We start from the raw sequence: 230,686 nt of genomic DNA on the forward strand, positions 1-230,686 counted from the left end.
GGGCGACTCCCCTTTGTCCTCTGTGGTGTGCTGCTGTTACTTTTTTTTCTTGCTGTTCCTGTTCTCTGGAGTGGCGATGCTGAGTACTTCAACCTCGTTGGCCGTTATCTGCGCTATTTTTTCCTCACTTCGTGCGTTTTTTTGGCGCCTTTTCTGCTAAGGGTTAGCCTTGAAAGGCTGTCGGAGTTAATGATTTGGGCGATTATTGGGGGGGCGATTATTGCGGCTATTTTGCAATGGCTGCATTTTGTCTTTGTGCTAGATTTTCGACTTACCTCCCATGGTGTTGGTGGTGTGGGTGGGATTGGGGTTAACCCCAATGTGACGGGGGCTGCAATGGGGGTTGCATTTTTGGCTGCTCTCTCTGTTTCTTCAACGATGAAGAATGGATGGTGTCGTGCGCTCCTGCTTTGTGCTTGTTTGTTGTTTTTGTCGTCTATGGGCTTGGCGCTTGCGCGCACTGCTTTTGTTGCTGTTGTGGCCGTGTTGGTGCTTGGTAAATTCCCTCTAAGGGCGTTTTGGCTGTATTACCTTCTGGCTTCCGTGGGCGCTGTGTTTTTGGCGGTGATGTTCTGGGTTGCAGTTGGTCAGGAGGTTGCGTTACGTCATGCAGATACGTTGCTTACCGGGAGGGTGTCGATCTGGAGTCAGCTGCTAAGCGATGTGTCTGGGCACTGGTGGTTCGGACTGGGGCTGCAGCGTGATCTTGAATTTTATACGCCGGGACTCAGTCGTCCATACATGACGGCACATAATATCTATTTCCAAGCATTCAGAAATGGTGGTTTTTTTGCGTTGTCGGCGCTGGTCGCCCTTGTGTTACTCATCCTGAGAAATATTGATGTTTCCAAAGCGTCAACGCTGTGGAGAAATATTCTGTTCTTCGGGCTAGTTTACGCGTTGGTTGATGCATATTACTACCCTGTGTCGGACCCAAACTCCAACTGGCTTTTCCTTTGGTTGCCTGCAGGGTATCTGCTGGTCGCAGGTATGAAAAGTAAAGAGAGTCAGGCAGTTATTGGTGCCCGTGGAAATTCTGGTTCCATCTAAAGATTCTTATTCAGGAAGCAATAATGCCGATTTGTTCTTTAACTCGATACAGTGAAGGTCAATAGCGTTTGGGGCAACCATCAGGCTGATGCTTAAACCGCTTGTGCACCCATAGATACTGCTCCGGGCACTTGCGTACATAGCCTTCAATGGTGCTATTGATGCGAGCGGTGTCCTGTTCATCGTCACCGCAAGGAAAGTCTTCCAGCGCCGGGCCGAATTCGATCTCGTAGCGACCGCCGGGTAAGCGATAGTGCGCGCAAGGGATGACTGCGGCCTTGCCCATGCGGGCGATGCGGCTGGTGGCGGTAATGGTGGCGGCGGGGATGCCGAAGAATGGCACATAGACTGCGTGGGCGGTGCCGTAGTCCTGGTCGGGGGCGTACCAGAGAATGTCGCCGTGGCGCAGCAGTTTTATCATCTGGCGAATCTCTTGCCTGTCTACGGTGCTTTTCACGTAATTACAGCGACCTTTATCGATCAGACGATCTATGACCGGGTTGTCGTTGGGGCGATAGACGGCGTGGAAGTCCAACACATAGCCAAGCAGGCGAGACCCTACATCAATGGAATTAAAATGCATGCCGAGCAGCAGGACTCCCTTGCCATCGGCGTGAGCCCGCTCGATATGCTCCATGCCTTTAATGGTCAGCCGTTTGTCCAGGTTGATACGGTGGTTGCTGAAGCTGCCTGCCATTTCCAGAATGGCTTCACCGGTGCTGGTCATGCAACGGCGGGCCAATGTTTCTTGCTCCGCCGGGTCCAATTCAGGGAAACAGAGCCGGATGTTGGTTTGCACAACATGTCGGCGTTTTTTGGCTAGGTGCCAGGCAAGACGGCCAAGGCCACGCCCTATTGCGAGCAGCAGATTCCAGGGTAGTTGCCCGATCAGCCAGAACAGGCCTGCGCCCAGCCAGCTTGGGTACAGGCGAGGGTCTGAGAGCCGTGAGGGCCGATTGGTGCGTTTTCCCATGAGGCTCTCAGCGGCTGTTTGGGCGGATGGCGGGGCGCTCGCTAAGGCGGGCCAGCAAGAGCGCCAGGGGTAGCCACAGGCTCAGCCAGCTGGCCTGGAACGGCACCAGCAAATAAGCACCGGCCGCGTAAGTCATGCACAGGCCGGGCACCACGGCAATGGTGTAGGCCGCATTCTCATGCCAGTTGATCTGGCGTTGCAGGAGTCCGGTAAACGGGCTCACCCAGCTGGCGACAAACAGCACCAGGCCGATCAGCCCCAGACCGTGGATCAGCAGCAGAAAGATATTGCGCGGATGGGCAAGCGTCAGTAAATGGCTGTCGTTGCGCCCCAGCACGCCATTCAGCGTTTCGTGGTTCAGTCCGTTACCGATCAGTGGGTGGGCAAAATAATTACTCACCGTCACGCTATGGCTGCCCTGTAGCATCAGGTAGAAGGCGGCGGCCAGCGGGATCAGGCTGAGCCAACGGCGAGGGCCCCGGCTGGTCAGCCAAGCGATAGCAAACAGGATGCTCATCAATCCCAGAGGCAAAGATGTCAGGCATAAAAAGCCGAACCCGACCCCCGCGCCAACCAGGCGGCGACCGCCTTTGCCGGATGCGCCTTCTTCCATGCCCTGTGCCAGCAGGATGAAGGTCGGTGCCACCATGGCCATCAGCGCCAGGGAGGGATCAAGGGATGGCATGCGGAAAATCAGGTTGGCAGGTTCACTGAAGAGAGGGCTGCTGAACGGCTGGGTGGTGTAATAGCTGACCATCGCCACCGTGGCGACCACCATGGCGCATAGCGCACCGTTGGCCATGGCTTGCTTGAAGGTGTTACGGAAATAGAGGTGCAGCCAGCGGAACAGGCCCACCATGACCACGATCTGTACCACGCCTCGCACGGTACGCGAGGAGTTGGGTTCCTCCGCCCAGGCCAGGCTGAGCAGGGCCCAGGCGAGTAATAGATAGAGCGGAACCAGAAAGGGCGAGGTCATTAGCCGGTGGTCACCACTGACCACCGCGCGGGTAAGCAGGGTCAGGCCGGGCAGAAAGAACAGTACATCGAGTACGTTGAGCAGGCCGATGCGGGAGTTGAACAGAAAGACACCGCTGAACATCACCGCAAATGACAATGTCAGCCACCAGCGTAACCAGCGACCTTGCATGATGTTGGGGGGCAGTGGCGGCATAGCGTGTCCTGTTGCTCCTAAATTGGCCAAGAGTTGCTGAATGATACCCTGACAGCGTGGCGATGCGTAATTGTTGTGCCCGGTCGGCAGGCAGCTACGTGCCGGGAAGTGTACTGACAGAACCTGTTTGCCTCCACCGCTATGCTACAATTGCGGGCAATTCGGCTCTGTTGTCTTTTGGAGACATTGATGCAAAACCCGCAAATTCCCTCTTTTGCCCAGGCCCGCGTTCTGGTGGCTGGCGATGTCATGCTTGATCGTTACTGGCACGGCCCAACCGGCCGTATTTCGCCGGAAGCGCCGGTGCCGGTGGTGCGCGTTACCGAACTGGAAGATCGCCCCGGTGGTGCCGCCAACGTGGCATTGAACATGGCCGCCTTGGGCGCCCGTGCAGAGCTGGTTGGGGTGACGGGCCGGGATGAAGCTGCCTCGATTCTGGAAGAGCGGCTGGCGGCGGCGGAAGTGGGCTGCCATTTCCAGAAAGTGGACGGGTTGCCCACGATTACCAAATTGCGGGTGATTAGCCGTCAGCAACAACTGTTGCGGCTGGATTTTGAAGAAGCGTTCCACAACCAGGACCCGGCGCCGTTTGCCGAGCAGGTAAAGCAGCAGCTATCTCACTGTGGTGCGCTGGTGTTGTCGGATTATGCCAAAGGCGCCCTGCGTGACTGTCCCGGTCTGATTGCGCTGGCCCGCGAAGCGGGTGTGCCGGTGTTGGTGGATCCCAAGGGTACCGACTTTGAGCCCTATCGCGGGGCGACCCTGCTGACACCGAACCTGAGTGAGTTTGAAGCGGTGGTAGGGGCAGTAAAGGATGAGCAGGACCTGATTGAAAAGGGGCAGCAGCTGATCCGTGATCTGGATCTGCAAGCCATGCTGGTCACGCGCAGCGAGAAGGGCATGACCCTGCTCCGCGACGGGATGCCGGAGCTGCACCTGCCGGCCCGGGCCCGGGAAGTATTTGATGTGACCGGCGCCGGCGATACGGTGATTTCCGTGCTGGCGGTGTCGTTGGCGGCCGGTGCTGCCATGGAAGATGCGGTGGCGCTGGCCAATATTGCCGCCGGTATCGTGGTCGGCAAACTGGGCACCGCTGTGGTGTCTGCGCCGGAACTGCGCCGTGCGGTGCACCAGGAAGGGGGCTTGGGCCGTGGTGTGATGACCGAAGCACAGCTGTTGATCGCCATCGAGGATGCCCGTGCCCAGGGTGAGAAAATTGTCTTCACCAATGGCTGCTTCGACATCATTCATGCCGGCCACGTGGGCTATCTGGATACGGCTCGTCGGCAAGGGGATCGCCTGGTGCTGGCGGTCAACGGTGATGAATCGATTCGCCGCTTGAAAGGGCCGGGCCGACCGATTAATCCGCTTGAGCGTCGCATGGCGGTGTTGGCCGCGCTGGAAGCGGTGGACTGGGTGGTAGCGTTCGATACGGATACACCGGAGCCGCTGCTGGCATCCATCAAGCCGGATGTGCTGGTGAAAGGCGGTGACTACAGCGTGGATCAGGTGGTGGGCCACGAGTTTGTGAAGCGCTACGGTGGTGAGGTGAAGGTGCTCGATTTTATCGACGATATTTCGACGACCAAAATCGTTGAAAGAATCCGAAAGGACAATGAATAGTTAATAACGTCGCGAAATCAGTGCTGTACCGCAGTGAAAACATATTGAGGCCGCGCCCATGGTCTGGGCGCGGCCTCATACGTTTGAGAGAGGGATAAAAGCTGCTCGCGCAGCTATTAATTATTCATTATTAACTATTAATTCCGTTCCCGTCTCTGCGATGACGGGCCGGTGTCTTTCCCGTCCACCGTTCAAAGGCCCGGACAAAGGCCGCTGATTCACTGTAGCCCAGCAGTTCGGCGATTTCCGCTACGCTGCGGCTGGAGTCGGCCAGGTAGCGTTTGGCTTTTTCTTCCCTGACCTGATCCATCAGGCCCTGAAAGGGGCGATTCTCCTTGCTGAGCTGGCGGCGGAAGGTGCGCTCGGGAATGCTGAAGGCCTGGGCCACCTGTTCTGCTGTGGGGAAGGTGCGCACGAACAGACTCAGGTAGGCGCTAACCCGATTGGCGAGATGCTCGGTGGGAGCCTCGCGGTGGGCCAGCATGGCCTCGCACTGTTCCCGGTACATGTCTTGCGCCATCTTGTTATAGCCCGGCATCCGTACCGCCATGTCTTCATTGCTGATCACCGCCTTGCAATAGGGCTGGTCATAGCGAATCGGGCAGCCGAAATATTCTTCGAAGACATGGGTGTGCTCGGGGCGGGGATAGGGCATCCACACCTCCACTGGCCGCAGATCCAGATTGAGCTGGGTCTGGATATCGTTGACCAGCTTGAAGGTCCCGACCATATCCCGGTCGATCAGGGTCTGGTTCACTTCCGGCGGCAGGGGAATCGGATACAGCTCCAGGGCGGTGGTGGTTTCGCCGGGGACCAGGGCGATTTCCCCATACAGGTAGGTCAGGGCCTGGTATTTCACACCAAACTGGAAGCCCTGAAAGGCGGTTTCGCTGGTCATCAGCAGCATGGCCAGCTGGCCATAGCCGGCGAAGCCGAAACGGCTGCCCATCTCGAAGCCCAGCAACGGGTCGTCCACTTGGGGTAGCAGTTCGGTGAAGATCAGCAATTCCCGGTCCCGGCCGATTTCACTGTTCGGGTCCAGCTTGTCCCGATCCAGCCCATGCCGCGCCAGCACTGACGCACAGTCGATGCCCTTCTCGTTCTCGAGCAGGTCGATGGTGTAGATCAGGGCTAGGATCGAACGTTCAGACATGGCCGGAATTATCAATTTTTAGTCAGGTTAACACGTATTCACTCAGGCTTGGCAAGGCTAGAGTGTTGTCATCGAGGAGCCCGTGAGCATCCCAGGAGAATACCAATGACAAGTCAGGCCCAAATCAATGTAAAAACCCGTCGCGTCAAAGTCGCCATCGTCGGCGGCGGTTTTGGCGGTATGTGTATGGCCATCAAGCTGCGTGAGGCCGGTATCGACGACTTCGTGCTGCTGGAGAAAGGCAATGGCATGGGCGGTACCTGGTACCACAACAGCTACCCCGGTGCCGCCTGTGATGTGCAGTCGCACATGTATTCCTTCTCGTTTGAAGGCAACCCGGACTGGAGCCATCGCTACAGCGGCCAGCAGGAGATTCACAATTACATCCAGGGTGTGAGTGACAAGCACGGTCTGCGTCAGCTCACCCGTTTCAATGCCGAAGTGACCGGTGCTCATTTTGACGACAAGGCGGCCCTGTGGACGCTGGAATTGGCCGATGGCTCCCAGGTGATCTGTCAGCACTGGGTGCTGGCCAGTGGCCCCTTGCATGTGCCTTCTTTCCCTAACTTCAAGGGGATGGAAAAGTTCAAAGGCAAGATCATCCACTCCGCCCAGTGGGATCACGACTATGACATGGCCGGCAAGAAGGTGGTGTCTATTGGTACCGGTGCCAGCGCCATTCAGTACGTGCCCCACGTGGCTAAAGCGGCGGGACACCTGACAGTGGTACAACGGACGCCGCCGTGGATTATTCCCCGTGATGAACGCGCCTATTCCGGCCTGAGCAAGTGGGTGTTCCGTCGCTTCCCGGCCCTGCGCAAGCTGCACCGTCTGCGTCTGTATCTGAGCAATGAAGCGCGGGTGGTACCGATCTTCAATCCGCGCCTGGCCAAGCTGGCCGAGCCGGCGCTGAAGGCCTTTATCAACTACCAGGTGAAGGACAAGGAAACCGCCCGCAAGCTGGTCCCGAACTACACCCTGGGCTGCAAGCGCATCCTGATTTCCAACAATTACTACCCCACCTTCAACCGCGATAACGTGGCGCTGGTGACTGAAGGGGTGAAAGAAATCCGTGAGAACAGCATCGTGTTCAGCGATGGCAGCGAGCAGCAGGCGGATTGTCTGGTGCTGGGCACCGGCTTCATCGTGGATCCGCGTATCTACATGAAGGATTTTGAAATCACCGGTTTGCCGGGGCGTCGCCTGCAAGATGACTGGAAAGATGCCGCGGAAGCTTACCTGGGCACCACCGTGAGCGGTTATCCGAACATGTTCCAGCTGGTAGGCCCGAATACCGGCCTGGGCCACAATTCCATTATTTTCATGATCGAAAGCCAGGTGCGCTACATCATGGATGCCATTGCCAAGCTGGATAAGCGCGGTGATGCCTGGCTGGATGTGAAGCAGGATGTTCAGGATAGCTTCAACGACAAGCTGCAGGATGAGCTGAAAGGCACGGTGTGGCAGAACGGCGGTTGCATGAGCTGGTATCAGCAGGCGGATGGTCGCAACACCGCCCTGTGGCCCCACGCCACTTTCCAGTTCATGGCCCGCACCTGGACCGTGAACATGAAGGATTACCACTGGCAGCCGGCGGTGGAGAAGGATAAGGCGAAGGTTGCTGTGGCTAGCTGATCCCTCCGTCTTTCCGGGCCCAGGTATGACGAGTGACGAGTTGCGAGTTTCGAAAGTCAAAAGCGGTGAAGCTTGAAGGTCTGCTTTTCGCTTCTCGAAACTCGTTACTCGTTTTGTGTGGTGCTGCAATCCGCTGGCGTTGCCTGCTGATAGAGCGGCATGGCCTTGTCCATGCCTGCGCTTAACGCCTCGATCCGGCTTTCATGGTTGGGATGGGTGGAGAGAAACTCCAGTGGCTGGCCGCTGCCTGCGGCGGCCATGTTTCTCCATAGTTCGGTACTCTGCCGTGGGTCGAAGCCCGCGCTGGCCATCAGCTCCAGTCCCATCAGGTCGGCCTCTTCCTCATGGCTGCGACTGAACGGCAGGGCGATACCCAGGTAGGCGCCTACGCCGAGAGCTTGCAGAATATTCTGGGTATCCGCATCCCCTTCGCTGAACAGTCCGATCACAAACAGCACCGCCTTGATGCCCAGTTCCTGGGTGAGCCTTTCGTTGCCATGCCTGGCCAGTACGTGGGCGATTTCGTGGCCGATGACGGCGGCCAGCTGATCATCGCTTTGTGCTATCTCCAGCAGTCCTTCGTTGACACCAATCTTGCCGCCGGGGAGGGCGAAGGCGTTGGGGTTGGCATCGGCGAACACCACCACTTCCCAGGTGTCCGGCAGAGTCACTCCGGGAAAACGGGCGGGGATGCGGTGGATGAGCTGTTTCGCCACACATTGTGCTTCCCGGTTGGCGCTCTCGTCGGCACTTATCGGTAACTGCTGCTGCATCTGCACAAACGTCTGCCGGCCGAAGTCAGCCATCATCGATTCGGGAACCAGTGCCAGCTGCTCACGGCCGGTGGGTGTCTGGTCGCAGCCGTAAAGTAGCAGGGGAATAATGATCAAGAGCGAACGATGCACGATGAGAGCCCGGTTGCCGTGAAGGTTTTTGCTCACGGTAGCGCAGGTGAAGGGCGTTGTGTAGCGGGATCAGAAACGAAAAAGGCCTCGCAATGCGAGGCCTTTTAAAGATGGTGCCCGGAGGCGGAATCGAACCACCGACACGGGGATTTTCAATCCCCTGCTCTACCGACTGAGCTATCCGGGCAATCAGGGCGCGTATTAAAGCGTCTGGAACGGGATGCGTCAAGCCATCAGGTGTTCATTTGTTCGCATCGTGAGCAACCGGGGTGTACCCCTCGGCTTTTTCATAGTTCTCGTTGTTCAGAAAACGATCACGCTGCTCGTCCAGAAAGGCCTTGGCTTGTGGATCCATCACGTTCAGGTGCTTCTCGTTGATCAGCATGGTCTGTTCGTGCAGCCATTCCTGCCAGGCCTTCTTCGATACCGTGTCGAAAAGGTCCTGACCCTTGGGGCCGGGAAAGGGCGGGCGGTCCAGGCCTTCCAATTCGGTCTGGTATTTGCGGCACATTACCGTGCGGCTCATGGCAACTCCGTGGGCTAATACGTGTGGGGTGGACTATAACATGCGGGTCTGGCGAGGTGAGGCCAGTCCCGTCAGCAGTTTTTTTACCGGTGCAGCGAGGCCGAGCTTGCCTGGCGCAGCCGGATCGACCCATTGGCCGTCGTTATCCCGAGTGCCCTGCACCTGCACCGCAATTTCCAGCGGGGTGATGTCCAGATGGAAGTGGCTAAAGGTGTGGCGAAAGCCGTCCAGAGGCTGGGCATCCGCTCGCGCGCGCAGGGCGCGGGCTTCCAGTGCCTCGCTGGCCTCAGCGGTGGTCTCGGTTTGCGGGAAGCACCACAGTCCGCCCCAGATGCCCTGGGCGGGGCGTTGTTCCAGCCAGACCCGGCCCTGTTCGTCGCGCAGGATCAGCATGGTGGTGGTACGCACCGGCAGGACCTTCTTCGGTTTCTTGCCGGGAAAGTCCTGCGGATTGCCGTTGGCATAGGCGCTGCAGCCCTGATTGAGCGGGCAGGCGCTGCAATCGGGTTTGCCGCGGCTGCACAGGCTGGCGCCCAGATCCATGATGGCCTGGGTGTAATCCGCCAGCCTGTCATTCGGGGTGTAGTGTTCGGCCAGTTCCCAGAGACGGTTCTCCACCGGCTTTTTGCCGGGCCAGCCCTCTACCGAATGCAGGCGGGACAGCACCCGCTTTACATTGCCATCGAGAATCGCGGCGCGAACGCCACGGCTCTGGGCCAGGATGGCGCCGGCGGTAGAGCGGCCGATGCCGGGCAGGGTGGTCACTTCTTCCACGGTCTGCGGGAATTCACCGCGGTAATTTTCCAGTAATTGTTTTGCGCATTTGTGCAGGTTGCGGGCGCGAGCGTAGTAACCCAGGCCGGTCCACAGGTGGAGCACTTCGTCCTGCTCGGCCAGGGCCAGAGTCTTCACGTCCGGGAAGCGTTCCATGAAGCGCTGGAAGTAGGGGATCACGGTGCTGACCTGGGTCTGCTGCAGCATGATCTCCGAGATCCACACCTGGTAAGGCGTGCGCGGATGCTGCCAGGGTAGATCCTGGCGGCCATGCTGATCGTACCACTCAAGCAGAGCCTGGCTGAACTGAGAAGGGGTCAGGGGGGATCTGGACATGGTTCTCCGAACGAGAATGGCGGAGGTGGGCTCTTGCCCATATCCGCCCTACCCGTGGTTTTAGGTTTTGGCGTGTTGCCTGCTGCGTGTTGCGTGCAGCGTCTCTTAATTAAACAGCTTCTTGAGACCGTCCTGGATCTGCTTGTTCACTTCTTCCTTGGCTTTCTTCTGGGCGGCATCCTTGAGTACTTCTTCGGTAGTGTCGCCTTCGCCTTCAATGCCGAATTTTTCTTTCAGCTTGTCTTTGGTGGCGTTGGCGGCGACCTGCTTGCCGATGTCCTTGAAGCCGTCCTTGTCCGGGCCACACCATTTGGCGGGGCTGCCACCCAGGTTGCCTTCGCAGCGCAGCGGCCAGGTGGTGCCGGTCAGGTACTTGGAGGTGCCCAGTTCCGGCGATTGCATGCCGATCTTCAGGTCGAAGTCCTGGTTGAGGATGTTCATCCAGCCATTACCGGTGATTTCCCCTTTTTGCAGGACCGCAGAGAGGCTGTCCAGATACGCCACGTTCTTGTCCAGCCGCGCCTTGGATTTCAGGTCGAGGATCTTGGTGTCCTCGGACAGGGCGCTGGGCAGTTTGCCGGATTCCTGGCTGGGAATCAGGGCGGTGGCCAGGCCCTGGAACTGGCCGAGCATGTCATTCACGCCGCCAACCAGGGTGCTGTACAGATTCAGGCCGCGCACGGTGGTGTCAGCCAGGGACAGGTCGATATTGCCTTTGGCGGAGTTCATCAGCGCTTTTTCGCTGTTGCCGCTGGCACTGTAGCTGCCGTTCATGTCGAACACCCCTTTGGCCAGATCATCCTCCAGCGCCATTTGTACCAGCGGTTGGATCTGGACGCTGGAGACGGTGTTGCTGGCGCTGATTTTCGGGGTGCTGCCGGAGGCATCCAGTTTGGCTTTGGCGCTGAAGCTGCCGCCCAGGGTGCTGCCGCTGGCGCGGGTCAGCTGCAAGACACCGTTTTTGGCGCTGACGGCAAATTTCATGTCGCTGGCGGTAATGCTGTCGTATTTCACGGTGCCAATGGCCAGTTCGCCGTCCACCAGCAGTGGGCGCAGGGTGTCCACCGGGATCAGCTCGTCACTGGACAGGCTGGCGGTTCCGCCGGTTTTGCCACCGCCGGCTGCGGCGGTTTCGCTATCGCCACTGGCAGGCGGCATGTAGCCGTCCAGGGTGATCTTGTCGAGCACCAGGTCAAAGATGATCTTGCCACTTTCCAGGCTGGCCAGGCCGGCGCTGCCGCTGAGGGTGCTGTCATCCAGGGTCAGGGTCAGCGGGCTGGCCATGACGCTGCCGGGCTCGCCGCCCAGGGTGGCGTCCAGGGCAATCTTGCTCAGTGCCTGGCTGTCGGTGGTTTCGATGGGCGCTTCGCCAATCGCTTCCAGCACCTTGTTGGCATCGAAGGGCGCGGTGGCCAGCTTGCCGCTGAGCTGCATGTCGCCGGTGAGGGCGCTAATGTCCACGTTGCCTTTGGTCTCGGTGCCGGCAGCTTGCAGCAGCAGGTCCTTGATGGAGACGGTGTCCTCGTTCAGGTTTACATCCAGATTCTGTTCCAGATGCACATCCACCGGCATGGTGGTGGCGCCGGCGATATTGGCATCCAGTGTCATCGGGTTGAGGACAAAATGGTTATTGTCGATATCGGCGGCCAGTACCGTGTCCAGATTCATGTCCACGCGCATATCGCTCTGGTCCTGATAGCGCAGGGACATCTGCAGCGGGAAGGGTTCATCCAGGTTCACGTCCTGGGCATTCAGATTAAAGTGCTCGACGACGATGTCGGTGCCATCGGCGGTGCTGCGGTAGCGAACCTTGCCGTCGCTGACCACGACTTTGGGAATGGTCAGCGGAATGTCCAGGCTGCTGCTGCCCTCGTCTTCGGCCGCCGGTTCTTCTTCAGTGGCGGTGTCTTCTGCCGGCGTCTGCGGGCCGATCTGCTCCCAGTTGGCGCCGTCCGGGCCGTCCACCAGGTTTACATTCAGGCCGGCCAGGGTGATGCCGTCCATTTCCACCTGGCCGTACAGCAACGGTAATACGGCAACGCTGACGCTGGCTTCGTCGAGGGCGGCGAACAGCTCTTCGTCATCGGCAATGCGGGCTTCGGTGCGGCCAAGACTCACGCCCAGCGAGGGCCAGAATTGCCAGGCCAGGTCACCCTGAATGTCCAGTGTCAGGTTCGCCTGTTCCTGTGCCTGTTTCTCGATTTCCGGCTTGAACTCGTTGGGATCAATCACCTGCGTGATCACAAAAACGGCAATGGCTAATAGCACAATGATGGCAAACAAAGTGATCAGCAAAATTTTTAACAGGCGTCCCATGTAGCACTCCTTGCGCGTTGGTCGTTGGACCGTGATTATAGCAGTGGGGATTCACTGACCATACCGTAGCATTATTCGTGATTGTTATTGTGACGTTAGGGGAAGAGCGTTTTGCGAAAGTTCCATGTTGTTGTCTTGATGGCGCTGCTGTTGGTGGGGGGCATGGTGCGTGCCGAGCCCATTGCACTGGTTTCGGCGGGAGATAGCGTTCAGTTGGGGGCCCGGGTGGATGTGCTGGAGGACCCGGAAGGCAACTGGACCTTGAGCCAGATTCGCGACCAGTTTGCCAGTCGTTTTCGCCAAAGTGACAGCAACACCCTGAATTTCGGTTTTACCAAAAGCACGATCTGGCTGCGTTTTCAGCTGGATGCCAGCCAGATGGATGGGCGTAGCTGGTTCCTGGTGGAGCGCTATCCGATTCTCGATGAGCTGACCCTGTTCGTGCCGCAGCCGGGTGGCGAGTTCCAGGAATACGCGGTGGGGGATACACGCCCCTTTGGGCGGCGGCCCATGGACCACCGCTCTTTTGTGTTCAATCTGGAATCGCTGCCAGACGGGGTGAGTGAGTACTATCTCAAGGTGCGCGGCAAGGGCGCATTGAACATGATGCCCATGCTCTACAGTGCCAAGGGGCTGGTGGAGTACACCTATCTGGAGCAGTTGCTGCAGGGGCTGTTCTACGGTTCGTTGACCATTATGTTGATTTACAACCTGCTGCTGTTTCTGTCCCTGCGTGACAATGTGCACCTGCATTTTGTGGTGTTTCTGACCGGGGTGCTGTTTTTCAATATCTGCGTCAGCGGCTTTGGATTGCAGTATCTGTGGCCGGAGACCCCCAAGATCAATGAATATTTCTGGCTGACCACCTATACCTGCGGGCTCTCGCTGGCGCTGTACTCACGGCAGTTTCTGCAGTTGGCCCAGCGGTTTCCGCGCTATGACCGATTGCTGAAGCATTACCTGATCCTGATCGGGGTGGCGTTCCTGCTGCAGTGGGTGATCCCGCCGCCGTATTCCTATCACCTGTCCACGGTGGTGGTGATGATGACGGTGGTGCTGTTCAGCTGGCTGGGTTGGGTGGTGTGGCGCCAGGGCTTCCGGGTGGCGCGGTTGTATGTATTGGCCTGGTCCGTATTTCTGCTGACAGTGTTCCTGTATGCCATCGGCAATCTGGGCTTGATTCCCTATAGCGTGGTTATTCCTTACCTGCTGCATTTTGGCGCGCTGTGGGTGGTGGTGATGTTGTCACTGGCGCTGGGCGACCGGATCCGGTTTCTGGAAAGCGAGCGCAAGCAGTTGTCGGTGGAGGCGCAGCAGAATCTGGAGCGTCACCTGGCGGATATCGAACAGATGAACCAGGACAAATCCATGTTCCTGCAGTACATCAGCCATGAGCTGAATACCCCGATCAACTGGATTGGTGCGGCCGACTCACTGGGGCAATCCGGGCAGGGGCCGGGTGAGAAAGAGGTGGATGTGTGGGCCATGGTGCGCAAGGGGCAGCGGCGCCTCACGGGGATCGTCAGCACCTCACTGCGGTATTTTGATCTCTCCGACCGCCACCAGCCGCCGTTGCAGGCCAGCTGTCAGCCCATGTGGATGTTCGACGCCATTTTGCGTGACCAGGCGGCGCGGATAGAGACTTGCGGTGTGGCGGTGCGTAACCGGATTTCACCGAATTTGCAGGTGCGAGCCTGTGAAGGGGAGTTGCGTGAAGTGCTGACCATGGCGCTGGATAATGCGCTGCGCTTCAGTGCCGAAGGCGATAGCGTGGAAGTCAGCAGCACCGTGGATGTGCCGGCGGGCCATGCCGAACTCTGTATTCGTGATGAAGGCAGGGGGGCTACCGCGGAGCAGCTGGAGCATATCCTCGAACCATTCTTCGTGATGGGATCACGTCACCATGAAGAAGGTTTTGGCCTGTCCCTGGCCATGGCGCGGGTGATGGTTGAGCAGGTGGGCGGTTCTCTGTGGGCGGAAAGCGCTGGCCCCGGGCGGGGCTTTGCGCTGCATATCCGGCTGCCACTGGCTCAGTTATAGGCCGCGCTGCTGCCGGCAGTGGTCTGGCAGGGTGAGCGTTTCTCCTAGCTGCTGGCCGATCAGACGCAGGAAATCCTTGCCCACCCCGCGCCCCTGAGTGGCGGGATGCACGACCATCCAGGCCAGCTGCGGCTGGTTTTCTTCTATCAGGGCGATAGCCACGCGCTGCCCATTGAAGTGGGCAGCGAACAGCCGCCCTTGCCCGCCAGCCACCGCATCGGCCAGCTTCTGGCGGTATTGCGGGGCATCACGCAGTACCTTGGCAAAGGCTTCGCACTGGGTTTCCGTAAGGGCATGGGCTTCTACGCTGATGGGCATCGACGCTCTCCGCTGGTTAGCTTCTGTTGGGGTGCGTATAATAGCCGGTCCAATGCCTGGGAGGTATAGATGAGCAAGCGAAGCGCTACCGTAGAGCGCAACACCCTGGAAACCCAGATTCAAGCCACCATCAGTCTGGATGGCACCGGTCAGTGCAAACTGGAGACCGGGTTGCCGTTCCTTGAGCACATGCTGGATCAGGTGGCACGTCATGGTTTGGTCGATCTGGATATCAAGGCCAAGGGTGACCTGCACATCGATGCCCACCACACGGTGGAAGATATCGGTATCACGCTGGGGCAGGCCTTTGCCAAAGCCATCGGTGACAAGAAAGGGGTGCGCCGTTACGGCCACGCCTATGTGCCTCTGGACGAAGCCCTGTCACGGGTAGTGCTGGACCTGTCCGGCCGTCCGGGTCTGGAAATGTTTGTGGATTTCACCCGGGGCAGCATCGGTGGCTTCGACGTGGACCTGTTCTACGAATTTTTCCAGGGCTTCGTGAACCACGCCATGATTACTCTGCATATCGATAACCTGCGCGGCAAGAACGCCCACCATCAGGCTGAGACCGTGTTCAAGGCCTTTGGCCGCGCACTGCGTATGGCGGTGGAGCCGGACCCGCGCATGGACGGCATTACCCCGTCCACCAAAGGTACCCTCAGCGAAAGCGAGTAACCGTACAGCACAGGCTCCCGAATATGAGTGAAGTCGTTGCCGTTATTGATTACGGCATGGGTAACCTGCACTCCGCAGGCAAGGCGCTGGAAAAGGTCGCCAATGGCCAGACCATCATCATCACCGGCGACCCGGATCAGGTTCGGGCGGCGGACCGGGTGGTGTTTCCCGGTGTGGGCGCCATTCGTGACTGCATTGCGGTTCTGAAAGACACCGGCCTGGATCAGGCCATCCGTGACGTGGCGGCGGCCGGCAAGCCGTTGCTGGGGATCTGTGTGGGCATGCAGGCAATGATGGCCCGCAGTGAAGAAAATAACGGCGTGGATTGCCTGGGAATTTTCGATGGGCAGGTCACGTTTTTCGGTGAGCAGTTCAGCGATACCGGTGCTCGGCTGAAAGTGCCGCACATGGGTTGGAACCAGGTGCAGCAGGGCATGGCGCACCCCATGTGGGCGGGGATCGATAACCATGCCCGCTTTTACTTTGTACACAGTTATTGCGTCACCGGGCTGCCCGATGAGGCCGTGGCCGGGCGTTGCGATTACGGCCTGAGCTTTGCCGCTGCCGCGGTCCAGGGCAATGTGTTTGCCGTGCAGTTCCACCCGGAAAAAAGCGCGGACGCGGGGCTGACCCTGCTGGAAAATTTTCTGCGCTGGAAGCCATAGAGCAGCGTTGCACGCAACAGGCAACAGGCAACAAGCTTGCGCGCGTGTTGCCAATTGCGTGTCTTTAATGCATTCAAACGAAGAGATTCTGATGTTACTGATTCCCGCCATCGACCTGAAAGACGGTAAATGTGTACGCCTTAAGCAGGGTCGTATGGAAGACGACACGGTGTTTTCTGATGATCCGGTTGCCGTTGCTAGCCATTGGGTGGAGCGTGGCGCCCGCCGGCTGCATCTGGTTGATCTGAACGGCGCTTTTGCCGGTGAGCCGGTCAATGGCGAGATCGTCAAGGCGATTGCCAAGGCCCACCCTAACCTGCCGATTCAGATTGGTGGCGGTATCCGTAGCCCGGAAATTATTCAGGCCTATCTGGATGCGGGCGTGCAGTGGGTCATCATTGGCACCAAGGCGGTGAATGAGCCGGAATTTGTCAAAGCCATGTGCGAGCAGTTCCCCGGCCACATCATCGTTGGCCTGGATGCCAAAGATGGCAAGGTGGCCACCGATGGCTGGGCGAATGTCACCGATGTGGATGTGATCGAGCTGGCGAAACAGTTTGAGAACGATGGCGTGTCTGCCATCGTTTACACCGACATCAGTCGCGACGGCATGCTGCAGGGCGTGAATGTGGACGCCACCGTGAGGCTGGCCCAGTCCATGTCGATCCCGGTGATCGCCTCCGGCGGCATTACCAATCTGGACGACGTGCGTAACTTGTGCGCAGTGGCCGACCAGGGCATCAATGGCGCTATCACCGGTCGAGCTATCTACGAAAACACCCTGGACTTTGCCGAAGGCCAGGCGCTTTCCGATGAGTTGAGCGGCGCCTGAGCGCCGGGGACGTATTATGGGTTTAGCCAAACGCATTATTCCGTGTCTGGATGTGGACGCCGGCCGCGTGGTCAAAGGCGTGCAGTTCGTGGATATCCGCGATGCCGGTGACCCGGTGGAAATTGCCAAGCGCTATAACGATGCAGGTGCAGATGAAATTACCTTTCTGGATATCACTGCCAGCCATCAGGAGCGCGATACCACGCTGCACACGGTGGAGCAGATCGCCAGCCAGGTGTTTATTCCGCTTACCGTGGGCGGTGGGGTACGTGCGCTGGAAGATATCCGTAACCTGCTGAATGCCGGCGCGGACAAAGTGGCGATCAACTCGGCGGCGGTACATAACCCGGAGTTTGTCCGTGAAGCGGCGGACCGGTTTGGTTCTCAGTGTATTGTGGTGGCCATCGACGCGAAAAAAGTCAGCGCGGAAAGCGCTCCCAATCGCTGGGAAATCTTCACCCACGGTGGCCGCAAACCCACGGGCCTGGATGCGGTGGAGTGGGCGCGCAAAATGACCGACTACGGTGCCGGTGAAATCCTGCTGACCAGTATGGATCGTGATGGCACCAAGAACGGTTTTGACATCGCGCTGACCCGTGCCATCTCCGATGCGGTACCGGTGCCGGTGATCGCTTCTGGCGGGGTCGGCAATCTGCAACATCTGGTGGACGGTGTGCAGCAGGGCGGCGCCGATGCGGTGCTGGCGGCGTCGATCTTCCACTTCGGTGAATACTCGGTGCAGCAAGCCAAGGAATTCATGCAGTCAGCCGGCGTGGAAATGCGTTTGGGCTGATCATCTCCCGGCCTTCTTTCGGTTGGGTTAACCTCCTGTCACAACTTTAGCCGTTACGTACTGGCTATAAATGGAACCCTGTTTTACTCTCGAGGTTTTGGGGGCGCTGCCCCCGTTGCAAGACCATAAAAAATCACGGGAGAGTTGTAATGGGTTCAGGTGCGTTGATTGATATCGGGCTGCCGTTATCGTTGTTTCTGATCATGGTGGGAATGGGCATGACCCTGGCCCCCAAAGATTTCCGCGAAGTTGTTATCGCCCCGCGTGGCACCTTCTATGGTCTGGTTTGCCAGATTCTTCTGTTGCCGTTGATTGCCCTGGGTGTGGCGCTGGCGTTGGATCTTTCGCCGGCGCTGGCGGTGGGGCTGATCGTGATTGCTGCCTGCCCGGGTGGTACAACCTCCAATTTGTTTGTCTATCTGGGCCGCGGTGATGTGGCCCTGTCCATCGTGCTTACCGTGCTGGCCAGCCTGATCACCATCGTGACGTTGCCTGCCTTTACCGGTTGGGGGCTGGAGCGTTTTCAGGACACCTCGCAGGCGCTGGAACTGCCCGTCATGCGCACCATCATTACCCTGTTTGTGATCATCCTGTTGCCTGTGGCGATTGGCATGGCGATTCGCCACTTTCGTCAACACTGGGCCGAGAAAGGCGAGAAAGCTGTGGGGCTGTTGGGGTTGGCGGTGATGGTGGCGGTGATTGCACTATTGCTGGTGGAGCTGGGCGAAGAAGCGCTGGAGTTGTTCAAGCAAGCCGGCTTATCCGCCATTATTCTCAATGTGGCCGGTATTATTCTCGGCATGGTCGGCGGCCGTGTGATCGGCTTAAGCCGTGATCAGGCTTTCACTGTGGCCATCGAGCTGGGGATCAAGAACGGCACGTTGGGGTTGATGGTGACGTTGACGCTGCTGCATTCCGAGGCCATGTCGGTGCCATCAGCGGTGTATGGCGTGCTGATGTTTGCGTTTGGTTTCTTGATGATCGGTTACGCCAAGCTCACGGGTATTGGTAAAAACCGGGATCAGGACCCGGCGTGAGTGCTGGCCCCGGTGGTGGCGGTGGTCACGGCCGGGGTGGTTAACAGGGAGGACACCGGCACGACATCAATGCCGGCGTCTTTCATTAGAGGCAGTACCTGTTGCAGGTAGTGCACGGTTTCCGGATAGGGGTGGCCGATGGCGATGGCTTGGCCGCGTTGCCGGGCAAGTCGGATCAGCTGATTGAATTGCTGGTTGATGCTGACCAGATCCCGTTTGTTATCCAGAAAGACATCGCGCCCGGCGTTGGACAGTCCTGCCTGCCGGGCCACCTGCTGCGCCACGGAGTGACTGCTGGTGCGGCTGTCCACAAAGAATAACTGGTGCGCCTTCAATTCTGCCATTAGCCAGCCCATGGGCTGTTGTTGCTCGGTGAGCGCGCTACCCATGTGGTTGTTCAAGCCGCGAGCCTGGGGGATCTGGCTAAGCGCTTGGCGAACCGCGTCTAACAGTTGGGGTTCATTCATTCCGGTCTGCAGGCCGCCGCGGTCCAGTTTCAAATGATTCTGTGTGGCCATGGGCATGTGCACCAGCACTTCCTTGCCGGCCAGACTGGCCTGTTCCGCTAATCGACGGCCATGGGGTGAAAAAGGAATGACGGCACAGGTGACGGGTGCAGGCAGGTCCACAATGGCCTGGCCGCGCTGGCGGCTGTATCCCAGGTCATCAATGATGATGGCAATGCGGGGCGCCGCCAGGGCGCTCGCACTTAGCAGCAGCCCCGGGAGCAGCAGCCCCAGGCCCAGTAACCGACCAACCATCAAGGTTGATCGTCGGGTTTTGCGGCCGCCGCGGGGCGTTGAGTGAGGACCACGCCTTTGAGGATGGAGAGCGCCTGTGCCAGCGGGTAATCGTCCTCGGCCAAGGAGCTGCGTTTCTTCTCTTTCTCACTGTCGCCGTTTTCGTTATCCAGATGGCGGGGCAGGTCTGCTTCGCGCAGGTGCATGTCTTCGCGCACTTCAATTTTGGTGACCACGTCCACGGCGATATCGGGTTCAATGCCCTCAGCCTGAATGGAGCGTCCCTTGGGGGTGTAATAGCGGGCGGTGGTGAGCTTCAGGGCGCGGTCCTTGCTCAGCGGCAATACTGTTTGCACCGAGCCTTTGCCGAAGGTGCGGTTGCCCACCACGATGGCGCGCTCCTGGTCTTGCAGGGCGCCGGCCACGATTTCCGAGGCGGAGGCGCTGCCGCCGTTGACCAGCACCACCAGCGGTTTGCCGTTCAGGGCGTCGCCGGCGCTGGCATCAAAATCGTTTCGGCTCGCCTTGTCGCGGCCCTGGGTGTATACCACCAGGCCGTCATCCAGGAACAGGTCGGTGACTTCCACGGCGCCGTTGAGTACGCCGCCGGGATTATTGCGCAGATCGAGAATCAGGCCGTTGAGGGCGGTGTCCTTGTTGAGCTTTTCCAGCGCCTTGCGGGCATCGTCACCGGTGTTGTTTTGGAACTGGGAAATACGCAGGTAGCCGAGGCCGGGCTCCAGCATTTTTGATTTCACGCTGTGAGTCTGGATGCGGTCGCGTTTGAGGCTCACTTGACGGGGTTTTTCGTCGCCTTCGCTCAGCACCATCAGTTCGATTTTAGTACCGATTTCCCCGCGCATTAGCTCTACGGCTTCGCCCAGGGTCAGCCCTTTCACGAAGGTGTCGTCGATCTTGAGGATCAGGTCGCCAGCGAGGATGCCGGCGTTGCTGGCCGGGGAGTCATCCACTGGGGTGATCACTTTCACGAAGCCGTCTTCCATGGTGACTTCAATGCCAAGGCCGCCGAATTCGCCGGTGGTGGTGACCTGCAGGTCGTCGAATTGGTCTGGCGTCAGGTAGCTGGAGTGCGGGTCCAGGTCGTGGAGCATGCCACGGATGGCCGCGTCCAGCAGTTCGCTATCATCCACGTCTTCAATGTAGGCCGCGCGGATACGCTCCATGACTTCGGCAAAGGCGCGCAGCTCATCCACCGGAACGCCTTGCTGGCGGGCCTGCTCATCAAGGGCAGGATCCTGGGCGTGAAGGGCGGTGAAAGGACTAAGGGCAAGCAGGCCTGTGATCACGACAGAACGGAGCGTGGGCAGGATGGTCGTTGGCATTCGGGATCCCCGGCGGGCACAGAAAAAAGCTGTGCGCGTTTCAATGTTCATCGTTAATTTTGCGCCAATGGCGGCAGTGTAACACGCTGATTGCACCAGCGTGTGGGGTTCACAGCCTTGCCCCGGTGGCGTATCTCGAAGTAGAGACCGTTGGTCCGGTTGCCGCCGGAATTGCCGGCCAGCGCCAGGCTGTCACCGGCGGATACCCACTCGCCTACTTCGCGCAGCAGGCTCTGGTTGTAACCGTAGAGCGTCAGGTAGCCGCTGCCATGATCGACGATGGTGAGTAGGCCGTAGCCGCGCAGCCAGTCGGCAAACACCACGCGCCCGGAATGGATCGCCCGGACCGGGGTGCCGGGGGCGGCATTGAAAATGACCCCTTGCCAGCGCAGCGCTCCTTCCCGGCGGCTGTTATAGCCGGTGGAAATGCGCGCTTCTACGGGCCAGGGGAGCTTGCCGGCCAGGTTGCCGAAGGGCTTGCCACCCAGGTCGGCAGGAATGTCATTGAGGCTGCGCTGCATGTCTTGCAGTAGTTTCTGCAGGCGCTGCTGGTCGGTTTTTAGCTGGTTAAGGTTGCTGCCCCGGTCATCCAGTGAGCGGTTCAGTGATGCCAGCGTGGTCTGGCGCTCTTGCTGGGCGCCTTGCAGCTTGTCTGCATGGCGTTGAACCTGGGTGCGTTGATCCAGCAGTACCTGACGGGCCTTGTCCACGCGCAGGGCGATGGCTTTGAGTTCGTCCAGTTCGCCGTTGACGGCCTCTAGGCGGTCGGTGCGCGCGCGCTGGTAATACTCCTGATAGCGCAGCAGGCGAGCGATTTGATCTGGCTGCTCCTGGTTAAGCAGTAACTTGATGCGTTCCTGGCGACCGGCCTGGTAGCTGGCGCGCACGGTTTTACCCAGCCAGTCCAGCTGGGTGCGTTTTTCAGCGGCGAGCACCGCCTGTTCCGCTTCCAGGGCGTCGAGGCGTTGCCGGGCGGTGCTGGCCTTTTTTTCCAGGCTGCGCTGTTCACGGGTCAGCCGGCTGATGCGCAGTTCTGCCTCGCGCAGGTTGGCCTGCACGGAATCGCGTTCGCGCAATTCGCGGTTTTGTGCATCGCTCAGTTCGCTGATGCGGGATTTGAGCTTCTCCAGCTGGGCCTTGCTGGGCGCAGTGTCTGCCGCCCCGCTAACAGGAAGCAGGATCGGGAGCAGTAGAAGCAATAGTAATCGTCGGGTCATGGCGCGGTTTTACCTTAACGGCCCGGGGATGTGTATACTTGGCGCCGATTTTCCTTCGGCTTTCTTTCCCGGGGGAAACAGTGGCGCTGTACCATTGGCGCCGATGAGAGCCAACGCTAATGATCCGGGGTTTCCATGGGCAATCTGATTGAATTCGCCAGCAACCATTATATTCTGGTGTCCGCCTTTTTTCTGTTGTGGGCACTGTTCTTTGTGCTTGAGTCCCGCCGCGGCGGCCAGTCGCTTACGCCGCAGTTGGCCACCAACATGGTGAACCAGAAAGAGGCGGTGATCGTGGATCTGCGCGACAGTGATGAATTCCGCGCTGGCCATATTGCCGGTAGCATCAACATTCCCGCCGGGCAGGCGCTTGATCGTATTGCAGAGCTGGAAAAATACAAGGACAAACCCCTCATCCTGACTTGTGATATGGGGTCAAAGGCCTCACATCTGGGGCGGCAGCTGCGCACCAAGGGTTTTTCTGATCTGTATCGCATTCAGGGCGGCTTGAATGCCTGGCGGTCAGCCAGCTTGCCGGTGGTCAAAGAGTAAGCAGGAGGCAGAAATGGCCAAAGTCGAACTGTATACCACTGCTTGGTGCCCGTTTTGCGTGCGTGCCAAGCAGTTGCTGAACAGCAAGAATGTGGCGTTCGAGGAGACCGATGTGGATCGTGAGCCCCAGCAGCGTGCAGTTATGATGCAGCGCGGGGGCGCCCGGACGGTGCCGCAGATTTTCATTAATGATCACGCCATCGGTGGCTGTGATGAACTTTTTGCTCTGGAGCGAGCGGGGGAGCTCGATGCTCTGCTCGGAGCAGGCCAGTAATAGGAGAAGAACATGGCTGATGAACAGCAACAGGTTTTCCAACTGCAGCGTATTTACCTGAAAGACACCTCCTTCGAGTGCCCTGGCGCACCGGACGTGTTCCTGCAGGAATGGAAGCCCAAGGTGAACGTGCAGCTGAACAACAGCGCCCGTCGCGTGGGTGAAGGTGATGAATTTGAAGTGGAAATCACCGTGACGGTGACCGCCAAGGACGAAGCTGAAGAAAAGACCTTCTACTTGGTGGAAGTGAAGCAGGCCGGGATTTTCACTGTGAAAGGCATCGAGGGTGAAGAGCGGGCGCAATTGCTTGGCGCGTATTGCCCGAACCTGCTGTTCCCGTATGTGCGTGAAGTGGTATCGGATCTGGTAGCCAAGGGATCATTCCCGCAAATGGTGCTGCAGCCGATTAACTTCGATGCGCTGTATCAGCAGCAGCGTGAGCAGCAAAAGGAAAATGCCGCGGCAGCTGGCGAGACGGTTCAATAACGGTTGTCGCTGCTGTAGAGGCGTTGTCGTGATATAGATGACGCTCGCTACGCTGCAAAAAAAGCCGCGCCCAACATTAGGGCGCGGCTTTTTTCGTTTTAGGACGGCAGCCCCGGTTTTCGTCAGGCTATCGCGGGTTAATGATCCACGGCACCATCATAGCCCAGTTGTCGCCATGCCTCGTAAAGTGTGACGGCAACGGCGTTGCTGAGATTGAGGCTGCGGCTATCTGCCACCATGGGTAGCCGCAGCTTTTGTGTTGGCGGCAGGCTGTCGAGAATGTGAGCGGGCAACCCCCGGGTTTCTGGCCCGAACAACAGAACATCCCCGTCCTGAAAACTCGCCTTGCTATGAGGTTGGCTGCCCTTGGTGGTCATGGCGAATAGTCGCTGGCCGGCAACACTTTCCTGAAACGCGGCAAAATCCCGGTGCACCTGTAATGCGGCAAATTCGCTGTAGTCGAGGCCGGCGCGGCGCAGCTTTTTCTCTTCCAGGGAAAACCCCAGTGGCTCAATCAGGTGCAGCTGAGCGCCGGTGTTGGCTGCCAAGCGGATAATGTTGCCGGTGTTGGGAGGGATTTCCGGTTCGAACAGGGCGATATGCAGCATGTCGGGTTTTGCCTTGGCGGGGTGGGCGTGGTACTGATCAGAACTACGATAAGCGCTACGACAAGAATAACAGGACATGGATGATGATGTGGAAACACGGGATCTTGGCGTTGTTGTTTTTACTGGCTGGTTGCAGTGAGCCTTCGCCGCAGGACAAGCCGGGGCAGCTTCTTTATGTGGCACCCTATGGCTCGGCATGTATTGGTGTCGGCGTGATGGAGTGTTTGCGGGTCAAGAAGGAGGCCGATGCCAATTGGGCGTTGTTCTATAACCACGTAGAAGGCTTTACTTACCAAGAGGGGTTTCAATACACCTTGCGTGTGAAGGTGGAAGAGGTGGAGGCGCCGCCGGCGGATGGCAGCAGCCTGCGCTATACGTTGCTTGAGGTGGTGGAGAAAACCCCGGTGAACCCGTAGCGGAGGAGAGGCCGGTGAAGTGTGTTTTTCAGGCAAGGCACATGATTGAAGCCCATATGCTAGCTAACCTGCTGGATCAGGTGGGTATCATGGCTCAGGTGCAGGGTGACATGTTGCAGGGTGGCATGGGCGAGTTGCCGGCGGCCGGGCTGTCGACGGTGTGGGTGGCGGCCAATGATGAAGATCGTGCCTTGGAGGTCATTGCCGAGTTTGAGGCCAGTCAGCCTGCTGACAGGGGAGAGGGGGCGCTAACGACCGGTTCCGCCCCGCTGGCCGGGCAGGGATTCCTGGCTGGCTTGTTGTTGGGGGTGGTGATCGGTGCGGTGATGGTGTTGATGTTATTCGGTTGAAAGCGCGTTGACGGTGCGCTGGACGCAAAAAAAGGTTTGTCGCGGAGTGAAGTGAATAGCCGGCTTCAGGCCTTGTCTCATTATCCTGGGCTGGCAGCCGCTGGACGCCGGATGCCCGACGACAGACGCTTGCATTCAAAAGCTGAAACCCTTGGTTGCGATGCTCTCTGCGCAAAATGTATTGCCCGATCATTCCTAAATGATGGCCCTGACTATTCCTGAAAAAATCTCAAAATGCCCCTCAAAGGAGATGCCGCAATAACGACAGCCGCTCAGGCTATGAGCTTTTACGCTAGGCATTCGGCGTCGAGCGTTTGGCACAATGCCGGGTATTCGCGATAACCCCATCAGACGGCGAGAGGCGAGTTATTCAGTCTAATGCGTGATGAGCACAAAAAACGCCACGTTTTTAGGCGTGGCGTTTGATGTGTGCAGCGTGTTGCGTCTCTTGCTTAACGTCCGGCGCGCTTGCGCTCCGTTTCGGTGAGCAGCTTCTTGCGAATACGCAGGGAGCTGGGGGTCACTTCCACCAGCTCGTCGTCTTCGATGAAGTCCAGAGCTTGCTCCAGGCTGAAACGGATCGGCGGGGTGAGAACGATGTTCTCATCGGTGCCGGAGGCGCGCATGTTGGTCAGCTGCTTGCCCTTGGTGGGGTTCACGACCAAGTCGTTGCCGCGGCTATGAATGCCGATGATCTGGCCTTCGTATACGTCCACGTTCGGGTCGATCAGCATGCGGCCACGTTCCTGCAGGTTGAACAGGGCGAAGCCCAGCACCTTGCCTTTCACCATGGATACCAGCACACCGTTGATGCGCTTGGCCATGTCGCCGGCCTTGTACTCGCCGTAGTGGCTGAAGGTGCTGTTGAGGATGCCGGTGCCGGAGGTCAGAGTCAGAAACTGGCTACGGAAGCCGATCAGGCCGCGGCTGGGCACCAGGAATTCCAGGCGAACCCGGCCTTTGCCGTCAGGCTCCATGTTAGTCAGCTCGGCCTTACGCAGACCCAGGTGCTCCATGATGGCGCCCTGGTGTTGTTCTTCCACGTCGGCGACAACGGTTTCGTAGGGTTCCTGCTTGACGCCGTCTTCTTCGCGGATGATCACCTGTGGGCGACCCACTGCCAGCTCGAAGCCTTCACGGCGCATGTTTTCGATCAGCACGGACAGGTGCAGTTCGCCACGACCGGAGACGCGGAACTGGTCGGCGCTGCCGGTTTCTTCCACACGCAGGGCCACGTTGTGCTTGAGCTCGGCTTCCAGGCGCTCGCGGATCTGGCGGCTGGTAACGAACTTGCCTTCCTTGCCGGCAAACGGTGAGGTGTTGACGTGGAAGAACATGCTCACGGTGGGCTCGTCCACGCTCAGCGGGGTCAGCGCTTCCACGTTCAACGGGTCACATAGGGTATCGGAGATGTTTAGCGGGTCTAGACCGGTGATGCAGACGATCTCGCCAGCGGAGGCGGTGGTGGCGTCTACCCGCTCCAGGCCGTGGTAGCCCATGATGGTGAGGATCTTGCCGTTACGGACATTGCCGTCGGCGCCGATGACTTTCACCGGGCTGTTGGCCTTGATGTTGCCGCGCTTAACGCGGCCAATGCCGACGATGCCCAGGTAGCTGTTGTAGTCCAGAGAGGAGATCTGCATCTGGAACGGGCCGTCGGCGTCTACATTCGGGTAGTCCACTTTGTCGACGATGGCTTGCAGCAGCGGGGTCATGTCGTCAGCCAAATCGTCCGCGTCCAGGCCGGCGATGCCATTCAGGGCGGAGGCGTAGATTACGGGGAAGTCCAGCTGCTCGTCGGTGGCGCCCAGGTTGTCGAACAGATCGAAGACCTGGTCCATTACCCAGTCCGGGCGGGCGCCGGGACGGTCGATCTTGTTGATGACAACAATCGGCTTGAGGCCGGCGGCGAACGCTTTTTGGGTCACGAAGCGGGTTTGCGGCATGGGGCCGTCCACTGCGTCTACCAGCAGTAGCACGGAATCCACCATGGACATTACCCGCTCTACTTCCCCGCCGAAGTCGGCGTGGCCGGGGGTGTCCACGATGTTGATGCGGTAGTCATTCCACTGGATAGCGGTGTTTTTGGACAGAATGGTAATGCCCCGCTCTTTTTCCAGGTCGTTGGAGTCCATGACCCGTTCGATGTCGCCGGCGCGATCTCCCAGGGTGCCAGACTGTTGCAGCAGCTTGTCCACCAGGGTGGTCTTGCCGTGGTCAACGTGGGCGATGATGGCGATATTGCGCAGACGTTCAATCACTAGTGATGCTCCAAATATGGTGGGCGAAACCGTGCCAGCGGTTTCGCAGGGGCGCGCATTATAGCAGCGTAACGTGTGGGTGATAGCCCGCCGGTCAGCCTTTATCGTAAGATTGGCAATTGTGAACAAGTTCAAAATTTCACGGTTGAGCCTGCGGGCGGGCCGATGATCGCCTAGAATGGCGCAACCATTTTACCCGGGACGGGTCAGAGGCTGGGCCAGTGGCCCCTGTGATCGGGCTATAACGCTTTTGCAATCAGGTTGTTATGATGCGCACACTCCTTGCTCTGCTGCTGGTCTTAGCGCCCTTTGTGGTGGTGGCTGACGACTCTGCCGGCAAGATGATTTATGGCTTGCACGAAAAAGTGCATATCAAGGAGCTGGGCATTACGGTGCCGGCCAAGCTGGATACCGGCGCGGATTCTGCCTCCCTGAGCGCCCGTTACATCCGCACTTTCGAGCAGGATGGCGTGGATATGGTTGAATTTGACCTCTCCATCGACCGTGATGACCGGGAAGAGTGGGGCATCGCCACGGAACAATGGGATGATGTAGAGCTGCCGCTGTCCGGCCATGTGCGCATCAAGCGGCGGTCAGAGAATGTTGCGCCGGGGGATCGGGATTACAGCCGTCGCCCGGTGGTGACCTTGACCGTCTGCATGGGCAAGCGCGAAGAACAGATTGAAGTGAACCTGACAGACCGTAGTGAGTTTCGTTACCCGCTGCTGATTGGCTCCGAGGCGCTGCAAGGTCTGGGTGCTCTGGTAGATCCGTCATTATCCATGGCGGTGGGCGAGCCGGGTTGTCAGGACAATGAGGCGAATGTGGTCGAAAGCGACGACGAGACAATGGAGGCTGCCGAGGCGCTATAATGGGTTCTGTGAAGTTGCAAGCGCGGCTGCTTGCCGTTTTCCTGCTTTTGTTGGGTGGTGGCAGTATCGCTTACCAGTTGCTGGTGCAAAATGTGCCGTTGAGTCAGGACGAAAAGGATCCGGTATGGGTGGTGGATGCCCAGGTTTCCTTTGCGGCCAAGGCCAACAAGCCTGTCAAAGTGCGCATGTTTGTGCCGCCGCTGGGGGTGGGCTATACCACGCTTAATGAGAGCTTTATCTCCAACAATTACGGTGTGAACGTAAATGTGGAGAAAGGCAATCGGCAGGTGACCTGGTCGTCACGGCGTGCCGAAGGCAGCCAGTACCTTTATTATCGCCTGATGCTGACCCCGCGCTATGCGGATAGCCCGGAAAATGATCCCGGCCCCCAATTTCGTCCGGCCCCGACGCTGGATGGCCCGGAAAAGCTGGCCGCCGACGCGCTGCTGGAGCCGATTCGTCAGCACTCGGCGGATGTGGAAACCTTTATCAGCGAGACCATCAAGCGGGTCAACGAGCTGGAAAACGATAATGTCCAGCTGCTGCTGGGCAGCGACGTGAGCCCGGAGAACAGGGCCAATGTGATTGATCTGTTGTTGGCGGTGGCGCATATCCCGGCGGAGCCGGTGCATACCCTGCGTTTGGCGGAGACTCAGGGGCAGCAGCCGGAGCTGTGGCTGCGCAGCTTTAACGGCAAGAAATGGCTCTATTTCAATCCGCTCAATGGCCAGCAGGGCCTGCCGGAAGATCGTCTGGTCTGGTGGAGTGGCCCCGGGCCGCTACTGAATATTGAAGGCGGCAAGTCTGCGGACGTGAGCTTCAGCGTGCACGAAAATGAAATGAGCGCGTTGCAGCTGGCCCAATCCCTGCGTTTGAAAGACGTGAGCAGCTTTATCGATTTCTCCCTTTACGAGCTGCCGCTACCTGCCCAGCAACTGTACCGGATCCTGGTGATGATTCCGGTGGGCGTTATGTTGGTGCTATTTATTCGTTCGTTGATCGGTATGGAAACCCTGGGCACATTTACCCCGGTACTGATTGCCTTGGCGTTCCGTGAGACGCAGGTGGTCTGGGGTGTGCTGCTGTTTACGTCGATCACTGCCATCGGGCTGTCGGTGCGTTCCTATCTTGAACATCTGAAATTACAGTTATTACCTCGACTTTCTGTGGTGCTTACCTTTGTGGTGATCGCCATGGCGTTGATCAGCCTGCTGGGCTACAAGCTGGGCATGGGCTCGGGCCTGTCGGTGGCGCTGTTCCCCATGGTGATCCTGACCATGGTGATCGAGCGGACCTCCATTGTCTGGGAAGAGCGAGGTGGCTCCCAGTCGTTGAAAGTGGCGCTGGGCACACTGGTGGCGGCAATCTTCTGCCACCTGCTGATGGTGTGGCAGCCGCTGGTGTATTTCGTATTCACCTTCCCGGGTGTGTTGTTGTGCCTGGCCGCAATCATGGTGCTGATGGGGCACTACCGGGGCTATCGCCTCACCGAGTTATTGCGGTTCCGTGCCATGGTGGACGGGGATAAGCGCTGATGTTTTGGTCGAAAACCCGCAAGGCCCTGCGCGCCCGTGGCGTCATGGGCATCAACCAGCGTAACGGCGATTATATTCTGCGCTACAACAAGCGCAGCCTGTACCCGTTGGTGGACGACAAGATTCAGACCAAGGAAATGGCTCTGGATGCGGGCATTAGGGTGCCGCAAATGTACGGGACCATCGCGACAGAGCAGGGCATCAGTACCTTGCATCGGGTGGTCGAGCAGCACCGGGATTTTGTGATCAAGCCCGCACAAGGTGCCGGCGGCGACGGTATCATGGTGATCGCCGATCGTTTCGAGGATTATTTCCGCTCCGCCTCCGGGCGCATCATTACCACCGAAGAGCTGGAGCACCATATCTCCGGGATTATTTCCGGGATTTATTCTCTGGGTGGCCATCGCGATCAGGCGCTGATCGAATACCGGGTGCGCTCCACGGAACTGTTCAACCGAATCAGTTTCGAGGGGGTGCCGGACATTCGCATTATCGTGCTCAAGGGGTACCCGGTGGCGGCCATGCTGCGCCTGCCTACCCGGCAATCCCAGGGCAAGGCGAACCTGCACCAGGGCGCCATTGGCGTCGGGCTGGATCTAGCCTCCGGCGTCACCTTGGGCGGGACCTGGCATAACCTGAAGATTGAGCGTCACCCGGACACGGCGAACCCTGTGGCCGGGTTGACCGTGCCGGATTGGCAGGAGTGCCTGGAGCTGGCGGCGCGTTGCTACGACCTTACAGGGCTTGGGTATTTGGGCGTGGACTTGGTGATGGACGCGGAGCATGGTCCGATGATGCTGGAGCTTAATGCCCGCCCGGGGCTGAATATCCAGATCGCCATGGATGATGGTTTGCTGCGCCGTTGTCAGATCATTGAAAAACAGCTGGAAACCTTGAAAGACGAAACCCGCCCAGTGGCTGAGCGTGTGGCCTTCGCAAAACAACAGTTTGCGGTGGCTGGCCCGGTGCCGGCGGAAGAAGAGTAATACAGCAAGCGGCAAGTCTGTCGCTTGCTGTATTCGGAAATCATTTTCAGCGAACCCCTTCCCCTTGCTGGGTGCCCTGCCAGAGTAGTGTGATCAATGGATCCTGCGGGTCACCCAATACACTGTAAAAACGGTATTGCGCTCGCATCGTCCCGTTGTTGTCTTGCAGATCGATGGTGACCAGGCCGTGGGTCGCGCGGGTGAAGCGTTGCTGCTCGCTGGCCGGGCCCAAGTCATTGTTGATACTGGCCGCGCCTGAAATTAACTGTCGAGTGCCCTGGTATTCTCCCTCGTCGGACAGCACGTGGTCATGGCCACCCACCAGCAGGTCCAGATGGCCGAGCAACTTTGGCTTGAGTGACAGGTTGATCATCTCGCCTGCGTCCCCGTGGGAGCCGGTGCTAAACATGGGGTGGTGGGCGAAGCCTAGACTGAAGCGGCAGCCATGTTCGCGGGCGGTGTCTTTGGCTTGCTCCAGCCAACTGCCTTGGCGGCGGAAGTAATACCATTTTTCGAACCAGGTGGTTTCCAGGCTGAAGGCGCAAGCGTCCGGCCATTGTTCAAAATAATAGAAGTGGGGAAAGTGGACTTGCGGATAGCGCCGTGACACTTCCAGCCAGGCCTCGCCATTGCCTTTCCAGTCGTGATTACCCAGTACCAGATAGAAGGGAATGCCCGCGTCCATGGCCGGTTTCATGGGCGTCAGAAAACGGCTTTCCAACAAGGGGTCGTCGGCATTGGTGATGCCGTCGGGGTAGACAAGATCCCCCAGGTAGCGCACCTGATCACATTCAAGGTTCACCAGCGCCTGCCCCACAGCCATGGAGGGGGCATTGCCCCAGCCGCCATCTCCGACAGCGCAGATCCGTTGCCCGGCCAGGGGTTCCTGATGAACCAGCCAGGGACCGTGGGGGGTATGCCACCACCAGCCCAGCGCGGCGGCGGTCAGGGCAAGCAGTAAAGCGATCAGCGGCCAGCGAAGTCTTGTGAGCATAAATCAAAGCAATTTCAAACACATGGAAAGCGGAGTGTGGTGGCTGGCCATGACGGTGGGGTGACAGCCGGTCGGTGCCGTTGCCATCGGGAGGATGCGCCCTTGGCCCGCGATTGCTATACTGCGCCGCCCAATTTTTGAGCTGTCCCCACAGCAACGCAGGTTTTTCGATGACAGAGTCAACCCAACCAATCAAACGCCGCGCCATTGCTCTGGTGTCCGGTGGACTGGACTCCATGCTGGCGGTGAAGGTCATGCAGGAGCAGGGCATCGAGGTGGAAGGTGTGAACTTCTACACCGGCTTCTGCGTGGAAGGGCATACCCATGCCATCCGCAAGAAGGACAAGGAAAAGGAAAAGCGTAACAACGCCCTGTGGGTGGCGGAGCAGCTGGGCATCAAGATGCACATCATTGATATCTCCGAGGAGTACAAGGATGTGGTGCTCAACCCCAAGCACGGCTATGGCGCAAACCTGAACCCCTGCCTGGACTGTAAGATTTTCATGGTTAACCAGGCCACGCTGATGATTAACAAGGCCCGCGAGTTGGCCGGTGACCGGGGCTTTGATTTTATCGTTACCGGTGAGGTGATTGGTCAGCGGCCGAAAAGCCAGCGTAAGGACACCATGCCGATCATCAGTCAGGAGTCTGGCGCCGATGATCGTCTGTTACGTCCGCTATGCGCACAGAATCTGCCCGCCACGCTGCCAGAGCGCGAAGGCTGGGTGAAGCGCGATGAGCTGCACGATTTTTCTGGCCGTACCCGTAAGCCGCAGATGGCGCTGGCGGAAAAGTTTGGCCTGGAAGAATTTGCTCAGCCAGCCGGTGGCTGCTGCTTCCTCACTGACAAGTCCTATTCGAACAAGCTGGCGGATTTGTGGACAGCGCGGAATGAGCGCCGTTACGAGCTGGATGACATTATGCTGCTGAAAGTGGGTCGCCACATCCGCCCACAGCCGCACTTTAAGCTGATTATCAGCCGTGAAGAAGGCGAAAACCGTTTCCTGGAAGGCTACCGTTACCAGTTCACCAGCATTACCACGGTGAGCTGCCCGGGGCCGCTGGCGCTGGTGGATGGCCAGTTTGAGAGCGATGCTGAAATGGAGCTGGCGGCGGCCATTGTTGCCCGTTACTCCAAAGGCCGCGTGGACGAGGCGGTAACGTTGGACGTGCGTAGCCCGGATGGGGTGGCGCGGCAAGTGACCGTTGTCCCGGCGCAGCCGGAAGCCGTGTTACCTAGCTGGAACGTGGGCTGAAGACAGCGGCTAGCGGCGAAAAAACAAAAAAGGTGCTGCCGAGTTTGCGCTTCACTTGCGGCGCGGCGCCCTCTTTTAGAAGCTGGAATCCAAGGATGCCTTGATGAACGACACCCCGCAGGAACTGGATGTGCGCAGGATGCTGTGCCCCATGCCGGTGATCAAGACCCAGAACAAGGTAAGAACCCTGGCCACTGGCGATACGCTGAAAGTGGTCTGCACCGATCCCGGCGCATTGAGTGATATCCCGACCTGGTGCCGGATCAATGGGCATGATGTGCTGGAAATGGGGGAGCAGGGTAACGAGGTTTTTGTGGTGTTGCGCGTGGGCGAAGATAATGGCGCACTGTTTTAGTGCTTTGCACCCATTGAGTGCACCGTTGCTGTGCACCAAAATGAATCATCTTCCCTGATTTCTGCGATTTGGGCGCGGAATGCGCTAAAAAAGGGCTGGCATGGTATTTGCCTCCCTATTGGCAAAGCTGGCCCAGTGGCCGAGAATACCGGCTCCTTGTGTTGCCCTTCCCAGAGTGGCACGACGAGTCAGAGACAAACCCGCTGTTCCTTAGGAGGACGCAAGATAATGTCTGTTAAGACCCTCAAACTGATCAAAGACAATGATGTGAAATGGGTGGACCTGCGCTTCACCGATAGCTGTGGTAAGGAGCAGCACGTTACCCTCCCCGTTGGTGAAATCGATGAAGATTTCTTCCAGGACGGTAAAATGTTCGATGGTTCCTCCATCGCCGGCTGGAAGGGCATCAACGAGTCCGACATGGTCATGATGCCGGATGACGAGTCCGCCGTACTGGACCCGTTCACTGACGTTGCCACTCTGAACCTGCGTTGCGACATCCTCGAGCCGACCACCATGCAAGGTTACGAGCGCGATCCGCGTTCCGTTGCTCGCCGTGCCGAGGAATACCTGAAGTCCACCGGTATTGCCGACACCGCGCTGTTCGGTCCTGAGCCGGAGTTTTTCGTATTCGACTCCGTGCAGTGGAAATCCGACATGCAGGGTTCCATGTATAACATTCACTCCGAAGAAGCAGCGTGGGTATCCCACGAAGACTTCGAAGGTGGCAACATTGGCCACCGTCCGGGTGTGAAAGGCGGCTACTTCCCGGTTCCGCCGGTAGATAGCCTGCACGACCTGCGTGGCGCCATGTGTTCTGCCATGGAATCCATGGGCCTGAAAATCGAAGTGCATCACCACGAAGTGGGCACTGCGGGCCAGTGTGAAATCGGCGTTGGCGCCAACACTCTGACCGCCAAGGCGGACGAAGTGCAGATCCTTAAGTACTGTGTACACAACGTGGCACACGCCTACGGCAAAACGGCTACCTTCATGCCCAAGCCGCTGATCGGTGACAACGGTTCCGGTATGCACGTACACGTATCCCTGGGCAAAGACGGCAAGAACCTGTTTGCCGGCGACGGCTATGCTGGCCTGTCTGACGAAGCGCTGTACTTCATCGGCGGTATCATCAAGCACGCCCGCGCCCTGAACGCGTTCACCAACGCGTCCACCAACGCCTACAAGCGTCTGGTGCCCGGTTATGAAGCGCCGGTAATGCTGGCTTACTCTGCCCGCAACCGTTCCGCGTCTATCCGTATCCCGTTCGTGAACAGTGCCAAGGCGCGTCGTGTTGAAGCTCGCTTCCCTGACCCGTCTGCGAACCCGTACCTGTGTTTCGCCTCCCTGCTGATGGCTGGCCTGGACGGCATCAAGAACAAGATGCACCCTGGCGATGCCATGGACAAAGATCTGTACGATCTGCCGGCTGAAGAAGCGAAAGGCATCCCCACCGTGGCGCATACTCTGACCATGGCGCTGGATTGCCTGGAAGAAGATATGGACTTCCTGACCGAAGGTGACGTGTTCACCAAGGACATGCTGGACGGTTACATCGAGCTGAAGCGCAGCGAGATCGAGCGTCTGAACATGACCCCGCATCCGGTCGAGTTCGATATGTACTACTCCTGCTAATCTCCTTCGGGAAGTAGCAGAAAAGAGGCCCCCGCTAGTCGGGGGCTTTTTTTTGTCGGAAAAAAGCATGCTATTTTGTGCGCTTACCCCTTTTCTGGCCGGAGTAGTCAGGCCAGAATCAAGGACAGTCATAGGGAGATAATAATGAAAAAGTCGCTGATTGCGGTTGTAGCCTTGGGCCTGATCTCTGGATTCAGTCTGGCGGCCACGGCGGAAGATGAAGACGGCGCTAGCCGGTCAGAGGCCTCTGACGCGCCGGCGTCGAAGATTTACCGGACCACCGACGAACAAGGCAATGTGGTCTTCACTGATCAGCCTGGTGAGAACAGCCATTCCGAGGAGGTGAAGCTGAAAACCACCAATACGGTGCCGATCGAGAAGGTGGAAATGCCGGAGGCGGTGTCGGCGCCAGATGAAGAGGCGGCGGACCCCGCGGTGGAGGAGTACACATCGCTGACCATTACCGCCCCGGAAAGTGGTTCCACGCTGCGTAACCCGACGGATGCCGTGTATGTGTCGGTGAATTTGCAGCCTGGGCTGCAGCCCGGTGACAGCCTGGTGTTGCTGGATAATGGCACGGAGCAGCCTGCCTTGCAGCTGGATGCGCCGGAGCGTGGGGTACATAACCTGATCGTGAAAGTGGTGAGCGAGGAGGGCGAAACCCGCATCACCTCCGAGCCGGTGGAAGTGTACATCCATCGCAGCACGGTCAGTGATTTCCGCAATGTCCCCGGTGGCGGGAGTAACGGTGGTGCTGCGCAAGTCGGTGGTGCAGCAGACCGTGGCGGTTCAGCCAATGTGGGAGGCAGTGCTTCAACCGGGGGCGCTGCCAGCGTGGGCGGTGGTGCGGATCGGGGCACCGCGGCCCAGCCGGCGCAACCGAATCGGAGCATCCGCAGCAACTAACAATGCACCTTGGTGGTGCATTTCTCCCCGCCTTCCCTTTAAACTCATCAATAGCAGGCTTTTACGCCTGTGCTGCAGGCCGCTGATACCCGCTTTTTCGGGCTGATCTACAGATGGCCTGATAATTGCTTATGCCCTGTTATGGGCCAATTTTTGATGGGTGACATTACGTTGCACAAACGACTACTCGATCATCTGCGTACTGCAGTGATCATGCTGGACGATGCCCTGTGCGTGCGCTACCTGAACCCGGCGGCGGAAATGCTGCTGGCGACCAGTGCCAGCCGTGCAGTTGGTCAGCCATTGCCCGATTACTTTTTCGATGATGAAGAGGCGCGCCTCGCCATTCAGCAGTGCATTGATGATGAGCACCCCTTCACCCAGCGTGAAGCGCGGCTGTCGGTGGCACCGGGTCACGAAATCATAGTGGATTACTCGGTTAGCCCGATTAACGAGCCGGGCCAGCCTTTATGCCTGTTGATGGAAATGCAGTCACTGGATCGTCTGCTGCGGATAAACCGTGAAGAGGCGCTGATCCATGCGCACCAGGCGACTCGGGCTTTGGTGCGCGGTGTCGCCCACGAAATAAAGAACCCGCTGGGCGGCATTCGTGGTGCAGCCCAGTTGCTGGAGCGGGCGCTGCCGAACCCGGAGCTGACTGAGTATACCAAGGTCATTATCGATGAAGCCGACCGGTTGCGATCAGTGGCGGACCGCATGCTCGGGCCGCGTAAGCCGCCGGAGTTCCGGGCGGTGAATGTGCACGAGTGCCTGGAGCATGTACGGCAGTTACTGCTGGCGGAATACCCTCGGGGTGTGGCGATCTGGCGCGATTACGACATCAGCTTGCCGGACGTGATTGCCGACCGAGACCAGCTGATTCAGGTGCTGCTGAACCTTATCCGCAATGCCACCCAGGCGTTGTTGGAATCGAAGACGCAGGAACCGCGCATCACCATGCGCACCCGTGTGTTGCGCCAATTTACCATCGGCTCACAGCGTCACCGGTTGGTGCTGCGCATGGACATTATCGATAACGGCCCAGGCATTGCCGAAGATGTGCAGGAAACCCTGTTCTATCCCATGGTCAGTGGCCGTGCCAGCGGTACCGGGCTGGGGCTTTCCATTGCACAGTCGATCATCAGCCAGCATCAGGGGCTGATTGAGTGCGAAAGCCAGCCGGGCAATACCGTATTTAGCATTTTGCTGCCCATGGAGCAGCTGGATGAAACCGACATAGCGTAAATTGCGCTGCTTTGCACAGATCGACGCCATACAAGCCGGCCGCTGATTGCGGTGGTGATGGAAATAACAGGAGTAGCAGGTCATGAGTGTCAGTATTTGGGTTGTGGATGATGACCGCTCCATTCGCTGGGTGTTGGAAAAAGCGCTGGGCCAGGAAGGCTACGCGGTGACCTGCTTTGAAGATGCGGATGAAGCGCTCAATACCCTGGAACAAGGCGGGCAAGAACCGGAAGTGCTGATCAGTGATGTGCGCATGCCTGGTACGGATGGGCTGCGTATGCTGAAAATCCTGCAACGCAAGAACCCGGATCTGCCGGTCATCATCATGACGGCGCATTCCGACCTGGATTCTGCTGTGGCGTCCTATCAGGGCGGCGCGTTTGAATACCTGCCGAAACCGTTTGATGTGGATGAAGCGGTGGCGTTGGTGCGCCGGGCCATCAAGCACCGGGAAGAATCCCGTGGCGACTTTCCTGAACCGGTTGAAGAAGCGCCCACCGAAATTATCGGTGAAGCCCCTGCCATGCAGGAAGTGTTTCGTGCCATTGGCCGGCTGAGCCATTCCAATGTAACGGTGCTGATCAATGGTCAGTCCGGTACCGGTAAAGAATTGGTAGCCCGCGCGTTGCATCGTCACTCTATGCGCCGGGAGAAAAATTTCGTTGCTCTGAACATGGCGGCCATTCCCAAAGACCTGATCGAGTCAGAGTTGTTCGGCCACGAAAAAGGCGCGTTCACCGGCGCCAATAATCAGCGCGTCGGTCGTTTTGAGCAGGCTAATGGTGGCACCCTGTTTTTGGATGAAATCGGCGATATGCCGCTGGAAGCCCAGACCCGGTTGCTGCGGGTGCTTCAGGAAAGTGAATTCTATCGCGTGGGCGGGACCACGCCGATCCATGTGGACGTGCGGATTATTGCCGCCACCCACCAGGATCTGGAAAAACTGGTGAAGGAAGGCGACTTCCGTGAGGATTTGTTCCATCGCCTCAACGTAATCCGCATCCATATTCCGCGTATGGCGGAACGCCGCGAAGATATTCCCCGCCTGGCCAATTATTTTCTGCAGCGAGCCGGCAGTGAGCTGGGGGTAGAGCCGAAAATCCTGCACAAGGACACGGAGAAATACCTGGCTGCGCAAACCTGGCCGGGCAATGTGCGGCAGTTGGAAAACACCTGTCGCTGGCTGACCGTAATGGCCTCCGGCCGGGAAGTGCTGGTGGACGATTTGCCGCCGGAGCTGAAAGAGAGCGGCGCGGCGAAAGGCTCGGATGTCAGCGGTGACTGGCTCAAATCCCTGCGCAACTGGGCAGACAGGGCCTTGTCACAGGGCGAGCGAAATATTCTTGAGCAGGCGGTTCCCGGCTTTGAGCGCACCATGATCGAAGTGGCCTTGCAGCATACCGGTGGGCGCAAGCGTGATGCGGCTGCATTGCTGGGCTGGGGGCGCAATACCCTGACCCGCAAGATCAAGGAGCTGGACATGGAAGGTCAGCTCAATGGCGGTGATGAGGATTAAGAGCCGTTGAAAGTTAAAAGTTAAAACGCGTGCCAGGCTCATGTCCGTGGGACAGGTTCTTGGCCGCGCTCCTATTCCCTGCCTGGCGATCTATTCACGCACGCCGTTCGTCGTGAGTGAATCAATCTTCCAGTCGCCGTCCAGCTGCCAGTGGCTGTCTACCTGGTAGCTGTCGGCATCATCCGGAAGCACATTCTGTCCGCCCCAGGCCAGCGCGGTAAATTGCACGCGGGCTTTTTTCTGTGTCACCGGGTCCAGCTCTATCCGGGTGCGGGTAAAGGTGATGTTGCGGTTCGGGTAACGAAAGAAAACGCCCACCAGGGTGCGGTGAATGTCTTTGCGCTGCAGAGTTCTGCCGCGCCGTTCAACGGCGATGTCATCGCTTAGTCGATCCATCACGGTGCCGGTATCGCCGTCTTCAATGGCGGTTTCGATTTCAGCCAGGGCATCCTTGATCGCTTGCTCCGGGGGTGTGTTGTCGCAAGCGGCCAGCAGGCCTTGCAGCAAAATCAGTAGCAGGTATGCTGAAATTCTTCTTCCTGTCAGAACCTGACCCATGGCGTTATTTCCTTATCTCGATACGTATCGGCAATGCTACCTTCCGGTGGGACAGGGGCATCAGTTGTATGTTGAGGAGAGTGGCAATCCGCAGGGCATTCCCGTGGTGGTGCTGCATGGTGGCCCCGGTGGCGGCTGCTCCCCGGCGCTGCGGCGTTTTTTCGATCCGCAACGCTTCCGCATTATTTTGTTTGATCAGCGCGGCGCCGGTCAAAGCCGGCCACTTGCGTCCATTGATCATAATACCTTGAGCCATTTGCTGGCAGATCTCGAACAGATTCGACAGGCGTTACAGGTTGAACGCTGGATGGTGTTTGGTGGTTCTTGGGGCGCCACCCTGGCGCTGGCGTATCTGGCGGCGTTTCCGCAGTACATTACCGGCATGGTGTTACGTGGCATTTTTCTGTGTCGCGAGCAGGATCGGGATTGGCTTTATTGTGAAGCGGGCGCAGCGCGGATGTTTCCGGAGGCCTGGCAAGCCTTGCAGCAACAGGCGCCGCCGGGCAGCGGCAGTTTGCTGGCGCGTTATTACCAGGGATTGCAGGGCGATGACGCTCCCCGTTATGCCCGCGCCTGGTGTAATTGGGAGTCCACTTTGGCGCTTATGCCAACCCAGCCGCCGGGGCCGGGCAGTGATGACGAGCTATGTATGGCCCGCCAGGAAACCCATTACTTTCTTGCTGATGGCTTTGTGGAGAAGCCTTTGCTTGAGGCTTGCGCCGGCAGTGTCGTGCCGATAGAAATTGTTCATGGGCGTCGGGATTTTGTCTGCCCACCGGAGCAGGCGTTGGCGTTGCATCAAGTGTTGCCAAACAGTGTTCTCAATTGGGTGGAAGGGGGAGGGCATTCCTCCATGGACCCGGGAGTGGCTGAGGCGCTGGTGAAAGCGGTAATGCGGCTGTATAGAAGGAGTGAGCAGTGAAGGTGTTGATGCAGCGGGTTAGCAATGCTTGCGTTGATGTCAACGGCATGAGCGTGGGAAGCATTGCCAAAGGTTTGGTGCTGTTCATTGGCATTGAAAAGCATGATGATGAACTGCTGGCTGCGCGTATGGCAGAGCGGATTGTCGGCTACAGAGTTTTTGCGGACGATCAAGGGAAAATGAATCATGATGTTCGCGATGCAAAGGGGGAGCTGCTGGCTATTTCCCAGTTTACGTTAGTTGCGGATACAGGAAAGGGGCGCCGGCCTGGCTTTAGCAGTGCCGCAGATCCTGTTCTGGGGAAACGACTTTACGAGTGTTGTGTATCCCACTTGAATGGGCATGGCGTTCCCGTGGCAACAGGCATCTTTGCTGCGGATATGCAGGTTTCTCTTGTCAATGATGGCCCCGTCACCTTTATGCTTGAGATGTGACTTATTCTGAATAAGCTTATTGCAAAGCCGTTCCCCTTGTTTATGATGAGTTTAGTTGCTTGGAAAAGTAACGGGGAGAGTATTGCCGGCATTTTGCTGACAGTCGTTGTGGCCGATCAATATGATCGCTGCATCCCCAAGGAAGATTCATAAAAACTTGGAGGAATTCAGGATGAAAAAGACACTTATCGCTGCCGCGCTGCTGGGCGCTTCGACCTCTGCTATGGCTGTGGCTCCGGGTGGTCCGGGTTGTGGCTGGGGCAACATGATTTTTGAAGGTAAATCCGGCATGCCGGTGCATCTTCTCGCTACCATCGTGAACGGTACATCTGGTAACGCTACTTTCGGTATGACCACGGGCACTAACGGTTGTGATACCAATGGTTCCCTGACTTACAGTGGTCAAAGCCTGCTGGGTATGACCGGCGTAATGGAAGAAGTGGCGCAGGACATGGCTACCGGTGACGGCGAAGCACTGACCGCGCTGTCTGTGTCCATGGGTATCGAGACTGAAGATCGTGCACGTTTCAATGCGCTGATGCATGAAAATTTCGCGACGATTTTCCCGAACCAGGACGTGACCGCTGCTGAAGTGATGGCAAGCATCACTGACGTGATGAAGCAGGATCAGGCGATGTCCAAGTACCTGGCCTAATCAGCACAAAAGATCCATCAGAGCCCCGCTTTTTGGCGGGGCTTTGTTTTTGGGGCCCTCTTTTCTGACACTATTGTCGGCTTGTAATTGAGACGGATGAATCCGGATGCGCACTGGTCTTTTCTGTGTGCTGCTGTGCTGGTTTATGCCGGCGTTTGCTGCAACCCCCTCCTTGGCTGACCTGGCGGAAACGTCCCGTTGGCAGGCTTTGTTACACATTAATCCGGGTGCCACTCTGCGTGACAAGCATCAGAGTTATGTGGATGACGACACTTTTTTTCTCTCCGATTCCGGGAAGACCAATCCGTTAGCCGAGCTTGAGTCGACCGCGCTGGCCCTTCGTGTTGTGGACTCCCCGGCGCGTTGTCGTTTCCCCGCCCGCTACCGTTTTCTCTCCGAGAGCCTGGGTTGGCAGGATGCTGCTCCGTTTTCGCATTGCGATGATTACAACGAATGGCGTGGAGCCATTCATGCCAATCGCGCCGTGCTGGTTTTTCCCGCAGCCTATTTGAACAGCCCTTCATCCATGTTTGGGCATACCTTGTTGCGCCTGGATCAGGGTGAAGACAGTGCAGTGTGGCTGTCTTGGGCGGTGAACTTTGGTGCGGTTTCTACGGAAGCCGACAACTCTTTTTTCTATATGTATCGCGGTTTGGCAGGCGGTTACCCCGGTCGCTTTGCGTTGGTGCCCTATGTGCAGAAGATCCAGGAATATTCTCACATGGAAAACCGGGATATGTGGGAATACACCCTGGATCTGGATCAGTCAGAAATCGATTGGCTGATTGATCATCTCTGGGAACTGAAAGACATTAATTTTGATTATTATTTTTTCGATGAGAACTGTTCGTTCCGACTGCTCGAACTGGTAGAAGTGGCGCGCCCGGGATCCGAATTACTGAGTGAATTGCGGTTTGCCGAAGTGCCTGTCAATACGGTGCGGGCATTGGATGAGCGCGACATTATTAGCGGTCGCCATTACCGGCCGTCCAAATCCGTGGAGCTGGATAATCTGCGCAAGCAACTGAATGGTTCCCAGCAAATACTGGCGAGGGCGCTGGCGGATGATCCTGGCCTGGCTGAGTCGCCGGCCTTTATGGATGAATCCGAAGAAGACCGAGCGATTATGGCGGCGGTGGCCTATCGCTACATCAGGCTGACCCATCGTAAGGAAGAGCGAACAGCAGAAGTGGCAAAAAACTCTTTTGCCCTGTTAACGCTGATGAATAGCCTGCCCGCAGCACCGGTACCGAAAACCGAGAACCCTGAGCCCCCGGAAAAAGGGCACGGTACCCAAATGCTGGGTGTCAGTGGCGGTCAACGCGAAGGCAACCAGGATTTCGGCGAGCTGACTTACCGGCTTACCTACCATGATTTGCTTGATAACCAGTACGGTTTTCTGCGCGGGGCGCAGATCGAAGGGCTGGACCTGACCTTGCGGAGCACTGAGTCCGGGCAGGTCAAACTGGAAGAGCTGGGTTTGGTGAGCATTCGTTCCCTGGCGCCGCGAAACCGTTTTTCGAAACCGCTGAGCTGGTATGTAGAGGGTGGCCTGGAGAGAGCTTGGGCCGGGCGTCGCCGCCTAGTGCGATACATCCAAGGCGGTGCGGGTGGCAGTTGGTTGTGGGGGAACTGGCAGCCGTATCTGTTAACCAGCGTGCGAATGGAGAATAATAGCGAGTTCGGCACCTTCCTGACCCCGGGGGCTGGTCTGGACGCGGGCATTTTGTATCACCGTGGCGACTGGCAGTGGCAGTTAGGCAGTGTGGGGCATTATTTCACCAACGATGAATATCGAACCTCCTCCCAGTTTGCGGTGCAGTGGGCAATGACCCGGCAGCACGGTTTGCGTGCTTCGCTGGAGCGCGAGAACCGGCGGGGCGGTTACGATGACGAGTTTAAACTCCAATGGCGATGGTATTACGATTAAGCGCAGCGCTGCTGCTGACCCTGCTGCTGGCGGGCTGCAGCAAACTGTTTTTTTACCCCATGTCTCCGTGGGTGCAGAACCCGGAAAACCAGGGGCTGCAGTACGAGGACATTGTCCTGATTCACCCGCGCGGCATGCGTATTCATGGCTGGTGGTTGCCGGCAGCCAGTGATGCGCCGGCCCGGGGGACGGTCTATTTCCTCCACGGTAACGCCCAGAATATCAGTACGCACATGGCGAATGTGAAGTGGCTGCCGGCGCGGGGCTATAACGTGTTTCTGCTGGATTATCGCGGTTACGGGCTGTCGGAAGGGAAGCCGCGCCTGCCGGACGTCTTTGATGATGTGCAGCTCGGCCTGGACTGGTTGCGTCATGCTGAGCGCACGGACGGTGCGCCACTGGTGGTGTTCGGCCAGAGTCTGGGTGCCTCCATGGCCACCAGCGTATTAGGTGAAGAGGACAATGCCGGGGCGGCAGATTGCGTGATTCTGGAGGCGGCATTTGCCAGTTACCGGGATATTACCAGTGATGTGATGAAGCGAAGCTGGCTGCTGTGGCCGTTGCGCTGGATGGTGGTGCCGACCATGCCGGACCGCGCATTGGACCCGGAAGAGCGGGTGGCTGGTATTGCCCCGACGCCCTTGCTGGTGATGCACAGTGAGGATGACCCGGTGATTCCCTATGCCCACGGCGAGCGCCTGTATGCGGCGGCGCAACAACCCAAAACCTTCCAGACGTTGCGTGGTGGACACATAGAAAGCACCCGGGACCCGGCAGTACAGCAGCGCCTGGTGGATTTCATGCAAGACAATGATTGTGCGGCCGAAGCGCCGCCGGGGCCAGCGGCAGACTCGCAGCCGTCTGGTGGTGACGCGTCAACTCCGGCGTTGCCGGTGCCTGCGCCCATTACCACGCCTGACAATGGCTATCGATTCTAGTGGGCTCTGTAGGTTGAGTTAGCTTTGGATGTCGGATTACGCCTTTAGGCTCTCTGTGCCCTTGGGTGAATTCGACCTACGAATCTACGAATGTAGCGGCACATAGAGCCTGAAAGGCCCCCTGTTCAGGGGGCGGTTTCCATCACCTAGGCGGGCGGGTTCTCTGCCTGCTTCTTGATCATCCGGGCGGCGAGCAGGCCCATCTCGAACAAAAACCACATGGGGATCGCCAGCAGGGTCTGGCTGATGATGTCCGGTGGCGTCAGCAGCATGCCGAGCACGAAACAGCCCACCACCACATAAGCCCGGGCCTTGCTGAGTTTTTCTACGGTGGTGGCGCCGGTGCTTACCAGTAGCACGATGGCGATGGGTAGCTCGAACGCCAGCCCAAACGCCAGGAACAGGGCAAGCACGAAATCCAGATAGCTGCTGATGTCGGTGGTCACGGCCACGCCTTCCGGGGCGATGGCGGTGAAGAACTGGAACATCAACGGGAATACCACGAAATAGGCAAAGGCAGCGCCGCCATAGAACAGCAGCACGCTGCTGGCCAGCAGGGGGATCGCCAACTTCTTTTCATGCTTGTACAGGCCGGGCGCCACGAAGGCCCAAGCTTGATGAAGAATGAAGGGCATGGCGGCAAACACGCTCAGGTACAGGGTCAGCTTGAACGGCGCCAGAAAAGGCGAGGCCACGCCGGTGGCAATCATGTTGGTGCCGACGGGCATGGCGTCCATCAACGGTTTGGCGACGATGGTGTAGAGCTCACGGGAAAACGTGAACAGGCACAGGAAGACGATAAAGATGACGACCATGGCCTTGAGCAGGCGATTGCGCAGTTCCAGCAGATGGGCAATCAGTGGCTGGCCTGCGTCGTTGCTGGCATCAGTCATTGCGGGTGGGGTCCTGGGGCTGGTCGTTTATGCGCTGCCCGGCATCGTCGTTGGTGCCTGCGTTCAGCGTGTCGGCGTGGGATTGTTCGCTGCGAGGAGTCCGTGAGCGAGCGATCTGTTCCGGGCTCAGCAGGCTATCCTTGGCTTCACGGATGCTGTCTTCATCGAGCCCCATTTGGCGCATTTGTTTTTCCATGCGCTCCTGCATGTCCTGGGTCACGGCTTCACGTTCCAGCTCGTTCTTCAGGTGGCTGAAGGTGGAACGGGCACGGCCAAGCCAGTGGCCAAGAGTGCGGGCGACGGTGGGCAGCCGCTCCGGCCCCAGTACCACCAGGCCGATAATGAAGATCAGGGTGAGTTCGGCAAAGCCGATATCGAACATCGCAACCTCGGTGTGGCAGGGTCTTGCCGGAAATGTGCCGATGGAAAAGAGGGCCGGGAATCAGGCCTTGTCTTTTTCCTTGTTCTGCTCAGCTTGCTGCTCATTTTCGGGTTGTTCGTCGTCGGCCAGACGCTTCTGGTCCTGCTCGTCTTCGCCATCCTTCATGGCGCTCTTAAAGCCTTTTACCGCGCCGCCCAGGTCACCGCCGATGTTGCGCAGTTTCTTGGTGCCGAACAACAGGACCACGATGGCCAAAAGAATCAGTAACTGCCAAATGCTGATGCCGGAAAACATGGCTTTCTCTCCGAAAAAGTAGGGGCCGCGTTAATGTGTGCTAAATGTGCGTCAGTGCTTACTGCTGCGTGCGGCTTTTTCATCATGGCCGGACAGGCCAAAGCGCCGTTGTAGTTCTGCCAGAACCTTGTCCGGGTGTTCGCCTAGTTTGGCCAACATTACCAGGGAGTGGAACCACAGATCAGCGGTCTCGCTAATCAGTGCCTGATTATCGCCACTGACTTCGGCATCCCGGGCGGCAAGAATGGTCTCCACCGCTTCTTCGCCGACTTTTTCCAGGACCTTGTTCAGGCCTTTGGCGTACAGGCTGGCCACATAGGAGCTGTCCGGGTCGGCGCCCTTGCGCGATTCCAGTACCTGGTGCAGCTCGCTGAGTATCTCTGACATAGTGTATTCCTTATTGCCCGGGCCCGCAGGGGCTCAGTTTATCAGGGTGCGGAAAGGGGCCATAGGCACTTTTTCCTTTGCTGCACCGGCTGTCAGCGGCGCCAGCTCCAGCTTCCCAGTAGCACGGCAGCACCGGCCAGTGCCCAGCTATAGGGGTTGGCCAACCACAGGGCGGTGCCAGCACACCCAAGACCGGCGAGGCCGGCAAACAGCTTGTGGCGATGGCGTACCAGTTGTTGCTCGAAACGGGCCTCCAGACGGTCCTGCTGGTAAGGCAGGTCGCGCAGGCTTTCCAGTCCATCACGCAACAAGTCAGGCATGTCCGGCAACTGGGCCGTCCATTCGGGCAGACGATTCTGCAGTTTCTTAAACGTGGCGCTGGGGCCGTATTCGGCCAGCATCCAGGCTTCCAGTAACGGCCGGCCGGTGTTCCAGATATCCAGTTGCGGATAAATGCTACGGCCCAGCCCTTCGATGTGCACCAGTGTTTTCATCAGCAGGATGTACTGTACTGGCATTTCGATATGGTAGGCGCGAACCATATCGAACAGTTTCATCATTAGCGGTGCGAATTCCAGCTGGTCCAGCTGGGCGGAGCGCACCGGTTCGATGATATCGACAACGGCTCGCTCAAAACGGGGGCGATCGATGGGGGCGGTATTCCAGCCGGCACGAATCACTGCGTCGACCAAAGCGCTGTAATCTTCGCGCATCACCGCCAGCACCATGCGCCCAAGTACGTTCAGATCCTCTTTGGACAGGCGCCCGGCGATGGCGGCGTCTATCGCCATGTACTGTGGGGATTCCGGGTGCTCCGGGTTCACAAAAATGTTGCCCGGGTGCATGTCCGCATGGAAGAAGTTGAACCGAAAGACCTGGGCAAAGAAGATTTCCACGCCGCGCTCGGCCAGCACTTTCGGGTCGATGCCAGCGGCTTTAATGCGCTCGATATCGTTCACTGGAATGCCGTGGATGCGATCCATGATGATCACAGTCGGGCTGGAAAATTCCAGGTGAATGGCGGGGATGTGCAGCAAAGGACTGAACAGGAAATGCCGGCGCATGGTTTCGCTGTTGCGCGCTTCAGCGGCCAGGTCCAGTTCGCCGAGGATAATGTCCCGGTAGTCTTGTACCACCCGGGACGGGCGGAAATAGCGGGCATCGCGCCACAGGCGTTCCAGCCAGCGGGCGCCGAAGGCCATTACCTTTAGGTCCCGTTCCACCACCGGGCGGATGGTGGGGCGCAGTACCTTGGCCACCACTTGCTGACCGCTGTGCAGGGTGCCGGCATGAACCTGAGCTACCGAGGCGGCGGCCATGGGCTGGGTGTCAAAGTCGCGGAATACGTCGTCAAAAGGTTGCGCCAGGCTGGCTTCTACCAGGACTTTTGCTTGTTCACCATCGAAGGGGGCGACTTGGTCCTGCAGGCGAGCGAGGGCGGCAGTCCATTCCGGGGGCAGCATGTCTTGCCGTGTGGCCAGTAGCTGACCGAATTTGATGAAGATAGGGCCCAGCCGCTCCAGGGCTTTTTGCAGGCGCTCGCCTTCAGTCAAATCACCGGTGCCGATCCAGCTGGAGGGCATCAGGTATTGCAGAATCAATAACAGGCCGCGCGCCGGGTGGTTAGGCAGCAGGGATATCAGCCGGTAGCGGCAGATCACATGGATCACCACCAGCATGCGAGTAATCGGTGGCATTAGAGGGGGGCGCTCCCGGAATCCTGTGGCGACGAGGGTGAACGAGGTTTAAGCCGCTGAATGCGGGCATCCAGACGATCCACGTCCATGCGCAGTTCATCCACGTCCTGGCCGAACTCATACACATCCCGGCGGCTGGGAATCAGCCCGGACTCGTTGCCGACATAATCGCCCAGTTGTTCGGTGAGGCGCGTGGCGGCTTGCCTGGCCCAGCCGAACAGGCGGCGGGCGCTGTAGTCCAGCTGCTGGGCCAGCTCGGAACCGGTGATGGGTTCCAGAATGGCGCCCCAGTCAATCTGCAGGTCAGTGGCGATCTGTTGCAGCTCTTGAAGAAACTCGCGGTTGCCGGTGATGTCCACCGGCCCGCCGATCACGCCGGGGCGGGTTTTCCAGTTCAGCAGCAGCGAGGCCAGGTCCATGGGGCTGCCTTTCACCGCCACGTCCGGGGTGGCGTCGCTACGGTGATAAAGCTCCACGCCGTCTTCCACGACCAGCCCGTAGACGGCCATGGGGGGTAGCGTCACTTCAATGGCGATTAGGCGCCCGGCGTGTACGGCCAGGCGATCGGCGCTGGCTGGGTCGGATCGCAGGGCGGTGTTGATGGCTCGTTCCACGGTGGCCAGAGCGGTGGTGGAAAGCAGGCCGGGCGAGCGGGACTGGTCGCGCAAACTCATCAGAACTTGAATCCTCTGTGCAGGGCCACGATGCCGCCGATCATGTTGAAGTATTCGGTGCGGGCAAAGCCGGCGTTGTCCATCATGCCCTGCAGGGTGTCCTGATCCGGGTGCATGCGGATGGACTCGGCCAGGTACTGGTAGCTGTCAGCGTCGTTGACGATGAGTTTGCCCAGTTTGGGCCAGACGGCAAAGGAATAGGTGTCGTAGGCCTTGGCGAGATGCTTGTTGGTGGGCGTGGAGAACTCCAGCACCAGCAGGCGGCCGCCTGGCTTCAGCACGCGTAGTATGGAGCGCAGGGCGGCGTCTTTATCAGTGATATTGCGCAGACCGAAGGCAATGGTGATGCAGTGGAAGCTATTGTCTTCAAAGGGCAGACACTCGCCATTCACCTGAGTGACTTGCGTGTTGTGGCTGCAGCCGGCATCGAATAAACGGTCGCGGCCTACCTCCAACATGGCGTCGTTGATGTCGGCCAGGACCACCTGGCCGGTTTCGCCCACCAGCCGGGAGAACTTGATCGCCAGATCGCCGGTGCCGCCAGCCAGGTCGAGCACTTTGTGGCCCGGTCGAATGCCGGCCAGCTCGATGGTCATGCGCTTGAGGATGCGATGGCTGCCCATGGAAATCAGGTCATTCATCACATCGTATTTGCCCGCCACGGAGCGGAATACGCCGGCCACTTTTTGCTGTTTTTCCTGCCACGGTACCTGTTGGTAGCCGAAGTGTGTGACCTTGCTGTCGTCGGACATATCAATTCTCGAAAGGCGATGGGTGACAGGCGAAAACCTTTTCCATGATGGCGTCTTCCCGGGCGGCCAGTTGCTCCAGCAGCAAACCAACGCTGGGGACGGGTTTCATCACCCGGAAACTACGATCCATGAAATCATACAGGTTCGCAAAGCCTGCCGCATGGGCCGGTTTGCGAACCATTCTGAAGGTGGCATGGAGCATCCGCGAGCGGATATAGCGATCCAGTCGGTGACCCAGTTCGGCCACCAGCTGTAGCTGCCGTTGGCGGTCGTCGTGATGGGTCGGTTGACGAAAACCCGCTAGATAGATCGTTTCATCGATGGGGTGATCGAGCTGGTCGCCGAGGATGCCGGTGACGGCCTCGTCCAGCTCCTGGGTGAGGATGGCGGCTTCCAATGCGGCGGCGGAGGTGGCCATGACTTTGTCCGGCAGCAGTTTCATGGCCTTGGGCAGGGCGCGACGGATTTCCCGTGCCACTGGCAGCAGTTCGCGGCCACCGTAGACTTCGTCCAACAGGAAGCGGATGCCCTCGGCGGTCACCGGGTCATCGAGAAGGTGGGCATGGGTGTGCCTGAGGCGCTCGCCTTGCCAGTCTTGGAGCCGACGCAGTCGCGCCACAAAGGCCGCATCGTCGCCGTGTTGGCGTAGCGCAAAAAAACGTTCGAGATAGTGTTGCAGTTGTTCGCCGGCGGTCATGGTGTTCCCTCCGGCGGGGATAATAGCAAAGTGAGGGGCAGGCAGGCACCACGCATCACGCTGGCACGCAAAAGCGTGGTGCGTGCAGCGTGAGGCATGCCTGCGGTTATTTACAGAATATACCGGCTCAGGTCTTCGTCGTCGGCCAGTTCGCCCAGGTAGCGATCCACGGCTTCGGCATCCAGCACCAGCGGTTTGTCGTGGTACTGGGTGGCCAGGGAGTCGGCGTCGAAGCTGATCTCTTCCAGCAGTTTTTCCAGCACCGTGTGTAGACGGCGGGCGCCGATGTTTTCGGTGCGCTCGTTAACCTGCCAGGCCACCTGCGCGATGCGTTGGATGCAGTCGTCGGTGATCTCCAGGTTCAGGCCTTCGGTTTCCAGCAAGGCTTTGTACTGCTCGGTGAGAGAGCACTTGGGCTCGGTAAGGATGCGCTGGAAATCTTCCGGGCTCAGCGGGCTTAGCTCTACGCGAATCGGCAGGCGGCCCTGCAGTTCGGGGATCAGGTCGCTGGGGCGAGCCAGGTGGAAGGCGCCGGAGGCGATGAACAGAATGTGATCGGTTTTCACCATGCCGTACTTAGTGGAGACGGTGGAGCCCTCGATCAGCGGCAGTAGGTCGCGCTGCACGCCTTCGCGGGACACATCGGTGCCGCCGCCTTCGCCGCGCTTGGCCACCTTGTCGATTTCATCGATGAACACGATGCCGTTGTTTTCCACCACATCGATGGCCTGCACTTTCAGCTCGTCTTCATTGACGAAACGGGCGGCTTCTTCATCGCGGATCAGCCGGTAGGCTTCGCGGACCTTGAGCTTCTGGCTCTTGCGCTGCTGGTTGCCGCCCATCTTGGAGAACATCTGTTGCAGCTGGCTGGTCATTTCTTCCATGCCGGGGGGCGCCATGATGTCGACGCCGGGGGGCTGGCTGGCCACGTCCACGTCGATTTCCTTGTCGTCCAGTTCCCCTTCACGGAGTTTCTTGCGAAAGATCTGGCGGGTTTTGCTATCGGTGTTGTCGTTGGCGTTGCCGTCTTCTGCGCGTGCAGCGGGAAGCAGGGCGTCGAGAATGCGTTCCTCGGCGGCATCATCAGCTTGGCTGCCCACACGGGCGATTTCCTTGTCGCGCAGCAGTTTGATGGCCATTTCCATCAGGTCGCGGATGATGGATTCCACATCCCGGCCCACGTAGCCCACTTCAGTGAACTTGGTGGCTTCCACTTTAATAAAGGGGGCGTCTGCCAGCTTGGCCAGGCGGCGGGCGATTTCGGTTTTGCCCACCCCGGTGGGGCCAATCATCAGGATATTCTTGGGGGCGACTTCGGCGCGCATTTCGGCGGGCAGTTGCATGCGGCGCCAGCGGGTGCGCAGCGCCAGGGCAACGGCTTTCTTGGCCGCGTCCTGACCGACGATGTGGCGATTGAGTTCGGAAACAATGTCTTTGGGTGTCAGGGAAGCCATGATTAACCGTCCAGCTCTTCGAAGGTGTGGTTGTGGTTGGTGTAGATACAGATGTCGCCGGCGATAGACAGGGACTTGGCGACGATGTCGCGGGCCGGCAGATCGGTATTATCCAACAGTGCGGTGGCGGCGGACTGGGCGAAGGGGCCGCCGGAGCCGATGGCGATCAGGCCATCTTTTTCAGGTTCAATCACATCGCCGTTACCGGTGATGATCAGTGAGCTGTCTTTGTCAGCCACGGCGAGCAGGGCTTCTAGCCGGCGCAGGGCCCGGTCGGTACGCCAGTCCTTGGCCAGTTCCACGGCGGCGCGAACCAAATGCCCCTGGTGTTTTTCCAGCTGGGCTTCGAAGCGTTCAAACAGGGTAAAGGCGTCGGCGGTGCCGCCGGCGAAGCCGGCAATTACCTTGCCATGAAAAAGCCGACGAACCTTGCGGGCGTTGCCCTTCATGACAGTGTTGCCCAGGCTGACCTGGCCATCGCCACCGATGACCACGTTGTTACCTCGACGAACAGAAACAATGGTTGTACCGCGATACTGCTCCACGGGAATTCTCCTTTTTACGCGTAGAAAAGGAAGTGTGGGCGCGGGTGGGGGATTTCAAGGAGGAAAAGCTAGATGCTTGATGCCCAATGCCTGACGCGGGGTTGCATCAGGCGTTGGGCGTTGGGCGTTATGCATCAGGCGTTTTATTTTTTCATCTTGATCGGCAGGGTCTCAATGCCGTTGCCGGCCAGTTGGTCCTGGGCGCGGTGCATGGCGTTGAGATTGTTGTAGGGACCGATCATGACCCGGTGCCAGCTGTCGCCGCTGTCCAGGTTGACGGACTGAATGCTGGCCTCGAAGCCTTTCAGGATCAGTTCGGCCCGGCGGCGGTCCGCATCTTCGTTGCGGCGGAAGCTGCCGGCCTGCAGCAGGTATTTTTCGTTGTTGCGGGTGCTGGTCTCCGGCTTGCGAGTATTGGTCGGTTTGGTCGTGTCCGGTTTGCGGGTGGAGGTTTTGCCACTTTCCGTTTCGTTCTGCGGCACGATCACTTCCATCTTCGGCAGCACCGCATAGAAATCGAACTTGGGTGAATCTTCCCCGGGATCGCTCTTGGGTTCCGGTTTCGGTTCGGCCTTGGTGTTGGCGGGTTTGTCGTTGTTGGCCACCGGTGTGCTGCCGCCCTGCGCTATCTGGGTTTTGCCCAGGTGGAACAGGAAGGCCACGAACAGGCCGACCATCAAGCCGGTAAACAGCCACACCCAGCCGGGCACCTGGCGCTGGGGTTTCTTCTTGCGGGCGGGGCCGCGGCTGGCGCCGCGACGGGTGTTCTTCGCCATTACATGCGCTCCAGTGGGCTCAGGCCCAGCAGTTCCATGCCGTGTTTGAGAGTGCGGGCGGTGAGGGCAGCCAGCTTTAGGCGGCTATTGCGGATGCCTGGATCTTCCGTGCTGAGGATCGGACAGTGCTCGTAGAAGCTGGAAAACAGCCCGGCCACATCGTACAGATAGGCGCTGAGCAAGTGTGGCTGGCCCTTGTCGGCCACGTTTTGCAGCACTTCGCCAAATTGCACCAGCCGAGCGGCCAGGGCCTGTTCGGCCTCCTCGTTGAGCAGAAACTCACCGCTCACGCTGGCCATGTCCAGCTCCGCCTTGCGGAAGACGCTGGCCACACGGGTGTAGGCGTAGAGCAGGTACGGGGCCGTGTTGCCTTCAAAGCTCAGCATTTGTTCGAAGTTGAAGATGTAGTCGCTGCTGCGGTTCTTCGACAGGTCAGCGTATTTCACTGCGCCGATACCCACGGAGCGGGCGATGGTGCGTAATGCGTCGTCGTCCAGCTGCGGGTTCTTTTCTTTTACCAGTGTGTAGGCCCGTTGTTCTGCTTCGTCCAGCAGATCGACCAGTTTTACTGTGCCGCCGTCGCGGGTCTTGAACGGGCGGCCATCCGGGCCGTTCATGGTGCCGAACCCCATGTGGGCAAGTTCGGTCTGCTCGGGCACAAAGTCAGCCAGTTTTGCCAGCGTGAACATTTGTTGAAAATGCAGGGCCTGACGCTGGTCGACAAAATACAGCATGCGGTCGGCCTGGAGGGGGCCGGCACGGTAGCGTAGGGCGGCCAGGTCGCTGGTGGCGTAAAGGTAGCCGCCGTCGGCTTTTCGCACGATGACGGGCAATGGCTCGCCTTCTTTGTTCTTGAACGCATCCATGAAAACGCACTGGGCGCCCTGGCTTTCACTGAGCAGACCTTTGCGATTCAGGTCGGCGACGACCTGAGCCAGGTCGTCGTTGTAGGCACTTTCGCCATGGACGTCCTCCGGTGTCAGGCTGACGCCGAGGCGATCGTAAATGGCCTGACAATGGCTCAGGGACACCTGGTTGAATTCCGCCCACAGGGTCAGACAGTAATCGTCACCGGACTGAAGTTTTACTACCAGGGCGCGGGCGCGGTCGGCGAAGGTGTCGGATTCATCGAAGCGTTGCTTGGCGGCCCGGTAGAAGGTTTCCAGGTTGGCCAGTTCACGGCTTAACTCGCGCTCGCCTTCTTCGGCTTTCTGTTCTTCCAGGTAGGCCAGCAGCATGCCGAACTGGGTGCCCCAGTCGCCCACGTGGTTCTGGCGAATCACGGTGTGGCCGAGAAATTCGAGGGTGCGCACTACGGCGTCGCCGATGATGGTGGAGCGCAGGTGGCCCACGTGCATTTCTTTGGCCAGGTTGGGCGAGGAGTAATCCACCACCACAGTCTGGGGCTGCTCTGGCCGGTTGATGCCGAGAAAGTCGTCGGCCAGGGCGGATTCCAGCAAGCCGGTGAGCCAGTCGTCGGCCTGGAAAAAGTTGATAAAGCCGGGGCCGGCAATGTCTACCTTGGCCACCGCGTTGTCACTGGGCAGAGCGGCGATCAGCTTTTCCGCTAAGTCGCGGGGCTTCATGCCGGCGGGCTTGGCCAGCATCAGCGCGATGTTAGTGGCAAAGTCGCCGTGGCTTTTGTCCTTGGTGCGGTCGATTTGCACGGGCCGCTTGGCGTCAGCGGGCAGGGTGCCGTCATCGATCAGGGTGTCCAGGGCGCTTTCAATAAGGGGTATCAGGCGTTCTTTCATGGCACTCTTTTGTGGCGGGCGTCTGGGCCGTTTGACTGGCCGGCGATTGTACGGGAAAAGCCGAAGATCCGCAGCACGCTTCACGCAACACGCACCATGTGGGACTACGTCGTGTGGCGTTCCTACAGCATATCAATCGGATCCACATCCAGATGCCAGCGGCATTGGCGTCCTTCGGGCAGCTTGCGAGCTTGCTCCAGTAGTAGATTCAGGGCGTTATGCAGCGGTGCGCGTTGGGCGCTTTGCAGCAATAGTTGGGTGCGGAAGCGGCCGGCGCGTTTTTCCATGGGAGCGGGGATGGGTCCGAGAATGTGAACGTCTTGCGGCACTGCCACGGTGCTGAGCTGCTGCAGGAAGTTCATGGCGGTACCCATGGCCATGGCTTCGCAGCGGAACAGGGCCAGGTGGCCATGGGGCGGCAGACCAGCCATTTGCCGTTCTTCCAGCAGGGTGGTGGCCAGTTGTGGGTAGTCGCCGCTGGCGGCCAGTTGCAGCAGGTGGTGATCCGGGTGGCGGCTTTGCAGGATGACCCGGCCCTGGCCTTCCCGGCCGCTGCGCCCGGCCACCTGCAGCAGTAATTGAGCGGCTTGTTCCGGGCCACGGAAGTCGGCACTGAGAAAACCCGCGTCCATATCCAGAATCACTACCAGCGTCAGTTTGGGAAAGTGGTGCCCTTTGGCCAGCATCTGGGTGCCCACCATGACAGCGGGTTCGCCTTTCTGGATCTGCGCCAAGTGTGCATCGAGGGCGCCTTTGCGGCGGGTGGCATCCCGGTCGATGCGGATTACCGGCACCGGCAGGGACTGTTCCAGCAGTTCGGTGAGCTTTTCGGTGCCGCTGCCGGCTTCCTGGATGGCGCTGGAGCCGCAGTCCGGGCAGCGGCTGGGAACGCGCTGTTGGTAACCGCAGTGATGACAGCGCAGGGCGCGGTCGCTGCGGTGCCAGGTAAGAAAGCTGTCGCAGCGTTTGCATTCCGCCTGCCAGCCGCAGTCGTGGCAGAGGATCATCGGCGCGTAACCGCGCCGGTTGATGAACACCAGCCCCTGATTGCCGGCCTCCACGCATTGTTTCAGCGCTTGCAGCGACAGGGGGAGGAGCGGGTTGCCGGGGGCGGCCAGCCGGGCGTCAACGATTTCGATGGGGGGGCGGCTCTGATCGGTGGCGCGCTGCGACAGTCTGAGCCACTGAAAGCGGCCTTCCCGGGCCAGGTGCAGGGTTTCCAGAGCGGGTGTGGCGCTGCCCAGGATGACGGGGATGCCTAATTGCTGGGCGCGCCAGGTGGCCAGGTCCCGTGCGTGGTAGCGGAAGCCGTCCTGTTGTTTCAATGAGCTGTCGTGGGCTTCATCGACAATGATCAGGGCGGGGTTGAGCATGGGGGTGAAGATGGCGGAGCGGGTGCCGATGATGATGCGCGCCTGCCCTTCCCGGGCGGCCAACCAGTTGTCCAGCCGCTCCCGGTCGGTGAGCCCCGAGTGCAAGGTGACCACCGGGACGGCGAAGCGTTGCTTGAAGCGTTGCACGGTCTGTGGGGTCAGACCAATTTCCGGTACCAGCACCATGACCTGCTTGCCGGCGGCCAGCAGCGGCGCCATGGCTTGCAGGTAGACTTCGGTTTTGCCGCTGCCGGTGATGCCGTCGAGCAGGAAAGGCGTGAAGCCGTCGGCATCTTGAATTGCCTGAATGGCGGTGCGTTGCTCGGCATTGGCGGCCAGTGGAGCCTGGGCCAGGGTGTCTTTGGCCACGCCGGGACGGGTGTCTACCTGGATTTGCTCAGCCCAGCCCTTGTCGCGAAGGCTGGTCAAGGCAGCGGGGCTTACCTCCAGTGCCGCTAGCATGGCGCTACTCAGCCCTTTGGGATGTTCGCGCAAAGTGTGCAGGGCGTCTCGTTGGCGGGGGGCGCGGCTGACCTGGTCGTCGCTGACGTGTTGCCCGCGTTCGGTGATCTGCCAGCGTTTCTCCAGGCTGGCCTGGGCCTCACTGCCCTGGCGCAGCAGGGTGGGCAGGGCAAAATTGAGCACCTCGCCCAGTGGGTGATGGTAATAGCGGGCCGCCCGCTCGCACAGTTGATAGAGCTCGTCGGGCATCACCGGTTCGTCGTCGAGCACCGCCTGCACGGCCTTGAGCTTCGGGTAATTACTGGGAGCATGGCCATGGACGAGGCCAATCAGGGTGCGTCGCCCGAAGGGGACTTTAACCCGGCTGCCCCGGGGCGGCACCGTTGTGCTATTCAGCGCATAGTCAAAACAGCCGGGCAGGGGCACGGGCAAGGCAATTTGCAGGGTGTTTTTCGGTGACACTGAATTTCCTGGAGCCAGCGGCGGCTTTGCTCTTGCGCAATGGGGACAAGCTGTTATGATTCGCCTTCTTTTTCCCAGGCGCAAGCCGTGTGGTGCCTGTCGTCGAGGCCGGTAGCGACACAAAATGGAGCTTAGCAATGAAAGCAGAGATTCATCCTGATTACCAGACAGCGACCTATTCCTGTAGCTGTGGCAACGTTATCGAGTCCCGTTCCACCAAAGGTGGCGCTATGGACCTGGACGTTTGTTCCGCTTGCCATCCTTTCTATACTGGCAAGCAGAAGCAGGCCGACAGCGGTGGTCAGATCGACAAGTTCAAGCAGCGCTTTGGCATGATGCGCAGCAAGAAGGACTGATACGGCGTCTTCACAGCGCCTTTTGTAAAAAGCACCCTGCCGGGTGCTTTTTACGTTAAGTACTTGCGTACACAGTGTATATCCCAAGTAGGGAAGCGGAGACCAGCATGTCCGAGGATTTAAAAACGGCGGCCCTGGAATACCACGCCAAACCGCGGCCGGGGAAAATCAGCGTCGAGGTAACCAAGCCGGCGGCGACCAGTCGAGACCTGAGCCTGGCGTATAGCCCGGGTGTCGCGGAACCGGTGCGTGAAATCGCCCGGGAGCCGGAGCTGGCCTACCGTTTTACCTCCAAGGGCAACCTGGTGGCGGTCATCAGCGATGGCACCGCGATTCTTGGCCTGGGTAATCTGGGGGCGCTGGCGTCCAAGCCGGTGATGGAAGGCAAGGGCATTCTGTTCAAGTTGTTTGCCGGTATCGATGTGTTCGATATCGAGGTGGATGCGGAAGATTCTCAAGCCTTTATCGATACGGTGATGCGCATTCATCGCACCTTTGGTGGCATCAATCTGGAAGATATCCGTGCACCGGAATGCTTCGAGATTGAGCGAATTCTCAAAGAGCAGTGCGAGGTGCCGGTATTCCATGATGACCAGCACGGTACCGCCATTGTGGTGGGTGCCGGCCTGATCAATGCGCTGGAAATCCAGAACAAGCGCATCGAAGACATCAAGGTCGTGTGTGTGGGCGCGGGTGCAGCCGGTGTGGCGTCTGTGCGTTTGCTGATCGAGATGGGCGCGCGTAAGGAAAACATCCTGGTGCTGGATCGTAAGGGCGTGATTCACAGCCGTCGCGATGACTTGAACCAGTACAAGGCGGCGCTGGCCAACGATACCGATAAGCGCACTCTGGATGACGCAGTGGACGGCGCTGATGTGTTTATTGGTGTGTCTGGTCCGGATATGCTGACCCCTGATATGGTCAAGAAAATGGCGCCAAAGCCGATTATTTTCGCGCTGGCCAACCCGGACCCGGAGATTCGCCCGGAAGTGGCCAAGGCTGTGCGTTCGGATGCCATTGTCGCCACGGGCCGTTCGGATTATCCGAATCAGGTGAACAATGTGCTGTGCTTCCCATACATGTTCCGTGGGGCGCTGGATGTTCGCTCTACGTCCATCACCGAAGAAATGAAAATCGCTGCGGTACATGCCATCGCCGAGCTGGTGCGTACAGCGCCCCCGCAGGAGGTGTTGGATGCCTACGGCGGTGAGCCACTGACCTTCGGGCCGGAATACATCATTCCCAAGCCCAACGATCCGCGCTTGCTGGGTAAGGTGTCTGCGGCTGTGGCGCAGGCTGCGGTAGATTGCGGTGTGGCCCGTAAAGGCTATCCGTCGCACTACCCGCTGAACTCGCTGGACGAGATCTTTCCGGAGTTGTAACAAGAAACGCCAGCCATAAAAAAACCGCCGAAAGGCGGTTTTTTTATGGCTGCAAGCATCATGCAACACGCTTCACGCCTTTCCGTGTTGCATGTTGCGTGATGCGTCTCTTTAAAATATCTGCTCCGGCGCACTGTGCCCGCCCGGACCTCTTGCTGGTTCCATATCCGGTACCTGGCTTTTGATGAAATACTCACGAATGGAATTCGGGTTCTCCGGGCGGGCCAGCAGGCCGCTGTGTGGATCGATGCGCACGGTGGCGATGCCGGAGGGTTGTTCCAGCTGGTGGTTGGGTACGCCTTCCAGGGCCGGACCCATGTAATCCATCCAGATGGGCAGGGCTGCCTTGCCGCCGTATTCGCCCCAGCCCAGGGAGGCCGGGTTGTCGAAGCCAACCCAGACGGTGGCAACCAGGTCCGGTGAGTAGCCGGAGAACCAGGCGTCTACCTGGTCGTTGGTGGTCCCCGTTTTCCCGGCCAGGTCCCGGCGACCCAGGCCGTTAGCCTGATGGCCGGTGCCGCGTCGCACCACGTCTTGCAGTATGGAGTTCATCAACCAGGCAACGCGGGCGTCAATCACGCGGGGGGCCATGACTGGTGGTGGTTGCTGGGCCTGTGGGGTGCTCTCATCGCTGTCGTTCGCGTTCGCGTTCGCGTTCGCGTTGGCATTGTCGATGTCGGTGAGCGCCGGCGATGTTTCGTCGCTCTGCTGTGGTGGCTCACAGGGGCTATCGCAAAAAATGACCTCAGGGGCTTTCCAGAGCACATCGCCGTTGTCCTTTTCGATCTGCACGATGCTCCAGGGAGTCACCCGGTAGCCGCCGTTGGCAAAGATGCTGTAGGCCGAGGCAATGTCCATGGGGGTGACGCTGGCGCTGCCCAGTGCCAGGGAGAGGTCGCGCTGGAAGGTTTCCGCCGGCAGGCCGAAACGCTTCAGGGTGCCCATGGCCTGGCTGATGCCGATCTGGCGCAGGATGCGGATCGAGACCAGGTTCAGTGAGCGATACAGGGCTTCGCGCATGCGGGTGGGACCATAAAATTTGCCGCTGGCCCCGGTGGGGCGCCAGGCGGTTTCCAATTTGTCGTCGTCAAAGACCACCGGGGCATCGTTAATAATAGACGCCGGGGTGAAACCGTTCTCCATGGCGGAGGTGTAGACGAACGGCTTGAATACGGAACCGGCCTGGCGCTCGCTCTGTACTGCCCGGTTAAAGTTGGACGTGGAGAAGCTATAGCCCCCTTGCAGGGCAACAATGGCGCCGCTGGCCGGGTCCAGTGAGATCAGTGCGGACTGGGCCTTGGGCAGTTGAGCTAGGCGCCAATGGCGATCTTCGCCGCTACCGGCCGGGCGTACGTAGATCACGTCTCCTTTGCTAAGAACGTCGCCGGCCTGGGTCGGCTCCTTGCCTACATATTTATTGTTGAGCTGGGGGCGCGCCCAGCGGATGTTATTCCAGGCAAGCGGGCTGCGCTTGCCGTCCCGGAACAGAATTTCCGCGTCCTTGTCGCCCACGGTGGTAACGATGGCGGGTTGCAGGGGGCCGATGCGGCGCTGGTCCTTGATGCGTTCGGCCCAGTTGGCCACATCCGGGTCCAGGCCGGTGATGGTCTTTTCCAGCTCCGCTTCTTCGGCGACGACGGGTTTGTCGGTGCTGTCTTCCGGGGGCTTTTCGCTGTCGGTATTTGAAGGCGAGGGCAGGGCCGGGGCGTCGCTGATGTCCAGCTGTGCCAGTGGGCCGCGGTAGCCGTGGCGTTCGTCATAGCTGTGCAAACCGTTGCGCAGGGCGTTGACGGCAGCCTGTTGGCGTTTGCTGTCTACGGTGGTGATGATACGGATGCCGTCGGTGTAGATGTTGGCATCGACCAGGTCCATGGCTTGCAGACGGGCCATTTCGCCTAAATAGGCGGCATCGACTTCAGGTGAAGCGGCATGGAAACGGGCACTGACCGGGGCAGCCTGGGCCAGTTCTCGCTGTTCGGTAGTGATGGCGCCGGTTTCTTCCATGCGATGCAGGATCCAGTTGCGCCGGACTTGGGCCCGCTGAGGGTTGGTGATCGGATTGTAGGCCGATGGGGCTTTCGGCAGGCCGGCAATCATGGCCCACTGGGGCAGGCTGAGTCCGCCCACTGGCTTGCCGTAATAGACTTGGGAGGCGGCTTCGGCGCCGTAGGCCCGATGGCCCAAGTAGATTTTGTTCAAGTACAGCTCGAGGATTTCTTCCTTGCTGAGGACCCGTTCAATCTGGATGGCGAGCACGATTTCGTTGAATTTGCGCAGAAAACGCTGTTCTCGGTCCAGGAAGAAGTTTCGGGCCACCTGCATGGTAATGGTGGAGCCCCCGGAGCGGATTTCCCGGTAGCGGGCCAGTTCCACAAAGGCCCGCAACAGGCCTTTCAGGTCCACGCCGTTGTGGCGGAAGAAGCGTTCGTCTTCCGCAGCCAGTACCGCCTGGATCAGCGGTTCCGGCAGTTCGTCGTAAGTCACTGGCTGTCGGCGTTTTTCCCCGTATTCTGCGATCAGCTTCATGTCGCGGCTGTAGATGCGCAGGGGAATCTGGTATTCCACCTCGCGAATCTGGCTTGCCGGGGGCAGTTGGGGGGCCAAGTAAAGATAGCAGGCGGCGAGGGCTGCCAAGCCACCGCCGGTGCCGGCAATGAGAAGTAACAGCAGGTATCGGATCCAGGAGGGTAAACGCATGTTTTCGGCAACTACTGGCTGGGATCGGTAGAAAGGCCTAGCCGGCCCGTGAAGTGGGTCATTATATGGTGGAATGCTTGTTGTGATCTAATATCTGTTCTGCTATTACTAACACCTAAAGTGATTCGACATAAAAAACGTGTAAGTGTATCTTTAGCAAGAAAAAACACTTCAATAATAACCAGACGGGACGACGACAGTGCTGCCTTTCCTCAGAAAAAAGGCCCAGACACTACTGGGGATCGACATCAGCTCCACGGCGGTCAAGCTGCTGGAACTGTCCAAATCAGGGGGCCGCTACAAGGTTGAGAGCTATGGGGTTGAGCCCCTGCCGGCCAATGCGGTTGTCGAGAAAAACATCAGCGACGTGGAAGGTGTGGGCGATGCTATCGCCCGCCTGGTCAGCCGTGCGCGCCCCGGGGTGAAAGCCGCGGCGGTGGCGGTGTCCGGTTCCGCGGTGATCACCAAACTCATCGAAATGGATGCGGACCTGGACGAGGATGCATTGGAAATGCAGCTCAAGTCCGAGGCTGATCAGTACATCCCTTATCCCATGGATGAAGTCCGCATGGACTTTCAGGTCGTGGGGCCGGTGGAAAATAACGATGAGCGGGTGGAGGTGCTGGTTGCGGCTTCACGCACGGAAAACGTGGAAATGCGCACCGATGCTTTAGAAATCGGTGGCTTGCAGCCCCGCGCGGTGGATGTGGAAGCGTATGCCATGGAGCGTGCGTTTCAGTTGATCCAGGCCGGCTTGCCCAACGCGGATGAGCTGGAAACCGTGGCCGTATTCGATATCGGTGCCACCATGACCACGCTGAATGTGTTCCACCAGGGGCGCAGCGTTTATACCCGCGAACAGCTCTTCGGTGGCAAGCAGCTCACTGAGGAAATTCAGCGTCGCTACGGTATCTCCATGGAGGAGGCTGGCCTTGCCAAGAAGACCGGCGAACTTCCCGATGATTACGAAAGTGAAGTGCTGCAGCCGTTCAAGGACGCCATTGTCCAGCAGGTGAATCGTTCCCTGCAGTTTTTCTATGGCTCTACCCAGTTCAATGAAGTGGATTATATCCTGCTGGCAGGGGGGTCTGCCTCGATCGCTGATCTGAGCGATCTGATACAGGAGAAAGTGGGGGCGGGCTGTTCCGTGGCCAATCCGTTCAGTGACATGGCGCTGGCAAACAAGGTGAGTGCCTCTGCCATTGCCAATGATGCCCCTGCACTGATGATTGCCTGCGGCCTGGCATTGAGGAGCTTTGACCAATGACAACAACAATTAACCTGTTGCCCTGGCGCGAAGAGCGCCGCAAACAGCGCCAACAGGAATTCGTCATGCTGTTGGTTCTTGCGGCTATTGTGGGGGGCGGCATTTTTTGGATGTGGAAGGGATATGTGGATCAACAGATAACCGATCAGCGTGCCCGTAATAGCCATATTCAGACTCGCTCTGCAGAGCTGGATGACAAGATTAAAGAGATTAAAGAGCTTCAGTCTCGCCGTGATGAACTGGTGGCAAGAATGGAGGTTATTCAGAATCTGCAAGGCAATCGGCCGACCATCGTGTATGTGTTTGATGAATTGGTGAAGACGCTTCCGGATGGCGTTTTCTATAATGAAATCAAGCGAGTAGGTGATCTGTACACTATTGATGGTGTGGCTGAAAGTAACAATCGCATTTCCCGCCTGATGCGAAACCTGGATGAGTCCTCCTGGTTTCAGAGTGCGAATTTGCAAAATGTGACGGCGCTTGAAGAAGATGGATCTCAAGCAAATAGTTTTACGTTAACAGTCAAGCAGGCCTCTCTGAACAGCAATAAAGAGGGAGAAAAACAATGAAAGCCTCTGAGCTGAAAAATTTGGACTTGGGTGAGTTGATGGATGAGCTCAACAGTCTGGATTTCGAAAATGTGGGGGGGTGGCCCACACCGATCAAAATTGGTGCTGCTATTTTAGTGCTGGTGCTGGTTGTGACTCTCGGTTATTTCCTGTCGATTAGTGACGCAAATCAGGCGCTTGATCAGCAGCAGCGAGAGGAATCTACCTTGCTGCAGGCATACGAAAAGAAAGCCTTTGAGGCTCACAATCTGGACCAGTTTCGTAAGCAATTGGCAGAAATGGAGCAAACTTTCGGGGCGCTTCTTAAGCAGTTGCCGAAAGATACCGAGGTACCTGGCCTGCTTGAAGATATCACCCATACCGGACTGGGTAGTGGGCTGGAGTTTGAGAATATTGAGCTGAGGAGTGAAATTGAAAAGGAGTTCTATGCCGAGCTTCCGATCAATATTCAAGTGATCGGCGACTACCATGGGTTTGGTTCCTTCGTGTCCGGTGTGGCGTCGTTGCCTCGTATCGTAACGTTGCATGATTTCACGGTTGCGCGCCCATCCGATAGTAATAAAGAGCTGGCCGCTTTGGGGTTGCTGAGAATGGATATTACGGCGAAGACCTATCGCTATTCCAGTAAAGACGGTGGTGCAAACTCTTCCGGCAAGAAGAAATAAGGGGGCGTGAGATGATGAAAAATATAGTTTTTCTGTTGGTCGCTTGCGTTGCCTTGTTCGGGCTTTCCGGGTGCGGTTCCAGTGCAAATTTGTCCGAGCTGGATGCGCGCCTTCAGGAGATCAAGGCAAGGCCTCGGGGCAGAATTGAGCCGCCGCCGGAATTCAAGCCTATTGCTTCCTATTCGTATGCGGCGCACAAGCTGCGCTCGCCATTCAGCCCTCCGCAGGACCAAGAGCTGCTGGTGGTGCCCGATGGGCGAAAAGTGGAGCCGGATATGGGGCGGCCTAAAGAGTATCTGGAGCGATTCTCTCTGGATACGTTAAAAATGGTTGGCACCATTACCAGGCCTGGTCAGTCGCTTCAGGCGCTTGTCGCTGATCCTTCCGGGGCAGTTACCCGTGTCAAACCGGGCAGTTATATGGGGAAAAACTTTGGTCTGGTTAAGCAGGTTAATGAAACCAAAGTAAGTTTGATTGAAATCGTACCGGATGGTCGAGATGGCTGGGTGGAACGCGCCAGTAACGTCTCGATTTCCGAATAACAGTCGCTGGGGACCCAGTTATGAAATGTGCAAAATTGACAATAAAAAAGAGCGCTTCCCGGCGTCTGGCGGGGCTGGTTTCTGTGGGGGTGTTGTCGGCTCTCTCCATGGTTGCAGGCGCAGACACGCTGAAGTCTATTGAGGCAAATTCGCTGTCAGGTGATGGGATGGAAGTGCGCCTGAAATTTGAAGGCGGTGTGCCAGAGGTAAAGGGTTACAGTATCGAGCAGCCAGCTCGGATTGCGTTGGACTTGGTTGGCGCTGATTCGGATATCGCAGGTAAGCGTCAGAATCTTGGTTCTGGTAATGCCCGAAGTGTGACAATTGTTGAAGCAAAAGACAGAACACGCCTGATTTTTAATCTCGAGTCGTTGACCGGGTACTCTACGCGTACCGAAGGCGATGACTTGGTTGTTTTGTTGGGTAATGACCAGGTGGACAAGCAGAATCAGGCCACACAAGGTGATGATTACAGTGGTGAGGCTGCCGTAACGGGAGTTGATTTCCGGCGTGGCGACAGCGGTGAGGGCCGCGTGATCATCAAGTTGTCCGAGCCGTCCATTCCGGTGGATGTTAAGGAAGAGGGTGGCAAGATCGTGGCGCGGTTTGTGGGCGCAGGGGTGCCTAATGAGCTGGTCCGCAAGCTGGATGTGACCGATTTTGCGACACCGGTAAAAATGGTGGAAACCCAGTCCGCTAACGGCAGCACTATGGTGGTCATTGAACCCACGGGTGTGTGGGAGTATCTGGCATACCAGGCGGATAATGAGTTCAGCATTAATGTTAAGCCGGTGAGTAAGGCTGAGGCGGCAAGAAAGAAGAAGGATGCCTTTGAATATACTGGCGAGAAGCTCTCACTGAATTTTCAGGATATTGAGGTGCGTTCGGTGCTGCAGTTGATCGCCGATTTTACCGGCCTGAATCTGGTCGCATCTGACACGGTTGATGGCCGCATCACTCTGCGTTTGCAGAATGTGCCTTGGGATCAGGCATTGGAATTGATTCTGAAAACCAAGGGGCTGGATAAACGCCAGGTGGGTAATGTTCTTCTGGTCGCCCCTGCGGATGAGATTGCTGCGCGCGAACAGCTGGAGCTGGAAAGTCAGAAGAAAATTGAAGCGCTGGCGCCTTTGCGCACTCAGTACATCAATATCAATTATGCCAATGCGTCTGAGTTGAAAAGTTTGATATCGAACGCCGGCGGTAAAGGTGAGGCACTGGTTTCGGGGCGCGGCTCTGTGGTGGTGGATCAGCGCACCAATACTCTGATTGTTCAGGATACTCAGGCCAAACTGGAAGAGATTCGTGAGCTGATTGATCAGTTGGACGTTCCTGTTCAACAGGTGCTTATTGAGGCTCGAGTCGTCGTGGCGACGAATGATGTGACCGACGAGTTTGGTGTGCGTTGGGGCGGACTGGGTTTTGATACGGAGAGCATGCTTGAGGATGGTCGTACCTACGGCGTGTCAGGTCGTCTGCAGTCGCTGCGGAATCTGCATCAAACCAATATCGATGCGACCATCGCTTATCCTACCCCCGGCACGGGGCACCCTGATGATGTGGAATTTGGACCGGATGACTTTGAGTTTGAAGAAACCGAAAACGATGACGATTTGATTGTCGATCTGGGGGTGGATTCTGCTAATGCATCGCGGTTCGCTGTTGGTTTCACTTCGCTGGCCTCCGGCTTGATCGAACTTGAGCTTTCTGCGCTAGAGGCTGAAGGTCACGGTGAGCTGGTGGCGACGCCGAAGGTTTTGACCGCGGATCAGCAGCCGGCGGTGATCGCCTCCGGTCAGCAGGTGCCGTTTGAGGTGGCCACCTCCTCCGGTGCCACGTCCATCGATTTTGTGGAGGCTGAGCTGCGTCTTGAGGTGACCCCGCATATCACGCCTGATGGCAACATCATCATGACGCTGAAGGTGAATAATGACTCCTTTAGTTCAGATGGTTCTGCTGCGATCAATACTAACCGGGTGGAAACGTCTGTGCTGGTTAACGATGGCGAGACGGTGGTGCTTGGTGGTATCTTCCAGCAGGAGAAGATCAATTCCGTGACCAAGACGCCTTTCCTGGGTGACTTGCCGTGGATTGGTGCCCTGTTCAGGAAGACTGTCAATCGTGATAACAAGCAAGAACTGCTGATCTTTATTACGCCACGGTTGATGAAGGATGCTTTGGCTAATCGGTGATCAAGACTAATTTTATTGTTCCTTTGATTCTTGTCGGCCCCATGGGTGCAGGTAAAAGCACCCTGGGGCGACATCTTGCCCAGCTGTTGGATCGCCCGTTTTTCGACTCTGATCGTGTTATTGAGGAGAAGACCGGTGCGGACATTCCGTGGATCTTCGATATGGAAGGCGAAGCGGGGTTCCGGCGGCGTGAGCAGGATGTTATCGATGAGCTGACCTGCGAGTCCGGCATCGTGCTGGCTACCGGGGGCGGGGTGGTGGTTACCCCGGAAAATCGCACCTTTCTTCATGAGCGCGGTTGTGTGGTCTACCTGTGGACGCCGGTAGATATCCAGCTGGCGCGCACCCGCAATGACAAAGGCCGCCCGCTGCTGCAAACGGCAGACCCCAAAGCGCGGCTGGAGGCCCTGTTCGCCGAGCGTGATCCGCTCTATCGGCAGGTGGCTCACCATGTCGTCTCGACCGCATCAGGCAACCTGAAAAAAGTGGCTGATGACGTGCTCGCTTGTTTGGACTCTCACCCACAAGGATAATGCAGGCAATTGTCGGGCTGGTGTTTGGCCTGTTTTGCTGAATTATCCTTGTGGGAGCTGTAATGCGCACACTTCAGGTGGCCCTGGCCGAGCGGAGTTACCCTATTCATATCGGGGCTGGCTTGCTGTCGTCTTTTCCCCTCGCCGAGCAGGTGCGCGGTAATCAGGTGATGATCATCACCAATGAAACGGTGGCACCGTTGTATCTGGCATCGCTTGAGGCACAGTTCTCTGCTATCCAGTGTGACACCCTGATTCTGCCTGACGGCGAAAAGTACAAAACGCTGGAAACTCTTGAAACCCTTTTTGATGCCCTGATGGCCAAGCGCCACTCGCGCACCACCACGCTGATTGCGTTGGGTGGTGGTGTGGTTGGCGACATGGTGGGGTTTGCGGCGGCCTGCTATCAGCGCGGTGTGGATTTTATCCAGGTGCCGACTACGCTGCTGGCGCAGGTCGATTCGTCCGTGGGCGGCAAGACGGCAGTGAATCATCCCCGTGGCAAGAACATGATCGGTGCATTTCATCAGCCGCGCCTGGTACTGATTGATACCGATGTGCTGAGCACGCTGCCCGAGCGGGAGTTGGCTGCCGGTTATGCGGAAGTGATCAAGTATGGGCTTATCCGTGATCCGGATTTCTATCAGTGGCTGGAAACCAATAACAGCCAGTTGTTGTCCAGAGAAGAGTCGGTGATATCCGAAGCCATCTTCCGCAGCTGCGAGAACAAGGCGCAGGTGGTGGCGGACGATGAGACTGAGCAGGGGAATCGCGCTCTGTTGAATCTGGGGCATACCTTCGGTCATGCGATTGAGACGGCCACGGGTTACAGTCAGTGGTTGCATGGCGAGGCGGTGGCGGTGGGTATGTTGATGGCGATCCGGATGTCGGCCGAGCTTGGCTGGGTGCCGGATTCGCTGGAGCCTGGCGTGGTGGCGTTATTGTCTACCTGGGGCTTGCCGGTGGCCGTCCCGCAAGAGATGACACCGGAAAAGTTTGTCGATTTGATGGCCATGGACAAGAAGGTTCATAACGGCCAGTTGCGCCTTGTGCTGTTGCGCGCGCTGGGTAAGGCTGTGGTAACAGCCGACTATGATGAAGCGGCATTGCAAAAAACGCTGGAGGCTTTTTGTGGAGCATGATGACGAACGTTTCTATAGCGGGGCCTCGCGAGGGGATTTCCTGGATGCCATGACGGCCCATGCCGGGCTGGGCTCGGTAGTGGCTATAGAGGGCGATACGGGCAGTGGTGTGTCCACTCTGCTTGGGCAGGCGGTGATGGCGCTGCTGGCCGACATGGAAGTGGTTCGCATCGATGGCAGTGAGCCTCATGATGCCAATGTGGTGGTTGATGCATTGTTGCGCCATTTCGATATTGATCGTGAAGACCTGCCTCAGGTGCTGCGTGACACCCTGAGCAACGGTCGCCTGGTTGTGGTGGTGGATAACAGTGAAGACGTGAGAGCGGATGCGCTGACCACCATGGTCGCTCTCAAGCAGAAGCTGGGGGTGCGGCTGTGCTACCTGTTCGGTGGTCTGCCGGGAATCGTTGAGGCGCTTAAGTCCGTGGATTTTACCGTGGATGATGTGTTGGATCTGCCGACCTTGAACGCTGATGACGTGCAGGACTTTGCCTGGTTTGTGGCCGGGGAAGAGTTGGATGATGATGAGTCTGAGCAGCTTGCACATCGTAGTGAGGGCTTGCCGGGAGCGTTGCTCGGACTGTTGCAGGGTAGCCGAGATACAGCGGCGGCGGTGCCTTTGGGTGAGTCTATGGCAGACCATGGTGGCCCGGATGAGGCGTCGTTAGGGGCTGATGATGACCTGAATGATATGCAGGGGTTTTCTGCGCGCGTGAACGATGACGAGGACGGCGAGGAAGGCGATGATGCGGCTGCCGGGGCGTCAGCGTTGCCGGCGAATGCCACAGCCACTCCCCGTGCGGTGGCGCCATGGCGTCATGGGGCCGCAGTACTTGGCTTGTTGCTGGTGGTGATCATTCTGTGGTCGGTGTTTGCCGGTGGCGAGGATGAGGATGCGGTGCCGGATTCCCGTGAATTGGCGCTGCCTGTGCCGGAGTCCGTGCCGGCGGAGCAAGTGGCTGCCCCCGGCGTGCCAGAAGTGACGCCGCTCAAGCCGACAATGGAGCCGGTGGCCCGTCTTGAGGATCTGGATGCCGAGCCGGAAGGCGTGGACAGTGACGAAAAGGTCGCTACCGGTAATGTGCAGCTGACGCCGGTGACCGACCCGGTGATGCAATCGTCTCCTGCTCAGCGGCAGCAGGAAGTTGCGGTGGCGCCGTCGCCTGAAAAACCGGAGGAAGCGGCGCCGTCAACACCGGAAAAGGCACAGAGCAAACCTGCGTTGTCACAGGAACAAGAAAAGGCGTCGGCCGACGCGTCAGGGTATAATCAAGCGGCCTGGCTGGCGGAGGTGGATGACAGTCACTGGTTCCTGCAGATCACGGCGACCAGTCAGGAGTCCAATGCTCGTGGCGTGTTGGATCAGCTGGGCGGTAAGGGGGCCTATTATCCGGCCAAACGAAACGGAAAAACCGTGTTTTTGGTGCTTGCCGGGGACTATTCCAGTCGTCAGGCGGCGCTGGATGCAAAGTCGACGTTGCCGGCAAAGTTGCGCTCGGCAGGGCCTTTTCCGCGCAAGATGGCCGACGTTCGCGACGAACTTTGAGCGAGAAAAAGCGCCTTGGGTGACTGTTCAATTTGTCGCCCAAGCGCGCAATGTGTAGAATGCACATCCCTTTTTTGCCGTCACCGTTTCTTTGACGCCATTTGCCTTCTGTAAGTCTCTGAATTTCAAGAGGAAAGGTTTCATGCAGCAGAACTCAACGCTGGTGCGGGGGCTCACTGAGCCCGGAGAATTCCGGGACAACTGTGGTTTTGGTCTGATTGCCCATATGGAGGGCCAGGCCAGCCACGAGCTTCTGCAAACCGCTATTGAAGCACTTACGTGCATGACACACCGGGGCGGCATCAATGCCGACGGAAAAACCGGTGATGGCTGCGGTCTGTTGCTTAAGAAACCCGATTCTTTCTTCCGCAAGATCGCGCAAGAACAATCCATTACGTTGCCGGACAATTACGGCGTGGGGATGGTTTTCACCCATCCGGACGCGGATCAGGCCCAGCAGCAGAAGAGCGCGATCAACGCGGCTTTGGAAGCTCAGGGCGTCGCCGTGCTTGGCTGGCGTGAAGTGCCGACGGATCCGTCCTGCCTGGGCGATCTGGCGCGTGCCTCTCTGCCGGGGTTCTGGCAGGTGATGGTGGCGGCAGATGGTAACTCCGAGCAGGAGTTGAACCGTCGGCTGTTCTTTGCCCGTCGCCATGCGGAAAAAGCCATCGAGAGCGACGGCTACTTCTACATCTGTTCCCTGTCAGCCTCGGTCATGTCTTACAAAGGCTTGATGATGCCGGTGGATCTGCCGGTGTTCTTCCCGGACCTGGGTGACAGTGCCATGGAAACGGCCATCGTCGTTTTCCATCAGCGTTTCTCCACCAACACGCTGCCCCAGTGGCCGCTGGCCCAGCCGTTCAGATACCTGGCCCACAACGGTGAGATCAACACCGTGCAAGGTAACCGTAACTGGGCGCTGGCACGGGAAAACAAGTTTGAAAATGACCTGTTGCCCGGCCTGGAAGAACTGAGCCCGCTGGTGAACCGTACCGGTTCGGACTCCTCCAGCATGGATAACATGCTGGAAGTGTTGCTGGCCGGTGGCATGGATTTGTTCCGCGCTGTACGCATGATGATCCCGCCTGCCTGGCAGAACGTGGATACCATGGATGCGGATCTTCGTGCCTTTTATGAATATAACTCCATGCACATGGAGCCGTGGGACGGCCCCGCCGGACTGGTAATGACTGACGGCCGTTATGCGGTGTGCATGTTGGACCGTAACGGTCTGCGCCCGGCCCGTTGGGTGGTGACCAAAAACGGCTTTATTACTTTGGCCTCGGAAATCGGCGTGTACAGCTACAAGCCGGAAGATGTAGTGGCCAAGGGGCGTGTTGGACCGGGTCAGATTCTGGCCATCGACACCGAAACCGGTGAGGTCCTGCATACCAAGGATATCGATAATCGCTTGAAAGTCCGTCACCCCTACCGTGACTGGCTGAAGAGCAACGCCCTGCGCATCGAAGCGGATTACGACCACGAAGTGGGTCGTACCGATGAAGTGGATCCGCAGGACCTGCTTAGCTACCAGAAATTCTTCCAGATCACCTTTGAAGAGCGTGATCAGGTTCTGCGTCCGTTGGCCGAATCGGGACAGGAAGCCACTGGCTCCATGGGCGACGATACGCCTATGGCGGTCTTGTCTCGCCGTGAGCGTTCCCTGTTTGATTACTTCCGTCAACAGTTCGCCCAGGTGACCAATCCGCCGATCGATCCGCTGCGCGAAGCGATCGTGATGAGCCTGGAAACCTGTGTGGGTGCCGAGCGTAACGTGTTCGAAGAGACTGCGGACCATGCCGACCGGGCGATTCTGTCCACGCCGGTGCTGTCGCACTCCAAGTTCACTAACCTGATCAATATTGAGCGTCCGGGCTACCAGACGGCCAAGCTGAGCTTGCATTATGATGCCGAGGTGGGCCTTAAGCAGGCGGTACTGAATCTGTGTCAGCAAGCAGAGAAGGCGGCCCGTGAGGGCAGCGTTATTCTGGTGCTGAGCGATCATGGCATCGCCCAGGACAAGCTCACTATCCACGCGCTGATGGCTACCGGTGCGGTGCATCATTACTTGACTGAAAAAGGTCTGCGTACTGACACCAATATCATCGTGGAAACGGCCACCGTCCGTGATTCCCATCACTTTGCGGTGTTGTTCGGCTTTGGCGCCACCGCTGTTTACCCGTATCTGGCCTACGACGTTATTGCCGACATGGTGCGTTCCGGCGAGCTGCTGGGCGATGCCGTGGAGCTGCAGAAGAATTTCCGTAAAGGCATCAATAAGGGCCTGATGAAGATCCTCTCCAAGATGGGGATCTCCACCATTACCTCCTACCGGGGTGCCCAGCTGTTTGAGGCCATCGGTATTGCCAGCGATGTAGTGGAGCTGTGCTTCCGCGGCGTGCCCAGCCGGATTCAGGGCGCCAGCTTTGAAGATTTCCAGGAAGATCAGCAAAACCTGGCCAAAGATGCCTGGAAGCAACGCAAGCCCATTGATGCCGGCGGTATCCTCAAATACATCCACGGCAAGGAATATCACGCCTTTAACCCGGACGTGATCTATGCCCTGCACCGTGCGACCCAGGACAGCGACTACGACGCCTACAAAGAGTACGCCGAACTGGTCAACAAGCGTCCGGTAGCGACCCTGCGCGACCTGTTCGCGCTGCGCGATGACGTGGACGCCATCGACGTGGATCAAGTGGAGCCACTGGAAGATATCCTGCTGCGCTTCGATTCCGCTGGCATGTCCCTCGGAGCCTTGAGCCCGGAAGCCCACGAAGCCATTGCTACGGCGATGAATCGCCTGGGTGGCCGCTCAAATTCTGGTGAGGGCGGCGAAGATCCTGCTCGCTTCGGTACCGAACGCGTATCCAAGATCAAGCAGATCGCCTCCGGCCGTTTTGGTGTGACCCCGCATTACCTGGTCAACGCCGAAGTGCTGCAGATCAAGGTAGCCCAGGGTGCCAAGCCTGGTGAAGGTGGGCAGCTGCCGGGTGGTAAGGTAAATGCGTTAATCGCACGCCTGCGTCACTCGGTGCCCGGCGTGACTCTGATTTCGCCGCCGCCGCACCACGACATCTACTCCATTGAGGATTTGTCCCAGCTGATCTTCGATCTCAAGCAGGTCAACCCGGATGCCCAGGTATCCGTAAAGCTGGTGTCCGAGCCCGGTGTGGGTACCGTGGCGTCCGGTGTGGCAAAAGCCTATGCGGATCTGATCACCATTTCCGGTTACGACGGTGGTACCGCAGCTAGCCCGCTGACCTCCATCCGCTATGCCGGCTCCCCCTGGGAGCTGGGCCTGGCGGAAGCGCATCAGGCGCTGCGCGGTAATGATCTGCGGGATAAAATTCGCCTGCAGACCGACGGTGGCCTGAAGACCGGTCTGGACGTAATCAAAGCAGCCATTCTGGGTGCCGAGTCCTTCGGTTTCGGTACCGTGCCGATGATCGTGCTGGGCTGTAAGTACCTGCGTATTTGTCACCTGAACAACTGCGCCACCGGCGTGGCGACCCAGCGTGAAGATCTGCGTAAAGAGCACTTTATCGGTGCGCCGGAACTGCTGATCAACTACTTCACCTTTGTGGCGAAGGAAGTGCGTGAGCTGCTGGCGTTGCTGGGTGTGAAGAGCATTCCCGAGCTGATCGGTCGCACCGACCTGTTGAAAGTGCTGGAAGGTGAAACCGTACGCCAGGGCAAGCTGGACCTGACTCCGATTCTGCGCAACGACCTGGTGCCGGCGGACAAGCCCACCCATTGTCAGGTGAGCCGCAACGAGCCGTTCGACAAGGCGGTACTGAGCCAGAAGATGGTAGCCGACATGGCGACCGCCATCGAAAGCCAGTCCGGTGGCTCGTTCCATTACGAAATCACCAACTGCGACCGTTCCGTGGGAGCGCGTGTGTCTGGCGAAATTGCCAAAAAACACGGCAACCTGGGTATGGACGCGGCGCCCATCAAGGTACGTTTCACTGGCACCGCCGGGCAGAGCTTTGGTGTGTTTAACGCCGGCGGCCTGCACATGTACATTGAGGGCGACGCCAACGATTACGTGGGCAAAGGCATGGCCGGTGGTAAGCTGGTGATCCGTCCGCCCAATGGCAGCCCGTTCAAGAGCCAGGAAACGGCCATTATTGGTAATACCTGCCTCTACGGTGCCACCGGCGGCAAGCTTTATGCTGCGGGTACCGCGGGTGAGCGTTTCGGGGTGCGTAACTCCGGCGCCCATGCCATCGTGGAAGGCGCAGGTGATCACTGCTGTGAATACATGACCGGTGGTTCCATCACCGTGCTGGGCCGCACTGGCCACAACTTTGGTGCGGGCATGACCGGCGGTTTCGCGTTCGTCCTGGACGAAGACAATGATTTCTTCGACCGCATCAACCCGGAGCTGATTGAGTTGCACCGCATCAGTTCCGAAGCCACCGAGTCTCATCGCAGTCACCTGCGCGGCGTAATCGCAGATTACGTGGAAGAGACCGGCAGCGAATGGGGCCAGTACATTCTGGACAACTTTGATGCCATGAGCCGCAAGTTCTGGCTGGTTAAACCCAAGGCTGCAAGCCTGGAAAACCTGCTGCAGAGCACGCGCGCCAATCCGGCATAACGGGGGATACCATGGCTGAACGTTTGAGCAATAACTTCCAGTTTCTCGACGTGCCCCGGCACGATCCGAAGAAAAAGGACATTGACGACCGCAAGCACAAGTACGAGGAAATCTACTACCCGTTTGAAACCCGGGAAGTGGAGCATCAGGCGCACCGTTGCCTGCATTGCGGTAACCCGTACTGTGAATGGAAGTGCCCGGTCCATAACTACATCCCCAACTGGTTGAAGCTGATCAGCGAAGGCAACCTGCTCGAAGCGGTGGAGTTGAGTCACCAGACCAACTCCCTGCCGGAAGTCTGTGGTCGTGTGTGCCCGCAGGACCGTCTGTGTGAAGGGGCCTGTACCCTCAACGACGGGTTCGGTGCGGTAACCATTGGTGCCACCGAGAAGTACATCACCGATACGGCGCTGGCCATGGGCTGGCGTCCGGACATGTCGAAAGTGGTGTGGACCGACAAAAAGGTTGCCGTTATCGGTGCCGGCCCCGCCGGCATCGGTTGTGCCGACGTGTTGGTGCGCAGCGGCGTGAAGCCGGTGGTTTTTGACCGTTATGAAGAAATTGGTGGTCTGCTGACCTTCGGTATCCCCGAATTCAAGCTGGAAAAACCGGTCATGGCCAAGCGCCGTGAAGTGTTTGAAGGCATGGGCGTGGAGTTCCGTCTGGGCGTAGAAGTCGGCAAAGACATCACCATCGATGAGCTGCTCGACGAATACGATGCGGTCTTCATGGGTATGGGCACTTACACCTATATGAAAGGTGGCTTCCCGGGTGAAGAACTGGATGGCGTGTTTGAAGCGCTGCCGTTTTTGATCTCCAACGCCAACCGCAACCTGGGCTTTGAAAAGAACGAAGCCGACTTCATCAACCTGAAAGGCAAGCGTGTGGTGGTGCTGGGTGGTGGTGATACCGCCATGGACTGTAACCGTACTTCCATCCGTCAGCAGGCGGAAAACGTCAGCTGTGCCTACCGTCGTGATGAAGAGAACATGCCCGGTTCACGCAAGGAAGTGACTAACGCCAAGGAAGAGGGCGTGCAGTTCCTGTTTAACCGCCAGCCCATTGAAGTGGTGGGTGAAGACGGCAAGGTTGTCGGTGTGAAAGTGGTGGAAACCAAGCTTGGCGAAGCGGACAACAATGGCCGTCGCCGCCCCGAGCCAATTCCGGGCAGTGAAGAGATTCTGCCAGCGGATGCGGTGATCGTGGCGTTCGGTTTCCGCCCCAGCCCGGCGGACTGGTTTGATGACAAGCGCGTCAATACCGATGATTCCGGCCGTGTTGTGGCGATTGAAGAACAAGCGTTCCCGTTCCAGACCAGCAATGAAAAGATCTTTGCCGGCGGCGATATGGTGCGCGGCTCTGACCTGGTGGTGACTGCTATCTGGGAAGGCCGTGAAGCGGCGAAAGGGATTCTTGATTATCTGGATGTTTAAGTGAGACGCTGCAGGCACCATGCTTGCACGCATCACGCTAAAAGGGCCTGCTTTTGCAGGCCCTTTTTCTATATGATATTGAAGATTTTGATTTTCGCGCGTTGCGTGCAGCGTGGTGCGTGAAGCGTTTCCAAAGGAACCCACAATGACTTTCGCTCCTCTGCAAAACGATCGCTTCCTCCGCGCCTTGAATCGCGAGGCGGTGGACCGCACGCCCATCTGGATGATGCGCCAGGCAGGGCGCTATCTGCCGGAATACCGGGCAGCCCGTGAGCATGCGGGGTCATTTATGGACCTGTGCCGGAATGCCGATCTGGCCTGCGAAGTGACCTTGCAGCCGCTGGAGCGTTATCCGCTGGATGCGGCGATCCTGTTCTCCGATATTCTGACCATTCCCGATGCCATGGGCCTGGGGCTGTATTTCGAGACTGGGGAAGGTCCGAAATTCAAGAAGGTGGTGCGAACGGAAGCCGATGTGGCTGCCTTGCCGATTCCTGATGCGGAATCCGATCTGGGGTATGTGATGAAGGCGGTGAGCACCATTCGCGGTGCTCTGAACGGCCGCGTTCCCCTGATCGGCTTTTCCGGTAGCCCCTGGACGCTGGCCACCTACATGGTGGAAGGCGGATCCAGCAAAGATTTTCGCCATCTCAAGGCTATGGTCTACAGCCAGCCTGAGGTGGCCCATGCCCTGCTCGACAAGCTGGCCCAGTCAGTGACGTCCTATCTCAACGCGCAGATTCGTCATGGCGCCCAGGTCGTACAGATTTTTGATACCTGGGGCGGGGCTCTGTCCGCCGAGGCCTATCAGCAGTTTTCCCTGAAATACATGAAGCAGATTGTTGATGGTCTGATCCGTGATCACGAAGGGCGCAAGGTGCCGGTGATTCTTTTCACCAAGAATGGTGGCTTGTGGCTGGAATCCATGGCCGACTCAGGCTGTGATGCCCTGGGCCTGGACTGGACGATCAATATTGGTGAAGCACGCCGCCGTGTGGGTAACAAGGTCGCCTTGCAAGGCAACATGGACCCGGCCGTGTTGTACGCGTCGCCCCAGGCGATCCGCGCCGAAGTAAAACGCATCCTCGATGATTTTGGTGATCACCCCGGGCATATTTTCAATCTGGGCCATGGCATCACGCCACATGTGGATCCAGAGCATGCGAAGGTCTTTATCGAGGCAGTGGTGGAGTTCGGTCAGAAATAGAAACGCTGGATGCCATACGTATGACGGTGGACGCTAAAAACAAAAAATAGCGCGTCGCCATGCTGATGCAGTTTCGGGGTTGCCGTAGGTCACTCTAGGCAGGTTTGTGTGGAAAGCTGGGGGAAGGGATGCGTACTGTTATTGCAGCTGTGTTGCTGGCGCTGGGGGCGCCGGCCATGGCCATGTCACTGGCGTTGGCGAAGGTCGAGCGAGCCGGGCAAGGGGAAACGGAGCAGCAGGTCTGTGGCCGCGCCTTGCAGTTGATGACCGAAGAGCTTCACGTCAGCCTGCTTAGTGTGATCGCGGCCACCGATGAATACCGGCAGCGCCAGCAGGCATACAAGAAACAGGATCGTCCGGAGTCGTTGCTCCGCGATGCTTATCTTAGTCAGCTGCAAGCGGAGGCGCCCTCCCTGCAAGGCCAGCGCTGGACGGGTAGTCGCTGTTCCCTACGCGCTCGTTATGAAGGGGATATCGATGCCTTTGCCCGGCGTGTTGCCATTCCAGAAACCTCGCCCTCACCCAGTCAGCCCGAGGATGCGCCGCCCCCTGGGGTTGACCCGAAAACCTGGGAGTTGTTTAGCAGCAGTCGCGATCGTTCCGAGCTGGCCCAGACGTTCAATACGGTAAATGCCTTGCGCATGCATATGACGGAATATTATCTGTCCGGTGGCACCTGGCCAGATAGCCTGGCGGACATGGGGGTGGCCCCGGAACAGGTGACAGGAAAGCGTATAAAGCGGGCGTATTTACTGGATGGTGGCATGTTGAAACTGGAGCTGGCCGGCCGGTTGGATGGCGACCAGTTAACTACCTGGCCGGTAGAAGGGGGCATGCAGCGAATAGAGTGGGAATGTTCCACCACGGTAAACCTGGGGCCGCACGGCTTTTGCGCTTACGCCAAATAAGCTACGAGCTACGAGCTACGAGCTACGAGCTACGAAAATGGATAGGGTAAGGCGGAAAAGTTCCGGGGTTTGCCCTTTTCAACTTTTCACTTTGAACTTTCAACTGATGCTTCGCGGGCAAGGCGATCCCCGTGTGGCACTGCCCAACCCGCGTTGCCGATCTTAACTGCCGATCTTTCTTAGCTGATAGACGTTGTGGGTAATGGCAACCACTTCGCCATTGGCATCCTTGATTTCCACATCCCATTCGAAATCACATTTGCCGGCTTCTTCGGTGGTGTTTTCGATGCGCGCAATTTCTTCTTCGCTCAAGGTGACTTCCACGGTCACGTCAGTCGTGGCCGGGCGGCGGAAGCGAATCGACATGTCCTTGACGATAGGATAGAAGCGCTTGGTGTCGAAGGAGGTCAGGTAGATGGTGCCGCCGGGCAATTCGGCAATGGTGTAAAGCGCACCGGCGTACATGATGCCAACGTGGTTAAGGTTGGGTTTGAGTGGCATCAGCATCTTGCAGTAACCGCGCTCTACTTCCAGTGTCTGAACTTCACAGCGTTCCACAAATGGAAAGGTCTTGTCGCTGGCGGTCTTGATAAAGTTTTTCTGTTCTTCGCTCAGGGCCATGTTGTTATCTCCTCGGTTGCCAGTGATGCTAGCAAAGACGGGGATCATTAACGCAAGCCGTTTTGATCAGGGGGGTGGAGGAAATGGTCAAAGCGGTGAACCTCTTCGCCCGCTTCTATGCCATTTTGTAGCTTATTGCAGTGCGTCAGTCTTGGCGGCGCAGATGAAGTCATTGCGGTGCAGGCCATGAATCTTGTGTGTCCACCAGGTGACAGTGACCTTGCCGTATTCGGTGAGAATGGCGGGGTGGTGGCCTTCCTGTTCTGCCAGTTCGCCGACCTGATGGGTGAACGTCAGTGCCTGGACGAAATCTTTGAAACTGAAGTGGCGCTGCAGTTTTTCGATGCCGTCCTCTTCCACCAGTATCCAGTCCGGAACCTGGGGGTGCAGATCCTTGCGTTCCTGATCAGAGACTTGAGGGGCGTCGGCGCGGCAGGCTTCGCATTGTTGGGTGTTGAGAGTGCTCATGGCGATCAGTCCAATCTGGCTAATGAATGACAGACTCGGTTGTTCTGATTGTCAGTGATCCATTAGCCATTATCAATTCAGGGGCACCTTAACCTTGTGCGGGTTCGCACAAACGCACCGGATCACCGTTACTGCCGCCGGGGGCCATCTTTTTCAGGGCACGGCGCAGCTTTTCCATGTCGGTGTCGTCGCGAACCCGGCCGGGGATTTCCATGCCGGCCGCCAAGTTCAGTAGCACGGACTTCATCTTTTCCGGCATCAGCACGGGTTGGCGGTGCTGCAGGACGTAGATCAGGTCGCCTCGTTTGAACAGCATGAAGCCGTAGTAGTAGGTGCCGCTTTCCACCTCATCATCTTTCACTTTGGCGGCATCCACATTAATGCCGATGATGGCGAACAGTGCCTTTGGGTCTGCATCGTCCAGGAATTCCCGGTAAGAGGCTTCGGCGCTGGTGATCATGGGTGCTTTGGCGACCACGTCACGCAGGTAGCTGTTCAGGCTGAGGTTGAGTAGCGTCAGGTCCGAGGCGAAACGCGGCGCTTCGATCATCGGGTGGTTTTCCACGTTCAGGTAGTCCACCCGGAACAGGCGGCCACTGCCATCCCAGAAGGTGGTGGAGCCCCCGTTGCGGTCACAACGCTCATCCAGTACCACTTCGCCACGGAAAGTGTTGATGCCAAGATCAAGGATATAAGCGCCGGCCGGTGAAAAGTAGTAATCGCCTTGGCGTTCGCCCTGCAGGCCCTGGCAGGCAACAAGAAGCAAACTTAAGGACAACGCGGCAGTTTTGATTATTTTCATTATTCGCCCCGGATATAAAAAAGCACACTGATCATAGCATACCCGTTGCATAGTGCAGCGATTAACCTCTCCTTAAAGAATGGGCACGTTTTCCACGGTAATGATCACTTTTTGGGGGCTGGCCTTGCGGCTGCGATTGTAGTGCCAAGTAGCTTTGTGTGGCTTGTCGAAGGCGCGGGCGGAAAGTTCGGTGAGTGGCACTTCACAGGCATCAATCCGGTTGGCGGCAGTGTTGAAGGCTGCCAGTAACCGGGGGGTGATCGGGGCTTGCTGGCGGCTGACGGCGGCGCTGCACTGGCTGCCTTCGTCCACACTCAGGTAATTGACCGCCGGTGAAATCAGCACAAATTGTTTGAGTTGGCGCTGGCTGGCGTCCACCACCTCGATGCATTGATGCATCCAGTAGTAATAGCAATCCTGGGCGCGGGCGGCGGCCGCGGACAGCATGATTAGAGAGAGAATCAGGCCACGTATCATGAGGGGGCTTCTTCTCCTTCACGCTGCTGGCGGGCGGGTTCCCACTGCAACAGCACGTTTTCAGTAATCAGATGGTCCGGAATCCGGGAGCGAATTTTTGCATGAAGGTTCGGCAGTTTGCTCCAGTGCAGGCCGGGCAACATGTGGTGAGCAGTGTGGTAACCCAGATTCCAGGACGGCAGGTTGTAGCGTTTCAGTTCCACATTGCGAGAGGCATGGTAATGGTCTTCATAACCGGTACCGGCGTGTTGGCCATAGGTGTTGTCCAGCAACATGAACAGCATGCTGATCATGGGGATCAGGAAGACGATAAAGGCGTTGCGCGGGTCCAGCATAAAGGCCGCCAACAGGGGAATATTGGCGAGTACCAGCAGGCGAAGGAAGCGGCGGTACAAAGCGCGGTGCTGACGGCCGATGCGGTGGATTTCCGGATAGATGCGCAGCGTGTTAACCAGCACATAGCGCCAGCGTGGCATCAGGCTGCCGTCGGGCTGTTGCCAGGGGGACGGGTCGTTGTCCGTGTCCAGGTAGAGCTGGTGATGGCCGATATTATGATGCAGCGTCCAGCTCAGCGGACTGGTGCCGGTCTGCAGGTACATGACCATTTCGAACAGCCGGTTGAGCGGGCGCTTCACGAAGGTGTTTACGTGGTGGTGGTTGTGACAGATGGCGCCACAGGAGACCTGCACCGGCAGCAGGGCAAGCATGCCCAGCCAGGTGGTCAGCCCGTGGCTGAAAAAGAACAGGCCAAGCTGGAGGCTGAATACCGCTAACACCAGAGCAACGGCGAACCGGTCTGCCCTATAGCGTACTACCATGAGAATCACCCTGGGCCCGACGGCACATCCCGAAAACAGTGCATTCGCACTACTCTGAAAGGGCTGCTTGCTGGGCCTTACTACGAATAATGAATGAGTGTAGTCAGAGGAGATTGTGTGATGAAGACCACAAAAACCATCACGCAGGGCGCAATGGTCAATATGCTTACACTGGTGGTAGGCAATTGCTTACACAGGGCGCGATCTGTGGCTGGTCGGGCACCAGCCACAGGCCCCGTGGCGGGCTATACGCGGCCCAGCAGGTCCCTTGCAATGGCGATAATCTGCATTTCATCGGTGCCGGCATAAATCTGCAGAATCTTGGCATCGCGCATCAGCTGTTCCACGCGCGATTCGCGCATGTAGCCGTAACCGCCGTGGATCTGCACCGCTTCGGTGGCGACTTCCATGGCAACCTGGGCGGCGTAAAGTTTCATTGACGAGGCTTCTGCCAAGGTCATCTGGGCCCCTTCCGCAGTCATTTCGATATAGCGAAATACCATGTTCTGCAGGTTGGTGCGTGCCACTTCCATCTTGGCCAGTTTCAGCTGGATGAGTTGGTTCTGGCCAATGGCGCGCCCGAACTGAACCCGGTCGCTGGCGTACTGGGTGCTTAGCTCTAGAGCGCGTTCCACCATGCCCAGTGCCATGGCCGCTACCCCGGCCCGCTCCTGCATGAAGGTGCCTTTGGCGCCACTGCGTCCGTAGCTGTCCTCGCTGCCGCCCAGCAGGCGTTCCGGGCCGGCTTTCACATCGGACAGGAACAGTTCACCGGTGGGCGAGGAGCCGATGCCCATTTTCTTGAAGGGCTTGGACTGGGTCAGGCCGTCCATGCCGCTATCGAGAATAAAGGAGACGATTTTACGCTGGTCCGCCGGCACACCTTCTTCGTCCAGTTTGCAGATCAGGATGATGGTGTCGGCATAGGGGCCGTTGGTGATCCAGGTCTTGCTGCCGTTGATGATGTAACCGCCGTTGCCGTCGCGCTTGGCCAAGGTTTTCATCTGGCCGAAGGCGTCGGAGCCGGCATTGGGTTCGGAGATGGCCCAAGCGCCCACTTTTTCCAGGGTCAACAGGGGAAGGGCCCAGCGTTCTTTCTGCTCGGTGGTGCCCTTGCTCATGATGGCGCCACCGCCCAGGCCCATGGACACGCCCATGGCGGTCACCAGTCCCTGGGCATGTTTGCAAAGTTCAATAATGGGGATCATGCGCATGGCGGCTTCTTCACCGGCCATGGCAGAAGGGCCGTCTTTCTTTTTCTTTTCTTCTACGGCGTCGCCGGCGGCGAGGGCTTTCTCGCGGGCAATCTGTTTATCGAACGATTGCTTGGCCATCACGTCCATGCCAAACGTCTTGATCATTTTGCGCAGGATGTCGTAAGGGGGAACGCCGTTGTATTCGATATCATCCAGTTGCGGCACGACTTCCTTTTCCACAAAGTCGCGCACCATTTTCTGGATCATCTGCTGTTGTTCGGACCACTGGATCATCGGGCTGTCCTGTTGGGTAAGAATTCAATCAACAGTAACAAGCCCGATGGTGGCGGCGCATTGATCAAAAAGAACGGAATCATTGACGCTGGGGGTCAGCTGGCCTGTCGGGCTGTGATGCAGGGTTGCGGGTCGAACCGTACGTGCATGGTCAGCGCGCCCGGGCCTTCGCTGCTGGCGGCGGCTTCGATATCCTGCGGGCGTAGCCGGGGGTGAGTGCCGGCAAAGAACTTCTGTGCGGCCTTGGCATTCAGGGTGCGGTCGCGGGCGGCTTGATAGGTAATGCCTTCTCCGCCGAGCAGGTGGCGGATGTACTCGGCGCAGGCCACGTCTTCGTCGCCGGTGGGATGGGAGGCCACCAGCACCACGGTGGGCGGATTTTGTGCACGCAGGTAGTTGGCGGTGGCTTCCGCGTTGACCAGCCCCGCCACCAGGACTTCACGGCTGTCACGGGCGCGCAGGGTGGCGGCCACGCCGTTGGTGGTGCGCAGAATCAACTCTTTGTGCTGCAGCTCTGCCTGATCGATTTCCCAGGGGGAATTGCCAAAATCAAAGCCGGGAATCGGCAGGGCCTCCACTTCCCCGGCGAGCAGTGCGTTGGGTAGGTGATCGTCGCGCAGGGCAAAGGCCTGCTCGGCACTGGCCACCGGCCAGATGCAGCGCAGGCCCTTGCGGAAGGCGTGATGGCTGGTGGTGAAGGCGCGAATCACGTCTATCACCACGGTAATGCCATGGATGTTGTGTGGTGGGTTGTGCCCCTGGGCAATGTGTATGTCCATGGTATTCCTTGCCGAGGGGCAGCCCTGTCAGTTGTTAATCCGTGAACGGATCAGAACAACAGGCCAATGCCCCAGGTTGCGTTGTCGAAAATTTCGTCTTCGTCGTCCAGATACTGCTCTATGGCAATAGTGAACGTGAGGCGATCCCCCAGGGTCAGGCGGTCCTTGGGGGTACGCTTGCCGGTGAAGAAATCGATGATCGAACGGTAATTGAAGTCGGAGCGATAGCGAAGCAGGCCGCCTTCAGAGCCGTAACCGTATTGAATCTGAATAATGCGCCCAAAGCCTACACCGGCATAGCCATTGGTGACACGCTCGCCATCAGCAGCGGAAAGGTCATCGTCGCCGGAATCGCGGCGGATGGGCGAGTCACCAAATTTCTTGGTGCCTACGCCGGCATTCAGCGCCACGCTGGTGTAATTGGCATCCACAAAAAAGCCGGTGCCGATATTTTCCGTCGGATCTACTCGGCCAACAGACACCACGGTGCCGCGCATCAAGGTAACGCCGCTATAACGGTCTTCGGCCTGAACACTGGAGCAGCCCAGTGTCAGCAGAGTCAGTGCAATTATTATTCTTGTCATGTGATTCCCTCCGTGAACAAGCCGTTATTATGCCTAAAGGTGTCTATGGGGCCTAGGCGCGTTTTTGTCAGCGGGGATCCAGCGTGCGTGCCAGTGTCCATACGCGTACCTCTGCCGCCCCGTGATCAATCAGGCATTGTGCTGCCGCTCGGGCGCTGCTGCCGGTGGTCATCACGTCATCGATCAGGATCAGGCGCAGCCCGGTCACTGACCGCTGACACCGAAAGGCCTTGCGCAGATTGCGTTGCCGCTGCCGCCGGGTCAGCCCTTGCTGGCTGGGTGTCGGCCGTTGGCGAACCAATACTGGCAGCACCGGGCGCTGCCAGTATTGGCCCATCAGGTTGGCAAGGCGGGTTCCCTGGTCGAAGCCACGGCGCCACTGTCGCCGCCAGTGAACAGGCAGTGGGCACACGGCATCGGTATCCGCCCATGGCAGGGGCGTCTCTGCCAATAACGGTGTGATGGCGCGTTCCACCGTCAGGTCGGCCCGGTGTTTGTAGCGGGTGATAAGGGCGTCTACCGGAAACGTGTACTGCAGCGGCGATTGGCTGGCGGAAAACGGCGGTGGTTGGCGAATGCAGCGCCCGCACAGCGGGGGCGTTAAGTCTGTCACGGCGGTGGCATCGTCGCCGTGGGGCAGTCCGCAGCGGCAGACCGGGCCTGTAACGCGGGCCAGCAGGCGCAGACAGTCCGGGCACAGGCTGTGGCTTTCCCCTTTGCCGCAGAGGGTGCAGGGTGAGGGGTTGATGTGGTTGAAAAATAGCCTGCAGTAAACTTTTGTTGCGGCTTTCAGGTTGACAGGTGTCATGGGGCTCCTTAGCCTGCTGACGTCACTCGAGGAGAATGAAGCATGCCCGCCATCGCCAGCACCGCCCAATCGTCATCCACGGACATGGCTGTACGCCATGACTGGAAACGCAGTGAGATCGACGCCCTGTTTGCCTTGCCGTTCAACGACCTGATTTTTCAGGCGGCGGCGCTGCACCGGGCCCACTTCGATCCCAATGCCGTACAGGTGAGTACCCTGCTGTCGATCAAGACCGGCGCCTGCCCGGAAGACTGTAAATATTGTTCCCAGTCCGGCCACTACAATACCGAGCTGGAAAAAGAGAAGTTGCTGGAAGTGTCCCGGGTGGTGGAAGAGGCCAAGGCCGCCCGCCAGAACGGCGCTTCGCGATTCTGCATGGGCGCCGCCTGGCGTAGCCCCCGCGACAAGGATATGCCCTACGTGCTGGACATGGTTCGCCAGGTGAAAGACCTGGGCATGGAAACCTGCATGACCCTGGGCATGCTTGATGAAGGCCAGGCGGGTGCGTTGGCCGAGGCGGGGCTGGATTACTACAACCACAATCTGGATACCTCGCCGGAGTACTACGGCCGGGTGATCACCACCCGGACCTATAACGACCGTCTGTCCACTCTGGCCAATGTGCGCGACGCAGGCATGAAGGTGTGCTGTGGCGGCATCGTTGGCATGGGCGAAGAGCGTAATGATCGGGTGGGTCTGCTGCAGCAGCTGGCCAACCTGCCCCATCATCCAGAGTCCGTTCCTATCAATATGCTGGTGAAGATCGAAGGCACGCCGCTGGCGGACGTGGACGATCTGGACCCGTTTGAGTTTGTCCGCACCGTGGCGGTGGCTCGCATCCTGATGCCGGAATCCTATGTGCGGTTGTCCGCTGGTCGTCAGGAAATGAACGACGAAGCCCAGGCCCTGTGTTTCATGGCCGGCGCCAACTCGATCTTTTATGGCGAGCGCCTGCTGACCACCGATAATCCGGAAGCCAACCACGATCAGCGCCTGTTCAAACGTTTGGGTATTCACCCGCTGGACCCGCGTCACGAGGCGTCCGACCAGGCCCATGAGGAAGCGATTCAGGCCCAGGTGTCCGAGCAGCAGGCTGAAGAAGCCGGGCTCTTTTATAACGCCATGGACAGCAAGCGCAGCGCCAAGCACGTGCTGGACAAGGACACCGGGCGGCCCACTGCTACCGAACACTGAGGTCTGCCCGTGGGCTTTGATTTGGCCACCGACTTGGCGGCGCGCCGCCGCCAGCACCGTTATCGCCAACCGCACATCATGGACGGCCCCAGTGGTCGCCATGCGGTGCTGGGTGGGCGACAGTATCTGAATTTCTGCAGCAATGATTATCTTGGCCTGGCCAATGACCCGGCGGTGGTTGCCGCATTGCGCCAGGGCGCCGCTGACTGGGGCGTGGGCAGTGGCGCTTCGCATCTGGTGTGTGGCCACCAGCGCCCGCATCAGGATCTGGAAGAGGCGCTGGCTGAGCACACTGGCCGTGAACGAGCCTTGCTGTTTTCCACCGGTTACATGGCGAATCTTGGCGTGATGACGGCCCTGCTGGGCAAGGGCGATGCGGTGTTTCAGGATCGCCTGAATCACGCCTCGTTGCTGGATGGTGGCTTGCTCAGTGGCGCCCGTTTTCGCCGTTTTTCCCATAACGATGGGCAAGCGTTGGCCAGCCAGCTGGCGCGCAGTGAGGCCCGCCGCAAACTGGTGGTGGCCGATGGCGTCTTCAGCATGGATGGCGACGTGGCCCCGCTGGCCGCTTATGCCGATGCCTGCGAAGCCCATGATGCCTGGTTAATGGTCGATGATGCCCACGGTATCGGCGTGCTGGATGCTCAGGGCCGTGGCAGCGTGTTTGCCCAGCAGGTCAACGATCGGGTGCCGGTGCTGATGGGGACGTTGGGCAAGGGACTCGGTACGGCCGGGGCCTTTGTGGCGGGTAGCAGCGAGTTGATCGAAACGTTAATCCAGTTCGCCCGCACTTATATCTACACCACGGCCATGCCGGCGGCGGTGGCAGCGGCGTCGCTGATCAGTCTGGACAAAGCCCGTGAAGAGACTTGGCGGCGGCAAAAACTGGCGGTGCTGATACAGCGCTTTCGTGATGGTGCCGAGCAGCTGGGATATCACTTGATGGACTCGGCTACGCCGATTCAACCGCTACTGATTGGCGACGATGCGGGTGCCATGGCGTTAAGCGCAACGCTGCGCGAACAGGGCATGTTGATTACCGCAATCCGCCCACCCACCGTGCCACAAGGTCAGGCGCGGTTGCGTATCACCTTGTCTGCTGCCCATGAAGAAGACGATGTGGACCGGCTGCTGCAGGCGCTGTCGACGAGCAAGGAAATCCAATGAGCTTGATCCCCTTTCACAATACCTACCGGCCCACTGGTGTGAGCATGGAGGACGCCGACGATATCGTCTTGATTCATGGCTGGGGGCTGCACGCCATTGTCTTTGACGACATCGTGCCGGCACTGCTCGAGCACTTCCGGGTGACCGTGGTTGACCTGCCGGGCATGGGGCAGAGCCCGTTGCCGAACGACGATTACACCCTGGATTTTCTGGCGGAACAGGTGCTGGCGATCATGCCAGAACGAGCTCACCTGCTGGGTTGGTCGCTCGGTGGGCTGGTGGCGCTGGCCATGGCCGACAAAGCGCAGGAGCGAGTGCATTCGGTGGTTACCGTGGCCACCTCGCCGCGCTTCACCGCCACCAAGGATTGGCTGCCGGCGATGAAGCCGGAGATCCTGGCCAAGTTTGGTGAAATGTTTGATGAAGACAACGAAGGCACCCTGGTGCGCTTTCTGGCGCTGAACTGCAAAGGCAGTGCGGCCATGCGCGAGGACACTGCCCGGCTTAAACAGATTTTGTATTTTTGCGGTTTGCCAGCGCCCAAGGCGCTGCGCGGTGGGCTGACCATTTTGCGTGACAGTGACCTGCGTGAATCATTGCCGACGCTGCCTATGCCGGTGCTGATGGTCTTCGGTGAGCACGACCACATCGTCCCGGCGGCGGCCATGGTGGCCGTGGAGCCGCTGATCCAGCACGGGCGCACTGCCTTGATTGAACAGGTGGCTCATGTGCCGTTCCTGTCTGCCCCGGATACCTTTACCCTGGCCGTGTATGACTTCTATCGCGATTATCAGTTGGTGGGAAAGGATGCCTGACCGGGTTTGTGGGAGCGGTCGCTCGACCGCGAAAGTGCCTGCACGGCCACCAATATCTTCTGCGAGGTCGAACGACCGCCACCACGATAAACGCACAGTCAGCCAGCATTTTGGCCGGGCTGCCCGCAGCTATGACGAGCATGCCATGTTGCAACTGGCGGTGGGCCGTTCACTGGTGCAACGTCTGCCGGATTCGCTACCGGTAAAGCACGCGCTGGACCTGGGCTGTGCCACTGCTCCGTTTGCCCGCGCCCAGCAGCAGGCGCTGCCGGATGTGCAGTGGCAGGCGGTGGATTTGTCTGCCGCCATGTTGGCGGAAGCGGCGGAGCGAGGGCGTCTGGATGGGACTTATCAGCCTCTCTGTGCGGATGCGGAAAACCTGCCGTTGCCGGCCGCATCTCAGGGCCTGGTGTTCAGCTGTTTTGCGTTGCAGTGGTGCGATCCGTTGCGCGTCATGGAGGAGGTCAGCCGGGTGTTGGCACCGGGCGGTCGGCTGTTGCTGGCGGTGCCGTTGTCAGGTTCACTTCGTGAATTGCAGACAAGCTGGCAGCGCGTGAATCAGCACCCCCATGTGAATACTCTGCCATCGCTGTCGCACTGGCGTGATGCCGCGTTGAGTGCGGGGTTTGCCGATGCGGACCTGCAGCAGCAAGTGATGGTGGAATATTATGATTCGGTGAAAGCCATTGCGCGCCGCCTGAAAGCCACCGGCGCGGATCATGTCAGTGGTGCGTCCGGCCTCACTGGCAAGAACGCCTGGCAGGCTATGGTGCACGAATATGAAACACTGCGGACAGAACAGGGGCTGCCGTTGACCTGGAATGTGTTGTTTCTGGACGCGGAAAAAACACAGTAACGAGTCACGAGGAGCGAGTTGCGAAAGGCAAAACCGGTTTTGGCTTTCGTGACTCGTCACTCGAAACTCGCCTGGCATAAGCGCAGTTTGAGCCTCACAACAACGATGATGCGGACATGACAGAACAGAAACCCCCTCTTCCCGCCCTCAAGGGCATCTTCTTCGTTACTGGCACAGACACCGAAGTCGGCAAGACCTGGGTGAGCTGTCGCTTGTTGGAGCGGGCCCGGGAGGCTGGGCTCAGTTGCTATGGGCTCAAGCCGATTGCGGCGGGCTGCGATGAGACGCCTGACGGCTGGCGTAATGAAGATGCCTTGCAGCTGATGGCGGCCAGCTCGGTGAAGTTGCCCTATGAAACGGTAAACCCGGTGGCGTTCAAGGCGCCAGTCGCACCGCATATTGCCGCGCAGCAGGAAGGTAAAACCATTAACCTTTCCCGCCTTGTCGGTTATGTGCGTGGCGCGTTGAGCGCCCATCCCGCAGACCTGATCTTGATTGAAGGGGCGGGCGGATGGCGGGTGCCGCTTAACGACCGAGAGATGTTATCCGGGTTGGCCAAGGAGTTGGATGTGCCGGTGATTCAGGTTGTCGGCATGAGGCTGGGATGTATTAATCACGCCTTGCTAACCGCAGAGGCCATCGAGAAAGATGGCTTGCGTTATGCCGGTACCATGGCGAACTGTTTTGGCGAGATGGCGGTGCAGGAAGAAAATCTGCTCACGCTACGCCAACATCTTCCCGGCGCATTTGCGTTGGTTTGACCGGAATAATCACTGAAATTTCCTAATATTTTCTCTGCCCTGTCATCTTTAACTGGGCGGTTACAGGGGGCTACATAGCACTACAGTGCGACTACCCAAGCCCCACTGTTTCCGTGCAATTTCCTGCCTAATCTTGACGTGCTGTTGCCGTAGGGCGATGGCCTTTTAGGGTTAGGGGGAATTCTCATGGATCGCAAACGACGCACCCTGGTGCAGGCGTTGGGCGCGGGTGGCGCGCTATCGCTGGCGGGTTGTGGTGGCAGTGATAGCGCCTCACCTACGGTGAAGGCCAATACTCCGACACCCAATGTACCGGAAGTGCCGGAGGAGCCTGATACGCTACCCGGGGTATCTTTCCAGCATGGTGTGGCCTCCGGTGATCCATTATCGGACCGGGTCATTCTCTGGACCCGCGTCACTCCGGATCTGGATAGCGGTGAGGATGTGGCTGTCACCGTTACTGTGGCCAGTGATCTGGCCATGCAGCAAACGGTGACCAGTTATACCGCCACCGCCAGTGCGTCCAGTGACTACTGCGTGAAGCAGGATGCCACGGGTCTGCAGCCGGACCGTTGGTATTACTATCAATTTTCAGTGGGTGACCAGCGCTCGAAAGTGGGGCGGACCCGGACTTTTCCCGCATCGGAAACGTTTATCGACCGGGCCCGTTTTGCGGTGGTCTCCTGCGCCAACTATCCCTACGGGTTTTTCTCCGTATACCGGGCCGTGGCCAATCATGCGGATCTGGATTTTGTCTTGCACCTTGGCGATTACCTGTACGAGTACGGGGCTGGTGAGTACGGTGATTTTCCCGAGCGCGATCCGCAACCTTCCCATGAAATGATCACCCTGGCGGATTATCGTCAGCGTCATGCGCAGTACAAAACCGACGAAGATCTGCAGGCCGTGCATCAACAGTTCCCGATGATTGCCGTGTGGGATGACCATGAATCCACCGACAACAGCTACAGCGACGGGGCGGGCAATCATGATCCGCTGACCGAAGGGGATTGGGGTAAACGCAAACAGATTTCCCAGCAGGCCTATTTCGAATGGTTACCGATCCGGCCCCGTGAGCCGGGTAACCACAGTGTGATCTACCGTAATTTTTCTTTTGGTGATCTGATCGATCTGACCATGCTGGATACTCGCTTGGAAGGTCGCGATGAGCAGTTGACCATACCCGCCGATCCGGGCCGTAATGATAAGAATCGACACCTGATCAGCGAGCAGCAGATGGATTTTCTGCTGGACAGTTTGAGCGAATCCAATAGCCAGTGGCGTTTCATCGGCCAGCAGGTCATGTTTGCGCAACTCAATATTGCCGAGATTCCTGCGCTGAGCGAGCGCCATGCCCAACTGCGCGGCAATTTATCTGCCATCAACATGGATCAGTGGGATGGCTACGCGGCGGATCGGCTGAAAATTCTGAACCATATCGACGATAACGATATCGATAATGTGGTGATTCTCACCGGCGATATCCACACCTCCTGGGCCAGCGAAATCTACCGCAACCCGGGCACCCTGCTGGGCGATCTGTTCGACAAGGCGTTGGCGGCAGAATTTGTCACCCCCGCGGTGACCAGCCCCGGTTTTCCGGAAGGCGTGGCAGAGCTTGCCGGTGTAGTGATTCCCGTGGCCAATCCGCATATTCGCTATGTGGAAGCTAAATCTCGCGGCTTCATTCTGGTGGATGTTACCCGGCAGCGTGCCCAGGGTGAGTTCTACTACGCGCAAAGCATTGAGTCCTACGATTTGCGTGGACAGATTAATACGGCAAAAACCAAGGTGGTGACGGTAAAAAATGGTGATAGCCGCATTATCGAAGACCAGCCCCTGTCCCGACCGCGCACGGTGCGCACCGCATTTTCCCATCCCCCTGTGCTGAATACTGAAGAGGTGATCTCATGAGCGCTTACTGGAAACTGTTACCCCTGGTGGCGGCGATTACCCTGACGGCCTGTGGTGGAGGGGGCTCCTCCAGTAGTGGTGAGAATGCCGGTGCCGATGGCGGTAATGTGGAAACCCCCAATGGCCCCGATGATGGTGGTGAAGGCGACGGTGATCCGAATGACGGTGGCGGTGATGAAGCCGTCGACAACCCGCCAGCGGCGGTACGCTTTATCGTAATTGGCGATTCCGGTAGCGGCTCTGTGGGTCAGTATGCCGTGGGGCAGGCGATAGCCGATGTCTGTGACGGCAAGGATGAATTTGTCGGTGACATGGCCTTTGTGGGGTGCGATCTGGTGGTCGGCCTGGGCGATAATATTTATGAGGCTGGGGTCACCAGCGTGGATGATCCCCAGTTTGAGGAAAAATTCGAAAAGCCGTTTGAGCCGGTGCAGCTGCCGTTCTATATGGTGCTGGGTAACCACGACAATACTGGTTACGTGGGCGGCGACGGAGCGGGCAATGCCCGTGGCGAATTCCAGGTGGATTACTCCTATTTCGATGGCCGCCTGTCCGATCGCTGGAAGATGCCGGGTCGTTATTTCAAACACAGTGTCGGGGCTGCCAGCCTAGGGGGACGCCCCCTGGTGGATTTCTTCGCGCTGGATTCCAACCCCATTGCCGGCGGTTTTGCCGACCCGGATAGACGCTACGCGTATCACACCTATGGTGTTGATCAGCGCAACTGGGCAGTGAATGCCATTGCTGGCTCCAATGCGGTATTCCGTATCGGCATGGCGCACCATCCGTACTTGTCTAATGGTAGTCACGGTAACGCGGGCAACTACGATGGCGTACCCAGTGAACTGTTGCCGGTGCTGGCCGGTGAGCGCTGGAAGGCGTTCATGGAAGAAGCGGTTTGCGACCAGACCGATTTTTTCCTTGCCGGTCATGACCACGATTTGCAGGTGCTTAATGCTGTGCCGTCCTGCGGGCGCACGGAGTTTGTTGTCAGTGGTGCTGCAGGCAAGACTCGATCCATTGATGATCCGGAGCGTAATACTGCCCGGTTTCAGCAAGGGGATGTTTACGGATTTTTCTGGATGAAAGCGGTAGAGGCAAATGCCGAAACCATGGCTCCGGCCAAGCTTTGCATCGAAGCCTATACGGTGGACCCGGAAGAAGAAGGCTTGGGCGTTATGAGTGGCGGTGAACTGACGCCAGCTTACACTCATTGTTATGAGAAGCAGCCCATGGTGCTGCTCAGTGGCAACAACGATTTCTCCGGCCAGCCGCTGGGCGATGGCGCATTGCCGTTACCGCTGCCGGATGGTTTTGATGCGGACTTCACCGGCCCATTGAAAGAACTGCGCGAGACATTGGTGTCCGGCTTTACCGAAGTGGGCGCCAACCTGCCGGAAGAACAACGCCAAGTGTTCGATCAAATCATTGCCGGTACGGACATACTGTTCAATGCCATGGATGCGGCCACCGCGGCGATCCTGGAAGGCGACAGCAGTGAAATGACGCAATCGGTACAGGCGGTGCTGGCGGCTTCCGAGCAGTTGCAGGCCATTGATACCAGTAGCTTGCCGGCACCCTTTGACCAGCTTGGCAGCGCCTTTGATGCCCTGGCCGCAGGCATCGGTACGGGCAGCGGCGATGTGGGCCTGGGCGGTGAGGGCAGCACGGTAGACGACATTGCCTTTATTGCTGCGCCGCTGGTGTCTCTGTCGCGCAACCTGAACAATATTCTGGATGGCGTTGAGGAGCAGGTGCCAGGCGAAGTACCGGTGTTCGCCGGGCTGACCTCCGTGCTGTCCACGGTGTCGCTGGGGTTGGCCAATACGTTGGAGCAGTTGGTGATGCTGGATAGCAGTGCCACCGGTGAGCAGCTGGTGGGTACCGTGCAGGCAACCTTGGAACATCTGGTCAATGACGTGCTGTGGCTTAACCAGATTCCCGGCGCAGGCGATTACACCACCTTGCCAGGCGATGCCTTGTCATCGGTGTTGCTCACGGTGGTCCGTGAAGTCACGGAGCAGTTGGATGAGCGGTTGTTGAACCCGTTGGCTCCCTTGCTGGATTTGTTATCGCCGATCACCGGCTTGCTGGCGGGTTTGTTCGACGGCCTGTAACCGGAAGCAGAAAACGCATTCTCACAACAACAAAGGCAGATCCATTTTTTGACAATGACGCAGTCCGGAAACGGGCTGCGTTTTCTTTTTTTTCGTCTGCAGGCAAACGCCATTATTGAATAATTAAAAGAGTGCGCTTGGCGTCACACTGCGCGGCGGGGTGTGGTGGCCTGTGTGCCGACAGGGACGCCCAGTGCTGACAGCGTGTCCATCACTTGATCCACGGTAATGCGCTGTAGGCAGGGATAAGTGTCCTGCACACAGCTGCTGCGCTCACATTCCGCTGCGCAGGCTTGCCAGCGCAATACACGGGCGAGGGGGGAGAGTGGATGCCAGAGGTTGTCGTTGGTGGGGCCGAACAGACCGACGGTGGGAATGCCGCAAGCTGCCGCCAAGTGCATGGGGCCGCTGTCGTTGCCTACATAGGCTCGGCTGTGCTGAAGCAGTGCGATGAATTCCGACAGACTGAGTTGGTCGCACAGGTCCAGCACGGGTTTGCAGAGAAAGGATTGTACGCGGGCAATTTGCACACGGTCCTTGTGTCCGGCGCCAACCAATATGGGGGTGAGCCCGGCCCGGCGCGCCTGTTGGCACAGGGACGCGAATTGTTCCGCGTGCCACATCTTGTAAGTCTTGGTTGCGCCTACATGCAGAATCAGGCGAGTGTCGCCAGCGTGGGTTGGCAGTAAGGCGCTGATGCGTTCGTTGCTATTCGGGCATGGGGTTAGCGGCAGGTAGGTCGCCGGCGCTGTTGCAGCGGGTTGGCTCAGGCTGGCGTAGCCGTCCCAGCGGTGGCCTTGCCAGTCTGGTTCCGGTGACAAGGTATAGAACCAGTGACCATGGCGGCGCGGTGGCCCGATTCGTGTTGGCGCACCGGACAGCCGACTCAGCGTGGCCGATTTCTGTTCCCCTTCAATATCCACACAGATGTCCGCGCGAAAGCGTCGCAGGGCTCGCACAAAGATCAGGTAATGTTTCAGTCGTTGCCAAACAGGCCGAGGCGAAGAGAGGGCCTGTTCCGGATAAAAAAGCAGTCGCTCTTCGCCGGGCAAGCTTTGCGCTACCAGTGTTTGGTAACGGGCATCGACCACCAGCAAGGCATCCGGATGTGCCGAGAGCATGGCGCGCAAATGCGGCAGAGCAATCAACAGATTGCCCATGTGACTGCACGGAAAAAGAATCAACAGGCGAGGCATGAAAGCGAACACAGTTGTCAGCGGAAACTGCTTTCAGGCTAGGCGGTAAGCGTGACGGTTATATGACGAGCCACAAGCTACAAGCTACAAGCTTGGTTAGGAAAAGCGGAAAAGGTCCTTGGGCTCGACAGGTTTCAGGAAACATTGCGGATAGGCTCGGATGCCTGTCGCCTCGCTCCGCTCGGTTCGCCCCTCAAGCTGGGCTCCTACAGTCGATCCCGCGACGGGGGTGGGTGTCGCGCCTAACCCGCGTTGTCACTAGCAGCTCGTCGCTGCTTTTAATCCCGCTCAATCAACCAGTCCGCAATTCGCCCCCAGCTCTGTTTCTGCGCCGCGGCGCTGCCCAGGATGCCCATGTGCCCACCATCAATGGTGACAAAGGTTTTATCCTTGCTGCGGATTAGCGGCTTCATGGCCTGGCTGCATTCCGGGGTGACGATGGGATCGTTGGCGCCGGTGATGTTGAGCACGTTGGCGGTGACCTGGTTCAGGTGCCCGTCAGTTCCCGCCATGGGGAGCTGGCCATGGGCGACCACGTTGTCAGTCCACAGGTACCGGATGATGTCCTGAATAACGCTGCCGGGATACGCCACCATGTCATCCAGAAAGGCGCCGTTGGTTGCGTGGGAGGCGACGAAGTCCCGGTCGTGCAGGTTCTTGATCAGACTCCAGTAGCCTTGCAGGCTACCCACCGGGTTGGTGAGCTTGAACGCCAGGCTGTTTATCCAGCCCGGTGAGCGCAGCAGGTTGGCGGGCACATTGTGAATGCGCAGGCCAGTGCGGCTGCGGATCCATTTGGCTCGCCGGCTTAGGGCGCGGTACTGGCCACCCAGGGCGCCGTTGCGGTGATAGTCCGCGGGCGCGCCGATCAGCACCAGGTTCTTGATGTCCGGGTCATTGCCCAGGGCGGTGTAGCACAGGCTGAACAGGCCGCCGAAGCTCCAGCCATGCAGGCTCAGTTTTTTCTGGCCACTGTGCTGGCGGACCTGCACCAACAGTTTGGGCAGGTAGTCCGCAAAGTAGCTGCTCAGGCTCAGATGGTTGTGGTGGCGACCGGGCCGGCCCCAGTCGACCATGTACAATTCAAAGCCCCGGGCGCGCAGGTAACGCACCAGACTGCGCTGGGGGAACAGATCATAGATCAGCATGTTCACCGCCAGCGGTGCGACCAGCACCAGCGGGGTGCGCTGGGTGGTCTGGCTGACCGGGGTCACCGTTCCGTCGGACAGGGGAATGGCGTTTTCCGTCAACGGCGGGTAATAACGCAGTTTTACCAGACCATCGTCGAACAGGGTGTCGTAGGGCGTCTGCTCCGCCTGGCTCAGTTGCTGGGCGTCGAATAGGCGGGCGCGGCCATTGTCCAGACGTTGACGCCAGGGGCGGGTTCGGGTTTGAACGGCCTGTTGCAGTGTGTCAGTGAGCATGAAATCTACCGGCTAGGAATCAACGGCCGGTTATTGTAGGGGAGATGCGGGCTGGCACAGTTGCCGTGCGGACCGGGAGTGATGTCAGGGGGGATACCCGCCCCGAATTACCGCAATTGGGGTCATTGCGGCGGGACGGGAGGTGTGCAAGTCGGCGTGCGTTCCGCTCAGTGGGTGTAAGCACCCAGTTTGCCGCGTACCTGAACGAGGCTGCCGGCTTTCAGTGCGTCGTCAAACCCGGCTTTGCCTTCCGGGAACAGCATGACCACGGTGGAGCCGAGCAAGAAGCGACCCAGCTCGTCCCCTTTTTCCAGGGTGATGGGGGCGGTGCGCAGGTAGTCGGTGGTGACCACCTGTTTGGGTAGCGGCGTCACCTGGCCGCTGAAGACGGTTTCGATGCCGGCGACGATCATGGCGCCCACCAGAATCACTGCCATGGGGCCCTGTTCGGTATCAAAGATGCACACCAGCCGTTCGTTGCGGGCAAACAGGTTAGGGACGCCGTTGGCGGTGGCTTCGTTCACTGAAAACAGGTCGCCGGGCACGTAACGGGTTTCGCGCAGGGTGCCGGTAAAGGGCATGTGCACCCGGTGATAGTCGCGGGGAGACAGGTAAACCGTAGCGAACTGACCGTTGGTGAATTCGCTGGCCAGAGCGCTGTCACCGCCAAGCAGGTCGTACAGTGAATAATCGTGGCCCTTGGCCTGGAATACCTGATTGGCGCGGATGGCGCCCAGCTGGCTGACGGCCCCGTCTGCGGGGCAGGCAATCTCGTTATCGCCGCTGGCTTCCAATGGGCGGGCGTCGGCTTTCAGCGCCCGTGTAAAAAAGGCATTGAAAGAGGGAAATTGATCCGCGTCTTCAATTTGTGCTTCGGACAGGTCAATACCGAACCGTTTCATGAACGCGTTGATAAAGGTGGTCTTGATCCACGGCACTTCGCTGCGGGCCAGCAGGCCGACCAGCCGGGACAGGGCGTGCTGAGGGATCAGGTACTGCAGGGTAACGAACAGTTTGTCGCGCCAGTTATTCAAGGGGAATCCTTACTCTTTCAGGAGGCCATTGGCCCAGGTTATTCGGTTTTTTGCGCGGGAGTATCAGGGTGATTTCCCCATTCGGCCCAAGAGCCGGCGTAGCCGCGCATGCGTTCAAAGCCCAGTAACTTGCCCACCAGCCAGGAAAAGCTGGAGCGGTGATGGGTTTGGCAGTGGGTAATCACTTCCTTGTCACCGGTGATGCCCAGGGCGGCCAATTCAGCGCGGATGTCTTCCAATGGACGCAGGCGCAGGTTGTTCTGCTTGTCCATGGGCTCGGTCCACTCGTGGTGGCGGGCGCCGGGAATGTGCCCGGCTTTCTGGGCGAAGGCGCGCACGCCGTCGAACTCGTCCAGGGAGCGGGAATCCCAGATCACCACATCGTCATCCTGATAGTGGTCCAGAAGATAATCCAGGTCCACTTCGGTCAGCGGGTCGTGAGTGACCACTTCGTAATTGCTGGCAGTGGGTTCATGGGCTTCGCTGCTGGTGGCGTGCCCTTCTGCCAGCCAGGCATGAATGCCGCCGTTCAGGTAGCTGTAGTGCTTGTGCCCGATGGCGTCCAGGGTCCACAGCAGGCGCCCGGCCCAGCCGCCGCCTTCGTCATCATAGGCGATGACATGGGTGTCCGGGGTTAGCCCCAGCTCGGAGAAAAGGTCACTCAGGGCGTCGTCCGAAGGGATCATGCCCGGCGCGGGCTGGGCGCCGGTCTGCAAGCGCTTGAAATCCAGATGAATGGCGCCGGGGACGTGGGCCTGGACGTAAACGGCAGGCTTGCTCAGGTCGATGATGAGCAGGTTGTCGTTGTCGAGACGGTTGGCGAGTTCGGTGGGTTCGAGCAGCAGTGGCAGCATAGGGACGCAATGGATAGTGAATAATGGAAAATGAATAACGAGAGGTTCTCCTCGTCAGTGGGCTCCATTATCAATTATCACCTATCAATTATCCATTGCCCTGTCAGGAGTAACGCTCGCGTCCTTCTTCATCCAGGGTGTCGGCGATCTGGTAGAAGTTGGCCAGCCGTTCCTCGTCAATGTCTCCGTTGTCGGCAGCGGTGATCAGCGCGCAGCCCGGCTCGTTGCGGTGTGAGCAGTTACGGAACTTGCAGTAACCGGCCAGCTCGGAGAGTTCCCGGTAGCCGTGTAGCAGGTCGTCTTCGCCGATGTGCCACAGGCCGAATTCGCGGATGCCGGGCGAATCGATCAGCTGGCCGCCGGTGGGCAGGTGGACCAGCCGGGCGGTGACGGTGGTGTGCTGGCCCAGCCCAGAGTTGCTGGATAGCTCGCCCACCTGCAAATCCGCCTCCGGCAGGACGCCATTGACCAGTGAGGATTTGCCCACCCCGGACTGCCCGACAAACACGCTGGTTTTACCCACCAGGGCGTCGTGCAGCGGTGCCAGTCCTTCGCTTTGGTGGGCGCAGACTTCCAGCACGGGATAGCCGAGGGCGCGATACATGTCGGACAACTCATCCACAAAAGGTCGCAGGGTCTCGTCGATCAGGTCGGCTTTATTGAGCACTAGCGTGGCCGCAATGCCAGACAGTTCCGCGGCGACCAGATAGCGATCGAGCAGGGCGCTGGACGGCGTGGGCAGGGGCGCAAAGACCACCAGCATCTGTTCTACATTGGCGGCGACCGGTTTCAGGTTGCCGTACATGTCCGGGCGTTTGAGGACCGTGTCGCGGGGTTCAATGGCGACGACGACGCCCAGACCTTCACTCTTGGGCGGCTGCCAAATGACATTGTCGCCGACCACCAGCTGTTCCAGCGTGGCGCGAAAATGACAGCGGCGCGTCTGTCTGCTCTCGCCATTCGGGCCATCGGTATTTTCCACTTCCACCTGTTGGCCGAAATGGGCAGTGATATACCCGTGTTGCTCATCGCCCAGATCGTCGGCCACCAGGGTTTCCTGTTGGTCGGTACGGCGGTTGGCGCGGTCGCGCTTTTCTGCCTGGATTTTTTCGATGCGCCATTGCTGGCGGCGATTGAGTTTGCGTTTGGCCACGGGTTATTGCGGTCCTGTCTTCGGGTATGAGATCTAGTATGAGAATAGGGGCATGCTACCATGGAGGCCACATTCCGCGTAGCAAAGAGATGCCGAGCCCATGACCGACAAGCGCAATAATCTGATCTGGATCGATCTGGAAATGACCGGCCTGAGCCCGGAAAACGATCGCATCATCGAGATCGCCACCATTGTCACCGATGCCGAGTTGAATGTGCTGGCAGAAGGGCCGGTGCTGGCGGTGCAGCAGAGCGATGCGCTACTGGATGGCATGGACGAGTGGAATACCACTCACCATAACAACTCCGGGCTGGTGGCACGAGTGAAGGCCAGTATGGTGAACGACGCGGCGGCGGAATCGCAGACCATCGCGTTTCTTGAGCAGTACGTGGAAGCGGGCATGTCGCCCATGTGCGGCAACAGCATCTGCCAGGACCGCCGTTTCCTGGCCAATTATATGCCGCAATTGGAAGCCTTCTTTCATTACCGCAACCTGGATGTGTCCACCCTGAAAGAGCTGGCGCGTCGTTGGAAGCCGGAAATCCTGCCGGGCTTCAGTAAAGAGAACAAACACCTGGCGTTGGACGACATTCGCGAGTCCATCGCCGAGCTGGTGTATTACCGCGAGCATTTTATTGACGCCTAACGGCGACGCATCATGCGGCACGCTTCACGCAACACGTAAAAAACCTGAACCGTAGTGTGCTTTCCCGTAGGAGCGGCGCTTGAGCCGCGAACCGAGCGTAGCGAGGGTTCCGAAGCAACGTTGTTCGCGGCTCAAGCGCCGCTCCTACGGGTAATCGTTTCAGGTTGGAAGGTGCTGCGCCAGCGCCCACTGCACATGCTCTTGCACTGTCTCGTCCGGATAGTCGCGTCTTTCCTTCAAGGCCTTGATAACGTCGTCTGAGGTGGGCGCATTCCCCAGCGCTACGGCAATATTACGCAGCCATTTCAGATACCCGGCGCGACGAATCGCCGATCCCGCCGTGCGCTCCAGAAAATCCTCTTCGCTCCATGAAAACAGTGAGACCAGGTCACTGTCGCCCAGCCCGTGGCGGGGGTGGAAATCGGTTTCGCCGGTGTGCTGGGAGAAGCGATTCCAGGGGCACATGAGCTGGCAGTCGTCGCAGCCGAAAATACGGTTGCCGATGCCTTTGCGCAGGTCTTCCGGAATGCTGCCTTCGTGTTCGATGGTCAGGTAGGAAATGCAGCGCCGGGCATCCAGCTCGTAGGGCGCCACAATGGCGTCGGTGGGGCAGACGGTGATGCAGGCTTTGCACTTGCCGCAATGGTCTTCGCCGGGAGTATCCACCGGCAAGGCAATGTCGGTGTAGATCTCGCCCAGAAAGAACCAGCTGCCCGCTTCCCGGTTCAACACCAGGGTGTGCTTGCCTTGCCAGCCCAGCCCGGCTTTCGCCGCCAGCGGTTTTTCCATTACCGGGGCGCTGTCCACAAAGGCCCGGGCCAGCTCGCTGTCCGCCACGGCCTCACGAATGCGCCCGGCCAGAATCGCCAGGCGCTTGCGGATCAGCTTGTGATAGTCACGGCCCAGGGCATAGCGGGACACATAGGCCTTGTCTTTCTGTTGCAGCAACTTCACCGGCTGGGTGTCCGGGGGCAGGTAATCCATGCGCGCGGAAATCACCCGCAGGGTGCCCGGTTCCAGCTCCCCGGGGCGAAAGCGTTTGTTGCCGTGGGCCGACATCCACTCCATTTGCCCCTGATAACCTTTCGCTAGCCACGCTTTCAGTTGCGCTTCTTCGGCGTGCAGATCCGTATCGGCAATACCGATTTGCTGGAAGCCGAGTTCGCGGCCCCATTGCTGGATTTGGGCTTTCAGTTGATTCAGGTCCATGACGTTTCGGGGCAACCGGCTCTCGTGCGTATAATGGCGGGAAATGTGTTGTGGCGCCCCGGTAAACGGGGGCGCACGAAATAACGCGAAGGATAACAGGTGACCGAGCTACCTGCTGCTTTATACACCGCGGCGCAGACCCGCGAGCTGGACCGACTGGCCATTGCCGCCGGCACCCCGGGCGCCGATCTGATGGAGCGGGCCGGCCAGGCGGCCTTTGATGCCCTCTGCGAGCGTTGGCCCCAGGCCAGTACGTTGGCCGTGCTATGCGGCGGCGGCAATAACGGCGGCGATGGCTATGTGGTGGCCCGGTTGGCCGCTGAGGCTGGCCTGCAGCCTCAGATCTGGTTTACCACCCCTCCGGATCAGCTCAAGGGCGATGCCCTGACCATGGCTCAGCGCTGTCAGGCGGCGGGGCTTCCCATGCAGCCGCTGTCGCTGGGTGCCTTGCCGCATAGCGCGGATCTTTTGGTGGATGGCCTGTTGGGCACCGGGCTAACAGGCGCGCTGCGAGATGAGGTGGCGGCTCTGTTGAAGGCCCTGAACGCCTTGCCGATCCCAGTATTGGCGCTGGATATTCCCTCCGGGCTCAGTGCCGACAGCGGCATGCCGCTGGGCGCGGTGTTGCAGGCGCAGATGACGTGCACCTTTATTGGTCTCAAGCGTGGTCTGCTCACCGGCGAAGGACCGGTACATGCCGGAGCGATACAATTTTTCGATTTGCAGGTAGAGCGAGGCGTGTACGCGCAGGTGCGGCCGGATTGCTTCAGCCCCGGCGCCGAGGCGCTATGGCATCGCCTGCCACCCCGTCGCCTGGATGGTCATAAAGGCGATTACGGCCATGTGCTGGTCATTGGTGGCGACCACGGTTTTGCCGGGGCGCCTGTCATGAGCGCCCAAGCCGCGGCCCGTTGCGGGGCGGGTAAGGTGACGCTGATCACGCGCCCGGCCCATGTGTCAGCAGCCCTGATTCGCCAGCCGGAAATCATGGTGCGTGGCGTGGATCAGCCGCAAGAGGCGGCTGCATTGATCGAGGCGGCCACGGTGATTGCCATAGGTCCCGGCTTGGGCCTCGATGCCTGGGGCCGGGCCTTGCTGGACGCGGCACTGGCGGCGGGCAAGCCGCTAGTGGTGGATGCGGATGCGCTGACCCTGATTGCCGGGCAAGCGGATATCGGCACGGCGGACTGGGTGCTCACCCCGCACCCCGGCGAAGCGGGCCGGTTGTTGGCTGTGCCAGCTCGGGAGGTCCAGCAAGATCGTTTTACTGCGCTGGAAAGCTTGACTGCCCGCTATGGCGGTACGGTGCTGCTCAAGGGGTTGGGCACTCTGGTGCAGGGCGAGTCCGCCGGCGTGGAGGCTGGCCGGGCGCTGATCCGCGAGGGCAACCCGGGTATGGCTTCCGGCGGCATGGGGGATGTACTCACCGGGGTGATTGCTGCCCTGCGAGCCCAGGGCCTAAACAGTTTCGATGCCGCCCGCTTCGGCGCCATGGTGCATGCCCGTGCGGCAGATCGCTGTGCGGCGGTGCGGGGTGAGCGGGGTTTGCTGGCCACTGACTTGCTGGATGAATTGCGCCAACAATTGAATTACGGGTTGCCGGAATGCGAATGACAGGAACAGGCGGGGCGTCAATGAGCCAGGAGGTTTACGATTTGCCGGATGAGGCAGCCACCCTGTCGCTGGGCGCTGAATTGGGCCACCGCCTGGCGGCGGGCGGCTGCGTTTATCTTGAAGGCGACCTGGGGGCGGGGAAAACCACCCTGGTTCGCGGTATGCTCCGTGGCCTGGGGCATGAAGGGGCTGTAAAGAGCCCGACATACACCATTGTGGAACCCTACGAGATTGGCGGCGTCCATATCTATCACTTTGACCTGTATCGTCTGGCGGATCCGGAAGAGCTGGAGCTGATTGGCGTACGGGATTATTTCGATGGCAGCTCCTTGTGCCTGCTGGAGTGGCCAGAGCGGGGTGCCGGTGTGGTGCCAACGCCGGATTTGACCATTACACTGGCCGTGAATGGCCATGGACGAAAAGCGACCCTGGAATGGGTTGGTGACTAAACGCCTATGAAAAGACGCATGCACAATAAGAAAACGGTTTCGACCGTGTTATTTACTCTGGCTGTATTGTGCTGGGGTTCGCTGGCGTTTGCCCAGACCTCCATCGACTCCGTGCGCCTGCACCGGGCGCCGGATCACACCAGGATTGTATTCGACCTGCCCGCGCCGGTGGATCACAAGCTCGACAAGCTGGCCAACCCGGATCGCATTGTGCTTGATCTGCAGGAGGCGGCGCTGAATTTCGACGTAAAAACGCTGGATTACGCCAGCAGCCCCATTGCCAACATCCGGGTGGGCAAGCACACGGACAAAACCCGGGTGGTGCTGGACATGAAAGAGTCCGTGCGCACTCGCACCAACCTGCTCAAGCCCATCGAGCCCCACGGCTGGCGCCTGGTGGTGGACCTGTTCGACAAGGAGCTGCAAGCCACCGACAAAGCGGACAAGCCCGAACCGAAAGAGCAGGCTCAGCCCAAGGCGCAGCGGCTGATGATTGTGGCTATTGATGCGGGACACGGCGGGGAAGACCCTGGCGCCCGTGGACCCAGTGGCACCTATGAAAAGACTATCGTTCTGCAAATTGCCAAAAAGCTCGAAGCCAAGGTCAATGCCAAGGCCGGTATGCGGGCAGTGATGGTCCGCGATGGGGATTATTACGTACCGCTGGTGGAGCGCCGCAAGATCGCTCGGGAAAAGCACGGCGCGGATGTGTTCGTGTCCATCCACGCGGATGCTTTCACCGATGCCCGCGCCCATGGGGCCTCCGTGTTTGCCCTGTCTAATCGCGGCGCTACCAGTGCCCGCGCCCGTTATCTGGCCAAGATCGCCAACGAATCCGACCGCGTGGCCGGGGTGTATGAAGAAGAGGAAGATGACAGCTCGCTGTACAGCGTGCTGGCGGATTTGCAGATGAATGGGTCCATGGCTGGCAGCCTGTATCTTGGCCGGCAGGTGCTGCTGGAGATGGGTAAGGTGACCAAGCTGCACGGTGGCCGCGACAAGGTGGAGCAGGCCGGTTTCGCGGTGCTCAAAGAGCCGGAAATGGTGTCTATTCTGGTGGAAACCGGCTTTATTTCGAACCCCACCGAAGAGCGGAATCTGCGCTCCTCGGCGCACCAGACCAAGCTGGCCCGCTCGGTGCTGAATGGCATCGATGCCTATTTCCGTAGCCATCCGGCGCCCAATAGCTGGTACGCCGCCCAGCGGCGCGAGCGGGGCGATGAGTATCGTATTCAGCCCGGTGATACACTGTCGGAAATTGCGCAACAATACAGTGTTTCCGAGCAGTCGATCCGTTCGGCCAATGGCATCAATGGCGACAGCATCATGGTTGGCCAGGTGTTGAAAATTCCTCGTTCGTAATAATCCGCTGGCATGCAACACGCATCATGCCGGCACGCTAGATACTAAGCGTGCCGGGTGAGCGTTGTGTGGCGGAGCAGATAACTTTCTAAAGGATTTGTTTTGTCCAAGATTCAGTTGCTTGATTCCCGCCTTGCTAACCAAATTGCCGCTGGTGAAGTGGTTGAGCGCCCTGCGTCTGTGCTCAAGGAATTGCTGGAAAATGCGCTGGATGCCGGGTCAGAATCCATCAGTGTAGATGTGGAGCAGGGCGGGGTGAAGCTGGTGCGGGTGCGCGATAATGGCAACGGCATCGAACGTGACGACTTGCCGTTGGCCTTGTCTCGTCATGCCACCAGCAAGATTCGCGGCCTGGATGATCTGGAAGCTATCGGTACGCTTGGTTTTCGCGGCGAGGCGCTGGCGGCGATTAGCTCCGTGTCCCGGTTGAGCCTGGCCAGCAATGTGGAAGGCGAAGCCGAGGGCTGGCAGGTGACCGTGGAGGGTCGCGATATGGCGCCTTCAGTGTCGCCGGCCGGCCACCCCCGTGGCACCACCGTGACCATGCGCGACTTGTTTTTTAATACGCCAGCCCGGCGCCGCTTCCTGCGCACCGAAAAAACCGAATTCAATCATCTTGAAGAGGTGTTCCGGCGCATTGCGCTGAGTGAATTCAATACCGCGTTCCGTCTTACCCATAACCAGAAAGTCATTCATCAGTTGCCCGCCGGGCTAGACGAGACCCTGCGTGCCGCGCGGGTGGCCAAGTTGTGTGGCAAGGGCTTTATGGAGCAGGCAGTGGCCGTGGATGTGGAGCGAGATGGCTTGCGTCTGCACGGCTGGATGGGGCTGCCCACCTTTTCCCGCTCCCAGGCCGACTTGCAGTATTTCTATGTGAATGGCCGAGTGATTCGCGACAAGGTAGTCAGCCACGCAGTGCGCCAGGCCTATGCGGATGTACTCTACCACGGCCGTCATCCGGCCTATGTGCTGTTTTTGGAGTTGGACCCGGCCATGGTGGATGTGAACGTTCACCCCACCAAACACGAAGTGCGCTTTCGCGAGCAGCGCATGGTGCACGGCTTTCTGTATAGCTCCCTGCATCGTGCTATTGCCGGGGTGCGCCCGGGCCAGGAGCTGGCGGGTTCGGTGGTTGATGAAGGCGCGCCAGCCGTCGGTATGGACGCGGCCATGGCGCCAAGTCAGGGGAATATGTCGCTGTCTTCGCCAATGGGTGGAGGGATGTCGTCCCTGTCGCGCCCTGCCGGGCAGGCCTACCCGCCCGGCGGTGGCAGTGCGTTTGGTTATGGTCAGGGCCAGCGGCAAGCCGATGCCTATGGCGCCCTGGTGGGGCAGCAGGTCAGCGAGGCGGCGCCGTCGGTGATGCCGCCGGCCAGTGACAATGAAACCGTGCCGCCGCTAGGTTATGCGGTGGCGCAACTGCACGGCATCTTTATTCTGGCTGAGAACCAGCAGGGCATGGTGGTGGTGGATATGCATGCCGCCCACGAACGGATCACCTACGAGCGGCTCAAGCAGAGCTGGGCGGACGACAAGGTGCGCAGCCAACCGTTGCTGGTGCCTGTGTCGATGGCTGTGTCCTCCCGGGAAGCCGATTTTGCCGAGCAGCAGCCGGAGGTGTTTTCCCGGTTGGGCTTTGCGGTGCAGCGCGCTGGGCCGGAAACGCTTGTGGTGCGCGAAGTGCCTGCGTTGCTACGTAATGGTGACAGCGAGACCATGGTGCGCGATGTGCTGTCGGATTTGCTGGCCGAAGGCAGCAGTGAGCGCATTGCCCAGAAGCTGGATGAGCTGCTCTCCACCATGGCCTGCCACGGCAGTGTGCGGGCCAATCGCCGCCTGACCATCCCGGAAATGAATGCCCTGCTGCGCGACATGGAAGCCACCGAGCGCTCTGGCCAGTGCAATCATGGCCGCCCCACCTGGACCCAGATGAGCATCAAAGATCTGGACCGATTGTTCATGCGGGGGCAGTGAATTATGGCCGCTTGCACGCGACACGCAGGCAGGCAACACGCGGAGGGCGCGCGGTCTTTCGCGTGTCAGCGTGATGTCTGAAGCGTATCTGCCTATCTTGTTGCTCATGGGCCCTACCTGTTCCGGCAAGACGGCGTTGGCCATTGAGGCGGCGCAGTCCCTTCCTATTGAAATCATCAATGTGGACTCCGCATTGGTGTATCAGGGCTTGAATATCGGTGCGGCCCGCCCCACTGAAGAAGAATTGGCATTGGCGCCACATCGGTTGCTGGGGTTTCGTGATCTCACCGAGCCTTATTCCGCTGCCGATTTTCGTGCTGATGCGCTCCGCCATATCGAACAGATCCACGCCAATGGCAACTTGCCGTTGCTGGTGGGTGGAACAGTGCTGTATTTCAAGGCCCTGGTGGAAGGGTTGGCGCAGCTGCCGGAGGCGGATTCGACCGTGCGGGCAGAGATTGCAGCACTGGCTGATGAACAAGGCTGGCCTGCGGTGCACCAGGCGCTGGCCGAGGTGGATCCGGTGACGGCGGCGCGCCTCAAGCCCACGGACCGGCAAAGGTTACAGCGAGCGCTAGAGGTTTTTCGGCTTACGGGTCGACCGTTGGCCGCGTTTCATGCGGAGCATCATAAAACGGTCACAATGAACGCGGATGGTTTAAGTCAGTTCAGCGGATTGCCGTATCCCGTGCTCAGCATGGCTCTGGCACCTCAAGACCGGGGCTGGCTGCATGAGCAGATCGCTCTGCGTTTTCGGGCCATGCTGGACGCCGGATTGTTGGCGGAAGTGGAAGGGCTACGGCAGCAGCCACAGCTGCATCCGGATTTACCCGGCATCCGGGCGGTGGGTTACCGCCAGGTGTGGGAGTACCTGGAGGGCCAGCATGAATACGACACCATGGTGGAGCGGGGCATTATTGCCACGCGCCAGCTGGCCAAGCGTCAGTTCACCTGGTTGCGCAAATGGCCGGATCTGCAGTGGTTCGATAGTAATGATCTGTCACAGCGAAAGGCGCTGTTTGAGCGGCTTGCGAAGATCTGTAAATCTGTGTTTAGTTAGCCCAGAAAGCATGCGTTTTGGTTTATAATGTAATGACTGCATAGGTCAGCGATGTTACTCGGGAATGGTGTCGCGGCCATGGATGGGTCGGGGCCCGGAACCTTTTGAGCGGGTTGTTGACAAAAATTTGCCCGGTGGCGCACCGGGCGAAGGCAGTGGCCGTTTGGGACGGTTTCGCTGCTTTAGCGCGCTGATTGCCCGAAGTGTTGGGCACTACTTTTTACTGTTATTTCAAGGAGATCTACCATGTCAAAGGGGCACTCGCTACAAGACCCTTTCCTGAACGCGCTGCGCAAGGAGCGTATTCCGGTATCTATTTTTCTGGTGAACGGAATAAAGCTGCAGGGGCAAATTGAGTCTTTTGACCAATATGTCGTGCTGCTGAAAAATGCAGTCAGCCAGATGGTATACAAGCACGCAATTTCTACCGTGGTACCGGCCCGTAACCCGCGCGCAACCGGTAACCCGGCTATGGCCGCAGGTGCAACGGGTGCGCCTGCCGCCGAAGAAGAGTACGGCAATCAGTAATACCGGTTGCTTTGCCTGATTCACACAGAGCCACCTTCGGGTGGCTCTGTGCGTTGTGCTGTGTGTAATGTATTTCCTGCCTTTCTATCTCCGTCCTGGTTTAAACTAGGTCGACCTGTCCCCATATCCGGATCCTATGGAATTATTTGATCGTACAGAGCAAACACGCACCGAAGCCGGCGAGAGGGCCATTTTGGTTCATCTGGAGCTGCCCGATGCCATGGGGCGTGAAGACCTGGACGAATTTCATCACCTGGTGACTTCCAGCGGCGTGCAACCGGTGGTCGAATTAACCGGCAAGCGCGATCGCCCGGACCCGGCCCTATTTATTGGCACCGGCAAAACCGATGAGCTGGCCGCCATGGTGGGGGAGTACAAGGCCGACGTGGTGTTGTTTAACCATGCGCTCAGCCCAGGCCAGGAACGCAACCTGGAGCGGGTGGTGAAGTGCCGGGTGCTGGATCGCACCGGGCTGATCCTCGATATTTTCGCCCAGCGGGCGCGTACCCATGAGGGGCGCCTGCAGGTCGAGCTGGCACAGTTGCGGCACCTTTCCTCTCGCTTGGTGCGGGGGTGGACTCACCTGGAGCGACAGAAAGGCGGCATCGGCCTGCGTGGGCCAGGTGAAACCCAGCTGGAAACAGATCGGCGCTTGCTGCGCGACCGTATCCGCGGCATCGAAGCGCGCCTGGACAAGGTTCGTAAGCAGCGCGCTCAAGGTCGCCGGGCACGACAGCGCTCGGAGACCCCGCTGATTTCCCTGGTGGGCTACACTAATGCCGGGAAATCCACCCTGTTCAATGCCATTACCACCGGCGATGTCTATGTGGCGGACCAGCTGTTCGCCACCCTGGACCCGACCCTGCGAAAGGTGAAGGTGCCGGGTGTGGGGCCAGCCATTCTGGCGGACACCGTGGGCTTTATTCGTCACCTGCCGCACCGGCTGGTGCAGGCATTCCGGGCGACCCTGGAAGAAACCGTCAACGCGACTCTGTTATTGCATGTAACCGACTGCAGTGCGGAAGAGCGTGACAGTAATGTGGCCGCGGTAGACGAAGTGCTGGAAGAGATCGGTGGCGACAAGCTGCCCGTGCTACATGTCTACAACAAGGTCGATAACCTGGACCAGGCGCCCCGGATTGAGCGTGATGAGCATGGCCAGCCCTGGCGCGTCTGGATTTCCGCGCAGACTGGTGATGGCTTCGACCTGTTGTTCGAGGCTATCGCGGAGCGGCTGGCGGCCGGCTGGGTGGATTGCTGGGTGCGGTTGCCTGCCTCTGCAGGGCGCCTGCGTGCGCGCTTGCACGAGGCCGGTGAGGTGCTGGAAGAGCAGACCGATACCGACGGCAGCATGTTGCTGCGTATCAATGTGAACCGGGTGCACTTTGAGCGCCTGCTTCGTGAACAAGGATTAAAAGAGGAAGAGCTGGTAATTCCGGCCCCTGCGGTTGCAGGTGACGACACCCCTTCCTACAATTCAGAACGCTCGTCTAACGCGAGTCATCATTAGGCCGGAGCTCATTGGCTCTGGCGGACTGGAGATCTACATGGCGTGGAATGAACCCGGCGGCAACAAGCCGAAGGACCCTTGGGGTGGTGGTGGCGACCAGGGGCCGCCGGACCTGGATGAAGCCCTGAAAAACCTGAAAGACAAGATTAATAATGTTTTCGGCAGCAAAGGCGGCAAGTCCGGCGGTGGCGGAAGCAACAGTGGCGGCGGTTCGCCCTGGCCGGTATTGATTATCGCGCTGGCGATTGTGGCCATTGGTTACGGGCTGGTGGGTTTTTTCCAGGTGGATCAGCGTGAACGTGCTGTGGTGCTGCGTTTCGGTAAATTCGATCGCATCGTGGAGCCGGGCCTGAACTGGCGGGCACCGATCTTTGAGCAGTACGAGAAGGTGGACGTGGGGCAAAATCGTCGCTACGAGATCACCGAAGAAATGCTGACCAAGGACACCAATATCGTCAGTGTGACCATGCAGGTGCAATACCAGGTGCTTGATCCGCGCCCGTTCCTGCTAAAAGTGGCCCAGTCAGAAGTGGTTCTTCAGCATGCCACCAGCTCGGCGTTGCGTCATGTGGTGGGCTCGTCCTCCATGGATGATGTGCTTAAGGATAACCGCGAAGCGATCCGTGTGCAGGTGCGCGAGCGCCTGGATGATTACCTGAACCGTTACGATACCGGCTTGGTGCTGCGCCAGGTGGTGCTGGATAAAACCGAAGCGCCAGATGCGGTTCGTGATGCCTTTGATGATGTGTCCAAGGCTAAGGAAGACGAAGATCGCTTCAAGAAAGAAGCCGAAGCGTACAGTAATTCGGTGATTCCCCAGGCGCGTGGTGAAGCCCAGCGTATTGAGGAAGAGGCTTTTGCCTACAAGCAGCAGGTGATTGACGAAGCCAAGGGTGATGCCAATCGCTTTACCGATCTGCTTGCCGAGTATCATAAGGCGCCGGATGTGACCCGCGAACGGCTCTACCTGGAAACCATGACCCAGGTGTTCAGTAACACCAGCAAAGTGCTGGTGGACGTGAACAAGGGCGACAGCCTGATTTACTTGCCGTTGGACAAGTTGATGAAGAACCAGGATGGCAAGGCCAAGGCATCGAGCCAAAACGCGGCGCCTTCCGGTTCGACCTCAAGTGCCGGCGCGGATGATGGTGGCAGTGGTCGCAATGCCGGCCGCAGCCTGTACAACAACCGCAACCAGGAGCTGCGCTAATGAATAATCGTGGATGGATGGCGCTGCTGGCCTTGGGTGTGCTGGCGTTATTGGCGCTGGATTCCTTTTTCATCGTGAATCAGAAAGAAAAGGCGGTACTGAAACAGTTCAGCCGGATCGACAAGACAGACATTGAGCCGGGCTTGTACTTTAAGTGGCCGCTGGTGGAAGAAGTGGTGAAGGTGGACGGGCGCGCACTCGTTTATGACGTGCGCACCCAGTCATTCCTGACCGCCGAGAAGAAACTGCTCAACGTGGATGCGTTCGTGATTTGGCGTATCAGCAATGTGCAGCGTTATATCGTCAGCGTGGGCGGCGGTTCTTCTGATCCTCAGGTGATGGAACGCCGCGCCCGTGAGTTGTTGGACCCTCGCATCAACGAGGGGCTGCGTAACGAGTTTGCTTCGCGCACCGTATTCCAGGTTGTGGCCGGCGAGAGCGACGTGGAAAAAGTGGAAGGTGACACGGCGATTCTTCGCGACCCGACTACAGGCGAAACTGTAGAAGTGCCGACCGATCAGTTGGATGAGTCGGTACTGCGTGAGGCTAAAGCCGGTAAGGAAGACGGTGAGTCACCGGCCGCCAGCGTGGCGAACGATCAGCGTGAAGCGCTGATGGATCAAGTGCGCGAAGAGGTGAACAAGTCTACCTTGGAAGATTTGGGCATCGAAGTGGTGGATATTCGCGTCAAGCAGGTGGACTGGCCGGAGCAGGTCCGTGGCCGGGTCTTTGACCGGATGCGGGCGGAACGCCAGCGTGATGCGGCGGCGCACCGTTCCCAGGGTCGTGAGGAAGCGGAGAAAATTCGCGCCTCGGCAGATCGTCAGCGCACGGAAACCCTGGCTGAGTCTTACCGCAAGGCCCAAAGCTCACGGGGTGAAGGTGATGCAGAGGCTGCCGCGATCTATGCGAAAGCCTACAATCAGGATAAGGAATTCTTCCGTTTTTATCGCAGCCTGCGGGCCTATACGGAGAGTTTCGACCAGCCTGAAGACGTGCTGATTCTGGAGCCGGACAGTGATTTCTTCCGGTATCTGAAGGGGGCTAAGGGCACGCCCTGACAGGCCCCTGCCGTTCGTCGTAAAAAACCCGCCGCTGGCGGGTTTTTTATTGGGTGTAAGTTTTTGCTTACACGGCCGTAAGCCTTTGATTACGCGGTTTGGCGAACAATTTGGCTCGATGGTGCCATTTCTTCTTTGCAATCTTTTTACATTGTCACACAAAGCTGCTGTTTTTTGTGCAAAATGTGCACGTTGTCACAAATAATTACAGATAAAGCTCCCTTGGTGGGATCTTCGGCACAAAAAATATTTTCATATAGGGGTATGTCGCACGCGCGACATGTTGAGTGAAAGCCGGGGTGGCCCCCTGGCCGATACCGGGAATGTTACTGATGAAACTGCTTTTTTCGGCTTTGATGCTCGTGATGTCCGTTGTTGTCTGGGCGGATGCACCGTTGTCCAGCCAGATGGAGTCTTATCTGGTTACCAGCAAAGATGGCAAGGAAGTGGTGGAGGAAGCCGAGCAGGCCAGCCCCGGGGATATTGTCGAATACCGCCTGACCTATACCAATAACGGCGACCAGCCACTTTCCGGTCTGATCATTACCGGCCCGATTCCGGCCAATACCGTTTATCTTGAAAACAGTGCTGCCACTCAGGTGAACGCCGATTTCACCGTCAGCATTGATAATGGCGACAGCTTCCAGGCTGAGCCGATCACCAAAACAATCACTGGCGAAAATGGCCAGTCCAAGAACGTCGAGGTTTCTCCCAGCGACTACACCCAGGTGCGTTGGCAGCCGAAAGGCAGCCTGCAACCTGACCAGGTGCAGGAATATCGCTATCGGGTAACGGTGCAGTAGCTCCGGGAGAAACCGACGCGGGGTCGCAAGATCCCGGGAAGTCTTGTGCGAGCGGCTTGATCGTCAGCGATCGGCCGCATGGGGAGGGGCGGACCGCTCGTGAATAACGAGGGGCCGCTCTCGCAAGGCTTTCGAAACCGAGGGTAATTCAAAACACAATCCATTAAAGGAATGAAGCCATGAAACATGCCTTCAACAAGGGTGTGTTGTCTTCGAAAATGGCCGCATCCCTTGTGTCTGGCTGTCTATTGTTTGCCGCAGGGCAAGCGTGGGCGCTAACTGACGCAGGGACGGACATCAAGAACAAGGCAACCGTTACCTATGAAGATGTAAACGGCAACAGCTACTCGGCCCAGTCCAATGAGGCGGTGGTTACCGTTGCTGAAGTCTATGCAGGTACGTTGGAAAATGACGGCAGTAAATCCGGTGCGCCGGGTGAAACCGTTTACTTCAGCCACACCCTGAAAAACACCGGTAATGCCACCGATACCTTCACCCTGGACGGGCTGAATGGTGCCGCGGCGGCGGGTAGCTATCAGGTGTTTATCGATGCCAACGGCAACGGTCAGCCTGATGCCGGTGAAAATGCGGCCACGTCTGTAATCGTAGACGCCGGTGACCAGGTCGAACTGATCCTGGCCGTGCCGGTTCCATCCGGAACCGCAGCGGGCGCCACCATCAATGGCACCTTGCAGGTTCGCTCTACCCGCGGTGACGGTAACTTCGATGGCAAGGCTACTGATGGTGGTCTGGTTTTAGATATCAGCACTCCTCCTGGCGGTGCTGATAGCGGACTATACGACTCTGATGGTGATGGAACCAATGACGGTAACGACACCAACACCGATCAGGTGACGGTGACTACAGATGCCGTGCTGGTAACCACCAAGTCTGCGTCTGTTAACACTACCAACAACACCATTACCTACACCCTGACGGTAAAAAACAACGGTGGTCGTGCGGCGGAGAATGTAAATATCTTCGATGCCGTGCCAGCCAATGCCACCTTTGTGGAAATCAATTCGGTGAATGGCTTGTTAGCGTCCGCTGATAGCTACGAAGACAGTACGGGTGCGAGCCAGAGTATCCCGGCGGATGAGACCACCATGTACACGCCGACGACACTGGCCTTAATTAATGAGCCGGGCGTGGACTTGGACGGCGATGGCTCCACCACTGGAACGGACATTGAAGGTATCCAGCTGACCGATGCCAGCCTGGGCGTAAATACCACTGTGTCTGTGGTGTTTACCGTTAGCTTTGATCCGGCCGCGATGGCAGGTACAGAGATCAAGAACCTTTTTGCCGCTCAGGGCAATCTGGATGATGACAACGGCACTACTGAAGACGCAGTCAAGTCCAACACGGTCACCACCGTGATCGGCCAGACCTATGCCGTGGATGCGGACGATACCGAAATCGATTCCGATACCACCGATGATGATGTGTTCAACGTCGCCAGCGTCGCCAGCGGTGCCGTGGTGGACTTCAATCACACCATTACCAACAACGGTAACGGCGACGACGTTTTCGAGCTGACCATTGACGTCGCGGGCAGCACTTTCCCCGCGGGCACCACTTACAGCTTCTGGAATGCGGCTGGCACAGTGCAAATCACCGATACCAACGGCGATGGCAACCCGGATACCGGTTCCCTGGAGCCAGGTGCAGCGAATGCGCTGAATATTACCGTGAAAGCGGATCTGCCGGCGTCCATCAGTGGCGTTGCCACCTATGTCTATACGCTCACTGCAACCTCTGCCGGGAACAACTTAAAAAGCGATGCTACGCAGGGTGAGCTGGCAGCGATTACCGCCGCAAGAGTGGATATTGCCAACAGCGCCATGGCCTCCGGCCTGGGCGACAGTGATAGTGCCACGCCAGAGAATGCGGATGCCAACACCGGCACACCAACCACCACTAATTCAGCTGCGGCCGGTACAACTACCAGCTTCAGTCTGTTTGTCGCCAATGAATCCGGTAACCCGCAGTCTTACACCCTTGGCTCTACGCTACCTTCAGGCTGGACGGTGGTATTCAAGGAAGTGGGTATCGATATCGATGGCAATGGCACCTTGGACAACACTGCTAATGCGGGCGCTGTGGTAACTGCCACGCCGAACCTGCCTAAGGATGCGGTTTACCACTACACCGCGGAAGTGAAAGTGTCGTCCAACGTGGCTCAGGCTGAAGCGAATTACACCGGCGCTGGTACGGTCGACACCAACGATGGCGATGGTGACTACCCGGTGACCTTCACCGTGACCTCCGCCTCTGACGTCAACATCAACGACTCCAAACTGGATGCGGTAGACGTTGTTGCCAACCGTGATATCAGCATCACTCCTGACGGTGCCAACCAGGTACAACCCGGCGGTAATGTGGATTACCCGCACGTGCTGTCCAACGACGGTAACTCTACCGAAACCGTTGAGCTGAGTGCTACTAATTCCAACGTGGACCCCGCCGCGCCGCAATGGACCAACACGACCCAGCTGTTTGTAGAAGGGACCGGGTACGTGGAGCTGAGCCAGCTTCCTGTCGGCACGGTTTCCTTGCGGGCGCCAGACGGAAACTTCGTTAGCGTAGACATTGCCGACGCTGACCTGGCTACTGCTGGTGTGCAGCCAAAAATCACCCTGAATGCAGGCGAAGAAGTTGTCGTTAAGGTGACGGTCTTCGCGCCGGGTAACGCGCCACAGGGGGCTCAGGACACGCTGACCTTGTCCGCCATCAATGCAGACGGCAATGCGGGTGCCGATGCGTCTGCCACCGCCAGCGATTTGACTGATGTCATTCTCGGCCAAGTACGTCTGAACAAGACGGCCGGTGTGGATGCGGATTGTAGCTGTAACGATGCCACTCCGGATTGGACAGCAGACACTGGCTTTGCCGATATCCAAACGTCGCCGGTCGAGCCGGACCAGTGTGTGATCTGGAACCTGACCGCTACCAACGAAGGTGCGGCCACGGCGAAGAACGTGACCATCTCTGATGAAACCACCCCGTACACCGCCTTCGTGGCCGCCAAAGATTCTGTGCGTGCCTCGGACAACAACTCGGTGGCTAATTCCGGCACCGATCCTCTTGTGGAGTGGGTCGTGGGTGAGCTGCCTGCCGGTGATAGCGCCACAGCGCAGTTCTGCGTGAAAGTCCTCTAAGTAAGCCCCTCCCGGGCTCTTCCTCTTCCCCTCGTGGGGAAGGGGGAGAGCTTTCTCAGGCGCTGTGCGCAACGTCTGAGAAAGCTCTAAAAACATGGCCGCTGGGGCGGCCAAAAAAAGGTGCTCAAGCACCGCGTGGGAACGACAGGAAACTGTGAATTGAATCGGATCGGGGTTTGGATAATCAGCGTAATGACGCTGCTGGCGATTGCCAGCGGCGCCATGGCGGCTGCCACCCCGGCCGGTACCGTTCTGCGTAACCAGGCCCAGGTCCGCTACCTGAACCCGCTTACCGGACAGGTGGTAACGCAGAGTTCCAATGTGGCCCAGCTCGTTGTGGCGCCGTACCGTGATGTGCTGCTGGGTAACAACAATGCGTTGACCGTGGCCGCCGGCCAGCGCGTTAACCTGCCCCATGTTCTGACCAATACCGGCAACGTAGACGACAACTACAGCCTGACGGCGGTGAACAGTGCCGGCGATGACGGTGACTTGCTGAATGTGCGTGTGTATGAAGATGTGAACGGCAACGGTGTGGTCGATGCCGGTGAACCGGAAATTACCGCGCCGGTAAGCTTGCCTGCCGGCGCGTCACTTTCCCTCGTGGTGGCTGGCACGGTGACGTCCGGGCAAGGGCAGAATGATGTGCTGAGAGTGTCGGTACTGGCCGAGTCACAAACGGATGTTGATGTGTCTGACTCCCGGCAAGACAGTGTCACGGTGGCCTCCGGTGCCTTCCTGAATCTGACCAAGTCGAGTAGCCAGAGCTGTGAGGACCCTGCCCAGGAAGGGCAATCGCTGGACTACAGCATCAGCTATACCAATACCGGCAGCAGCGCCCCGGCAGAACGGCGATTCCTGATCAGTGGTCAGGTGGAGCAGGGCGTTATGCTGGAAGATGCCTTGCCGGCGAACGTGCAGTTACGCCCGGGCAGTGCTACCGGTATCTCGCCCATTCAGTCTGTCGCGGTGGTGCACCGTTCCGGCGATGCGGACGATGAATGGATCCGCTTTGATCTGTGGTCTCAGTCCACGCCAGTGGATCGCTTTGGCGTTTTGGTTCCTGCGTCGGCCATGGAGTCCAATGAGTCCGGCGGCTTTACGTTTGGTGTGCAGGTTGGCACCGGGTTGACCAGTAACACGCGGATTTACAACCAGGCGGTTGTTGATACCGATGGCGATGGCTCGGACGACTTTTCCAGTAATACCGTGTGCAATACCTTGGCCGGCTCGGTTCGCCCGACACTGGTGTTTGAGCGCCCCACGCCACAGGTGTCCCGTTCCGGGCAAGCGCCGCGGCACGGCGAAGACAGTGATTTCCAGTTAGCCGATATGTATGCGCTGTTGCCGGCTGAAAACAACCAAGTGCTCACCGATGGCGTTTACCTGCGGTTGAACGCGTCACAGCTCAACCTGTCTCCAACCCAGCGGGATTTTCTGGAGCGCACGCCTTCCGGTGAACGCCTGATTATTGTGACCGTGGAATCGGCCCTGACCGGTGACACCCTGCGCGTTGTTATGCGCGAGACCACGCCAGACGCCGGGGTGTTTCGAAGCATTCGCCCGTTTGTGCTGAGCAATGATGAAAACGGTTATGGCCGCCAGTGTCCTTCCACAGCGAGCACAGCTCAGGCGCAGGCATTCGATAGCAACACCACCACAAGCCAGGTGCTGGATGAGGCGTGTGCGTTGCGTAGTGAAGCCCGCGATACCTTGACCGCCCGTTTCCAGATGCCGATCTATGGCCCCACTGGCAACGTGGAGCGTTACGAAGTGGTGTCCGATGTGGCGGCCGTGGACCCGGCCGGCACCGTCTTTGATTCCAGTAACGGTAACCCGGTGGGCGGGGCGCAGGTAATCCTGTACCAGTCCCGGCAAGTATTATCCGCCAGTGGTGCGGGCAGCTGTGCCGATTTGGCGCAAAGCGATTATGAAATCGGGACAGACCCTTTTACCGGGGAAAGCCTGGACGGTGAAAACACCAACACGACCAATGTGGATAACACCTCCGTGCTGGGCGATTACCAGTACCCCTTCGCCACCCCGGGGCATTGCTATTACCTGGATGTGTTGCCGCCAGCGGGTTACACCTTCCCTTCAGAAGTATCGCCGGCCGCGGCAGGTAGCTTCTATTCGGATGTGAATGACAGCTCCTACGGTCTGGAAGGTTACCAGGCGCCGGTCGGCCGCAAAGCCGCGCGGGTGGCGGGCAGTAATAGCGGGGCCTTCCTGCTGGGCACCTCCAATGTGTTTGTGAACATCCCGTTGGACCCGAGCGCCAATACCGCGGCCGGCATTCTGGTGCTGGACAAGAATGTGGAGAAGGACAGCGCCGCAGTGGGCGATGTGTTGGCTTACAGCATTAACCTGACCAACAACCACACTGATGTGCTTTACGCCGGCAGAATTATCGATCAGCTTCCCTATGGTTTCCGCTATATCAATGACAGCGCCTGGTTGGAAGTGGGCGGGCAGCGTATCGAAATGCCCGATCCGGCGGGCCGCCCCGGGCCGCAGCTGACCTTCCGCCTGGAGCGCGAGCGCAGCAATGGCTCCGTGGTGGCGCTGCCGTTGCAGGCGGGTGAAACGGTGACACTGCACTACGGCTTGCGGTTGTCGGCGGGCGCGGTGGACAGTGACGGCATCAACCGGGCCACGGCCCAGGCCAACACGGCCTCCGGGTTTACCTACCGTTCCAACCAGGACGAAGCCGAAGTGGAGATCCGCAACGAAGGCGTGCTGTCAGACAAGGCCATGCTGTTCGGTAAAGTCTATGTGGATGCTGACTGTAATAACCTGCAGAACGATGGCGAGTGGCCCATTGGTGGCGTGAAGCTGTATCTGCAGGACGGCACCTGGGTGATTACCGATGAGAACGGCCAGTACAGTGTCTACGGCCTGAACCCGGGGTTGCATACCATCAAGGTAGACCCGTTGACCTTGCCGGCCGGCGTCAAGCTCAAGCCCATCGACAACCGTCATGCGGCGGACCCGGAAAGCCGGTTTGTGGATTTGCGTTCCGGCGAATATCACCGCGCGGATTTTGCTGCCATTTGCCCCACCGGCGATGAAGCGAAAGCGCTGGCGGAACAACTCAAGGCCCGCAATGCGTCCATGAATGGCGACTGGATGCTGGACGAAGCGGCACGTTTTGATCCCTTGCGTGAGCAAACCATCAATCCAATTTTGCGTCAGGCCGACGGCAGTGGCGATTTGGGCAGCGGTGTCTATACCCAGACCGGGGATGACGGGCTCACCGATGCCTGGGAAAAAGTTTCCCAGTCCCAGGGCGAGAAAACCGACATGGCTGCGGTGCTGCCGGCTAACCCGGAAGCCACCATGCAGAACACCAAAGAAGCCGCTACCAGTATTACCCGCGAACAGGCGGAGCAAGGTGCTTGGTTGTGGCCGCGTGGCGGCGTGAGTCGTGATGGTCGTTTCCAGGTGGTGGTGCGTGCCGGGGTGGATCCGGAACTTAGCGTGAATGGCAAGACGGTAGCCAAGGCGCAATTGGGTGAGCAGGTGGTCAACAAGCGTGAGCGCGCGCAGGTTGTTACCTGGTATGGCGTTGCCCTGGATGAAGGGGAAAATACACTGAAAGTCAGCACCCGCGACATGTTTGGCAACGAGCGGGTGATGGCAGAAAAAACCGTGGTACGTCCGGCGGCGCCTCAGTCCATCACCCTGGAAACGGAATCCGATACGCTGCCGGCGGACGGTGGCCGCTCAACCCTGGGTGTGCGTGTTCGCCTCAATGATGCCAAGGGTAATCCGGCGCTGGGCAGCCACTTTGTGACGCTGGAAACCGACCGCGGCCAGTGGCTGGAAGAAGATTTGCAGAGCGGTACGCCGGGTCATCAAATCAAATTGGTGGACGGGGTGGCGCTGGCTCATCTGCGTAGCACGGAATACACCGGCCCGGTGCGCCTGCGTGCCACCCTGGACCGTTTCAGTGACAGCATCCAGATTGAACAGATCGCCCCTCTGCGTCCGTTGCTGGCCACGGGTTTTTTACAGGTGCAAAGCCGCACCGGTGGCTTGCGCGACAACGGTAGTGCGCCCACGGATGTGGCCGACGAATTTGAAGACGGTGTGGATGGCCGAGCTGCCGTCTTTATGAAAGGTCAGGTCCGTGGCGATGCCCACCTGACCCTGGCCTATGACACCGACAAGGATCTGGACACCGAAGACGAAGTGCGCCGTGATCTGAACCCCGCAGATTACTATCCGATCCCCGGTGATGCGTCCGTGCGCGGCTACGATGCCCGTAGCCGCAGCAAGCTTTACGCAAAACTGGAAAAGGACCGCAGCAGCATCATGTGGGGGGACTACCTCACCGACCCGCAGAATGATTTCTACGACTTGGGCCGAACTCAGCGCACCCTGACCGGGTTGAACGGCGTCTACGATAACGGGCGTGCCCGTTTCCAAGTGTTCGCTGCCCGCCCGGAGATGGAGCAAGTGACCGAAGAGCTGCCGGGTAATGGTACGGCGCTGCTGTTTACCTTGAGCAACGACCCGGCCCGTGACAGCGAGACTGTGGAAATCATTGTTCGTGACCGCAACAACCGGGGCCTGGTCATCGAAACCACACCGTTGACCCGCTACGTAGATTACTCGGTGAATTATTTCACCGGGGATATCCGTTTCCACGATGTGGTCCCCACGGTGGATGCCAACCTGAACCCGGTGTTCGTCCGCGTGAGCTATAACGTGGAAGGCGACGCCGAAGAATACAATGTGCTCGGCGCGCGCCTGAACTACGACCTGACCGATCAGCTGCAGCTCGGCGTGAGCCGCACCCAGGATGACCATGAAACCGAAGGTTTCGACCTGACCAGTGTTTCCGCGCAATACAAGCTGGACGAGAACACCCGCATCAATGTGTCTTCCGGCTCCATGGCTCATGAAAACAATGACCCGGAAGGGCGTGCCTACAGTATTAATGGTGAGCGCTTGTGGGTAGATGGTTCGCGTACCGAATTGCGCTGGGCGCGCGCGGAGGCCGGGTTTGATAATCCGTCGGCGGGTATCAGCGCCGCCCGTGAAGAAATGCGTTTGGGGCACGAGCAGATGCTGGCCCGGGATTTCTCCGTGGAAGTGGAAGGCATTCGTTCCAAGCAGCTGGACGGAACGGAAGAGCAGAACAGCCTGGCCGTGATCGGGGAAAAACGTATCGGTGCCACCGCCTTGCGTGGTGGGGTGCGCGGTATCGAGCAGAAGGATGCGCAGGGCAGTGAAGATTTCGGCACCTATATTCTCGGCGCCGACCGGGGCTTTAATCTGCTGGGCAAGCCCTTCCAGATCGGTGCGGAATACGAGCAGGCATTCAACGATACCAGCCGCCGTCGTATCGCCGCCGATGCGGACATGCAGCTCACCGAAAAAACCAGCCTTTACAGCCGTTACGAAATCATCAATAGCCTGAATGGCATCAATACGCTGGACGATGATGTGGAAACGCAGCAATTCACCACCGGCGTGCGTTCCGCAGTCACCCGTAATACGGATGTGTACTCCGAGTACCGTTTGCGCGGTGCCGTGGATGGCCGTGATGTGGCGGCGGCGAATGGCGTGAAGTCCGATATTGAAATTGAGCCGGGGCTTACCGTGTCACCGTCCATGGAGTGGATCCAGACACTGGACGGACAGACCAATCAGGACGCCACCGCTTTGTCCGTGGGCGTAGAAGACAAACGTAATGAAAACCGCCGGACCCTGGGTCGGGTGGAAACCCGCTTTGGCGATGATCGCGAGTACTACGGTTTGAGTGCGGCCAATATCTGGCGAGTCAATACCGACTGGTCTGCGGTGGTGCGTGATGACCTGCGACTGCAGTATTTCGATACCGAAGCCAAGGAAGGCGACAACATCGTCACCCTGGGCATGGCACGCCGCCCGCGCCGGGATAACCGTCACCACATGCTGTTCATGTACAAATGGAAAGAAGAGTGGGGCGGCAGCGCAGGCAGTGATCGCACTGTGCACCTGTTCTCCACTCACCATAACTATCAAGCCCATGACGATTGGATTTTCTCCGGCCGACTGGGCGCCAAATGGCAACAAACCGAGCTGGGCAATCTGGATGTGGAATCGGATGCTTACGTGGCGGATGGCCGGATTATCTGGGATATCACCCGCCGTTTTGATCTGGATCTGCATGGTGGTGCGATTACCACGGAAGGGGTCAAGGAGCGCCGTTACAGCTACGGCTTTACCGTTAATGCACTGGTGCGCCGTAATCTGCGCATGGGTGTGGGCTATAACTTTACCGGTTTCCGTGACGATGACCTGGACCCGGAAGGCTATAACGCGGAAGGCGTGTTTGTTGGACTGGAATACAAATTCGATGAAGATGACCTGAGCTGGCTGGGCAGCAAAGCCGCCGGGCAGCGCAGTTATCTGGGAGATGCGCGATGAACATGATGAAAGCGCTGCTGGCTCTGTTGGTGCTGGCAAGCATGGCGGGTTGCGCCAGCACGGAATCACTGTATGCACAGTATGATGAGCTGTGCCCGGTTGAGGCTCGGGTAACGAGCACCGGTTTGGTCACTGTCACCGGTATTGCCTCTGGCGGTGCAGGGTTGGTGGCTGGCGAAAGCCGTACCCAGGTTTGGGAGCCGGCGGTGTATTTTGGTTTTGATCAGAGCCCGCTGACAGACGCTGAAGCGCGTCGGCTGGAAAGCAATCTAGCCGTGCTGAAACAGTACCCGACACTGCAGGTGAGCGTGCAGGCCTTTACCGATGAGAAGGGTTCGGCTAGCTACAACCAGAAACTGGCCTCCCGCCGTTTGAATGAAGTAGTGCAGTACCTGCGCGATGGAGGGATCAGCAATGGTCGCATCAAGCGTGTCGCACTGGGCGAAGAGCTGCCTATTCTCGCAGATGCGAATAATGAGCAGCGGGTAATCAACCGCCGTGTTGAGTTGATGCCCCTGGATGCGCAGGGCCGCCCGCTGGTATTGCGAGCTGACTTTGCCCGCAGTGGTGGCGATGAATTCGTGCCGCCGGCGCCAGTGAAGTAAAGGGGAGTTGGGGTGAATAGACTGCAACGTACAGGGCTGATGGTGTTGCTGATGCTGGGGGCCAGTGTTCAGGCGGCCACGCCTGCAGCAGGCACCGTGATCAAGAACCAGGCATCGGCCAGTTATCGGGCCTGTCTGGATGATGGCTGTACGGAGCAGGCGGAAGCGCAGCGGGTTACTTCCAATCTGGTGCAGACGCTGGTGCAAAACGTTCCGGGCATTGAGCTGGTCAGTGATCAGGGCAAGCCGGCAGTACCCGGTGGGCTGGTGTACTTCTCCCATGTGTTGACCAACACCGGTAATGGGCGCGATCAGTACCAGTTGTGTATCACCAATGTGGATAGCGCTATTGATGCCTGGTCGGTTTACGCCGACGGCAATGGCGACGGGCAAGCTGATGCGGGCGGTGCCCTGTTTTCCCAGTCCGACGCGGATGGCTGCTGGGATAATCTGACCCCGGACATGATTTCAGGCGAGACGTTCTCGCTGGTGGTGGAAGCTGAATTGTCGGCTGGAACGGTGGCGGGCCAACAGCCGTCATTGCAGGTTCGTGCGCGCAGTGATGCGGATAACTCTCTGCTTGCCATCAATACGGATGAAGCGGATGTCATCGATGGTCCGGTGATTGAGGTGGTCAAGTCATTAAGCCAGCGGGAAGGCCGTTCCCCGGACGGGCCGATCACCGTCACCCTGGATTACCGCAACCCATCGGACCAGGCGGCCACGGATATCGTCATTGAAGATGTGTTGCCCACTGTCTCCGTGGATGGAGTGTCAGCAGGCATGACCTATGTGCCGGATTCTGCTCGCTGGACGTTCACCGGCAACACCTTACTCACAGACGATGGCGATGATGGTGATCAGGGCAATGCCCCTAACCTGATCCGCTATTGTGCCTACGATACGGATGCTGCCGAACCGGATTGTCAGGATCGGGTGCGAGCGGTCGTGGCGCAATTGCCACCGGGCGGTGTGGGCACTCTCACGTTCGAGGTTACCCTGGATGCGGGCTTGAGTGCCGGCGATCGGGTTCGCAATACCGGCCGTTTCCGCTACTCCAACGAAGCCGGCGATACGGATTTCGGTACGCCGTCTCCGTTCAGTACCAATGCGGTGAGCTACTTGATTATCGACCGGGCATTGGCGCCGGCGGTGGTGGCCAACAACAGTGAAAACGATAGCGTTACCGGTAGCGATGACGTGAGCGATACCGGTAACCGTGTCGAGATTGCCAGTGCCGGGCAGGGTGGCACCGTGCTGTTCAACAACGTGATCTGGAATGCCGGCGATGGTGAAGACCGTTTCGATATCTCCATCGATGCCGCCAACGACCGTTCCGGGGCGGCGCTAAGCGATCCCTTCCCCCAAGGTACCGTCTTCCAGTTACTCAAGGCGGATGGCGCTACACCGTTGGTGGATACCGATGGTAACGGCGTCCCTGACACCGGCCCGGTTCCGTTGGTCGATCAAGGTGGCCAATGTCCGGCCCGCTTTGTTCGCGATGCCGGTAATGGTGTGTGCGGCGTGCGCGTTGTCCTGCAGGCTATCCTGCCGCCCAATGCACTGGGTGGCCCCTTCCAGGTCACCAAGGTTGCCAGTTCAGTCACCGATCCCCAGGTGCGTAATGCGGTGACCGATACGCTCATCAGTATTGCGACCAACAGTGTGGACCTCACCAATGATCAGCCGGTTAACGGTAGTGCTCCGGGTGAAGGGCCGGGGCCGGAAGCCTCGCCGGTGCGAAGCTTGTCTGTGGCGCCGGGCAGCCGAGGCACCTTTGTGTTGTACGTGAATAATACCGGGCCGCGGCAGGACAGCTACGACTTGCACGCCAGCAACAGCAATTTCAATCCGGGGCAATTGCCCGCGGGATGGGCTGTGGATTTTTATCGTGACGGTGGCTCGGGTGACTGCAGTGCCAATGGCGTCGCCATTACCAATACCGGGCTGGTGCCGGCAGGTAGCCAGCGGCGGGTATGTGCCCTGGTCACGGTGTCTGAATCTGCCAGTGGGGGCGATACCTTACCGCTGTATCTACGTGCGTTGTCGCCGACCAGCAATGCCAGCGACATCAAGCTGGATCAGGTGGTTGTGGTGGCGGGACCGGCACTTTCCCTCCAGCCGGACCAGACCGGACAAGTGGCGCCGGGCAGTAGTGTGCTGTACAGCCATCAGCTCACCAACACCGGTAATGTGGAGCTGACCAATGTGTTGCTCAGCGGTACCCCGGATAGCGCCAGTGATAACGGCTGGTCCATTACCCTCTACGAGGATAGTAACGGTAATGGCCAATGGGATACGGCGGATACCCTGATTGTCGATGGCACTCCTCTGCAGACTGTCGGGGCGGATGGTGTCCTTGCCGTTGGCGAGAGCCTGTCTGTGTTTGCCCGGGTCTTTGCCCCGGCCACGGCCGGTTATGGCATTTCCAACCTGAAGACGCTCACCGTCACGGCACAGGGTGCCGGGCAGACGGTGACAGACACCGCGACGGATTCCACCACAACCAGCAACACCGATGTGGCGGTGACCAAGGAGCAGGCGCTGGATGCGGATTGTGATGGTGTCCCCGATGGCCCGGGTAGCTGTACCGCTGATGGCTGTTTCGTGTACACCCGATTCACGGCGGCACCCGGCGAGCAATGCGTGATTTATCGTCTGACGGCGGCCAATACCGGGGCGCAGAGCATGTATGAAGTCACTATTAATGATCGCACCCAACCGTTCACAACCATGCTGTCTGCTGCCACACGTTGCCAGTTACCCTCTGGGGATTGCAGCGCTGATGTGGTTGCACCAGCCGGGGGCGGTACCGGTGATGTGTCGGTGAATGTGGGTGAATTAAAAGCGGGTGAAACCGCCGTTCTTATTTTCGGGTTACGGGTGGAGTAAAACGATGCAGACAGCCGAACCGAAAAAGAATAAAGGAAAATTGCTTGTGGGCTTGCTGAGCATGCAAGTGTTGATTGCGCTTCTTTTTGCTGGGGTCTGTTTGTTAAGTGGTGAGGTGCGAGCGTCACAAACGGGCACCTGGTCCAGTTCAGGATCGACAGCGCAAAGCACAACGGGCGGCGGCGTCACTACCGTTTCCGTTTCGGCTTCGCCATCCAGTACCAGTCTTAGTGGCTGGGTGGTACGCGGCGCCTCCACCATGGCGGCACCCAATAATGCGTCCTATGTGCCCAATGTCAGAAATAGTGCGGGGCTTGAGCTACTTTTTGAGCCCAATGGCAGCAACAGTCGCCAGATTACCTTTACGTTTTCCAATCCCGTGACAGACCCGGTATTGCATATTGATCGCCTCGGTGGCTATTCGTCCGGGACGAACACTTCCGAGTGGACATTGAATGCATCGGCATCAAATGGTGCGGTTTCGCTGCAGCGGGTATCGGGCGTGTCCCATTTTCGTGTTGAAAACAATAATCGTTTTCGTGGTTCTTATGATCTCAATGCCAGTGACTGGGATGGCGAGTGCTATACCAGCGAAAGTGCTGGCGCTGCCTGTGGCAGTGTGCGCGTGAGAGGAACATTCTCTACGTTGGTGTTTGATGTGCAGCATCTGGGGAATGCTGGAGAGGGTGATGCCATGGAGTTGGCGTTTACCTTGAATCAGGATCTCGGCGATGCGCCAGCCTCTTATGGCCGCGCGATTCACGCGATAGGCCAGAATGTGACGCGTTATCTAGGCAGCGTGGCGCCTGATGATGATGCTAACGGGAATGAATACTCCAACCTGGCGAATACGGATGATGACACGGGCCAAGACGATGAAGATGTGCTTGGTAATGTCAGCGTTACCAAGGGCGCATCTTCTCAGGTTTCTCTTGTTGTGCAGGAACCGGCGGTGGGGTCCAGTTACCTGAATGCATGGGTCGACTGGAATGCTAATGGTGTGTTCGACAGCAATGAACAGATTGCGACCAATCTTGTTAACAACGGCTCAGGAGACCAAGACAGTAATGCGTCCACCGTCACGGTGGCGATGACGGTTCCGTCAGATGCGGTATCCGGCTCGGCCCGTGCCCGTTTTCGCTGGTCGTCCCAATCAGGAGCAGCGGCAGCAGGTGGTGTAGGTGATGGAGAGGTTGAAGATCACATCATCAATGTGGCGTCGGCGCCGCAAAGTTGTGATGCAGAGGTGTCTCGCTCGTTACAGCTAAGTGGCTCCGCGTTTCTCGATTTGTCCACTAATCAGGTGACCCTGACAACAGATACGGGAGATCAGTCTGGCTCGGCCTGGTCAGCCAATAGAATCAGTTTGCTTTCCGCTTTTTCCGTTGAATTTTCGGTGAATCTAGGTACTAAGAACGCGTCTGGCGCGGATGGTATCGCCTTTGCCTTTCAGAATGATCCGGCGGGAAATTCCGCAACGGGGATTTTTGGTGGGGCTTTGGGGGTGGGTGGGTTGGAGCCCGCCGTGGCGGTTGAGTTCGATACCTACCAGAATGGTAATGGCTACAACGATATCGCTAATGATCACACGGTGATCTATAACCCGCTGAATTATACGGATGGTGTTGGTGGGGGCGATGGTAGTCGCTACAGTGAAGTGGTGGATTTGGGAAATATTGAGGATGGCGATTGGCATACGGTCCAATTGAATTGGGATCCGATCAGTAATCAGCTCCAGTATTTTTTTGATGGCAACCTCGTCACCGTGATAACACGGGATTTTCTGAACGAAGTATTTGGCGGCGATCCCAATGTATTTTTCGGTTTTACCGCATCTACGGGGGGTTCCAGTAATCTGCATAGAGTGTGTCTGATTGATGCTCCGCCGCAATCGCTGGTGGACTATGGAGATGCTCCTGCCAGTTATCTGGCACCGTCTCACGTGATTGTTAATGGTGTTTATCTTGGTGATGGCGTTTCCGAAGATGCGGGGAGCTATGACGACGCCAACGCTGATGCGGACACTTTTGATGATGGCGTGACGTTTCCTGCTGTGTTGCCAAGCATTAATCCGATTACGGTAACGGTGGAAGGGAGCGGTGGTTACCTGCAGGCCTGGGTGGACTGGAACCAGGATGGGGACTTTGACGATGCGGGAGAGCAGATTGCCGAGGATCTTCAGGACACCGATGGCGATGGCCAGATAGATATCATCGCGAGTGCGGCAGCCGGCTCAGTGGACGCCAATGATGTGATTACCCGTTTTCGGTGGTCCACCACGCCCTCCATCGATCCCTATGAAGGGGCTGATGATGGTGAAGTGGAGGACTACCAGGTGTCTACCCGGGCGGTGGTAAGTTGCCCACAAGGTTCCGAGGCTACCGGTGGCGGTATTGCCAGTGGGGGTACTGGTGATTTTCGCGATGCGATTTACTGGTTGGACTGGTCTTGCGGCGCTCAAAATAACTATCAGGCCGGGGAAATTATTCGCAAGAGCTGGGTGTTTGGGCCGGTGGAAATTCGCGCCACGCTGGACAATCTGACTGATACGGTGAAGGTCTATAACACCGGTAGCTGGTCTGGGGATCGCCTGGATGATTTGTACCAGGGAGTAAACCCTATTGGGCTTTCCAATAATGTCAGTGGTGAGGCGCCTGAGTTTGATATTGATTGGCAGGTTTACCTCAATGGTCAGCGGGTGCCGGCTGACATTATTGCGGCCGATGCGGAAGATACAGATGGGAGCGAGAGCCTGACCTGGGAAACCGATGGCCAGCCCTGGGAAATTTTCTCGGTGTCGCCTGTGTCGGACTTAAAGGTGCGCTTTGAAAATGCCAACCAGCGCATGGTGTTGACCTCCGGGGATTTGCCGATTGGGACTGGTACGGTTCTGGGCTTAACCGAAGATGCCCGTCGCACCTCTCATATTGTTAATGGCGGCGGCATTCAGGCGGTCGCTTTCGGGGTTTTCCTGCAGGTGGATCATGGTGATATTGCCGGTGGTTACCCGCAAAGCGGCGGCCATGTGTCGCGCAGGGATGCCACCGGAGGCAGCAAGCCCCAGACGGATACGGATGTGAATACACTTACCGTGGCTACCCTGCAACCCGCTGTTCCCTACCTGGGCGATATCGGTCCGGACCCGGAAGATGCCGATCAGAACTCGGCTAATGCGGATGCGGATGGCCCGGAAGAAGACGGTGTTAGTTTTTCCGCACTGATTCCCGGCGGTAACGCGGTGATTTCGATCACTCTGACAGAACAAACCGCAGGCACTAATTTCGTACAAGGCTGGATTGATTGGAATCGGGATAACGACTTTGACGACGCCAGTGAGCAGGTGGCGTTGAACGTCCGCGATAACGATGCCCAGGACAGTAACGGGGCTAACGGCGCCATTGATCTGAGTGTGTTTGTGCCGCCGGGCGCCTTTATTGGCGATACCTATGCCCGCTTCCGGTTGTCTAGTACCCCGGATGTGGCCGCTGGTGGTCAGGTGGTGTTCGATGGCGAGGTAGAGGATTACAAGGTCACTGTGGCCTCGGCCAATACGGCAGGCACGCTGTCGGGTTGGGTGTTCGAGGATAACGGCACCGGGGCCTCGGCCCACGACGCTAGTAAAGGTAATGATGAGCCGGGGTTGGCGAATTTGCCCGTGCGGCTTTACCACGATGCGGACGGTAACGGTGTCTGTGAGCAGACCGATACGGTGCTGGCGGAAACGACCACGGATGGCGATGGGGCCTGGGCGCTGACGCCGCCACTGGGGGATGTGGGTAAAGCGGCCTGCCTGGTGGTGCAGACACCCAATGGTTATCAGTCCATCAGTGAAAATGCGGGTACCGGTGGCGCAAGCCTGGCTGTCGGTGCTGCCGATGACGACACCATGACATTATCAGTGCCGCCCAGTGGCACGGTGTGGAGTGAGATCCTGTTCGGCGATGTGGGCTTGCCTGTGTTGGAGCCGGATCGCCAGGGGGTTGTCGATGCGGGCGGTAGCTTGTTCTACGGCCACCGGTTTACCGCTCGTACAGCAGGCATCGTGGATTTCGATTTCGGCGCAGCCGATACCGTGCCTGCTGCCCCTGCCTGGACGGATACGCTCTATCGGGACGGTAATTGTAATGATGCTCTAGATAGCGGTGAGGCCTCCCTGCCGGTTACCGGAGTCGATGTTCAGGCCGGTGATAACGTGTGCCTGCTGGTAAAAGTTTTCGCCCCGGCGGATGCACCGCTGGAGGCGTTGCACTCTCGGCCATTGCAAGCGACCCAGGCTTTCACCGGTACCGCACTGCAGTCTATGGTGCAGGTGCGCGATACCACCCGTCTTTCTGCCGGCACATTACTGTTGGAGAAGCAGGTGCGTAATATTGGCCCGGACGGGGTGCAAGGCACCGCCGATGATGTGGACAGCAGCGATGGCACCGCGAACCAAGCGGCCCCCGGTGATGTTCTTCGCTACCGACTGGTGTTTTCCAATCAGGGCGTTCGGGCGTTGAGCGAGGTGACGGTTAACGACAGCACGCCGGCCTTCAGTGCCCTGAACGCGGCGGCAGCCTGCCCGGCTACGCTACCGGCGGATCTGTCTGGTTGTAGCCTGAGCGCGCCGGATGGCAGCAATGGGCCGGGTTATGAAGGGGCCCTGCAATGGCTGTTCTCAGGTCAGTTATTGCCGGGTAATCAAGGGGTTGTCCGCTATGACGTGCGGGTTAGTCCATAGCGACGAGCGCTTGATGGATCCATCCGTCGGCAACCTATCTGCCACGGGGAGACCGTGGTAGAATGCCGCAACCGGGCGCGCAGGCTCCCGGTTTTTTTGTGGCTGTCTGGCAGGAACAATGGATTTCAGCTTATTGATCAAGGCGTTATGTTTGGTGTTGATCATAGAAGGCCTTCCGCTGTTTCTGGCGCCCCAACGTGCGCGTCAGGCAGCACTTCAGGTGGCGCGTCTGGATGGTCGCCTGCTGCGAATTATGGGGCTGGTGCTCATGCTGTTGGGTGCGGGCCTGTTACTACTGATGCGGTCGTAAATGATGAATCAGGAAGAACAGTGGCTACTGCCCGACGGGGTAGAAGAAGTCCTCCCGGGTCGCGCCCGGGCCATCGAGCAACTGCGTCGCCAGACGCTGGATCTGTACCAGCGCTGGGGCTATGAACTGGTTTTCCCGCCGCTGATCGAGTTTATGGAATCCCTGCTCAATGGTGGCGGTCGTGACCTGGAACGGGAAACCTTCAAGATTACCGATCAGCTCACCGGTCGCCTGATGGGGGTCCGTGCGGACATTACCCCACAGGTGGCGCGCATGGATGCTCACAGTCTGCGTCGCAATGCGCCTTCCCGCCTTTGTTACTGCTCCAGCGCTTTGCGTACCCGGCCGGTTGTAGCTGGCGGTACGCGTTTGCCCTATCAGCTGGGGGTGGAGCTGTTTGGCCATTCCGGCACAGACAGTGATCTGGAAGTGATCTCCCTTCTGCTGGAAACGTTGACCCTGTCTGGTGTGGAACAGCAGATGGTGCTTGATCTGGGGCACGTGGGACTGTTTCGTGGCTTGCTGGAACGTTGTGGCCTGAGCGATAGCGAGCAGAGCCAGCTGGAAGACATTTATGTGCGCAAGGCGCGGGTGGAACTGGATAGCTTTATTGCCAGCCACGACCTGCCCGCGGCTGCGGCCAACGCTTTGGCAGCATTGCCTTGGCTGGCGGGCGACATTGAGGTGTTGGCCGAGGCGAGGATCCTGCTGGCGCAATTCCCCGAAGCACTGGCGGCGCTGGATGAGCTGGCGGTGCTGGCCGATGTGCTGGGTGCCCGTGGTGTCAAGCTGCACCTGGATTTGGGTGAGCTGCGTGGCTATCACTACCACACCGGTTGTGTCTTCGCGGCGTATTTGCCCGGCGAAAGCGAGCCGGTCGCCAAGGGTGGCCGTTACGATCATATCGGTGAGGTCTTCGGTCGGGCACGCCCGGCTACCGGTTTCAGCGCGGACCTGAAGATGCTGGCGGAGCGGGCAGAATCTGTCGCGCTCACCGGTATTCTGGCGGAAGGCTCCCTGCAGGATGCCGCTTTTGCGGATACCGTTGCGGCCTTGCGCGCTCAGGGTGAGCGCGTGGTGCTGGCCCTGCCCGGTGCAGACAATGATCCGGCGGAATTGGGGTGCCAGCGTCGTCTGGTGCCTGCTGATAACGGCTGGACCATTCAGGATTTATAGCATTTGTAGGGCGGAAATCGGCGTAAGCCAATGTCCGCCCTACAATGAAAATCGTGCGTGTCGCGTGAAGCGTGTCGCGTGCAAGCGTTAGTGATAACTCAACAGGCAGCAAGCAATCATGGGTAAGAACGTAGTCATTCTCGGCACCCAGTGGGGTGATGAAGGTAAAGGCAAGATCGTCGATCTGCTCACCGATCAGGCGTCACTGGTGGCCCGTTTTCAGGGCGGCCATAACGCCGGCCATACCCTGGTGATCGACGGACAGAAAACGGTTCTGCACCTGATCCCGTCGGGCATTCTTCGTGAAGACGTGCATTGCCTGATTGGTAACGGTGTGGTGCTGTCCCTGGACGCTTTGCTAACGGAAATCGGTGGCCTGGAAGAGCAGGGTGTGCCGGTACGTGAGCGCCTGCGTTTGTCTGCTGCCTGCCCGTTGATTCTGCCTGTGCACGTGGCATTGGATCAGGCCCGTGAAGCGGCCCGTGGCAACAAGAAAATTGGCACCACCGGCCGGGGTATCGGCCCGGCTTATGAAGACAAGGTGGCTCGTCGTGGCTTGCGCCTGGGCGATGTGTACCAGCGCGAACTGTTTGCAGCCAAGCTGGGCGAGGTGATGGATTACCATAACTTCGTACTGCGCAGTTACTACAATGCCGAGCCGGTGGATTTCCAGAAAACCCTGGATGAAACCCTGCAGTTGGGCGAAGACGTGCGCAGCATGGTCACAGATGTGACTGCCGTGCTGCACGGTGCCCGCGAGCGTGGCGAAAACATCATGTTCGAGGGTGCCCAAGGCACTCTGCTGGACATCGATCACGGTACCTACCCTTACGTGACCAGTTCTAACACCACTGCCGGAGGTACCGCCACTGGCACCGGCTTCGGTCCGCTGTATCTGGATTATGTGTTGGGTATCACCAAGGCCTACACCACCCGGGTGGGCAGTGGCCCGTTCCCCACCGAGCTGTTTGACGAGAATGGCCGTTACCTGGCCGAGAAAGGCCACGAGTTCGGCTCCACCACCGGCCGTGCGCGCCGTTGTGGTTGGTTCGATGCGGTGGCGCTGAAGCGCTCTATCCAGATCAACTCGATCACCGGGCTGTGCCTGACCAAGCTGGATGTGCTCGACGGTCTGGAAGAGATCAACATCTGCGTGGGCTATCAGGATGCGGTCGGCAACTCCCTGGAGTGTGCCTGGGATGCGGATAGCTACGAGGAAGTGAAGCCGGTGTACGAAAGCCTGCCGGGCTGGACGGAATCTACCCTGGGCGCCAAGTCCGAAGATGCCCTGCCGGCCAATGCCAAGGCGTATCTCAAACGCATCGAAGAAATCACCGGTGCGCCCATCGATATCATTTCTACTGGCCCGGACCGTGTAGAAACCATCATCAAGCGCCACCCGTTCTCCTGACCTTCTTTCCGTCACGCCATTGATACCCGCGCCCGTGGGTGTTGTTGGCGTGACGGTTTGCATTTTTTCCTTCCTGTTCTGCTCTGCTCGTTCCTCTTTTTCATTGTCTTTTGATAGACATATCCATGCATTGAAAGTGACATGGTCCGTACCCCTTTCTGTCATTCGTTCTGCCTAACCTCGTTTGCGTACTTTTACCGACTCAATGGCCGGTCTTCCGGCTGCAGGCAGGCAACGAAAATAGAAACAGGGAGAATAGAGATGGGGCACCATCCCGTAGAAGACAGTAACCGTTCAGACAATAATTCCATTTGCACGGTGCTGGATCAGCGCCTTTCCCGTCGTCAGATTCTGCGTGGCAGTGCGACGGCCGCTACCATGGTGGCGGGTGCCAGCCTGGTTGCTTGTGGTGGTGACAGCGATAGCGATAGCACTGCGGGAGCGGGGGGCAGTAATGGCCCGACGATTGCTCCTGAAGCGTTGGGGTTCAGTGCGGTGCCTCATTCTCTGGAAGATCGGGTTGTGGTGCCTGATGGGTACCAGGCAAGCGTATTGATTGCCAAGGGTGATCCGCTGTCATTAGGCCTTGCTGCGTTCAAGAATGATGGCACGGACGTGGATTATGATCAGCGCTCCGGGGATGAACATGATGCCATGGCATATTTTGGTTTGTCCGATAGCGGGATGCCTTCCGCCGCTTCTTCTTCCCGTGGCGTTCTCTGTATCAATCACGAAAACCTGGAAGATGCGACGTTGCATCAGAATGGTTCTACCGCGGCGGCTAGCAATGGCGGTGCTCGCCCTAAAACAGAAGTAGATCGTGAAATTCAGGCCCACGGCGTTGCTTGTGTGGAAGTCATCAAGGAAGGGAATCGGTGGCGCTACGTTCAAGGGTCTCCTTTCAATCGCCGTATTACTGCAGCGACAGAGCTTGCTATGACCGGTCCGGTGGCCGGCTCTGAGCTGGTGAAGACGCGTTTAAGCCCGGCCGGGATGACCCGTTTTGGTACGCTGAATAACTGTGGTCATGGTGAAACCCCTTGGCATACCTATATCAGCGGTGAAGAAAACTGGTTTTCATATTTCCGTCGCGACGACGACAGCGCGATGCGCACAAGTGCGGACAATGACCTGTTGACCCGCTATGGCCTAACGCCGGGCGGTCAGGGTTTCTCTTACCGGGAGTGGGATACTGTCGCGGCGGGGGATCTCTACGCGCGCTTCAATATTACCGTTAGCGGTGCAAGTGCCACTGAGGATTTCCGTAACGAGGCCAATCAACACGGTTTTGCTATCGAGGTTGATCCCTATCGTCCGACAGAAAAAGCCAAGGTGCGCACGGTGTTTGGTCGGTTTGCTCATGAGGGTGTCTGGTTTGCTCCCGCTGAGGCCGGCAAACCGGTGGTTGCCTATATGGGGGATGATGCCCGTAATGAATATATCTACAAATTCGTCAGTGCAGAGGGCTGGGATGAGGCTGATGAATACCTGGGCTTGTCCGCTGGTGATAAATACCTGAATGAAGGCACGCTTTACGTCGCAGTGTTTAATGCGGATGGAGGCGGTGAATGGAAGGCCCTGAAGTTTGGGCAAAACGGTCTGGATGCTGCTAACCCGATTTACCCATTTGCCGGTGAGGCTGATGTTCTGGTCGGGGCGCGTTTGGCTGCAGATCACGTCGGTGCCACTAAAATGGACCGCCCGGAATGGAGTGCGATCAATCCTCTCAATGGAGAAATTTATATCGCACTGACTAATAATCGGACGTCTAATCGCCCTGTTGATGATCTTGATGCGGCCAACCCGCGTGCCTATGAAGACCTGGTTGGTGATGCCAATGGCCGTGATGGTAACGCCAATGGCCATATCATTCGCTGGCGTGAAACCGGTGGCGAGCATGATGCTCTGACTTTCGATTGGGATATTTTCCTGTTCGGTGCTGAATCCGGTGCTGACAGTGCCAGTGTGAATCTTTCTGGTTTGACTGCGGACAATGATTTCTCCAGCCCCGACGGAATTTTCATCGATATGCGTGGGCTGATGTGGATTCAAACGGATGACGGTGCCTACACGGATACGGTGAATAACCAGATGTTGGTGGCGATCCCTGGTGAAGTTGGGGATGGCGGCATGCAGCAGGTTACGTCTTCTGTCGGTGCGGATGAAAAGACGGTGACGACCTTTGTGGGTAAGTCTGCATCCGACGTGGACTTGCGCCGCTTCCTGGTGGGGGTACCGGGTTGTGAAATTACCGGTATCGCTTTGACGCCGGATGCAAAATCCCTGTTTGTGAATATTCAACACCCAGGTGAGGGTGGTTCAGCGGCTAGCTTTAATGTTGATAAGAGCTCTTGGCCGAACACCAGTGGTGACGCCCAGGCGCTGGGTGATGGAAGCAGTCGCCCCCGCTCTGCCACTATCGTGATTACCCGTGAAGACGGTGGTGAAATCGCACTTTGAAGAGTGCTTGAAAAAAAGAGGCCGTCCTGAAAATGGGCGGCCTTTTTTGTGTCATTCAGGCTTCATCAATCGGGCAGATAATCATGCTCATAATTATTTTTCTAACAGCAGGTGGAAAACATGCTTTCCGGAATTAGCCTCTGGCAGCTTCTTATCGTTCTCGTCATCGTTGTTATGTTGTTTGGCACCAAACGCATTCGCAGTTTGGGTTCGGATTTGGGCGGGGCCTTTAAGGGGTTTCGTGATGCCGTAAAAGACGGAGAGAAAAGTCTTGAGGGCGATGAGCAAAACGTGACTCCACTGGTGTCCAGTGAATTTGAAAAAGGCAAAGACAGCGTTCGGAGCTGACTCTGATGTTCGATTTCGGTTTCATGGAGATAATGCTGATCTGTGTGATTGCACTGGTCGTGCTTGGCCCGGAAAAACTGCCCGCGCTGGTGCGTACGGTGGGGCAATGGATTGGGCGTGGGCGGGCTGTAATGAACCAGATGCAGCAGCAGCTGGAGTCGGAAGCGAGGAATCTGGATATGAAAGAGCGGCGTGAGAAAATCCAGCAGGAACTGGCGTTGCTTCCTCAAAAAAACAGCGCTAAAACTGGGCAAAATCAGTCTGGCACGGCGCAGAATGTTGAGTCGTGATGGGGGCCATGCCGCTGACTAAGCATTTGCTGGAACTGCGTCAGCGTTTATTGCGGTGCACGGTAGCGGTAGTGTTGCTTTTCGTTCCCTTGTTTATCTTTGCTGGTGAAATTTATACGCAGCTGGCTCAGCCATTGATGCAGGCTTTGCCTGAGGGTGGCAGCATGATCGCCACTGATGTAACCGGGCCCTTTCTGGTGCCATTCAAGCTGGTGTTGTATTTAAGTGTGTTGTTGGCCATGCCCTTCTTGCTACATCAATGCTGGAGCTTTGTCTCACCAGGGTTGTACCGACGCGAAAAACGTTTTGCGAGACCGCTATTTTTTTGCAGTGTGTTGCTGTTCTATCTTGGTGCGCTTTTTGCCTGGTTTGTGGTGATGCCTGTGTTGTTTGCTTTCTTTATTTCCGTGGCTCCTGAGGGGGTGGCGGTGATGACTGACATCGGCGCCTGGCTTGGGTTTACCATGACCTTCGTTATGGCGTTTGGTATGGCATTTGAGTTGCCGGTTATTGTCGTGCTCCTGGTGGCGTCCGGTATCACTACGCCGGCTGCGTTGTCAGGGGCTCGATCCTACATTGTGGTGGGCTGTTTTGTTGCCGGCATGCTGCTTACCCCACCGGATATTATCTCGCAGAGTTTATTGGCTCTGCCTATGTGGTTCCTTTTTGAGGTGGGCTTGCTCTGTTCTCGCTGGGTGCAGCCAATGACCAGTGATGGCGAGGCACTATCCTGATGTTTGTCGGCGCAGCAAGGGTGGCGAGTGCCATGCGTGGTGGATTGTTTTTGCTGACATGCAGCTTGCTGGGGGTGGGGGTTGCGGCATCCCTTCAGGCGAATTGTCTGCCCGGTGATGGTTCGGTGGTGCATGCCAGGTATCAGGTTAGTGCCGGGGAGGGTCGTTATCTGGTGCAGATGGCATTGCCCTCAGCGCGCCCGGATTGGTTGGTGTCGTTGCAGGGGAGTGAAGAGACCGTAGCGCCTCCTATGGTGGTATATCCTCAGCAAGAAGTGCCGCAGGCACCTGTGCTGTTCGCCCAGTTACTGGAAGCAAGGGGGCTGGGACGGGGCAGAGAGGTGCTTGAACGGGCCGGTTTCCAACTCAAAGAGGGTGCTGCGGGCGTTGTGTTGGGGTGTCAGGTGGAGGTCTTTGCCCACCCTTCGGGGGAAGATGTGCTGTGGGTGCCTGCTGCTGGCCTACCGGTTCGGGTGTCGAGCGGGCAGGCTGGAGGCGGGGATGTTCAATGGCAGCTATCGCATCTTGAGCGCCGCTCCGCACGGTGATGAGCGTGGGCCGCGGATGGTTGCCGGTTTTATTTGCGGCGGGTAATCACAATCAGTGCCACGGTGACGCCAACCACAGCGATGGGGAAGAAAAGCAGGTACTGTTTGCGGCGGGCTTCTTTTTCCCGGTGGGCATCGGCTTGCTGGATCGCAGGGTGGATGGATTCTGTGCTTTCCCCTGAATTGCCTTTGTCGGCATAGGTGGCCACGGGAGCCAGGGCCAGACCACAGGCCAGAAAAACTGCAGCGATCACGGGGCGAAGGAGTGTCATATGGACCTGCGCTATCAGTGATTGGGGGTTGGGCCGGGCCCGAAACGAAAAAGGGCCCCCGTTTGGGAGCCCTCTTTCTTAATTGGTGCCGAGGAGAGGACTTGAACCTCCACGCCCTTGCGAGCACTAGCACCTGAAGCTAGCGTGTCTACCAATTTCACCACCTCGGCTTCGCTATGCGTTGGCTAAATTTATTAGCCGTTCATCGCGAAAGCGGGTGCATTCTAGTATATGATGGGCCAATGTCAAATTCCTTTTCGAAAAAATCTTCGATGACCTCAAAAAAACGCTATAGCGATCCCCATGCCGACCGAGAGGCGGAAAAATACGAAAACCCTGTTCCCAGTCGGGAGCTGATTCTGGATGTGCTCAATGATCAGGGCAAACCCCTGTCGTTCGAGCTGCTGGCTCAGCTGCTGGAAGTGGACGAAGAGGGGGAAGTCGGGCTTGATCGCCGTATCAAGGCCATGCTCCGTGATGCCCAGCTGGTTCAGAACCGCAACGGCAACGTTGGCGTGGTGTCCAAGATGGACCTGATCGCCGGCCGGGTGCAGGGCCATAAAGATGGCTTTGGCTTCCTGATTCCGGACGACAAGACCCAGGGTGACCTGTTTCTCGCTCCCCGGCAGATGGAAAACGTCATGGACGGGGACCGGGTGCTGGTCAGCAATGCGGGCTACAACCGCTTTGGCAAGAAAGAAGCCCGGATCGTCGAAATCACCGAACGTGTTGCCACAGAAGTGGTGGGCCGCTATTCCCTGGAAGCGGGAATCAGCTTTATTGAGCCGGAAAACCGCCGTATCACCAAAGAAGTCCTGATTGAGGACACCAACGGCATCAAACCCAACCCCGGCGACCATGTCCGCGCCACCATTACCCAGTATCCCAGCCGTGACCATCATGTGCTGGTGCGCCTGGAAGAAATTATTGCCACTCCGGATGAGGCCGGCATGGAAGTGGAAGTGGCCCTGCGCCGTTTCGAGATTCCCCATGTCTGGCCGGAAGGGGTGGAGGCCGCCGCCGAAAAATTTGGCGAAAAGGTGCCCCATAAACCCAAGGCCCATCGGGTAGACCTGCGTGATTTGCCGCTGGTTACCATCGATGACGAGACCGCCCGGGATTTCGATGATGCGGTTTATGTTGAGCGTCGTCCCCGTGGTGGCTGGCGCTTGATCGTGGCCATCGCCGACGTGAGCCATTATGTGAATCCCGGCTCCGAGCTGGACCAGGAAGCGGCCACGCGTGGGAACTCTGTGTACTTCCCCAATCGGGTAATCCCGATGTTGCCGGAGGCGCTGTCCAACGGGTTGTGTTCCCTGAACCCCCATGTGGACCGCTTGTGCCTGTACTGCGACATGAAGATTTCCGCCAACGGCCGCCTGACCCGGTTTATTTTCCGGGAAGGGGTGATGCGCTCGCGGCACCGCCTGACATACAACAAGGTCGGCGCGATCATTGAAGAGCCTGAGTCCGAGCTGGCCCAGGACACCGTGGCCAGCCTGGACGATGAGTCCCTGGACATGATCTGGTCGTTCCACGAAATGTTCCTGGCTCTGCGTCGTCGTCGTGCAGAGCGTGGTGCCATCGATTTCGATAGCGATGACACCCGCATCATTTACGACGAAAACAAGAAGATCGAAGCCATCGTGCCGGTGCAGCGCAATGTGGCGCATATCATGATTGAGGAGGCCATGCTGGCCGCCAACATCTGTTCCGCTAAATTGCTGGAGAAAGCCGGGGTTCCGGCCCTGTACCGGAATCACGAGCCGCCCAAGGAAGAGCGCCTGAGCAAGTTGCAACAATTCCTGGGTGGGTTGGGCTTGAGTATCGCCTGGTCGGAAGGGGCGGCGCCAAAGCCGTATGTCTTCCAGGACCTGCGCGAAGAAATTCTGGAGCGGCCGGATCGCAATGTGATCCAGACCATGATGTTGCGCACCATGAGCCAAGCCAAGTACGAGGCCGAGAATAAGGGCCACTTCGGGTTGGCGTACAAGGCGTACACCCATTTCACTTCGCCGATCCGTCGTTATCCGGATCTGCTGGTGCACCGTGCCATCCGCTTCCTGATCCGCAGCAATGGTGAGCCGAATCACGTGGACAATCCGGGTAACTTGCCGGAGATCCCGCGTCAGAAAATTCTGCCTTATAACCAGGCGGACATGGTAGCTATCGGTGAGCAGTGTTCCATCACGGAACGTCGCGCCGACGAGGCCACCCGTGATGTGGTGTCCTGGCTGAAGTGCCAGTTCATGGAAGCGCATCTGGGGCAGGTGTTCGAGGGCACCATCAGTGGTGTGGCCAGCTTTGGGCTGTTTGTGCAGCTCAGCGAGCTGCACATTGATGGCCTGGTGCATGTGGCGAACCTGGACAGCGATTACTACCACTTCGATGAAGTGAGTCTGACCCTTACCGGCGAAAGCAGTGGTCGTCAGTTTGGGCTGGGTGATTCTGTCACGGTCTGCGTGGCCGCGGTGCACACCGAAGAGCGCAAGATCGACCTGCAGCTGGAGTCCTTTACGCCCAGCGGCAAAGGTCGCCCCAAGGCCGGCAGCAAGAAAAAGCCGTCCGGAGGTCGAGGCAGAGGGGGGCGTTCAGGAAAAGGTGCGAAGGCTGACTCGGGCTCGTCCGAGCGGGAAAAGCTGGCCAAGGGCGATATCCCCAAGCCCAAAGCTAAACGCAAAGGCCCACCCCGAGGCAAGAAGGCCGCGCGCCGTAGCAAGAAAAGCTAAAGGCCCGGGCCTTACTTCCCGTAGGAGCGGCGTTTGAGCCGCGAATATCTGGCGCATTCAGGGATATTTGCGGCCCAGGCGCCGCTCCTGCGTTTTGATTCCATCTCCACCGCGTATCACGTGCTTGCGTGGTGAGTGTAGTGTGCAGGCGTCGTTATGAATAAACCCCTGATGTATTCCGGCTTCCACGCGGTGGAAGCGCTGCTGCGGCATCGCCCGGAGGCGGTGCTGGAACTGTTTGTGCAGGATACCCGCGCAGACCGGGATGACCCGCGCCTTGCCGCCATGATTCAGGCGGCAAAGGATTTCGGTATTGCCGTGCAGCGCGCCCGCCGCGAAGTGCTGGAAAAGCATGCAGGCCCGCAGAATCAGGGCATCGTGGCGCGGGCCCGCCCACGCCGGCCGGCGGACGAAAGCGCCCTGCTGCAGTGGTTGGACGGCAAGCCGGCCAATCCGTTGCTGCTGATCCTGGAAAACGTCACCGACCCGCATAATCTGGGCGCCTGCCTGCGAAGTGCGGATGCGGCCGGCGTGCAGGGCGTGATCGTGCCGCGCCGCAATGCGGCTGGCCTGACCCCGGTGGCTTGTCGTACTGCAGTGGGTGCTGCCGAGAGTCTGGCGTATTACGAGGTGGGTAATCTGGCCAGCCTGCTGGACCAGCTACGTGACCGCGGAGTATGGGTGGTGGGTACGGCCCTGGAAGAGCGAAGTGAGTCCTTGTTTACCTTTGAGGCGCCGGAATCATTGGCCGTCGTGATGGGGGCAGAGGGTAGCGGCCTGAAACGTCTGACCCGTGAAAAGTGCGATCAGTTGCTGGAAATTCCCATGTCTGGTGAGGTGCAGAGCCTCAATGTGTCCGTGGCAACCGGGGTGGTGTTGTTCGCGGTGCGGGGAAAAACCTTTTCCTGTTGAGCGCGTAAGCACGAGAAGGTTGCGTTTGCGGGGGCAGCACAAGTCGCGAGGCTGCTGTGTCCGCCCCATTGTCTTCCTGCTGTTTTATCTCAGTTCAGAGTGGCTGACAAAGTGCTGTCGATTGAAGGTGGGTGCTGGCTGGTTCGCTTGGCTGGCGGCCATTTCCCGCTGCAGTCGGGTGTTGTCTTCAAGTAGCGTTTCCGGAATGTCTTCTTTGGCCGGATCGGTCGATACGGGTGGTTCGCCGGTTAGCGCCTTTTCTGACAGCTGTTGTTGCGGTAGCGGCGCCAGCGGGAAGCTCAGGTGGGTGGTGCGGTCATAGCGAATGGGGGTCTGGTAGTTCGGCTGTTTGTAGCCTTGCGCATTGTGCAGCGCGGTATCCAGGTCTTCCGGGCCGGTGACGTGATGCCAATTGGGCTGTGGAGCCGGTGTGGGGGGGGCAATGGATTCTCCCCGGGCCAGCTTGGCCTCCAATTCACTTTTGTGGCGTTGCCAGGCAAGAAGGTCCGTGACGAACCGGTCCTGGCGTGTGTAGTCGCGAATTTCCGGCCTTGGCCCCACAGCACGGGCCAGCGCATCTTGCGGTGATTCCACGTCCTGGGCGGCCAGCGCTTGCCCGCTCAGGGCTAGAGCCATGACACTAATCAGTATAATGGTGGTCTGTAGCGCGTGCCCGTTCATGGTTACTTCAGCCTCCCCTCCACTGTGCCCTCTATAAGGAAGGGCTCGCCGGCGTTGTCCAGATACAGAAGCAGGTTGCCACTTCTGTAAACGCCGCTGAACTGCTGCTGGCTGTCGGCAATAAACGCCGCGCGGCTGGCCTGGCGCTCCTGCTTGGGGAGCAACTCATAACTGAACTGCGCCTCCTGCTGCTGGGCTTCCCCGCCATCATTGATGCCCTCGAGCTGCATGCCAACAATGGTCATGGGTAGGAACAAGGGGGCGTCAGAGCCTGCGTTGGCCAGCAGGGTGCGGATGCGTTCGCTGGCCAGTGTGTCGCCGCCGAGGGGGGGTAGCACAAAGCTTTTTGAGGTGGAGCGGTTATACCAGGTGCGATTGCGCTGGTAATCGATCTGCTGCAATTTGCCGGTGCGCGCCAGGGCGCTGGAAAGGGTCTCCGGCTCGTCGATGACGGTCGGATCGCTGCTGGCCACGGAGTGGGGTAGATAATCGTCCGGGCAGGCATTGCGGTGGATTGCCCGATCGCGCTGGGCCTGCTTGTATTTCATGATCTGCAGCAGGAAATTGCTGTAGTCCGGGTAGTCCTCAAGCAACGGTTTGTCAGGCACGGCTACCGGGTTGCCACAGGGGGGGGCTGGCTCCTGGGCGTGAACCGGAGTCAGCAAGCAAAAACCACATAGGCCGGTAGCCAGGGCTCGGATGTGCATTGTCGTATCCCATTGTTGTTGTTTTCCCCTTTTTTTTCAGGGGCTTGGGGTTAACGACGCTTTTTGTAAGCGTTTGTAGCGTTTTGTTTTACTTGAGCATACGTCCGTCGCCGGCAGATGGCAATGGATATGCCTTGAGGTTGCCCCCTGCAATGGGATAGAATCGCGCGCTTCCTGCGTCTCCCTCCGGTTTTCCGGGACAGGGGTGCAGGTCTCCTTGCTTCACCGCTTGTTGATTGCGATCACGGCGGGAAGCTGAATTGGCGTCGTGAGGCGTCGCAACCGTAAGGAGCTAACATGCGTCATTACGAAGTTGTGTTCCTGGTTCACCCGGACCAGAGCGAACAGGTGTCTGCCATGGTCGAGCGTTATAGCGCGATCGTGACCGATGGCAAAGGCACTATCCACCGTGTTGAAGATTGGGGCCGTCGTCAGTTGGCATACCCGATCAACAAGATCCACAAAGCTCACTATGTGATGCTGAACATTGAATGTGACGGCGAGACCCTGGGCGAGCTGGAAAACACTTTCCGCTTTAACGATGCCGTAATCCGTCACCTCGTAATTCGTCGCGACAACGCTGTTACCGAGCCGTCCCCGCTGGCGAAGCATGACGAGAAGGAAGGGGCTGCCAGCTAATTTTGGAAAGCAACCACTGCGAACTCACTGGTGTGATCGTCACCTTGGAAAAGGTGGCCCTGACTCCAGCCGGAGTGCCCCGTCAGCGAGTCTGGCTGGAACATCGCTCCCGGCAATTGGAAGACGGACATCCCCGTGAAGTCCAGGCCCGCATCGCCGTTATTCTGGCGGGTGGGATGACCCAACAGGCCAAGGGCCTGAAAGAGGGTCAGCGAATCAAGGTAACCGGATGCCTCAGCCGCGCCGGATACAAAGGAGACGCCCGGGACCGTTTGCAACTGCTTGCCCAAACGCTGCAAAGCCTCAACTAAGGATTCGACAGGAGATTATCCAATGGCCCGTTTTTATCGCCGCCGCAAGTTCTGCCGCTTTACCGCGGAAGGTGTTGAGTACATCGATTACAAAGATCTCGACACCCTGAAAGCCTACATCACCGAGACTGGCAAGATCGTGCCCAGCCGTATCACCGGCACCAAGGCACGCTACCAGCGTCAGCTGGCCTCTGCTATCAAGCAGGCTCGCTTCCTGGCGCTGCTGCCGTACTCTGACAGCCACGACAATTAAGCCGAGGGGACCATCATGCAAGTGATCCTGCTGGAAACGATCAAGAACCTGGGCGATTTGGGCGCAGTGGTAGACGTACGTTCCGGTTACGGCCGTAACTTCCTGATCCCGCAAGGCAAAGCGCTGCCTGCCACCAAGACCAATCTGGCCGAAGTGGAACAGCGTCGTGCTGAGCTGGAGAAGCACGCTGCCGAGCAGCTGGGTGCTGCTCAGGAACGCGCCGAGAAGCTGAGCGAAGCCACGGTTTCCATCGCCGCCAAATCAGGCGACGAAGGCAAGCTGTTTGGTTCTGTGGGTACCCGCGACATCGCGGAAGCCATTTCTTCCTCCACTGGCGTGGATGTGGAAAAAGCAGAAGTGAAGCTGCCCCACGGTGCACTGCGCACCACTGGTGAGTTCGAAATCGACCTGGCGTTGCACGCCGAGGTCACTGTGACCATTAAGCTGGCTGTGGTTCCTGCCGAGTAATCGACAGAACTGACAACCGGTTTGCCCCTGCGGGGGCACGGTGACAGAATCAGGGCATTGTCTGAAAGGGCAGTGCCCTTTTTCGTTGAAGAGCAGTTCAAAGTTTAAAGTTGAAACGCGAGTGAAGCCGGTTTGCTCTTGGCGGTCGGAGGTCACGGGCACAATGGTGTCGCGGCTTATAGCCTCTACCGATTGGAGCATGCCTCAATCGCGTTTCCACTTTAAACCTTGGTCTTTTAACTCTATTTTCCCAACACGTTGGCCTACCCATGAATGAACCCATGTCGCTGGATAAACACCTGCCCGAAAATCTGCGTATTCCTCCTAATTCGGTGGAGGCGGAGCAGGCGGTGCTGGGTGGCCTTCTGCTCAATAACAGCGCCTGGGATGATGTGGCTGAGCGCGTTGGCTCGCGGGACTTCTATCGTAAGGAGCATCGCCAGATTTTCGAGGTGATCGCCCAGCTGGTGGAAGAAGAAAATCCCAGCGATCTGGTTACTGTCTCCCAGGCGCTCAATAACCTGGGGCAGCTCGAATCCATCGGTGGCATGAGCTACCTTTCCGAGCTGGCGCGTAACACCCCCAGTGCGGCCAATATTGCCGCCTATTCGGATATCGTCCGTGAGCGCAGCATCCTGCGACAGCTAATCAATGTGTCGCATAAGGTGGCGGATGGCGCCTTCAATACCGAAGGCCGTAAATCGTTGGAGATTCTCGATGAGGCGGAATCCGCCATTTTCGAGATTGCCGAGCAGCAGAAAAAGGGCGATGGGCCGCAGGCCATCAAATCGGTGTTGAAGAAGGCAGTGGACCGCATCGATGAGCTGTACAAAACCAAGAGTTCGCTCACCGGCCTGACGTCCGGGTTTGAAGAATTGGACAAGATGACTGGCGGGCTCCAGCCTGCGGATATGATTGTCGTCGCGGGACGACCTTCCATGGGTAAAACCACCTTTGCCATGAACCTGTGCGAAAACGTGGCAATCAAGAGCAGCAAGCCTGTGCTGGTGTTCTCCATGGAAATGCCGGCGGAATCCATCGTCATGCGGATGCTTTCTTCATTGGGGCGGATCAATCAGGGCGCGATTCGCTCCGGTAATCTGGAAAAGGACGATTGGCCGCGTATTACCTCTGCGATTCATATGCTCAGCGAGCAGAAAATTTTTATCGATGATACGCCGGCCCTGAGCCCCCTGGAAATGCGCGCGCGGGCCCGCCGGGTAGCACGTGAATGCGGCGGCGAGCTGGGCTTGGTCATGGTCGATTACCTGCAGCTGATGCAGGTGCCAGGGGTGGAAAATCGGGTGAATGAAATCTCGGAAATTTCCCGCTCCCTAAAGGGGCTTGCCAAAGAGCTGAATTGCCCGGTGCTGGCGTTGTCCCAGTTGAACCGCTCCCTTGAGCAGCGGCCTAACAAGCGCCCGGTGATGTCGGATCTGCGTGAATCCGGGGCGATTGAGCAGGATGCGGATTTGATCGTATTCCTTTACCGGGACGAGGTGTACAACAAGGACAGCAACGAGCGCGGCGTGGCTGAAATCATTATCGGTAAACAGCGTAATGGTCCTATCGGTACCGTGCGGCTGGCCTTCCGCGGCGAGTTCACTCGCTTCGACGATCTGGCGCCGGAATACTATGCGCAACTGGCGGCCGGGGATGAATAAAACGCCGGATGCGAAATCCTGCTCTTTAAGTGTCAGGCGTCAGGCGTCAGGCATTTTACGGCACTTTTCATGAGAGGCACCCGAGTCGAAATTCGCCCTGCAGCGCTGGCTCATAATGCGCGTCTGGCCCGGCAGCTTGCTGATGGGGCTGAGGTGTTTGCCATGGTCAAGGCCAATGGTTACGGCCATGGTTTGTTGCTGGCGGCGGATGCCATGCATGGGAGCACCGCAGGGCTGGGGGTGGCGCTGGTGGAAGAGGCGCGCGCACTCCGGGAGCACGGCATGACCTTGCCGATTCTTGTTGCGGAAGGTTTCTTCGATGCCGAAGAACTGAAGGAGGCGGAGCGGCTTTCCCTTGAAGTGGTCGTGCACTCGCTATGGCAAGTGGATTTGCTGTTGGCGAACCCTTGCCCGGTTCGCATCTGGTTGAAAGTGAATACAGGCATGAACCGCCTTGGCTTTCGCCCGGATATCGCCCTGCAGGCAGCGGCGCAATTGCGGGCGGCGGACATGGCGCCGGTGGGTTTGATGAGCCATTTTGCCTGTGCGGATGTGGGGCAAGATGCCTATTCCGAGAAACAGTTGCTGGTCGCCGGTCAGGTGGCGGAGCAGCTGATGTTGCCGTTGTCGGCCTCGAACTCTGCGGCGCTGTTGCGCTACCCCCGGGCTCATGCACAGCGAGTGCGTCCGGGCATCATGCTGTACGGCTCCTCGCCCTTTGATTGGCAAACGGCCAGCGAATTGGGCCTGGCGGTCAGTCACCGGTTTACTGCCCGTTTGATTGCCATTAATGCCGTCGAGGCGGGCGAAAGCGTGGGCTACGGCGCGACCTGGACCGCAACCGAACCTCGCCAGGTTGGCGTGGTTGCGGTGGGCTACGGTGATGGCTATCCGCGTCATGCCTCCAGTGGTACTCCGGTGGCGGTGAACGGCGTCGTCACGGAGCTGGTTGGCCGCGTTTCCATGGATATGTTGACTATTGATGTGACTGGCCTGAGCGCTCAGGTTGGCGATGAGGTCGAGTTGTGGGGCGACGTCGTCGATGTGGATGACGTGGCCCGTGCCTGTGGCACCATCAGTTATGAATTATTCTGTCAGATCACCGATCGGCCAGAGCGAGTGGTTGTTTAGTTGAAAGTGCAAAGTTTAAAGTTGAAAGGCGCGAATGGTGGTTGGGTGCCAGATGATGAGCACTGGAGCCGCGCCGCAGCCTTTTGAAGTGCTTTTGTGCTTTGAACGCTTTCCTCAGTCAATCATGAATCGCGGGCATAGCCTGTCAGCTCAGAGCGGCCGGGCCTGTGTTTCAACTTTACACTTTCAACTTTGAACTGGGTTTTCATGGCCAAGAAAAAAACCGCCTTTGTGTGCACCGATTGTGGGGCTGACTTCCCGAAATGGCAGGGGCAGTGTCCGGCGTGCGGCGCCTGGAACAGCTTGCAGGAATTTGTCCATGATCCCGCTACGCCGTCGTCCAAAGGGGCGGGCAATCGAGGCGGTTTTTCCGGTCAGCTTTGCGAAGTGCAAAGTCTCAATGACATCGTGCTGGAAGAAATGCCGCGGATCAGTGCGGGTATGGGCGAACTGGACAGGGTGTTGGGCGGTGGCTTCGTGCCGGGTTCCGCGATCCTGATTGGTGGCCACCCGGGGGCAGGGAAATCGACCTTGCTATTGCAGACGCTATGCAAGCTGGCGGACCGCGAAACCTGCTTGTATGTCACCGGCGAAGAGTCGCCGGCCCAGGTGGCTCTACGCGCCGACCGGCTGAAGTTGCCCAAGGAAAAGCTGCGTCTGGCGGCGGAAACCGATGTGGAGCAAATTCTGGAGCTGGCGCGCAAGGAGCAGCCGCGTATTTTGGTGGTGGATTCTATTCAGGTGATGTTCCTCGCCGCGTTACAGTCGGCACCGGGAAGTGTGGCCCAGGTACGCGAATGCGCCGCCGCGTTGACCCGGTATGCCAAGCAGACCGGTACGGTGCTGTTGCTGGTCGGGCATGTCACCAAGGATGGCACCTTGGCGGGCCCCAAGGTGTTGGAGCACATGATCGACTGCTCGTTGATGCTGGAAGATTCCACGGATTCGCGTTTTCGCACCCTGCGGGGCTTGAAGAACCGGTTCGGCGCGGTCAACGAGCTGGGGGTTTTTGCGATGACAGGCGAAGGTCTGAAAGAAGTAAAAAATCCGTCTGCCATTTTCCTTAACCGGGCAGACGAGATTGCGTCGGGCTCGCTGGTCACCGTGGTCTGGGAAGGCACGCGACCATTGTTGGTGGAACTGCAGGCACTGGTCGATGCCTCTCATTTCGGCAACCCCCGGCGTATTTGTGTGGGGCTCGAAGGGAATCGCCTCGCCATGCTGCTGGCCGTGCTGCACCGTCATGGCGGCATTCAGGTGGGCGACCAGGATGTGTTCATGAATGTGGTCGGCGGGGTCAAAGTCACTGAAACCGCTGCCGACCTGGCCCAGGTGCTGGCCATTGTGTCCAGCTTCCGGGATCGGGCACTGGAGCGTGAACTGGTGGTGTTTGGCGAGGTGGGGTTATCCGGCGAAATTCGGCCCGTACCCCAAGGGCAGGAACGGCTCCATGAAGCAGTGAAGCACGGCTTCAAAAAAGCCATTGTGCCCAAGGCGAACCTGCCCAGAAAATTGCCCAGTGGAGTGGAGGTTATCGGCGTCAGTAATGTAGCTGAGGCGCTGGAATACCTTTAGTGAATGGTGAGTCGATTACTCGCACCGTTATTCATCATCCTGATTCAATGATCCACTGCCTCAGTAGGATGCAGCGTTCGACGGTCTCCCTGAGCCCAGCACCAGGCATCGGCCACGTCGAAGAACAGGCTGATGGCGTTGACCATGAATACCGCAAGGGTAAAACCCCACAGTGCCGGTGTCAGATGATCGTCGCCCCAGCGCCCGGCCAGCTGCCCAAGCAACGCGATTTCCAGTGGAATCCAGGCCAGCAGATGCACCAGAGACATATCCTTGTTCATGCCACGATGGTGCCACATCAGGGGCAGATTCACGCCGAGAACCACCAGCAGGGCCAGGCCAATAGCCTGACCAGAAAACGTCTCCAGCAAAAACAGGCTGGCCCCGTTGAGCGGCATCAGAATGAGGAGCGCCCAGCCCTGTAGCCAGCGAGGCAGATTGCGAAACGATAGCCAGATGCTGTGCAAACGATGGGTGGCCGTTGCGTAGTTGGCGTCCATGCCGTGTCCTCCTGGAGGGTGTAGGGTTACTGGGTGTTTAGTGACCAGTCATAGGGTAAAAACTGCACCTCCATGTTCCCGTCGTCCAGTGCCTTTTGGCGATTGGCGGGTATGCCCAGCGTGTCCGAGTATTGCAGAAGGTAATGGGACAGGCTCCCGGCGGCGCCTTCAAAATCCTCTTCGTACCAATCGAAAATCTTCGAGACTTCCAGGGCATCCTGTTCGCTGCTGTAGCGGTTGCGCTGTTTATCGCTGAGAAATTGCGTGGTGCTGTCCTCCAGCTGGGCTTCCAGCTGCTCACCGGTGTAGGCGGTGGCGCGCAGGGCAGGGCAGCCGATGGAGGCGCAGTTCACAGCGAAATGAATGCGCGGGTCCATCAGGTCTGGATTGCCACGAATCATTTCATGTTCCAGTTCATCCAGCGTCCGGGGCTCTCCCAGCAAGGAAAAGAATGCCTTGTCCCAAGGGCTGGAAAAGAGACTGCCAATATCACGGATGGAATCAGGCTGATTTTCACGAAGGATCAGTTCAACGGTAAAGGCGTTGTAGGCGTTGATCAGGAACGCCAGTTTTTCATCGCGGCTGAAGGCGTTGAACTCCCCTTGAGTGACCGCGGTTAGGCTGTCCAGATACGACTGCAGGGCCTCATGGTTCTCGGCGATCCCGTCATAATGGATAGCCGTAGCAACGCCCCCGCGCTGGGGTTGCACATGTTGCTGAAGCAATGTGTTCCAACGGCTGTGGTCAAACGCCATGACCTGGCTGCTTAGGGCAAGCAGGCTGATCACCAGTGCGGAAATCCATTGACGCATGTGAGGCTCCTTGTGGTATTCAGCTTGCAATTAAGCATGGAAGGGTGGCAACAGGGCGTCAACGTGCCTGTTGCCGTGCCAGCTTGCGGCGTTGTGCCTGCAGGCGAAGCTGGCGTTTTTGCCACCACATGTAGGTGCCGGTGATAAAGAACAGCAGGGGCGTCAGCCCGCTGATCAGGATGATGATGCGCCCCGGCATGCCCAGGGCATCACCATTGTGGAGCGGGAATTGCCAGGTCATGAACTGGCTTCCGGCCGCTACATTGGGGGCGTCCCATACCGCCAGTACTTCGCCGCTGTACTGGTCTACCCAGATACGGCTGGCGCCGTAATGCTGCCAGGGTTCTCCGTCCCGGTTGAACGCCAGCGAGTAGCTGCCGGTTTCACTGCGGGGAAAATCAAGGCGGATCAACGGTGCCTGTGGAAAAACGGTGCGGGCAATATCCAGTGATTGCTGCGGGGAAATGGAGGACGTGCCCGAGGCGTCCGGTAGCGTTGACGAAGGCGAGGGGCGTTTTTCCAACGGCAGCACGGTATTCACCAGTGCCGCGACCTGGGTCGGAAATATCAGGGTGACCCCGGAAAAGGCGACCACCAGCAGTACCGGGAGAAAATAGATGCCGATGACCTGATGCAGGTCAAAGTGTAATCGGTAGCTGCCGCCGCCCCGTTTAATGGTCAGGTTACGACGCCACTTTCCTTTGCGCTTGCCGGTGGGCCACCACAGGTAAACGCCGGTCAGACAGAAACCGAGCAAGCACAGGCCAAGCACGCCAACCACAATCTCGCCAATTTCGCCGGACAACAGGGTGTAATGCAGGCTGTAGATCCAGGTCATCAGGTAGTCGCCCCAGGTGCGAATCGCAAGGACCTCGCCGGTATAGGGGGAGACGCTGACCTGAATCGGGCCGGGTTCTCCCGGCGGTGCAAAGAAACGCAGGGTGTGCGGGCTGCCCGAATCCTGCGCCGGTTCGAGACGCAAGGCCTTTCGGCCCAGCTCCGCCTCAGCGCTGGCAACGATATCGTTGAAGGGAAGTGTCTTGCTCCCTTCGGTCATCAGTTGCGGATTGAGCGACTCATCCAGCCCTTCATGGAAGACCAGTAAGCTGCCGCTAAGGCCGATAACCACCAGCAGCAGCCCGGTAATCAGGCCGGTGTATTTGTGCAGGGTGAAAAGGGCGTTACGCATGTAAATGTGGGTCCTTAAACCAAACGGGCAGCCAGAGGCTGCCCGTCAGGAAACGACTGTCGAGTTTAGAAGTCCAGACTATACCCCAAGGTGTAGGTGCGACCTCGCCCTTTGAAGTTGTACTCGTCACTGTCACGGGCGGCCTGGGAGTAGTAGGTGAAGTAGTCTTCATCCGTCAGGTTCTCAATGCCCAGATCCAGTTTACCCGCGGGTAGTTTGTAGCTGACCATGGCGTCGATCAGGCTGTAACCGTCAAAGTCCAGATCCGGGTCATCAAAGCCGCGGCTGAAGAAGTGGCTGACTTGCAGGTAGGATGAGACGGTGCGGCTCCAGCCGGCATTCCAGCTCATCTGTACCGTGTCGGGTGCAATGGTCAGGCCGCTCAGTTCGGTATCGACAACGCCGTTGCCATCGGTGTCGGATTCGCCGTCCTCGTGGGAGTAGGAGAGTTTGACGCGGTGGGCGTCGTTAATCTGCATGTGCCCGGACAGTTCCACGCCCTGGATCTCGGTTTTCTCCCGGCTGCCTTCGAAGGTGCCCGTGGTACTGTTGAACGTGAGGCGCTCGCCCAGATCCGAGTTGGACTCGTAGTAGCTCACTTCAAACCCGTAGCGTTCCCAGTTGAAGCGCCCGCCGATTTCCCGGTTGTCGGTGACGATGGGCTGCAGCTGCAGGAGGGTGTCTACATCCTGGCCGGAGGTGTTGATGCCGCGCAAGACCCGGCCCACATCGGGCATACCAAACCCTTCCGAGTAGCTGGCGTAGAGCTGCGCCCAGTTGGTGAGCTGGTATACAAGACCGGCGTTGTAGAGTGTTTCGCTGAAGTCAGGGCTACCGCCTTCCACAACCACGTTGTCATTGACCACGTTGGTCCGGTCGATGGTGGAGTAAGTGTCCACTTTCAGTTTGGCTTTTTCATAGCGGGCACCGGCATTCAGGTTGAGCTTGTCGGTGAGCTTGAAGCGGCCTTGCAGGAAGGGGGCGTAATTGCGGTACTGGGTTTCCGGTACGTAGGTGCGACCGGTGTGCACCAGATCCTGATTGGTTTCATCTTGCAGCAGATCCAGGCCGGTGGTAATCCCCAGGCGGTTGTTGAGCAGGCCGTTACGGGTCAGGGTAAATTTGGCACCGACCTTGTCCGATTCGTTACGGGTCTGGTCGAGCTGATTATTACCGGCACTGTCCACGTAGGGGAAGAACGGGGTAGTGGCAAATTGGGCCCGGAATTGCTGGCCGTACACTTGTACGTCCGCCTTGTTGCCGAACCAGTCTGCATGGCTGTAGGAGAAGCTGGCGGTGGTGACCTTGTTGAAGCCCGGGTCGCCTACCGGGTCGCCCGGTCGCGCTCGGGTGGGGATGCCTTCATCCCGGTTGCCCAGCACAGGAACATAATCCCCTTCACCTTCCAGTTCGAAGTGGTTGAGCATCAGTTCGATGTTCTGGTTATCGTCGATCCAGTAGCCGACCCGGCCCATTACGTCATAGCTGGTAGAGTTCTGCAGTTCACCGGGGTAGGCGATGCCGACTAGCTGGTCATCACCGTCATAAAAAACGCCACGCTTTTGCTGGCTGATGGCGCCCAGATAATCCCAGTCGCCTTTCTGGCCACTGATGCTGTAGTCCACTTTGTGGCCTTGGCCATCGGAATCAAAATCGTCGTCGGAAGTCAGGCTGACGGAGGCTTCCTGATTGATGGTGCCGGTGTCGGCGCGGCGAGTAATGTAATTGATGATACCGCCGGTGGCGCCCAGCCCGTGCTCGGCACTGGCACCATAAATCACTTCGATACGTTCAACCATGGACAGGTCAATGGTATAGCTGTCCCGCGCGCTATCTCGTAGCGGGTTGCTCTGAGGAACGCCGTCAATCATGAATAGCGGCGAACGACCACGGAAGCTTTCGCCGGCATTGGAGAGCTTCTGGCGGCTGGGCGAATAAGAGGGAATCAGGTTGCTGAGCACCTGGCCGGGGTCATTGCTGATGGCCAGTTGTTCTTCAATTTCTTCGCGGCTGATGATAAGAACTTTCTGTGGAGTCTCATCAACGGTGGAGTGAGCACGGGTGGCAGAAACGGTAATCTGGCCCAGCTCATGGGCGCCAGCGGCTTCTTCGGCCAGGGCAAATGGGGAACACGCAAGGGACAATAACGATACAGGCAAGCCAAAACGGCAAAAGCGGAGCACGGCGCTCTCCTTATTAATATCTTCAAGGTAGGACGGCCGTGCACCGTAATGATAATGATAATAATTGTCAATTGTGGCTTTGTGATTAGCGCCGAATGTCGTGAAGCCGCTCCACCCAACGTAACAGCCCTTCAGGCTTGCGGGCTTTTTTCCACTCCCCGGCGGCAAATTTGTTGGCTTCGGCCATGGTTGGGTAGATATGGATGGTGCCGAGGATTTTGTTCAGGCCCAGCTTGTGTTTCATGGCCAGTACGTACTCGGCAATCAGCTCCCCGGCGTGCTGGCCGACAATGGTAACGCCGAGAATCCGGTCGCTACCTGTGGCAGTCAGAACTTTCACAAACCCCTGCTCGGCACTTTCGGCGATGGCCCGGTCCAGGTCGTCGATGCCATAGCGGGTGACCTCGTAATCGATACCCTGCTCGCGGGCTTCCTGTTCATTCAGCCCGACCCGGGCCACCTCGGGATCGGTAAAGGTGCACCAGGGGATCACCCGATAGTCCACTTTGAATTTTTTCGCAAAGCCGAATAGCGCATTGACCGAGGCATACCACGCTTGATGCGAGGCGGTATGGGTGAACTGATAGGGGCCAGCCACATCGCCGCAGGCATAAATATTGGGGAAGCGGCTTTGCAGATGGTCGTTTACGGTGATGGTGCCGTTGTCATCGGTGGGCAATTTTAGCGTCTCCAGCCCCAGCCCATTGGTGTTGGCCTTGCGACCTACAGCCAGTAACAGCGTATCGAATACGATGCGCTTTTCTTGTCCGTCACCGGTGAGATACAGCACTTTGTCACCGTCTTCGCGGGTGAAGCGGACGGTGGTGTGATCGACCAGCACGGTCACGCCACTCTCTTCCAGGGCCTGGGTGACCAGGGCGGCGGCGTCTTCATCTTCGCGGGGCATCAGGCGCGGCCCTTTCTGTATCTGCGTCACCTGGCTGCCCAGACGGGCAAACGTTTGCGACAGCTCACAGCCGATGGGGCCACCACCCAGTACCACAAGGCGGCGGGGTTGTTCTTCAATGTTCCACAGTGTGTCGGAGGTGAGGGCGTCCATGTCCTCGATACCGGGAACCGAGGGAATAAACGGTTGGGCGCCGGTGGCGATAATAATGCTGCGCGCGGTGAGCCGTTCGCAATGATCGCCGTTACGGATCTCTACTTCCCACGGTGAGATAAAAGTGGCTTCACCTTGCCGGCAGTCCACCCCCAGTTCGCTGTAACGCTCCACCGAATCATGTGGCTCAATTTTCTTGATGATGGTGTGGACACGTTCCATCAATGTACGGAAGCGGAAATCATTGCGAATGCTGTCGAAGCCGAATTTTTCCGCCTGCTTTTCATAGAAGGCCACGCGGGCACTCTTGATCAATGCCTTGGACGGCACGCACCCGGTATTCAGGCAGTCGCCACCCATTTTGTGTTTCTCGATCAGGGTCACTTTCGCTTTCACAGTGGCGGCAATGTAAGCGCTGACCAGTCCGCCGGAGCCGGCGCCGATCACAATCAAATTGCGGTCGAACTGTTTGGGCTTTTTCCAGCCTTTGTAGACTTTGCGGGCCTGCAGGCGGCTCATGATGGCCTTGGCGATCCAGGGGAATATGCCCAGCAACACAAAGGCGCCCAATAACTGAGGCGACAGCAAGCCGCCGAGGCTATCGATTTGACCGAGCTGAGTGCCCGCATTCACGTAGACCGCCGTGCCGGCCAGCATGCCCACCTGGCTAACCCAGTAAAAGGTGCGGCCCTTGATGGGGGTGAGGCCCATTACCAGGTTAATGATGAAAAACGGTACGACAGGCACCAGACGCAATGTGAAAAGATAAAACGCGCCTTCTTTTTTGACGCCTTCATTGAGTTTTTTAAGCCGCTCACCGAAACGGTTTTGTACCGCGTCGTGAAACAAAAAGCGGGAAGCCAGAAAGGCCAGGGTGGCACCCGCTGAGGATGCAAATGAGACCATTGCCAGGGCGATCCAGAAACCGAAAAGGGCGCCGGCGGCCAGTGTCATGATGGCGGCACCGGGCAGGCTGAGTGCGGTGACTATGACATAGAGCGTGAAAAACCCACCGAGGATCAGCGCGGGGTTGTCTTGATACAGGGCATCAAACGCGCTTTGTTGCTCCTTGATATAGTCCAGGCTGAAATACTGGCCAAGATCAAAAATAAAGTAGCTGGCAATCAGCGCGGCGAGGATAACAAGTAATAGCGCTTTTTTGATGTTCATTTGGCTTCCTTGATCAGTGTTACGGTGCTGGAGGATCTTGGCCAGAGATCATGCTCGTCGGGCGTTTGAGTTGCGAGTAACGAGTTTCGAAAGGCAAAAACCGGAAGGGTGATCTCGCTTTTGATCTTCGTTACTCGCTTCTCGCGACTTTCTCCTTGGTTTGCAAGAAAACGACTGCGGCTTCAGCAACAACTCGCTGCACTACCTTCCTGGTTGTCTTCGAAAGGCACGTTCAGCCCGCAGCCTTCGAAGATACCGTAGTGGATATCGAAGTTCCCGATAAAGGAAAAGTGCTCGGCAAAGCGACTTTTTTCCAGCATCAGCCAGGTGTTTCCGCACACCGGGAAGACTTTGCCAGCTTCAATAAAATGGTGATCGTCCAGAACAAAGGTGTTGGGGCTGTTTGTCAGGGTGCCTTTGTAGATGACGGCCTGGCCGTAGTCTTCGCAGGCTGGCTCAAGCGCATCGATATTGAACAGCCGGTAGGTGGCGGAATAGAAGCGGATGTTGCCCAGCGCGTTTTCGATGGTTGGGTTCTCGATAGTCAGTGGTCGGGATTCCACCAGACGAGGGTCGGAAAAGCCGCAGCGTTTGCTCAGGTTGATGAAATCATTCCAGTACAGGGCGCCGGACAGACATTCTCCATACAGCACCGGGTCGGTGGCCAGTGAGGCAGGAATGCGGCGGTCTGCATAAACATCGGAAAAAAAGAACTCGCCGCCGGGTTTTAGCAGGCGTTTTACGTCGCTGATGACCTTGGCCTTGTCGGTGCTCAGGTTGATGACACAGTTGGAAATGACGATGTCGAAATAGCCGTCCTGCAAGTCCAGCTGGTCGAGTTCTTCAATATACCCTTTCAGGAAACGCACATTGCTGTTGGCGTAACCAAAAGCGTCACGGTGATAGTCGAGGTGGCGATTGGCTACCGCTAATTGCTCGTCGGTCATGTCCACGCCGACCACTTCGCCGTGCTCCCCGACCAACGCTGACAGCAGATAAACGTCGCGCCCGGAGCCCGACCCGAGATCCAGAATGCGCATGCCTTCCAGTTGCTCCGGCGCGACCAGGCCGCAGCCATAATAGCGGCTGACCACTTCATCATGGAGTTGCGCAAGCAGAGGCTTCAGATGTTCCGGCGGAGCCTGATCACAGCAGGCATTGGTTTGCAGGTCTGCACTGGAATGCAGTTGTTTGCCGTAATAATCCTGCACGTCTTCACGCATTGCTGACTCTCCTGAGTATCAAGCTGTCCGGGTAAGGCTAATAGGATGCAGCAAATCGCTGCAGGTTACAGTGCTGATGGAATGTTTGTTGCGCTTGTGAGTAATGAGACGAATAAGACGCTCATCAATGTAATAGTTGCATGAGTGTTGCATCAAAGTGCCGCAGATAACGTGAAGAATGCGGGCAGCCAGGAAGGAGAAGGCAGTGCAGTTTGGATTGAGGTGGCTGGGAGGGGCTGTGATTGTGCTTTCTCTGGTAGGGTGCGGAGAGTCTGGCAGTACGTTAACCGTTACCGGTTCCAGCACGATTGCGCCGCTGATGGCGGAGTTGGCGGAACGCTATGAAACAGAAACCGGAATACAGGTGGATGTACAAAGTGGTGGGTCCGGGCGAGGCATGGGTGATGTGCGTCAGGGGTTGGCGGATCTAGGCATGGTGAGCCGGGCGCTGAAAGCGGATGAACAGGATCTGGATGGGCACCTGATCGGGCGCGATGGTATTGCGATTATCGTTCATCGCGACAATCCGGTTCGGGCTCTCAAGGATGACCAGATTCGTGCCATCTACACCGGCAAGATGCAGCGCTGGGGCGCTGGATCAATCGAAGGCAGGCCCATTACCGTTGTTCACAAGGCGCAGGGTCGATCCACCCAAGAGCTTTTCCTTGCCTACTTTCAACTGGAAAACAGCCAGGTCCAGCCGGATCGGGTGATTGGTGAAAATCAGCAAGGCATCACGGCGGTGGCGGGGGATCCTTTTGCCATTGGCTATGTGTCCATCGGCACCGCGATTTACGAAGCTGACAGTGGTACGGCTATCCGGTTGCTGCCTCTGGAAGGAAAGCCTGCGTCGTTGGCCGTACTGGCGCAGGGGGATTACCCCCTGGCCCGCGAGTTGAACCTGGTGACCCATGGTGAGATGTCGCAACCGGTGGCCGACTTTCTGGCATTTGTAACCCGTACAGACATGGCGGATGTCTACCATGATTACTACTTCCTCCCTGCCGCTGAGTGATCGCCTGCTGACGCTGGTGCTGCGCCTGTGTGGGTTGCTGGCGGCACTGGTGCTCGGCGGTATTGTGGCGGTGCTGCTGGTGCGGGCGCTGCCGTTTCTGATCAGTGAAGGCGCTGGCATCTGGCAAAGCACCTGGCAGCCGGGGCAGGGCGAATACGGGATGGCGCCGATGATCGCCGGGTCGCTCTTGGTCAGTGTGCTGGCATTGTTGCTGGCGGCTCCGGTGGCGGTCTTGCTGGCCGCCTGGTTGCGTTACTTTGCGCCAGGACTGCGCCGCCCGGTGTTGGTCGGCGTGGAGCTAATGGCGGGCATTCCTTCTGTGGTGTATGGGCTGTGGGGCATGCTGGTGCTGGTGCCCTGGATCAATCAGTGGGTGCCGCCGGGCGCCTCCTGGCTGGCCGGGTCACTGGTGCTGGCGCTGATGATTGTGCCGTTGGCGCTGCTGGTGACGGATGCGGCACTCGGACAGTTGCCGCTGCGTTATCAGCGTGCCGGTGAGGCGCTGGCTTTGTCCCGGGTGGGCATGTTGCGGCGGGTGCTGTTGCCCCGGGCGGCACCTGGGATTGTGGGCGGGGTGGTGTTGCAGTTCGGGCGGGCGTTGGGGGAAACCATGGCGGTGCTGATGGTATGCGGCAACGTGGTGCAATGGCCGGATTCGGTGTTTGCTCCGGTGCGCACGTTGACCGCTAATATCGCCTTGGAGATGGCCTATGCCACCGGTGACCACCGCGTGGCGTTGTTTGCCAGTGGGCTGCTGCTGATCGCCGTGACGGGGTTGTTGTTGATGGCCAGTTGGCGATTGCGAGGAGCATCCCATGACTGACCGCGTGGCCTGGCTGGCCGGGTTGATCCTGCTCGCCCTGGTGATGGTGCCGGTGGCGTTGATGGTGACGTCACTTTGGCTGCAGAGTGTCGACGTGTTGAGTCTGGGGTTTTTGTTGGAGGATCCGGGGCGGGCCGGTCGCAGTGGCGGTATTGCCGCGCTGTTGATCAGCACCGGGTGGATTCTGGGACTGTGCCTGCTGGTGGCGGTGCCGGTGGGGCTGGGCTGCGCGCTGTATCTGAGCGAATCATTGCCGGCGGATAGTCGCCGCGCCCATTGGTTGGGCGGGGTGCTGGACATGCTGGCGGCGGTGCCGTCGATTGTCTACGGATTGTTCGGCTACCAGTTTTTTGCCATCACGCTGGGGTTGGGGTTTTCCATCCTCAGTGGCGCGCTGGCTCTGTCGTTGATGGTCCTGCCGTTGATGATTCGTAGTGCCGAGCAAGCCATGCGAGCCGTGCCAATGGGCTACCGACAGGCGCGGGATGCGCTGGCGCTGAGTCGCTGGGGTTGGGTACGGCGGATCCTGTTGCCTTGCGCGGCGCCGGGTATCGCCGTGGGGATTATTCTTAGTGCCGGGCGGGCGCTTGCGGAAACCGCTGTGCTGCTGTTTACCGCCGGCTATGTGCTGCGCCGCCCCGATTCCGTGTTCGATTCCGGGCGCACCTTGAGTGTGCACATTTACGATTTGGCCATGAATGTGCCCGGTGGCATGCCGCGGGCTGCGGCCACGGCGGTTGTGCTGGTGGCCTTGTTGGTGGTGCTGAATCTGCTGGTGCGTCGCGTGCTGCGCCAGCCCATGACAGAGGCTTTGGTATGAGTGAGCGGCTATGAGTGAGCAACGAACGCACCGGGCGCCGTCGCTGGTGCTGGAATCCGTGTCTGTCAGTTATGGGGAGCAAGTGGCGATCAGTGATGCGTCCTTGCAGGTGAAACCGGGTGAGTTGATGGCGCTGGTGGGCCCTAGTGGCTGCGGCAAGAGCAGCCTGCTGGGAACCATTAATCGCATGAGCGACGGGATCAGCGGTTGCCGGGTGGGTGGCCGAATATGGCTCGATGAGGAGGATATCCGCCAGCGGCGGGATCTGGTGGCTCTGCGCCGGCAGGTGGGGATGGTCTTTCAGCAACCCAATCCGTTCCCGTTATCCATCATCGACAACTTGCTGTTCCCGCTGGCGGAGCACCGGGTTCCCCGAGGCCAGCGCCGTGCCCGTGCCGAACAGGCGCTGCACGATGTGGGCCTGTGGGAGGAAGTGAAAGAGCGTCTGTCACAACCGGCGCTGGGGTTGTCTGGTGGGCAGCAGCAGAGGTTATGCATCGCCCGGGCCCTGGTGCTGGAGCCACGGGTGTTGCTGCTGGATGAGCCTTGTTCCGCACTGGACCCGGTCTCTTCCAGGGTGGTCGAGGCGCTGATCCGCTCGCTGAAAGGGCGGTATACGATTCTGATGGTGACCCATAACCTGGCACAGGCACGGCGCCTGGCGGATAGCGTGACGGTCTGTTGGCTGGAGGGGCAGTGTGGTTGTGTGGTGGAGTCCAACGGCTGCGAACAGGTCTTCGAGAATCCCGCGCATCCGATCACCGCGGCTTATTGTGCGGGGGAGGCAGGCTAGCCTCTGAACCTAGCTTGCGGTAAAGGCTTTCGTCGCATATTGCCTCTGCGCAGTATTATCCTGCGCAGAGGGGCGTGCCTTTATGCTTTGCTTTTGCGGCCATCAATGCTGAGCAGGGTGTCCTGATCGCGCAGCACATAGAGGGCAACGCAGGCGGCCAGCATGGGCCAGGCGGCGAAGAACAGCAGGTGATTGAACGGGTCCAGGTATTGTTGCCAGGAAGAGAGCGTGGAGCCGGCATGCATGAGCAGGATGATGCCGTAGCTGTAGCGGCGCAGGGCGCCGGCAGCAAAGGCTAATACGACGATAAGCTGCAAGCAGGCCAGTACGGTGAGGACGGTGCCGCCGAGCCCTTCCAGACCATAGAATTTGGCGAAAACCTTGCTGGTGTGACCGGGGTTGATGAATTTGTCCAGAGTCCACATCAGCATCACGATGAAGACACCGAGTCGTAGCAAGAGCAATGAGAGAGCGAGTTTGCGTTCCATGGTCTGCCTTGGCGTTGGGAGGTAAGAAGCCGGAATGGCGATTTCAGGCGCGGCTACAGGGCCTTAGCGGTCCTGGGGGATGTTGAGTCTGTCGAGGACTTCCTGGGTACGGGCATCATCGAGGGCATCCGTCTCGCGGGGCAGAGTGCGCAGCAGTGCGCGTAACTGGCGCACATAGCGACGACAGTGGTGACACATTAGGAGGTGCATGCGCATCGCGAGGCGCTCGCGCATGGTCATGGGCGCGCCATCCACGAGGGCGTCCGCTTTTGCGACGAGGTCTTTACATTTCAACATTCGCCTGTCTCCTGAAAATGGTCCACCAACTCAAACAACCTTGCGCGGGCCCGGTGTAACAGCACACGGACGTTGGATGCACTCACATCGAGCATGTTACAGATATCATCGAAATCCATGCCTTGCAGGTCCCGCAACTCCAGCACCAGTCGCTGGTTGTCCGGCATTTTCCCCAGGGTCTTTTCCATGCAGTGGCGCAGTTCGTCGCGGGTGAGCAGGGCATCCGGGCCGCTCAGATCCCAGTGCTGTGGCGGGTGGTCCCAGTGCCCGCCGTCACGAAAACGGTGGGCAAGGGCATCCTGCTCATCGGTGGGATCAAACTGAATTTCCCTGCCGCCCTTGCGCAGCATCATGCGTGCCTGGTTGATGACGATACGAGTGAGCCAGGTGCGCAGCAGGCTGCGGCCTTCGAATTTGCTGATGGCGCGGTGTGCGGCAATCCAGCCATCCTGCACTGCTTCTTCGGCATCGGCGGATGACAGCATGCTGCGGGCCGTGGCCAGCAGCATGTTGTGGTGGGCTTTGACCAGTTGACCAAAGGCTGCCTGGTCTCCCTGGCGCAGGCGTTCAATGAATTCCGGGCTTTCCAGGGTTGGGTCCAAGGTGTCAGGCCTCCGGTGTCAGCAGGGTGGCGGGGTCATCTTCACCGTCGTCGCCCTGATGCAGCATGACAATGCGGCGTAAGTGCTGCATGTCATCCACGCAAGGGCGATCGAACATGATGCCGATATCCTGGTCTTGCTGGCGTTGCACTTTTGCCGGAAGGATCAGCGTGATATCGGAATCTTCCAGTGTAATGGTCAGGATGACCGGGGACCCAGCCGGCAGCGTGAGCGGTGGGCTGATGTTGAGTCGTGCGCCCATGACGGAAATGTCGTCCAGTGACACGGGGTGGTTATCCTGCTGGAAAACCAAGGTGGCTTCCCCGTCGAAGTCCACCCGATTGGCCCGCCGTCTTTCGTTCATGCTGTCGTCCCTGTTGCGTCCCCGTGCCGGCACGCCTTTCCTGTGCCGGCATTATCCTGCTCGAATCAGACTTCGATCCGCTTGTACTTCATGCGTTTGGGCTGCAGGGCTGCATCGCCCAACTGCTTGCGTTTGTATTCTTCGTACTCGGTGTAAGAGCCTTCGAACCACTCCACTCGGGCATCCCCTTCGAAAGAGAGGATGTGGGTGGCGACGCGGTCCAGGAACCAGCGATCGTGCGAAATCACGATGGCGCAGCCGGGGAAGGCCAATAGGGCTTCTTCCAATGCGCGCAGGGTTTCCACGTCCAGATCGTTGGTCGGTTCATCGAGCAGCAGCACGTTGGCGCCTTGCTTGAGCAGCTTGGCCAGGTGCAGACGGTTACGCTCACCGCCAGATAGGTCGCCGACGCGCTTCTGTTGGTCGCCACCCTTGAAGTTGAACCGGCCCAGATAGGCGCGGCTGGGAACTTCATAGTTGCCGATGCGCAGAATGTCGTTGCCGTCGGACACTTCTTCCCAGACGCTCTTGTTGCTGTCCAGGTCTTCGCGGCTCTGGTCCACGTAGGCCATCTGCACGGTGTCACCGGTGACAATTTCGCCGCTGTCCGGGGTTTCCTGGCCGGCCAGCATGCGGAACAGAGTGGTTTTACCCGCGCCGTTGGGGCCGATGATGCCGACGATGGCGCCACGGGGAATCTGGAAATCCAGATCTTCGTACAGAAGCTTGTGGTCGAATTGCTTGGCCACATTCTTGATTTCGAACACTTGCTCGCCCAGGCGCTCACCCGGTGGGATGTACAGTTCCTGGGTTTCGTTGCGCTTCTGGAACTCCTGGCTGGCCAGTTCTTCGAACGCTGATACACGGGCCTTGTTCTTGGCGCGGCGGCCTTTCGGGTTCTGGCGTACCCATTCCAGTTCTTTTTCCACCGTCTTGCGGTGGGCAGATTCGCTTTTCGCTTCCTGCTCCAGACGCTGTTCTTTCTGCTCCAGCCAAGACGAGTAGTTGCCCTGCCAGGGAATGCCTTCGCCGCGATCCAGTTCCAGAATCCACTCGCAGGAGTTGTCGAGGAAGTAGCGATCGTGGGTTACCGCCACTACGGTGCCGGGGAATTCGTGCAGGAAACGCTCCAGCCAGGCCACGGATTCTGCATCCAGATGGTTAGTGGGCTCATCCAACAGCAGCATGTCCGGCGCGCTCATTACCAGCCGGCACAGGGCCACACGGCGACGCTCACCCCCGGACAGAGTTTTCACGCTGGCCTCCCAGGGCGGCAGGCGCAGGGCGTCGGCGGCGATTTCCAGTTTGCGCTCAAGGTTGTGCGCATCGCTGGCTTCGATGATGTCTTCAAGCTTGGCCTGTTCGGCGGCCAGCTTGTCGAAATCCGCGTCTTCCGCCGCATAGGCTTCGTAGACTTCTTCCAGGCGCTGCTGGGCGTTACGGATATCCGCCACGGCTTCTTCGACGATCTCGCGGACATTCTTTTCCGGATCCAGCTCCGGCTCCTGGGGCAGGTAGCCGATATTGGTGCCCGGCTGCGGCCGTGCTTCACCTAAATAGTCGTTGTCCACGCCGGCCATGATGCGCAGCAGTGTGGATTTACCCGAGCCGTTCAGGCCCAGCACGCCGATCTTGGCGCCAGGGAAGAACGACAGGGAGATGTTCTTCAGGATGTGCTTCTTGGGCGGGACAACCTTGCCCACCTTATCCATGGTGAAAATGTACTGGCTCATAAACTCCGACCGCAGTCTGTATTAATGTGCGGGGCGCGCGGTGCAGGCTGGCTGCAGGCCCCGGCAGAGGGTTCTTTGATTGGCGCCTAAGCTAACGGAAAGCGGCCGTGAGTGAAAGTGCGGGCCCTTGATGGGGCGACTTGAGGCGCAATGAGGGCCAGAAAACCGGTGTCAGCAGCGATGAGACGACCGGCAGGTTTCCATGAGCGGACTTCAAGTGCCATTGGTGTCGGTTTTGGTTAGAATACGCGCCCCTGAATCCACCAATGACTCCGTAGGGTAGCCCATGTTCCCGAAATCCATGTCCATCGCCGAGTTTGACCCGGAAATCCAGGCCGCTATCAAGGCTGAGGAAGTCCGCCAGGAAGAGCACATCGAGCTGATCGCCTCTGAAAACTATGCCTCGCCAAGGGTCATGGAAGCCCAGGGCTCCGTGCTGACCAACAAGTACGCCGAAGGCTACCCCGGCAAGCGTTACTATGGTGGCTGCGAGAATGTGGACGTGGTCGAGCAGCTGGCCATCGATCGGGCCTGTGAACTGTTCGGTGCCGATTGGGCCAACGTGCAGCCGCATTCCGGTTCCCAGGCCAATGGTGCGGTTTACATGGCCATGCTGAAAGCCGGCGACACCGTGCTGGGCATGAGCCTGGACGCAGGGGGCCACCTGACCCACGGTGCCAAGCCGAACTTCTCCGGCAAGACCTACAACGCTATCCAGTATGGTCTGGACAACGAAACTGGCCTGATCGATTACGATCAGGTGGCGTCCCTGGCCCGTGAGCACAAGCCGAAAATGATCGTGGCGGGTTTCTCTGCCTACTCTCAAATTGTGGATTGGCAGCGTTTCCGTGACATCGCCGACGAAGTGGGCGCGATTCTGCTGGTAGACATGGCCCACGTTGCCGGTCTGGTTGCCGCAGGCGTTTACCCGAGCCCGGTGGGTATTGCCGACATCACTACCACCACCACCCACAAGACCCTGGGTGGCCCCCGTGGCGGCTTGATTATGGGCAAGGCCAGTGAAGAGATTCAGAAGAAGATTAATTCTGCCGTATTCCCCGGTGGCCAGGGTGGCCCGCTGGAGCACGTGATTGCCGCCAAGGCGATCTGCTTCAAAGAAGCCATGCAGGGTGACTTCAAAGGTTACCAGCAGCAGGTAGTGAAGAACGCCCAGGCCATGGCCGGTGTGTTCATTGAGCGCGGTTTTGATGTGGTGTCCAACGGTACTGAAAACCACCTGTTCCTGCTCAGCCTGATCAAGCAGGACATCACCGGTAAAGATGCCGACGCGGCCCTGGGCAGCGCCAATATCACCGTGAACAAGAACGCCGTGCCTAACGATCCGCGTTCTCCGTTCGTGACCTCCGGCCTGCGCATCGGCTCCCCCTCCATCACCCGTCGTGGCTTTGATGAAGCCGACGCCAAGGCGCTGGCGGGCTGGATCTGTGACATCCTCGACAACATGGGTGACGAGTCCGTGATCGAGAGCGTTAAAGGCAAGGTGAAGGAAATTTGTGCTCGCCTGCCGGTTTACGAGCGTTGAGCTGAAAGTGGCAAGTTGAAAGTTGCAACGCGGGTTATGCCGCAGTGAATTTCAGCCGGAGAAGCCGCGTACCCGAGAGGGGCGCGGCTTCGTCGTTTCCGTAGTCATGGCGTGTAGCCCTTTTCAACTTTACACTTTCAACGTGAAACTGATCTTCGGAGTTCCCCATGTACTGCCCATTTTGTTCCGCCCAGGACACCAAGGTGATCGACTCCCGTTTGGTTGCGGATGGGGTGCAGATTCGTCGCCGTCGTGAGTGTTTGAGTTGTACTGAGCGCTTTACCACTTTCGAGACGGCGGAACTGGTGATGCCGCGGCTGGTAAAGACCGACGGTACCCGCCAGCCATTCGATGAAGCGAAGCTACGCGCGGGCATGCTGCGGGCGCTGGAGAAGCGGCCAGTGAGCATGGAGGACCTTGAGGCAGCCATTAGTCGTATTTGTCACCGCCTGCGTGCCACCGGCGAGCGGGAGCTACCGGCCCGGGAGCTGGGTGAGTTCGTGATGGAAGAGCTGCAGCAGCTGGACGATGTGGCCTATGTGCGTTTTGCCTCGGTGTACCGAAGCTTCCAGGATATTTCTGAATTTTCTGCCGAAGTGGACCGCCTGAAGAAAGCCGGCGGCAAAGTGGATGACCTGAAAGAATCATGAGTTTTTCTGCCGCCGATCATCAATATATGAGCCGCGCGCTGCAATTGGCGCGCCATGGCCTGTACACCACGGATCCCAATCCGCGGGTGGGCTGTGTACTGGTGCGCGATGGCTCGGTGGTGGGCGAAGGGTTTCATGCCCGGGCCGGTGAGCCCCATGCCGAGCGCCATGCGTTGGCGGCGGCTGGCGATCAGGCCAAGGGGGCGACAGCCTATGTCACCCTGGAGCCTTGCTCCCATACTGGCCGTACCGGCCCTTGCGCCGATGCGCTGGTGGGTGCCGGGGTGGCGCGGGTGGTGGTTGCCATGGAAGACCCGAATCCGCAGGTAGCGGGGCAGGGGCTGCAACGGTTGTCGGAGGCCGGCATTGCGGTGGCGTCGGGGTTGCTGGAAACCCAGGCTCGTGCGCTGAATCCGGGGTTTATTGCCCGGATGACCCGTCAGCGGCCTTATATTCGTATCAAGATTGCCGCCAGTGTGGATGGCCGCACGGCCATGGCCAGCGGCGAATCCCAGTGGATCACGGGCCCTGCCGCGCGGGAAGACGTGCAGCGCCTGCGTGCGCGTAGCTCGGCGGTTATTACCGGCGTGGGGACGGTGCTGGCGGACCGGCCTTCCTATACGGTGCGCCCGGGACAGTGGGCCTTGGCGGATTATCACGGTAACCAGGATGATTGCAGCCAAGCGCGCCGCGATTGGGTGCGCCAGCCATTGCGGATAATTCTGGACAGAACCTTGCGTACGCCCCCGGATGTACCGGTGGTGAGTGCGCCGGGGCACTGCCTGCTGGTGGCGGGGGAGCAACATCCGGGGCGCCAGAATGCGCTGGAGTCAGCCGGGGCTGAGGTGATGCATCTGCCGGCCTCTGGCTCCGGGATCGACTTGCAGCAGTTGTTAATCGAATTGAACCGGCGCGAATGTAACGAAGTGCTGGTAGAATGTGGCGCCACGCTGGCCGGGGCCTTTGTCCGTGAGGGCCTGTTCGACGAAATTCTCGTCTATATGGCGCCAGCCCTGTTGGGGTCGTCAGCCCGCCCGCTATTGGGGCTGCCGCAGTTGGCCAGCATGAGCGAGAAAGTGGCGTTGAAATGGCAGGATGTGCGCCAAATTGGCGATGACCTGCGCCTGACGCTTACGCCAGCGTGATGGATTTTCACCGTAGGAGCGGCGCTTGAGCCGCGAAGCGCTTCGGTAAGGCTCTCCAGCCGGCTTCGCGGCTCAAGCGCCGCTCCTACGGTCTGAATAACGAGGTTTTCATGTTTACCGGCATTATCGAATCCATGGGCAAGGTGGCCGCCATGACGCCGAAAGGCGGCGATGTGACCTTGCTGATCAAGAGCGAAGGCCTGGATTTTACCGATGTGCAGCTGGGCGATTCCATTGCGGTGAACGGCGTCTGCCTCACCGCCACCGCGTTGCCCGGTGGCGCCTTTGAAGCGGATGTGTCCGGGGAAACCCTGTCGTTGACCTCGCTGGCGCAAATCAGTGTGGGCAGTACGGTAAACCTGGAAAAAGCCCTGACGCCGTCTTCCCGGCTGGGTGGCCATCTGGTCAGCGGCCATGTGGATGGGTTGGGTAAGATTGTCGAGATGAAGCAGGATGCCCGCTCGGTGCGTATCGATATCGAGGCGCCGGCGGAACTGGCCAAATATATTGCCCACAAGGGCTCAATCACCGTCGATGGCATCAGCCTGACGGTGAACAGTGTGGCCGGGGCGGTGTTTTCCCTGAACATTATTCCGCACACCCAGGAGGTGACCACCATCGGCCAGTGGAAGGTGGGGACGCCAGTGAACCTGGAAGTTGATATCATAGCCCGCTATCTGGAACGTCTACTCATGGGAGAGAAGGCCGCCGAGCCCACTTCCGAGGGTATTTCCATGGCGTTCCTGGCGGAAAACGGGTTTTTGAAAGGCAGTTGAAAGTTCAAAGTTTAAAGTTAAAACGCGAGACAGAATGAGTGCGTATGTCTGGCGTCGCAGTCGCGTATCAGGGTATGCGCGGGCATGGCACGGCTAAACAGTTGAGTTTATCCGCGCTTTTCAACTTTTCACTTTAAACTTTCAACTCCAACAGCGAGTGAAGTTATGCAGCTCAACACAATTGAAGAACTGATCGAAGACATCCGTCAGGGAAAGATGGTTATTCTGATGGACGATGAGGACCGGGAAAACGAAGGTGACCTGGTGATGGCGGCGGAGCATGTTACCGGCGAAGCCATCAACTTCATGGCCAAGTACGGCCGTGGCCTGATCTGTATGCCCATGTCCCGCGAGCGTTGCGAACTGCTGGATTTGCCCTTGATGGTGCAGAGCAATGGCAGCGGTTTTGGCACCAAGTTCACTGTGTCTATTGAGGCCCGCGAAGGGGTGACCACCGGGATTTCTGCCGCCGACCGTGCGCGTACCGTGCAGGCCGCCGTGGCCCGTAATGCCCGCGCCTATGACATCGTTCAACCGGGGCATATCTTCCCGCTGATGGCGGAGCCGGGTGGCGTGCTGCGCCGTGCCGGTCACACCGAAGCGTCCTGTGATCTGGCCGCGCTGGCTGGCTGCGAGGCCTCCGGAGTGATCTGCGAAGTCATGAATGAAGATGGTTCCATGGCGCGCCGTGAAGACCTGGAAGTCTTTGCCGCAGAGCACGATCTGAAGATCGGCACCATCGCTGACCTGATTCAGTACCGTGCCCTGAACGAACAGACCATCGAGCAAGTGTCTGACCACGAGCTGGATACCTGGTACGGCGATTTTCGCCTGGTGGCGTTCCGCGACACCGTGGACGGGCTGACTCACGTCGCACTGGTCAAAGGCGATATCAGCGAAGACGAAGAGGTGACGGTACGGGTGCATCAGGTAGACCCGTTGCGTGACCTGATGAGCGCCAAGATGAATGGCCGCACCGGGTGGAATATGCACCGGGTGCTGGAAACCGTTTCTCAGTCGGATGCCGGCGTGGTGATTATCCTGGGGCAGGATTACGCCTCCAACGATATCGTCGAGCGCCTTGATGCCTTTTTTGGTGGCACAGCCGGCAAGCCCAAGGGCGAATCCCGTGCCTACCGTAACATCGGCACCGGCTCCCAGATTCTCAAGGCGTTGGGCGTGCGCAAAATGCGCTTGCTCAGCTCGCCGATGAAGTTCAATGCGTTGAGTGGTTTCGATTTGGAAATCACCGAGTATGTCGACGCGGATAGTTAATAAGAGATGCTGCACGCTTCATGCACCACGCAACACGCGTGAGGCATGCCAGCGTGTTGCGTGTTAGCGAGGATTTAAAATGCAAAACATCAAGACTCTCGAAGGTACTCTGAGCAATGTTGGTGGCCGTTACGGCATCGTGGTGGCGCGCTTTAACAGCTTTGTGGTGGAAGCCCTGCTGGACGGTGCTGTCGATGCGTTGGTGCGTCATGGAGTGAACCGTGACGATATCGAAATTATCCGGGTGCCGGGTGCCTGGGAAATGCCGGTGGCGGTGAAAAAGGTCATCGAGAAGCGCAGCTACGACGCCGTCATTGCGTTGGGTGCGGTCATTCGCGGTGGCACCGCCCATTTCGAATTCGTAGCTGGTGAAGCGGCCAAAGGGATTGCCTCTGTTCAAAACAGCACCGGCATCCCGGTGGCGTTCGGCGTGCTGACGGTGGACACCATTGAGCAAGCCATCGAACGCTCCGGCACCAAGGCCGGCAACAAAGGGGCTGAAGCGGCCCTGTGCGCACTGGAAATGGTGTCGCTGTTTAACGCCCTGTAAGAGTACGCTTGAGGCACAACGCCTGACGCCGGACACGGTCCTCTCCCTGCCCTCTCCCATTGATTGGTAAAGGGCAGGCAGGGGGCAGCCTTTATTTGTAGAGAACACTATGAGCCAAACCAGCCCCAGTGCCCGTCGCAAGGCGCGGCGTTTCACTCTTCAGGCCCTGTACCAATGGCAGCTGGCCGGTGCGGCAGTGAGTGACATCGAAGCCCAGTTCTTGGCCAATCAGGACTTTGCCAAGGTGGACCGTGAGTACTTTCATGATCTGCTGCACGGGGCGCTGGGGCAGGTGAAAACCTTGGATGAGCTGCTCACCCCGTATCTTGATCGGCGGGTGGAGGAGCTGTCGCAGGTGGAAAAAGCGATTCTGCGACTCGGCGCCTTTGAGCTGAAAGAGCGTAAGGATGTGCCCTACCGGGTGGTGATCAATGAAGGGATCGAACTGGCCAAGGTGTTTGGCGCGGAAGATTCCTTCAAATACGTCAACGGGGTTCTCGACAAGCTCGCGCGCCAGCTGCGTTATGCAGAAGCGTCGGAACGCCGCTCCCGTGACTGATACCCACTGATAGCGTCGGCTTGCCGTGCGTTCTGCCGGCAAGCCGCGTTATGCTTCTGCCATGACCGATCCCACCGATTTTTCTCAATCGTCGCCGCAACCGCCAGTGGCAGCCTCCCTGGACGAATTCTCCCTCATTCGGCGTTATTTTCATCATCGTCAGGGCGAGTCCGTAGTGTTGGGGCCCGGAGATGATGGCGCCCTGTTGACGCCTCCTGCCGGGCAGCAACTGGTGATGACTCAGGACACCAGCTTGATGGGCCGGCATTTCCCGGCAGACATGGCGTCGGCCGATGTGGGTTATCGCTGCCTGGCGGTGAACCTCTCGGACCTGGCCGCCATGGGCGCCAATCCGCTTTGGTTCCTGCTGTCCCTGACTCTGCCGGACGTGAGCGAAGACTGGTTGGCCGGTTTTTCCCAAGGGCTGTTTGAATTGGCGGATCAGGCGGGAATCAGCTTGGTGGGTGGCGATATTACCCGTGGCCCGCTGGCTGTTTCTATTCAAGCTACCGGCTCCGTGCCACCCGGGCAGGCGCTGCGCCGTGATGGCGCCCGGGTGGGGGACCAGATTTGCCTGGGGGGCGTCACCGGAGCTGGCTTGCTGGGACTGGAACAGTGGCAGGCCGGGCAGCGCCACGGGCCTGCCATTGGCCATTTTCGACGCCCTCGCCCGCAGTGGGAGCTGGGCATGGCCCTGCGCGGCCAAGCCAGCGCCTGTATTGATATTTCCGATGGGGTGCTGGCGGATCTGAACCATATCCTGCAGGCATCCGGGCCGCTTGGAGCATGCCTGGATGAAGCGGCCCTGCCGGAGGATCCTCCCGTATTGGCCGGTTGCAGTGCCGATAAGCAGCAGGCCTTACAACTGCAGGGCGGCGATGACTATCTGTTATTGTTTACCTTGCCGCCATCACAGCCGGTTCCTCGAGGGTGTTATTGCCTGGGGCAGGTGGAAGCTCAGGTGGGTATTCGTTTGCGCCAGCGTGATGGAACGGTGGGTGCGCTGACGATAGCCGGCTGGCAGCATTTTTAACGAGAGACGCCTGCACGCAGCACGCAACAAGCGGCACGCTAACAAGACAAAAATCACAGAGATTGCCGAGACAGAGCCTGAGAGGAATACCATGGAATTTCAACGCCCCAGAATGCGTAACCCGGTGCACTTCCTGGCCTTTGGCTTCGGCTCCGGGCTGGCGCCCATTGCGCCGGGGACCTTCGGTACAGTGGCGGCCATGCCGATCTGGTGGCTGTGTGCACAGCTGCCCCTGTGGGGCTATTTGGCGGTGACAGCGGCGGTGATTGCGGTGGGGCCTTATCTGTGCGGCAAGACCTCTGACGATATGCATGTGCACGATCATCCCGGGATTGTTTGGGATGAGATCGCCGGCTTGCTGATTACCATGATTGCCGTGCCGGTTACGCTTTGGGGCGCGGTGGCCGGGTTTGTGGCGTTCCGGGTGTTCGACATCATCAAGCCCTGGCCCATTGGCTGGCTGGATCGGCGGGTGGCCGGTGGCCTGGGAATCATGGTTGATGACCTTCTGGCAGGGGTCTATGCCGCGGCGGTGGTGCAATTATTGATCTGGCAGTTTCCTGCCATCTTTACCTGATATCGTTTTGTCACTACCGCTGGCGCCAAAGGGATGGCGCACCTGACGGTTAACTTTTAACCTGCAGGAAGATTCATACGCAAAGGAATTGCAATGTCAGACACGGACCCGCGCTCAAGACGGGTGGTGGTGCCTGGAGTGCGCTGGCTGCGTTTTCCGCGGCGCCTGGAAGGCGAATACCGGGAGTATCAGTGCCAGGAAGCGGTGGAAAGCTTCCGGGTCAATGCCTTCTATATCCTGCTGCTTTACATGCTGTTGATTACCGGTATTTATGCTCTGGCGCCGGTGCAGGTTCGGGGCTGGTGGTTGTCCACCTATATCTGGGTGGGGGTCATTGTGCTGGTGGCGGGCCTGCTCGCCCAGGTTCGCGCGCTGGATCGTTATTTTCCTTTCTATGCCGGCATCGGCAGTTTTCTTGCCGTGGCGGTGTCCGTGGCCATTCCCGGTTTCATGCGTGACAGCGGCTCTATTCAATTGGCCCATGTTTCGGTGATTTATGCCCTGGTGATTATTTACGCCATGGTTGGCCTGCGCTTTACCGTGGCGGTACTGGCGGGTTGGGGCGGTGGGCTCCTCGGGGCGCTCATAGCGGAAAAACTGGGGCAGGGGCTGGACTGGCAGGTGCTGCACCGTACCTATACCGGGATCAGTCTGCTGGGGATGTTTTTGTGCTATTCCACGGAAGTGCGCGACCGGCTCCTTTTTTTCCACCAGCGTCAGCTGAAACGCCAGCAACGGCGCACCCAGGCATTGGCAGAGCGCCTGCATCGGCTGAGCCGGGAAGATAGCCTCACCGGATTGGCCAATCGGCGCTTTTTTGATGAAGCTTTCGACAGGGAGTGGCGTCGCTGCAAACGCAGCCGACAACCGCTGACGGTGATGTTGGTGGATGTGGACCGGTTCAAGGCCTACAACGATCTCTACGGACATCTGCAAGGGGATCTTTGCCTGCAGAAGCTGGCAGCGGAATTTCGCCGTTACAGCCGCCGCGGCGGTGACCTGGTGGCTCGCTTCGGCGGGGAGGAATTCGTGCTGTTGTACCCGGAAACCGATGAGGTGGAAGCGCAGCAGTTGGCATCCCGGCTGTGCCGTTCGGTTCGCTCGCTGGCCATTCCCCATGCGGACAATCCGGAGATGCAGGAGGTGACCGTCAGCGTTGGTGTCGCCATGATGGTACCCAGTGACCGCCACAGTGTGGGGGATTTGCTGGAAGCGGCGGATCGTGCTTTGTATCTGGCCAAGCAAGGAGGGCGGGACGACTGGCGGATGTACGAAGCGCCGCCGCCGGTGCGGCTGGTCAAGGAGCGAAAAAACGACGAAGGGGAGCGATGATCGCTCCCCTTTTTGTATCCACTTGAGCCTTTAAGTTGCTCTCTAGCGTTCCTGTGCTTCGCGCAGGGTCTGCTGGCGGCTCAGGCGTTCGCGGATCTGGCGTTCAATGCCGTCAGCATCCAGCCCTACTTCGGCCAGTAACACGTCCCGCTTGCCGTGGTGAATGAAATGGTCGGGCAACGCCAGGTTGAGTACATCCATCACTACGCCTTCCGCATGCAACAGTTCATTCACCGCAGAGCCGGCGCCGCCCATTTGTTGATGGTCTTCCGCGGTGACCAGTAGTGTGTGCCCGGCGGTGGCCTTGAGAATGGCGTCCCGGTCCAAGGGCTTCACCCAGCGCATGTCCAGTACGGTGGCATTGAGTGCGTTGGCCGCTTCAAGCGCGGCTGGCACCAGCGCCCCAAAGGCCAGAATGGCGACCTGCTGGCCGTCACGCAGGCTACGGGCCTGGCCGATGGGTAGCGCGTTCATCGTGTTTTCGATGGTGGCCCCAGTGCCAGTGCCCCGTGGATAGCGCACCGCGGCCGGCCCTTCGTGAAGGTAGGCCGAGTAGAGCAGTTGGCGACATTCGTTTTCATCCGAGGGGGCCGCGATGATCATGTTCGGGATGGTGCGCAGGTACGCCAGGTCAAACACGCCCCCATGCGTGGCGCCGTCTTCGCCGACCAGACCAGCCCGGTCCAGCCCGAAGGTTACGTCCAGTTCCTGCAGGGCCACATCGTGGATCAATTGATCATAGCCGCGCTGCAGGAAGGTGGAGTAAATCGCCACCACCGGTTTCTGATTCTCGCAGGCCAGGCCGCCGGCCAGGGTCACCGCGTGTTGTTCACAGATGGCGACATCGTGGTAGCGCTCGGGGAAGCGGCGGCTGAATTCCACCATGCCGGAGCCTTCGCACATGGCTGGTGTGATACCGACCAGACGTGGATCCTGCTCGGCCATGTCGCACAACCATTGGCCAAAAATATCCTGATACTTGGGCCGCTTCGGTTTGCTGGGAGCCGCCACCTGCACCTTGGGCTTGGGTTCTATCTTATTGATGGCGTGGTAGCCCACCGGGTCGGCTTCCGCCGGCGCAAAGCCTTTGCCCTTGGTGGTGTAGATATGCAGAAGCTGAGGGCCTTCCAGATCGCGCAGGTTGCCCAGTGTGCGGACCAGCTCGTCCACATTATGGCCGTCGATGGGGCCGATGTAGTTGAAGCCGATGGCTTCGAACAACATGTCCGGGCTGACCATGTTCTTCATGCTTTCTTCAGTCCGGCGAATAAAGTCCCAAGCCGCCGGCATGGTGGAAAGCACCTTTTTGCCGCCTTCACGCAGGGCGATGTAACTCTTGCTGGCCCAGATGCGGGCGAAATAATTGGAGAGCCCGCCCACATTGTGGGAAATCGACATGTTGTTGTCGTTGAGGATGACCAGCAAGTTGGAGCGCGTGTGCGCCGCGTGGCTCATGGCTTCGAATGCCTGGCCGGCGGTCATGGCGCCGTCACCGATAATGGCCACGGCACGGCGGTCACTGCCTGCCATTTCCGCGCCCAGCGCCATGCCCAGCGCAGCGCTGATGGAGGTGGAGGAGTGGCCCACGCCGAAGGTGTCGTATTCGGATTCACTGCGCTTGGGGAAACCGGACAGCCCGCCCGCCTGGCGAATGCTGGTGAGTGATTCCCGGCGCCCGGTGAGAATCTTGTGGGGGTAGCACTGGTGACCCACATCCCAGACCAGTTTGTCGTCCGGGGTGTGATAGAGGTAATGCAGGGCCACGGTCAGTTCGACCACGCCAAGGCCTGCGCCAAAATGCCCGCCACATTGGCCCACCGCGTAAAGCAGATATTCACGTAATTCGTCGACCACGCGCTCCAGTTGGGACGCCGGCAGCTGCCGCAGGTCTGCGGGGCTACTCAGGGTGTCCAGGAGCGGGGTGTCAGGTCGCGTCAGCGGAATTTGAGTAAACGTCTTGGGCATAAGGTCATGCAGCCTGATGAGTGCAAGCCAGATAATGGCCAGTGGTTCCGGTGGAAAGTGGAGGAATCAGGGCGTACCGCTTTCCACCTGAGGCGCTAGTATAACTGTCTGGAGGGGTGGTCGTCAGTGGTGGATCAGTGATTCCGGGTAATGATGTACTGCGCCAGTTGTTGCAGTGGCAATGCGCGTGGGCCGTAGCCGGTTAGCGCCTGTTGTGCCTGTTCGCAGAGTTGGCGAGCCCGTTGCTGACTTTGTTCCAGGCCGAGTAGCGCCGGGAAGGTGCTTTTTTGCAGCTTTTCGTCGGAGCCAGACGGCTTGCCGAGTTGTTCGGTGCCGGCGGTGATATCGAGGATGTCGTCCTGGATCTGGAATGCCAGGCCAATGGCATCGCCAAAGTCGGTGAGGTTATTGAGCAGGGTGGCGTCGTCGTTCTCAGCCGCAAAATAACCCAGTTGCAGGCTGGCCGTGATCAGACGGCCGGTTTTCAGGTAATGCATTTCTTCCAGTGCCGCCACGGTCTGTTGTTGGCCTTGGGCGAGCATGTCCTGCATTTGGCCAGCGGCCATGCCGTCTACGCCTGCTGCCTGGCAAAGGTGCTGAATCAGGGCGATACGCGTGTCGCTACGATAGTCACCGTGGCAGGCCAGTAGCTCGAAAGCGCGGGTGTGCAGGGTGTCCCCGGCAAGAATGGCGGTGGCTTCGTCGAAGGCCTTGTGGCAGGTGGCCTGGCCCCGGCGCAGGTCATCGTCGTCCATGGCGGGCAGGTCGTCGTGAACCAGGGAGTAGGCATGGATCAGTTCCACTGCCACGGCGGGCACATCCGCCTGGGCCGAGCTGGCGCCTGCCAGCTGAGCGGCGCCGTAAACCAGTAACGGGCGGATACGCTTACCGCCGCTGAGTGCGGCATAGCGCATGGCCTGGCTGAGTCGGGACGCGGCACTCTGGGCGGGAAGATAGTGGTCCAGGGCCTGTTCCAGGCGGGCCTTGGCTGTCTCGGTCAGCTGGTCAAGCGCGGCGAAGTCACTGGCCGCCGCCTTGCGGGTTGTGTCATTGGTCATTGTCACCACCGGTGAAGGGGGCCGGCTCGGCGTTGCTGTCTTGCTCCAGCAGTATGCGCACTTTCTGTTCCGCCTGTTGCAGAGCCTGTTGGCATTCCCGGGACAGGCGCACCCCTTCCTCAAAGGCTTTCAGGGAGTCTTCCAGAGTCAGCTCACCGGATTCCATCCGTTCCACCAGGGCTTCCAGGCTGTCCAGGGAGGTTTCCAGCGCGGGGGCTGCGTTTTTTGCCATGAGCGTCTCCTCGGATCCGCCACCGGGACCCCGTCTTTGCTGTGTCTGCCCCTGCAGGGCTGTGCTGGCGGCAACAGTAATGCAGCCGCTGTGGTGAATCAATTGCGGGTTGCGGGTCGGGCGCGGTGGCATAATTTGACTTGGGCAACCGTTCAACTGATTCGATCTATTCTAAGTGATTGATATAAAGAGGGTAAGGAGGGAAGCGGAAAGAGGGCGAGAGGTTTGATTCCAAATGGTTCTAACCAGGGACTTTCGCCTGCTGGCGGCGCCTGATTATATTGAAAGGCCCGCCGGAGCTCGCAGGCTGCTTCTTCCTCTGATCTCCTAAGCTATGGCGTTTCGCTTGCGTCAACCGGCGGGGATTCTGATTGAGCACGCCTCACGCCTCACGCCTCATGTCGTAAGGCGACATGCGAATATTTCCCAGGTAAAAACTAACAGGCCGCGCCCAAGTGTTGAGCGCGGCCTGTTGGCTTTCGGATCACATCACACTAAAGCGCGTTGTTGCGTGCAGCGTGATGCGTGCCAGCGGCTCTTAAAAATCAAACCGCATGCCGACCGTGAAGACCTGACCATCGCTTTCTGTTTGGTAGGGCGCGAGTGTGTAGGTGTTTGGAAATTCTTCCGCATTGGTGTTTGGAGTGTAGATGGCGTAGCTAAGTTCTTCGTAGAAGTATTCCGCAAAGAATTTAAGATTTTCGGTGTGACGGTAATCGAGCCCGACTTGTGCGGAGTCGCCTTGGAAGAAGGCATCCCCCTCGTCGGATTCCTCACCGTGGGCCACCATGGCGCGCAGAGTATATTGGGCCCAGCTGTAGGACCCCAGCAGGTTATAGGTCACCGGGTCATCGTCCTGGACGGTATCGTCGTTGGTCAGTAGCTGTTCTACCTTGGCCGCGAAACGCCAGTTGCCGGGGGCCCAAGAGGCTGAAATGCCAGCTTGGTCGGCCTTTTTGGCAGAGTCCTGCTCGCTATCCTGATAGCCAATCCCTACCGCTAGATCGTCGTTGATGGCGTAGGACAGCGCGTATTGCATTGTGTCCAAGTAGCTGGTTCCGCCTTCATTTGTCAGATCTACCGCAGACACGGTGGCGGTTAGGCCGCGCATGTTGGGGGTTTTATAGGTGAGAGCGTCACGTCGAAAGCTGGCCTGGGTGGCGTAGCCTGAGTAGAAGGAACTGAAAAAATCTAGCGGGTAGGCCACAGTGTTGTAGTAAGCCAGCCATTGGGTGCCGGCCCGCACGCTACCAAAGCGATCGTGGGCCACGGTAATGTCGGCAACCCGGGGCTTACTATTGCCTTGATAGCCTTTCTGGAAAAAGGTCGGATCTTCTGCGCGTAGCCGGGCGGAGTTAATCGGAAATTCCACCGTGGCAGAAATATCAAAATGTTCGAAATCATTATAGTTGGCGTTGACGCCCAGGCGGGAGTACGCGTCCCGTAGCCCTGTGTAGGAATCGTCTTCTCCGGGTTGTGCCTGATCGACAGAAACGGCTTCCGTCTGGATGCGCAGGGAGCCGTAGGGGGTGACTTCCAGATCCGCCTGGGCGGGCAGGGCGGCAAAGCCCGCCAGCAGAGCTGTCGATAATGGCAAGATACGTTGCTGTTTCATCGGTTTCTCCCTCATTTTTTATCGCAAAAAAACGTGCTGCCTGGCGCGGGCGAGGCGACAGGGCTATGAATTGTGGGGTGGTGTCAGGCGAAATATTGCGTATTCGCCTCTGGGTGTTAGCGGCTGGCCGCGCAGACGCAGAGCACGCGGTGCGCTAAAGGAAAGAAAAACGCACGCATAAAGCGGTGGATACGTGACGATAGAATACCCGGCAGCCCAGAAAAAAGATGGCAGGGTTTCTCGGTGATGTACCCTCATGCGCCTTCCCGATAAGGCGTTGGCAGCGTTAACCATGCAGGATAAAGCACAGTGCTGCCGTGTCGATGGCGCTCGCGAATGATGCTTTGCTCATTGCGTTCCCTCACGTTGTCAGGGTTGCCTGCTGCCGTTTTTTTGGCGTGCGGATGCCCCCCGTGTAGCGTCCATTCTTGCGCAAATTGTTATTTACCGTGGCAAATGAAAACCGGTTTTGCAAGAAAAGTTGAATGTTTGTGCTGTGGTCCGGTGTGTGAGGGGGCAATGTTGAGCGCATTTTTGTTTAGAGTTATTCGTATTCTGTGGCGCGGCAGTAGCCTAGAATGCGCACCATGAAATTGATTCTGGCCCCTATGGAGGGCCTGGCGGATTTTTGGGTTCGTCAGGCATTGACGGATGTGGGCGACTACGACTGGTGTGTCAGCGAGTTTGTTCGTGTCAGCGGGCTGCTGCTGCCGCCCAGGGTGTTTTATCGCTGGTGTCCCGAGTTAAAGCTCGGTGCTCGCACCCGGGCGGGCACGCCTGTGCACCTTCAGTTGCTGGGGTCCGAGCCTGCCTGCATGGCCGAAAATGCAGTTCGTGGGGTGGAGTTAGGCGCGCCTGCCATCGACTTGAATTTTGGGTGCCCGGCGAAAACCGTTAATCGCCATCGTGGCGGAGCGGTGTTGCTTGATGAGCCGGAGGTGGTGCACGCGGTGACGGCCGCGGTGCGGGATGCTGTGCCGCCCCATGTGCCGGTGTCTGTGAAAATGCGACTGGGCAATGAAGATGATGCCCGGGCGCTGGACAACGCTCGGGCAGTGGTGGACGCCGGCGCTGCCTGGTTGACGGTGCACGGGCGCACCAAGCGCCAGGGGTATAAGCCGCCGGCATTTTGGGACCGCATCGGGCACATCCGTGAGGTGGTGTCGATTCCGGTGATTGCCAATGGCGAGATCTGGACTGCGGACGATGCGGCCCGCGCCCGTCAGGAAAGTGGTTGCGATGATCTGATGCTCGGGCGTGGTGCCGTGGCCAACCCCCGACTGGTCTCCGTGTTACGTCACGGCGGAGAGCCAGGCTGGGATTCGATACTGCCGATTCTGCAACAGTTTTGGGTGGATGTGGCGGGTACCGGCACCGACGCTCAGTTGGCCGGGCGCATAAAACAGTGGTTGAGTTATTTGCGCCGGCGCTGGCCGCAGGCGGCGCAATTACTGGAGCAGCTGAAACGCGAATCCGAGCCTGAGGTTATTGCCCGGATCCTGACGGATTTTGTGCCCCGGGCGTTAACGTAAAGGGCTGAAACGGAGGCAGGACAAGGAAGTCGCCGTCGTGTCGATCCGCCAGTGCATGAAACGAGTTATGCATATTGTCCAGCCCCCAGGGGAGTGGCTTTACGTCAGGTGTCAGTTCACTGAAAAAATCATCCCAGTGCACCGGTATCACCGTGTGTGCGCCTACCGCTTTGGCGGTTTCCTCCATAAACGTCTGCTGATAATGATCCGACTGTTTGCCCAGGCTGGCGCTGGCCAGCAGGGCATAGTCTGCCCGGTAGTCATCCAGCTCTCCGGCGGCTGCTCCGGAGCTGCCCTGAACCAATAGTGACCCGGCGGGATGGGTAATCACCACGGCGTAGCTTTGCCCTTCTTCCCAGGCGCCTACCCGAGCGGGCGGCGTAACCGGCGTGGCGATGTCGCCCTTGCCGGTCATGGCTTCCACCGGCGGAGGCAGGGGGACATGGTCAGCCGGGACGAAGTGAACGGTAAATTGTCCGAACGAATAAGGCTGGTGGGGGGCAATGGTGGTGATGCGGGAATCCGGCAGGCCGCCGCCCTTGCCCACCATGGCAGTGGACGAGGAGCCCAGCAGTTGTGCCCCGGTACGTTTTGCTACTTCTGCCACATCCATGGCGTGATCGAAATGTGAGTGCAGTACCAGTTGGGCGTCCAGCGAGGTGATGTCGGCCTGCGTCAGGGCGTGCTCGATGCGCTGCGCGTTTGGCGCAATCCGGGTGAACAGCAATTGGGGAATGGACACCCGGGAAAAATAGCCGTCGGTGAGCAAGTGGGTGGTGCCGTCACTGATCAGGATGGTGCTGGTGCCCAAGTAGGTGAGCGTGACCGAGCCCTTCTCCGGAGTTGATTGCGTGGGCGCCACAGGCCAGCGCGCCAGGTCGGGAGAAAGTGTCAGGAGCAAGGCTCCGCCGAGAATGACAAGCAAAAACGCGGCCGAAAGCCATCGCGCTATTTTCATTATCTATCCATGAGTGTTTTTTTCGACTCGAAAATTCCCTGTGTGAGCCATGGGGCTCAACGAGCAGACCCGCGAGTTTAACGGAAAACCGGTGATATCACAGGCCGGCTGAGCGTTTTTCCGGCAGGCTCGTATTTTGCGCGAACTCAGGGTGCTTGCCATTCGCCGCCGCGCCGGCTCCGATCCCGGCTTCGACTAAAGTCATACTGTGCTGGCATGGCCCTTTGGCTAGTCTGGGTGTCGAGCCTATCCCTTGTCTGCCTGGAAAGGGGTGGCCTGATTTCCTGATGACGCAGAGGGACAAGTAATGAAAGAAGAAAACGCCCGCGCCTACTGGGCCGCTAACCTGCGATTGATTTTTACCTACGTTGCTATCTGGTTCGTTGTCTCCTATGGCTGCGGCATATTGCTAGTGGATGAACTCAATCAAATTCAATTCTTCGGTTTCAAGCTGGGTTTCTGGTTTGCGCAGCAAGGAGCCATTTATGTGTTCCTGGTGCTGATTATCAAGTACGCGCACTCCATGAATAAGCTGGACCGAAAATTTGACGTCCACGAAGACTAATCGCTGAAACAGTAGATAAAGAGAGACATCCTATGGATATTCAGACACTCACTTATCTCTTTGTAGGCGGTTCGTTTGCGCTCTACATCGGGATTGCGATCTGGTCACGAGCCGGGTCGACCAAAGATTTTTACGTGGCCGGTGGCGGGGTTTCTCCGATCGCTAACGGGGCCGCGACCGCTGCCGATTGGATGTCGGCGGCATCGTTTATTTCCATGGCAGGTATTATTGCCTATTCCGGTTACGATGCGTCGGTGTACCTGATGGGGTGGACCGGGGGCTATGTGCTGTTGGCCATGTTGTTGGCGCCCTACCTGCGCAAGTTCGGCAAGTTTACGGTGCCGGATTTCATCGGTGATCGTTACTACTCCAACGTGGCAAGAACGGTGGCGGTGGTCTGCGTGATCTTCGTATCCTTTACCTATGTAGCCGGCCAGATGCGCGGTACCGGTATCGTGTTCGCCCGTTTTCTGGAAGTGAATGTGAATACCGGTGTGGTAATCGGTATGGCTATCGTTTTCTTCTATGCCGTGCTTGGTGGCATGAAAGGGATTACTTATACCCAGGTCGCACAGTATTGCGTGCTAATTTTTGCCTTCCTGGTGCCGGCGGTTTTTCTGTCCATCATGATGACCGGCCACGTTTTGCCGCAGACTGGTTTCGGCGGCACGGTTCTGGATGCTGCCGGGGGGGATAGTGGTGTCTATTTGCTGCACAAGCTGGACCAGGTGGTGACCGATCTTGGTTTTACGGAATATACCGAAGGGTCCAAATCCACCATCGATGTGTTCTTTATCGCGGCGGCACTAATGTGCGGTACCGCCGGTTTGCCCCACGTGATCGTGCGTTTCTTTACCGTGCCACGTGTAAAAGATGCCCGTATCAGTGCTGGTTGGGCGTTGTTTTTTATCGCCTTGCTGTACACCTCTGCACCGGCGGTGGGCGCGTTCGCTCGGCTCAACCTGATCGACACCGTGAACGAAACCCAATACACCGAACTACCGGAATGGTTCTATAACTGGGAAAACTCCGGGTTGATCGGTTGGGTGGACAAGAATGGTGACGGTGCTGTGCAGATGCGCGCCGGAGCACCCTTCGAAGGCAAGCCGACCTATGCCGGCAGCCGTGAAGAAACCAAAGGCAGCTACGGGGAGCGTGTATTGACCAATGCCCCTACGGATAACTCCTCTGAAGTGTATATCGATCGCGACATTATCGTGCTGGCTAACCCGGAAATCGGCAACTTGCCTGGGTGGGTGATTGCGTTGGTGGCGGCCGGCGGTGTGGCTGCGGCATTGTCCACGGCAGCGGGGCTGTTGTTGGTGATATCCAGTGCCATCTCTCATGATTTGTTGAAGAAGACCCTGATGCCGGATATTAGTGAGAAACAGGAGCTGTTGGCTGCTCGGGGGGCTGCCGTGGTGGCGATCGTCATTGCTGGTTACTTCGGGATTAATCCGCCCGGATTTGTAGCGCAAGTGGTGGCCTTTGCCTTCGGTCTTGCCGCCGCCAGCTTCTTCCCAGTGATCCTCATGGGCATTTTCTACAAGCGCATGAATAAGGAAGGGGCCATTGCGGGCATGCTGGTCGGCTTGATCTTTACCTTCAGCTACATTGTGTTCTTCAAGTTCGTCTCGCCAGAGCTGAACAACGCGGAACACTGGTGGCTGGGCGTGTCCCCTGAAGGTATCGGTACTTTGGGCATGGTGCTTAACTTCGTGGTGGCCTTCACGGTATCCCGATTCACCGCGCCGCCTCCGGAGCATATCCAGCATATTGTGGAAGATATTCGTATTCCGCGAGGTGCCGGTGAAGCCTCCGCACACTAAAAACGGGAGGTGATAAAAGCCGGTGCGGAAGTCGTCATTCCGCACCGGCTTTGTGCTTTCTGGAACAAAAGAGGAGAGTTTAAAGTTGAAAGTTTAAACGAGGGATAGGTAGGCGTCTGTTGGTTGGCCTGTTTTCCGCGCTTCATGGAAAACCCAATGCGCAGGCAGAGAATGTTTGCCCCTGCCTCGTTAGTCACTCGCTTCTAAGCTTTCAACTTTGAACTAACCGGTCTTCTGTCATGATTGAGCAGGAATTGAATCAATACCCGTTCAGCCAGCTTGGCGAAGCCGGTCGTCGCCGTTTGCAGGAAGGAACGGATCTGGCCTATTACGAGCCAAATGACATCATTCTCGATGCGGCGAGTACCAGTGACTCTGTCTTTCTTGTGCACAAGGGCAGTGTGGCAGAGTTGGACATGAATGCGCCGGACAGCCGCCGCCAGGTGGGAGTGTATGCCGCCGGTGATTTGTTTGGAGCGATTAGTGTGCTGAACGGACAAAGTCGTTACCGGTTTCGTGCCGAGCAGCAGACTTTGTGTTACCTGATTCCTGCAGGGCTGTTTCGTGAGCTTTGCGCAAGCGAGGCCGAATTTGGCCGTTATTTCAGTCAGCGCCTGGCGGAGAAAAATCAGCGGTTAGCGGAGCGGCGAGAAGGGGGCGTTACCCTGGCCGGATTTATGTTGGCACGCGTGGATGAATGCATGCGTGATCCGTTGATCATGCCGGCGCAGGCTACTGTGCGGGATGCCGTGGCTGCCTTAAAACAGCACGGTGTGGACAGTGTGTTGATTGGCCTTAAGCAGCATTACGCCATTGTCACCAAAACCGATCTACTGACTGCTTTGGTGATGGGCAATCAATCGCCGGATGCCTGCTTGGCTGAGGTGGCGGAAACCGAGCTGGTCACTGCCTGCCCAGGGGATTACCTGTTCGCCGCCTTGACCCGGATGACCCGACACAAGGTGGCGCGGGTAGTGATCATGGAAAAGGGGGTTGCTGTGGGCGTAGTAGAGCTCACCGATGTGCTCAGCTTCTTTTCCAGTCGCTCCTATGTGGTAGGGCTGGAAATTGAAAAAGCGGACACGCTTGAGGCCTTGCAACTGGCCAGCGCTCGTTTGCCAGATCTGGTGGATACCCTGATGGCCCAAGGGGTGAAAATGCGGTTCGCCATGGACTTGTTGGCCGCTCTTAATGGCCGCTTGATGAGCAAGGCTTATGAAATGGTGGTGCCCGTCGATCAGCAGCGGGCTGGCCTGATAGTCATGGGCAGTGAAGGGCGCGGTGAGCAGATACTGAAAACGGATCAGGATAATGGTCTGATTCTAGGTGAGCACCAGCAGTGGTCAGGAAGTGAACGGGACATGCAGCGTTTTACCCACACACTGTTTTCACTGGGGTATCCGCCCTGTCCTGGCAATGTGATGGTCTCCAACCCGCAGTGGACCGGCCCGGTATCGCGATGGCAGCAGCGCGTTCATGACTGGGCCGGCGATCCGGGTGGAAAAGGCTTGTTGAATCTGACTATTCTCACCGATGCTCACACGGTGGCCGGTGATCCAGGGTTATTGGAAGCGGTACGCGATACCCTATTTTCCCGCTGCAGTGATGATCAGTTGTTAATGGCGCATTTTGCCCGCCCGGTCTTGCAGTACTCCACGCCGCTGAATCTGTTCGGCTCGCTGAAGAAGCCCCAGCATGGTATCGATATCAAAAAGGGTGCCCTGTTCCCATTAATTCATGGTGTGCGAGCCATGGCGCTACAGTGCCGGATTCGTGAAACCTCTACGCTGGCCCGGTTGGACAAGCTGGTGGCCGCCGGTGCCATGGAGCCCGGTTTTGCCGAAGACCTTGGCGAAGCCATGGAGTTGTTCAGTGAGCTGCGGCTTGCCCGGCAACTGGCTAAATTGCACGGCGAAGACGATACGGTGGAGAACAACCATATTGTGGTGCAACAGTTGTCTTCGCTGGAGAGAGATCTGTTGCGCGATGCGCTGCATCTGGTCAGCGATTTCAAGCAACGTTTGTCGCGCCGCTTCCATCTGGAATATTGAGCATGAACAGTGAGTCGTGGTGGAAAAACATGTTGCCGCAGTGGCCCAGGGCACAATGGCGCCGGTTCAGCGATCGCTATTGCCATGGGCAGGGACCCTATGCGCATCTGTTTGCTCCCTACGACGGGGATCAGGTGGTGGCGATTGATTGTGAGACCACGGGCCTGGATTGTCGCACTGCCGAACTGGTGTCTATTGCCGCAGTGGTGGTGAAGGGCGGGCGGGTGCTGAGCAGCCAGAGCCTGGATGTAAAGCTGGCTCCCCCGGACAGCCTGGATGAGGACTCAATCCGGATTCACCGCTTACGACCGGTGGATCTGGAAGGCGGTGAAAGTGTTCGCGATGCGCTGGACTCGCTGCTGACATTCATTGGTAATCGCCCGTTGGTGGGCTGGTGTGTGGCCTTCGATGTGGCCATGATCAATCGTTATCTGCGCCCGTTGATGGGCTTTGATTTGCCCAACGGCACCATCGAATTATCCGCGCTGTATCAGAAAAAAATGCGCTACTGGCAGCCGGATCTGACCCCGGACCTGCGCTTTGATGCCATGGCCGGCGCCTTGCAAGTGCCGGTGCTGGGGCGGCACACCGCCCGAGGAGATGCGGTCACCAGTGCGTTGATGTACCTGCAGTTGCAGAAACCCACCTTCGGTTGAGGAAAAGAGGAAAGCCATGCTGATGTTCTATGCGGAAAAAATAACGCTGATCGTGGGCCTCTGCCTGGTGTTATATGCCTATCTGCGCTACTGGCGCCGCACCGGCGATGGTCAGGGTCTGGTGATGTTCTGGCGCCGGGCCATGGCGCTTAATACCGTGGAATTCAAGCTGCAGCGTGGCGGTATTGCCCTGTTGCTGGTGGCGGTGGTGCTACGCTTTGCCCAGGCGCTGCTATAAGCTCGATAGGAGACGCAGCACGCTCCACGCAACAGGTGGAAACACGATAAACGACATCTGATTGCGAAGGGCTTCTTTAACCAACGGGGAGAGGCGGTGTTTTCACTGTGGCAATTGGGCGCGCTGGCGCTGGCCTATGTGCTGGTGTTGTTCGTTATCGCCTGGTGGGGCGACCGAGCCGCCAGAAAGGGGCGTAAAACATTCCACAATGCCTGGGTGTATAGCTTGGGGCTGGGCGTTTATTGCACCTCCTGGACCTTTTACGGTGCGGTGGGCGAAGCGGCCCAGAACGGCTGGAACTATCTACCTATTTATCTGGGGCCCATCATTACCGTGTTACTGGGCGGCTCTTTGATCTACAAGATGGTTTCAGTGGCCCAGCAGCAGCACATTACTTCCATTGCCGATTTCTTGGCCGCTCGTTACGGAAAATCCCGACGCCTTGCGGTACTGGTGACGTTGGTGGCGATTGTTGGGGTGCTGCCCTACATCGCCTTGCAGTTAAAAGCCGTTACCCTCTCATTTGATTATGTACTCAAGGATTCTGCGCCCGGCCAGGTGGATACGGCGCTGGTGGTGGCCGCCTTGATGGCGATCTTTACCTTGTTGTTCGGTACCCGGCATATTGATACCACCGAGCACCAGTCCGGTTTGATGCTGGCGGTGAGTTTTGAATCTTTCATCAAGGTTGTCGCATTTGTGGCTTTGGGGCTGTACTGCCTGTATGCCATTTTCGATGGCCCTATGGATTTGTGGCAGCAGCTGAGTGAGCGCAGCGACGTGATGCAGAGTTTCGAGCCGACCCTGTTTTCACAAAGTTTTGTCACTTCGTTATTGCTTTCCATGGTGGCCATTCTCTGCCTGCCCCGGCAGTTTCATGCCGGAGTGGTGGAAAATAATGACATCAGTCATTTGCGTACTACGCGTTGGTTGTTTCCTTTGTATTTGGCCCTTTTTGCCATTTTTGTGTTGCCTATCGTGGTTGCCGGGATGCTTACCCAGCCCTACCTGATTGGTCATGCGGATACCTACATGCTGTCGTTGCCTATGGCTCAAGGTAACTATGGCATGCTGATGTTGTCGTTTATCGGCGGTATCGCAGCGGCCACCGGTATGGTGATCGTCTCCACCATGGCGTTGGCGATCATGTTGACCAATGAAGTGCTGCTACCGATGTGGTTGCAGTCGCGTCTTAATGAAAAGGATCAGCTGTCCGATCTCAGCACCCAACTGCGCTTTCTTCGCCGGGCCAGCATCCTGGTGCTGCTGGGGTTGGCGTTTGCATTTCATACGCTGATTGACCGGTTCGATGGCCTTGCCAGTATCGGCCTGTTGTCGTTTGCAGCGGTGGCTCAGTTTGCGCCTTCACTGATCGGTGCGCTGTACTGGCGAAATGGCCATAAGCAGGGCGCGTTTATCGGCCTGGCGCTGGGGTTTGTGGTGTGGTTTTACTGCCTGCTGGCGCCGGTTATTTTGCCCATGGAGTGGGTGAATGTGCTCAATACGCAGGGCCTGTTCGGCCTGGGGTTATTGCGCCCCCATGCGATGTTCGGTATCGAGGGGCTGGAGCCTCTGACCCACGGTGTGTTCTGGTCGGTTTCCGTTAACCTGGCGGCCTTTATCTACTACTCACGCCGTGCCAACCATGATGCCTTGGACGAAGCTCAGGCGGCTCGTTTTGTGGATATGCCCACGGACTGGTGGCGCGAAGGTATGGGCCATCCCTCCATTACTACCATCGAATTGCTGGAAGTCTGCAAGCGCGGGCTGGGGCATCCACGGGCTGAGCCCTTGTTCTTTGATTACATGCGCCGGCGAGGGGTGTCTGAAGAGTTAGAGCTGCCTGCGCCCTTGCACCTGGTGCGCTACGTGGAGCGGTTGCTGGCGGGCACCATGGGGGCCTCAACCGCACGTATTGTGATGAGCTCGTTGCTGCGCAAGCAGAACGGCCGTCACGATGATGTGGTGCGAATGATGGATGAAGCCTCCGAGCTGATTCAGTTCAATCATCAGCTATTGCGCACCACCATTGAAACCATTAGCCAGGGCATCTGTGTGGTGGACAGGAACATGCAGGTGGTGGCCTGGAATCAGGCCTACGTGAAACTGTTCGATTATCCGGACGGGCTGATTCGTTTGGGGCGTTCCATTGCCGATGTGTACCGGTATAACGCTGAGCGGGGCTATTACGACGGCGAGAACCTGGAAGAAAACGTGGCCCGGCGAGTGCAATTGCTGCGCGAAGGCTATGCGCACCAGTTTGAGCGGGAGTTGCCCAACGGCATTGTGGTGGAAGTGCGTGGTACCCCCATGGTTGGGGGCGGCTTTGTCAGCACCTACATGGACATCACTGAGCGTAAAAACGATGAGAAAGCATTACGCCAGATTAATGAAAATTTGGAACAGATGGTCTCGGAGCGTACCCGGAAACTGTCGGAGCTGAATGCCAAGCTGGCGCAGGCCAATGAAGGGAAAACCCGGTTTCTGGCCGCCGCAGGTCATGATCTGATGCAGCCCATGAATGCTGCGCAACTGTTTGCTTCATCGCTGCGACAGCAGCTACGAAACCAGCAAGATGGCCGGTTCGACCATGAGGTTCAGGTGCTCGGGCATATCGACAGTTCCTTGCAAGCGGCCGAACAAATTATTTCTGCGTTGCTGGAAATCAGCAAGCTGGATACCGGCACCATGACGACGCATATTCATCCCTTGCGCTTGTCGTCGTTGATGGCAACGCTGGGTCAGGAGTTTTCTGCTCTGGCCAAGACACAGGGGCTGACGTTTCGAGAAGTACCTTGCAGTGCGGTGGTGGACAGTGACGAAGTGTTATTGCGCCGGGTGCTGCAAAACCTGCTGTCCAATGCGGTTAGGTATACGAACTCCGGCCGCATCCTGTTCGGTGCGCGCCGGCTGCACAATGCCGTACGCATTGATGTGTGGGATACCGGGCCCGGTATTCCGGATGATCAGCATGAGCAGATTTTTCGTGAATTTCAGCGTTTACCTCAGCTCAATAATCGTCAGGTGAAAGGGCTGGGTTTGGGGCTGGCCATCGCCGACCGGATTTGCCGTTTGTTGGGGCATGCGTTGACTGTGCGTTCCTGGCCAGACAAAGGCACGGTATTCAGTGTCACGTTGCCGTTATCGGCAGGGGACGTGCCGCCATTGCTACAGGACGAACCCTTGCGGGATCGGCGGGATGTTCGGGGCACACGGGTCTTTTGCGTGGACAATGATCCGGCATTACTGGCGAGTCTGGTAGCTGCGCTGCAAACTTTGGGTTGCGAGGTGGTGGCTGCCAGCGGCCTGCAGGAAGCTCAGGAAAAAGCGGCACAAAGCTGGGTGCCGGATGTGTTGCTGGTGGACTTTCAGCTGGACCATGAAGACGGGTTTGACGTGATTGCTGCGCTGGATCATTGCTGGGACGACGTTATCCCCGCCGTGCTGATGACCGCAGACCGACGCCCGGAAGTGCGCGCCAGAGCAGAAGAGCAAGGTGTAGGCTTTCTGCAAAAACCGATTTCCGAAGCCATATTGCAACGAACGCTGGAAGGGCTTCTGTAAGATTGATCGCGAAATTGAGTGATGAGCCGATTTCAGACGTTGTCTCTTTGTTTCGCTCTGGCAACCGCTGGACGCCGGATGCCCGACGAAGGGCGCTTGCATTCAAGACCTCAAATCGTGGCTTTTGTGCTTTCTTCGTAAAACGAATCACCCGATTATTCCCTGAATATCGGCCTTGGACATTCTTCAAAAAGGTGCAGCAATAGCGACAGCCGGTCAGGCTATGTGGTTTTTACGTCAGGCGTCTGGTCGAGCATTTTGCACAGTGTGGGTTAGTCCAGCCCGGGTGGCTCAATGGCGAGGTCTTTGAGGGCCAGTACCGCCTGGGTGCGATTGCGGACACCCAGCTTGCGAAAAATGGCGGTCATGTGGGCTTTGACGGTGGCTTCCGATACGTCCAGCTCGTAAGCAATCACCTTGTTCTGCATTCCTTCCATCAGCATCCCCATTACCCGAAATTGCTGTGGGGTGAGGCTGGTGATGCGCTCACTCATGGCGGAGTGGTCAGGCAGGGTTGGCGGCATGGCCCGGCGGGCCTTTTCCGGTAGCCAGCGTTCGCCGTCCATGATCTTGCGCATGGCATCGGTCATGGTGTCCACCGGTGCCGATTTGGGTATAAAGCCGTCGGCGCCAAAATGAATGGCGCGCTGGATCACATCCACGTCTTCCGTGGCTGAAATCACCACCACCGGCACTTTCCGGTATTGCTCACGCAGATACACCAGACCGGAAAAACCGTGGGTGCCGGGCATGTGTAGATCCAGAAGAATGACATCAAAGGGGATTGCTTGCTGGCCGAGCATTTCCAGGGTGGCGAGTGAGTCGGCTTCATGGATGGTGGCACCGGCAAAGCTGGCCTCTACGGCCTGTATCAGGGCCGCACGGAACAGGGGGTGATCATCGGCAATCAGTATGGTTGTCATGACTCTGATTTAAGCATGTTGCATGCAAAGAGCCCAAAAAAAGAGGGAAATAAAAAAAAGATGCTGCCCGGGGAGGGCAGCAAATGGAAAGGAAACACAGAAAACATCCATGTTTCATCAGCGTATGCGGTTTCAAGCGGCGTCTGTATCAACGGTTGAGCCGGGTTTCGACCAGGTTAGCGACCACTGCCGGGTCAGCCAATGTGGAAATGTCGCCCAGGCTGTCGTGTTCGTTGGCGGCCACCTTGCGCAGAATGCGGCGCATGATTTTGCCTGACCGGGTTTTGGGCAACCCGTGGGTGAAGTGAATCAGATCCGGGGTGGCAATGGGGCCGATTTCCCGGCGTACCCATTGACGTAATTCGTCGTGCAGGGCGTTACTGGTGTGTTCGCCGTCGTTCAGTGTCACATACACATAAATGCCTTGCCCCTTGATCGCGTGCGGGTAGCCCACCACGGCGGCTTCACATACCTGGGGGTGGGAGACCAGTGCGCTTTCCACTTCGGCGGTGCCCATGCGGTGGCCGGACACATTGATCACGTCGTCCACGCGGCCGGTAATCCAGTAGTCGTCGTCGGCGTCACGACGGGCCCCGTCGCCAGTGCAGTAATAACCGGGGAAGCTGGTGAAATAGGTTTGAACAAACCGTTCGTGGTCGCCCCACAGGGTGCGGGCCTGGCCGGGCCAGCTGTCGGCGATGACCAGGTTGCCTTCCGCCGTGCCGTGCAACAGGTTACCGTCGTTATCCACCAATGCCGGCTGGACACCAAAGAAGGGCAGCGTGGCGGCGCCGGGTTTGGCTTCAATGGCGCCGGGCAGAGGGCAGATCATGATGCCGCCGGTTTCTGTCTGCCACCAAGTGTCCACCACGGCGGCTTTGCTGTTGCCGAGTTGGTCGTGGAACCATTGCCAGGCGGCCGGGTTGATGGGCTCCCCGGCAGTGGCCAGGATGCGCAGGCTGTCGCGGCGGCTGTTGGCACAGCAATGCTCGCCGCCTGCCATCAGCGCACGGATGGCGGTGGGAGCGGTATAAAGGATATCGATGTTGTAGCGGTCAATAATGTCGCCGACACGTTGATCATCTGGGTAGTTGGGCACTCCTTCGAACATGACACAGGTGGCGCCGTTAGCCAGTGGACCATAGACCAGATAGGTGTGGCCGGTAATCCAGCCCACATCGGCGGTGCACCAGTACACCTGCCCCGGGTGGTAATCGAAGGCCAGCTGGTGGGTCAGTGAGGCATAGACCATGTAGCCACCGGTGGTGTGCAGCACGCCTTTTGGCTGGCCGGTGGAGCCGGACGTATAGAGGATGAATAGCGGGTCTTCTGCATTCATGGGTTCTGCCGGGCATTCGCCGTCACTGCGTGCCAGCTGCTCATGAAAATCCAAATCGCGTTGCGCAAACCATTGGCTGTCACAGCCCACATGGTTGACCACCAGCACCTTGTCGACGCTATCCGTACCGGCCTGCTCCAGTGCCGCATCCACGTTGTCTTTCAACGGTACGATCTTGCCACCGCGACGCCCGCCGTCTGCGGTGATCACCATTTTGGCACTGCAATCCGCGATGCGGCCCGCCAGTGCGTCCGGTGAAAAGCCGGCGAACACGACAGAATGAATGGCACCAATACGGGCGCAGGCAAGCATGGCGAACACCGCTTCGGGGATCATGGGCATGTAAATCATTACCCGATCGCCTTTGCCAATGCCTTGATGTTTGAGTGCGTTGGCGAGCTTGCCGACTTGCTGGTGTAACTGCTGGTAGGTGATCTGCCGGCGCTCCTGCTCCGGCGAATCAGGCTCCCACAGTAGCGCAATGCCGTCGCCGTTGGTGGCCAGGTGGCGGTCAATACAGTTTTCTGCGGCATTCAGCTCACCGTCATGAAACCAGCGAATGTGCAGGTCGTCGGGGCTGAAATTGGTGTCGCGAATCTGCTGAGGGAAGTGGTGCCAGTCGAGGCGTTGTGCCTGGCGGCGCCAGAAGCCGACGCTGTCGCTCAGGCTATGTTGATACAGCGCATGGTAGTCATTGCCGTCGATCCAGCAGCGGTCTTTCAATGCCTCTTTAACCGGCATGCGCAGGCCCGTTTCCATGGGACTTCCCTCACTCGAAAAAGTGCTCACAAGAAAAGTGGAGCAGAAATGAATGCCAAGAGTGTGCAAAACCCGGGAGCGGGGTTGAATTAGACTTTGGTCTTAATAACGCAACAGGTGGCACGCTTCAGGTAAAAAGGCAAACCGCCAAGGCTCGATTCCAGGTTTATCTGGTATCTGTGGGAAGCGATGCTTGCATCGCGAAGAGGTTGGCGGGGCGTGTTGTGTTCACGATGCAATCTTCGTTTCCCTCATGGTATTGAGTAGGCAGAAACCTTGTTGCCACTCACGTTTTCCTTGTCAGGCATTTTGTGTCGGGCCTCTGGCGTTTAATCACCTTCGACCTATGGCTAATAGTGTGTTCGAAGTGCGCTCAGCAAGCTGTCAATCGGAGTCACTTTCGTGTTGATGACAAAAAGAGGACAGGGCCATGACAGCAAGAAAAGCCACGTACCTATGCGGCGCCTTGGTGTTGGCGCAGGCAGGCATTGCCGGCGCAGATACCACGCTTGAGGAACGCATTATTGTGCTTGAAGAACGCATGGATGGGGTGAAAAGCGGTAATACCCAGATTGATTTCGGCGGTTTTATCAAAGCCGATACCATGATGAGTAAATACAGTGACGGTGACCTCGCAGCAGGTTCCATTGGGCGGGATTTCATGGTGCCGTCCACGATTCCCGTTGGGGGAGAGACAAGCTCGGAAGAGTTGGACTTTATCGCCAAGCAAAGCCGTTTCTGGCTCAAGAGTGAAACCATGACCTCTGCAGGGATGGTGAGAGGACACATAGAAATTGATTTTCAGACCAATGATATTGGTAATGAGCGCATCAGTAACAGTTACGCGCCGCGCATCCGTCATGCTTTTCTGACGTGGGACAAGTGGTTGTTCGGGCAGACTTGGTCTACTTTTTTCAATGTGAGCGCGTTGCCGGAAACACTGGATTTTGTCGGTTCAGCAGGCACGGTTTTTGAACGCCAGCCGCAGATTCGCTATACCAGTGGTGGCCTGATGCTAGCGGTTGAGAACCCCTCGACCACACTCTACGGCGGTGCGCAAAATCCCTATGACGACAATGCCATGCCCGATCTGGTGGCGAGGTATAACTTTTCCGGTGACTGGGGCAATGTCAGTCTCTCAGCCATGGGGCGTGAGTTGGCCTACCAGGATACCATCGGTGGTGTGGATCAGGATGAAAGCGAGTATGGCTACGGCCTATCGTTGGCGGGCCGCATGATGCTGGGCGCCATGGACGATATTCGTTTCCAGGCGAACTATGGTAATGCGCTCGGTCGCTACACCACACTCAATGCGTTTCGGTCAGGACAGATTGAGGCTGATGGCAGTATCGAGTTGATTGATCAGTGGAGCGGGGTGCTGGCGCTGCGTCATCATTGGAGTGATCGCTGGCGTTCTAACTTTGCGGTCTCGGTGAGCGAAGCGGATAACCCGGACACCGTAGCGGTTACCACCAGCAAGCGGGTGCAAAGCGCCCACGCCAACCTGATCTGGCAGGTGGCCAAACCGCTCTCGCTTGGTGGCGAACTGATCTATGGCGATCGAGAAATCGAGAATGGCGATGACGGTAACCTGAAGCGCGTGCAGTTCACCGCCAAGTATGCGTTCTGAATAAGAAGCGCTGCATACCACACGGAAAGCAAGGGGCGCTTCGGCGCTCCTTTTGATTGCGGGTTTGGCGTGTGGCCTGAAGCATGGTGGATGTTGCGGCCGCGAAGCGGCATAAAAAAGGACGCCGAAGCGTCCTTTTTCTTTAGGCGTGCAGCGTGCAGCGTGTTGCGTGCTGCATGAGGCGTCTCTTGAATCAATCCACATCCGCCGGGTATACGCCGTCCTTATCGTGCACTTCTTTGCCGCTCAGAGGCGGAGTGAAGGCACAGGCCACGACCATGTCTTCGTTCTCGCCGCCATACAGGTTGTGCTCATCGTGCTCGTCGAGCAGGTAGATGGTGCCTGGGGTCAGATCGTACACCTTGCCGTCGGCCAGGGTTTCGATCTTGCCGCTACCGGAGATCACGTACACGGATTCCCAGTGGTTGGCGTATTTGATATGGGTCTTGGTGCCTTTGAAGATGGTGGTGATGTTGAATGAGTGCCCCATCTTGTCTTCTTTCAGAGACAGGCGAACAGACTGCCAGTTGCCGTTTTCGGCTTTAACACAGCGGTCAGACTTCTCGGCTTCAGCCAGAGTGCGAACGATCATGGATAACTCCTGAGCTAAAAAATCGGGGGGGGAGAAGATAGCGCTCCCTTACTCTCCCGAAAAAGGAAGAGAGGGAGCGCAAACAGCCGTTTAGGCAGTGATGCTGGAGACGGCGTGTGCTTCGCCGCGCTTGATGCGGTCGGTCATCACTTCGTCCACGCTTTCCTTGACGATCTCAAGCGCGCGTACCAGATCTTCTTCGCTGATGGTCAGCGGGCACAGAGTTTTGATCACTTGGTCATCGGCACCGGAAGTTTCGATGACCAGCTGGCGCTTGAAGCAGGCCTTGGTGATCTCGCCAGCGACTTCGCCATCGCGGGCTACCAGGCCCTGCATCATGCCGCGGCCGTTTAGGTAGAACCAGTGATCATCGTAACTGGCAGCGATGGCGCGGAAGTGATCGGTAATGATGTCCGCTTTCTTCTGGATTTCTTTGGCGAATTTGTCATCGCGCCAGAAGTGGTTCAGCGCGGCGGCAGCGGTTACGAACGCCAGGTTGTGGCCACGGAAGGTGCCGTTGTGCTCACCGGGTTTCCACAGATCCAGTTCCGGCTTCATCAGTACCATGGCGAAAGGCAGGCCATAGCCGCTCAGAGACTTGGACAGGGTGATGATGTCAGGGCTGATGCCGATGTCATCAAAGCTGAAGAAGGAACCGGTACGGCCACAGCCGGCCTGGATGTCATCCAGAATCAGCAGCATGTCGTGTTTGCGGCACACTTTTTCCAGGTTGCGCAACCAGTCGAAGCTGGCTGCGTTGATGCCGCCTTCGCCCTGCACGGTTTCAACGATAACCGCTGCCGGGTGATCGACGCCGCTGGAGGAGTCGCCCAGCACCTTGTCCAGGTACTCGGTGGTGTCGAAGGCATCGCCCAGGTAGCCGTCGTACGGCATGGGAGTAACACCGCCCATGGTAACGCCAGCGACGCCACGGTGGTGGCTGTTACCGGTGGCGGCCAAGGCGCCCAGGCTTACGCCGTGGAAACCGTTGGTGAAGCTGATGATGTTCTCGCGGCCTTTGATATTACGGGCAATTTTCAGCGCCGCTTCTACCGCGTTGGTGCCGGTGGGGCCAGTGAACTGCATCACGTGGTCCATATCGCGGGGCTTCAGGATGGCTTCATAGAAGGCGTCCATGAATTCACGCTTGGCGGCGGTGTGCATGTCCAGGCCGTGAACAATGCCGTCACGCTGGATGTATTCCAGCAGCTTTTCTTTCAGGACCGGGTTGTTGTGGCCGTAGTTCAGGGTGCCTGCGCCGGCCAGGAAGTCGATGTACTCCTTGCCGTTTTCGTCGTACAGGTAGCTGCCTTTGGCCTGATCGAATACCACCGGAAAGCTACGTGCATAGCTCATGACTTCCGATTCGTGGCTTTCAAAAATGTCTGTATCCATGGTTTCTGTACTCATGATTCCTGGTCCTCGCTTGAATTAGGGTTGCTGGTTCGGGCTGCGTTTACGCGTCGTCGCGATTGAACGGGCCGATACGCAGCAGGTATTCGTCGTTATGTTCGCCGGCAAAGTGAATGCGCGAATCGAACAGAATAAATTCTTCCGTAGGCATGCTGCGCTGGTAGGCGAAGCTGCGGAACATGCCCCAAGAGGCTTCGTTGTCCGGGGTAATGGTGGTCTCGATAAACTGAACATCGGCGCTTTCTTCGCGCTCAATCAGTTCGGCTAGCATGCGCTTGGCCAGACCCTTGCCCCGGGCTTTTTCGTGCACTGCCACCTGCCAGACAAACAGCACATTTTGCTGCTTGGGCGGAATGTAGCCGGAAATAAAGCCGACCAGGTCGCCGTCCATCTCTGCTGCCACGGAGGTGTCGGCAAAGTGAGTGCATTGCAGCAAGTTGCAGTAGACGGAGTTCTCGTCCAACGGCTTACACTCGCTGATCAGTTTGTGAACCCGGCTGCCGTCCTGGCTTTCGGGTTTACGGAAGGTGATGTCATCCGATTTGCCGGTGGATGAGTCCGTTTTCTTCGCATCGTCTGCTGACATGGTTTCACTTATGGTCCGTTTTGGAGAAAGAGTGAGCGTCCCGGCGGCTGTTCATTTCTACTGCCGGTTGCGCGCGATCAATGGCACCCAGGTCCAGTACCGGCGAGGCGTCGATGTCGCCGGCATTCATCATTGCTGCAACCCGCTGCAGGGAGCTAAGGATTAAAGATTGCTCCCAATCTTCGAGGCGGTCAAAGCGTTCGATGAATTCGTCCTGGAGCGGGGTGGGGGCCTTCTCGATGATGTCCAAGCCGGCGGAAGTCAGGTGGGCATAAACACGGCGTTTATCCTGCTCGCCACGCTTGCGGCCCAGTAGCTCCCGCTTTTCCAGACGATCGAGAATGGTGGTGACGGTGGCTTGGCTCAGCGATACCTCGTTGGCCAGGTCCCCCATGGTCATCTCACCGTGCGCCGCAATCGCCTGCATGATCAGAAGCTGGGGCGATGTGAGGCCGGAAACCTTACTCAATTTTCGTGAGTAAAGGTCCGTGGCGCGAATAATTTGTCGTAATGCGATTAGCACGTCTTCGTGTCTGGCCATTGCCGTAAATTCTCTTGATAACAAAGTAATGTGACCGAAATTAGACATAGTTGTCTGCAATCACCTTTGAGATGTAAAGACTTCAATCTCCATCAAAACAGGGCAATGGCGAGTAATCCCTTGCGATAAGTGGTAGGCTATCTTAGAGATAAAACATTTAGATGTCAAAATAAATGCCGGAGAGTGACGGTGTCGTGACCGGCTCTGTAGTCTGCATTCCTTGCTGTACGGGGCTTTACGGCCCGCCTCGGAGGAAGGCGCGCGGTTTCGACAATCACACATGTTTTGTGTCACAAAGGACTTCTCAAGTTCCCGGAACCGGGGCCTGTTTTTCGTCGTCGTGTTTATAGGCGTTGCCATGATGATTGATTCCTTCCTTCTCGCACTTTCCTGGCTGGACCGCACCTTGGGTGTGATTGAGCGCGTCATTATCGGTGGCTGCATACTGGCCATGGCCCTGTTGATGAGTGGCCATGTGGTTGGGCAGACCCTGTTTGATGAAGGCATTCCCGGCACCTACGAGGTGGTGAAAATGCTGATTGTGGTGCTGACCTTCGTGGGGCTGGGCTACGCGGCTCGCCATGCTCGCCACATCCGCATGTCCGCCATCTATGAGCAGCTCAATGGCAAGGCCCGCAAGGGGCTGCAGATGCTGATCTGCCTGGGGACGGCGGTGTTGATGTTTTATTTTGCCTGGAAGTCTGGTCAGTACGTGTTTGATATTCAGGAGCGCGGCCGGGTGAGTGCGTCACTGCAGGTGCCCATGTGGTTGGTCTATCTGTCTCTGCCGGCGGGGTTCAGTATGGCGGGTATCCAGTACCTGCTGACCTTTACCCGCAATGCGGTATCGCCGGGTGTCTGGCGGTCGTTTAACGAAGAAGAAAGCTATGAAGCGGTGCCGCTGGAAGCGGCGGCTGCGGATGATCAGGATGGCCAGCGCTGATGCGTAGCCGGTTTTTTGCTGTGAGTGCTGCTGAATGAGGGGGTTGTCGCTGTGTTAATCATTCTGGCTGTGATCATGCTGGTGTTGCTCATGTTGGGGTACCCCATGATGGTGCCGCTGGCGGTGGGGACATTGTTCATGATGTTTACCGGGCTAACCTTCTTCGGCCCTGACCAGGCGATCACCTGGATGGTCAATGGGGTGGGTAGTTGGGTGCTGGCGGCGGTGCCCATGTTTATCTTCGCGGCGGACATTCTTACCAAGGGCCATACTGCCAATCGGTTGTTGGATGTGGTGGATGCCTTTACTCGGCATCTGCGGGGCGGTTTGCCCATTACCACTGCCATGTCGTGCGCGGTGTTTGGCGCGGTGTCGGGTTCTACCCAGGCCACGGTGGTGGCCATGGGCGGGCCCATGCGCCCTCGCTTGCTGGCCAAGGGGTATTCCGACAGCTTTGCATTGGCGCTGATTATCAATGCCAGTGATATCGCGCTACTGATACCTCCCAGTATTGGCTTTATCGTCTATGGCGTGGTGATGAAAGCCTCCATCGGTGACCTGTTTCTGGCGGGTATTATCCCCGGCCTGTTGGTGTTGCTGATGTTTTCGGTTTATTGCTGGATTGGCGCCGGGCTCAAAGGCATTGAGCCAGAAGAGCGAGCCTCTTGGGGAGAGCGGTTCAAGGCCATGCGAGGCGCTATATTGCCATTGGGTTTCCCGATTCTGGTGGTCGGTGGCATTTATGGCGGGTTGTTCAGTGCGGTGGAGGCATCGGCCATTGCGGTGGCGTATGCATTGCTGCTGGAAGTGGTGATTTTCCGCAAGGTCAGCGTGAAGGATCTGGGTAGCCTGGCGTTGTCTTCCGGGATGATCACCGCTGTGGTGTTTATTCTGGTGGCCATTGGTGCGGCGTTTTCCCACACCCTGGGTACGGCGGGTATTCCTGAAAAACTGCTTGGCCCGGCCATGGATGCCATTGGCCAGAATCAGGTGGCTGCCCTGGCGTTGATCGCCGTGGCTTTCTTTATTGGCTGCATGTTCGTGGATCCCATTGTGGTGATCCTGATCTTGGTGCCAATCTTTAAGCCGCTGATCGAATCCGCTAATTTGGATCCGATTCACGTGGGCGTGATTGTTACCTTGCAGGCCGCCATTGGCTCCGCGACACCGCCATTTGGCTGTGATATTTTCACCGCCATCGCGGTGTTCCGCCGTCCTTATCTGGATGTGATTCGGGGCACGCCGCCGTTTATCTTCATGCTGCTGATCGCCACTTTCGTGCTGATTCTGTTTCCGCAGTTGTCACTGTGGTTGCCGTCGCTGGGAGGGTGATCCGGGTCAGGAGTGAGCCGATTTTAGCTCGACGTAATCGGGAAAAGAGTAGGGGCAGTTGGTAGAGTTTTGCAGAGTGCGTTAATCGTGTCGCAGCCGCAGCTGGACACACAAAAAAGCCCGGCCAAATGGCCGGGCTTTTTTGTGCTCCGCTAGCGAGGGACGTTATTCCCCTTTGGCGGCCTTGTCGAAGGCTGAGAGCAGGGCGTTGAGTGATTGCTCACCGCGTGCACCGACTTCATCGATGTAGATCTGACGTACCGGCTTGGCCTTTTTGCGGAAGGCGTCGCGCTGTGCCTCGGTCAGCTCAACAATATTGATGTCGCTCTTTTCCTTAATGGTTTCCAGCCGCTCTTCGTTGTACTGGGTCTGGATGTCATGGCCTTCGCGCACCAGGGTCTTGGTGATGCTGTTGATCATTTTCTGCTGGTCCGCATCCAGGCCATCGTACCAGTCGGCGTTACCGATCAGGGTGGCCACGAACTGGGATTGCTGCGCAAAGATCATGTAGTCCTGCACTTCGTAGAACGCCATTTCTTCGTGAGCAAACACCGGCTGGATGTTGCCTTCCGCCTGGCCTTGCTGCAGCGCGCTGTACAGCTCGCCATAGGCAATAGAGGTGGGGGAGGCACCGTAGGCCTTGTAGGTGGCCCGCAACAGGCTGTTGTCCATCACGCGGATGCCCAGATTTTCGATGTCATCCGGGGTGTTGATGGCCTTGTTGGTGGTCCACACCTGATAGCCTTCCGGCAATGCCGCCAGCGGCACCAGGCTGCGCTTGCGGAACGAGTCCTGCCACGCCTTGCTCTTCAGGAAGGTGTCGCTGTTCAGGCCTTGGGCGGTTACCCATTGATCGCTGGGCATAATGTAGTTCAAGTTGAGCAGCTGGCTTTCCGGTACGGTGCCGCCCAGGGCGCCGGAACCGAAACCAAGCTGAATGGCGCCGCCCTGAATCGCGTCGTACAGCGCGGAATAGCTGGAGCCCCATTTGCCATAGGGGAGCAGCTGAACGTCAATCTCCCCGTCACTTTTTTCTTCCACCAGCGCTTTGAAACGTTCGGCGTAACTGTGCTGAACACTGCCTTCAATTTCCTCCAGGCCAAAACGCCAGGTGTCGGCGTTGACGGTGGTGGTCGTGGCGGCAAGAAAGCCAAAAGTAGCGGCGCAAATAAATCGATTAAGTCGCATGCCTTTACCTTGATATTGCTTGTGGGTGGCATTCACTACATTGCATCGGAGCAGGGCTGTCAAGGGAACAGCCTGCAACGCTGGCACCCCGGCAGGCTTGATGCGACCATAGGCAATGTTTCCTGGCGTGTTTCAGTCTGTGCGGAGTTCCTGACGGAAAACGCCCAGATAAAAGGTGATTGAGAGGGCAAAGCATTGATCAGACACATTCTGCGTACCGGTCTATTGGGCATGCTGCTGGCGCTGGCCGGCAGTCTCTGGGCGGAACAGGAGCCCGGCTCGCCTGAACAGGCGCCGAGAGTGGAGGCCCAGAGCGAGATCGAAAAAGGGCCGGTCATTTCCCAGTTCCGGGAAAACTGGATTCTCGGTGAGCTGCGTTCTCTGCGCCAGGACATGATGGAGTACCGCAATCAGATGAACCTGCTGGTTACCGACCGGGAGCTTGAGGTGGCCGACAAGGCCATGGGGTACGCCACCAACACCGTTACCTACTTTTTCTACCTGATTGCCGGTGCCGCCTCGATTCTCGCGTTGGTGGGGTGGTCTACCATCCGTGATTTGAAAGACAACGTGCGGGTGTATGCGGAAAAGGAAATGGCGCGGCTGACTAGCGAATACGAATCTCGTTTGGCGGATCTGGAGCGCGAGCTGCGCAGGAAATCCCTGTCTATCGCCGAGAACCAGGAAGAAATTGAGCGGACCAACGATATTCACAGTCTGTGGCTCAAAGCTACCAAAGAGCCTACAGCTCAGGCCAAAATCGAGCTCTACGACCGGATACTGGAATTACGTCCGGATGACCCGGAAGCGCTGGCCTGGAAAGCGGATGCGGCACTGGAGCTGGGCGAGCAGCGCTGGGCGCTGAGCCTGTGTGACCGAGTGCTGGAAGTGGATGAAGAAAACTCTCATGCGCTCTATCAGCGTGCCTGCGCTTGGTCCGGGTTGGGTGAAATCGAGAATGCTCTGACGGATCTGGCGGCGGCGATTCAGACCTCGGAAACCCTGCGCAGTCATGCTCGTAGCGAAGAGATGTTTACCCCCCTTCACGACTTGCCCCGTTTCCAGGAGTTGGTCGGAAGCGACGAAGACGCGGGCTTTTCCGCCTGATAGCCCCCTTCTGTTGCGGTCATAGCGAAACCTGCGCCCGTAAATGGTCAATTTGCGGGACAGTTTCTGCTAGACTTGCCCCCCTTGTATGAGCGGGCGATGACGAACGGATGACCGTTTCGTTCCCCTGGGCAGCCGTGTACAGGCTGTTTCCAGTGCCCCTATGGAGAATCCCATGACTCGTGACAACGGTGCCGGTAGCACCAAACAGATGCCGGATGTGGCGTCCAACTCCATGGTGGACCATATCCACACCACCCTGGACTGGGTCGGCATGAGTGAGATCCACCTGCCAGCCCGCGTTAGCGACACTCTGGCGGGCGAGCGCCCGGTGAGCACCTCTATTCAGGCCTATGTGAACCTGGCCAATGCGGATGCCAAGGGCATTCACATGTCGCGCCTGTTCCTGATGCTGGAAGAAACCTTTGGTGATCACTCGGTCAGTGCCGGTTCCATCGAGCAACTGCTGCGTAACTTCCTGCAGACCCATGAAGGTCTCAGTACTCGTGGCTTCGTGCAGCTCGACTTTGAATACTCCATGCGCCGTGCCGCGCTGAAGAGCAGCTATTCTGGTTGGAAGAGCTATCCAGTCAGCATCAAGGGTACCCTGTGCGAAGACGGCATGCGTATCGAGCTGTCGGTGGAAGTCCCGTACTCGTCTACTTGCCCCTGCTCGGCGGCGTTGTCTCGCCAGCTGATTCAGGAGCAGTTCCGCAAGGACTTCGCCGAAGGCAAAGTGGATGCAGACGCAGTGTTTGAATGGCTGGGCACCGAAGAGGGCGTACTGGCCACTCCGCACAGCCAGCGCTCCATTGCCCAGGTGCGCGTGTTGCTGGATCACACCGAAGGGGATGCCTTCCCGATCACGGCGTTGATTGATTCCATCGAAGGTGCCCTGAAAACTCCGGTGCAGACAGCGGTGAAGCGTGTGGACGAACAGGAGTTTGCTCTGTTGAACGGGCAAAATCTGATGTTCTGCGAAGACGCCGCTCGCCGGCTGAAAACCGCGCTGGACCCGCAGTCCTGCTACAAGGATTTTTGGTTGCGTGTGAACCACCTGGAAAGCCTGCACGCTCATAACGCGGTGGCGATTGTGACCAAGGAAGTGGATGGTGGTTACCTGCCGATTCCTTGATCAAGAGATGCAACACGTGACACGCTTCACGCAGCATGGAAAGAAAGCACTCGCGTAGCGATTACCATTATCGCGGGTGATAACAAAAAAGCCCTCTTCCCTTTGTCGGGAAGAGGGCTTTTTTTGTGTTGGTTGGTGATGGGCATGACGCCGGATGCCTCGAGCCTGACGCAATAGATACAATCTGGCTTCACGGCCTCTCTTTGTGGGAGCCCTGTTTCCGTTGTCTGGCTTCCTGCATTTTGTGTCGAGCTGCTGGGGCTTCTTTCTTCGCTACGTGCCTACGACATTGCACCTACGTCCAAGTGAAATGCGAACCCGGTACGTGTATGCCGTGCCGCTATCCGCTAAATTGCCTATTAAAGAAACACCTAGAGTGGGTGCGGGAATGCACTAACTTACTGAAAAATAATAAAAAACGCCAGGAAGCGATTGCTATGCCCAGCTCGGAGACGCCCCGGCCCCTGAGTGGCCGATTTTATCGTGCAGAACTTGTTACTCTTCTGAATGAGTCTAGTCGGGTGCCGTTAACGCTGTTGCTGGCCCCCGCCGGCGCCGGTAAATCCACCTTGCTGAATCAGTGGCAGGCTCAGCCCGGCGACCGCCATGTAGTGCAGATGGGCATGCAGCGCGCCGATGATGATCCGGTGCGGTTTTTGCGCCGTTTCGCCGAGAAAACCCGGGCGGCGGTGCCGGCCTTTGATACGTCCTGGTTTATGCCCTTCGATGTGTCCGAATTACCCCCGTCCTCCATTGCCGGCTCCCTCTATGACGCCTTGCAGCAGGTGACGCTGCCGCTGTTTATCGTGTTCGATGATTTTCAGCATATCCAGAGCACAGAAACCCTCAGTGTGATCGCCACCTTGCTGGCGGACCCGCCGGAGAACGTGCACCTGATTATTGCCAGCCGCATCCAGCCATCGTTCGATGTCAGCCGGCTACGACTGGATGACAAGGTGCTGGAGGTCGGCGCGGTTGATCTGAAAGTGCGGCGCAATGATGTGAGCGAATTGAACCAGCGCCTGGGTGGTGATGCCCTGGAAGAGCAGACCCTGGATCACCTGATGGCGATTACTGAAGGCTGGGTGGCCGGGGTGAAAATTGCCCTGCTGGCGGGGATTCGTTCGGGCATGCAGACACTGCAGGCATTCAACGCCAGCCAGCCGGAAATCATGGATTACTTTGGCCATGCGGTGCTCAAGGGGTTGCCGGACTCTGCCCGTACCTTGTTTCTGCAAAGTGCCTTGCTGGAAACCCTCAATGCGGAACTGGGCGACGAAATTCTGCAAACCCGTCAGTCTGCCCGGCTCATTGATGAGCTCACCAGCCGCGAGCTGTTCCTGATGCCGGTGCCTGGTAAGCCGGGTAGCTATCGTTACCACGCCCTGTTGCGGGATTTTTTGCAGGCCCGGCTGAAAATCGAAATGCCGGATTGCATTGTGCCTATCCATCGCCGTGCTACCCGCTATTTTATTAAAACCGGGAATTATGAGCAGGCGGTCTGGCACGCCTGGCGGTCGGGTGATGCGGCGTTGTTCGGTAATTGCCTGGAAAAAAGTTTCGAGTTCTGGCTGCAGGAAGGGTACTCCAGTCATATTCTCGAATGGGCGGAAGAACTGGAGGACGAGACTATTCTCGGGCGTCTGGAATTGGCGGCGCCATTGATCAGCACGCTGACCCTGTCGCGGCGTTTTTTTCGTGCCCGCTATTATCTGGATGCCCTGAAAGAACAGGCGTTTTCTGGCAAACAAGGCCGCTACCATCACGGCCAGACCGTGGACTTCCTTGAGCTGCACCTGCAGCTTTTCCAGCACGACACTGACTTTATGGAAGGCGCCAACCTGTCACTGCTCATGGAAAGCAGCGGGCACCGGGATATTCGTGCGTTCTCGCTGGCCATGGTGGCCTATTACCATCTGCAACATGGCCGCCTGGAGTCTGCGCTGGCTTTTTCCAGTCAGGCTCGGGAGGTGTTGCTGCGCCTGGGGCAACGCTTTACGGCCGGTTACGCCGGGCTGATCACTGCGTTGGCGAACCAGCAACTCGGGCACATCGGTGAAGCGGTGGCCTTTATTGTTGAAAACTTTAACAACACCCCGAAGGCTTGCCCTACCTGGTCGCTGTGGGCCACGGGCATGGTGGTGGTGTTATACGACCAGAACCGGCTGGATGAAGCTCAGCAGGTGTGTGAGGACTTGCTCCCGATGGTGTCGTCTGCCTCTGCCACAGAAGTGATTTCCACGGTCTACCTTACGTTGTCACGATTGCAGCATTTGCAGGGCAAGCAGAAAAGCGCCGAGCGTATGTTGGAGAAACTGCTGGGCATTTTGCAGCTGGGCAATTACGAACGCTTTGTCAGCATGGCGGTGCTGGAAATGACACGTCAGGCCTTGATCTCCGCTCATTGGCAGCGCCTGGATGTGGTGGTGGACCGGTTTTCGCTGGCAAGTTGGGTGGCGGAAAACCCGGAATCTGAAGCGGCCGTGTACAGCCAAAGCTGGGAGCGGCGGGGCTTGGCCGCGGTGTACTGGCTGATGGCCCATGGCCGTAACACGGAGGCAGAAACGCTGTTGCGCCGTTTGCTGGCGGTGGTAAAGGGGGCAGGCATAAAGACCCGTGCCTCTATCATTGAAGCGAACTTGCTGGTGCTCACCTCCAAAGCCGCCACCGCCACGGAGCAGAGTCGCAAGGTGGATGCGCTGATTACCCGCTATGGCTTGCTCAACATCAACCGCTCCGTGTTTGACGAAGCGCCAGGGTTGGCAGGGTTGATGAATCGGCTGTGGTCGGCAGGCCAGTTGCTGTTACCGGACTTCTATACTGGATTGTTCCCGGCTGTGTTCGACGCCAGCCCGGCCAGTGACCCGCTGGACGTGGATCCTGATTCGGTGCTCACGCCCAAGGAAAGCGAAATTTTCGACCTGCTGCAAAACGGCCTGACCAACGCCCAAATCAGCGAACGCACCGGTGTGTCTGTCACCACGACTAAATGGCACCTGAAAAATATCTACAGCAAGCTGGGTGTTTCCAACCGCACCGAAGCCGTATTGCGCGCCACGCCGAGATGAGTTGAAAACTCAAAGTTTAAAGTTGAAAAGGAAAGCTAAAACCCGTGCCTGTCTCTGCAGCGATCCTGCGAAACTGGGCTTCTGGACGTGGGCTCGACCCGGCAAACATTCCCCCGCCCCTCTCGCGCTTTTCAATTTTAAACTTTGAACTTGCAACTGCTCCACAAACCTTGAACCCGTTCGCGCTTTTTCGCTTTCCCCCTCCACCCCCTCCCGGGGGAGGGGGTGGAGGGGTTGGCCCGGTTGCTAGAGTGCCGTCGTTGTCATCAGACATACCCCGAGAATAAAAACGACGGAGGTTTATCATGGCTATGTCCCCCTGGGTTACCTGGCCAGCCCTGACCAAGTTCGGTTCACTTGGCGTAATGGGTGCCCTGCTGGTTCTTGCCGGTCAACGGGAAGATCTGCTCGAAAACAATATGTTCGACATGGAAAGCTGGGGTGAGAAAAACGCCAGCATCGTCTGCGATGAACGCAGCCATGTGGCCCGTACCGAAGACGGTACCTGTAATATTCTGGAAAACCCGGCGGAAGGCTCCGCCAATGTAAACTTCGGCCGTAACGTGGCCCCAGCCTCCTCCTTTGCGGAATCGGAAAGCGGCAATCTGCTGACGCCAAACCCGCGGGAAGTCAGTAACCTGGTCATGTCCCGGGGCGGCGATTTTAAACCCGCCACTACCCTGAACTTCATTGCCACGTCCTGGATCCAGTTCATGGTGCATGACTGGTTCGATCACGGCCCGCGCACCGACGCAAACCCGATCGAATTCCCGTTGCCCGCTGGCGATGTGCTGGGTTCCGGCACCATGTCCGTGCAGCGCACCCGCCCGGACCCGGATGTCACTGGCGATGAATCTCTGGTGACCTACGAGAACATCAACACCCACTGGTGGGATGGCTCGCAGCTTTACGGTAGCGATAAGGTAACCAACGACGAAGTGCGCTCCTTTGTCGACGGCAAACTGAAAGTGGACGGCAACGGTCGTTTGCCCACGGATTTCCTCAGCGGAAAACCTGTTACCGGTTTCAATGAAAACTGGTGGGTGGGCCTGAGCATGCTGCATCACCTGTTCACCCAGGAGCATAACGCCATTGCCGACATGCTCAAGGCGAACAACCCCGGTGCCACCGATCAATGGATTTACGACCATGCCCGGCTAATTAACGCTGCCTTGATGGCCAAAATTCACACCGTGGAATGGACCCCGGCGATTCTCGCCAACCCGGTGCTAGAGCGAGCTATGTACGCCAACTGGTGGGGCCTGGGTGGCGACCGCGACAAGCGCGACAAATTCCAGGATGACCTGAACGAGTTGAACAACAATCTGGGTGAGCTGGGTGGTATCTTCAACCTGCTCGGTATCGATAACGATTTGGGCCAAGGCGATACCAGCTCCATCGAGCATGCCCTGGCCGGCCTGGTGGGCTCACGTACCCCGAACAACTACGGCGTGCCTTATACCCTCACGGAAGAGTTTGTGTCTGTGTATCGCATGCACCCGCTGCTGCGTGACGAAATCAAGGTGTACGACATTGGCTCCAATGTGGTCGATGAAGAAATCCTGATTCAGGACACCCGTAACGGCGACGCGGAAGACTTGCTGTCCGACGTGGGCCAGGACCGTCTGTGGTACTCCTTCGGCATTACCCACCCGGGTGCGCTGACGCTGAACAACTATCCGGACTTTCTGCGCAACCTGTCCATGCCGCTGATTGGCGATATCGACATGGCCGCTATCGACGTACTGCGTGACCGTGAGCGTGGGGTGCCCCGTTATAATGAATTTCGCCGCCAAATCGGCCTCGAACCGCTTACCAGCTTCGAGCAAATATCTAGCGACCCCCAGCTGGTGGCCGACCTGAAATCACTGTACAACAACGATATCGAAATGATCGATACTCTGGTGGGGCAGCTGGCAGAAGAGACGCGCCCGGAAGGCTTCGGCTTCGGTGAAACCTCTTTCCAGATTTTCATTCTGAATGCGTCACGTCGCCTGATGACCGACCGCTTCTTCACTACTGATTACACCGACGAGGTTTATACCGCTGAAGGGATCGACTGGGTGGAAGAGAACACCATGGTCGACATCATCCGTCGCCACTACCCGAACCTAGCCAGCAGCCTGGTGGGCATGGATAACGCCTTCAAGCCTTGGGGCCTGAAAATTCCTGAGGACTACCAGGCCTGGTCTGCCCAGGCGAAACAGAACCACCTGTGGGTCAACGGCGCCCTGCGTACCAGCTACGAAGAGGGTGAAGTGCCTGCCATCGAACCCATTGATATCGGCGGTCTGATCAACTCCGTCCTGTGGAAGAAAGTGGAGGATGTCACCGACGTGACCCCGCCGGGTTACAGCAAACCGATTCACCCTCGTGGCGCCCTCGCCAAGGTGCAGTTCGTGCCGACGGCAGGTCATGGCTACACCGGCCTGTTCCAAGGGGCGGATCATGGCCTGCTGAGATTGTCTGTTACCGGTGATCCCTCTGACCGTGGCTTTGCCCCGGGGCTGGCGTTGAAATTGATGGTGGACGGCAAGCGTTCCGAAAACGTTTCCGCGCTCTATACCCTTAGTGGGCAGGGCGATAACCACAATATCTTTGCCAATGAACTGTCCAACTACGTTCAGGCGGAAGTGAATGAAACCCTGGGCACCACAACCTTGTTCTCACTGGTCACCAGAAAGCCGACGTTGCTAGTCATGAGTGACATGGCCAAGGTGAACCAGGACGGCTCAATAGTGAGCAATGCCAACACCCCGTCACAGGTTTACTTCGTGCCCAACGGTGATTTGAAGAACACTATTAGCACCGCCCCGCACGACTTCCGTGACGATCTGACCGCACTGAACCCGGGCACCAAGGTGTATGACGTTTACGCGACCTCCAAGTCCATCAGGACGTCCATCTGGCCCTGGGTCACCGCACGCTACGCTCGTGAACGCCGTAACAGCGCCACCAAGGTTGGTGAGCTGGTCATGGCGTCCCCGTTCACCCTGTCCCAGTTCGGTGATACCGGCATCTTCTTCAAGCACCAACGGTACGAAGATCGCTAAGGGAGAGCGATAACCAGGGTTACACCCCTCAAGCCCGGGCGACGTAAGTCCCCGGGCTTTTTTGTGTCTGTTCGGGCCTCAAGGCTGTATTGGCGCGTGAGAACAGATTATGGCGCTCTGTTTGAGCTGGGGGTTGGTTATCTGTATAAGTCGATCAGTGTCTTTGAATTCTTGTTCTGTTTTTTTGAACCTGACATAGGTGATTTGTGGTCAAGCTCTTCAATACTCGTCTTGCTGTATTCGCGATTTTTCTTGCGGCCGGTTCGGCGCCTGTTTTGGGCGCCAGTCTGCCCGATGGGGAGAGTCGCGGAACGGTCGAAGCACTGTGTTCTACATGTCACACAGTTGAGCGAATTTCTGAAAGCCTGGGGTACAGCCGCGGTGACTGGCTGGCGTTAACCGATACCATGATCGACCTGTCCGGCAATCCTGAGCGCCGGGATGGCATTGCGGATTACCTCGCGGAACATTTTCCTCCTAACCAACGCCGCACCCCAACGCTTGTCGATGGTGATGCGCGTATCGAGTTTCATGAATGGGTAGTGCCGACGCTTGGCCAGCGTTCGCGTGACCCGGTTGAGGCGCCAGATGGTTCCATATGGTGGGCGGGCCAATGGGGTAACTTGATCGGCCAGATTGACCCGGCAAGCGGAGAGATGCGTGAGTATGGGCTTCCAGATGGGGCAATGCCGCATTCCGTGACGGTGGGTGATGACGGTGACGTGTGGTTTATGGGCAACAAGAACGGGACAGTGGGTCGGCTCAATCCGGCCAGTGGGGATATCAAGATCTATGATATGCCCGATGCTGATGCTCGTGACCCACATACTGCGGTATTCGATGCCAACGGCCTGCTCTGGTTTACATTGCAGCATTCCAATCAGGTTGGCCGGCTTGATCCGCGTAATGGTGAGATTCGTCTGAAGACAATGCCGACGGCAGGTTCGCGGCCCTACGGTATTAAAATGGATGCGTCAGGCGCTCCCTGGGTTGCCTGTAATGGAAGTAACTGTCTGGTGAAACTCGAACCAGAGACGATGGAGATGACAGAAATTACACTGCCCCATGAAGAGACAACCGTGCGCAGGCTGGATATCGCTGAAAACGGCATGATCTGGTATGTGAATTCCGGGCGTGGGCGGCTGGGTCGTTATGATCCCGAGAACGGAGCAATCAAGGAGTGGCCGTCGCCGAGCGGTCCTGACTCTCATCCTTACGCAATCGCGATAGTGGATGGGATTGTCTGGTATAACGAGTCGGGAATGCGCCCCGATCCACTTGTGCGGTTTGATCCTGCCACTGAGACATTCCAGAGTTGGCCGATTCCATCCGGCGAGATTTTTTCCGGTATTGTGCGGCACATGCGCCCAACGCGTGACGGGGATTTGCTGATCCACCAGAGCGCAACGAACCGTATTATTCGGGTCGAGATCGACGACTGATATTAGCGGGAGTGGCCGTTTCTGTTACTGGCCAACGAGGGTGGCTGCCGGATTTCTTAATCGTGCTGCGGGGCTTAATCAGAGCCAGCGGCGAATAACAGGGGATAAATTAGACGGGGAGAAAGTGGCGTGTATGTTAGGATGAGAGGTATGATTTTATTTATTTAAATTTATGCGTGTTCCGGTTTTTCTTGTTGCGTTTAAAGGGGAAAGAGGGATTTATGAAAAAACTATTAGTTGTTGTTCTTGCGGCGATGTTCGTTTCCGGGTGTGCCGGAAAAGCTGCTTTGTCCCAGCCGCCTTCGACTGAGGAGATTCAGGCGGCTCAGAATGCAAACTCACCGCTTGCAGTTTCGGCGATTCATGGTGAAAGAAATAGCGCAAATGGTATAAATATTTCAATAACGTTTAAGAACATTGATGCAAAGCGAACTATTAAGTACGCAAACTTCAATGTTCAACTTATAAATGCGGTAAATGACCCTGTCGCTGATGAAATATCAGGAGAAAACCAGGTTTCTTTACAATATACGGGGCCTTTGGCGCCCGGGAAAATTAATTGGGGTGGCTTGGGTGGCTGGCCAACGGCTTTTTATCATCCAAATGCAGAGTCTCTTGTAATAACAGATATTTCTGTTGAATTTATGAACGGCGAGAAACTGAGTGTTGGGGGGGTTAAGAGTATTCCCGGCACCGCTGGTATCATTTCGCAGAAGCTGTATTAGGTCTTAAGGAGGCAGAGAGCAGTGGCCGTTCGGTGATTGCATGGGCTTGGCGGGGCGGTAAACGGTCGGTGTGCGGTGATCATCCAGTGGAAAACTCGCCATTCTCTCTTGGGTTCGCGCCTCGAGAGGTGCTCCTACATGGTGGGTCGGCTTCAGGTCTGTCAGCCCGTGATGAACTAACGAAAACGCCCACCTTCCGGTGGGCGTTTTGCGTTCAGCGTGATGCTTGAAGCGTGCTGCGTGTCCTAATCAGAACCGGCCGTTCAGGCCCAGCCCCAGATTGGTCACTTCGTCACCGCTGCGATCCACCACCCGCATGTATTCCAGGTTGATGAACAGGGTTTTGGTGATGGTGAAGTCCACACCCAAGCCCAGGGACAAATCTTTGTAGTTTTCCCCGTCAGAGCCGCCGAAGGCATTCTTCTCGGTGGTTTCCAAGTAGGTGACGCCGATCAGGCCGTAGGGGCGCACGGGCATGGTGTTGGGGAATTGGCCGCGGAAGTAGGCGCCGTAGTAACGGTCGATTTCCAGGTCCACGTTGTTGCTGAGTTTATCGTCATCGACGCCCAGGCCCAGGCGCACTTCGCCGCCGAGGGTTTCGTCGCGGTTGATCCAGCTGCCGAATTTGAATTGCAGGGCTTTGGGATCGGCGCTGGAGGTGGTGTTATCCGGTTCGATGTCGCTGCTGATGACATCGATGCCGGCAAAGCCGCCGGCATTGGCGAAAAGGGGCATTGCCAAAGCAGCGGCAAACAATACTTTTTTCATGGGTTCTCCACTGGGTGTTGTCTCGCGACGCAATAATAGAGTGATTGTAGTGAAAAGTAGCGGCCACGGCGACCGGGAGCGGTTTGAGGGGAGAGGAGGAGGCTGGGCGGAAGGTAGGACCGCCTGCAGAGGGCGAGAAGAATGTCCTCTGCAGGCGGCTGCCTATGGTTGGTTATCGCGCTTAGTGGTCGTGATCATGGTCATCGTCGTCATGATCGTCTTCGTCGCTATGCTCTTCTTCATGCTCGCTATCAAGGCCGGCCCAAGCCAGTGCCGCGGGCGGGAAGGTCAGGCTGAGTGGGGTTTCCAGGCTGCCTTCTTCAAGGTGCACGACAACGATGGCGTTGTTGCCGGTATCCGAAAGGAAGACATGCGCGGGCTCGCCGGCCACGGCCATCTGGGTATTGCCCGGTGCGATGGCATCTTCCACGTGGGCGTGCTCACTCCAGTCAGCGGTGTCGAAAATACGCAGGTCACCGGCATCATCCAGCAGCACAAGGTGTTCGCCGTGGGGATCCAGGCGGTGGCTTTCCAGTGACACGGCTGCGCCTTCGGTCCAGTCCAGTTCTTCGGCATCACCGTCTTCCGGGTGGATAATATAGATGCTGTCACCGGCATAGCCCACGAAGTGGCTCAGCTCGTGATGACTGTCGAAGCTGCCAATACGCTCGCCGGCGGCCAGGCCAAGGGTGGCGTTGGTGATTTTCTCAGCGGTGAAATCCTCTCCGTCCTGATGGACGATCAGGATGCCATCGCTACAGCCGAACACCGAGTAGTCTTCGTTGGAGCCGGCGCCATGAAGGTCCGGGCAGGTCGGGGCGAGGGTGTCTTCCTTGTGATAGTGATCGCCGTGCTGGTGGTAGACATCAACAGTTTCCGGGAGGCCGGAGGCGGCAGTGCGGAAGGTGGCCAGCAGTACATCGCCACGGGGTTCGGCCACGCCATGATGGGCGCTGGCGAGGGTCTGGCTGGCTACGCTGGAGGCGGTCTCCAGCGATTCATCCGTGAGCAACTCTACCTTGGCCATGACGGCGTTGGCGGCATCGCCATCATAGAACAGGGCGGCCTGTTCACCATGAACCCGGAAGTGGGTGGGCGCCGGGCCTGTGAGCGTGCCCGCAAAGGAGGGGATCACTTCGTCCACATGGTCGTCATGCAGATAGAGTCCGCCATCAACGATCTGTACCTGGTTGTCGTCTCGCTGTATGGCCAGAACAAAACGCTTGCCCGGGCTGGTGTAGAGCGCACTGGCGTCATGGTCCAGGGACAGGGTGCCGGGTAGCAGGGCGCCGGCCTCCAGGTCATACATATACAGCTGGGTGCCGTCGTCGTCAGCGGCAATAACCAGGCGGCCGGGATGGTCACTCTCGGCATGGTCGTGTTCGTCTTCACCGCTACCCAGCGAGCTGGTGCCGGTTTCGTTACAACCGGCCATGGTGAGGGCGGCAAGCAAGGACAGAGGCAGGGCTGCGTTTTGTTTCAGGTTTTTCATCATGCGTTGCATGGTGTTCTCCATATTCGTGTTGTTGTGTCCGGCGGAGTAAGGGCGCCGGCACAGATGCCGTTAACGTTGCGGCTTAAAATTCAATGCGGGTGCCCACGGTGACATTGCGACCCGGTTCCGGCACGGTGCTGGCCAGGAAGGAAGAGTGGTTGAATACCTCTTCGCCCAGCAGGTTGTTGCCGCGCACATAGAAGGTGTAGCGCTGGTCGCCACGCAGCCGGTAGCTGAGGGTCGCGTTGACCATGTCGTAGGACGCAGTGGTTTGCTCAAAGCCCGATATCTGGTCCTGCGCAAAGCTTCGGTAGAACTCCAGTTCTCCGTCGAAGTTGCCCAGGTAGCTGTTGAGGCGCGTCCCTAACCGTTTGGCGGGGATGCGAGGCAGGTAGCCGCCGTCGTCAAACGTGGCGCGGACCATGTCGCCAAAGACCGTGATGCCCACCGGCTCGATGCCGTAGTAGCTCAGTGATGCTTCGGCACCGGTGAAGGTGGCGTCGCGCTGGCTGTACTTGATCAGGCGGAAGTCTTCGATCTGGTCGAGGGTGCGCGCATAGATGTAGTTGTTGATGCGGTTTTCGAAGATGCCCAGATCAAACAGCCAGTCACCCTGAGTTTTGCGCAGGTTCAGGTTGGCGTTGAGGCTGACTTCGTCATCCAGATCGCGCTGCCCGCCACCGCAGTCGCTAAGCAGGCCACATTCGTAGGTGTTGGTGGCTAGGTGAACACCTTCTGCATAGAGCTCCTGGGCGCTGGGTGCGCGGCCAGAGTGACCCACAGACAATACCAACTCATAACCGGGCACAAAGGCCCAGTTGGCCGCGCCGGAGAAAGACGCATTGTCGGCGGTGACTTTGGCAAGAGCCTGCCCGTTGCGTTCGTCCGGTGTCTGAGTCAGGTGTTCCTGGCGGGCGCCCAGTTCGAAGGACCATTGCTCGTTGAGGACATATTCCTCTACTGCAAAGACGGCAAAGGATTCGGTCTCTGTCTTTGGTACGAAGGCTTCGCCACCCAGTGAGCTGAAGTCGAAGTGGGTGTACTGCAGGCCCACAACACCGCGCCAGTTACCCAGCGGTTTGTGTTCCACTTCCAGGCGCGCATCGCCGCCCTTGTTGGTGAAGGTGCTGCCGATGGTGCCTTCTTCGATTTCGTGGTGGCGGTAGTCGGTGTGGTTGCCACGGAAACGAATGGCCGTTACCCCGGCGAACGGTTCGCGGTATTCACCACGAGCATCCACGCGGCGGCTGGCCAGGTCCACATAGGGGACGATCTCGCCGTGATCGTGGTCATGGCCTCCAGTGGGGCAGTCCAGGCTGGTGCCGCTGGACTGGCACTCCTCGAACTCGTGGCTGTGACCGGGCAGACCGTAGTTGTCGCGACGATAGCTGTACGCCATGCCGAAGTAGCCTTGATCGCCAATCCAGGAAGCGCCGATGCTGGCATTGTCGCTTTCTGCATAGGTGCCGGGCACGGTGAGTTGCTCAAAGCCGTTCACTTCGTAGTCGTCCGCGTCGCGACGGCTGCCTTCCACCCGGAATACCAGATTGTCGGTGGCTGAGGCGGTGATGCCGGCGGCGGTGGCATTTTCATCCGCCACGGTATTGGCGCGGGCTGACACGAAACCTTCCACGTCTTCACGGGGACGCTCGGTGGGTATCCGGTTGTCCAGCACATTCACAACACCGCCGCTTGCGCCGCTGCCATAGAGCAGGGTGGACGGGCCGCGTAGCACCTCGATCTGGCGAGCCAGCATGGGGTCTACCGTGATGGCATGATCCGGGGAGATGCTGGAGGCGTCCAGCACTTGAGAGCCGTCATTGAGGACGCCGACGCGCGGGCCACCGAGGCCGCGAATGACGGGTCGGCTGGCGCCGCCACCAAAGGTGTCACTGTGGACGCCAGGCTGATCTTTCAGGGTTTCGCCCAGGGTGTCTTCGCTCTTTTGGATGAGGGTCTGTTGATCCATCACCGAATAGGGCGTGCTAGGGCTGGCACTGCCCAGGGGAAGGGCAGATACATTCACTTTTTTCAGCTCGTGAGCGTTGTCATCGGCCGCTTTCTCGTTTGCGGAGTCAGCCAATACTGCCGTGGGCGCCAACAGGGCCACGGTGACGCACCCGGTCAGGGTCAAGCGTCGAATTCTCATAATTACCTCTGTCTCTATCATTCATGCAAGGCATGAATGAGGGGGCGAGTAAAAAGGCGCAGCCGGATAAAAGCGGCTGGCCGGACTCGCGCCGGAAACACGTTTTCCCTGGTCACAGACAGGCGCAACAGGCCCGGTTCTCAAGGAGAGGGGCAAAGCGCAATGTCATGGCGATCAGGGATCAGTAACGGGAATCAGGCAGAGACAGGGGGCCCGCGGGGTGGGTAGGGATTGCGTTCGCTGCGATGCACCACGGTGGTGGTGAGGAGCAGTGGGGTGGGTTCCTCCCGTTGAATGACGGGGATGCTGTAGACGCTGGGCAGTGCCAGCATGCCATGGCCGTGGGTACACACCTGACAATCAGCGGAAGCCAGCAGCTCCTTGGTGGGGCTATGTTGGCCGGCTTCGATGTGGGCCGGGGCGTGCCATGCCAGCAGTAGCTGAGCACAGAACAAGCCGAGCACCAGGGACAGTGAAAGGCCGCGATGGTAGCGGTTCAGCATGGCGGGGATCACTGTGAGGGGCCCCCGCTGTGGTCACTGCATAGCGATGTGCATTGGTGCTGTTCCGGGTCGGGCTCGGTGCCGGGCACATAGTCAAAGCCGCCCGGGTGCCAAGGATGACACTTGCACAGTCGCTTCGCTGCCAGTGCGCTGCCGCGCAGGCTGCCATGGGCAACTACCGCCTGCCGGGCATATTCCGAGCAGGTGGGGTAGAAGCGGCATTGATTGCCTATCCAGGGGCTTAGCGCCTTCTGGTATAGCCAGATGGCGCCAAGCAGAAGCGATTTCACGTGAACAGCTCTGCCTGTCGCAAGTTGTAAAAAATGCATGATATAGCCATCGCGTGGGGAGATACCAGCGCTGTTACATGGTCGTAATCGGGAGCGTGATAAAAAAACGTTGCGATTTCATGACACTGCAACGGCAATGGAAGCCGCAAGGTAGCAAGGAGAGACCATGAAAAAAGCCACAGGATGGGCCCGCCCGGTACGCGTATCGGCACTGGCCGTGACGCTGATGTTGTCTGCCGGTTCCATGGCGGCAGACTGGGAAACCGTGAACGAAGGCAGCACCCGCACGGATATCAACACCTATGAAAAAGCCATGAAAGACAGCCCGGTAAAAGCGTTTCGGGGTGTCACTGAAGTACAAGCGCCGGTGCTGAGCGTATTGGCGGTGATGGCGGATGCCAGCGCCTGCCCGGAATGGTTGTATCAGTGCCAATCGATGGAACTGCGTGACAACGACCAGGCCTATATGCGTTTCAAGGGCATCTGGCCGGCCAAGGATCGCGATGCCCTGATCAAGACCCAGGCCACTCAGAATGAGGAAACCGGAGCCATTACCTTGGCCTCCCACGCGGTGGACGGCGAGCCGGAGCAAGAGGGGTATGTGCGCGTTGCCGCTCTGGAAGACCAGTTCATCCTGACGCCGCTGGACAATGGCTGGACCCGCATCGAATTTGAAACCTTTATCGATCCGGGCGGCAATGTGTCATCGGTGGCGAATGTGATTTCCCAAAAGGCGCCCCAGGAAACCCTGCAGGGGCTGCGTGAGATGGCCAGCAACGAAACCTATCAGAATGCCAAACTCGATAGCGTCCTGGAACGTTACCCGGAATTGAAAGGCATGGACCTGCCGCAGAGCCATGAGCAGGACTGAGAGCGGTTGTTGGCCTGCATAGCGAGTCGCGCCGGTAATTGGGGCCAATCCCCCGGCCGGCGCTTGTTTCCCTGTTCCCTGGCCGCATACTGCGGCCAGCATGCTGTTACCAAGCGTATTTTAGACAAGTGAGGAGAAAACCGTTGCGAGCATTGTTTGTGGCACTAATGCTGGCCCCCCTGATGCTGGCGAATCCGGCCTGGGCGGCGAACTGGAAAACCAACCACGAGGGCAAGGCCAGAGGCGAGGTCACTACCTATGTGCGCGATGTCTCTAGCAGCCCGGTAAAAGCTTTCAAGGGCATTGTCGAGGTGAAGGCGTCCGCCACGTCGGTGCTGGCGGTGATTACCGCCGTGGACACCTTCCCGGAATGGATCTTCCAGAACCAGGGCGCCAAGCGGCTTTCGGTAGAAGACCGTGAAGAAATTCATATGCGCTTTCATGGTATCTGGCCGGTATCGGACCGTGACGTGGTGCTGGCCAACACGCTGAGCCAGAATGAAGACACCGGTTCCATTACCTTGCACAGCGTGAACGCGGATGACGTGCTGGGAAAGCAGGATGGTTTCGTGCGCATTCCGGCGCTGGATAATCAGTTTGTTATTACCCCCATGAGCGATGGTTGGGTGCGGGTGCAGTTTGAAACCTTTGTCGACCCAGGCGGCAGCGTGCCGGTGTGGCTAGCGAACCTGGTGGCGACCAAGGCGCCGCTGGAAACCCTGCAGGGTTTGAAGGTCCAGTTGGAAAAACCGCGTTTCGCCAATGCCACCCGGAAAGATTTGCCGCCACTGCCAGGGATGGACACACTGTCCCTTGAGGACTGATTGCCCGGCACATCTGCCCGGGTGAGTTCATGGAGTAACGCACTCGGGTAATTCGCCCGGGCAAGGATGTGAGGGCGAGCCATGGTGCTGGCGCGGTTTCAGCAGTGGTATACCCAGTTACGTTCCAGTATGTGGTTGCTGCCGGCCTGTTTTCTGGTCGGCGCATCGCTGCTGGCCTTTATCATCACCGCCATCCCCGGTGAGTTGCCGAATGCCGAACAACACTGGTGGGCTCACCTGCTCGCGGTGAACCCGGAAGGCGCCAGCGCGGTGCTGACCACCATCGCCGGTTCCATGATTACCGTGGCCGGTGTGACCTTTTCCATCACCATGCTGGTGTTGGCCCAGGCAGCCAGCCAGTATTCCCCTCGCCTGCTTCGCGATTACATGGCTGACCGAATCAACCAGTTAACCCTGGCGGTGATTGTGGGCGTGTTCGCCTACTGTTTGTTGGTGCTGCGTAGCCTGCCTGCCGATTCCCTGCTGCTGGGACACGGTATTGCCGTGATGGTGGCGCTACTGGGCGCTTTCGTGGGCCTGGCGCTGTTGATCTACTTTATTCACCACATCGCCAGCTCGATCCAAGTGTCTCAGGTGGTGGCGAAAATCACTGAAGATACGCAGGCGGCGATCGCCCAGCGCTACGATCAGGCTTTTGGCAGGGTTGCCGAAAACCCGGCCGCGTTACGGGCTGAGACCGTGACGGTGGATAGCAATGATGACGGTTCAGGCCATAAGCCGTCGGGCCACACGCTGGCAGCGCCGCTCACCGGGTTTGTGCAGCAGGTGTATCTGAACGGCCTAATCAAGGAGGCGGATGCCCAGGGGCAGGTCATTACCATGCGTGTGGCGGTGGGCGAGTTCGTGGTTCAGGGGCAGCCGTTGCTGTACCTGCATGGGCCGGGCTGGGGTGAGGAGCGCTGTGCGGCGTTGTTGCGTTGCTATGTGATCAACCGTCATCGCACCATCGAGCAGGATCCGGCCTTCGGCATTCGTCAGCTAGTGGATATTGCGATTAAGGCCCTGTCACCGGGGATCAACGATTCCACCACCGCTGAGCAATGCGTGCTGTATCTGGGCGCGGTGATTGCGGACCTGTCCGGACGCCATATGCCGGAACCCTTTCGGCGGGTGAACGGGCAGCTGCGGCTGCAATGTCAGCAGCGGGATTTTGCCGATTATGTGGACGCCGCCTTTGCACAGATCGCCCGCAATGCCCGGGGCAACCTGGCGGTGCTGGCCACGCTGGGCAGCTCGCTGGCCATGCTGGAACGCACTGTGCCGGCAGAACGGCTGGCGCCCATACTGCAGCAGCGGCGCCACTGGGCCACGCAGGTGCGTGGCAGTCTGTCACGGCAAGACCAGCTGATCTTGATGGGCTGAAAAACTTCGTTGCGCAGTTTAGGGGCTGAGCGTCTTGTCTGACGAACTCGCCGTGGTGAGTTCGTCAGTCGCGTGGTGTTTAGGCAAATAACCGAAAAGCCTTGCGGGAATTCTCCGACTTAAACCGCGTTGTTGCGTGAAAGCTTGTTGCGTGCCGCGTCTCTTTTACCGACTCCAGCGGGTGCCTTCGCGGGTGTCTTCCAGTTGAATGCCGGCGTCGGTGAGTTGCTGGCGGATTTCATCGGCGCGGGCGAAGTTCTTGTCTTTCTTGGCCTGGGTGCGCTCGGCGACCAGCGCGTCGATATCGTCGTTGCTGAGGCCGTCTTCGCTCACGTTCTTGTTCTGGAACCAGGCGGTGGGTTCCACAGTGAGGATGCCGAGCAGGTCGGCGGCGGCGAGTAATTCGGCTTTCAGCTTGGGCTTGTCGCCCAGTTCGGCCTTGTTCAGTTCGCCGGCGATGGCGTGCAGGGCGCTGACCGCTTCGGAGGTGTTCAGGTCGTCCTTGAGTGCTTCCAATACCGGGTGGTTGTCCGGCAGTTGGTAGCCTGCTTCCGGGTCCACGGATTCGCCGCGACCGAGCAGGGCGTAGTAAAGCGTATCCAGCCCTTTCTCTGCGTTATCGAGCACATCGGCGGAGAAATTCAGCGGTGAGCGGTAGTGGCTGGAGAGTAGGGCGAAACGCAGAATTTCACCGTGGTAGTGGGTGAGCAGATCACGCACCAGTCGGAAGTTGCCCAAAGACTTGGACATCTTCTCGCCATCAATATTGATATAGCCGTTGTGCAGCCAGTAGCGCACGTAGTCGGTGCCGTGGGCGCAGCAGCCTTGGGCGATTTCGTTTTCGTGGTGCGGGAAAATCAGGTCCTGTCCGCCGCCATGGATATCAATCACATCCCCCAGATGCTTGTGAATCATGGCCGAACACTCTATGTGCCAGCCCGGGCGACCACGGCCCCACGGAGAGTCCCAGCCGGGCTGTTCATCGGTGGAAGGCTTCCACAGAATAAAGTCGCCGGGGTGGCGTTTGTAATCGGCCACTTCCACCCGGGCACCGGCGAGCATGTCTTCCAGTTTGCGACCGGAGAGCTTGCCGTAGTCGGGCATGGATTCCACCGCGAACAGCACCTGGCCGTCGGCCTCGTAGGCGTGGCCTTTTTCCACCAGGGTGGCGATCATCTGGATCATCTCGGGAATGTGATCGGTGGCCTTGGGGATGATGTTCGGGGTTTTCGCGTTGAGCGATGCCATGTCTTCGGCAAACGCCGCGGTGAAGCGTTCGGTGAGGGCACTGATGTCCTCGCCGTTCTCCGCCGCCGCCTTGATGATCTTGTCATCAATGTCGGTGATGTTGCGGGCGTAAACCACGTTCGGATAAAGCCGTTGCAGCAATCGGTACAGAACATCGAAAACCACCACCGGGCGGGCGTTGCCAATGTGGACGAAGTTGTAAACCGTGGGGCCACACACGTAGAGGGTGATGCGGTTGGGGTCCAGCGGAATGAAGTCGTCCTTTGTGCCGGTGAGGGTGTTCTGCAATCGTAAGGTCATTTGCCGTACAACTCTTTGGGGTCTTTGATGGGGGCTTTGTCGATGGTCACGTTGTCCGCGTCGGCTTTCCAATAGAAGCAATCACGGCGGCCGGTGTGACAAGCGGAACCAGTCTGGTCGACTTTTACCAACAGGGCGTCGCCGTCGCAGTCGATGCGCAGTTCCTTGAGGCGCTGCACCTGACCGGATGATTCGCCTTTGCGCCATAATTTTCCGCGCGAGCGGGAAAAGTAGCAGACTTGCCCGGTGCTTAGGGTCTCTTCGATGGCCTCGCGGTTCATCCACGCCATCATCAGCACTTCGCCACTGTCGTGTTGTTGAGCAATGGCGGCCACCAGCCCGGCATCGTTGTACTTGAGATTGTCCAGGGCTTCCTTGAGGGAGGCCTGAAAACCTTCTGCCTGGTGTTCGTTATTTTTGAACATGAGTGCTCCGCTGCTGCACGCTGCACGCAACACGCAGGCACGCAGAAGGTTTCAGCGTGTTGCGTGACGCGTGCCCGCGTGTGGCGTCTCTTAAATCGGCAAGCGAGTCGCTGCGGCCAGAGCCGCCACGGCTTCGTCCAGATCCACGGTTTCAGTCGCCTGAGACCCCAGGGTGCGAATCGCCACCTGGTTCTGTTGAGCTTCCTGTTCGCCAATAACCCAGATACGTGGGGTCTTGGCGCGGGAATGTTCGCGGACCTTGAAGCCAATCTTCTCGTTACGGATATCCAGCTCAGCCGGTACGCCGGCGGCAACCAGTTTCTGTTGCACGGCGGTGGCGTATTCGTCGGCGGAATTGGTAATGGTACAAACCGCTACCGGACGGGGCGCCAGCCACAGGGGCAGGTGGCCGGCGGTGGATTCGATCAGAATACCCAGGAAGCGCTCCAGGGAACCCAGCACCGCACGGTGCAGCATCACCGGGCGCTGACGGGAGCCGTCTTCGGCTACGTATTCCGCATCCAGACGATCGGGCAGCACGAAGTCCACCTGCAGGGTCCCGCACTGCCAGTCACGGCCAATGGCGTCACGCAGTACGAATTCCAGTTTCGGGCCGTAGAAGGCCCCTTCGCCCGGGTTCAGTTCGCATTCCAGCCCTAAGGATTCCACCGCCGAGCGCAGCGCGCCTTCGGCTTTGTCCCAAGTTTCATCGGAACCGGCGCGGTTGTCCGGGCGGTCCGAGAACTTGATACGGAAGGAATCGAAGCCGAAGTCGGCATAGACCTCGCGCAGCATCTTGATAAAGCCGGCGGTTTCTTCGTTAACCTGTTCTTCGGTACAGAAGATGTGGGCATCGTCCTGGCTGAACGAGCGGGCCCGCATCAGGCCATGCAGGGCGCCGTGGGCTTCGTTACGAAACAGGGTGGTGAACTCGCCCAGGCGAATGGGCAGGTCACGGTAGCTGGTGATGCCTTGCTTGAAAATCTGCACGTGGCCCGGGCAGTTCATCGGCTTCACGGCCATTTCTCTGTGGTCGTGAGTGCAGACGGTAAACATGTCTTCGCCGTACTTGTCCCAGTGGCCGGACTGTTCCCAGAGGATGCGGTCCATCATCTGCGGGGTGGAGACTTCTTGATAGCCGCCTTTTTCCATCTTGCCGCGGATGTAATTTTCCAGGTTCTGGCGCATGCGCCAGCCTTTCGGGTGCCAGAACATGCTGCCCACCGCTTCCTGCTGGATATGGAACAGGCCCATTTCCTTGGCGAGTTTGCGGTGGTCACGTTTTTCCGCTTCCTCTATTTGCTTGAGGTGAGCATTCAATTCTTTTTTGTCGCGCCAGGCGGTGCCGTAAATGCGTTGTAGCTGGGCCTTGTTGGCATCACCACGCCAGTAGGCGCCGGCGACCTTCATTAGCTTGAAGCCGTCGCCCAGCTTGCTGGTGCTGGGCAGGTGCGGGCCCCGGCACAGGTCGATGAACTCGCCCTGGCGGTAGAGGCTCACTTCCTGGTCGGCGGGCAGCTCGCGGATGATTTCGGCCTTGAATTCCTCGCCTTTCTCAAGGAAAAATGCCACCGCTTCATCGCGATCCCAGACTTCACGTCGTATTTCCTCATTGCGGCGCACAATATCCTGCATGCGCTTTTCAATGGTTTTCAGGTCATCCGGTGTGAACGGGGTGTCCCGGTGGAAGTCATAGTAGAAGCCGTTGGTAATGGTCGGGCCAATGGTCACCTGGGTATCCGGGAACAACTCTTGTACGGCTTCGGCCATGACGTGCGCGGCATCGTGACGAATCAGTTCCAGGGCCTCGTCGGTCTCCCGGGTGATGATTTCCACCGTGGCGCCGTCGTCGATGGGCAGATAGACGTCGATCAGATTGCCGTTGGCCTTGGCGGCCAGGGCTTGCTTGGCGAGTTTTTTGCTGATGCGCCCGGCGATCTCGAAGGCGGAGGCCGGTTGCTCAAACTCCATGCTTGCCCCATCGGGCAGTTGATAGCTCACACTCATGAGTGACAAGGGATCCAGGTGATTGACTCAGAACCGGAAGATGGTAGGGAATCAGGCCCACGGCTTCAAGGTGCGGGGGCTGTAAAGCGTGCTTTGTGCCGGCTTTATTGCGCCTGTCCCAGATTAACCGACGTATGGCACAGAATTTTGCCTGTTTCCGGGCGCCCGCCTATGCTTGGGGCGGGGATGCAGGGACAGATGGCAATGAGAACCCAAGGATGAACCCGATGGAGCGGGATAGCCCATGATTACACCCTCACAGACGCAACAAATGGCCGATAACGCGCAGTTGCCGAGATTGTTGCGAGCGGCGCAACACCTGAGCGAACAAAAGGATGTGCCGCGCTTAATGAGCGCGTTCCTCAAGGAGGTGCTTTACCTGTGCAATGCGGACACAGGCTGGGTATGGCTGTATACCGATGGCCGGCCCCGGGCCGGGTTGAATTGCCTGTGTCGTGATGGAGCCGGTGAAAGCGGTGCCGTCAAGGACGCGCCGCAGTGGTTTCGCCCATTAACCGATGAGAGCGATGGCACAGGAGGGATCGTAGAGCAGTGTTTTGTCACCGGTGAGCCTCTCACCGTGGCATTGACGCAAACATCCCTCAATGAGGCAGATCAGGCATTACTGGCAGCGCTGGCCCCGCAGGCCAAAGGGATACAGCTATGGCCGCTGTATAACCATGAAGGTTTGGTCACTGGTGTGCTGCAACTGGCTTATGACAAACCAGTGCCCCGCAATCTGCAACGTCTGGGTGAGCATGGACACCTGATTTTCCAGTCCTTGCTGACCTACGGGGGGATTGCCCTGAGCAATCTCAGCCAGGTGCAGGAACTGAAGGACTTGCTGGACGCGTTTATCAAGGTGCTGGCCCAGGCCATCGATGCGAAAAGCCCCCATACCAGTGCCCACTGTCAGCGGGTGCCGGTGATCACCGAAATGTTGGCTCAGGCTACTTGTGATGATCAGGCGCTGTTTCCGGATTTTTCATTGGATGAAGACGGTTGGTACGAGCTGCACGTGGCCGCCTGGTTGCACGATTGCGGGAAGTTGGCGACCCCGGATTCGGTGCTGGATAAATCCACCAAGTTACATACCCTGCACGATCGAATTGACGAAGTGGCCAGCCGTTTTGCCACCCTGCGGGCAGAAATTCAGTTTCGTTATGAAAAAGACTGCTTGCTGAAACCGGAAGATGAACCGGCTCATCGGCAGCGCATGGAAGCGGCCATTGGCGCCTTGAAAGAAGAACTGGCGTTTCTGGAGCGCATTAACCGGGGTGGAGAAGCCATGGCCGAAGTCGACCAGCAGCGGGTGAAAGACATTGCCGCGCGCAGCTGGACCGACGCCTGGGGCCAGAAAAAGCCGCTGCTCAGCGAGGACGAGGTGTACAACCTGTGCATTCCACGCGGCACCTTGACGCCGGAGGAGCGCAAAATCATCAACGGCCATATGGATGTGACCCTGGATATGCTGGGTTCATTGCCGTTCCCGCGGAAATTGCAGCGGGTGCCGGAATACGCCGGCGGCCACCATGAAAAAATGAATGGCACTGGCTTCCCGCTGGGGCTGACTCGAGAGCAAATGTCGGTTCCCGCCCGAATTATGGCCATCGCCGATGTGTTCGAAGCCCTGACCTCCAAGGAACGGCCCTATAAAATGCCGCTCAAACTCAGTGAAGCGCTGGCTATCATGCAGCGTATGCGCGATAACGACCATCTGGACCCGGACTTGTATCAATTGTTCATTCGTTCGCGGGTGTGGCGCCAGTATGGCGAGAAGCACCTGGATCCAGTGCAGCTGGATGTGGATGATGGCAGTGAGTTCCTATAAATAGCTCTCTGTTGTGCGTCGCTGACGGCGCGATAAAAGACCCGGGTCAGATTTTTTTTCACCACAGAGGGCACAGAAGAACACACAGAGAAAACCTGTTTTTTTATTCAGTGATCTCTGTGGCGGCCTCAGTGGTAAATCGTTTTCAGGTTTTGGGTTTAGCATCCTGCGGGCCGTCCTGAAGGGCGTTATCTGCACTTCGTTCCGGTTCGCGCCGCCAGCGCCGCTCCTACATAAAAAAACCACATCAGTCATTGAGGTTTATTGTGCGTATTCCTTTTCTTGTATTGCTTTGTTTTTTGTCTTCTTGGTCCATGGCCAGTGACTGGTTGTTGTCACTGGAAGGGCAGCGTTCTCAGGGTTCCTTACTGCGTGGGCAGGTGGAAGATGGCGTGCTTGTCAAGCTGGGCGACCGGGCAGTGCGTACCACCGATGCGGGTTTTTTTGTTGTGGGTGTAGGCCGTGACGCCGACTTGCAGCAGACACTGGTGCTGGAAAAAAACGGTGAACAGCAACAGGTTTCTGTGACGCTGGATAAGCGTGAGTATGCGATTCAGCGCATTGAAGGCGTGCCCAAGCGTACCGTGGAGCCCCCGCCGGAAGCGGTACTGAAACGCATTCGCCGTGAAGTGGCTGAGATCAAGACGGCGCGGGATACCGATTCAGGACTACAGGCTTTCCTCAGCGATTTTCAATGGCCGCTCACCGGGCGCATCAGTGGCGTCTATGGCAGTCAGCGAGTCTATAACGGTAAGCCAGGGCGGCCGCACTACGGTGTGGACGTGGCACGGCCCACGGGCACCGTCGTCGTGGCACCGGCGGATGCGGTGGTCACGCTGGTACAGCAGGACAATTATTATTCCGGTGGCACCCTGATCATGGATCACGGTTATGGCGTGTCATCCACCATGATCCACCTTAGCGAGGTGCTGGTGAAAGACGGGCAGACCGTGAAGCAGGGCGACCCGGTGGCGAAGGTGGGCGCTTCTGGCCGTGCAACCGGGCCACACCTTGATTGGCGTCTGAACTGGTTCGAGGTCAAGCTGGACCCGGTCACCGTGGTGCCGCCGATGAAATAATGAAGGGTGCGTTGTTGTAGCCCCAGGGTGACCAAACGCTCAAGGTAAAGGCCCCGCCGGGGGTGGCCTTGCTATATTTATTATTCCGGCTATGGTGGATTCCTTATTAACGTAGGAATGCCACTGTGTTTTATCTTTTCTCCCTCTGGATGGATTTTCTCCCCACCTTTCCGGTTTAAGCCGGGCGGAACCCGTCCGGCTTATTTCCCGTTGTCGACATCGTTCGACACTCCTTTTTTATATCAATTTGGTGAACGGTTATGGCTGCGCTTATAGAGCGTTTGTCGTTGTGTCGCTATGGCTATGGAAAACGTTATTTAGCAAAAAAACCTCTGTTTTTCCTTTCGCCGGCCCGGCTAATGGTTGTGATGGAGAAAATAGAAATGTTGCGTGGAGTGGAGTGTGAGCTTGCTGCGGCAGCAGTGGGCGATCGTGTTTCCTTGTTCAGTTTTGAAGATGAAGAGCAGATGTCTTTCACTTTGGCAGAAGCGGGAAAGCGATCTCTGGGGGATAAGGATATTTCTGTGCTTTCTCCATTGGGCGCTGCTTTGCTGGGAGCCTTGCCTGGAGCCGTAGTCAATGTGAATTTCCTGGGTCATGGGCACCGATATCTGTTGCTGAAGGTGAACAAAACAGCAGGAAAATGAGTGTTTCCAATAATGAGGGAGGGGCATGCCTTGCATGTTTTACCGTAAGACGAGACGGAGAATATGAAACCTGTTTGAAAGGAAAGCGTTATGAGTAAGGAAAAAGTGAAGAAAAAGCCGCAAAAAACCCTGAAAGAGAAACGACGGGAAAAAAGAGCCAGTAAATAATAGCGACAGGGCGCGTTGCGCGCCCTGGTTTATGCCCGCTTGAGAGTCGGCCAAGCACTACCAGTGTGCGCCGAATAGAAGCCGTGCTGTCGTTGTCCGCCAACAGCGAATAGAACAGGCATTCAGCGGTCAGGTTCAACCACCCACTAACTCAGCATCTCCACCGCACCCTGATTGCTCATTAATGCCACCCGGTTTCGGCCAGCGCCTTTGGCCTGGTAGAGCGCTTCGTCTGCCATCTTCAAAAGCTGCGCACCGTCTTCGGCGCCGCTGTCCGTGCAGGCAACACCGACACTGATGGTGACTACCTGGCTGACCCGGGAGCCGCTGTGGGGCAGGCCCAGTTGCTCAACCCGGTTGCGCATCCGTTCGGCAAAGACCAGGGCATCGTTAAAGCTGGACCCTGTCAGGGTAATCACGAACTCTTCTCCGCCGTATCGGGCCACGAAATCGGTGTCGCTCTGCACCATGGTCAGTGGGACGCCGGCGATTTTCTTCAGGCATTCGTCACCGGCCGGGTGGCCGTAGGTGTCGTTGTACTGTTTGAAGAAGTCGATATCGAAGAGCATCAGTGTGATGCGCTCCGGGGCATCCGGGCTGCTCTGGTTGAGCAGATGGTAGAGGTGGTTGAGGCGGCTCTCCATGCCGCGACGGTTGATGCAGCCTGTCATGCCATCCACGGTGGCCTGATTTTCCAGCACCAGGTTGGCGGAGTGCAGCTCGTTCCGGTGCTGAAATAGCACATGCTCAGAGAGAAAGTGTTGTCGTAGCAGGCGCTCGTACACGTATTGGCCAAACAGGCTCATGCTGGTGAATGCCAGAGTCACCAGTACCAGTGTCACGGCTTCAAAGGGGTGGCGGCCGGGACTGATTTGCAGGCTGAGAATCATGCAGCCGATCATGATGACTGAGCTTGTCAGCGCAGCGTAAAAAGGGACCCGGATCAAAATGCAGATCAGCAGAATGGCCAGCGGCGTATGGAAGAAAAAAGTGTAGGCCAGCGGATGGTCGACGATGGCGCCAAGGTAGTTGCCGGTGAGAGCAATGGCAAAGGCCAGCACCAGAGTGGCTTCGTGCAGCCAGTTGCGCCACTGGGGTTTGCGGATCAGGACCAGACAACCGCCAGTGAGCATCAAGGTGAAAAGCCGCGGACGCCAGGACATGTTCAGTACATCGGCGGAAATCCGTGACTCGATGAACATGGCGGAGACAATCAGAAAGGCCACCAGTGCCAGTGCCCAGGGCATGACTTTGGCTACGCTTGCCCGGAAATAGAGGCGAAAATCCTTTTCCAGCGGTTTAGGCAGGCGAAGGTGCCACGGTAACGTGATGTCGTTGCCGGTTGGCAGTGGGGTGTGGTTCTGGTTTGCGGTCACGGCCGTGAAGGCTCCTTTCAGTCCATGAATCGGTGACGGCGTGCTTTGAGCATCATGCACTACATCATAGTGCAAAGTGCTGTCGGATCGATAATGGGCACGTGGCCAGCGGTGTATTGTAAGGACAAAAGGGGATTGTCGTTAGTCCGGCAGAGACAACTTAATCCAAAAGCGCTAACAGTGCCTGTTGTTTCCCCAGGGGTAGCTGACGAAAACGTTCCAACAGGAAGGCCTCTTCGTTACCTTGCGGTACGGCGGCTTCTCGGTGAGGCAGGGTTTGCGGCCAGTTCTTCAGGCTATGTTCCAGCCGGGCAATAATTTCCGCGTTCATGCTGCGATGGCTGTGGTTGGCCGCTTCCGCGACTTCGCTTCGCATGCCGCAGGGAAAACGAACCACGAACTTCTCGGTTCGCGTGGTTGCGTTGCTTGTCATAGTAACCTCTGAATCACGCCTGCTTACATGAGGCTGGCGAGCAAAACTGGCCGGCCTATGACAACAGAGCAGGCTGTGCTGTTATCAGGACACAAGCGTTAGACCTTACGCATTTTTTTGCCTCCAGGCGATACTGGCAGCATGCCAGTAAGGGCGAAATAGCGACACGGTTAACACTCGAACGCGTAAAAGTTTTTTTTACACGGATAATCCCCTTGTCGGTGTGACCAGCGGCACGGTGCGAGTGCGTATCAGGTAGTGCTAGAATTGATCATATTGATGTAGAAATGAGTGGCTATTCACAAAATGAATATTGGTGCGGCAGATCTGAACCTGCTCAAGTATCTTGATGTGCTCCTGCGTGAGCAGAATGTGACCCGGGCCGCGGAGCAGCTGGGGATTACCCAGCCGGCCATGAGTAATTCCCTGAAGCGGTTGCGCGAATTGTTTGGCGATCCGCTATTGATTCGTACCAGCGATGGCATGACGGCCACTGAGCGTGCCCAGGAATTACGTCCGTTGGTCCGGCAAATTCTTTCCCAGGCGGAGCAGCTGTTTACCCCTGAGGACGTTTTTCAGCCTGCTGACAGTCGCCGGGTGTTCCGGATCATGACCAGTGATTACGCGGAAGCCACACTGGTGCCGCATATCGTCCGCCGTCTGCGTGCCGAGGCGCCTCACGTGGTGCTGGATTTCCTGACGCCATCAGATGTGAGTTACCAGGATATGGAGCAGGGCCGGGTGGATATGGCGGTGAATCGCTTCAACGAAATTCCCGGCTCGTTCCACCAGGTGAGCTTGTGGAAGGATTCCTTTTCCTGCTTGCTCAACCGGGATAACCCCATCGCCAAGGGGTTTGACCTGGACAGCTATCTGTCCGCCCAACATATCTGGGTATCCAAAACCGGCTTCGGGGTGGGCTTCGGCATGAACCCGGAGAAACTGGGGGGCTTGGGCTGGATCGACCATGCTCTGGAGCAACTGGGCAAGAGCCGCAAGATCAGTATCTTCACCCGCCACTATCAAATGCCCGCCCTGCTGGCCATGAATAACGACCTGGTGGCCACGCTGCCTAGCCGGGTAGCGCGCATGCAGGCCCAGAACGAACGCCTGCTGATCAAGCAGCCGCCGTTCGATATTCCCGAGTTTGAACTGAAAATGGCTTGGTCATCGCTGCTGCATCACAACGTGGCCCATCGCTGGTTGCGGCGACTAATTCAGGAAGAGGCGGAGCGGATTCTGGCGGAGGAGTAGCTACAAGCTTGGATGGGGAAGCGGGGAAGGTTCCCCGGTTTTCCTTTTCAACTTTTCACTTTGAACTTTCAACTGATCTTTCGCGGGCAGAGTGGTCAACGTGTGGCAGCGCCCCCAACCCGCGTTGCAGCTTGAAGCTTGTTGCTTGCAGCATCCTATCAAATTACTGAGGCGCCGCTGAGCCAGCTGCTGTGGGCCTTGCCGGGCAGGTTTTCGCCAGCTTCGGCGATAGCGCCTTTGCCGACACCTTCGAAAGCGCGGACTCGAAAATGTTTGCCGGGGGCTTCGTTGGCCAGCTGCGCGGCAATGTGAGCGGCCAGCTGCTCTACGGTGGTGTCGGTGTCGACCATGTAGCAATGGTCTTCCGGGATGACCAGTTCGAAATGTCCCTGTTCCGCATCGTACCGGAACCGGTGGTGGGGAATTTCGTCGATGTAGTAAGTGCCCTCCAGA

The 230,686-nt window shown here is 58.2% G+C and carries 200 protein-coding genes and 2 tRNA genes (2 of these 202 running past the window's edge); 119 read left to right on the forward strand and 83 right to left on the reverse strand.

The window, feature by feature from the left end; all coding sequences use genetic code 11:
- Window positions 1-1,050, forward strand: the 3' portion of a protein-coding gene (locus ABNH18_RS11935) for an O-antigen ligase family protein (protein WP_349383023.1). The gene continues 159 nt to the left of window position 1, outside the view; only the last 1,050 of its 1,209 coding nucleotides appear in the window; its start codon lies off the left edge, out of view; its stop codon occupies window positions 1,048-1,050.
- Between the two features lie 58 nt (window positions 1,051-1,108).
- Here ABNH18_RS11935 and lpxL read toward each other — a convergent pair whose 3' ends face one another.
- Together lpxL and ABNH18_RS11945 are read right to left on the reverse strand one after the other, a co-directional pair.
- The gene (gene lpxL / locus ABNH18_RS11940) at window positions 1,109-2,023 is read right to left on the reverse strand and encodes an LpxL/LpxP family Kdo(2)-lipid IV(A) lauroyl/palmitoleoyl acyltransferase (RefSeq protein WP_349383024.1); all 915 of its coding nucleotides are present in this window, start codon (window positions 2,021-2,023) and stop codon (window positions 1,109-1,111) included.
- Window positions 2,024-2,030: 7 nt separating this feature from the next.
- A complete protein-coding gene (locus ABNH18_RS11945) occupies window positions 2,031-3,197 on the reverse strand; it encodes a hypothetical protein (protein ID WP_349383025.1) in 1,167 nt (388 codons plus the stop codon).
- 189 nt (window positions 3,198-3,386) lie between these two features.
- Here ABNH18_RS11945 and hldE point away from each other — a divergent pair, with 189 nt between their 5' ends.
- Entirely contained in the window at window positions 3,387-4,820 is a 1,434-nt protein-coding gene (hldE, locus tag ABNH18_RS11950; protein WP_349383026.1) for a bifunctional D-glycero-beta-D-manno-heptose-7-phosphate kinase/D-glycero-beta-D-manno-heptose 1-phosphate adenylyltransferase HldE, read from the forward strand.
- A gap of 130 nt (window positions 4,821-4,950) precedes the next feature.
- Here the strand turns inward: hldE and ABNH18_RS11955 are convergent, their stop codons facing one another.
- A complete protein-coding gene (locus ABNH18_RS11955) occupies window positions 4,951-5,973 on the reverse strand; it encodes an AraC family transcriptional regulator (RefSeq protein WP_349383027.1) in 1,023 nt (340 codons plus the stop codon).
- A gap of 105 nt (window positions 5,974-6,078) precedes the next feature.
- Here ABNH18_RS11955 and ABNH18_RS11960 point away from each other — a divergent pair, with 105 nt between their 5' ends.
- Window positions 6,079-7,608, forward strand: coding sequence for a flavin-containing monooxygenase (locus ABNH18_RS11960; RefSeq protein ID WP_349383028.1), 1,530 nt, complete (start codon window positions 6,079-6,081; stop codon window positions 7,606-7,608).
- A gap of 104 nt (window positions 7,609-7,712) precedes the next feature.
- On the opposite strand, the gene ABNH18_RS11965 is transcribed toward ABNH18_RS11960, so the two are convergent.
- From ABNH18_RS11965 to ABNH18_RS11985, 5 genes are all read right to left on the reverse strand, one after another.
- A complete protein-coding gene (locus tag ABNH18_RS11965; RefSeq protein ID WP_349383029.1) occupies window positions 7,713-8,513 on the reverse strand; it encodes a M48 family metallopeptidase in 801 nt (266 codons plus the stop codon).
- Between the two features lie 111 nt (window positions 8,514-8,624).
- Window positions 8,625-8,700 (reverse strand) — tRNA-Phe (locus ABNH18_RS11970).
- Between the two features lie 54 nt (window positions 8,701-8,754).
- Window positions 8,755-9,039, reverse strand: a complete 285-nt coding sequence (locus ABNH18_RS11975) for an oxidative damage protection protein (RefSeq protein ID WP_323773405.1) — start codon at window positions 9,037-9,039, stop codon at window positions 8,755-8,757.
- Between the two features lie 33 nt (window positions 9,040-9,072).
- Window positions 9,073-10,149, reverse strand: coding sequence for an A/G-specific adenine glycosylase (gene mutY / locus ABNH18_RS11980; protein WP_349383030.1), 1,077 nt, complete (start codon window positions 10,147-10,149; stop codon window positions 9,073-9,075).
- Between the two features lie 105 nt (window positions 10,150-10,254).
- Entirely contained in the window at window positions 10,255-12,465 is a 2,211-nt protein-coding gene (locus ABNH18_RS11985) for an AsmA family protein (RefSeq protein WP_349383031.1), read from the reverse strand.
- Window positions 12,466-12,576: 111 nt separating this feature from the next.
- Between ABNH18_RS11985 and ABNH18_RS11990 the strand changes: the two genes are divergently transcribed.
- Window positions 12,577-14,505: a sensor histidine kinase gene (locus tag ABNH18_RS11990; RefSeq protein ID WP_349383032.1), complete on the forward strand. Its 1,929-nt coding sequence runs from the start codon at window positions 12,577-12,579 to the stop codon at window positions 14,503-14,505.
- On the opposite strand, the gene ABNH18_RS11995 is transcribed toward ABNH18_RS11990, so the two are convergent.
- The gene (locus ABNH18_RS11995) at window positions 14,500-14,823 is read right to left on the reverse strand and encodes a GNAT family N-acetyltransferase (protein WP_349383033.1); all 324 of its coding nucleotides are present in this window, start codon (window positions 14,821-14,823) and stop codon (window positions 14,500-14,502) included. The two genes, ABNH18_RS11990 and ABNH18_RS11995, sit on opposite strands and share 6 nt — an antisense overlap.
- Window positions 14,824-14,892: 69 nt before the next feature.
- Here ABNH18_RS11995 and hisB point away from each other — a divergent pair, with 69 nt between their 5' ends.
- The 5 genes from hisB to ABNH18_RS12020 all read left to right on the forward strand — a co-directional run bounded on the left by hisB (window position 14,893) and on the right by ABNH18_RS12020 (window position 18,825).
- Window positions 14,893-15,498, forward strand: coding sequence for an imidazoleglycerol-phosphate dehydratase HisB (hisB, locus tag ABNH18_RS12000; protein WP_349383034.1), 606 nt, complete (start codon window positions 14,893-14,895; stop codon window positions 15,496-15,498).
- 23 nt (window positions 15,499-15,521) lie between these two features.
- Window positions 15,522-16,163 carry an imidazole glycerol phosphate synthase subunit HisH gene (gene hisH / locus ABNH18_RS12005; RefSeq protein ID WP_349383035.1) on the forward strand — a complete coding sequence of 214 codons (642 nt, stop codon included), beginning with the start codon at window positions 15,522-15,524 and terminating at the stop codon, window positions 16,161-16,163.
- A gap of 91 nt (window positions 16,164-16,254) precedes the next feature.
- Window positions 16,255-16,995, forward strand: coding sequence for a 1-(5-phosphoribosyl)-5-[(5-phosphoribosylamino)methylideneamino]imidazole-4-carboxamide isomerase (gene hisA / locus ABNH18_RS12010; RefSeq protein ID WP_349383036.1), 741 nt, complete (start codon window positions 16,255-16,257; stop codon window positions 16,993-16,995).
- Between the two features lie 16 nt (window positions 16,996-17,011).
- Window positions 17,012-17,788, forward strand: a complete 777-nt coding sequence (hisF, locus tag ABNH18_RS12015) for an imidazole glycerol phosphate synthase subunit HisF (RefSeq protein WP_349383037.1) — start codon at window positions 17,012-17,014, stop codon at window positions 17,786-17,788.
- 149 nt (window positions 17,789-17,937) lie between these two features.
- Complete coding sequence (locus ABNH18_RS12020) at window positions 17,938-18,825, forward strand: bile acid:sodium symporter family protein (protein ID WP_349383038.1); 888 nt, start codon at window positions 17,938-17,940, stop codon at window positions 18,823-18,825.
- Here ABNH18_RS12020 and ABNH18_RS12025 read toward each other — a convergent pair.
- Genes ABNH18_RS12025 through ABNH18_RS12035 form a run of 3 tightly spaced genes read right to left on the reverse strand, consistent with a single transcriptional unit; the run spans window position 18,810 to window position 22,125 of the window.
- The gene (locus tag ABNH18_RS12025; RefSeq protein WP_349383265.1) at window positions 18,810-19,586 is read right to left on the reverse strand and encodes a divergent polysaccharide deacetylase family protein; all 777 of its coding nucleotides are present in this window, start codon (window positions 19,584-19,586) and stop codon (window positions 18,810-18,812) included. The genes ABNH18_RS12020 and ABNH18_RS12025 overlap by 16 nt on opposite strands.
- Window positions 19,586-20,908: a S41 family peptidase gene (locus tag ABNH18_RS12030; RefSeq protein WP_349383039.1), complete on the reverse strand. Its 1,323-nt coding sequence runs from the start codon at window positions 20,906-20,908 to the stop codon at window positions 19,586-19,588. The genes ABNH18_RS12025 and ABNH18_RS12030 overlap by 1 nt, the downstream gene beginning before the upstream one ends.
- Window positions 20,909-20,961: 53 nt before the next feature.
- A complete protein-coding gene (locus ABNH18_RS12035) occupies window positions 20,962-22,125 on the reverse strand; it encodes a murein hydrolase activator EnvC family protein (protein ID WP_349383040.1) in 1,164 nt (387 codons plus the stop codon).
- Window positions 22,126-22,260: 135 nt separating this feature from the next.
- Here ABNH18_RS12035 and ABNH18_RS12040 point away from each other — a divergent pair, with 135 nt between their 5' ends.
- Genes ABNH18_RS12040 through secB form a run of 3 tightly spaced genes read left to right on the forward strand, consistent with a single transcriptional unit; the run spans window position 22,261 to window position 23,437 of the window.
- Entirely contained in the window at window positions 22,261-22,677 is a 417-nt protein-coding gene (locus ABNH18_RS12040) for a rhodanese-like domain-containing protein (RefSeq protein ID WP_349383041.1), read from the forward strand.
- Between the two features lie 13 nt (window positions 22,678-22,690).
- Entirely contained in the window at window positions 22,691-22,951 is a 261-nt protein-coding gene (grxC, locus tag ABNH18_RS12045; protein ID WP_349383042.1) for a glutaredoxin 3, read from the forward strand.
- 12 nt (window positions 22,952-22,963) lie between these two features.
- On the forward strand, window positions 22,964-23,437 hold the full coding sequence (secB, locus tag ABNH18_RS12050; protein ID WP_349383043.1) for a protein-export chaperone SecB: 474 nt from the start codon (window positions 22,964-22,966) through the stop codon (window positions 23,435-23,437).
- 137 nt (window positions 23,438-23,574) lie between these two features.
- Here the strand turns inward: secB and trmL are convergent, their stop codons facing one another.
- Window positions 23,575-24,045, reverse strand: a complete 471-nt coding sequence (gene trmL / locus ABNH18_RS12055) for a tRNA (uridine(34)/cytosine(34)/5-carboxymethylaminomethyluridine(34)-2'-O)-methyltransferase TrmL (RefSeq protein WP_349383044.1) — start codon at window positions 24,043-24,045, stop codon at window positions 23,575-23,577.
- An 83-nt stretch (window positions 24,046-24,128) separates the two neighbouring features.
- Between trmL and ABNH18_RS12060 the strand changes: the two genes are divergently transcribed.
- Window positions 24,129-24,461, forward strand: coding sequence for a DUF4377 domain-containing protein (locus ABNH18_RS12060; protein ID WP_349383045.1), 333 nt, complete (start codon window positions 24,129-24,131; stop codon window positions 24,459-24,461).
- Between the two features lie 14 nt (window positions 24,462-24,475).
- Window positions 24,476-24,811, forward strand: a complete 336-nt coding sequence (locus ABNH18_RS12065; RefSeq protein ID WP_349383046.1) for a putative signal transducing protein — start codon at window positions 24,476-24,478, stop codon at window positions 24,809-24,811.
- 452 nt (window positions 24,812-25,263) lie between these two features.
- Here the strand turns inward: ABNH18_RS12065 and typA are convergent, their stop codons facing one another.
- Window positions 25,264-27,072, reverse strand: coding sequence for a translational GTPase TypA (gene typA / locus ABNH18_RS12070; protein ID WP_349383047.1), 1,809 nt, complete (start codon window positions 27,070-27,072; stop codon window positions 25,264-25,266).
- A 266-nt stretch (window positions 27,073-27,338) separates the two neighbouring features.
- On the opposite strand from typA, the gene ABNH18_RS12075 reads away from it, so the two are divergent.
- The 3 genes from ABNH18_RS12075 to ABNH18_RS12085 are packed head-to-tail and all read left to right on the forward strand — an operon-like array spanning window position 27,339 to window position 30,465.
- The gene (locus ABNH18_RS12075) at window positions 27,339-27,944 is read left to right on the forward strand and encodes an ATP-dependent zinc protease family protein (RefSeq protein ID WP_349383048.1); all 606 of its coding nucleotides are present in this window, start codon (window positions 27,339-27,341) and stop codon (window positions 27,942-27,944) included.
- Window positions 27,944-29,479 carry an inactive transglutaminase family protein gene (locus tag ABNH18_RS12080; protein WP_349383049.1) on the forward strand — a complete coding sequence of 512 codons (1,536 nt, stop codon included), beginning with the start codon at window positions 27,944-27,946 and terminating at the stop codon, window positions 29,477-29,479. The genes ABNH18_RS12075 and ABNH18_RS12080 overlap by 1 nt, the downstream gene beginning before the upstream one ends.
- Window positions 29,479-30,465 (forward strand): alpha-L-glutamate ligase-like protein, encoded by a 987-nt coding sequence (locus tag ABNH18_RS12085; protein WP_349383050.1) that lies wholly within the window; start codon window positions 29,479-29,481, stop codon window positions 30,463-30,465. Before ABNH18_RS12080 ends, ABNH18_RS12085 begins: the two co-directional genes overlap by 1 nt.
- A gap of 46 nt (window positions 30,466-30,511) precedes the next feature.
- Here the strand turns inward: ABNH18_RS12085 and ABNH18_RS12090 are convergent, their stop codons facing one another.
- Window positions 30,512-31,459 (reverse strand): metallophosphoesterase, encoded by a 948-nt coding sequence (locus ABNH18_RS12090; RefSeq protein ID WP_349383051.1) that lies wholly within the window; start codon window positions 31,457-31,459, stop codon window positions 30,512-30,514.
- Between the two features lie 170 nt (window positions 31,460-31,629).
- Between ABNH18_RS12090 and ABNH18_RS12095 the strand changes: the two genes are divergently transcribed.
- The 6 genes from ABNH18_RS12095 to glnG all read left to right on the forward strand — a co-directional run bounded on the left by ABNH18_RS12095 (window position 31,630) and on the right by glnG (window position 38,372).
- Window positions 31,630-32,715, forward strand: coding sequence for a tRNA (5-methylaminomethyl-2-thiouridylate)-methyltransferase (locus tag ABNH18_RS12095; RefSeq protein ID WP_349383052.1), 1,086 nt, complete (start codon window positions 31,630-31,632; stop codon window positions 32,713-32,715).
- A 103-nt stretch (window positions 32,716-32,818) separates the two neighbouring features.
- On the forward strand, window positions 32,819-33,070 hold the full coding sequence (locus ABNH18_RS12100) for a sulfurtransferase TusA family protein (protein WP_349383053.1): 252 nt from the start codon (window positions 32,819-32,821) through the stop codon (window positions 33,068-33,070).
- A gap of 228 nt (window positions 33,071-33,298) precedes the next feature.
- Entirely contained in the window at window positions 33,299-34,705 is a 1,407-nt protein-coding gene (gene glnA, locus ABNH18_RS12105) for a glutamate--ammonia ligase (RefSeq protein ID WP_349383054.1), read from the forward strand.
- A gap of 144 nt (window positions 34,706-34,849) precedes the next feature.
- Complete coding sequence (locus tag ABNH18_RS12110; RefSeq protein WP_349383055.1) at window positions 34,850-35,611, forward strand: DUF4124 domain-containing protein; 762 nt, start codon at window positions 34,850-34,852, stop codon at window positions 35,609-35,611.
- 141 nt (window positions 35,612-35,752) lie between these two features.
- Window positions 35,753-36,856: a nitrogen regulation protein NR(II) gene (gene glnL, locus ABNH18_RS12115; protein ID WP_349383056.1), complete on the forward strand. Its 1,104-nt coding sequence runs from the start codon at window positions 35,753-35,755 to the stop codon at window positions 36,854-36,856.
- 82 nt (window positions 36,857-36,938) lie between these two features.
- Window positions 36,939-38,372, forward strand: coding sequence for a nitrogen regulation protein NR(I) (glnG, locus tag ABNH18_RS12120; protein WP_349383057.1), 1,434 nt, complete (start codon window positions 36,939-36,941; stop codon window positions 38,370-38,372).
- 90 nt (window positions 38,373-38,462) lie between these two features.
- Here glnG and ABNH18_RS12125 read toward each other — a convergent pair whose 3' ends face one another.
- Window positions 38,463-38,930, reverse strand: coding sequence for a nuclear transport factor 2 family protein (locus ABNH18_RS12125; protein WP_349383058.1), 468 nt, complete (start codon window positions 38,928-38,930; stop codon window positions 38,463-38,465).
- Between ABNH18_RS12125 and pip the strand changes: the two genes are divergently transcribed.
- The 5 genes from pip to ABNH18_RS12150 all read left to right on the forward strand — a co-directional run bounded on the left by pip (window position 38,929) and on the right by ABNH18_RS12150 (window position 43,809).
- Window positions 38,929-39,852 carry a prolyl aminopeptidase gene (pip, locus tag ABNH18_RS12130; RefSeq protein ID WP_349383059.1) on the forward strand — a complete coding sequence of 308 codons (924 nt, stop codon included), beginning with the start codon at window positions 38,929-38,931 and terminating at the stop codon, window positions 39,850-39,852. The two genes, ABNH18_RS12125 and pip, sit on opposite strands and share 2 nt — an antisense overlap.
- On the forward strand, window positions 39,849-40,286 hold the full coding sequence (dtd, locus tag ABNH18_RS12135) for a D-aminoacyl-tRNA deacylase (protein ID WP_349383060.1): 438 nt from the start codon (window positions 39,849-39,851) through the stop codon (window positions 40,284-40,286). Before pip ends, dtd begins: the two co-directional genes overlap by 4 nt.
- Window positions 40,287-40,458: 172 nt before the next feature.
- The gene (locus ABNH18_RS12140; protein WP_349383061.1) at window positions 40,459-40,941 is read left to right on the forward strand and encodes a DUF3015 domain-containing protein; all 483 of its coding nucleotides are present in this window, start codon (window positions 40,459-40,461) and stop codon (window positions 40,939-40,941) included.
- 106 nt (window positions 40,942-41,047) lie between these two features.
- Window positions 41,048-42,871: an Lnb N-terminal periplasmic domain-containing protein gene (locus tag ABNH18_RS12145; RefSeq protein WP_349383062.1), complete on the forward strand. Its 1,824-nt coding sequence runs from the start codon at window positions 41,048-41,050 to the stop codon at window positions 42,869-42,871.
- Window positions 42,850-43,809, forward strand: coding sequence for an alpha/beta hydrolase (locus ABNH18_RS12150; protein ID WP_349383063.1), 960 nt, complete (start codon window positions 42,850-42,852; stop codon window positions 43,807-43,809). The genes ABNH18_RS12145 and ABNH18_RS12150 overlap by 22 nt, the downstream gene beginning before the upstream one ends.
- A gap of 146 nt (window positions 43,810-43,955) precedes the next feature.
- On the opposite strand, the gene tatC (ABNH18_RS12155) is transcribed toward ABNH18_RS12150, so the two are convergent.
- The 13 genes from tatC (ABNH18_RS12155) to ABNH18_RS12215 all read right to left on the reverse strand — a co-directional run bounded on the left by tatC (ABNH18_RS12155) (window position 43,956) and on the right by ABNH18_RS12215 (window position 56,411).
- Window positions 43,956-44,702, reverse strand: coding sequence for a twin-arginine translocase subunit TatC (tatC, locus tag ABNH18_RS12155; protein WP_349383064.1), 747 nt, complete (start codon window positions 44,700-44,702; stop codon window positions 43,956-43,958).
- Window positions 44,695-45,084, reverse strand: a complete 390-nt coding sequence (gene tatB, locus ABNH18_RS12160) for a Sec-independent protein translocase protein TatB (RefSeq protein ID WP_349383065.1) — start codon at window positions 45,082-45,084, stop codon at window positions 44,695-44,697. The genes tatC (ABNH18_RS12155) and tatB (ABNH18_RS12160) overlap by 8 nt, the downstream gene beginning before the upstream one ends.
- Window positions 45,085-45,144: 60 nt before the next feature.
- Entirely contained in the window at window positions 45,145-45,378 is a 234-nt protein-coding gene (gene tatA / locus ABNH18_RS12165; RefSeq protein ID WP_349383066.1) for a Sec-independent protein translocase subunit TatA, read from the reverse strand.
- 51 nt (window positions 45,379-45,429) lie between these two features.
- Complete coding sequence (locus tag ABNH18_RS12170; protein WP_349383067.1) at window positions 45,430-45,765, reverse strand: phosphoribosyl-ATP diphosphatase; 336 nt, start codon at window positions 45,763-45,765, stop codon at window positions 45,430-45,432.
- Window positions 45,766-45,857: 92 nt separating this feature from the next.
- A complete protein-coding gene (locus tag ABNH18_RS12175; protein ID WP_349383068.1) occupies window positions 45,858-47,462 on the reverse strand; it encodes an AarF/UbiB family protein in 1,605 nt (534 codons plus the stop codon).
- On the reverse strand, window positions 47,462-48,136 hold the full coding sequence (locus tag ABNH18_RS12180; RefSeq protein ID WP_349383069.1) for a ubiquinone biosynthesis accessory factor UbiJ: 675 nt from the start codon (window positions 48,134-48,136) through the stop codon (window positions 47,462-47,464). The genes ABNH18_RS12175 and ABNH18_RS12180 overlap by 1 nt, the downstream gene beginning before the upstream one ends.
- Window positions 48,136-48,888: a bifunctional demethylmenaquinone methyltransferase/2-methoxy-6-polyprenyl-1,4-benzoquinol methylase UbiE gene (gene ubiE / locus ABNH18_RS12185; RefSeq protein WP_349383070.1), complete on the reverse strand. Its 753-nt coding sequence runs from the start codon at window positions 48,886-48,888 to the stop codon at window positions 48,136-48,138. Before ubiE ends, ABNH18_RS12180 begins: the two co-directional genes overlap by 1 nt.
- Before the next feature lies 1 nt (window position 48,889).
- Window positions 48,890-49,585, reverse strand: coding sequence for a DUF8198 family protein (locus ABNH18_RS12190; protein WP_349383071.1), 696 nt, complete (start codon window positions 49,583-49,585; stop codon window positions 48,890-48,892).
- A gap of 110 nt (window positions 49,586-49,695) precedes the next feature.
- Complete coding sequence (gene hslU, locus ABNH18_RS12195) at window positions 49,696-51,039, reverse strand: ATP-dependent protease ATPase subunit HslU (RefSeq protein WP_349383072.1); 1,344 nt, start codon at window positions 51,037-51,039, stop codon at window positions 49,696-49,698.
- Window positions 51,040-51,041: 2 nt separating this feature from the next.
- Window positions 51,042-51,584 (reverse strand): ATP-dependent protease subunit HslV, encoded by a 543-nt coding sequence (hslV, locus tag ABNH18_RS12200; protein ID WP_349383073.1) that lies wholly within the window; start codon window positions 51,582-51,584, stop codon window positions 51,042-51,044.
- A gap of 143 nt (window positions 51,585-51,727) precedes the next feature.
- On the reverse strand, window positions 51,728-52,360 hold the full coding sequence (locus tag ABNH18_RS12205) for an SPOR domain-containing protein (protein ID WP_349383074.1): 633 nt from the start codon (window positions 52,358-52,360) through the stop codon (window positions 51,728-51,730).
- The gene (gene argS / locus ABNH18_RS12210; protein ID WP_349383075.1) at window positions 52,360-54,114 is read right to left on the reverse strand and encodes an arginine--tRNA ligase; all 1,755 of its coding nucleotides are present in this window, start codon (window positions 54,112-54,114) and stop codon (window positions 52,360-52,362) included. The genes ABNH18_RS12205 and argS overlap by 1 nt, the downstream gene beginning before the upstream one ends.
- Window positions 54,115-54,236: 122 nt before the next feature.
- The gene (locus tag ABNH18_RS12215) at window positions 54,237-56,411 is read right to left on the reverse strand and encodes a primosomal protein N' (protein WP_349383076.1); all 2,175 of its coding nucleotides are present in this window, start codon (window positions 56,409-56,411) and stop codon (window positions 54,237-54,239) included.
- Between the two features lie 137 nt (window positions 56,412-56,548).
- On the opposite strand from ABNH18_RS12215, the gene rpmE reads away from it, so the two are divergent.
- Together rpmE and ABNH18_RS12225 are read left to right on the forward strand one after the other, a co-directional pair.
- Window positions 56,549-56,767, forward strand: coding sequence for a 50S ribosomal protein L31 (gene rpmE, locus ABNH18_RS12220; RefSeq protein WP_007149307.1), 219 nt, complete (start codon window positions 56,549-56,551; stop codon window positions 56,765-56,767).
- A 107-nt stretch (window positions 56,768-56,874) separates the two neighbouring features.
- Entirely contained in the window at window positions 56,875-58,149 is a 1,275-nt protein-coding gene (locus ABNH18_RS12225; protein WP_349383077.1) for a malic enzyme-like NAD(P)-binding protein, read from the forward strand.
- Window positions 58,150-58,260: 111 nt separating this feature from the next.
- Here the strand turns inward: ABNH18_RS12225 and ABNH18_RS12230 are convergent, their stop codons facing one another.
- Entirely contained in the window at window positions 58,261-60,846 is a 2,586-nt protein-coding gene (locus ABNH18_RS12230; protein WP_349383078.1) for a penicillin-binding protein 1A, read from the reverse strand.
- Window positions 60,847-61,045: 199 nt separating this feature from the next.
- Between ABNH18_RS12230 and ABNH18_RS12235 the strand changes: the two genes are divergently transcribed.
- The 12 genes from ABNH18_RS12235 (at window position 61,046) to ABNH18_RS12290 (ending at window position 77,456) form a co-directional block, all read left to right on the forward strand.
- The gene (locus tag ABNH18_RS12235) at window positions 61,046-62,113 is read left to right on the forward strand and encodes a pilus assembly protein PilM (RefSeq protein WP_349383079.1); all 1,068 of its coding nucleotides are present in this window, start codon (window positions 61,046-61,048) and stop codon (window positions 62,111-62,113) included.
- Complete coding sequence (locus ABNH18_RS12240) at window positions 62,110-62,682, forward strand: PilN domain-containing protein (protein ID WP_349383080.1); 573 nt, start codon at window positions 62,110-62,112, stop codon at window positions 62,680-62,682. The genes ABNH18_RS12235 and ABNH18_RS12240 overlap by 4 nt, the downstream gene beginning before the upstream one ends.
- The gene (locus ABNH18_RS12245; protein ID WP_349383081.1) at window positions 62,679-63,347 is read left to right on the forward strand and encodes a type IV pilus inner membrane component PilO; all 669 of its coding nucleotides are present in this window, start codon (window positions 62,679-62,681) and stop codon (window positions 63,345-63,347) included. The genes ABNH18_RS12240 and ABNH18_RS12245 overlap by 4 nt, the downstream gene beginning before the upstream one ends.
- 89 nt (window positions 63,348-63,436) lie before the next feature.
- A complete protein-coding gene (locus ABNH18_RS12250; RefSeq protein ID WP_349383082.1) occupies window positions 63,437-63,889 on the forward strand; it encodes a pilus assembly protein PilP in 453 nt (150 codons plus the stop codon).
- A gap of 35 nt (window positions 63,890-63,924) precedes the next feature.
- Complete coding sequence (locus ABNH18_RS12255; protein WP_349383083.1) at window positions 63,925-66,081, forward strand: type IV pilus secretin PilQ; 2,157 nt, start codon at window positions 63,925-63,927, stop codon at window positions 66,079-66,081.
- Window positions 66,078-66,614 (forward strand): shikimate kinase AroK, encoded by a 537-nt coding sequence (gene aroK, locus ABNH18_RS12260; protein ID WP_349383084.1) that lies wholly within the window; start codon window positions 66,078-66,080, stop codon window positions 66,612-66,614. Before ABNH18_RS12255 ends, aroK begins: the two co-directional genes overlap by 4 nt.
- A gap of 62 nt (window positions 66,615-66,676) precedes the next feature.
- A complete protein-coding gene (gene aroB / locus ABNH18_RS12265; RefSeq protein WP_349383085.1) occupies window positions 66,677-67,756 on the forward strand; it encodes a 3-dehydroquinate synthase in 1,080 nt (359 codons plus the stop codon).
- Window positions 67,746-69,302 carry an SPOR domain-containing protein gene (locus ABNH18_RS12270; protein ID WP_349383086.1) on the forward strand — a complete coding sequence of 519 codons (1,557 nt, stop codon included), beginning with the start codon at window positions 67,746-67,748 and terminating at the stop codon, window positions 69,300-69,302. Before aroB ends, ABNH18_RS12270 begins: the two co-directional genes overlap by 11 nt.
- Before the next feature lie 142 nt (window positions 69,303-69,444).
- Window positions 69,445-73,908 (forward strand): glutamate synthase large subunit, encoded by a 4,464-nt coding sequence (gene gltB, locus ABNH18_RS12275; protein WP_349383087.1) that lies wholly within the window; start codon window positions 69,445-69,447, stop codon window positions 73,906-73,908.
- A gap of 11 nt (window positions 73,909-73,919) precedes the next feature.
- The gene (locus ABNH18_RS12280; RefSeq protein WP_349383088.1) at window positions 73,920-75,341 is read left to right on the forward strand and encodes a glutamate synthase small subunit GltD family protein; all 1,422 of its coding nucleotides are present in this window, start codon (window positions 73,920-73,922) and stop codon (window positions 75,339-75,341) included.
- A gap of 145 nt (window positions 75,342-75,486) precedes the next feature.
- Complete coding sequence (gene hemE, locus ABNH18_RS12285; RefSeq protein ID WP_349383089.1) at window positions 75,487-76,548, forward strand: uroporphyrinogen decarboxylase; 1,062 nt, start codon at window positions 75,487-75,489, stop codon at window positions 76,546-76,548.
- Between the two features lie 128 nt (window positions 76,549-76,676).
- Window positions 76,677-77,456, forward strand: coding sequence for a pilin (locus tag ABNH18_RS12290; RefSeq protein ID WP_349383090.1), 780 nt, complete (start codon window positions 76,677-76,679; stop codon window positions 77,454-77,456).
- Window positions 77,457-77,618: 162 nt separating this feature from the next.
- Here the strand turns inward: ABNH18_RS12290 and ABNH18_RS12295 are convergent, their stop codons facing one another.
- The 9 genes from ABNH18_RS12295 to ABNH18_RS12335 form a co-directional block, all read right to left on the reverse strand.
- Window positions 77,619-78,077 carry a YiiD C-terminal domain-containing protein gene (locus ABNH18_RS12295; RefSeq protein ID WP_349383091.1) on the reverse strand — a complete coding sequence of 153 codons (459 nt, stop codon included), beginning with the start codon at window positions 78,075-78,077 and terminating at the stop codon, window positions 77,619-77,621.
- A gap of 132 nt (window positions 78,078-78,209) precedes the next feature.
- The gene (locus ABNH18_RS12300; RefSeq protein WP_349383092.1) at window positions 78,210-78,545 is read right to left on the reverse strand and encodes a 4a-hydroxytetrahydrobiopterin dehydratase; all 336 of its coding nucleotides are present in this window, start codon (window positions 78,543-78,545) and stop codon (window positions 78,210-78,212) included.
- 88 nt (window positions 78,546-78,633) lie between these two features.
- Entirely contained in the window at window positions 78,634-79,347 is a 714-nt protein-coding gene (locus tag ABNH18_RS12305; RefSeq protein WP_349383093.1) for a hypothetical protein, read from the reverse strand.
- A 72-nt stretch (window positions 79,348-79,419) separates the two neighbouring features.
- A complete protein-coding gene (locus ABNH18_RS12310; RefSeq protein ID WP_349383094.1) occupies window positions 79,420-79,824 on the reverse strand; it encodes a hypothetical protein in 405 nt (134 codons plus the stop codon).
- The gene (locus ABNH18_RS12315) at window positions 79,821-80,642 is read right to left on the reverse strand and encodes a fatty acid desaturase family protein (RefSeq protein WP_349383095.1); all 822 of its coding nucleotides are present in this window, start codon (window positions 80,640-80,642) and stop codon (window positions 79,821-79,823) included. Before ABNH18_RS12315 ends, ABNH18_RS12310 begins: the two co-directional genes overlap by 4 nt.
- Window positions 80,643-80,887: 245 nt before the next feature.
- Window positions 80,888-82,132 (reverse strand): acyl-CoA dehydrogenase family protein, encoded by a 1,245-nt coding sequence (locus ABNH18_RS12320; protein ID WP_349383096.1) that lies wholly within the window; start codon window positions 82,130-82,132, stop codon window positions 80,888-80,890.
- Between the two features lie 95 nt (window positions 82,133-82,227).
- A complete protein-coding gene (locus tag ABNH18_RS12325; protein WP_349383097.1) occupies window positions 82,228-82,911 on the reverse strand; it encodes a 2-phosphosulfolactate phosphatase in 684 nt (227 codons plus the stop codon).
- A gap of 50 nt (window positions 82,912-82,961) precedes the next feature.
- Window positions 82,962-83,495, reverse strand: a complete 534-nt coding sequence (locus ABNH18_RS12330; RefSeq protein ID WP_349383098.1) for a hypothetical protein — start codon at window positions 83,493-83,495, stop codon at window positions 82,962-82,964.
- A gap of 67 nt (window positions 83,496-83,562) precedes the next feature.
- Window positions 83,563-84,303, reverse strand: a complete 741-nt coding sequence (locus ABNH18_RS12335; RefSeq protein ID WP_349383099.1) for a ComF family protein — start codon at window positions 84,301-84,303, stop codon at window positions 83,563-83,565.
- Window positions 84,304-84,345: 42 nt separating this feature from the next.
- Between ABNH18_RS12335 and bioB the strand changes: the two genes are divergently transcribed.
- The 7 genes from bioB (at window position 84,346) to ABNH18_RS12370 (ending at window position 93,127) form a co-directional block, all read left to right on the forward strand.
- Entirely contained in the window at window positions 84,346-85,497 is a 1,152-nt protein-coding gene (gene bioB / locus ABNH18_RS12340) for a biotin synthase BioB (RefSeq protein ID WP_349383100.1), read from the forward strand.
- Between the two features lie 9 nt (window positions 85,498-85,506).
- On the forward strand, window positions 85,507-86,664 hold the full coding sequence (bioF, locus tag ABNH18_RS12345) for an 8-amino-7-oxononanoate synthase (protein WP_349383101.1): 1,158 nt from the start codon (window positions 85,507-85,509) through the stop codon (window positions 86,662-86,664).
- Window positions 86,661-87,479: a pimeloyl-ACP methyl ester esterase BioH gene (gene bioH / locus ABNH18_RS12350; RefSeq protein WP_349383102.1), complete on the forward strand. Its 819-nt coding sequence runs from the start codon at window positions 86,661-86,663 to the stop codon at window positions 87,477-87,479. The genes bioF and bioH overlap by 4 nt, the downstream gene beginning before the upstream one ends.
- Complete coding sequence (gene bioC / locus ABNH18_RS12355; protein WP_502876785.1) at window positions 87,472-88,335, forward strand: malonyl-ACP O-methyltransferase BioC; 864 nt, start codon at window positions 87,472-87,474, stop codon at window positions 88,333-88,335. Before bioH ends, bioC begins: the two co-directional genes overlap by 8 nt.
- Window positions 88,336-88,451: 116 nt before the next feature.
- Entirely contained in the window at window positions 88,452-89,096 is a 645-nt protein-coding gene (bioD, locus tag ABNH18_RS12360; protein ID WP_349383103.1) for a dethiobiotin synthase, read from the forward strand.
- Window positions 89,097-89,282: 186 nt separating this feature from the next.
- The gene (locus ABNH18_RS12365; RefSeq protein ID WP_349383104.1) at window positions 89,283-91,010 is read left to right on the forward strand and encodes an alkaline phosphatase D family protein; all 1,728 of its coding nucleotides are present in this window, start codon (window positions 89,283-89,285) and stop codon (window positions 91,008-91,010) included.
- Window positions 91,007-93,127: a metallophosphoesterase gene (locus ABNH18_RS12370; RefSeq protein WP_349383105.1), complete on the forward strand. Its 2,121-nt coding sequence runs from the start codon at window positions 91,007-91,009 to the stop codon at window positions 93,125-93,127. Before ABNH18_RS12365 ends, ABNH18_RS12370 begins: the two co-directional genes overlap by 4 nt.
- A gap of 143 nt (window positions 93,128-93,270) precedes the next feature.
- Here ABNH18_RS12370 and ABNH18_RS12375 read toward each other — a convergent pair whose 3' ends face one another.
- The 5 genes from ABNH18_RS12375 to rsgA all read right to left on the reverse strand — a co-directional run bounded on the left by ABNH18_RS12375 (window position 93,271) and on the right by rsgA (window position 98,788).
- A complete protein-coding gene (locus ABNH18_RS12375; RefSeq protein ID WP_349383106.1) occupies window positions 93,271-94,287 on the reverse strand; it encodes a glycosyltransferase family 9 protein in 1,017 nt (338 codons plus the stop codon).
- Window positions 94,288-94,601: 314 nt separating this feature from the next.
- Complete coding sequence (locus ABNH18_RS12380) at window positions 94,602-95,747, reverse strand: alpha/beta fold hydrolase (RefSeq protein WP_349383107.1); 1,146 nt, start codon at window positions 95,745-95,747, stop codon at window positions 94,602-94,604.
- 167 nt (window positions 95,748-95,914) lie between these two features.
- Window positions 95,915-96,781, reverse strand: coding sequence for an archaetidylserine decarboxylase (asd, locus tag ABNH18_RS12385; protein ID WP_349383108.1), 867 nt, complete (start codon window positions 96,779-96,781; stop codon window positions 95,915-95,917).
- Window positions 96,782-96,819: 38 nt separating this feature from the next.
- Window positions 96,820-97,635: a sulfurtransferase gene (locus tag ABNH18_RS12390; RefSeq protein WP_349383109.1), complete on the reverse strand. Its 816-nt coding sequence runs from the start codon at window positions 97,633-97,635 to the stop codon at window positions 96,820-96,822.
- A gap of 103 nt (window positions 97,636-97,738) precedes the next feature.
- The gene (gene rsgA / locus ABNH18_RS12395; protein ID WP_349383110.1) at window positions 97,739-98,788 is read right to left on the reverse strand and encodes a small ribosomal subunit biogenesis GTPase RsgA; all 1,050 of its coding nucleotides are present in this window, start codon (window positions 98,786-98,788) and stop codon (window positions 97,739-97,741) included.
- Window positions 98,789-98,888: 100 nt separating this feature from the next.
- Between rsgA and orn the strand changes: the two genes are divergently transcribed.
- On the forward strand, window positions 98,889-99,434 hold the full coding sequence (gene orn, locus ABNH18_RS12400; protein WP_349383111.1) for an oligoribonuclease: 546 nt from the start codon (window positions 98,889-98,891) through the stop codon (window positions 99,432-99,434).
- A gap of 159 nt (window positions 99,435-99,593) precedes the next feature.
- Here orn and queG read toward each other — a convergent pair whose 3' ends face one another.
- Window positions 99,594-100,643, reverse strand: a complete 1,050-nt coding sequence (gene queG, locus ABNH18_RS12405) for a tRNA epoxyqueuosine(34) reductase QueG (protein ID WP_349383267.1) — start codon at window positions 100,641-100,643, stop codon at window positions 99,594-99,596.
- A gap of 99 nt (window positions 100,644-100,742) precedes the next feature.
- On the opposite strand from queG, the gene ABNH18_RS12410 reads away from it, so the two are divergent.
- The 23 genes from ABNH18_RS12410 (at window position 100,743) to ABNH18_RS12520 (ending at window position 137,289) form a co-directional block, all read left to right on the forward strand.
- A complete protein-coding gene (locus ABNH18_RS12410; RefSeq protein ID WP_349383112.1) occupies window positions 100,743-102,257 on the forward strand; it encodes an NAD(P)H-hydrate dehydratase in 1,515 nt (504 codons plus the stop codon).
- A gap of 20 nt (window positions 102,258-102,277) precedes the next feature.
- Window positions 102,278-102,706, forward strand: coding sequence for a tRNA (adenosine(37)-N6)-threonylcarbamoyltransferase complex ATPase subunit type 1 TsaE (gene tsaE / locus ABNH18_RS12415; protein WP_349383113.1), 429 nt, complete (start codon window positions 102,278-102,280; stop codon window positions 102,704-102,706).
- An 18-nt stretch (window positions 102,707-102,724) separates the two neighbouring features.
- Complete coding sequence (locus ABNH18_RS12420; protein ID WP_349383114.1) at window positions 102,725-104,068, forward strand: N-acetylmuramoyl-L-alanine amidase; 1,344 nt, start codon at window positions 102,725-102,727, stop codon at window positions 104,066-104,068.
- A 102-nt stretch (window positions 104,069-104,170) separates the two neighbouring features.
- The gene (mutL, locus tag ABNH18_RS12425) at window positions 104,171-106,042 is read left to right on the forward strand and encodes a DNA mismatch repair endonuclease MutL (protein WP_349383115.1); all 1,872 of its coding nucleotides are present in this window, start codon (window positions 104,171-104,173) and stop codon (window positions 106,040-106,042) included.
- A gap of 73 nt (window positions 106,043-106,115) precedes the next feature.
- Complete coding sequence (miaA, locus tag ABNH18_RS12430) at window positions 106,116-107,102, forward strand: tRNA (adenosine(37)-N6)-dimethylallyltransferase MiaA (RefSeq protein ID WP_349383116.1); 987 nt, start codon at window positions 106,116-106,118, stop codon at window positions 107,100-107,102.
- Window positions 107,103-107,348: 246 nt separating this feature from the next.
- Complete coding sequence (gene hfq / locus ABNH18_RS12435; protein WP_349383117.1) at window positions 107,349-107,630, forward strand: RNA chaperone Hfq; 282 nt, start codon at window positions 107,349-107,351, stop codon at window positions 107,628-107,630.
- Between the two features lie 136 nt (window positions 107,631-107,766).
- Complete coding sequence (gene hflX, locus ABNH18_RS12440; protein ID WP_349383118.1) at window positions 107,767-109,140, forward strand: ribosome rescue GTPase HflX; 1,374 nt, start codon at window positions 107,767-107,769, stop codon at window positions 109,138-109,140.
- 37 nt (window positions 109,141-109,177) lie between these two features.
- Window positions 109,178-110,350 (forward strand): FtsH protease activity modulator HflK, encoded by a 1,173-nt coding sequence (gene hflK, locus ABNH18_RS12445; RefSeq protein ID WP_349383119.1) that lies wholly within the window; start codon window positions 109,178-109,180, stop codon window positions 110,348-110,350.
- Window positions 110,350-111,411, forward strand: a complete 1,062-nt coding sequence (gene hflC / locus ABNH18_RS12450) for a protease modulator HflC (protein WP_349383120.1) — start codon at window positions 110,350-110,352, stop codon at window positions 111,409-111,411. The genes hflK and hflC overlap by 1 nt, the downstream gene beginning before the upstream one ends.
- Before the next feature lie 332 nt (window positions 111,412-111,743).
- On the forward strand, window positions 111,744-112,214 hold the full coding sequence (locus ABNH18_RS12455; protein ID WP_349383121.1) for a hypothetical protein: 471 nt from the start codon (window positions 111,744-111,746) through the stop codon (window positions 112,212-112,214).
- Between the two features lie 179 nt (window positions 112,215-112,393).
- Complete coding sequence (locus ABNH18_RS12460) at window positions 112,394-115,375, forward strand: beta strand repeat-containing protein (protein WP_349383122.1); 2,982 nt, start codon at window positions 112,394-112,396, stop codon at window positions 115,373-115,375.
- Window positions 115,376-115,567: 192 nt separating this feature from the next.
- Window positions 115,568-121,795 (forward strand): hypothetical protein, encoded by a 6,228-nt coding sequence (locus tag ABNH18_RS12465; RefSeq protein WP_349383123.1) that lies wholly within the window; start codon window positions 115,568-115,570, stop codon window positions 121,793-121,795.
- Window positions 121,792-122,400: an OmpA family protein gene (locus tag ABNH18_RS12470; RefSeq protein ID WP_349383124.1), complete on the forward strand. Its 609-nt coding sequence runs from the start codon at window positions 121,792-121,794 to the stop codon at window positions 122,398-122,400. Before ABNH18_RS12465 ends, ABNH18_RS12470 begins: the two co-directional genes overlap by 4 nt.
- Before the next feature lie 12 nt (window positions 122,401-122,412).
- The gene (locus ABNH18_RS12475; protein ID WP_349383125.1) at window positions 122,413-125,292 is read left to right on the forward strand and encodes a COG1470 family protein; all 2,880 of its coding nucleotides are present in this window, start codon (window positions 122,413-122,415) and stop codon (window positions 125,290-125,292) included.
- Window positions 125,293-125,296: 4 nt separating this feature from the next.
- Window positions 125,297-130,012 (forward strand): CshA/CshB family fibrillar adhesin-related protein, encoded by a 4,716-nt coding sequence (locus ABNH18_RS12480; RefSeq protein ID WP_349383126.1) that lies wholly within the window; start codon window positions 125,297-125,299, stop codon window positions 130,010-130,012.
- 118 nt (window positions 130,013-130,130) lie between these two features.
- Window positions 130,131-130,322 carry a DUF2065 family protein gene (locus ABNH18_RS12485; protein ID WP_349383127.1) on the forward strand — a complete coding sequence of 64 codons (192 nt, stop codon included), beginning with the start codon at window positions 130,131-130,133 and terminating at the stop codon, window positions 130,320-130,322.
- On the forward strand, window positions 130,323-131,498 hold the full coding sequence (locus ABNH18_RS12490) for an ATP phosphoribosyltransferase regulatory subunit (protein ID WP_349383128.1): 1,176 nt from the start codon (window positions 130,323-130,325) through the stop codon (window positions 131,496-131,498).
- Between the two features lie 118 nt (window positions 131,499-131,616).
- Window positions 131,617-132,909 carry an adenylosuccinate synthase gene (locus ABNH18_RS12495; protein WP_349383129.1) on the forward strand — a complete coding sequence of 431 codons (1,293 nt, stop codon included), beginning with the start codon at window positions 131,617-131,619 and terminating at the stop codon, window positions 132,907-132,909.
- Window positions 132,910-133,170: 261 nt separating this feature from the next.
- Complete coding sequence (locus tag ABNH18_RS12500; protein WP_349383130.1) at window positions 133,171-135,369, forward strand: PhoX family protein; 2,199 nt, start codon at window positions 133,171-133,173, stop codon at window positions 135,367-135,369.
- 120 nt (window positions 135,370-135,489) lie between these two features.
- Window positions 135,490-135,717: a Sec-independent protein translocase subunit TatA gene (locus ABNH18_RS12505; RefSeq protein WP_349383131.1), complete on the forward strand. Its 228-nt coding sequence runs from the start codon at window positions 135,490-135,492 to the stop codon at window positions 135,715-135,717.
- 5 nt (window positions 135,718-135,722) lie between these two features.
- Window positions 135,723-136,007, forward strand: coding sequence for a Sec-independent protein translocase protein TatB (gene tatB / locus ABNH18_RS12510; RefSeq protein WP_349383132.1), 285 nt, complete (start codon window positions 135,723-135,725; stop codon window positions 136,005-136,007).
- Window positions 136,007-136,741: a twin-arginine translocase subunit TatC gene (gene tatC, locus ABNH18_RS12515; protein ID WP_349383133.1), complete on the forward strand. Its 735-nt coding sequence runs from the start codon at window positions 136,007-136,009 to the stop codon at window positions 136,739-136,741. The genes tatB (ABNH18_RS12510) and tatC (ABNH18_RS12515) overlap by 1 nt, the downstream gene beginning before the upstream one ends.
- Before the next feature lie 32 nt (window positions 136,742-136,773).
- Window positions 136,774-137,289 carry a hypothetical protein gene (locus ABNH18_RS12520; protein ID WP_349383134.1) on the forward strand — a complete coding sequence of 172 codons (516 nt, stop codon included), beginning with the start codon at window positions 136,774-136,776 and terminating at the stop codon, window positions 137,287-137,289.
- Window positions 137,290-137,318: 29 nt separating this feature from the next.
- Here the strand turns inward: ABNH18_RS12520 and ABNH18_RS12525 are convergent, their stop codons facing one another.
- Window positions 137,319-137,561: a hypothetical protein gene (locus ABNH18_RS12525; RefSeq protein ID WP_349383135.1), complete on the reverse strand. Its 243-nt coding sequence runs from the start codon at window positions 137,559-137,561 to the stop codon at window positions 137,319-137,321.
- An 83-nt stretch (window positions 137,562-137,644) separates the two neighbouring features.
- Window positions 137,645-137,731 (reverse strand) — tRNA-Leu (locus tag ABNH18_RS12530).
- 102 nt (window positions 137,732-137,833) lie between these two features.
- On the opposite strand from ABNH18_RS12530, the gene rnr reads away from it, so the two are divergent.
- Both rnr and rlmB read left to right on the forward strand, forming a co-directional pair.
- Window positions 137,834-140,290: a ribonuclease R gene (rnr, locus tag ABNH18_RS12535; protein WP_349383136.1), complete on the forward strand. Its 2,457-nt coding sequence runs from the start codon at window positions 137,834-137,836 to the stop codon at window positions 140,288-140,290.
- A gap of 156 nt (window positions 140,291-140,446) precedes the next feature.
- Window positions 140,447-141,202, forward strand: coding sequence for a 23S rRNA (guanosine(2251)-2'-O)-methyltransferase RlmB (rlmB, locus tag ABNH18_RS12540; protein WP_349383137.1), 756 nt, complete (start codon window positions 140,447-140,449; stop codon window positions 141,200-141,202).
- A gap of 84 nt (window positions 141,203-141,286) precedes the next feature.
- Here rlmB and ABNH18_RS12545 read toward each other — a convergent pair whose 3' ends face one another.
- A complete protein-coding gene (locus ABNH18_RS12545) occupies window positions 141,287-141,883 on the reverse strand; it encodes a hypothetical protein (RefSeq protein WP_349383138.1) in 597 nt (198 codons plus the stop codon).
- Between the two features lie 2 nt (window positions 141,884-141,885).
- Window positions 141,886-142,590 carry a hypothetical protein gene (locus ABNH18_RS12550; protein ID WP_349383139.1) on the reverse strand — a complete coding sequence of 235 codons (705 nt, stop codon included), beginning with the start codon at window positions 142,588-142,590 and terminating at the stop codon, window positions 141,886-141,888.
- A 297-nt stretch (window positions 142,591-142,887) separates the two neighbouring features.
- Between ABNH18_RS12550 and rpsF the strand changes: the two genes are divergently transcribed.
- From rpsF to radA, 7 genes are all read left to right on the forward strand, one after another.
- Window positions 142,888-143,229: a 30S ribosomal protein S6 gene (gene rpsF / locus ABNH18_RS12555; RefSeq protein ID WP_007151551.1), complete on the forward strand. Its 342-nt coding sequence runs from the start codon at window positions 142,888-142,890 to the stop codon at window positions 143,227-143,229.
- A 2-nt stretch (window positions 143,230-143,231) separates the two neighbouring features.
- Complete coding sequence (gene priB, locus ABNH18_RS12560; protein ID WP_063521307.1) at window positions 143,232-143,540, forward strand: primosomal replication protein N; 309 nt, start codon at window positions 143,232-143,234, stop codon at window positions 143,538-143,540.
- A gap of 22 nt (window positions 143,541-143,562) precedes the next feature.
- Window positions 143,563-143,793 (forward strand): 30S ribosomal protein S18, encoded by a 231-nt coding sequence (rpsR, locus tag ABNH18_RS12565; RefSeq protein ID WP_007148676.1) that lies wholly within the window; start codon window positions 143,563-143,565, stop codon window positions 143,791-143,793.
- A 15-nt stretch (window positions 143,794-143,808) separates the two neighbouring features.
- A complete protein-coding gene (gene rplI / locus ABNH18_RS12570) occupies window positions 143,809-144,261 on the forward strand; it encodes a 50S ribosomal protein L9 (RefSeq protein WP_349383140.1) in 453 nt (150 codons plus the stop codon).
- 269 nt (window positions 144,262-144,530) lie between these two features.
- Window positions 144,531-145,925 carry a replicative DNA helicase gene (dnaB, locus tag ABNH18_RS12575; RefSeq protein WP_349383141.1) on the forward strand — a complete coding sequence of 465 codons (1,395 nt, stop codon included), beginning with the start codon at window positions 144,531-144,533 and terminating at the stop codon, window positions 145,923-145,925.
- A gap of 69 nt (window positions 145,926-145,994) precedes the next feature.
- A complete protein-coding gene (gene alr / locus ABNH18_RS12580; RefSeq protein WP_349383142.1) occupies window positions 145,995-147,056 on the forward strand; it encodes an alanine racemase in 1,062 nt (353 codons plus the stop codon).
- A 207-nt stretch (window positions 147,057-147,263) separates the two neighbouring features.
- Window positions 147,264-148,631 (forward strand): DNA repair protein RadA, encoded by a 1,368-nt coding sequence (gene radA / locus ABNH18_RS12585; RefSeq protein WP_349383143.1) that lies wholly within the window; start codon window positions 147,264-147,266, stop codon window positions 148,629-148,631.
- A 44-nt stretch (window positions 148,632-148,675) separates the two neighbouring features.
- On the opposite strand, the gene ABNH18_RS12590 is transcribed toward radA, so the two are convergent.
- The 6 genes from ABNH18_RS12590 to ABNH18_RS12615 form a co-directional block, all read right to left on the reverse strand.
- The gene (locus ABNH18_RS12590) at window positions 148,676-149,131 is read right to left on the reverse strand and encodes a hypothetical protein (RefSeq protein ID WP_349383144.1); all 456 of its coding nucleotides are present in this window, start codon (window positions 149,129-149,131) and stop codon (window positions 148,676-148,678) included.
- A 26-nt stretch (window positions 149,132-149,157) separates the two neighbouring features.
- Complete coding sequence (locus tag ABNH18_RS12595; protein ID WP_349383145.1) at window positions 149,158-149,943, reverse strand: DUF547 domain-containing protein; 786 nt, start codon at window positions 149,941-149,943, stop codon at window positions 149,158-149,160.
- 58 nt (window positions 149,944-150,001) lie between these two features.
- Window positions 150,002-151,132 carry a PepSY-associated TM helix domain-containing protein gene (locus ABNH18_RS12600; protein ID WP_349383146.1) on the reverse strand — a complete coding sequence of 377 codons (1,131 nt, stop codon included), beginning with the start codon at window positions 151,130-151,132 and terminating at the stop codon, window positions 150,002-150,004.
- Between the two features lie 65 nt (window positions 151,133-151,197).
- Entirely contained in the window at window positions 151,198-153,291 is a 2,094-nt protein-coding gene (locus ABNH18_RS12605; protein ID WP_502876787.1) for a TonB-dependent receptor, read from the reverse strand.
- A gap of 109 nt (window positions 153,292-153,400) precedes the next feature.
- Window positions 153,401-155,545: a dihydrolipoyl dehydrogenase family protein gene (locus tag ABNH18_RS12610; protein WP_349383147.1), complete on the reverse strand. Its 2,145-nt coding sequence runs from the start codon at window positions 155,543-155,545 to the stop codon at window positions 153,401-153,403.
- Between the two features lie 182 nt (window positions 155,546-155,727).
- Entirely contained in the window at window positions 155,728-156,768 is a 1,041-nt protein-coding gene (locus tag ABNH18_RS12615; protein WP_349383148.1) for a methyltransferase domain-containing protein, read from the reverse strand.
- A 238-nt stretch (window positions 156,769-157,006) separates the two neighbouring features.
- On the opposite strand from ABNH18_RS12615, the gene ABNH18_RS12620 reads away from it, so the two are divergent.
- The 4 genes from ABNH18_RS12620 to ABNH18_RS12635 are packed head-to-tail and all read left to right on the forward strand — an operon-like array spanning window position 157,007 to window position 160,219.
- Window positions 157,007-157,783 carry a phosphate ABC transporter substrate-binding protein gene (locus tag ABNH18_RS12620; protein WP_349383149.1) on the forward strand — a complete coding sequence of 259 codons (777 nt, stop codon included), beginning with the start codon at window positions 157,007-157,009 and terminating at the stop codon, window positions 157,781-157,783.
- Window positions 157,752-158,606 carry a phosphate ABC transporter permease subunit PstC gene (gene pstC, locus ABNH18_RS12625; RefSeq protein ID WP_349383150.1) on the forward strand — a complete coding sequence of 285 codons (855 nt, stop codon included), beginning with the start codon at window positions 157,752-157,754 and terminating at the stop codon, window positions 158,604-158,606. The genes ABNH18_RS12620 and pstC overlap by 32 nt, the downstream gene beginning before the upstream one ends.
- A complete protein-coding gene (gene pstA / locus ABNH18_RS12630; RefSeq protein ID WP_349383151.1) occupies window positions 158,599-159,426 on the forward strand; it encodes a phosphate ABC transporter permease PstA in 828 nt (275 codons plus the stop codon). Before pstC ends, pstA begins: the two co-directional genes overlap by 8 nt.
- 10 nt (window positions 159,427-159,436) lie before the next feature.
- The gene (locus ABNH18_RS12635) at window positions 159,437-160,219 is read left to right on the forward strand and encodes a phosphate ABC transporter ATP-binding protein (RefSeq protein WP_349383152.1); all 783 of its coding nucleotides are present in this window, start codon (window positions 159,437-159,439) and stop codon (window positions 160,217-160,219) included.
- 80 nt (window positions 160,220-160,299) lie between these two features.
- On the opposite strand, the gene ABNH18_RS12640 is transcribed toward ABNH18_RS12635, so the two are convergent.
- From ABNH18_RS12640 to ettA, 5 genes are all read right to left on the reverse strand, one after another.
- Entirely contained in the window at window positions 160,300-160,707 is a 408-nt protein-coding gene (locus tag ABNH18_RS12640) for a hypothetical protein (protein ID WP_349383153.1), read from the reverse strand.
- A 63-nt stretch (window positions 160,708-160,770) separates the two neighbouring features.
- Entirely contained in the window at window positions 160,771-161,004 is a 234-nt protein-coding gene (locus ABNH18_RS12645; RefSeq protein WP_349383154.1) for an anti-sigma factor family protein, read from the reverse strand.
- Complete coding sequence (locus ABNH18_RS12650; RefSeq protein ID WP_349383155.1) at window positions 160,998-161,606, reverse strand: RNA polymerase sigma factor; 609 nt, start codon at window positions 161,604-161,606, stop codon at window positions 160,998-161,000. The genes ABNH18_RS12645 and ABNH18_RS12650 overlap by 7 nt, the downstream gene beginning before the upstream one ends.
- Before the next feature lie 4 nt (window positions 161,607-161,610).
- A complete protein-coding gene (locus ABNH18_RS12655; protein ID WP_349383156.1) occupies window positions 161,611-161,970 on the reverse strand; it encodes a PilZ domain-containing protein in 360 nt (119 codons plus the stop codon).
- A 65-nt stretch (window positions 161,971-162,035) separates the two neighbouring features.
- Complete coding sequence (gene ettA / locus ABNH18_RS12660) at window positions 162,036-163,703, reverse strand: energy-dependent translational throttle protein EttA (RefSeq protein WP_349383157.1); 1,668 nt, start codon at window positions 163,701-163,703, stop codon at window positions 162,036-162,038.
- Between the two features lie 286 nt (window positions 163,704-163,989).
- On the opposite strand from ettA, the gene glyA reads away from it, so the two are divergent.
- From glyA to ABNH18_RS12710, 10 genes are all read left to right on the forward strand, one after another.
- Window positions 163,990-165,246 (forward strand): serine hydroxymethyltransferase, encoded by a 1,257-nt coding sequence (gene glyA, locus ABNH18_RS12665; RefSeq protein WP_349383158.1) that lies wholly within the window; start codon window positions 163,990-163,992, stop codon window positions 165,244-165,246.
- A gap of 167 nt (window positions 165,247-165,413) precedes the next feature.
- Window positions 165,414-165,896, forward strand: coding sequence for a transcriptional regulator NrdR (gene nrdR / locus ABNH18_RS12670; protein WP_349383159.1), 483 nt, complete (start codon window positions 165,414-165,416; stop codon window positions 165,894-165,896).
- Entirely contained in the window at window positions 165,893-167,041 is a 1,149-nt protein-coding gene (gene ribD, locus ABNH18_RS12675; protein ID WP_349383160.1) for a bifunctional diaminohydroxyphosphoribosylaminopyrimidine deaminase/5-amino-6-(5-phosphoribosylamino)uracil reductase RibD, read from the forward strand. The genes nrdR and ribD overlap by 4 nt, the downstream gene beginning before the upstream one ends.
- Window positions 167,042-167,151: 110 nt before the next feature.
- Window positions 167,152-167,817: a riboflavin synthase gene (locus ABNH18_RS12680; RefSeq protein WP_349383161.1), complete on the forward strand. Its 666-nt coding sequence runs from the start codon at window positions 167,152-167,154 to the stop codon at window positions 167,815-167,817.
- Window positions 167,818-167,982: 165 nt separating this feature from the next.
- Complete coding sequence (gene ribBA / locus ABNH18_RS12685) at window positions 167,983-169,092, forward strand: bifunctional 3,4-dihydroxy-2-butanone-4-phosphate synthase/GTP cyclohydrolase II (RefSeq protein ID WP_349383162.1); 1,110 nt, start codon at window positions 167,983-167,985, stop codon at window positions 169,090-169,092.
- Between the two features lie 79 nt (window positions 169,093-169,171).
- Window positions 169,172-169,642, forward strand: coding sequence for a 6,7-dimethyl-8-ribityllumazine synthase (ribH, locus tag ABNH18_RS12690; protein ID WP_349383163.1), 471 nt, complete (start codon window positions 169,172-169,174; stop codon window positions 169,640-169,642).
- A gap of 109 nt (window positions 169,643-169,751) precedes the next feature.
- Window positions 169,752-170,201 (forward strand): transcription antitermination factor NusB, encoded by a 450-nt coding sequence (gene nusB, locus ABNH18_RS12695; RefSeq protein ID WP_349383164.1) that lies wholly within the window; start codon window positions 169,752-169,754, stop codon window positions 170,199-170,201.
- 61 nt (window positions 170,202-170,262) lie between these two features.
- Entirely contained in the window at window positions 170,263-171,234 is a 972-nt protein-coding gene (gene thiL / locus ABNH18_RS12700; RefSeq protein WP_349383165.1) for a thiamine-phosphate kinase, read from the forward strand.
- Between the two features lie 91 nt (window positions 171,235-171,325).
- The gene (locus tag ABNH18_RS12705; protein WP_349383166.1) at window positions 171,326-171,811 is read left to right on the forward strand and encodes a phosphatidylglycerophosphatase A family protein; all 486 of its coding nucleotides are present in this window, start codon (window positions 171,326-171,328) and stop codon (window positions 171,809-171,811) included.
- Between the two features lie 93 nt (window positions 171,812-171,904).
- On the forward strand, window positions 171,905-173,143 hold the full coding sequence (locus tag ABNH18_RS12710) for a GGDEF domain-containing protein (RefSeq protein ID WP_349383167.1): 1,239 nt from the start codon (window positions 171,905-171,907) through the stop codon (window positions 173,141-173,143).
- A 42-nt stretch (window positions 173,144-173,185) separates the two neighbouring features.
- Here the strand turns inward: ABNH18_RS12710 and dxs are convergent, their stop codons facing one another.
- The 4 genes from dxs to ABNH18_RS12730 form a co-directional block, all read right to left on the reverse strand.
- On the reverse strand, window positions 173,186-175,108 hold the full coding sequence (gene dxs, locus ABNH18_RS12715; RefSeq protein ID WP_349383168.1) for a 1-deoxy-D-xylulose-5-phosphate synthase: 1,923 nt from the start codon (window positions 175,106-175,108) through the stop codon (window positions 173,186-173,188).
- A 134-nt stretch (window positions 175,109-175,242) separates the two neighbouring features.
- A complete protein-coding gene (locus tag ABNH18_RS12720) occupies window positions 175,243-176,166 on the reverse strand; it encodes a polyprenyl synthetase family protein (RefSeq protein WP_349383169.1) in 924 nt (307 codons plus the stop codon).
- Window positions 176,156-176,398, reverse strand: a complete 243-nt coding sequence (locus ABNH18_RS12725; RefSeq protein WP_349383170.1) for an exodeoxyribonuclease VII small subunit — start codon at window positions 176,396-176,398, stop codon at window positions 176,156-176,158. Before ABNH18_RS12725 ends, ABNH18_RS12720 begins: the two co-directional genes overlap by 11 nt.
- Window positions 176,399-176,936: 538 nt before the next feature.
- Complete coding sequence (locus ABNH18_RS12730) at window positions 176,937-178,013, reverse strand: porin (protein ID WP_349383171.1); 1,077 nt, start codon at window positions 178,011-178,013, stop codon at window positions 176,937-176,939.
- Between the two features lie 578 nt (window positions 178,014-178,591).
- Here ABNH18_RS12730 and ABNH18_RS12735 point away from each other — a divergent pair.
- Window positions 178,592-179,545, forward strand: coding sequence for a tRNA dihydrouridine synthase (locus ABNH18_RS12735; RefSeq protein WP_349383172.1), 954 nt, complete (start codon window positions 178,592-178,594; stop codon window positions 179,543-179,545).
- On the opposite strand, the gene ABNH18_RS12740 is transcribed toward ABNH18_RS12735, so the two are convergent.
- The gene (locus ABNH18_RS12740) at window positions 179,499-180,503 is read right to left on the reverse strand and encodes an MBL fold metallo-hydrolase (RefSeq protein WP_349383173.1); all 1,005 of its coding nucleotides are present in this window, start codon (window positions 180,501-180,503) and stop codon (window positions 179,499-179,501) included. The genes ABNH18_RS12735 and ABNH18_RS12740 overlap by 47 nt on opposite strands.
- Before the next feature lie 307 nt (window positions 180,504-180,810).
- Between ABNH18_RS12740 and ABNH18_RS12745 the strand changes: the two genes are divergently transcribed.
- The 6 genes from ABNH18_RS12745 (at window position 180,811) to ABNH18_RS12770 (ending at window position 189,406) form a co-directional block, all read left to right on the forward strand.
- A complete protein-coding gene (locus ABNH18_RS12745; protein WP_007150358.1) occupies window positions 180,811-181,068 on the forward strand; it encodes a DUF4212 domain-containing protein in 258 nt (85 codons plus the stop codon).
- Window positions 181,069-181,100: 32 nt separating this feature from the next.
- Window positions 181,101-182,897 carry a sodium:solute symporter family protein gene (locus tag ABNH18_RS12750; protein ID WP_349383174.1) on the forward strand — a complete coding sequence of 599 codons (1,797 nt, stop codon included), beginning with the start codon at window positions 181,101-181,103 and terminating at the stop codon, window positions 182,895-182,897.
- Window positions 182,898-183,136: 239 nt separating this feature from the next.
- Entirely contained in the window at window positions 183,137-184,948 is a 1,812-nt protein-coding gene (locus ABNH18_RS12755; protein ID WP_349383175.1) for a putative nucleotidyltransferase substrate binding domain-containing protein, read from the forward strand.
- Between the two features lie 2 nt (window positions 184,949-184,950).
- Window positions 184,951-185,604 (forward strand): 3'-5' exonuclease, encoded by a 654-nt coding sequence (locus tag ABNH18_RS12760; protein WP_349383176.1) that lies wholly within the window; start codon window positions 184,951-184,953, stop codon window positions 185,602-185,604.
- Between the two features lie 16 nt (window positions 185,605-185,620).
- On the forward strand, window positions 185,621-185,842 hold the full coding sequence (locus ABNH18_RS12765; protein ID WP_349383177.1) for a hypothetical protein: 222 nt from the start codon (window positions 185,621-185,623) through the stop codon (window positions 185,840-185,842).
- 96 nt (window positions 185,843-185,938) lie between these two features.
- Entirely contained in the window at window positions 185,939-189,406 is a 3,468-nt protein-coding gene (locus ABNH18_RS12770; protein WP_349383178.1) for a hybrid sensor histidine kinase/response regulator, read from the forward strand.
- Between the two features lie 272 nt (window positions 189,407-189,678).
- Here ABNH18_RS12770 and ABNH18_RS12775 read toward each other — a convergent pair whose 3' ends face one another.
- Together ABNH18_RS12775 and acs are read right to left on the reverse strand one after the other, a co-directional pair.
- A complete protein-coding gene (locus ABNH18_RS12775) occupies window positions 189,679-190,329 on the reverse strand; it encodes a response regulator (RefSeq protein WP_349383179.1) in 651 nt (216 codons plus the stop codon).
- Between the two features lie 148 nt (window positions 190,330-190,477).
- Window positions 190,478-192,427: an acetate--CoA ligase gene (gene acs / locus ABNH18_RS12780; protein ID WP_502876786.1), complete on the reverse strand. Its 1,950-nt coding sequence runs from the start codon at window positions 192,425-192,427 to the stop codon at window positions 190,478-190,480.
- Between the two features lie 430 nt (window positions 192,428-192,857).
- Here acs and ABNH18_RS12785 point away from each other — a divergent pair, with 430 nt between their 5' ends.
- On the forward strand, window positions 192,858-194,057 hold the full coding sequence (locus tag ABNH18_RS12785; protein WP_349383180.1) for a DcaP family trimeric outer membrane transporter: 1,200 nt from the start codon (window positions 192,858-192,860) through the stop codon (window positions 194,055-194,057).
- Between the two features lie 193 nt (window positions 194,058-194,250).
- On the opposite strand, the gene ABNH18_RS12790 is transcribed toward ABNH18_RS12785, so the two are convergent.
- The 4 genes from ABNH18_RS12790 to ABNH18_RS12805 all read right to left on the reverse strand — a co-directional run bounded on the left by ABNH18_RS12790 (window position 194,251) and on the right by ABNH18_RS12805 (window position 197,189).
- Window positions 194,251-194,649 (reverse strand): ectoine synthase, encoded by a 399-nt coding sequence (locus ABNH18_RS12790; protein WP_349383181.1) that lies wholly within the window; start codon window positions 194,647-194,649, stop codon window positions 194,251-194,253.
- Between the two features lie 90 nt (window positions 194,650-194,739).
- A complete protein-coding gene (gene ectB, locus ABNH18_RS12795) occupies window positions 194,740-196,044 on the reverse strand; it encodes a diaminobutyrate--2-oxoglutarate transaminase (RefSeq protein ID WP_349383270.1) in 1,305 nt (434 codons plus the stop codon).
- A gap of 61 nt (window positions 196,045-196,105) precedes the next feature.
- Entirely contained in the window at window positions 196,106-196,648 is a 543-nt protein-coding gene (gene ectA, locus ABNH18_RS12800) for a diaminobutyrate acetyltransferase (protein ID WP_349383182.1), read from the reverse strand.
- 4 nt (window positions 196,649-196,652) lie between these two features.
- On the reverse strand, window positions 196,653-197,189 hold the full coding sequence (locus tag ABNH18_RS12805) for a MarR family winged helix-turn-helix transcriptional regulator (RefSeq protein WP_349383183.1): 537 nt from the start codon (window positions 197,187-197,189) through the stop codon (window positions 196,653-196,655).
- 358 nt (window positions 197,190-197,547) lie between these two features.
- Here ABNH18_RS12805 and ABNH18_RS12810 point away from each other — a divergent pair, with 358 nt between their 5' ends.
- Window positions 197,548-198,132: a TRAP transporter small permease gene (locus ABNH18_RS12810; RefSeq protein ID WP_349383184.1), complete on the forward strand. Its 585-nt coding sequence runs from the start codon at window positions 197,548-197,550 to the stop codon at window positions 198,130-198,132.
- Window positions 198,133-198,183: 51 nt separating this feature from the next.
- Complete coding sequence (locus ABNH18_RS12815) at window positions 198,184-199,464, forward strand: TRAP transporter large permease (protein ID WP_349383185.1); 1,281 nt, start codon at window positions 198,184-198,186, stop codon at window positions 199,462-199,464.
- Between the two features lie 165 nt (window positions 199,465-199,629).
- Here the strand turns inward: ABNH18_RS12815 and dctP are convergent, their stop codons facing one another.
- Complete coding sequence (dctP, locus tag ABNH18_RS12820; RefSeq protein ID WP_349383186.1) at window positions 199,630-200,652, reverse strand: TRAP transporter substrate-binding protein DctP; 1,023 nt, start codon at window positions 200,650-200,652, stop codon at window positions 199,630-199,632.
- Window positions 200,653-200,847: 195 nt separating this feature from the next.
- On the opposite strand from dctP, the gene ABNH18_RS12825 reads away from it, so the two are divergent.
- From ABNH18_RS12825 to ABNH18_RS12850, 6 genes are all read left to right on the forward strand, one after another.
- A complete protein-coding gene (locus tag ABNH18_RS12825; RefSeq protein WP_349383187.1) occupies window positions 200,848-201,759 on the forward strand; it encodes a tetratricopeptide repeat protein in 912 nt (303 codons plus the stop codon).
- A 175-nt stretch (window positions 201,760-201,934) separates the two neighbouring features.
- Window positions 201,935-202,894, forward strand: a complete 960-nt coding sequence (gene folE2, locus ABNH18_RS12830) for a GTP cyclohydrolase FolE2 (protein WP_230457703.1) — start codon at window positions 201,935-201,937, stop codon at window positions 202,892-202,894.
- Window positions 202,895-203,415: 521 nt separating this feature from the next.
- Window positions 203,416-205,962 carry a winged helix-turn-helix domain-containing protein gene (locus tag ABNH18_RS12835; RefSeq protein WP_349383188.1) on the forward strand — a complete coding sequence of 849 codons (2,547 nt, stop codon included), beginning with the start codon at window positions 203,416-203,418 and terminating at the stop codon, window positions 205,960-205,962.
- 305 nt (window positions 205,963-206,267) lie between these two features.
- The gene (locus tag ABNH18_RS12840) at window positions 206,268-209,015 is read left to right on the forward strand and encodes a peroxidase family protein (protein ID WP_349383189.1); all 2,748 of its coding nucleotides are present in this window, start codon (window positions 206,268-206,270) and stop codon (window positions 209,013-209,015) included.
- Window positions 209,016-209,221: 206 nt separating this feature from the next.
- Window positions 209,222-210,457 carry a Vgb family protein gene (locus ABNH18_RS12845; protein ID WP_349383190.1) on the forward strand — a complete coding sequence of 412 codons (1,236 nt, stop codon included), beginning with the start codon at window positions 209,222-209,224 and terminating at the stop codon, window positions 210,455-210,457.
- A 221-nt stretch (window positions 210,458-210,678) separates the two neighbouring features.
- Entirely contained in the window at window positions 210,679-211,182 is a 504-nt protein-coding gene (locus ABNH18_RS12850; protein WP_349383191.1) for a putative periplasmic lipoprotein, read from the forward strand.
- Window positions 211,183-211,431: 249 nt separating this feature from the next.
- Here the strand turns inward: ABNH18_RS12850 and ABNH18_RS12855 are convergent, their stop codons facing one another.
- The 5 genes from ABNH18_RS12855 to yidD all read right to left on the reverse strand — a co-directional run bounded on the left by ABNH18_RS12855 (window position 211,432) and on the right by yidD (window position 216,387).
- On the reverse strand, window positions 211,432-211,950 hold the full coding sequence (locus tag ABNH18_RS12855) for an outer membrane beta-barrel protein (protein ID WP_349383192.1): 519 nt from the start codon (window positions 211,948-211,950) through the stop codon (window positions 211,432-211,434).
- A gap of 181 nt (window positions 211,951-212,131) precedes the next feature.
- Window positions 212,132-213,454 (reverse strand): hypothetical protein, encoded by a 1,323-nt coding sequence (locus ABNH18_RS12860; RefSeq protein WP_349383193.1) that lies wholly within the window; start codon window positions 213,452-213,454, stop codon window positions 212,132-212,134.
- 73 nt (window positions 213,455-213,527) lie between these two features.
- Entirely contained in the window at window positions 213,528-215,594 is a 2,067-nt protein-coding gene (locus tag ABNH18_RS12865; RefSeq protein WP_349383194.1) for a TonB-dependent receptor domain-containing protein, read from the reverse strand.
- A 194-nt stretch (window positions 215,595-215,788) separates the two neighbouring features.
- Window positions 215,789-216,097, reverse strand: coding sequence for a DUF2946 family protein (locus tag ABNH18_RS12870; RefSeq protein WP_349383195.1), 309 nt, complete (start codon window positions 216,095-216,097; stop codon window positions 215,789-215,791).
- An 8-nt stretch (window positions 216,098-216,105) separates the two neighbouring features.
- Window positions 216,106-216,387: a membrane protein insertion efficiency factor YidD gene (gene yidD / locus ABNH18_RS12875; protein ID WP_349383196.1), complete on the reverse strand. Its 282-nt coding sequence runs from the start codon at window positions 216,385-216,387 to the stop codon at window positions 216,106-216,108.
- A gap of 166 nt (window positions 216,388-216,553) precedes the next feature.
- Here yidD and ABNH18_RS12880 point away from each other — a divergent pair, with 166 nt between their 5' ends.
- The 3 genes from ABNH18_RS12880 to ABNH18_RS12890 all read left to right on the forward strand — a co-directional run bounded on the left by ABNH18_RS12880 (window position 216,554) and on the right by ABNH18_RS12890 (window position 219,465).
- Window positions 216,554-217,258 carry an START domain-containing protein gene (locus tag ABNH18_RS12880; protein WP_349383197.1) on the forward strand — a complete coding sequence of 235 codons (705 nt, stop codon included), beginning with the start codon at window positions 216,554-216,556 and terminating at the stop codon, window positions 217,256-217,258.
- 143 nt (window positions 217,259-217,401) lie between these two features.
- On the forward strand, window positions 217,402-218,082 hold the full coding sequence (locus ABNH18_RS12885; protein ID WP_349383198.1) for an START domain-containing protein: 681 nt from the start codon (window positions 217,402-217,404) through the stop codon (window positions 218,080-218,082).
- 81 nt (window positions 218,083-218,163) lie between these two features.
- Entirely contained in the window at window positions 218,164-219,465 is a 1,302-nt protein-coding gene (locus ABNH18_RS12890) for a DUF2254 domain-containing protein (protein ID WP_349383199.1), read from the forward strand.
- 165 nt (window positions 219,466-219,630) lie between these two features.
- On the opposite strand, the gene cysS is transcribed toward ABNH18_RS12890, so the two are convergent.
- The 3 genes from cysS to thrS all read right to left on the reverse strand — a co-directional run bounded on the left by cysS (window position 219,631) and on the right by thrS (window position 223,445).
- A complete protein-coding gene (gene cysS, locus ABNH18_RS12895) occupies window positions 219,631-221,013 on the reverse strand; it encodes a cysteine--tRNA ligase (protein WP_349383200.1) in 1,383 nt (460 codons plus the stop codon).
- Window positions 221,010-221,438: a phosphoribosyl-AMP cyclohydrolase gene (gene hisI, locus ABNH18_RS12900; RefSeq protein ID WP_349383201.1), complete on the reverse strand. Its 429-nt coding sequence runs from the start codon at window positions 221,436-221,438 to the stop codon at window positions 221,010-221,012. The genes cysS and hisI overlap by 4 nt, the downstream gene beginning before the upstream one ends.
- 90 nt (window positions 221,439-221,528) lie before the next feature.
- Window positions 221,529-223,445 carry a threonine--tRNA ligase gene (thrS, locus tag ABNH18_RS12905; RefSeq protein ID WP_349383202.1) on the reverse strand — a complete coding sequence of 639 codons (1,917 nt, stop codon included), beginning with the start codon at window positions 223,443-223,445 and terminating at the stop codon, window positions 221,529-221,531.
- 244 nt (window positions 223,446-223,689) lie between these two features.
- Between thrS and ABNH18_RS12910 the strand changes: the two genes are divergently transcribed.
- The 3 genes from ABNH18_RS12910 (at window position 223,690) to ABNH18_RS12920 (ending at window position 227,002) form a co-directional block, all read left to right on the forward strand.
- Window positions 223,690-225,276, forward strand: coding sequence for an HD domain-containing phosphohydrolase (locus ABNH18_RS12910; RefSeq protein ID WP_349383203.1), 1,587 nt, complete (start codon window positions 223,690-223,692; stop codon window positions 225,274-225,276).
- Between the two features lie 266 nt (window positions 225,277-225,542).
- Window positions 225,543-226,355 carry a M23 family metallopeptidase gene (locus ABNH18_RS12915; protein WP_349383204.1) on the forward strand — a complete coding sequence of 271 codons (813 nt, stop codon included), beginning with the start codon at window positions 225,543-225,545 and terminating at the stop codon, window positions 226,353-226,355.
- Window positions 226,356-226,615: 260 nt separating this feature from the next.
- The gene (locus ABNH18_RS12920; protein WP_349383205.1) at window positions 226,616-227,002 is read left to right on the forward strand and encodes a GreA/GreB family elongation factor; all 387 of its coding nucleotides are present in this window, start codon (window positions 226,616-226,618) and stop codon (window positions 227,000-227,002) included.
- Between the two features lie 314 nt (window positions 227,003-227,316).
- Here ABNH18_RS12920 and ABNH18_RS12925 read toward each other — a convergent pair whose 3' ends face one another.
- Complete coding sequence (locus ABNH18_RS12925; protein ID WP_349383206.1) at window positions 227,317-228,546, reverse strand: GGDEF domain-containing protein; 1,230 nt, start codon at window positions 228,544-228,546, stop codon at window positions 227,317-227,319.
- 160 nt (window positions 228,547-228,706) lie between these two features.
- On the reverse strand, window positions 228,707-228,979 hold the full coding sequence (locus ABNH18_RS12930; protein WP_349383207.1) for an Arc family DNA-binding protein: 273 nt from the start codon (window positions 228,977-228,979) through the stop codon (window positions 228,707-228,709).
- Window positions 228,980-229,285: 306 nt separating this feature from the next.
- Here ABNH18_RS12930 and ABNH18_RS12935 point away from each other — a divergent pair, with 306 nt between their 5' ends.
- Window positions 229,286-230,233, forward strand: coding sequence for a LysR family transcriptional regulator (locus tag ABNH18_RS12935; RefSeq protein WP_349383271.1), 948 nt, complete (start codon window positions 229,286-229,288; stop codon window positions 230,231-230,233).
- 158 nt (window positions 230,234-230,391) lie between these two features.
- Here the strand turns inward: ABNH18_RS12935 and ABNH18_RS12940 are convergent, their stop codons facing one another.
- Window positions 230,392-230,686, reverse strand: the 3' end of a protein-coding gene (locus ABNH18_RS12940) for a 6-pyruvoyl trahydropterin synthase family protein (RefSeq protein ID WP_349383208.1). The gene runs 614 nt beyond the window's last position; the window shows 295 of its 909 coding nt (coding positions 615-909); its start codon lies beyond the right edge, outside the window; it ends in the stop codon at window positions 230,392-230,394.

The sequence above is a fragment of the Alcanivorax sp. genome, from assembly GCF_040118815.1.
In the GTDB taxonomy this organism is placed as follows: domain Bacteria; phylum Pseudomonadota; class Gammaproteobacteria; order Pseudomonadales; family Alcanivoracaceae; genus Alcanivorax.

Bases quoted from the DNA above. Each gene is read 5' to 3' on its own strand.
- ubiE (WP_349383070.1), bottom strand. From the start codon at position 48,888: ATGTCCGACGACAGCAAGGTCACACACTTCGGCTACCAACAGGTACCG.
- ABNH18_RS12170 (WP_349383067.1), bottom strand. From the start codon at position 45,765: ATGTCAGAGATACTCAGCGAGCTGCACCAGGTACTGGAATCGCGCAAG.
- ABNH18_RS12225 (WP_349383077.1), top strand. From the start codon at position 56,875: ATGTCCGAGGATTTAAAAACGGCGGCCCTGGAATACCACGCCAAACCG.
- ABNH18_RS12180 (WP_349383069.1), bottom strand. From the start codon at position 48,136: ATGAGTTTGCGCGACCAGTCCCGCTCGCCCGGCCTGCTTTCCACCACC.
- ABNH18_RS12230 (WP_349383078.1), bottom strand. From the start codon at position 60,846: ATGCGTTTACCCTCCTGGATCCGATACCTGCTGTTACTTCTCATTGCC.
- folE2 (WP_230457703.1), top strand. From the start codon at position 201,935: ATGACTCGTGACAACGGTGCCGGTAGCACCAAACAGATGCCGGATGTG.
- hisB (WP_349383034.1), top strand. From the start codon at position 14,893: ATGAGCAAGCGAAGCGCTACCGTAGAGCGCAACACCCTGGAAACCCAG.
- ABNH18_RS12595 (WP_349383145.1), bottom strand. From the start codon at position 149,943: ATGCGTCAATGGATTTCCGCACTGGTGATCAGCCTGCTTGCCCTAAGC.
- bioH (WP_349383102.1), top strand. From the start codon at position 86,661: ATGAGCTTGATCCCCTTTCACAATACCTACCGGCCCACTGGTGTGAGC.
- ABNH18_RS11985 (WP_349383031.1), bottom strand. From the start codon at position 12,465: ATGGGACGCCTGTTAAAAATTTTGCTGATCACTTTGTTTGCCATCATT.
- rplI (WP_349383140.1), top strand. From the start codon at position 143,809: ATGCAAGTGATCCTGCTGGAAACGATCAAGAACCTGGGCGATTTGGGC.
- ABNH18_RS12060 (WP_349383045.1), top strand. From the start codon at position 24,129: ATGATGTGGAAACACGGGATCTTGGCGTTGTTGTTTTTACTGGCTGGT.
- hslU (WP_349383072.1), bottom strand. From the start codon at position 51,039: ATGGCTTCCCTGACACCCAAAGACATTGTTTCCGAACTCAATCGCCAC.
- ABNH18_RS12310 (WP_349383094.1), bottom strand. From the start codon at position 79,824: ATGATACGTGGCCTGATTCTCTCTCTAATCATGCTGTCCGCGGCCGCC.
- ABNH18_RS12370 (WP_349383105.1), top strand. From the start codon at position 91,007: ATGAGCGCTTACTGGAAACTGTTACCCCTGGTGGCGGCGATTACCCTG.
- ABNH18_RS12085 (WP_349383050.1), top strand. From the start codon at position 29,479: ATGTTTTGGTCGAAAACCCGCAAGGCCCTGCGCGCCCGTGGCGTCATG.
- ABNH18_RS12710 (WP_349383167.1), top strand. From the start codon at position 171,905: ATGTCAGACACGGACCCGCGCTCAAGACGGGTGGTGGTGCCTGGAGTG.
- rpmE (WP_007149307.1), top strand. From the start codon at position 56,549: ATGAAAGCAGAGATTCATCCTGATTACCAGACAGCGACCTATTCCTGT.
- ABNH18_RS12080 (WP_349383049.1), top strand. From the start codon at position 27,944: ATGGGTTCTGTGAAGTTGCAAGCGCGGCTGCTTGCCGTTTTCCTGCTT.
- miaA (WP_349383116.1), top strand. From the start codon at position 106,116: ATGTCTGAAGCGTATCTGCCTATCTTGTTGCTCATGGGCCCTACCTGT.
- ABNH18_RS12880 (WP_349383197.1), top strand. From the start codon at position 216,554: ATGAAAAAAGCCACAGGATGGGCCCGCCCGGTACGCGTATCGGCACTG.
- dnaB (WP_349383141.1), top strand. From the start codon at position 144,531: ATGAATGAACCCATGTCGCTGGATAAACACCTGCCCGAAAATCTGCGT.
- rlmB (WP_349383137.1), top strand. From the start codon at position 140,447: ATGAATAAACCCCTGATGTATTCCGGCTTCCACGCGGTGGAAGCGCTG.
- ABNH18_RS12375 (WP_349383106.1), bottom strand. From the start codon at position 94,287: ATGGGCAATCTGTTGATTGCTCTGCCGCATTTGCGCGCCATGCTCTCG.
- ribD (WP_349383160.1), top strand. From the start codon at position 165,893: ATGAGTTTTTCTGCCGCCGATCATCAATATATGAGCCGCGCGCTGCAA.
- ABNH18_RS12240 (WP_349383080.1), top strand. From the start codon at position 62,110: ATGACAACAACAATTAACCTGTTGCCCTGGCGCGAAGAGCGCCGCAAA.
- ectB (WP_349383270.1), bottom strand. From the start codon at position 196,044: ATGGATACAGACATTTTTGAAAGCCACGAATCGGAAGTCATGAGCTAT.
- glnA (WP_349383054.1), top strand. From the start codon at position 33,299: ATGTCTGTTAAGACCCTCAAACTGATCAAAGACAATGATGTGAAATGG.
- ABNH18_RS12335 (WP_349383099.1), bottom strand. From the start codon at position 84,303: ATGACACCTGTCAACCTGAAAGCCGCAACAAAAGTTTACTGCAGGCTA.
- ABNH18_RS12330 (WP_349383098.1), bottom strand. From the start codon at position 83,495: ATGACAAGAATAATAATTGCACTGACTCTGCTGACACTGGGCTGCTCC.
- ABNH18_RS11975 (WP_323773405.1), bottom strand. From the start codon at position 9,039: ATGAGCCGCACGGTAATGTGCCGCAAATACCAGACCGAATTGGAAGGC.
- hflK (WP_349383119.1), top strand. From the start codon at position 109,178: ATGGCGTGGAATGAACCCGGCGGCAACAAGCCGAAGGACCCTTGGGGT.
- ABNH18_RS12145 (WP_349383062.1), top strand. From the start codon at position 41,048: ATGCGCACTGGTCTTTTCTGTGTGCTGCTGTGCTGGTTTATGCCGGCG.
- alr (WP_349383142.1), top strand. From the start codon at position 145,995: ATGAGAGGCACCCGAGTCGAAATTCGCCCTGCAGCGCTGGCTCATAAT.
- ABNH18_RS12500 (WP_349383130.1), top strand. From the start codon at position 133,171: ATGGGGCACCATCCCGTAGAAGACAGTAACCGTTCAGACAATAATTCC.
- ABNH18_RS11960 (WP_349383028.1), top strand. From the start codon at position 6,079: ATGACAAGTCAGGCCCAAATCAATGTAAAAACCCGTCGCGTCAAAGTC.
- ABNH18_RS12615 (WP_349383148.1), bottom strand. From the start codon at position 156,768: ATGCGTGAAGACGTGCAGGATTATTACGGCAAACAACTGCATTCCAGT.
- hflC (WP_349383120.1), top strand. From the start codon at position 110,350: ATGAATAATCGTGGATGGATGGCGCTGCTGGCCTTGGGTGTGCTGGCG.
- ABNH18_RS12890 (WP_349383199.1), top strand. From the start codon at position 218,164: ATGGTGCTGGCGCGGTTTCAGCAGTGGTATACCCAGTTACGTTCCAGT.
- ABNH18_RS12655 (WP_349383156.1), bottom strand. From the start codon at position 161,970: ATGAACGAAAGACGGCGGGCCAATCGGGTGGACTTCGACGGGGAAGCC.
- ABNH18_RS12470 (WP_349383124.1), top strand. From the start codon at position 121,792: ATGAACATGATGAAAGCGCTGCTGGCTCTGTTGGTGCTGGCAAGCATG.
- ABNH18_RS12545 (WP_349383138.1), bottom strand. From the start codon at position 141,883: ATGAACGGGCACGCGCTACAGACCACCATTATACTGATTAGTGTCATG.
- ribH (WP_349383163.1), top strand. From the start codon at position 169,172: ATGCAAAACATCAAGACTCTCGAAGGTACTCTGAGCAATGTTGGTGGC.
- ettA (WP_349383157.1), bottom strand. From the start codon at position 163,703: ATGAGCCAGTACATTTTCACCATGGATAAGGTGGGCAAGGTTGTCCCG.
- ABNH18_RS12295 (WP_349383091.1), bottom strand. From the start codon at position 78,077: ATGGCCCTGAGCGAAGAACAGAAAAACTTTATCAAGACCGCCAGCGAC.
- mutY (WP_349383030.1), bottom strand. From the start codon at position 10,149: ATGTCCAGATCCCCCCTGACCCCTTCTCAGTTCAGCCAGGCTCTGCTT.
- grxC (WP_349383042.1), top strand. From the start codon at position 22,691: ATGGCCAAAGTCGAACTGTATACCACTGCTTGGTGCCCGTTTTGCGTG.
- ABNH18_RS12850 (WP_349383191.1), top strand. From the start codon at position 210,679: ATGAAAAAACTATTAGTTGTTGTTCTTGCGGCGATGTTCGTTTCCGGG.
- ABNH18_RS12290 (WP_349383090.1), top strand. From the start codon at position 76,677: ATGCGTACTGTTATTGCAGCTGTGTTGCTGGCGCTGGGGGCGCCGGCC.
- ABNH18_RS12030 (WP_349383039.1), bottom strand. From the start codon at position 20,908: ATGCCAACGACCATCCTGCCCACGCTCCGTTCTGTCGTGATCACAGGC.
- ABNH18_RS12490 (WP_349383128.1), top strand. From the start codon at position 130,323: ATGATGAATCAGGAAGAACAGTGGCTACTGCCCGACGGGGTAGAAGAA.
- ABNH18_RS12205 (WP_349383074.1), bottom strand. From the start codon at position 52,360: ATGGCGAAGAACACCCGTCGCGGCGCCAGCCGCGGCCCCGCCCGCAAG.
- ABNH18_RS12390 (WP_349383109.1), bottom strand. From the start codon at position 97,635: ATGCTGCCACTGCTGCTCGAACCCACCGAACTCGCCAACCGTCTCGAC.
- ABNH18_RS12485 (WP_349383127.1), top strand. From the start codon at position 130,131: ATGGATTTCAGCTTATTGATCAAGGCGTTATGTTTGGTGTTGATCATA.
- ABNH18_RS12785 (WP_349383180.1), top strand. From the start codon at position 192,858: ATGACAGCAAGAAAAGCCACGTACCTATGCGGCGCCTTGGTGTTGGCG.
- ABNH18_RS11945 (WP_349383025.1), bottom strand. From the start codon at position 3,197: ATGCCGCCACTGCCCCCCAACATCATGCAAGGTCGCTGGTTACGCTGG.
- ABNH18_RS12730 (WP_349383171.1), bottom strand. From the start codon at position 178,013: ATGAAACAGCAACGTATCTTGCCATTATCGACAGCTCTGCTGGCGGGC.
- ABNH18_RS12705 (WP_349383166.1), top strand. From the start codon at position 171,326: ATGGAATTTCAACGCCCCAGAATGCGTAACCCGGTGCACTTCCTGGCC.
- ABNH18_RS12090 (WP_349383051.1), bottom strand. From the start codon at position 31,459: ATGCTCACAAGACTTCGCTGGCCGCTGATCGCTTTACTGCTTGCCCTG.
- ABNH18_RS12455 (WP_349383121.1), top strand. From the start codon at position 111,744: ATGAAACTGCTTTTTTCGGCTTTGATGCTCGTGATGTCCGTTGTTGTC.
- ABNH18_RS12810 (WP_349383184.1), top strand. From the start codon at position 197,548: ATGATGATTGATTCCTTCCTTCTCGCACTTTCCTGGCTGGACCGCACC.
- hisA (WP_349383036.1), top strand. From the start codon at position 16,255: ATGTTACTGATTCCCGCCATCGACCTGAAAGACGGTAAATGTGTACGC.
- ABNH18_RS12855 (WP_349383192.1), bottom strand. From the start codon at position 211,950: ATGAAAAAAGTATTGTTTGCCGCTGCTTTGGCAATGCCCCTTTTCGCC.
- ABNH18_RS12035 (WP_349383040.1), bottom strand. From the start codon at position 22,125: ATGACCCGACGATTACTATTGCTTCTACTGCTCCCGATCCTGCTTCCT.
- ABNH18_RS12640 (WP_349383153.1), bottom strand. From the start codon at position 160,707: ATGGAACGCAAACTCGCTCTCTCATTGCTCTTGCTACGACTCGGTGTC.
- ABNH18_RS12745 (WP_007150358.1), top strand. From the start codon at position 180,811: ATGAAAGAAGAAAACGCCCGCGCCTACTGGGCCGCTAACCTGCGATTG.
- ABNH18_RS12325 (WP_349383097.1), bottom strand. From the start codon at position 82,911: ATGGACATACACATTGCCCAGGGGCACAACCCACCACACAACATCCAT.
- tatA (WP_349383066.1), bottom strand. From the start codon at position 45,378: ATGTTTTCCGGCATCAGCATTTGGCAGTTACTGATTCTTTTGGCCATC.
- ABNH18_RS12775 (WP_349383179.1), bottom strand. From the start codon at position 190,329: ATGACAACCATACTGATTGCCGATGATCACCCCCTGTTCCGTGCGGCC.
- dctP (WP_349383186.1), bottom strand. From the start codon at position 200,652: ATGCGACTTAATCGATTTATTTGCGCCGCTACTTTTGGCTTTCTTGCC.
- ABNH18_RS12480 (WP_349383126.1), top strand. From the start codon at position 125,297: ATGCAGACAGCCGAACCGAAAAAGAATAAAGGAAAATTGCTTGTGGGC.
- ABNH18_RS12320 (WP_349383096.1), bottom strand. From the start codon at position 82,132: ATGATCCAGTGGTCCGAACAACAGCAGATGATCCAGAAAATGGTGCGC.
- rnr (WP_349383136.1), top strand. From the start codon at position 137,834: ATGACCTCAAAAAAACGCTATAGCGATCCCCATGCCGACCGAGAGGCG.
- ABNH18_RS12635 (WP_349383152.1), top strand. From the start codon at position 159,437: ATGAGTGAGCAACGAACGCACCGGGCGCCGTCGCTGGTGCTGGAATCC.
- aroB (WP_349383085.1), top strand. From the start codon at position 66,677: ATGCGCACACTTCAGGTGGCCCTGGCCGAGCGGAGTTACCCTATTCAT.
- orn (WP_349383111.1), top strand. From the start codon at position 98,889: ATGACCGACAAGCGCAATAATCTGATCTGGATCGATCTGGAAATGACC.
- ABNH18_RS12040 (WP_349383041.1), top strand. From the start codon at position 22,261: ATGGGCAATCTGATTGAATTCGCCAGCAACCATTATATTCTGGTGTCC.
- glyA (WP_349383158.1), top strand. From the start codon at position 163,990: ATGTTCCCGAAATCCATGTCCATCGCCGAGTTTGACCCGGAAATCCAG.
- ABNH18_RS12175 (WP_349383068.1), bottom strand. From the start codon at position 47,462: ATGCCACCGATTACTCGCATGCTGGTGGTGATCCATGTGATCTGCCGC.
- hisH (WP_349383035.1), top strand. From the start codon at position 15,522: ATGAGTGAAGTCGTTGCCGTTATTGATTACGGCATGGGTAACCTGCAC.
- ectA (WP_349383182.1), bottom strand. From the start codon at position 196,648: ATGTCAGCAGACGATGCGAAGAAAACGGACTCATCCACCGGCAAATCG.
- dxs (WP_349383168.1), bottom strand. From the start codon at position 175,108: ATGCCCAAGACGTTTACTCAAATTCCGCTGACGCGACCTGACACCCCG.
- ABNH18_RS12460 (WP_349383122.1), top strand. From the start codon at position 112,394: ATGAAACATGCCTTCAACAAGGGTGTGTTGTCTTCGAAAATGGCCGCA.
- hfq (WP_349383117.1), top strand. From the start codon at position 107,349: ATGTCAAAGGGGCACTCGCTACAAGACCCTTTCCTGAACGCGCTGCGC.
- ABNH18_RS12930 (WP_349383207.1), bottom strand. From the start codon at position 228,979: ATGACAAGCAACGCAACCACGCGAACCGAGAAGTTCGTGGTTCGTTTT.
- ABNH18_RS12280 (WP_349383088.1), top strand. From the start codon at position 73,920: ATGGCTGAACGTTTGAGCAATAACTTCCAGTTTCTCGACGTGCCCCGG.
- ABNH18_RS12720 (WP_349383169.1), bottom strand. From the start codon at position 176,166: ATGACCAATGACACAACCCGCAAGGCGGCGGCCAGTGACTTCGCCGCG.
- tatB (WP_349383132.1), top strand. From the start codon at position 135,723: ATGTTCGATTTCGGTTTCATGGAGATAATGCTGATCTGTGTGATTGCA.
- ABNH18_RS12610 (WP_349383147.1), bottom strand. From the start codon at position 155,545: ATGAACATCAAAAAAGCGCTATTACTTGTTATCCTCGCCGCGCTGATT.
- ribBA (WP_349383162.1), top strand. From the start codon at position 167,983: ATGCAGCTCAACACAATTGAAGAACTGATCGAAGACATCCGTCAGGGA.
- tatB (WP_349383065.1), bottom strand. From the start codon at position 45,084: ATGTTCGATATCGGCTTTGCCGAACTCACCCTGATCTTCATTATCGGC.
- ABNH18_RS12590 (WP_349383144.1), bottom strand. From the start codon at position 149,131: ATGGACGCCAACTACGCAACGGCCACCCATCGTTTGCACAGCATCTGG.
- ABNH18_RS12020 (WP_349383038.1), top strand. From the start codon at position 17,938: ATGGGTTCAGGTGCGTTGATTGATATCGGGCTGCCGTTATCGTTGTTT.
- ABNH18_RS12870 (WP_349383195.1), bottom strand. From the start codon at position 216,097: ATGCTGAACCGCTACCATCGCGGCCTTTCACTGTCCCTGGTGCTCGGC.
- ABNH18_RS12740 (WP_349383173.1), bottom strand. From the start codon at position 180,503: ATGAAAATAGCGCGATGGCTTTCGGCCGCGTTTTTGCTTGTCATTCTC.
- thrS (WP_349383202.1), bottom strand. From the start codon at position 223,445: ATGAGTGTGAGCTATCAACTGCCCGATGGGGCAAGCATGGAGTTTGAG.
- ABNH18_RS12125 (WP_349383058.1), bottom strand. From the start codon at position 38,930: ATGGGTCAGGTTCTGACAGGAAGAAGAATTTCAGCATACCTGCTACTG.
- ABNH18_RS12840 (WP_349383189.1), top strand. From the start codon at position 206,268: ATGGCTATGTCCCCCTGGGTTACCTGGCCAGCCCTGACCAAGTTCGGT.
- ABNH18_RS12520 (WP_349383134.1), top strand. From the start codon at position 136,774: ATGCGTGGTGGATTGTTTTTGCTGACATGCAGCTTGCTGGGGGTGGGG.
- ABNH18_RS12910 (WP_349383203.1), top strand. From the start codon at position 223,690: ATGATTACACCCTCACAGACGCAACAAATGGCCGATAACGCGCAGTTG.
- ABNH18_RS12645 (WP_349383154.1), bottom strand. From the start codon at position 161,004: ATGTTGAAATGTAAAGACCTCGTCGCAAAAGCGGACGCCCTCGTGGAT.
- ABNH18_RS12865 (WP_349383194.1), bottom strand. From the start codon at position 215,594: ATGAGAATTCGACGCTTGACCCTGACCGGGTGCGTCACCGTGGCCCTG.
- ABNH18_RS12755 (WP_349383175.1), top strand. From the start codon at position 183,137: ATGATTGAGCAGGAATTGAATCAATACCCGTTCAGCCAGCTTGGCGAA.
- ABNH18_RS12315 (WP_349383095.1), bottom strand. From the start codon at position 80,642: ATGGTAGTACGCTATAGGGCAGACCGGTTCGCCGTTGCTCTGGTGTTA.
- ABNH18_RS12150 (WP_349383063.1), top strand. From the start codon at position 42,850: ATGGCGATGGTATTACGATTAAGCGCAGCGCTGCTGCTGACCCTGCTG.
- thiL (WP_349383165.1), top strand. From the start codon at position 170,263: ATGACCGATCCCACCGATTTTTCTCAATCGTCGCCGCAACCGCCAGTG.
- ABNH18_RS12860 (WP_349383193.1), bottom strand. From the start codon at position 213,454: ATGCAACGCATGATGAAAAACCTGAAACAAAACGCAGCCCTGCCTCTG.
- cysS (WP_349383200.1), bottom strand. From the start codon at position 221,013: ATGACCTTACGATTGCAGAACACCCTCACCGGCACAAAGGACGACTTC.
- hisF (WP_349383037.1), top strand. From the start codon at position 17,012: ATGGGTTTAGCCAAACGCATTATTCCGTGTCTGGATGTGGACGCCGGC.
- queG (WP_349383267.1), bottom strand. From the start codon at position 100,643: ATGGACCTGAATCAACTGAAAGCCCAAATCCAGCAATGGGGCCGCGAA.
- ABNH18_RS12190 (WP_349383071.1), bottom strand. From the start codon at position 49,585: ATGACCGCCGGCGAACAACTGCAACACTATCTCGAACGTTTTTTTGCG.
- hisI (WP_349383201.1), bottom strand. From the start codon at position 221,438: ATGTTCAAAAATAACGAACACCAGGCAGAAGGTTTTCAGGCCTCCCTC.
- tatC (WP_349383064.1), bottom strand. From the start codon at position 44,702: ATGACTGATGCCAGCAACGACGCAGGCCAGCCACTGATTGCCCATCTG.
- ABNH18_RS12025 (WP_349383265.1), bottom strand. From the start codon at position 19,586: ATGGTTGGTCGGTTACTGGGCCTGGGGCTGCTGCTCCCGGGGCTGCTG.
- ABNH18_RS12095 (WP_349383052.1), top strand. From the start codon at position 31,630: ATGACAGAGTCAACCCAACCAATCAAACGCCGCGCCATTGCTCTGGTG.
- lpxL (WP_349383024.1), bottom strand. From the start codon at position 2,023: ATGGGAAAACGCACCAATCGGCCCTCACGGCTCTCAGACCCTCGCCTG.
- ABNH18_RS12465 (WP_349383123.1), top strand. From the start codon at position 115,568: ATGACGCTGCTGGCGATTGCCAGCGGCGCCATGGCGGCTGCCACCCCG.
- ABNH18_RS12110 (WP_349383055.1), top strand. From the start codon at position 34,850: ATGAAAAAGTCGCTGATTGCGGTTGTAGCCTTGGGCCTGATCTCTGGA.
- glnG (WP_349383057.1), top strand. From the start codon at position 36,939: ATGAGTGTCAGTATTTGGGTTGTGGATGATGACCGCTCCATTCGCTGG.
- ABNH18_RS12805 (WP_349383183.1), bottom strand. From the start codon at position 197,189: ATGGCCAGACACGAAGACGTGCTAATCGCATTACGACAAATTATTCGC.
- ABNH18_RS12420 (WP_349383114.1), top strand. From the start codon at position 102,725: ATGCACAATAAGAAAACGGTTTCGACCGTGTTATTTACTCTGGCTGTA.
- nusB (WP_349383164.1), top strand. From the start codon at position 169,752: ATGAGCCAAACCAGCCCCAGTGCCCGTCGCAAGGCGCGGCGTTTCACT.
- ABNH18_RS12505 (WP_349383131.1), top strand. From the start codon at position 135,490: ATGCTTTCCGGAATTAGCCTCTGGCAGCTTCTTATCGTTCTCGTCATC.
- ABNH18_RS12075 (WP_349383048.1), top strand. From the start codon at position 27,339: ATGATGCGCACACTCCTTGCTCTGCTGCTGGTCTTAGCGCCCTTTGTG.
- rpsR (WP_007148676.1), top strand. From the start codon at position 143,563: ATGGCCCGTTTTTATCGCCGCCGCAAGTTCTGCCGCTTTACCGCGGAA.
- ABNH18_RS12920 (WP_349383205.1), top strand. From the start codon at position 226,616: ATGGCTGCGCTTATAGAGCGTTTGTCGTTGTGTCGCTATGGCTATGGA.
- gltB (WP_349383087.1), top strand. From the start codon at position 69,445: ATGCAGCAGAACTCAACGCTGGTGCGGGGGCTCACTGAGCCCGGAGAA.
- ABNH18_RS12760 (WP_349383176.1), top strand. From the start codon at position 184,951: ATGAACAGTGAGTCGTGGTGGAAAAACATGTTGCCGCAGTGGCCCAGG.
- tatC (WP_349383133.1), top strand. From the start codon at position 136,007: ATGGGGGCCATGCCGCTGACTAAGCATTTGCTGGAACTGCGTCAGCGT.
- ABNH18_RS12495 (WP_349383129.1), top strand. From the start codon at position 131,617: ATGGGTAAGAACGTAGTCATTCTCGGCACCCAGTGGGGTGATGAAGGT.
- ABNH18_RS12525 (WP_349383135.1), bottom strand. From the start codon at position 137,561: ATGACACTCCTTCGCCCCGTGATCGCTGCAGTTTTTCTGGCCTGTGGT.
- ABNH18_RS12305 (WP_349383093.1), bottom strand. From the start codon at position 79,347: ATGAAAATAATCAAAACTGCCGCGTTGTCCTTAAGTTTGCTTCTTGTT.
- ABNH18_RS12300 (WP_349383092.1), bottom strand. From the start codon at position 78,545: ATGAGCACTCTCAACACCCAACAATGCGAAGCCTGCCGCGCCGACGCC.
- ABNH18_RS12680 (WP_349383161.1), top strand. From the start codon at position 167,152: ATGTTTACCGGCATTATCGAATCCATGGGCAAGGTGGCCGCCATGACG.
- ABNH18_RS12765 (WP_349383177.1), top strand. From the start codon at position 185,621: ATGCTGATGTTCTATGCGGAAAAAATAACGCTGATCGTGGGCCTCTGC.
- ABNH18_RS11955 (WP_349383027.1), bottom strand. From the start codon at position 5,973: ATGTCTGAACGTTCGATCCTAGCCCTGATCTACACCATCGACCTGCTC.
- pstC (WP_349383150.1), top strand. From the start codon at position 157,752: ATGATTACTACTTCCTCCCTGCCGCTGAGTGATCGCCTGCTGACGCTG.
- pip (WP_349383059.1), top strand. From the start codon at position 38,929: ATGGCGTTATTTCCTTATCTCGATACGTATCGGCAATGCTACCTTCCG.
- ABNH18_RS12100 (WP_349383053.1), top strand. From the start codon at position 32,819: ATGAACGACACCCCGCAGGAACTGGATGTGCGCAGGATGCTGTGCCCC.
- ABNH18_RS12790 (WP_349383181.1), bottom strand. From the start codon at position 194,649: ATGATCGTTCGCACTCTGGCTGAAGCCGAGAAGTCTGACCGCTGTGTT.
- pstA (WP_349383151.1), top strand. From the start codon at position 158,599: ATGACTGACCGCGTGGCCTGGCTGGCCGGGTTGATCCTGCTCGCCCTG.
- secB (WP_349383043.1), top strand. From the start codon at position 22,964: ATGGCTGATGAACAGCAACAGGTTTTCCAACTGCAGCGTATTTACCTG.
- bioB (WP_349383100.1), top strand. From the start codon at position 84,346: ATGCCCGCCATCGCCAGCACCGCCCAATCGTCATCCACGGACATGGCT.
- bioC (WP_502876785.1), top strand. From the start codon at position 87,472: ATGCCTGACCGGGTTTGTGGGAGCGGTCGCTCGACCGCGAAAGTGCCT.
- ABNH18_RS11995 (WP_349383033.1), bottom strand. From the start codon at position 14,823: ATGCCCATCAGCGTAGAAGCCCATGCCCTTACGGAAACCCAGTGCGAA.
- glnL (WP_349383056.1), top strand. From the start codon at position 35,753: ATGGGCCAATTTTTGATGGGTGACATTACGTTGCACAAACGACTACTC.
- argS (WP_349383075.1), bottom strand. From the start codon at position 54,114: ATGAAAGAACGCCTGATACCCCTTATTGAAAGCGCCCTGGACACCCTG.
- rpsF (WP_007151551.1), top strand. From the start codon at position 142,888: ATGCGTCATTACGAAGTTGTGTTCCTGGTTCACCCGGACCAGAGCGAA.
- radA (WP_349383143.1), top strand. From the start codon at position 147,264: ATGGCCAAGAAAAAAACCGCCTTTGTGTGCACCGATTGTGGGGCTGAC.
- ABNH18_RS12365 (WP_349383104.1), top strand. From the start codon at position 89,283: ATGGATCGCAAACGACGCACCCTGGTGCAGGCGTTGGGCGCGGGTGGC.
- hemE (WP_349383089.1), top strand. From the start codon at position 75,487: ATGACTTTCGCTCCTCTGCAAAACGATCGCTTCCTCCGCGCCTTGAAT.
- ABNH18_RS12140 (WP_349383061.1), top strand. From the start codon at position 40,459: ATGAAAAAGACACTTATCGCTGCCGCGCTGCTGGGCGCTTCGACCTCT.
- ABNH18_RS12380 (WP_349383107.1), bottom strand. From the start codon at position 95,747: ATGCTCACTGACACACTGCAACAGGCCGTTCAAACCCGAACCCGCCCC.
- hldE (WP_349383026.1), top strand. From the start codon at position 3,387: ATGCAAAACCCGCAAATTCCCTCTTTTGCCCAGGCCCGCGTTCTGGTG.
- ABNH18_RS12735 (WP_349383172.1), top strand. From the start codon at position 178,592: ATGCGCACCATGAAATTGATTCTGGCCCCTATGGAGGGCCTGGCGGAT.
- ABNH18_RS12750 (WP_349383174.1), top strand. From the start codon at position 181,101: ATGGATATTCAGACACTCACTTATCTCTTTGTAGGCGGTTCGTTTGCG.
- ABNH18_RS12725 (WP_349383170.1), bottom strand. From the start codon at position 176,398: ATGGCAAAAAACGCAGCCCCCGCGCTGGAAACCTCCCTGGACAGCCTG.
- ABNH18_RS12600 (WP_349383146.1), bottom strand. From the start codon at position 151,132: ATGCGTAACGCCCTTTTCACCCTGCACAAATACACCGGCCTGATTACC.
- bioD (WP_349383103.1), top strand. From the start codon at position 88,452: ATGACAGAACAGAAACCCCCTCTTCCCGCCCTCAAGGGCATCTTCTTC.
- ABNH18_RS12550 (WP_349383139.1), bottom strand. From the start codon at position 142,590: ATGCACATCCGAGCCCTGGCTACCGGCCTATGTGGTTTTTGCTTGCTG.
- tsaE (WP_349383113.1), top strand. From the start codon at position 102,278: ATGAGCCAGGAGGTTTACGATTTGCCGGATGAGGCAGCCACCCTGTCG.
- acs (WP_502876786.1), bottom strand. From the start codon at position 192,427: ATGGAAACGGGCCTGCGCATGCCGGTTAAAGAGGCATTGAAAGACCGC.
- hflX (WP_349383118.1), top strand. From the start codon at position 107,767: ATGGAATTATTTGATCGTACAGAGCAAACACGCACCGAAGCCGGCGAG.
- ABNH18_RS12935 (WP_349383271.1), top strand. From the start codon at position 229,286: ATGAATATTGGTGCGGCAGATCTGAACCTGCTCAAGTATCTTGATGTG.
- ABNH18_RS12245 (WP_349383081.1), top strand. From the start codon at position 62,679: ATGAAAGCCTCTGAGCTGAAAAATTTGGACTTGGGTGAGTTGATGGAT.
- trmL (WP_349383044.1), bottom strand. From the start codon at position 24,045: ATGCTGCATATCGCCCTGTTCGAACCGGAAATCCCTCCCAACACCGGC.
- nrdR (WP_349383159.1), top strand. From the start codon at position 165,414: ATGTACTGCCCATTTTGTTCCGCCCAGGACACCAAGGTGATCGACTCC.